Annotated in this window: 209 protein-coding genes and 6 tRNA genes (2 of these 215 running past the window's edge); 87 read left to right on the top strand and 128 right to left on the bottom strand. The window is 45.7% G+C overall.

From position 1 onward, the window contains the following. The 10 genes from serC to CWE13_RS01805 form a co-directional block, all read left to right on the top strand. Window positions 1–277, top strand: the final stretch of a protein-coding gene (serC, locus tag CWE13_RS01850; protein WP_126806143.1) for a 3-phosphoserine/phosphohydroxythreonine transaminase. Its footprint begins 803 nt before the window's first position; 277 of the gene's 1,080 nt are visible here — the last part of the coding sequence; its start codon lies beyond the left edge, outside the window; the stop codon is at window positions 275–277. A gap of 75 nt (window positions 278–352) precedes the next feature. Further along, complete coding sequence (gene hisC / locus CWE13_RS01845) at window positions 353–1,471, top strand: histidinol-phosphate transaminase (RefSeq protein WP_126805633.1); 1,119 nt, start codon at window positions 353–355, stop codon at window positions 1,469–1,471. Window positions 1,472–1,487: 16 nt separating this feature from the next. Beyond that, window positions 1,488–2,831 (top strand): 3-phosphoshikimate 1-carboxyvinyltransferase, encoded by a 1,344-nt coding sequence (gene aroA, locus CWE13_RS01840; RefSeq protein ID WP_126805632.1) that lies wholly within the window; start codon window positions 1,488–1,490, stop codon window positions 2,829–2,831. 97 nt (window positions 2,832–2,928) lie between these two features. Further along, window positions 2,929–3,654: a (d)CMP kinase gene (cmk, locus tag CWE13_RS01835; RefSeq protein WP_126805631.1), complete on the top strand. Its 726-nt coding sequence runs from the start codon at window positions 2,929–2,931 to the stop codon at window positions 3,652–3,654. Between the two features lie 142 nt (window positions 3,655–3,796). Beyond that, the gene (gene rpsA / locus CWE13_RS01830; protein ID WP_126806141.1) at window positions 3,797–5,473 is read left to right on the top strand and encodes a 30S ribosomal protein S1; all 1,677 of its coding nucleotides are present in this window, start codon (window positions 3,797–3,799) and stop codon (window positions 5,471–5,473) included. Between the two features lie 65 nt (window positions 5,474–5,538). Then, window positions 5,539–5,829, top strand: coding sequence for an integration host factor subunit beta (ihfB, locus tag CWE13_RS01825; RefSeq protein WP_126805630.1), 291 nt, complete (start codon window positions 5,539–5,541; stop codon window positions 5,827–5,829). Window positions 5,830–5,913: 84 nt separating this feature from the next. Continuing rightward, window positions 5,914–6,204: a lipopolysaccharide assembly protein LapA domain-containing protein gene (locus CWE13_RS01820; protein WP_126805629.1), complete on the top strand. Its 291-nt coding sequence runs from the start codon at window positions 5,914–5,916 to the stop codon at window positions 6,202–6,204. Window positions 6,205–6,207: 3 nt separating this feature from the next. Beyond that, window positions 6,208–7,365, top strand: a complete 1,158-nt coding sequence (lapB, locus tag CWE13_RS01815; protein ID WP_126805628.1) for a lipopolysaccharide assembly protein LapB — start codon at window positions 6,208–6,210, stop codon at window positions 7,363–7,365. Then, the gene (gene pyrF / locus CWE13_RS01810) at window positions 7,362–8,069 is read left to right on the top strand and encodes an orotidine-5'-phosphate decarboxylase (RefSeq protein ID WP_126805627.1); all 708 of its coding nucleotides are present in this window, start codon (window positions 7,362–7,364) and stop codon (window positions 8,067–8,069) included. Before lapB ends, pyrF begins: the two co-directional genes overlap by 4 nt. Before the next feature lie 70 nt (window positions 8,070–8,139). Next, entirely contained in the window at window positions 8,140–8,499 is a 360-nt protein-coding gene (locus CWE13_RS01805; protein WP_126805626.1) for a ComEA family DNA-binding protein, read from the top strand. A gap of 190 nt (window positions 8,500–8,689) precedes the next feature. On the opposite strand, the gene rne is transcribed toward CWE13_RS01805, so the two are convergent. After that, a complete protein-coding gene (gene rne / locus CWE13_RS01800; protein ID WP_126805625.1) occupies window positions 8,690–11,731 on the bottom strand; it encodes a ribonuclease E in 3,042 nt (1,013 codons plus the stop codon). 596 nt (window positions 11,732–12,327) lie between these two features. Here rne and rluC point away from each other — a divergent pair. Next, complete coding sequence (rluC, locus tag CWE13_RS01795) at window positions 12,328–13,293, top strand: 23S rRNA pseudouridine(955/2504/2580) synthase RluC (RefSeq protein ID WP_126805624.1); 966 nt, start codon at window positions 12,328–12,330, stop codon at window positions 13,291–13,293. Window positions 13,294–13,295: 2 nt separating this feature from the next. Next, complete coding sequence (locus CWE13_RS01790; protein WP_126805623.1) at window positions 13,296–13,985, top strand: HAD family hydrolase; 690 nt, start codon at window positions 13,296–13,298, stop codon at window positions 13,983–13,985. On the opposite strand, the gene CWE13_RS01785 is transcribed toward CWE13_RS01790, so the two are convergent. Beyond that, window positions 13,941–14,591, bottom strand: coding sequence for a Maf family protein (locus tag CWE13_RS01785; protein WP_126805622.1), 651 nt, complete (start codon window positions 14,589–14,591; stop codon window positions 13,941–13,943). The genes CWE13_RS01790 and CWE13_RS01785 overlap by 45 nt on opposite strands. Window positions 14,592–14,742: 151 nt before the next feature. On the opposite strand from CWE13_RS01785, the gene yceD reads away from it, so the two are divergent. The 13 genes from yceD (at window position 14,743) to CWE13_RS01720 (ending at window position 25,514) form a co-directional block, all read left to right on the top strand. Further along, window positions 14,743–15,261, top strand: a complete 519-nt coding sequence (gene yceD, locus CWE13_RS01780) for a 23S rRNA accumulation protein YceD (protein WP_126805621.1) — start codon at window positions 14,743–14,745, stop codon at window positions 15,259–15,261. A gap of 21 nt (window positions 15,262–15,282) precedes the next feature. Then, a complete protein-coding gene (rpmF, locus tag CWE13_RS01775; RefSeq protein WP_007419894.1) occupies window positions 15,283–15,450 on the top strand; it encodes a 50S ribosomal protein L32 in 168 nt (55 codons plus the stop codon). Window positions 15,451–15,455: 5 nt separating this feature from the next. After that, window positions 15,456–16,490 (top strand): phosphate acyltransferase PlsX, encoded by a 1,035-nt coding sequence (gene plsX, locus CWE13_RS01770; protein ID WP_126805620.1) that lies wholly within the window; start codon window positions 15,456–15,458, stop codon window positions 16,488–16,490. 43 nt (window positions 16,491–16,533) lie between these two features. Next, complete coding sequence (locus CWE13_RS01765; protein WP_126805619.1) at window positions 16,534–17,508, top strand: beta-ketoacyl-ACP synthase III; 975 nt, start codon at window positions 16,534–16,536, stop codon at window positions 17,506–17,508. Between the two features lie 25 nt (window positions 17,509–17,533). Continuing rightward, on the top strand, window positions 17,534–18,460 hold the full coding sequence (gene fabD, locus CWE13_RS01760) for an ACP S-malonyltransferase (RefSeq protein ID WP_126805618.1): 927 nt from the start codon (window positions 17,534–17,536) through the stop codon (window positions 18,458–18,460). A gap of 45 nt (window positions 18,461–18,505) precedes the next feature. After that, entirely contained in the window at window positions 18,506–19,246 is a 741-nt protein-coding gene (gene fabG / locus CWE13_RS01755; RefSeq protein WP_126805617.1) for a 3-oxoacyl-ACP reductase FabG, read from the top strand. A 126-nt stretch (window positions 19,247–19,372) separates the two neighbouring features. After that, the gene (gene acpP, locus CWE13_RS01750; RefSeq protein WP_007419889.1) at window positions 19,373–19,609 is read left to right on the top strand and encodes an acyl carrier protein; all 237 of its coding nucleotides are present in this window, start codon (window positions 19,373–19,375) and stop codon (window positions 19,607–19,609) included. 130 nt (window positions 19,610–19,739) lie between these two features. Further along, entirely contained in the window at window positions 19,740–20,552 is an 813-nt protein-coding gene (gene pabC / locus CWE13_RS01745; protein WP_126805616.1) for an aminodeoxychorismate lyase, read from the top strand. A gap of 36 nt (window positions 20,553–20,588) precedes the next feature. Further along, complete coding sequence (gene mltG, locus CWE13_RS01740; RefSeq protein ID WP_126805615.1) at window positions 20,589–21,611, top strand: endolytic transglycosylase MltG; 1,023 nt, start codon at window positions 20,589–20,591, stop codon at window positions 21,609–21,611. Continuing rightward, window positions 21,611–22,231: a dTMP kinase gene (gene tmk / locus CWE13_RS01735; protein ID WP_126805614.1), complete on the top strand. Its 621-nt coding sequence runs from the start codon at window positions 21,611–21,613 to the stop codon at window positions 22,229–22,231. The genes mltG and tmk overlap by 1 nt, the downstream gene beginning before the upstream one ends. Beyond that, window positions 22,219–23,178 (top strand): hypothetical protein, encoded by a 960-nt coding sequence (locus CWE13_RS01730; protein ID WP_126805613.1) that lies wholly within the window; start codon window positions 22,219–22,221, stop codon window positions 23,176–23,178. The genes tmk and CWE13_RS01730 overlap by 13 nt, the downstream gene beginning before the upstream one ends. A gap of 8 nt (window positions 23,179–23,186) precedes the next feature. Beyond that, on the top strand, window positions 23,187–23,963 hold the full coding sequence (locus tag CWE13_RS01725) for a TatD family hydrolase (RefSeq protein WP_126805612.1): 777 nt from the start codon (window positions 23,187–23,189) through the stop codon (window positions 23,961–23,963). Window positions 23,964–24,314: 351 nt separating this feature from the next. Next, a complete protein-coding gene (locus CWE13_RS01720) occupies window positions 24,315–25,514 on the top strand; it encodes a sensor domain-containing diguanylate cyclase (protein ID WP_126805611.1) in 1,200 nt (399 codons plus the stop codon). Between the two features lie 9 nt (window positions 25,515–25,523). Here the strand turns inward: CWE13_RS01720 and ansA are convergent, their stop codons facing one another. Continuing rightward, window positions 25,524–26,546: an asparaginase gene (ansA, locus tag CWE13_RS01715; protein WP_126805610.1), complete on the bottom strand. Its 1,023-nt coding sequence runs from the start codon at window positions 26,544–26,546 to the stop codon at window positions 25,524–25,526. 29 nt (window positions 26,547–26,575) lie between these two features. Beyond that, on the bottom strand, window positions 26,576–28,432 hold the full coding sequence (sppA, locus tag CWE13_RS01710) for a signal peptide peptidase SppA (protein WP_126805609.1): 1,857 nt from the start codon (window positions 28,430–28,432) through the stop codon (window positions 26,576–26,578). A gap of 203 nt (window positions 28,433–28,635) precedes the next feature. Between sppA and CWE13_RS01705 the strand changes: the two genes are divergently transcribed. The 5 genes from CWE13_RS01705 to argH all read left to right on the top strand — a co-directional run bounded on the left by CWE13_RS01705 (window position 28,636) and on the right by argH (window position 35,257). Continuing rightward, entirely contained in the window at window positions 28,636–29,193 is a 558-nt protein-coding gene (locus CWE13_RS01705; protein WP_126805608.1) for a nitroreductase family protein, read from the top strand. A 143-nt stretch (window positions 29,194–29,336) separates the two neighbouring features. Then, on the top strand, window positions 29,337–31,220 hold the full coding sequence (gene argC / locus CWE13_RS01700; protein WP_126805607.1) for an N-acetyl-gamma-glutamyl-phosphate reductase: 1,884 nt from the start codon (window positions 29,337–29,339) through the stop codon (window positions 31,218–31,220). 67 nt (window positions 31,221–31,287) lie between these two features. Then, entirely contained in the window at window positions 31,288–32,196 is a 909-nt protein-coding gene (gene argF / locus CWE13_RS01695) for an ornithine carbamoyltransferase (protein WP_126805606.1), read from the top strand. Then, window positions 32,193–33,419: an argininosuccinate synthase gene (locus tag CWE13_RS01690; protein ID WP_126805605.1), complete on the top strand. Its 1,227-nt coding sequence runs from the start codon at window positions 32,193–32,195 to the stop codon at window positions 33,417–33,419. Before argF ends, CWE13_RS01690 begins: the two co-directional genes overlap by 4 nt. After that, on the top strand, window positions 33,416–35,257 hold the full coding sequence (gene argH, locus CWE13_RS01685) for an argininosuccinate lyase (protein WP_126805604.1): 1,842 nt from the start codon (window positions 33,416–33,418) through the stop codon (window positions 35,255–35,257). Before CWE13_RS01690 ends, argH begins: the two co-directional genes overlap by 4 nt. A gap of 87 nt (window positions 35,258–35,344) precedes the next feature. On the opposite strand, the gene asnS is transcribed toward argH, so the two are convergent. Both asnS and bioA read right to left on the bottom strand, forming a co-directional pair. Further along, complete coding sequence (gene asnS / locus CWE13_RS01680) at window positions 35,345–36,745, bottom strand: asparagine--tRNA ligase (protein ID WP_126805603.1); 1,401 nt, start codon at window positions 36,743–36,745, stop codon at window positions 35,345–35,347. Between the two features lie 129 nt (window positions 36,746–36,874). Continuing rightward, the gene (gene bioA / locus CWE13_RS01675; RefSeq protein WP_126805602.1) at window positions 36,875–38,158 is read right to left on the bottom strand and encodes an adenosylmethionine--8-amino-7-oxononanoate transaminase; all 1,284 of its coding nucleotides are present in this window, start codon (window positions 38,156–38,158) and stop codon (window positions 36,875–36,877) included. Window positions 38,159–38,342: 184 nt separating this feature from the next. Between bioA and bioB the strand changes: the two genes are divergently transcribed. From bioB to bioD, 4 genes are read left to right on the top strand one after another with little or no spacing between them, the layout of a single operon-like run. Further along, window positions 38,343–39,455: a biotin synthase BioB gene (gene bioB, locus CWE13_RS01670; RefSeq protein WP_126805601.1), complete on the top strand. Its 1,113-nt coding sequence runs from the start codon at window positions 38,343–38,345 to the stop codon at window positions 39,453–39,455. Window positions 39,456–39,502: 47 nt separating this feature from the next. Beyond that, window positions 39,503–40,702 carry an aminotransferase class I/II-fold pyridoxal phosphate-dependent enzyme gene (locus tag CWE13_RS01665; protein ID WP_157980919.1) on the top strand — a complete coding sequence of 400 codons (1,200 nt, stop codon included), beginning with the start codon at window positions 39,503–39,505 and terminating at the stop codon, window positions 40,700–40,702. Beyond that, a complete protein-coding gene (locus tag CWE13_RS01660) occupies window positions 40,683–41,513 on the top strand; it encodes a methyltransferase domain-containing protein (protein ID WP_126805599.1) in 831 nt (276 codons plus the stop codon). Before CWE13_RS01665 ends, CWE13_RS01660 begins: the two co-directional genes overlap by 20 nt. A gap of 56 nt (window positions 41,514–41,569) precedes the next feature. Then, window positions 41,570–42,376, top strand: a complete 807-nt coding sequence (bioD, locus tag CWE13_RS01655) for a dethiobiotin synthase (RefSeq protein WP_126805598.1) — start codon at window positions 41,570–41,572, stop codon at window positions 42,374–42,376. On the opposite strand, the gene pepE is transcribed toward bioD, so the two are convergent. Beyond that, complete coding sequence (gene pepE, locus CWE13_RS01650; RefSeq protein WP_126805597.1) at window positions 42,373–43,071, bottom strand: dipeptidase PepE; 699 nt, start codon at window positions 43,069–43,071, stop codon at window positions 42,373–42,375. The two genes, bioD and pepE, sit on opposite strands and share 4 nt — an antisense overlap. Window positions 43,072–43,250: 179 nt before the next feature. Here pepE and htpX point away from each other — a divergent pair, with 179 nt between their 5' ends. From htpX to CWE13_RS01630, 4 genes are all read left to right on the top strand, one after another. Continuing rightward, window positions 43,251–44,135 (top strand): protease HtpX, encoded by an 885-nt coding sequence (gene htpX, locus CWE13_RS01645; protein ID WP_126805596.1) that lies wholly within the window; start codon window positions 43,251–43,253, stop codon window positions 44,133–44,135. Continuing rightward, a complete protein-coding gene (locus CWE13_RS01640; RefSeq protein ID WP_126805595.1) occupies window positions 44,135–44,773 on the top strand; it encodes a flavin reductase family protein in 639 nt (212 codons plus the stop codon). The genes htpX and CWE13_RS01640 overlap by 1 nt, the downstream gene beginning before the upstream one ends. Window positions 44,774–44,866: 93 nt before the next feature. After that, on the top strand, window positions 44,867–46,219 hold the full coding sequence (locus tag CWE13_RS01635; protein WP_126805594.1) for a class II 3-deoxy-7-phosphoheptulonate synthase: 1,353 nt from the start codon (window positions 44,867–44,869) through the stop codon (window positions 46,217–46,219). Between the two features lie 179 nt (window positions 46,220–46,398). Then, window positions 46,399–47,211 (top strand): DUF1338 domain-containing protein, encoded by an 813-nt coding sequence (locus tag CWE13_RS01630; RefSeq protein ID WP_126805593.1) that lies wholly within the window; start codon window positions 46,399–46,401, stop codon window positions 47,209–47,211. 88 nt (window positions 47,212–47,299) lie between these two features. Here the strand turns inward: CWE13_RS01630 and ppsR are convergent, their stop codons facing one another. Next, a complete protein-coding gene (gene ppsR / locus CWE13_RS01625; RefSeq protein ID WP_126805592.1) occupies window positions 47,300–48,106 on the bottom strand; it encodes a posphoenolpyruvate synthetase regulatory kinase/phosphorylase PpsR in 807 nt (268 codons plus the stop codon). A 116-nt stretch (window positions 48,107–48,222) separates the two neighbouring features. Here ppsR and ppsA point away from each other — a divergent pair, with 116 nt between their 5' ends. Then, window positions 48,223–50,595 carry a phosphoenolpyruvate synthase gene (gene ppsA / locus CWE13_RS01620; RefSeq protein ID WP_126805591.1) on the top strand — a complete coding sequence of 791 codons (2,373 nt, stop codon included), beginning with the start codon at window positions 48,223–48,225 and terminating at the stop codon, window positions 50,593–50,595. 34 nt (window positions 50,596–50,629) lie between these two features. Beyond that, window positions 50,630–53,707 carry a D-2-hydroxyglutarate dehydrogenase YdiJ gene (gene ydiJ, locus CWE13_RS01615; protein ID WP_126805590.1) on the top strand — a complete coding sequence of 1,026 codons (3,078 nt, stop codon included), beginning with the start codon at window positions 50,630–50,632 and terminating at the stop codon, window positions 53,705–53,707. A gap of 83 nt (window positions 53,708–53,790) precedes the next feature. On the opposite strand, the gene CWE13_RS01610 is transcribed toward ydiJ, so the two are convergent. Beyond that, a complete protein-coding gene (locus CWE13_RS01610) occupies window positions 53,791–54,840 on the bottom strand; it encodes a Glu/Leu/Phe/Val dehydrogenase dimerization domain-containing protein (protein WP_126805589.1) in 1,050 nt (349 codons plus the stop codon). Window positions 54,841–55,163: 323 nt separating this feature from the next. On the opposite strand from CWE13_RS01610, the gene CWE13_RS01605 reads away from it, so the two are divergent. Continuing rightward, window positions 55,164–55,583, top strand: a complete 420-nt coding sequence (locus CWE13_RS01605; protein ID WP_126805588.1) for a DUF4826 family protein — start codon at window positions 55,164–55,166, stop codon at window positions 55,581–55,583. A gap of 84 nt (window positions 55,584–55,667) precedes the next feature. On the opposite strand, the gene CWE13_RS01600 is transcribed toward CWE13_RS01605, so the two are convergent. The 5 genes from CWE13_RS01600 to CWE13_RS01580 all read right to left on the bottom strand — a co-directional run bounded on the left by CWE13_RS01600 (window position 55,668) and on the right by CWE13_RS01580 (window position 61,014). Then, entirely contained in the window at window positions 55,668–56,885 is a 1,218-nt protein-coding gene (locus CWE13_RS01600; RefSeq protein ID WP_126805587.1) for a cupin domain-containing protein, read from the bottom strand. A 116-nt stretch (window positions 56,886–57,001) separates the two neighbouring features. Further along, window positions 57,002–58,396, bottom strand: a complete 1,395-nt coding sequence (gene purB / locus CWE13_RS01595; protein WP_126805586.1) for an adenylosuccinate lyase — start codon at window positions 58,394–58,396, stop codon at window positions 57,002–57,004. Window positions 58,397–58,482: 86 nt separating this feature from the next. Beyond that, window positions 58,483–59,130 (bottom strand): high frequency lysogenization protein HflD, encoded by a 648-nt coding sequence (gene hflD, locus CWE13_RS01590; protein WP_198677871.1) that lies wholly within the window; start codon window positions 59,128–59,130, stop codon window positions 58,483–58,485. Continuing rightward, on the bottom strand, window positions 59,127–60,299 hold the full coding sequence (gene mnmA, locus CWE13_RS01585; protein ID WP_126805585.1) for a tRNA 2-thiouridine(34) synthase MnmA: 1,173 nt from the start codon (window positions 60,297–60,299) through the stop codon (window positions 59,127–59,129). Before mnmA ends, hflD begins: the two co-directional genes overlap by 4 nt. 76 nt (window positions 60,300–60,375) lie before the next feature. Further along, entirely contained in the window at window positions 60,376–61,014 is a 639-nt protein-coding gene (locus CWE13_RS01580; RefSeq protein ID WP_126805584.1) for a pseudouridine synthase, read from the bottom strand. Window positions 61,015–61,148: 134 nt separating this feature from the next. Here CWE13_RS01580 and CWE13_RS01575 point away from each other — a divergent pair, with 134 nt between their 5' ends. Then, entirely contained in the window at window positions 61,149–62,036 is an 888-nt protein-coding gene (locus CWE13_RS01575) for a hypothetical protein (RefSeq protein WP_126805583.1), read from the top strand. A 115-nt stretch (window positions 62,037–62,151) separates the two neighbouring features. Beyond that, window positions 62,152–63,039 carry a glucosaminidase domain-containing protein gene (locus tag CWE13_RS01570; protein WP_126805582.1) on the top strand — a complete coding sequence of 296 codons (888 nt, stop codon included), beginning with the start codon at window positions 62,152–62,154 and terminating at the stop codon, window positions 63,037–63,039. 56 nt (window positions 63,040–63,095) lie between these two features. On the opposite strand, the gene ttcA is transcribed toward CWE13_RS01570, so the two are convergent. The 11 genes from ttcA to ccoN form a co-directional block, all read right to left on the bottom strand. After that, window positions 63,096–64,064, bottom strand: a complete 969-nt coding sequence (gene ttcA, locus CWE13_RS01565) for a tRNA 2-thiocytidine(32) synthetase TtcA (RefSeq protein ID WP_126805581.1) — start codon at window positions 64,062–64,064, stop codon at window positions 63,096–63,098. Between the two features lie 199 nt (window positions 64,065–64,263). Continuing rightward, window positions 64,264–65,190, bottom strand: coding sequence for a universal stress protein UspE (uspE, locus tag CWE13_RS01560; RefSeq protein WP_126805580.1), 927 nt, complete (start codon window positions 65,188–65,190; stop codon window positions 64,264–64,266). A gap of 76 nt (window positions 65,191–65,266) precedes the next feature. After that, window positions 65,267–65,998, bottom strand: a complete 732-nt coding sequence (gene fnr / locus CWE13_RS01555; protein ID WP_126805579.1) for a fumarate/nitrate reduction transcriptional regulator Fnr — start codon at window positions 65,996–65,998, stop codon at window positions 65,267–65,269. Window positions 65,999–66,029: 31 nt separating this feature from the next. Further along, complete coding sequence (locus CWE13_RS01550; RefSeq protein WP_126805578.1) at window positions 66,030–66,677, bottom strand: sulfite exporter TauE/SafE family protein; 648 nt, start codon at window positions 66,675–66,677, stop codon at window positions 66,030–66,032. Beyond that, a complete protein-coding gene (gene ccoS, locus CWE13_RS01545; protein ID WP_126805577.1) occupies window positions 66,674–66,856 on the bottom strand; it encodes a cbb3-type cytochrome oxidase assembly protein CcoS in 183 nt (60 codons plus the stop codon). Before ccoS ends, CWE13_RS01550 begins: the two co-directional genes overlap by 4 nt. 12 nt (window positions 66,857–66,868) lie before the next feature. Further along, window positions 66,869–69,310, bottom strand: coding sequence for a heavy metal translocating P-type ATPase (locus CWE13_RS01540; protein WP_126805576.1), 2,442 nt, complete (start codon window positions 69,308–69,310; stop codon window positions 66,869–66,871). An 11-nt stretch (window positions 69,311–69,321) separates the two neighbouring features. Beyond that, the gene (locus CWE13_RS01535) at window positions 69,322–69,834 is read right to left on the bottom strand and encodes a FixH family protein (protein ID WP_126805575.1); all 513 of its coding nucleotides are present in this window, start codon (window positions 69,832–69,834) and stop codon (window positions 69,322–69,324) included. 65 nt (window positions 69,835–69,899) lie between these two features. Next, a complete protein-coding gene (ccoP, locus tag CWE13_RS01530; RefSeq protein ID WP_126805574.1) occupies window positions 69,900–70,853 on the bottom strand; it encodes a cytochrome-c oxidase, cbb3-type subunit III in 954 nt (317 codons plus the stop codon). Beyond that, the gene (locus CWE13_RS01525; RefSeq protein ID WP_126805573.1) at window positions 70,846–71,025 is read right to left on the bottom strand and encodes a cbb3-type cytochrome oxidase subunit 3; all 180 of its coding nucleotides are present in this window, start codon (window positions 71,023–71,025) and stop codon (window positions 70,846–70,848) included. Before CWE13_RS01525 ends, ccoP begins: the two co-directional genes overlap by 8 nt. 2 nt (window positions 71,026–71,027) lie before the next feature. Continuing rightward, on the bottom strand, window positions 71,028–71,636 hold the full coding sequence (gene ccoO / locus CWE13_RS01520; protein WP_126805572.1) for a cytochrome-c oxidase, cbb3-type subunit II: 609 nt from the start codon (window positions 71,634–71,636) through the stop codon (window positions 71,028–71,030). A gap of 13 nt (window positions 71,637–71,649) precedes the next feature. Next, entirely contained in the window at window positions 71,650–73,086 is a 1,437-nt protein-coding gene (gene ccoN / locus CWE13_RS01515; protein WP_126805571.1) for a cytochrome-c oxidase, cbb3-type subunit I, read from the bottom strand. A 341-nt stretch (window positions 73,087–73,427) separates the two neighbouring features. Between ccoN and CWE13_RS01510 the strand changes: the two genes are divergently transcribed. From CWE13_RS01510 to CWE13_RS01495, 4 genes are all read left to right on the top strand, one after another. Continuing rightward, window positions 73,428–73,811, top strand: a complete 384-nt coding sequence (locus tag CWE13_RS01510; protein ID WP_126805570.1) for a hypothetical protein — start codon at window positions 73,428–73,430, stop codon at window positions 73,809–73,811. A 181-nt stretch (window positions 73,812–73,992) separates the two neighbouring features. Further along, window positions 73,993–74,889 (top strand): MaoC/PaaZ C-terminal domain-containing protein, encoded by an 897-nt coding sequence (locus CWE13_RS01505; protein WP_157980918.1) that lies wholly within the window; start codon window positions 73,993–73,995, stop codon window positions 74,887–74,889. A gap of 89 nt (window positions 74,890–74,978) precedes the next feature. Beyond that, a complete protein-coding gene (locus CWE13_RS01500) occupies window positions 74,979–75,434 on the top strand; it encodes an NfeD family protein (protein ID WP_126805568.1) in 456 nt (151 codons plus the stop codon). 25 nt (window positions 75,435–75,459) lie between these two features. Further along, window positions 75,460–76,386, top strand: a complete 927-nt coding sequence (locus CWE13_RS01495; RefSeq protein WP_126805567.1) for an SPFH domain-containing protein — start codon at window positions 75,460–75,462, stop codon at window positions 76,384–76,386. 71 nt (window positions 76,387–76,457) lie between these two features. On the opposite strand, the gene CWE13_RS01490 is transcribed toward CWE13_RS01495, so the two are convergent. Next, window positions 76,458–77,018: a hypothetical protein gene (locus tag CWE13_RS01490; protein ID WP_126805566.1), complete on the bottom strand. Its 561-nt coding sequence runs from the start codon at window positions 77,016–77,018 to the stop codon at window positions 76,458–76,460. Between the two features lie 360 nt (window positions 77,019–77,378). Between CWE13_RS01490 and CWE13_RS01485 the strand changes: the two genes are divergently transcribed. After that, a complete protein-coding gene (locus CWE13_RS01485) occupies window positions 77,379–77,897 on the top strand; it encodes a hypothetical protein (protein WP_126805565.1) in 519 nt (172 codons plus the stop codon). An 88-nt stretch (window positions 77,898–77,985) separates the two neighbouring features. On the opposite strand, the gene CWE13_RS01480 is transcribed toward CWE13_RS01485, so the two are convergent. Continuing rightward, on the bottom strand, window positions 77,986–78,801 hold the full coding sequence (locus tag CWE13_RS01480) for a MipA/OmpV family protein (protein WP_126805564.1): 816 nt from the start codon (window positions 78,799–78,801) through the stop codon (window positions 77,986–77,988). A gap of 148 nt (window positions 78,802–78,949) precedes the next feature. Here CWE13_RS01480 and CWE13_RS01475 point away from each other — a divergent pair, with 148 nt between their 5' ends. Beyond that, window positions 78,950–80,953: an AAA family ATPase gene (locus CWE13_RS01475; RefSeq protein WP_126805563.1), complete on the top strand. Its 2,004-nt coding sequence runs from the start codon at window positions 78,950–78,952 to the stop codon at window positions 80,951–80,953. Between the two features lie 111 nt (window positions 80,954–81,064). Then, on the top strand, window positions 81,065–81,574 hold the full coding sequence (fabA, locus tag CWE13_RS01470; RefSeq protein ID WP_126805562.1) for a 3-hydroxyacyl-[acyl-carrier-protein] dehydratase FabA: 510 nt from the start codon (window positions 81,065–81,067) through the stop codon (window positions 81,572–81,574). An 83-nt stretch (window positions 81,575–81,657) separates the two neighbouring features. Here fabA and rmf read toward each other — a convergent pair whose 3' ends face one another. From rmf to rlmKL, 5 genes are all read right to left on the bottom strand, one after another. After that, the gene (gene rmf, locus CWE13_RS01465; protein ID WP_126765905.1) at window positions 81,658–81,834 is read right to left on the bottom strand and encodes a ribosome modulation factor; all 177 of its coding nucleotides are present in this window, start codon (window positions 81,832–81,834) and stop codon (window positions 81,658–81,660) included. 172 nt (window positions 81,835–82,006) lie between these two features. Next, on the bottom strand, window positions 82,007–83,704 hold the full coding sequence (locus CWE13_RS01460; RefSeq protein ID WP_126805561.1) for a DUF3466 family protein: 1,698 nt from the start codon (window positions 83,702–83,704) through the stop codon (window positions 82,007–82,009). A gap of 12 nt (window positions 83,705–83,716) precedes the next feature. Beyond that, window positions 83,717–85,639, bottom strand: a complete 1,923-nt coding sequence (gene uup, locus CWE13_RS01455; RefSeq protein ID WP_126805560.1) for an ATP-binding cassette ATPase Uup — start codon at window positions 85,637–85,639, stop codon at window positions 83,717–83,719. Beyond that, window positions 85,636–85,875, bottom strand: coding sequence for a glutaredoxin family protein (locus tag CWE13_RS01450; RefSeq protein ID WP_126805559.1), 240 nt, complete (start codon window positions 85,873–85,875; stop codon window positions 85,636–85,638). Before CWE13_RS01450 ends, uup begins: the two co-directional genes overlap by 4 nt. Further along, complete coding sequence (rlmKL, locus tag CWE13_RS01445) at window positions 85,868–88,027, bottom strand: bifunctional 23S rRNA (guanine(2069)-N(7))-methyltransferase RlmK/23S rRNA (guanine(2445)-N(2))-methyltransferase RlmL (RefSeq protein WP_157980917.1); 2,160 nt, start codon at window positions 88,025–88,027, stop codon at window positions 85,868–85,870. The genes CWE13_RS01450 and rlmKL overlap by 8 nt, the downstream gene beginning before the upstream one ends. Before the next feature lie 225 nt (window positions 88,028–88,252). Between rlmKL and CWE13_RS01440 the strand changes: the two genes are divergently transcribed. Further along, window positions 88,253–88,329: transfer RNA gene (locus tag CWE13_RS01440), tRNA-Met, on the top strand. A gap of 77 nt (window positions 88,330–88,406) precedes the next feature. Next, complete coding sequence (cls, locus tag CWE13_RS01435) at window positions 88,407–89,837, top strand: cardiolipin synthase (RefSeq protein ID WP_157980916.1); 1,431 nt, start codon at window positions 88,407–88,409, stop codon at window positions 89,835–89,837. Here cls and CWE13_RS01430 read toward each other — a convergent pair. From CWE13_RS01430 to CWE13_RS01375, 12 genes are all read right to left on the bottom strand, one after another. Then, window positions 89,820–90,368 carry a cell division protein ZapC domain-containing protein gene (locus tag CWE13_RS01430; RefSeq protein WP_126805556.1) on the bottom strand — a complete coding sequence of 183 codons (549 nt, stop codon included), beginning with the start codon at window positions 90,366–90,368 and terminating at the stop codon, window positions 89,820–89,822. The genes cls and CWE13_RS01430 overlap by 18 nt on opposite strands. Before the next feature lie 116 nt (window positions 90,369–90,484). Beyond that, entirely contained in the window at window positions 90,485–91,498 is a 1,014-nt protein-coding gene (locus tag CWE13_RS01425; RefSeq protein WP_126805555.1) for a quinone-dependent dihydroorotate dehydrogenase, read from the bottom strand. Further along, the gene (locus CWE13_RS01420) at window positions 91,498–96,342 is read right to left on the bottom strand and encodes an NAD-glutamate dehydrogenase (RefSeq protein ID WP_126805554.1); all 4,845 of its coding nucleotides are present in this window, start codon (window positions 96,340–96,342) and stop codon (window positions 91,498–91,500) included. The genes CWE13_RS01425 and CWE13_RS01420 overlap by 1 nt, the downstream gene beginning before the upstream one ends. Before the next feature lie 129 nt (window positions 96,343–96,471). Beyond that, entirely contained in the window at window positions 96,472–99,084 is a 2,613-nt protein-coding gene (pepN, locus tag CWE13_RS01415) for an aminopeptidase N (RefSeq protein ID WP_126805553.1), read from the bottom strand. A gap of 56 nt (window positions 99,085–99,140) precedes the next feature. After that, a complete protein-coding gene (gene nhaC, locus CWE13_RS01410; protein ID WP_126805552.1) occupies window positions 99,141–100,610 on the bottom strand; it encodes a Na+/H+ antiporter NhaC in 1,470 nt (489 codons plus the stop codon). 25 nt (window positions 100,611–100,635) lie between these two features. Next, window positions 100,636–102,018, bottom strand: a complete 1,383-nt coding sequence (locus tag CWE13_RS01405) for a sodium-dependent transporter (protein ID WP_126805551.1) — start codon at window positions 102,016–102,018, stop codon at window positions 100,636–100,638. 162 nt (window positions 102,019–102,180) lie between these two features. Beyond that, window positions 102,181–104,256: a carboxy terminal-processing peptidase gene (gene prc, locus CWE13_RS01400; RefSeq protein ID WP_126805550.1), complete on the bottom strand. Its 2,076-nt coding sequence runs from the start codon at window positions 104,254–104,256 to the stop codon at window positions 102,181–102,183. A gap of 11 nt (window positions 104,257–104,267) precedes the next feature. Then, window positions 104,268–104,972: an RNA chaperone ProQ gene (gene proQ, locus CWE13_RS01395; RefSeq protein WP_126805549.1), complete on the bottom strand. Its 705-nt coding sequence runs from the start codon at window positions 104,970–104,972 to the stop codon at window positions 104,268–104,270. A 4-nt stretch (window positions 104,973–104,976) separates the two neighbouring features. After that, the gene (locus CWE13_RS01390; protein ID WP_126805548.1) at window positions 104,977–105,279 is read right to left on the bottom strand and encodes a hypothetical protein; all 303 of its coding nucleotides are present in this window, start codon (window positions 105,277–105,279) and stop codon (window positions 104,977–104,979) included. A gap of 4 nt (window positions 105,280–105,283) precedes the next feature. Further along, complete coding sequence (locus CWE13_RS01385; protein WP_420837028.1) at window positions 105,284–105,769, bottom strand: GAF domain-containing protein; 486 nt, start codon at window positions 105,767–105,769, stop codon at window positions 105,284–105,286. A 5-nt stretch (window positions 105,770–105,774) separates the two neighbouring features. Beyond that, window positions 105,775–106,098 carry a YeaC family protein gene (locus CWE13_RS01380; RefSeq protein ID WP_126805547.1) on the bottom strand — a complete coding sequence of 108 codons (324 nt, stop codon included), beginning with the start codon at window positions 106,096–106,098 and terminating at the stop codon, window positions 105,775–105,777. A gap of 2 nt (window positions 106,099–106,100) precedes the next feature. Next, window positions 106,101–106,433 carry a zinc ribbon domain-containing protein gene (locus tag CWE13_RS01375; protein ID WP_126805546.1) on the bottom strand — a complete coding sequence of 111 codons (333 nt, stop codon included), beginning with the start codon at window positions 106,431–106,433 and terminating at the stop codon, window positions 106,101–106,103. 280 nt (window positions 106,434–106,713) lie between these two features. On the opposite strand from CWE13_RS01375, the gene CWE13_RS01370 reads away from it, so the two are divergent. Next, window positions 106,714–108,240: an alanine/glycine:cation symporter family protein gene (locus CWE13_RS01370; RefSeq protein WP_126805545.1), complete on the top strand. Its 1,527-nt coding sequence runs from the start codon at window positions 106,714–106,716 to the stop codon at window positions 108,238–108,240. 85 nt (window positions 108,241–108,325) lie between these two features. Here the strand turns inward: CWE13_RS01370 and CWE13_RS01365 are convergent, their stop codons facing one another. The 3 genes from CWE13_RS01365 to msrB all read right to left on the bottom strand — a co-directional run bounded on the left by CWE13_RS01365 (window position 108,326) and on the right by msrB (window position 111,552). Then, the gene (locus CWE13_RS01365; protein WP_126805544.1) at window positions 108,326–109,453 is read right to left on the bottom strand and encodes a M14 family metallopeptidase; all 1,128 of its coding nucleotides are present in this window, start codon (window positions 109,451–109,453) and stop codon (window positions 108,326–108,328) included. 126 nt (window positions 109,454–109,579) lie between these two features. Then, window positions 109,580–111,028: a glyceraldehyde-3-phosphate dehydrogenase gene (locus CWE13_RS01360; protein WP_126805543.1), complete on the bottom strand. Its 1,449-nt coding sequence runs from the start codon at window positions 111,026–111,028 to the stop codon at window positions 109,580–109,582. 128 nt (window positions 111,029–111,156) lie between these two features. Next, window positions 111,157–111,552 carry a peptide-methionine (R)-S-oxide reductase MsrB gene (msrB, locus tag CWE13_RS01355; RefSeq protein ID WP_126805542.1) on the bottom strand — a complete coding sequence of 132 codons (396 nt, stop codon included), beginning with the start codon at window positions 111,550–111,552 and terminating at the stop codon, window positions 111,157–111,159. A gap of 179 nt (window positions 111,553–111,731) precedes the next feature. Here msrB and pyk point away from each other — a divergent pair, with 179 nt between their 5' ends. After that, on the top strand, window positions 111,732–113,165 hold the full coding sequence (pyk, locus tag CWE13_RS01350) for a pyruvate kinase (protein ID WP_126805541.1): 1,434 nt from the start codon (window positions 111,732–111,734) through the stop codon (window positions 113,163–113,165). Window positions 113,166–113,186: 21 nt separating this feature from the next. Here the strand turns inward: pyk and CWE13_RS01345 are convergent, their stop codons facing one another. From CWE13_RS01345 to CWE13_RS01335, 3 genes are all read right to left on the bottom strand, one after another. After that, window positions 113,187–114,071, bottom strand: coding sequence for a DUF6279 family lipoprotein (locus CWE13_RS01345; protein WP_126805540.1), 885 nt, complete (start codon window positions 114,069–114,071; stop codon window positions 113,187–113,189). Between the two features lie 121 nt (window positions 114,072–114,192). After that, window positions 114,193–115,023: a LytR/AlgR family response regulator transcription factor gene (locus CWE13_RS01340; protein WP_126805539.1), complete on the bottom strand. Its 831-nt coding sequence runs from the start codon at window positions 115,021–115,023 to the stop codon at window positions 114,193–114,195. A 31-nt stretch (window positions 115,024–115,054) separates the two neighbouring features. Then, on the bottom strand, window positions 115,055–116,125 hold the full coding sequence (locus CWE13_RS01335; protein ID WP_126805538.1) for a sensor histidine kinase: 1,071 nt from the start codon (window positions 116,123–116,125) through the stop codon (window positions 115,055–115,057). Between the two features lie 159 nt (window positions 116,126–116,284). Between CWE13_RS01335 and CWE13_RS01330 the strand changes: the two genes are divergently transcribed. Next, window positions 116,285–118,126, top strand: a complete 1,842-nt coding sequence (locus tag CWE13_RS01330) for a M61 family metallopeptidase (RefSeq protein ID WP_126805537.1) — start codon at window positions 116,285–116,287, stop codon at window positions 118,124–118,126. Between the two features lie 60 nt (window positions 118,127–118,186). Here the strand turns inward: CWE13_RS01330 and CWE13_RS01325 are convergent, their stop codons facing one another. The 3 genes from CWE13_RS01325 to CWE13_RS01315 form a co-directional block, all read right to left on the bottom strand. Next, window positions 118,187–119,041: a M23 family metallopeptidase gene (locus tag CWE13_RS01325; protein ID WP_241973613.1), complete on the bottom strand. Its 855-nt coding sequence runs from the start codon at window positions 119,039–119,041 to the stop codon at window positions 118,187–118,189. Continuing rightward, the gene (locus CWE13_RS01320) at window positions 119,034–119,933 is read right to left on the bottom strand and encodes a 6-carboxytetrahydropterin synthase (RefSeq protein ID WP_126805536.1); all 900 of its coding nucleotides are present in this window, start codon (window positions 119,931–119,933) and stop codon (window positions 119,034–119,036) included. Before CWE13_RS01320 ends, CWE13_RS01325 begins: the two co-directional genes overlap by 8 nt. A 69-nt stretch (window positions 119,934–120,002) precedes the next feature. Further along, window positions 120,003–120,683, bottom strand: coding sequence for a LysE family translocator (locus tag CWE13_RS01315; RefSeq protein WP_126805535.1), 681 nt, complete (start codon window positions 120,681–120,683; stop codon window positions 120,003–120,005). Window positions 120,684–120,848: 165 nt separating this feature from the next. On the opposite strand from CWE13_RS01315, the gene CWE13_RS01310 reads away from it, so the two are divergent. Beyond that, complete coding sequence (locus CWE13_RS01310; RefSeq protein WP_126805534.1) at window positions 120,849–121,760, top strand: LysR family transcriptional regulator; 912 nt, start codon at window positions 120,849–120,851, stop codon at window positions 121,758–121,760. Window positions 121,761–121,936: 176 nt separating this feature from the next. On the opposite strand, the gene CWE13_RS01305 is transcribed toward CWE13_RS01310, so the two are convergent. The 11 genes from CWE13_RS01305 to CWE13_RS01255 all read right to left on the bottom strand — a co-directional run bounded on the left by CWE13_RS01305 (window position 121,937) and on the right by CWE13_RS01255 (window position 131,643). Beyond that, a tRNA-Leu gene (locus CWE13_RS01305) sits at window positions 121,937–122,023 on the bottom strand. Between the two features lie 63 nt (window positions 122,024–122,086). Next, window positions 122,087–122,160 (bottom strand) — tRNA-Cys (locus CWE13_RS01300). Between the two features lie 17 nt (window positions 122,161–122,177). After that, window positions 122,178–122,252, bottom strand: a tRNA-Gly gene (locus tag CWE13_RS01295). Between the two features lie 136 nt (window positions 122,253–122,388). Next, window positions 122,389–122,937, bottom strand: coding sequence for a CDP-diacylglycerol--glycerol-3-phosphate 3-phosphatidyltransferase (gene pgsA / locus CWE13_RS01290; RefSeq protein ID WP_126805533.1), 549 nt, complete (start codon window positions 122,935–122,937; stop codon window positions 122,389–122,391). 99 nt (window positions 122,938–123,036) lie between these two features. Beyond that, window positions 123,037–124,863: an excinuclease ABC subunit UvrC gene (gene uvrC / locus CWE13_RS01285; protein WP_126805532.1), complete on the bottom strand. Its 1,827-nt coding sequence runs from the start codon at window positions 124,861–124,863 to the stop codon at window positions 123,037–123,039. Between the two features lie 117 nt (window positions 124,864–124,980). Then, window positions 124,981–125,706, bottom strand: coding sequence for a LuxR C-terminal-related transcriptional regulator (locus CWE13_RS01280; RefSeq protein ID WP_126805531.1), 726 nt, complete (start codon window positions 125,704–125,706; stop codon window positions 124,981–124,983). A gap of 314 nt (window positions 125,707–126,020) precedes the next feature. Further along, window positions 126,021–126,620, bottom strand: coding sequence for a CBS domain-containing protein (locus CWE13_RS01275; RefSeq protein WP_126805530.1), 600 nt, complete (start codon window positions 126,618–126,620; stop codon window positions 126,021–126,023). 42 nt (window positions 126,621–126,662) lie between these two features. Beyond that, window positions 126,663–126,971: a hypothetical protein gene (locus CWE13_RS01270; protein WP_126805529.1), complete on the bottom strand. Its 309-nt coding sequence runs from the start codon at window positions 126,969–126,971 to the stop codon at window positions 126,663–126,665. A 119-nt stretch (window positions 126,972–127,090) separates the two neighbouring features. Then, complete coding sequence (locus CWE13_RS01265) at window positions 127,091–130,147, bottom strand: efflux RND transporter permease subunit (RefSeq protein ID WP_126805528.1); 3,057 nt, start codon at window positions 130,145–130,147, stop codon at window positions 127,091–127,093. A gap of 15 nt (window positions 130,148–130,162) precedes the next feature. Next, the gene (locus tag CWE13_RS01260) at window positions 130,163–131,296 is read right to left on the bottom strand and encodes an efflux RND transporter periplasmic adaptor subunit (RefSeq protein WP_126805527.1); all 1,134 of its coding nucleotides are present in this window, start codon (window positions 131,294–131,296) and stop codon (window positions 130,163–130,165) included. 255 nt (window positions 131,297–131,551) lie between these two features. Beyond that, window positions 131,552–131,643: transfer RNA gene (locus CWE13_RS01255), tRNA-Ser, on the bottom strand. A 416-nt stretch (window positions 131,644–132,059) separates the two neighbouring features. Between CWE13_RS01255 and CWE13_RS01250 the strand changes: the two genes are divergently transcribed. The 4 genes from CWE13_RS01250 (at window position 132,060) to CWE13_RS01235 (ending at window position 133,889) form a co-directional block, all read left to right on the top strand. After that, window positions 132,060–132,719 (top strand): Bax inhibitor-1/YccA family protein, encoded by a 660-nt coding sequence (locus CWE13_RS01250; protein WP_126805526.1) that lies wholly within the window; start codon window positions 132,060–132,062, stop codon window positions 132,717–132,719. A 96-nt stretch (window positions 132,720–132,815) separates the two neighbouring features. Next, window positions 132,816–133,211 carry a DsrE/DsrF/TusD sulfur relay family protein gene (locus tag CWE13_RS01245; RefSeq protein WP_126805525.1) on the top strand — a complete coding sequence of 132 codons (396 nt, stop codon included), beginning with the start codon at window positions 132,816–132,818 and terminating at the stop codon, window positions 133,209–133,211. Next, window positions 133,205–133,540, top strand: a complete 336-nt coding sequence (locus CWE13_RS01240; RefSeq protein ID WP_126805524.1) for a DsrE family protein — start codon at window positions 133,205–133,207, stop codon at window positions 133,538–133,540. Before CWE13_RS01245 ends, CWE13_RS01240 begins: the two co-directional genes overlap by 7 nt. Window positions 133,541–133,559: 19 nt before the next feature. Next, window positions 133,560–133,889: a TusE/DsrC/DsvC family sulfur relay protein gene (locus CWE13_RS01235; protein ID WP_126805523.1), complete on the top strand. Its 330-nt coding sequence runs from the start codon at window positions 133,560–133,562 to the stop codon at window positions 133,887–133,889. A gap of 109 nt (window positions 133,890–133,998) precedes the next feature. Here the strand turns inward: CWE13_RS01235 and serS are convergent, their stop codons facing one another. The 7 genes from serS to lrp all read right to left on the bottom strand — a co-directional run bounded on the left by serS (window position 133,999) and on the right by lrp (window position 141,362). After that, window positions 133,999–135,291, bottom strand: a complete 1,293-nt coding sequence (gene serS / locus CWE13_RS01230) for a serine--tRNA ligase (RefSeq protein ID WP_126805522.1) — start codon at window positions 135,289–135,291, stop codon at window positions 133,999–134,001. Between the two features lie 75 nt (window positions 135,292–135,366). After that, a complete protein-coding gene (locus tag CWE13_RS01225) occupies window positions 135,367–135,876 on the bottom strand; it encodes a fluoride efflux transporter FluC (RefSeq protein WP_157980915.1) in 510 nt (169 codons plus the stop codon). Then, the gene (locus CWE13_RS01220) at window positions 135,869–136,261 is read right to left on the bottom strand and encodes a fluoride efflux transporter FluC (protein WP_126805520.1); all 393 of its coding nucleotides are present in this window, start codon (window positions 136,259–136,261) and stop codon (window positions 135,869–135,871) included. The genes CWE13_RS01225 and CWE13_RS01220 overlap by 8 nt, the downstream gene beginning before the upstream one ends. Next, window positions 136,258–137,571 carry a replication-associated recombination protein A gene (locus CWE13_RS01215; protein WP_126806133.1) on the bottom strand — a complete coding sequence of 438 codons (1,314 nt, stop codon included), beginning with the start codon at window positions 137,569–137,571 and terminating at the stop codon, window positions 136,258–136,260. Before CWE13_RS01215 ends, CWE13_RS01220 begins: the two co-directional genes overlap by 4 nt. Before the next feature lie 15 nt (window positions 137,572–137,586). Further along, window positions 137,587–138,243, bottom strand: coding sequence for an outer membrane lipoprotein periplasmic chaperone LolA (gene lolA / locus CWE13_RS01210; RefSeq protein WP_126805519.1), 657 nt, complete (start codon window positions 138,241–138,243; stop codon window positions 137,587–137,589). Next, the gene (locus CWE13_RS01205; RefSeq protein WP_126805518.1) at window positions 138,243–140,798 is read right to left on the bottom strand and encodes a DNA translocase FtsK; all 2,556 of its coding nucleotides are present in this window, start codon (window positions 140,796–140,798) and stop codon (window positions 138,243–138,245) included. Before CWE13_RS01205 ends, lolA begins: the two co-directional genes overlap by 1 nt. A gap of 81 nt (window positions 140,799–140,879) precedes the next feature. Beyond that, window positions 140,880–141,362, bottom strand: coding sequence for a leucine-responsive transcriptional regulator Lrp (lrp, locus tag CWE13_RS01200; protein ID WP_126805517.1), 483 nt, complete (start codon window positions 141,360–141,362; stop codon window positions 140,880–140,882). 177 nt (window positions 141,363–141,539) lie between these two features. Here lrp and ald point away from each other — a divergent pair, with 177 nt between their 5' ends. The 4 genes from ald to infA all read left to right on the top strand — a co-directional run bounded on the left by ald (window position 141,540) and on the right by infA (window position 144,870). After that, window positions 141,540–142,667: an alanine dehydrogenase gene (gene ald / locus CWE13_RS01195; RefSeq protein WP_126805516.1), complete on the top strand. Its 1,128-nt coding sequence runs from the start codon at window positions 141,540–141,542 to the stop codon at window positions 142,665–142,667. A 133-nt stretch (window positions 142,668–142,800) separates the two neighbouring features. Next, window positions 142,801–143,763 carry a thioredoxin-disulfide reductase gene (gene trxB, locus CWE13_RS01190; RefSeq protein ID WP_126805515.1) on the top strand — a complete coding sequence of 321 codons (963 nt, stop codon included), beginning with the start codon at window positions 142,801–142,803 and terminating at the stop codon, window positions 143,761–143,763. A gap of 76 nt (window positions 143,764–143,839) precedes the next feature. Next, complete coding sequence (gene aat / locus CWE13_RS01185; protein WP_126805514.1) at window positions 143,840–144,565, top strand: leucyl/phenylalanyl-tRNA--protein transferase; 726 nt, start codon at window positions 143,840–143,842, stop codon at window positions 144,563–144,565. A gap of 86 nt (window positions 144,566–144,651) precedes the next feature. Then, on the top strand, window positions 144,652–144,870 hold the full coding sequence (infA, locus tag CWE13_RS01180) for a translation initiation factor IF-1 (protein WP_007419779.1): 219 nt from the start codon (window positions 144,652–144,654) through the stop codon (window positions 144,868–144,870). 135 nt (window positions 144,871–145,005) lie between these two features. Here the strand turns inward: infA and clpA are convergent, their stop codons facing one another. Both clpA and clpS read right to left on the bottom strand, forming a co-directional pair. Then, a complete protein-coding gene (clpA, locus tag CWE13_RS01175; protein ID WP_126805513.1) occupies window positions 145,006–147,273 on the bottom strand; it encodes an ATP-dependent Clp protease ATP-binding subunit ClpA in 2,268 nt (755 codons plus the stop codon). 22 nt (window positions 147,274–147,295) lie between these two features. Next, complete coding sequence (clpS, locus tag CWE13_RS01170; protein ID WP_126805512.1) at window positions 147,296–147,613, bottom strand: ATP-dependent Clp protease adapter ClpS; 318 nt, start codon at window positions 147,611–147,613, stop codon at window positions 147,296–147,298. 311 nt (window positions 147,614–147,924) lie between these two features. On the opposite strand from clpS, the gene cspD reads away from it, so the two are divergent. After that, a complete protein-coding gene (cspD, locus tag CWE13_RS01165) occupies window positions 147,925–148,143 on the top strand; it encodes a cold shock domain-containing protein CspD (protein WP_126805511.1) in 219 nt (72 codons plus the stop codon). Between the two features lie 153 nt (window positions 148,144–148,296). On the opposite strand, the gene yejK is transcribed toward cspD, so the two are convergent. Beyond that, window positions 148,297–149,358 (bottom strand): nucleoid-associated protein YejK, encoded by a 1,062-nt coding sequence (gene yejK, locus CWE13_RS01160; protein WP_126805510.1) that lies wholly within the window; start codon window positions 149,356–149,358, stop codon window positions 148,297–148,299. 73 nt (window positions 149,359–149,431) lie between these two features. On the opposite strand from yejK, the gene CWE13_RS01155 reads away from it, so the two are divergent. Together CWE13_RS01155 and CWE13_RS01150 are read left to right on the top strand one after the other, a co-directional pair. Continuing rightward, a complete protein-coding gene (locus CWE13_RS01155) occupies window positions 149,432–149,653 on the top strand; it encodes a YejL family protein (protein ID WP_126805509.1) in 222 nt (73 codons plus the stop codon). Window positions 149,654–149,666: 13 nt separating this feature from the next. Beyond that, window positions 149,667–151,265: a DUF3413 domain-containing protein gene (locus CWE13_RS01150; RefSeq protein WP_126805508.1), complete on the top strand. Its 1,599-nt coding sequence runs from the start codon at window positions 149,667–149,669 to the stop codon at window positions 151,263–151,265. A 39-nt stretch (window positions 151,266–151,304) separates the two neighbouring features. Here the strand turns inward: CWE13_RS01150 and CWE13_RS01145 are convergent, their stop codons facing one another. After that, window positions 151,305–153,281: an alpha/beta hydrolase family protein gene (locus CWE13_RS01145; protein ID WP_126805507.1), complete on the bottom strand. Its 1,977-nt coding sequence runs from the start codon at window positions 153,279–153,281 to the stop codon at window positions 151,305–151,307. Between the two features lie 209 nt (window positions 153,282–153,490). Between CWE13_RS01145 and CWE13_RS01140 the strand changes: the two genes are divergently transcribed. Together CWE13_RS01140 and CWE13_RS01135 are read left to right on the top strand one after the other, a co-directional pair. After that, window positions 153,491–153,567, top strand: a tRNA-Pro gene (locus CWE13_RS01140). A gap of 150 nt (window positions 153,568–153,717) precedes the next feature. Continuing rightward, entirely contained in the window at window positions 153,718–153,990 is a 273-nt protein-coding gene (locus tag CWE13_RS01135) for a hypothetical protein (protein WP_126805506.1), read from the top strand. Between the two features lie 7 nt (window positions 153,991–153,997). On the opposite strand, the gene ltaE is transcribed toward CWE13_RS01135, so the two are convergent. From ltaE to waaA, 6 genes are all read right to left on the bottom strand, one after another. Continuing rightward, a complete protein-coding gene (ltaE, locus tag CWE13_RS01130; RefSeq protein ID WP_241973612.1) occupies window positions 153,998–155,026 on the bottom strand; it encodes a low-specificity L-threonine aldolase in 1,029 nt (342 codons plus the stop codon). 38 nt (window positions 155,027–155,064) lie between these two features. Beyond that, window positions 155,065–155,607, bottom strand: a complete 543-nt coding sequence (locus CWE13_RS01125; RefSeq protein ID WP_126805505.1) for a YgjV family protein — start codon at window positions 155,605–155,607, stop codon at window positions 155,065–155,067. 68 nt (window positions 155,608–155,675) lie between these two features. Beyond that, the gene (locus tag CWE13_RS01120) at window positions 155,676–156,068 is read right to left on the bottom strand and encodes a hypothetical protein (RefSeq protein WP_126805504.1); all 393 of its coding nucleotides are present in this window, start codon (window positions 156,066–156,068) and stop codon (window positions 155,676–155,678) included. Then, a complete protein-coding gene (locus CWE13_RS01115) occupies window positions 156,056–156,547 on the bottom strand; it encodes a DUF192 domain-containing protein (RefSeq protein WP_126805503.1) in 492 nt (163 codons plus the stop codon). The genes CWE13_RS01120 and CWE13_RS01115 overlap by 13 nt, the downstream gene beginning before the upstream one ends. Before the next feature lie 149 nt (window positions 156,548–156,696). Then, window positions 156,697–157,464 (bottom strand): 3-deoxy-D-manno-octulosonic acid kinase, encoded by a 768-nt coding sequence (locus CWE13_RS01110; RefSeq protein ID WP_241973611.1) that lies wholly within the window; start codon window positions 157,462–157,464, stop codon window positions 156,697–156,699. Window positions 157,465–157,517: 53 nt separating this feature from the next. Further along, entirely contained in the window at window positions 157,518–158,822 is a 1,305-nt protein-coding gene (waaA, locus tag CWE13_RS01105; RefSeq protein ID WP_126805502.1) for a lipid IV(A) 3-deoxy-D-manno-octulosonic acid transferase, read from the bottom strand. A gap of 104 nt (window positions 158,823–158,926) precedes the next feature. Between waaA and CWE13_RS01100 the strand changes: the two genes are divergently transcribed. The 3 genes from CWE13_RS01100 (at window position 158,927) to CWE13_RS01090 (ending at window position 164,731) form a co-directional block, all read left to right on the top strand. Further along, entirely contained in the window at window positions 158,927–159,919 is a 993-nt protein-coding gene (locus tag CWE13_RS01100; protein WP_241973610.1) for a gluconeogenesis factor YvcK family protein, read from the top strand. A 25-nt stretch (window positions 159,920–159,944) separates the two neighbouring features. Then, a complete protein-coding gene (locus CWE13_RS01095) occupies window positions 159,945–162,635 on the top strand; it encodes a M14 family metallopeptidase (RefSeq protein WP_126805501.1) in 2,691 nt (896 codons plus the stop codon). Between the two features lie 68 nt (window positions 162,636–162,703). Continuing rightward, on the top strand, window positions 162,704–164,731 hold the full coding sequence (locus CWE13_RS01090) for a S9 family peptidase (RefSeq protein ID WP_126805500.1): 2,028 nt from the start codon (window positions 162,704–162,706) through the stop codon (window positions 164,729–164,731). Between the two features lie 49 nt (window positions 164,732–164,780). On the opposite strand, the gene CWE13_RS01085 is transcribed toward CWE13_RS01090, so the two are convergent. The 3 genes from CWE13_RS01085 to apbC form a co-directional block, all read right to left on the bottom strand. Further along, complete coding sequence (locus tag CWE13_RS01085) at window positions 164,781–166,457, bottom strand: putative bifunctional diguanylate cyclase/phosphodiesterase (RefSeq protein ID WP_126805499.1); 1,677 nt, start codon at window positions 166,455–166,457, stop codon at window positions 164,781–164,783. A 136-nt stretch (window positions 166,458–166,593) separates the two neighbouring features. Beyond that, window positions 166,594–167,187 (bottom strand): dCTP deaminase, encoded by a 594-nt coding sequence (gene dcd / locus CWE13_RS01080; RefSeq protein WP_126805498.1) that lies wholly within the window; start codon window positions 167,185–167,187, stop codon window positions 166,594–166,596. Window positions 167,188–167,274: 87 nt separating this feature from the next. Beyond that, window positions 167,275–168,300, bottom strand: coding sequence for an iron-sulfur cluster carrier protein ApbC (apbC, locus tag CWE13_RS01075; RefSeq protein ID WP_126805497.1), 1,026 nt, complete (start codon window positions 168,298–168,300; stop codon window positions 167,275–167,277). Between the two features lie 173 nt (window positions 168,301–168,473). On the opposite strand from apbC, the gene metG reads away from it, so the two are divergent. Both metG and CWE13_RS01065 read left to right on the top strand, forming a co-directional pair. After that, entirely contained in the window at window positions 168,474–170,519 is a 2,046-nt protein-coding gene (gene metG, locus CWE13_RS01070; protein WP_126805496.1) for a methionine--tRNA ligase, read from the top strand. Continuing rightward, window positions 170,519–171,709 (top strand): class I SAM-dependent rRNA methyltransferase, encoded by a 1,191-nt coding sequence (locus tag CWE13_RS01065; protein WP_126805495.1) that lies wholly within the window; start codon window positions 170,519–170,521, stop codon window positions 171,707–171,709. The genes metG and CWE13_RS01065 overlap by 1 nt, the downstream gene beginning before the upstream one ends. Before the next feature lie 119 nt (window positions 171,710–171,828). Here CWE13_RS01065 and CWE13_RS01060 read toward each other — a convergent pair whose 3' ends face one another. Both CWE13_RS01060 and ggt read right to left on the bottom strand, forming a co-directional pair. Next, window positions 171,829–172,206 (bottom strand): histidine triad nucleotide-binding protein, encoded by a 378-nt coding sequence (locus tag CWE13_RS01060; protein WP_126805494.1) that lies wholly within the window; start codon window positions 172,204–172,206, stop codon window positions 171,829–171,831. Between the two features lie 40 nt (window positions 172,207–172,246). Continuing rightward, window positions 172,247–174,037: a gamma-glutamyltransferase gene (ggt, locus tag CWE13_RS01055; RefSeq protein WP_198677870.1), complete on the bottom strand. Its 1,791-nt coding sequence runs from the start codon at window positions 174,035–174,037 to the stop codon at window positions 172,247–172,249. Between the two features lie 88 nt (window positions 174,038–174,125). Here ggt and rrtA point away from each other — a divergent pair, with 88 nt between their 5' ends. Then, window positions 174,126–174,746 (top strand): rhombosortase, encoded by a 621-nt coding sequence (rrtA, locus tag CWE13_RS01050; RefSeq protein WP_126805493.1) that lies wholly within the window; start codon window positions 174,126–174,128, stop codon window positions 174,744–174,746. 84 nt (window positions 174,747–174,830) lie between these two features. On the opposite strand, the gene CWE13_RS01045 is transcribed toward rrtA, so the two are convergent. From CWE13_RS01045 to pspA, 12 genes are all read right to left on the bottom strand, one after another. Beyond that, a complete protein-coding gene (locus tag CWE13_RS01045; protein ID WP_126805492.1) occupies window positions 174,831–177,347 on the bottom strand; it encodes a prolyl oligopeptidase family serine peptidase in 2,517 nt (838 codons plus the stop codon). Window positions 177,348–177,502: 155 nt separating this feature from the next. Beyond that, window positions 177,503–178,162: a maleylacetoacetate isomerase gene (maiA, locus tag CWE13_RS01040; RefSeq protein ID WP_126805491.1), complete on the bottom strand. Its 660-nt coding sequence runs from the start codon at window positions 178,160–178,162 to the stop codon at window positions 177,503–177,505. After that, window positions 178,162–179,184 (bottom strand): fumarylacetoacetate hydrolase family protein, encoded by a 1,023-nt coding sequence (locus tag CWE13_RS01035; protein WP_126805490.1) that lies wholly within the window; start codon window positions 179,182–179,184, stop codon window positions 178,162–178,164. The genes maiA and CWE13_RS01035 overlap by 1 nt, the downstream gene beginning before the upstream one ends. After that, complete coding sequence (locus CWE13_RS01030) at window positions 179,184–180,317, bottom strand: homogentisate 1,2-dioxygenase (RefSeq protein WP_126805489.1); 1,134 nt, start codon at window positions 180,315–180,317, stop codon at window positions 179,184–179,186. Before CWE13_RS01030 ends, CWE13_RS01035 begins: the two co-directional genes overlap by 1 nt. Further along, window positions 180,310–181,380: a 4-hydroxyphenylpyruvate dioxygenase gene (gene hppD / locus CWE13_RS01025; RefSeq protein WP_126805488.1), complete on the bottom strand. Its 1,071-nt coding sequence runs from the start codon at window positions 181,378–181,380 to the stop codon at window positions 180,310–180,312. The genes CWE13_RS01030 and hppD overlap by 8 nt, the downstream gene beginning before the upstream one ends. Before the next feature lie 604 nt (window positions 181,381–181,984). Further along, window positions 181,985–183,535, bottom strand: coding sequence for a transcriptional regulator TyrR (tyrR, locus tag CWE13_RS01020; protein ID WP_126805487.1), 1,551 nt, complete (start codon window positions 183,533–183,535; stop codon window positions 181,985–181,987). Between the two features lie 115 nt (window positions 183,536–183,650). Continuing rightward, window positions 183,651–183,992 carry a 4a-hydroxytetrahydrobiopterin dehydratase gene (locus CWE13_RS01015; protein WP_126805486.1) on the bottom strand — a complete coding sequence of 114 codons (342 nt, stop codon included), beginning with the start codon at window positions 183,990–183,992 and terminating at the stop codon, window positions 183,651–183,653. Window positions 183,993–184,074: 82 nt separating this feature from the next. Next, window positions 184,075–184,872 (bottom strand): phenylalanine 4-monooxygenase, encoded by a 798-nt coding sequence (gene phhA, locus CWE13_RS01010; RefSeq protein ID WP_126805485.1) that lies wholly within the window; start codon window positions 184,870–184,872, stop codon window positions 184,075–184,077. A 19-nt stretch (window positions 184,873–184,891) separates the two neighbouring features. Beyond that, window positions 184,892–186,082 (bottom strand): methionine gamma-lyase, encoded by a 1,191-nt coding sequence (gene megL, locus CWE13_RS01005; RefSeq protein ID WP_126805484.1) that lies wholly within the window; start codon window positions 186,080–186,082, stop codon window positions 184,892–184,894. Between the two features lie 232 nt (window positions 186,083–186,314). Then, window positions 186,315–186,755, bottom strand: coding sequence for an envelope stress response membrane protein PspC (gene pspC / locus CWE13_RS01000; RefSeq protein WP_126805483.1), 441 nt, complete (start codon window positions 186,753–186,755; stop codon window positions 186,315–186,317). 10 nt (window positions 186,756–186,765) lie between these two features. Beyond that, on the bottom strand, window positions 186,766–187,011 hold the full coding sequence (gene pspB, locus CWE13_RS00995) for an envelope stress response membrane protein PspB (RefSeq protein WP_126805482.1): 246 nt from the start codon (window positions 187,009–187,011) through the stop codon (window positions 186,766–186,768). Between the two features lie 115 nt (window positions 187,012–187,126). Further along, window positions 187,127–187,834 carry a phage shock protein PspA gene (pspA, locus tag CWE13_RS00990; RefSeq protein ID WP_126805481.1) on the bottom strand — a complete coding sequence of 236 codons (708 nt, stop codon included), beginning with the start codon at window positions 187,832–187,834 and terminating at the stop codon, window positions 187,127–187,129. A 282-nt stretch (window positions 187,835–188,116) separates the two neighbouring features. On the opposite strand from pspA, the gene pspF reads away from it, so the two are divergent. The 7 genes from pspF (at window position 188,117) to putP (ending at window position 196,256) form a co-directional block, all read left to right on the top strand. Further along, on the top strand, window positions 188,117–189,220 hold the full coding sequence (gene pspF, locus CWE13_RS00985; protein ID WP_126805480.1) for a phage shock protein operon transcriptional activator: 1,104 nt from the start codon (window positions 188,117–188,119) through the stop codon (window positions 189,218–189,220). Continuing rightward, the gene (locus CWE13_RS00980) at window positions 189,213–190,847 is read left to right on the top strand and encodes an ABC transporter substrate-binding protein (RefSeq protein ID WP_126805479.1); all 1,635 of its coding nucleotides are present in this window, start codon (window positions 189,213–189,215) and stop codon (window positions 190,845–190,847) included. Before pspF ends, CWE13_RS00980 begins: the two co-directional genes overlap by 8 nt. Beyond that, window positions 190,847–191,878, top strand: coding sequence for an ABC transporter permease (locus CWE13_RS00975; protein ID WP_126805478.1), 1,032 nt, complete (start codon window positions 190,847–190,849; stop codon window positions 191,876–191,878). Before CWE13_RS00980 ends, CWE13_RS00975 begins: the two co-directional genes overlap by 1 nt. Continuing rightward, window positions 191,865–192,758, top strand: a complete 894-nt coding sequence (locus CWE13_RS00970; RefSeq protein WP_126805477.1) for an ABC transporter permease subunit — start codon at window positions 191,865–191,867, stop codon at window positions 192,756–192,758. Before CWE13_RS00975 ends, CWE13_RS00970 begins: the two co-directional genes overlap by 14 nt. 2 nt (window positions 192,759–192,760) lie before the next feature. Then, window positions 192,761–193,756: an oligopeptide/dipeptide ABC transporter ATP-binding protein gene (locus CWE13_RS00965; protein ID WP_126805476.1), complete on the top strand. Its 996-nt coding sequence runs from the start codon at window positions 192,761–192,763 to the stop codon at window positions 193,754–193,756. Next, window positions 193,753–194,568: a peptide ABC transporter ATP-binding protein gene (locus tag CWE13_RS00960; RefSeq protein WP_126805475.1), complete on the top strand. Its 816-nt coding sequence runs from the start codon at window positions 193,753–193,755 to the stop codon at window positions 194,566–194,568. Before CWE13_RS00965 ends, CWE13_RS00960 begins: the two co-directional genes overlap by 4 nt. A 158-nt stretch (window positions 194,569–194,726) precedes the next feature. After that, window positions 194,727–196,256, top strand: coding sequence for a sodium/proline symporter PutP (gene putP / locus CWE13_RS00955; protein WP_126805474.1), 1,530 nt, complete (start codon window positions 194,727–194,729; stop codon window positions 196,254–196,256). Between the two features lie 84 nt (window positions 196,257–196,340). Here putP and rssA read toward each other — a convergent pair whose 3' ends face one another. The 4 genes from rssA to CWE13_RS00935 all read right to left on the bottom strand — a co-directional run bounded on the left by rssA (window position 196,341) and on the right by CWE13_RS00935 (window position 200,988). Continuing rightward, entirely contained in the window at window positions 196,341–197,327 is a 987-nt protein-coding gene (rssA, locus tag CWE13_RS00950) for a patatin-like phospholipase RssA (protein ID WP_126805473.1), read from the bottom strand. Between the two features lie 13 nt (window positions 197,328–197,340). Next, window positions 197,341–199,152 (bottom strand): DUF885 domain-containing protein, encoded by a 1,812-nt coding sequence (locus tag CWE13_RS00945; protein ID WP_126805472.1) that lies wholly within the window; start codon window positions 199,150–199,152, stop codon window positions 197,341–197,343. Window positions 199,153–199,315: 163 nt separating this feature from the next. Then, entirely contained in the window at window positions 199,316–200,368 is a 1,053-nt protein-coding gene (gene recA / locus CWE13_RS00940) for a recombinase RecA (RefSeq protein ID WP_126805471.1), read from the bottom strand. Between the two features lie 116 nt (window positions 200,369–200,484). Continuing rightward, complete coding sequence (locus CWE13_RS00935) at window positions 200,485–200,988, bottom strand: CinA family protein (RefSeq protein WP_126805470.1); 504 nt, start codon at window positions 200,986–200,988, stop codon at window positions 200,485–200,487. A gap of 115 nt (window positions 200,989–201,103) precedes the next feature. Here CWE13_RS00935 and mutS point away from each other — a divergent pair, with 115 nt between their 5' ends. Next, a complete protein-coding gene (gene mutS / locus CWE13_RS00930; RefSeq protein ID WP_126805469.1) occupies window positions 201,104–203,755 on the top strand; it encodes a DNA mismatch repair protein MutS in 2,652 nt (883 codons plus the stop codon). A 5-nt stretch (window positions 203,756–203,760) separates the two neighbouring features. On the opposite strand, the gene rpoS is transcribed toward mutS, so the two are convergent. The 24 genes from rpoS to rpoE form a co-directional block, all read right to left on the bottom strand. Then, window positions 203,761–204,756, bottom strand: a complete 996-nt coding sequence (rpoS, locus tag CWE13_RS00925; protein WP_126805468.1) for an RNA polymerase sigma factor RpoS — start codon at window positions 204,754–204,756, stop codon at window positions 203,761–203,763. Between the two features lie 80 nt (window positions 204,757–204,836). Further along, window positions 204,837–205,520 carry a peptidoglycan DD-metalloendopeptidase family protein gene (locus CWE13_RS00920; protein WP_241973609.1) on the bottom strand — a complete coding sequence of 228 codons (684 nt, stop codon included), beginning with the start codon at window positions 205,518–205,520 and terminating at the stop codon, window positions 204,837–204,839. Window positions 205,521–205,815: 295 nt separating this feature from the next. After that, a complete protein-coding gene (locus CWE13_RS00915) occupies window positions 205,816–206,457 on the bottom strand; it encodes a protein-L-isoaspartate(D-aspartate) O-methyltransferase (RefSeq protein ID WP_126805466.1) in 642 nt (213 codons plus the stop codon). Further along, complete coding sequence (gene surE / locus CWE13_RS00910) at window positions 206,454–207,203, bottom strand: 5'/3'-nucleotidase SurE (protein WP_126805465.1); 750 nt, start codon at window positions 207,201–207,203, stop codon at window positions 206,454–206,456. The genes CWE13_RS00915 and surE overlap by 4 nt, the downstream gene beginning before the upstream one ends. Further along, entirely contained in the window at window positions 207,184–208,311 is a 1,128-nt protein-coding gene (truD, locus tag CWE13_RS00905; protein WP_126805464.1) for a tRNA pseudouridine(13) synthase TruD, read from the bottom strand. The genes surE and truD overlap by 20 nt, the downstream gene beginning before the upstream one ends. An 11-nt stretch (window positions 208,312–208,322) precedes the next feature. Next, on the bottom strand, window positions 208,323–208,814 hold the full coding sequence (gene ispF / locus CWE13_RS00900) for a 2-C-methyl-D-erythritol 2,4-cyclodiphosphate synthase (RefSeq protein WP_126805463.1): 492 nt from the start codon (window positions 208,812–208,814) through the stop codon (window positions 208,323–208,325). Between the two features lie 4 nt (window positions 208,815–208,818). Beyond that, window positions 208,819–209,562 carry a 2-C-methyl-D-erythritol 4-phosphate cytidylyltransferase gene (gene ispD, locus CWE13_RS00895; protein WP_126805462.1) on the bottom strand — a complete coding sequence of 248 codons (744 nt, stop codon included), beginning with the start codon at window positions 209,560–209,562 and terminating at the stop codon, window positions 208,819–208,821. Beyond that, window positions 209,559–209,852, bottom strand: a complete 294-nt coding sequence (ftsB, locus tag CWE13_RS00890; RefSeq protein WP_126805461.1) for a cell division protein FtsB — start codon at window positions 209,850–209,852, stop codon at window positions 209,559–209,561. Before ftsB ends, ispD begins: the two co-directional genes overlap by 4 nt. Before the next feature lie 108 nt (window positions 209,853–209,960). Then, a complete protein-coding gene (locus tag CWE13_RS00885; RefSeq protein WP_126805460.1) occupies window positions 209,961–210,659 on the bottom strand; it encodes a hypothetical protein in 699 nt (232 codons plus the stop codon). Between the two features lie 12 nt (window positions 210,660–210,671). After that, the gene (gene eno / locus CWE13_RS00880) at window positions 210,672–211,964 is read right to left on the bottom strand and encodes a phosphopyruvate hydratase (protein ID WP_126805459.1); all 1,293 of its coding nucleotides are present in this window, start codon (window positions 211,962–211,964) and stop codon (window positions 210,672–210,674) included. 10 nt (window positions 211,965–211,974) lie between these two features. Next, complete coding sequence (locus CWE13_RS00875; RefSeq protein WP_126805458.1) at window positions 211,975–213,627, bottom strand: CTP synthase; 1,653 nt, start codon at window positions 213,625–213,627, stop codon at window positions 211,975–211,977. Window positions 213,628–213,777: 150 nt separating this feature from the next. Beyond that, window positions 213,778–214,599 carry a nucleoside triphosphate pyrophosphohydrolase gene (gene mazG, locus CWE13_RS00870; RefSeq protein ID WP_126805457.1) on the bottom strand — a complete coding sequence of 274 codons (822 nt, stop codon included), beginning with the start codon at window positions 214,597–214,599 and terminating at the stop codon, window positions 213,778–213,780. Window positions 214,600–214,626: 27 nt separating this feature from the next. Then, window positions 214,627–216,858, bottom strand: coding sequence for a GTP diphosphokinase (relA, locus tag CWE13_RS00865; RefSeq protein WP_126805456.1), 2,232 nt, complete (start codon window positions 216,856–216,858; stop codon window positions 214,627–214,629). A 118-nt stretch (window positions 216,859–216,976) separates the two neighbouring features. Then, complete coding sequence (acpS, locus tag CWE13_RS00860) at window positions 216,977–217,360, bottom strand: holo-ACP synthase (RefSeq protein WP_126805455.1); 384 nt, start codon at window positions 217,358–217,360, stop codon at window positions 216,977–216,979. Next, window positions 217,360–218,088 (bottom strand): pyridoxine 5'-phosphate synthase, encoded by a 729-nt coding sequence (pdxJ, locus tag CWE13_RS00855; RefSeq protein WP_126805454.1) that lies wholly within the window; start codon window positions 218,086–218,088, stop codon window positions 217,360–217,362. The genes acpS and pdxJ overlap by 1 nt, the downstream gene beginning before the upstream one ends. A 28-nt stretch (window positions 218,089–218,116) precedes the next feature. Beyond that, window positions 218,117–218,854: a DNA repair protein RecO gene (gene recO / locus CWE13_RS00850; protein ID WP_126805453.1), complete on the bottom strand. Its 738-nt coding sequence runs from the start codon at window positions 218,852–218,854 to the stop codon at window positions 218,117–218,119. Next, complete coding sequence (era, locus tag CWE13_RS00845; RefSeq protein WP_126805452.1) at window positions 218,854–219,795, bottom strand: GTPase Era; 942 nt, start codon at window positions 219,793–219,795, stop codon at window positions 218,854–218,856. Before era ends, recO begins: the two co-directional genes overlap by 1 nt. Beyond that, a complete protein-coding gene (gene rnc / locus CWE13_RS00840) occupies window positions 219,792–220,499 on the bottom strand; it encodes a ribonuclease III (RefSeq protein WP_126805451.1) in 708 nt (235 codons plus the stop codon). Before rnc ends, era begins: the two co-directional genes overlap by 4 nt. Continuing rightward, complete coding sequence (gene lepB, locus CWE13_RS00835; protein WP_126805450.1) at window positions 220,496–221,389, bottom strand: signal peptidase I; 894 nt, start codon at window positions 221,387–221,389, stop codon at window positions 220,496–220,498. Before lepB ends, rnc begins: the two co-directional genes overlap by 4 nt. Window positions 221,390–221,420: 31 nt before the next feature. Beyond that, the gene (gene lepA, locus CWE13_RS00830; protein ID WP_126805449.1) at window positions 221,421–223,238 is read right to left on the bottom strand and encodes a translation elongation factor 4; all 1,818 of its coding nucleotides are present in this window, start codon (window positions 223,236–223,238) and stop codon (window positions 221,421–221,423) included. A gap of 91 nt (window positions 223,239–223,329) precedes the next feature. Beyond that, the gene (locus CWE13_RS00825) at window positions 223,330–223,773 is read right to left on the bottom strand and encodes a SoxR reducing system RseC family protein (protein ID WP_126805448.1); all 444 of its coding nucleotides are present in this window, start codon (window positions 223,771–223,773) and stop codon (window positions 223,330–223,332) included. Then, complete coding sequence (locus CWE13_RS00820) at window positions 223,770–224,774, bottom strand: MucB/RseB C-terminal domain-containing protein (RefSeq protein WP_126805447.1); 1,005 nt, start codon at window positions 224,772–224,774, stop codon at window positions 223,770–223,772. The genes CWE13_RS00825 and CWE13_RS00820 overlap by 4 nt, the downstream gene beginning before the upstream one ends. A 6-nt stretch (window positions 224,775–224,780) precedes the next feature. Beyond that, complete coding sequence (locus tag CWE13_RS00815; RefSeq protein ID WP_126805446.1) at window positions 224,781–225,389, bottom strand: sigma-E factor negative regulatory protein; 609 nt, start codon at window positions 225,387–225,389, stop codon at window positions 224,781–224,783. Between the two features lie 21 nt (window positions 225,390–225,410). After that, the gene (rpoE, locus tag CWE13_RS00810) at window positions 225,411–225,992 is read right to left on the bottom strand and encodes an RNA polymerase sigma factor RpoE (RefSeq protein WP_126766178.1); all 582 of its coding nucleotides are present in this window, start codon (window positions 225,990–225,992) and stop codon (window positions 225,411–225,413) included. A 169-nt stretch (window positions 225,993–226,161) separates the two neighbouring features. On the opposite strand from rpoE, the gene nadB reads away from it, so the two are divergent. Continuing rightward, the gene (gene nadB / locus CWE13_RS00805) at window positions 226,162–227,769 is read left to right on the top strand and encodes an L-aspartate oxidase (RefSeq protein WP_126806124.1); all 1,608 of its coding nucleotides are present in this window, start codon (window positions 226,162–226,164) and stop codon (window positions 227,767–227,769) included. On the opposite strand, the gene CWE13_RS00800 is transcribed toward nadB, so the two are convergent. Next, a complete protein-coding gene (locus CWE13_RS00800; protein WP_126805445.1) occupies window positions 227,743–228,183 on the bottom strand; it encodes a protein YgfX in 441 nt (146 codons plus the stop codon). The two genes, nadB and CWE13_RS00800, sit on opposite strands and share 27 nt — an antisense overlap. A 105-nt stretch (window positions 228,184–228,288) precedes the next feature. Beyond that, window positions 228,289–228,513 carry an FAD assembly factor SdhE gene (locus CWE13_RS00795; RefSeq protein WP_420837031.1) on the bottom strand — a complete coding sequence of 75 codons (225 nt, stop codon included), beginning with the start codon at window positions 228,511–228,513 and terminating at the stop codon, window positions 228,289–228,291. Between the two features lie 322 nt (window positions 228,514–228,835). Between CWE13_RS00795 and ygfZ the strand changes: the two genes are divergently transcribed. The 3 genes from ygfZ to CWE13_RS00780 form a co-directional block, all read left to right on the top strand. Then, window positions 228,836–229,783: a tRNA-modifying protein YgfZ gene (gene ygfZ, locus CWE13_RS00790; RefSeq protein WP_126805444.1), complete on the top strand. Its 948-nt coding sequence runs from the start codon at window positions 228,836–228,838 to the stop codon at window positions 229,781–229,783. Next, window positions 229,776–230,264, top strand: a complete 489-nt coding sequence (locus CWE13_RS00785) for an FKBP-type peptidyl-prolyl cis-trans isomerase (protein ID WP_126805443.1) — start codon at window positions 229,776–229,778, stop codon at window positions 230,262–230,264. The genes ygfZ and CWE13_RS00785 overlap by 8 nt, the downstream gene beginning before the upstream one ends. A 201-nt stretch (window positions 230,265–230,465) precedes the next feature. Next, window positions 230,466–230,686, top strand: partial view of an EAL domain-containing protein gene (locus tag CWE13_RS00780; RefSeq protein ID WP_126805442.1) — the beginning only. The gene runs 574 nt beyond the window's last position; the window shows 221 of its 795 coding nt (coding positions 1–221); it begins with the start codon at window positions 230,466–230,468; its stop codon lies beyond the right edge, outside the window.

The following is a 230,686-nucleotide window of genomic DNA, read 5'->3' as shown; positions in this document are numbered from 1 at the left end:
AAAATCGTCGTTGTTATATGAGTGCGTTGATAACTCCAGTTTTTATCGAAATACGATAGCGCCACAGAACCGCTCACGAATGAATATCCCGTTTCAATTGGCGGATAGCAACCTTGATACGTTATTTCTAGAACAAGCGCGAGCGGAAGGTTTAGTAGCACTTAAAGGCCATCGTTTTGTTGGTGGCATGCGTGCAAGTATGTATAACGCTATGCCTGTCGATGCGGCAAAGGCATTGGTCGATTTTATGACTCGATTTGAAAAAGCGCACAAGTAATGTTGTGTGCTTTTTTGTTAAGTTGTACTGGTTGGCCGAAAAATAACAACTAGATAAGATGAAAAGAGGATTCTGATGCAAGAATTTGACGCAGCAAGCTTAGCCTTACCGGGTATTCGTGAATTACAGCCGTATCAAGCCGGCAAGCCTATTGAAGAAGTAGAGCGAGAGCTCGGTATTAGTAATATCGTAAAGCTTGCTTCAAATGAAAATCCATTAGGCGTAAGTCACTTAGTGAAAGAGGCGTTAACCGATAAAATTAATAGCCTAGCGCGGTATCCAGATGCCAATGGTTTTTACTTAAAACAAGCCCTTGCACAAAAATTTGCTATAGATACAAACCAAATCACGCTTGGTAATGGTTCAAATGATGTACTCGAACTGCTCGCCAGAACCTACGTAACAGATCATCATGAAGTGATTTTTTCTCAACATGCGTTTGTGGTGTATCCCTTGGTAACAAAGGCGATAGGGGCTACTCCAGTTGCTGTTACTGCAAAAGAATACGGGCACGACCTCGATGCTATGTTGGCCGCGATCACTGATAAAACACGCATGATATTTGTGGCGAATCCAAATAACCCAACGGGCACGTTTTTATCCACAGAAGCGCTAGAAAGTTTCATCGCAAATGTTCCGAAGAATATTTTGGTAGTGCTTGATGAAGCGTATTACGAGTATGTGCCAAGTGATGTGCGGGCGCCATCGTTCTCGTGGGTTAATACCTATCCAAACTTAGTAGTAACCCGCACATTCTCGAAAGCGTATGGCTTAGCTGGCTTGCGTGCAGGGTATGCGGTATCAAATGCGAAAGTAGCCGATTTAATGAATCGAATTCGCCAGCCTTTTAATATGAATGAATTGGCACTAACGGCTGCAATGGCGGCGTTGCAAGATGAAGCGTTTTTGCAAAACTCGGTTCAGGTGAATGCCGAAGGTATGGCGCAAATCACGGCGTTTTGTGATGCTCGGGGGCTAAGCTACATTCCTTCACACGGAAACTTCATTACTATTCGATTTGGCGCGAATTCCGCTGAAATCAATCAGAAATTGCTCGAGAAGGGTGTCATCGTGCGTCCGGTAGCGGGTTACGAGTTACCGGAACACTTGCGCGTGAGCATCGGGTTGCCAGAAGAAATGGATGCGTTCTACCGTGCTTACGATGAAATCGTGGCTGAAGCGCAACACGGTTAAGGCGCGTTTACGGCACATGACATCAACAACCAATAAACTTACCTTAGCTTATCGTCCTCAAGTACGAGGAGCGGTACATGTACCCGGTTCTAAAAGCATTGCGAATCGGGCGTTACTGTTAGCGGCTCTAGCGTCGGGTACAACCCAGCTCGATAACATGCTGGTGAGTGACGATACCGCGCGTATGCGTGAAGCGTTAACTGCACTTGGCGTGGTTATCACGAGTACCCCCAATCTAGACGAAAACGCGGCGCAAGCCGATGCAGGCCCGCTGCATGTCACTGGCTTGGGGGGCTTACCCAATAGCACTAGTGCGTTGTCGTTGTTTCTCGGTAATGCGGGAACCGTTATGCGGCCGCTCGCCGCGATACTTAGTGCAAGTGTCGGTGAGTTCGAACTAACCGGTGAACCGCGAATGTATGAGCGGCCAATCGGGCCTCTTGTCGATGCGTTGCGCTCAATTGGCGCTGATATCGAGTATCAACAATCTACAGGTTACCCGCCGTTGTTAATTCGCGGGCGTAAACTGCCTGGTGGTTCATTAGCAATTGATGGCAGTATGTCGAGCCAGTATGTTAGCGCATTACTGATGCTACTACCGCTGCTCGAGGGTGATACTCACCTAACACTTACTGGCACAATTGTATCTAAACCGTACATTGAGCTTACGATCGCGATGATGACCTCGTTCGGTGCTCGTGTTGAACAATTGAATGAGCGCGAGTTTCTGATTCAAGGGAAGCAGCAATATCGATCGCCTGGCGTTTATTGGATTGAAGGTGATGCCTCATCAGCTTCCTATTTTCTTGCTGCCGGCGCTATTGGCAAGGGCCCAATAACGGTTCACGGTGTTGGGAGTGATAGTTTGCAAGGTGATAAGGCCTTCGCTGAGGTATTGCAGGCGATGGGTGCGGAAGTGACATGGGCACCGAGAAGCATAACCGTGCAAAGTGGAAATGAAGGATTGCGCGGAGGCATGTTCGATTTGAATCATATTCCTGATGCCGCCATGACGATAGCTACTGCGGCTTTATTTGCCGAGGGTAGTACTGAAATTCGAAACGTTGCGAATTGGCGTTTAAAGGAAACGGATCGGTTGCACGCTATGGCCACAGAATTGAAAAAATGTGGCGCTGATGTGGAAGAGGGCGATGATTGGATTCGGATAACACCACCTGTAGGCGGCGCGGCAGCGCTGCAACACGCGGATATCGCCACTTATGATGACCACCGAATGGCAATGTGTTTCGCACTCTTGCGTTTTGCTCCATGTGGCGTAACCATTCTCGATCCTGAATGTTGTCGAAAAACCTACCCTGATTTCTTTTCTGATTTCTCCGCGATCGTTTACAGCAATTAAGGTGCAATTTTCTCTATTCACTGTATAATTTGCGCGCTTAATAATTTATTGAAACTACGCCCATTATTTTGCTAGCGGGCGTACAAAAGGGGTTAGCATGTCGGATATCGAATCGTCCACCACCGAAGATGTGGCGCAAGAAACAGCGCCAGTCATCACGATTGACGGCCCTGGTGGCGCCGGTAAAGGTACGCTTTGCCGCTTATTAGCGGAAAAGTTAGGCTGGCATCTGCTTGATAGCGGTGCAATTTACCGAGTGTTGGCGATCGCGGCAATGCATCATGATTTTGGCCCTGAAGATGAAGAAAGCTTAGTTGCATTGGCAACGGATCTTGACGTGGAGTTCGTGCCTAACGATGAAACTGGCTTAACTCACGTCATTTTGGAAGGTGAAGATATCACCATGACGATTCGAACTGAATCGGTTGGTAATGTGGCGTCAAAAATTGCTGCTCTACCTTCAGTGCGTTCCGCTTTATTAAGGCGGCAGCAGGCGTTCCGCGATATGCCAGGATTGGTAGCGGATGGACGTGATATGGGTACGGTAGTGTTTCCCGATGCTGAAGCTAAGATATTCCTTACCGCCAGTGCTGAAGAAAGAGCTCGACGCCGCTTCCTGCAATTGCAGGAAAAGGGCTTTGATGCTAATATGAACGAATTAATCATTGAGATTAAAGATCGTGATGATCGAGATACGAATCGCTCTGTTGCGCCATTGACGCCAGCGGAGGATTCGTTAATTCTAGATTCGACTTCAATGTCGATCGAAGAAGTGCTTGAGCAGGTGTTGCAATACGCGCACACACGGTTAACAACTAAGTAGTTGTATCTCAATTCAAATTGAAGCGGTAGTGCTGAGGTGCTGCCATTCAAGGGTCGGAGCTAAGGATTGCTCTGATAATGTGAAACAACCCCGCCGAGATGGAATTCTGGTGGATGTCTAATAAATGAAGTTAACTAAACCTATGACTGAAAATTTTGCCCAACTATTTGAGGAAAGCCTCAAAGAAGTAGAAACCCGCCCTGGTTCGATTGTAAAAGGTACTGTTGTTGCCATTGCAAAAGGATTAGTTCTGGTTGACGCCGGCCTGAAATCTGAAAGTGCTATTCCAGCTGAACAGTTCATGAACGCAGAAGGCGAGCTTGAAATCGCAGTTGGCGATACTGTAGAAGTAGCCCTAGATGCTGTAGAAGATGGCTTCGGTGAAACTATTCTTTCTCGTGAAAAAGCGAAACGTTTTGAAGCTTGGTTGCAACTTGAATCAGCTCACGAAAATGAAGAAACTGTTATCGGTATTATCAGTGGCAAAGTAAAAGGCGGCTTCACAGTTGACCTTAACGGCGTACGTGCGTTCTTACCAGGTTCTTTGGTAGATGTTCGCCCAATCCGTGATACTGCTCACTTAGAAAACCGTGATTTAGAATTCAAAGTAATCAAGCTCGATCAGAAGCGCAACAACGTTGTTGTTTCTCGCCGTGCTGTTATTGAGAAAGAAAACAGTGCAGAGCGCGATGAGTTGCTTGAAAACCTACAAGAAGGCCAAGAAGTTAAAGGTATCGTTAAGAACCTTACTGATTACGGCGCATTCGTAGATTTAGGCGGCGTAGACGGTTTACTTCACATCACTGATATGGCTTGGAAACGTGTTAAGCACCCAAGCGAAATCGTGAATGTTGGCGATGAAATTAATTGTAAAGTTCTTAAGTTTGATCGTGATCGCACGCGTGTTTCTTTAGGCTTGAAACAGCTTGGCGAAGATCCTTGGAGCGATATTTCTGCACGTTACCCAGAGAACTCAACATTATCTGGCCGTGTAACTAACCTTACTGATTACGGCTGTTTCGTAGAGCTGCAAGAAGGTGTTGAAGGTTTGGTTCACGTTTCTGAAATGGATTGGACAAACAAAAACGTTCACCCATCTAAGATTGTTAACTTAGACGACGTTGTAGAAGTTATGGTTCTTGAAATCGACGAAGAACGTCGTCGTATTTCTCTAGGTATCAAACAATGTAAACCAAACCCTTGGGAAGAGTTCGCTAAAGGCTTCCAGAAAGGTGATAAAGTGAGTGGTAAGATTAAATCAATCACTGATTTTGGTATCTTCATTGGCCTAGACGGCAACATTGATGGCTTAGTTCACTTATCTGACATTTCTTGGAACGCAACTGGCGAAGAAGCCGTTCGTGACTTCAAGAAAGGCGATGAAGTTGAAGCTGTAGTTCTACAAGTTGACGCAGAACGCGAACGTATTTCACTTGGTATCAAGCAGATCTCTGAAGATCCAGTGAACAACTTCCTTGCAGCGAACAAGAAGGGTGCTATTGTTAAAGGTAGTATTACCGAAGTTGACGCTAAAGGCGCTACTGTGAAGTTAGCTGACGGTGTTGAAGGTTATGTTCGTGCATCAGACATCGCTCGTGAGCGTATCGAAGATGCTTCTACTGTTCTTTCTGTTGGTGATGAGATTGAAGCCCGTTATGTTGGTATCGATCGCAAAAACCGCGTAATCAGCCTTTCGATTAAAGCGAAAGACGAAGCTGAAGAGAAAGCGGCAATGGAAAATGTGAACAGTAGTGCTGAAGAAGCTGCGTTTAGTAGCGCAATGGCGGAAGCATTTAAAGCAGCTAAAACTGACGATTAATAATCGAAAGTAAGTTACATGTACTGTGATAATGGCTGTTTTGTTATCAGCGTGAAGGATCTGTTATGACGAAGTCTGAACTGATTGAAAAACTGATTAATAAGCAGCCAGAGCTGCAACCCAAAGACGTAGAGCGTGGTGTTCGGGAAATTCTTGAAGTTATGGTGCATACCCTAGCAGCAGGAGATCGCATTGAAATTCGTGGTTTTGGGAGCTTTTCGCTTCATTATCGGAAACCACGGGTAGGGCGTAACCCGAAAACTGGTGATCAGGTTGATTTGGGCGGTAAATATGTACCGCACTTTAAACCTGGGAAAGCACTACGAGAGCGGGTAAACGAATCAGTACAAGGCTAACTGCTTGGTTTTACCTCTGTTTTATAAAAAGGCATGCTATAATAGCGTGCCTTTTTTCTTTTCTGAACCGCACAGGGAAACGTTATGCTACGTGTGATAGTAAGTTTAATACCCGTGTTAGTGTTATTCTTGATAGCCTTCATTCTCGGGCGTTACAACGCAAATGATGCAGTCGTTAATCTACTCTTTATGCGTGTTGAAACAACGATGGCGATGGTGATTGCAGTAACACTATTTGTAGGCTTTTTACTGGGCTTGTGCGTGGTGAGCTTAGGTTATTTAAAGTTGCGCTTGCAAAATAGAAAGCTGAAAAAAGCAATTATAAAGATTAGTAAGCAGAGTGCTGATTCGTCTTCTGCGAACAAGGTGAGCTAATCAATGCTTGAACTGTTGTTCCTACTTTTACCTGTTGCGGCTGCCTATGGATGGTTTATGGGCCGGAACAGTGTTCGTGCTGAACAACGAAAAGAGCAGGAAGAGTTTTCTAGAAATTATGTAACAGGTATCAACCTGCTACTTTCTGAACAAAGCGATAAAGCGGTCGATCTTTTTATCGATATGCTTGATATCGATAGTGAAACCATAGAAACCCATTGGACGCTTGGTAAGTTATTTCGCCGCCGAGGCGAAGTAGATAGGGCTATTCGCATTCATCAGAATTTAATTTCCCGGCCATCTCTTTCGGTAGAAGAACGCCAGCATGCTATGTATGAGCTCGGCCAAGATTATCTTTCCGCGGGTATTTATGATCGGGCTGAGCAAATGTTCCGTGAATTGCAGCAACATACCAACTACCAATCCCAGAGTTTACAAAGCTTACTCGCGTTATATGAAGCCACGCACGAATGGGATAAAGCCATTCGTATCGGGCTTAAAATATCGCGCAAGGATAAAGCCGTTGAGGTTGTTATTGCTCAATTCTACTGTGAGCTTGCGGAAATGCAGGAAGAGCCAGCGCAAACATTAAAATTTTACGGTAAGGCGCTAAAACACGATATTCATTGTGTTCGCGCTCGTATTGCGCTTGCTCGGTGGTGGATTGGCCAGAATAAACATAATCGAGCGATATCGTATATATTGCCGATCACCGAACAACAACCCGATTTTATCCCTGAGATATTGCCATTACTCCGCGAGTGTTATGAAGGCATGGGCGATTCTGAAGGCCTCGTAGCGTTGTTGCACGATATTGTGCTCGAACACCCGTGTGCGAGCGCTGTAGTAATGCTAGGCGATATTATTGCGCGTAGGAATGATGTTGAGGCAGCTGAGCAGTTTATGCTAGCGGCACTGCAAAAGAGCCCGACCATGAAAGCCTTCCATAAGTTAATCCAGTTTCACGTCGCTTCGGCTGATGAAGGGCGGGCACGAAAGAGCTTAATGTTATTAGGTTCAATGGTTGCTGAACAATTAAAGCAACGGTCAACGCATCGCTGCCGCCATTGTGGCTTTGCGAGCCAAACGTTGTATTGGCATTGTCCAAGTTGCAAAACTTGGGGGAGTATTAAACCAACACGAGGGCTGGACGGGGAATGACGAAAAAATCAATTATTGTAGCCTTGGATTATGCAAAGCCAGCTGATGCGCTTCGGTTTGTGGATAATCTAGATCCAAGTGAATGTCGGGTAAAAGTGGGGAAAGAGCTGTTTACCGCAGGGGGGCCAGATTTGGTTCAAGCGCTGCACGCTCGTGATTTCGATGTGTTTCTAGATTTAAAATTTCATGATATTCCCAACACCGTTGCTAAAGCGGTTGCTGCGGCGGCTGAACTCGGTGTGTGGATGGTAAATGTGCACGCAAGCGGTGGGCATGAAATGATGACCGCGGCGAAAGAAGCACTTAAGCCCTATGGTGACAAAGCCCCGTTACTTATTGCTGTTACCGTGCTAACGAGCATGTCTACTGAGCAATTAAGGGCAACGGGTGTAAGCCGAGCATTACCGGAACATGTTTTGGCACTAGCAAAAAACGCAAAAGAAGCAGGGCTGGCCGGTGTAGTATGTTCAGCCCAAGAAGCCGAGATATTGCGTGCGGCTCTCGGTGAAGAGTTTGTTTTGGTGACACCAGGAATTCGGCCGGCTAATAGCGAATCACATGATCAAAAGCGGGTGATGACACCCGTTCAAGCGATAAGCGCCGGTGTGAATTATTTAGTGATGGGGCGACCTATTCGAGAAAATAGCAATCCAAATCAATTGCTTTCAGCTATAAACCACGAAATATCAGAAATTTCCTCATAGTAATCATAAAGATGGCTTCTATAATAGTAACGCTACCAGGACGGTAGCGTTTTCTATTTAAGGAGCTTTTATGTTTACAAAATCACTAATCGCAATTGCTTGTTCTGGGGCTTTTCTTTTTACTGCCGCAGCGGTTGATGTTAAATCATCTGATAACAATGCATTCGTGCAGTATGAATCGGCAACTTACGCCGATACTCTTCGCTATATGCAGGAGCAACGTGAAACGCAATCAAAGAAAGTAAATATCAATAGCGCAAGCGCTGAAGAGCTTGCGGCGGCGTTACGCGGCGTTGGTAAAGCTCGGGCTCAAGCGATCATTAAGTTACGTGAAGAGCTTGGTCAATTCACAGATGTTGAGCAGCTTTTGCAAGTTCGAGGCCTTGGTGTAAAGGTTTTGAACGATAATCGTGAAAAAATAACGCTATAAATAAGTTTGTAACAATAACGGACTATTGTTGCGATGGTTTGCTGAATCCAATTCAGTAGCCATTAAAAAGCGGAATGTGCAACATGGATTGTTGCAACCAAGGATGGTACAGGTAGTAAAAAGCCGAGGTTATTTTAATAACCTCGGCTTTATTTTTTACTTTATTACTATTTTCGGTGCTGCTTGCGCCTTATTCCTTTGGCGGAGCACAGCGTGCCGGACCAGCTTCAGCTTTGTTCAAAGCGCCGCTAACGCCAGAGTAACGGCCAGAGTGCTTAATTTCTGGACGGCGTTCAATTGGCGCTGAGCTTAGACCTTGTGATTCAACGTTCTCATCAAGAACTGCTGCAGCTTTCGTCATTGCAGCTGACGCTACACTTTTAACAGCCGCTGATTTCGTAACAACGGGCTTCGATTCCGCTTTCACTTCTTCAGCAGGTGCCGGGGCAGGCTCAGCTTTTACTTCTTCAGCAGGTGCCGGAGCAGGTTCAGCTTTCACTTCTTCAGCAGGTGCCGGAGTAGGTTCAGCTTTTGCTTCTTCAGCAGGTGCTGGAGCAGGTTCAGCTTTTACTTCTTCAGCAGGTGCCGGAGCAGGTTCATCTTTTACTTCTTCAGCAGGTGCCGGAGTAGGTTCAGCTTTTGCTTCTTCAGCAGGTGCCGGAGTAGGTTCAGCTTTTACTTCTTCAGCAGGTGCCGGAGTAGGTTCAGCTTTTACATCGTCAACAGGCGTTGGCGTAGGCTCTGGCTTTACTTCCTCAGCTGTAGTTTGTTCCGTTGCTACTGGAGCAGCCTCTGCGTTGGCATCATCGGCTGGAGCCGATTGAGCTTTTGCACTAGAAGATTCTTCCTTCGTTTTTGCAGGTTTGCGGCGCGCACGTTTACGGGTTGGCTTTTCTGCCGGTTTTTCCGCATCGCTTTCAACTGCTGAACTTACAGAGTTTTCCGTTGCTGAAACTGCGTTTTCAAGCTTGGCATCGTTTATCACTTCTTCTTTAGCAACTTCCGGAGCAGGGCTCACGTTTGCCTCTGAAGATTCCTTGCTAGATATTTCTGCAGCATTGTTTTCAGAAACTATGTCTTTAGAGGTTCCGGAATTTGCAGCTTTTTGCATTCGCACGCTTTTCGAAAGATTACGGCGTTGACGACGTTCTTTCGGCATTTGTGTGGTTTGCTCTTCGCCACGCGCTGGCTCGCTTACCTTCGTTGCCTGTGCTGAATCATCTTTAGCATCTACCGCAGCTTTTTCTTCATTCTGCACATTTGCTGGTTGATTCTGGTTTTGCGAACTAGGCTTACGGCGACGATTCCGACGCGGGCGTTGTTCCTGCTTATCACCAGTGCCTTGCGTATTCGGTTGCTCAGCTTCTGGTTTATCGTTCTGTGTTTGGCTTTTCGCTGAACGATCATCGCGTTTACCACCACGGTTCCGATTCTGATTCGGACGACGGCGATTATTGCTATTTCTACGCTTATCTTGCTCAGCGCGTTTCGCTTCATTCGCTTTACGTTCAGCTTTTTTCTTCTCTTCCGCTTTCTCAGCTTCTGAACCAGTAAATAATTCACCGATCCATTTGCTTAAACGCGAGAGTAAACCAGGACCTTCTGATTTTGTTTGTTGAGCTGCCGCAGGTGGCGGAGTAGCTGGAGCTACAAGGGTTTTTAGAGCAGGTTCATCAGCTGCTTTTTCACGTGGCGTTGAGAATTCAATTTCTTTGATCTCAGCGGCTTGCAGTAACCGGAAACTTTGCACTTCTGACATTTCGTCGGTGCGTAAGCGCTGAACATCGAAATGCGGCGTTTCTAAGTGCTGATTCGGAATCACTAGAATGCTTACTTTCGTGCGATCTTCGATCACCCGCAATGCTGCGCGTTTCTCGTTCAGAAGATACGTCGCTACCGTAACAGGAACTTGAACATTCACTTGCCCAGTGTTGTCTTTCAGAGATTCCTCTTCGATTAAACGAAGTACTGAAAGCGCGAGTGATTCATCACCGCGTATAGTACCTTGGCCATCACAGCGAGGGCATACTTGATTCGATGATTCGCCTAATGAAGGGCGCAAACGCTGGCGTGACATTTCTAGCAAGCCAAAACGAGAGATACGAGCGGTTTGTACCCGCGCGCGATCTTGTTTAAGCGCATCACGTAAGCGATTCTCAACTTCGCGCTGGTGCTTTGGCGGTGTCATATCGATGAAATCGATAACAATTAAGCCACCCACATCTCGCAAACGAAGCTGGCGTGCAATTTCATCCGCAGCTTCGAGATTAGTTTGCAGAGCGGTTTCTTCGATATCACCGCCTTTGGTTGCTTTCGCCGAGTTAATATCGATAGACGTTAGTGCTTCAGTAGGATCAATTGAGATAGAGCCACCCGAAGGTAAACGCACTTCACGTTGAAACGCCGTTTCAATTTGGCTTTCAATTTGATAGTGGCTAAATAACGGTACTTCACCTTGGTAAAGTTTTACCCGTTGAAGGAAATCTGGACGCACTATTTTGATGTGCTCACACGCTTGATCAAAAATAGTTTGGTCATCGATAAGAATTTCACCGATATCACGGCGCAAATAATCACGAATAGCGCGGAATATTACGTTTGATTCTTGATGAACTAAAAATGGAGCAGGGCGCGTTGATGAAACCTGCTCTATGGCTGTCCAGTGGTGCAATAAAACGTTTAAATCCCAAGCTAGCTCTTCTGAAGATTTACCAACTCCGGCGGTGCGCACAATTAAGCCCATGCCATCAGGAACTTCTAGTGCTGATAAGGCATCTTTCAATTCTGAACGTTCATCACCTTCGATACGGCGAGAAATACCGCCGGCACGCGGGTTATTCGGCATCAAAACGAGATAACTACCTGCCAAAGAGATAAAGGTGGTTAACGCAGCGCCTTTTTGGCCGCGCTCTTCTTTATCAATTTGCACAATTACTTCTTGGCCTTCTTTAACCACATCACGGATGTTAGGGCGGCCATCGAATTTGTAACCTTTCGGGAAGTAGGTGCGGGCAATTTCTTTTAAAGGTAGGAAACCATGTCTATCAGCGCCGTAATCAACAAAAGCGGCTTCAAGGCTTGGCTCAACTCGGGTTATTTTACCCTTATAAATATTGGATTTTTTTTGTTCGTGACCTGGACTTTCAATGTCTAGATCGTAGAGGCGTTGTCCATCTACAAGCGCAACTCGAAGCTCTTCAAGTTGCGTTGCGTTAATTAGCATTCTTTTCATATAGTGTGACTCATACGTTTATGGGTACGAAATCACAACACTGGTTCGCCGAATACGGCCCGTTCCGTTGCTAAAATTGGCTGTCGGCACCGTATCTATTGATGGTGCGCGCTGCAAGGACAGCTAATCTAATGCGAGTTGTAAATAGTATTCTTTTATCTTTAACGCGATTTCATTGGAAGCTCGCGAGGTTACCCGTAATTGGTCTGCTGTGGTTAGTTCATCTCGTGCGCTCAGATTGCAATATGCTTATCTGGTGGCGCTAAACCGGTGAATACCAACCCCTAAATAACACTCCATGAGTTTGTTTATTTAGTGCGAATTCTCAACTACGCATAACAATAAATTTCTTAATTGCCGAAACAGGCGTTCACTGCTTGTCAGTGTTGTGTTTTCCGAGAAAAATTCATCGAGAAAAACATAATAAGGCAGATTATTAAAAATCTGACACCGCATTGTCGCATTATACTGGGGTGCTGACAAGCAACAAATAGCGTTTGAAATCTGGGTTTGCGCTGTCATCCGTGAACTCGGCCATGATATACTGCCATCATATTTATTCTGTGATTCAATTGATTAAAGGCATTCCTTCACGCATGAGTGAGATTCAGCACCAAGTTCGCTTTCATACCATAGGCCCTGATGAGGGCGGTCAGCGCATCGATAACTTTTTACTTACCCAATTAAAAGGGGTTCCGAAGAGTATGATTTATCGAATCGTTCGTAAAGGTGAAGTGAGGGTAAATAAAAAACGAATCAAACCCGATTATCGCTTACAAGAAGGCGATGAAATCCGCATTCCTCCGGTGCGAGTGAACGAGAAGCCAGCGTTACCGAATCCTAATTTAGATAAAATTTCGCAACTAGAAGAATGTATTGTTTTCGAAGATGATTACATGATCGTTGTTAATAAGCCGGCGGGGATGGCTGTGCATGGCGGTTCGGGTTTGCAGTATGGCTTGATTGAAGGTTTGCGCGCTTTGCGGCCAACCGCGAAATTTCTAGAGCTCGTGCATCGGCTCGATCGTGATACCTCAGGGCTATTAATGGTTGCAAAGAAGCGCTCGGCCTTACGAGTATTGCATGAACAACTTCGCGATAAAGATATGGACAAAACCTATATCGCCTTGGTGTTTGGAAGTTGGCCAGGAAAGATAAAGAAAGTAGATGCACCACTTTTAAAAAACACGTTGCAATCCGGTGAGCGAGTAGTACGTGTAGATGAAGCGGGTAAAGCATCGTTAACACGTTTTAAAGTTCGCGAGCGCTATCCGCTTAGTGATATTAATACAACGCTCGTTGAAGCATCACCCGTTACCGGGAGAACGCATCAAATTCGCGTTCATGCTCAGTGTGCAGGGCACCCAATAGCCCAAGATCCTAAATATGGAATGCGCGGTTTCGATGAACAACTTAGAAAAATTGGTTTAAATCGTTTGTTTTTGCACGCCGAACGGCTCGCGATAAAGCACCCGAATAGTGGTGAGCCGGTTCAGTTCTTTGCGCCGCTGGAAAAACAATTGAATGATGTGTTGGTGGCATTAAGAAAAGGAACAGCGTAAAAATGCAAGATCAAATAATAGCTCACCGTTTCCCACTCGTTATTTTTGATTGGGATGGCACTTTGATGGACTCGGTGCCAAAAATTGTTTCTTGTATGCAAAAAATGGCACAAGCAGCAAATTTGCCTATTCCTGCAGAATCCGCGGTTCGCGATATCATTGGCTTAAGTTTGTGGGTCGCATTAGAGCGTTTATTTGATTGCCACGATGAAATTGAACAACAAAAACTCATTGCTATTTATCGGGAGTTTTACCTGCATAAAGATCCAACGCCGTCACCATTATTTCCTGACGTAGTAGAAGTGCTTTCAGAGCTTACACAAAGCGGCGTGCAGCTTGCTGTGGCAACGGGTAAGGCACGGCAGGGTTTAGAACGCGCATGGCGAGAAACAAATACAGGTAACTTTTTTTTGGCATCGCGGTGCGCGGATGAAGCAAATTCAAAGCCGCATCCGCAAATGCTCAATGAGATTCTGGCAGAAACCGGTTATTTAACAGAGCAAGCGATTATGATTGGCGATTCTCGTTATGATTTACGTATGGCGAACGCCGCCAACATGCCATCCTTGGGTGTATCTTGGGGCGTTCATGACCATACCACGTTAAATTTAGAAGCACCGCTTGCTGTACTCAACCAAATTACTGAACTACCGAGCTTGCTCAGGCAACTCGAAACCGTGCCGGCTGAGTAAATCGGTAAGACGAATTAATGGTAGCCCTATTAAGCTATTTGGATCGTCACCCTTCATCTTGTGGAATAGGGTGATACCCAATCCTTCGCATTTAAAGCTCCCCGCGCAATTTAAAGGCTGCTCAAGCTCAATGTAGTGGCGTATCTTTGTCTCGGTTAACGTTCTAAAGTAAACCGAGTAGGGCTCGGTAACTGTATAAACCACACCAGACTCAGAATTTAGAACACTTAATCCCGTATAAAAGGTAACGGCACGCCCACTAAAGTGATTAAGTTGAGCTACTGCTGTTTCCGTATCATGCGGTTTGCCAAATATCTGGCCAGTACATACAGCAACTTGATCGGAGCCGATAATGAGGTGTTGCGGAAAATCGTTTGCGAGCGCTTTTGCTTTACGTTCTGCTAAACGTTGTACGAGTTGAACATGAGTTTCATCTTCTAAAGGGCTTTCATCGATATCTGGTGATACCGTACTGAAGGGGACCCGTAAACGTTCTAACAGCGCTTTCCTGTATGGGGAACTTGACGCCAAAACTAAAGATAAATGATCAACATTAGGTTTTTTTCGGGAATCACCGAATAAACCCACGTGTTCTTTAGTGTGCATAACCAACCTCTGTGATAGAATATGTCTTTGGGTTATTTTGCCATGCTTTTCCAACAAGAAAGCAACTTTCGTCATGTTTTTCATAGAAACAGCGGCTTAGGGGTGAAATTTCTTTGACTATCAACTTATCAACCATTATTATTCGCGCGCTATGCAAAAGGTTCTAATACCGCTTTCGGTTGACCCAGTACGAAATTCAGGGAAACGGTTATCTTTTGATGGGTATATTCCATCAAAAAATTTGCCTCGTTTTAATGAAGTGCTGGCATCGCCCTGTTCTGACATAGAGGTCACGCTATGGTTCGGAACAGATGAGCAAAAGATACATAATTTTCGTGGTCAGGCGAAAGCTAACGTTGAGCTAACTTGTCAGCGGTGTGGTGGCACCATGCCCTTCGATTTAGCAATAGAGTTTCAGTATGCGCCGGTAACCAAGCGACAAACCGCTGAAGATATGCCGGAGCATTACGAAGCAGCTGAACTTAATGAACTAGGGGAAGTTCTGCTCCATCCTTTAGTTGAAGATGAGCTGTTACTCGCATTGCCTATTGTGGCAAAGCATACTGAGCAGGACTGTGCGATCAAGAGCGATACAATGAGTTACGGTGAGCTACCTGCGGAAGCAGAAAAGCCAAACCCATTCGCTGTATTGCAAAAGCTTAAGAAATAATCGATTCAGGAGACCAGTCAAATGGCTGTACAAAAAAACCGTAAAACTCGTTCTGCACGCGGCATGCGTCGTTCACACGATTCATTAACTGGTGTTGAACTGTCTGTTGATCAGACAAGCGGCGAAACTCATCGTCGTCACCATGTAACCGCTGATGGTTACTACAAAGGTAAGAAAGTCATCGCTTAAGGCGTATGGCAAAAATTACTTTAGTAATCGATGCGATGGGTGGTGACCGCGGTCCCTCCATCGCTGTTGCAGCGCTCATTAGAGCGCTGCAGTCGTTTCCGGAAACTGATTTTATAGTGACCGGAGACGAACCTCGTTTAAAAGCTTTACTCGCCCGAGAAAGCAAAGATACCGCCGTTGATTTATCGCGCGTACGTATCCAACACACCTCACAAATAGTGCAAATGGATGACAAGCCTGGTCAATGTATTCGCCAGAAAACTGACTCATCGATGCGTGCTGCTATTGATCTTGTTGCCGATGGAACCGCGCAAGGTTGTGTTAGCGCCGGCAACACGGGTGCGTTAATGGCGATGGCGTACATGTACTTGAAAACACTGCCCGGTGTTTTGCGGCCAGCATTAATTACACCTGTTCCTAATCAGCATGGTAAACAAGGCTTTCTGCTCGATATAGGAGCTAATCCGGTATGTGATGCGGAAACCTTGTTTCAGTTTGGCGTGATGGGATCAGTATTGGCTCGCGAACTTAATGGTATTGAAAATCCGAAAGTAGCGTTGTTAAACATGGGTACCGAAGAGATTAAGGGCCCTGATGTAGTTAAACAAGCTGCGATGCTTTTGAAACAATCCAGTTTCGTGAATTACAGCGGTTTCGTTGAGGGCTCTGAGCTTTTTACCGGTGAAGCTGATGTTATTGTTTGTGATGGATTTACCGGCAACATAGCATTGAAAAGCTGTGAAGGCATGGCCAAAATGGTGTATGAGCATTTTCAACGCAACTTGAAAACCCATTGGTTAAGCCGCGGTTTAGCCTGGTTACTCTATAAACGCCAGAAAAAATCTTGGGCATGGCTCAACCCCGACCAGTACAACGGTGCAAGTCTGGTAGGATTGCGCGGTGTGGTTGTGAAGAGCCATGGTAACGCCTCCGCAAATGCGTTTTATAGTGCTATTGCGCACGCAATTACGGAAACGCAATTGAACTTACCAGCGCGCATTCACAACCAAGTTGAAAAAGTGCTATCAGAACAGCACTAACATTCCGGTTCTCAAAGCACCGGAAGTTGCAATGAGGAGTGATATGTTCGAGCAACAACGCTACGCAAAATTAGCCGGCACTGGCCATTTTCTTCCCGCCCAACGCCTTACCAATCAAGAACTCGAACAGCGAGTAGATACCAGTGATGCGTGGATTCAAGAGCGCACGGGTATTCAAGAACGCAGAATTGCTGCTGCCGATGAATCAGTGGTGACTATGGGCACTGAGGCGGCTAAGAATGCTATTGCTGCTGCAGGGCTTGAAGCTAGTGATATCGATCTTATCGTCATGGCAACAACTTCTGCGGATCGTGCTTTCCCCAGCGCAGCCTGTGAAGTACAGCACGCATTGGGTGTTACCGATATTCCTGCATTTGATGTAGCTGCTGCTTGCTCGGGATTTATTTTTGCACTATCTGTTGCTGAGAAATATATTATTAGCGGCGCTGCAAAGCATGTTTTAGTTATCGGTAGCGATACGCTTTCCCGAATGTGTCGGCCTGATGATCGCAATACTATCGTTTTATTTGGCGATGGCGCCGGTGCGGCGGTATTATCAGCAGCGGAAGCGCCGGGCGTGTTTTCAACGCATATTTTTAGTGCCGGTGAATTCGCTTCGCTATTGGGCGCTGATCATCCAAGTAGAGATGATGCCGCACTACAGCAAGAAGCATGGCTGTATATGAAAGGGCGTGAAGTATTTAAGGTTGCCGTAGAAAAGTTAGCTGAGCTTGTTGAGCAAACGCTAGCTGCAAATGAAATGACGGCTAAAGATTTAGATTGGCTAATACCACATCAAGCGAATTATCGAATAATTCAAGCCACCGCGCGTAAACTAAAGATGCCGATGGCACAGGTGGTGATGACCTTGGCGACAACAGGCAATACTTCGGCAGCATCTGTGCCTATTGCGTTGGATGTGGCGATTCGTGATGGCCGTATACAGCGTGGGCAAACATTATTATTAGAAGCTTTTGGCGGCGGTTTTGCCTGGGGCTCAGCGTTAATCAAATACTAATAGTTAATTAAAAAAGAGGATTGTGATGAGTCGACAAGTGGCTTATGTATTTCCGGGGCAGGGCTCGCAAACCGTTGGAATGCTGGCGGAGCTTGCCGAGCAATACCCACAAGTTGAAGCAACGTTCGCAGAAGCTTCAGAAGTGCTTGGGTATGATCTGTGGGATGTTGTACAAAATGATAAGGACGGCAAACTTAATCAAACGGAAGTAACCCAGCCTGCATTATTAGCAGCAAGCGTTGCTGTTTATCGTTGTTTAAGCAACGGTCCAACCCCTGCAATGATGGCAGGACACAGTTTGGGCGAGTATTCAGCTTTGGTGTGCGCAGGTGCATTGAACTTCTCCGATGCAATTGCTTTAGTTGAGCTGCGTGGGAAAGCGATGCAAGCAGCGGTTCCCGCGGGCACTGGTGCGATGTCGGCGGTGATTGGTTTAGATGATGATAAAGTTGTAGCTGCTTGTGCAGATGCCGCTCAAGGCGATGTTGTGGCTGCGGTTAATTATAATTCTCCCGGGCAAGTTGTTATTGCGGGTGAGAAAGCCGCCGTTGAACGTGCTGGCGAGGCTTGTAAAACCGCCGGCGCTAAGCGGGTTCTCCCGTTGCCTGTGAGCGTGCCTTCGCATTGCGCACTTATGCTGCCTGCCGCAGAGGAATTAGCGGTGGCGTTGGACGGTGTTGAAATTCAACTTCCGCGCGTACCAGTGTTGCATAATGTGAGCGTAGCAGAGGCAAAATCGGTAGAGGAACTTCGTGAAGCGTTAGTAGCCCAACTTTACTCACCGGTTCGATGGACAGAAACCGTGTTAGCAATGAAAGCTCAAGGTATTACGCACCTTTATGAAATTGGGCCAGGTAAAGTACTCACTGGATTATCGAAACGCATTGACCGTGAGATCGAAGGTGGCGCGATAAGTGATAGTGCTGCCGTTACTGAACTTTGCATTGCGTAAGTGTGAAACGCGCAGAATTTAATTACTAACAATAGGGAGAGCGGAATGTCGAGCTCATTATCAGGGCAAATTGCTCTAGTAACCGGTGCCACACGTGGTATCGGCAAAGCAATCGCAGAAAACTTAGTAGCCGCTGGTGCAACTGTAGTTGGCACAGCAACGAGTGAAAAGGGTGCTGCTGCGATTAGTGAATACCTTGGCGAACAGGGTACAGGTAAAGTTTTGAACGTTACTGAAGCAGGTGCAATCGATACCTTAGTTGCCGAGATTCAAAAAGAATTTGGTAAGATTGATATTCTTGTTAACAACGCCGGCATCACACGTGATAATTTACTCATGCGTATGAAAGATGACGAGTGGGATCAGGTAATTGAAACGAATCTCACAGCAGTATTTAAGATTTCTAAGGCTGTTATGCGCGGTATGATGAAAAATCGCCATGGCCGTATTATTAATATTGGTTCTGTGGTGGGAACAACTGGGAACCCAGGGCAAGCAAATTACTGTGCAGCAAAGGCCGGTTTAATTGGCTTTAGCAAAGCATTAGCAAAAGAAATTGCTTCTCGCGGTGTAACCGTGAACTCGGTGGCACCAGGTTTTATTGACACAGACATGACAAAAGCGTTAACTGACGAGCAACGGGAACGTATTTTTGATACTATTCCTGCCGGTCGGTTAGGGCGGCCTGAAGAAATTGCCGCTGCTGTTGGCTTTTTAGCTTCGGCCGGCGCTGCTTATATTACTGGTGAAACCATTCATGTGAATGGTGGCATGAGTATGGTTTAATAAGCTTTACTGGCAACAACGAGGTAAGACCTCCGCCATTTGGGCAAATTTTTACTTTCATCATGTAGGCGTATTGCTTACACTACACGCAAATTTATTCAAGATACCTTGATTTGAGGGTTACACATGAGCACTATCGAAGAACGCGTAAAGAAAATTGTTATTGAGCAACTAGGTGTTAAAGAAGAAGAAGTTAAACCAGAAGCTTCTTTTGAAAATGACCTTGGTGCAGATTCGCTAGATACAGTTGAATTGGTTATGGCTCTTGAAGAAGAGTTTGAAACTGAAATTCCTGACGAAGAAGCTGAAAAGATTCGTACCGTTCAGGCAGCTATCGATTATATCAATAAGCACTCTGCTTAATAGATAACGAAGTAGTTCGAACAAGATTTGAAAAAGGCGGAATGAGAATTCCGCCTTTTTTGTATCTGCGTTATGCTGTGGTTATCTGAACACTGCACTTACTTAGTGCCTTCGAAAGGGTTAATACCTAATGCCAACACTAATCAATGGTGAAGAATGCGATCAGGTAAGCGTTGCCGACCGCGGTTTAAATTACGGCGATGGGTGCTTTACTACTATTGCTGTTGTTGCCGGGGAACTGCAGTTGTGGCAACGCCATTGGCAACGCTTAGAAAATACTTGTGCGAAGCTGAGTATTCCGCTCGCAGATGAGGCGGTGTTCTTAGCGGAAGCAAAGCGCCTGATCGAGCGCAATGAAAATACGGCAGCAGTTATTAAAATTGTCATTACCCGAGGTTCTGGCGGCCGTGGCTATGCTCCTGCAAAAGAATCGAACTCTCAACGTATTGTTACGATTAGCGAGATGCCTGCACATTATGCACGCTGGCGAGAAGATGGAATTCGGCTAGCAAATGCAAGTTTACGCTTAGCCATACAGCCTGAACTTGCCGGTTTAAAAACACTGAATCGTTTGGAGCAGGTTCTTCTTAAGCTGGAACTCGAGAAATTACGCGAAGTAATGCATCCCGCGCCTGATGATCTAATTGTTTGCGATGCTCGCGGCTTTTTGTGTGAAGCAACGATGGGAAATTTATTTTGGCGAGAAGGCAAACATTGGCATACACCAGAGCTTACTGAAGCCGGTATAGCCGGTGTTGTTCGTGCGGAACTACTTGCACTGAACCCGCATGTGCGCGTAGGCCACTACTTACCGGAAAAATTAGCGCAAGCTGATGAAATCTTTATTTGCAATTCCTTGCTTGGGCTAGTGCCAGTAAGTAACATGAATGGCATTGAACTGGCGGTTCGCGTTTATTCAAAAGCTTGGCAAACCGAGCTATAAACCGGAGCCTATCTTATCAAGGGCCGTATTAAATTTATGAAGAAAGCCATTTTTTCTGTTCTTGCTGTTGGGCTTGCGTTAACTGTTATAACGGCAGTTAGTGGTTATGCCGCTGCGAACTGGTGGTATCATCAGGGTAGTGCGGTAAGGCTAACAGACCATACAGAGCAGGAGATTCTGTTCGAAGTTCCCCGTGGTAGTAACCCTCGGCGTATTGCAAAAGCATTAGAGGCTCAAGGGTTGGTTCCTTACGCGAAATTGAATGAGCTAAGCTTTCGCTTTTTTCATCAAGGTGCGCGTGTTCAAGCGGGGGTTTACGCCATTCGCAATAACGATACCGCAGCTGAAATTTGGAACCGAATTAGCGCAGGACAACAGCACCTGTTTTCAATTACCTTTGTTGAAGGTAGTGAATTTAGGCAGTGGCAACAACAGATTCTAGCGCATGAATATTTAACAGTTGAAAACCCCGCGGTTACCGCCGAAGCACTCGCAGAAGAATTATCAGAAGGTGAATACACTCATATTGAAGGGCTATTGTTTCCTGATACCTATCGGTTTTATGCAGGAACCACTGATACACAGCTTTATCGGCAAGCTTATGAACGAATGCAAAATACCGTTTCCGAGGCTTGGCAAACGCGTGATCGCAGTGTTCCGGTAGCTACACCATATGAAGCATTAATTTTAGCTTCGATCATAGAAAAGGAAACCGGAGCGGTTGAAGAGCGTGCACTTGTAGCTTCGGTATTTGTAAATCGATTACGCACGGGGATGCGGCTGCAATCGGACCCAACCATTATTTATGGTTTGGGGGATGCCTATCGTGGCGTTATTTATCGATCTGACATTCAGCAAACAACACCGTACAATACGTACCGAATTAATGGGTTACCACCCACACCTATAGCGATGCCAGGTAAAGCCGCAATTGTGGCAACGTTAGCGCCAGTAGAAAGTGATTATTACTATTTTGTCAGTAGAAATGATGGTACTCACGTGTTCTCGCGAACCTTGGCTGAGCATAATCGCGCTGTGCAGCGTTATCAGAGGAACTGATGAGCGGAAAATTTATTGTTATCGAAGGTTTAGAAGGGGCTGGAAAAAGCACCGCCGTTGCAACCGTTTCCGGGTGGTTGGAAGCAAATAATGTATCTTACATCAAGGTACGTGAACCCGGCGGAACGCCTTTTGCTGAAGCTTTACGTGATATCGTGAAGAGTGATTGGCAAGAGCAAGTAACGCCTCAGGCCGAACTATTGCTGATGTATGCAGCTCGGGTTCAGTTAGTTGAAAATGTCATTCGCCCAGCTTTGCAGCAAGGTACCTGGGTGATCGGTGATCGGCATGATTTATCGTCACGGGCGTATCAAGGCGGTGGTCGCGAAGTAGATGCTAGCGTGCTGCAGCAACTTAAGCAGTTTACATTACAAGATTTTGCGCCTGATTTTACGCTGTATCTTGATATTAATCCTAAGGTTGGTTTATCTCGCGCCTCGCATCGAGGTGCTTTAGATCGCTTTGAACGCAGCAAAATTGATTTCTTTACCCGCACTCGAAATCGCTATTTAGAAATAGCCAACACAGAAGCGAATATTGCCGTTATTGATGCCGAACAGAGTTTAACTGATGTACAGCAATCAATTGTAAGTGCGCTGGAGCAACAATGGCCGGCTTAACTTTTCCTTGGATGCGCCCGCTATGGCAACAACTTGTAGCTGCCGCTCATTCCGGCCGTATGCCACATGGCATGGGTTTTTCATATTCGCCTGATTTAGGTGTTGATGTAATGCTTGAGCAGCTCGCCGCATTCTTATTATGCCAACAGCGAGAGCAGCGGGGAAAAGCCTGCGGTGTTTGTAAAAGCTGTAAACTTTGGCAAGCGGGTACACATCCCGATTATTTGCGGGTTGAGCCGGAAGTAGGTAAACAAATCGGTGTTGATGCGGTACGGCAAATTGCGCAGCAGGTGCAGCAAACAGCAAGCCAAGGCGGGAATAAAGTAGTGCAAATTATTCATGCGGATCGAATGACGTTGCAAGCATCCAACGCGTTATTAAAAACCCTTGAAGAACCGCCAGAGAATACATTTATTCAGTTAGCGGCAACCCGTTATTCACAGCTGTTACCTACGATCCGCAGCCGTTTAATGGCGTATACAACGCCACAACCAACACCCGATGAAATTAGGAGCTGGTTGCAAGAACACAGCAAACAAAGCGTTACCGATAGTGTGGTACTTGAATTGGCGGCAACGAAACCGTTGAGCGTGCTTAAGCAATTACAAAATAACGAAGAGCAACGCAGCTACTTGGCACTTTTATGCAAAGGGCAGCTTAATGTTGAAAAGGATTTAGAGAAAGTTCATGACATGCTGGCAACCTTGCTGAGTGAACTGCAGTTAGCGCATCGGCAAGCTCTAATGGGTGAGGAGCCGTTGGTGATAACCACGAATATCAAACTACCTGCACCTACGCACCTACTTGCCAGTGCGTTAGCGAATGCATATCGCCGTGGTATTAAATTACGTAAAACGCTACAAAATGCCGGCGTTAACCCTCAAATTCTGGTTGCTTCATGGAGCAATGATTTAACCCGTTCGCTGCGAGCCTCCTCTTACAATTAGGAATAATTATGTTTGTAGATTCCCATTGTCATTTAGATAAACTAAAAAGCACAGAAGAACACGGTATCGCAAAAGTTCTTGCCGATGCTCGTGCCGCACAGATTGAACATATGCTATGTATCGGTGTTGCCTTAGATGATTTTGCACAAATGCAAAAAATTGTAGGAAAACACGGTGACGTAAGTTTCTCATGTGGGGTACATCCGCTGTATGTTGCGAAACACGGATTCTCAGAGAGCGAATTAGCGAGTTTGTGTGCGCGCAGCGATGTGGTAGCCGTGGGCGAAACCGGGCTCGATTATTTTTACGATAAGGAACACATCGCCACTCAACGGGAGAGCTTTGCTCGGCATATCGAAATAGCGAACGAGGTGAATAAACCGCTTATTATTCATACTCGTGATGCGCGTGCCGATACCATCGATATGCTCAGGGAAGGACACGCCGAGAAATGCCGAGGGGTGATGCATTGTTTTACTGAGAGTTTAGATATGGCGGAAAAGGCGTTAGATCTTGGTTTTTACATCTCAATTTCCGGCATTGTTACCTTTGCCAGTGCGGAGGAATTGAGGGATGTTGTTAAACATGTTCCGTTGGAACGCCTGTTAATTGAAACCGATTCGCCTTGGCTAGCGCCGGTCCCGCATCGTGGAAAAGAGAATCAGCCAGCCTTTGTTACCCATGTTGCAGAATGTGTAGCAAAGCTAAAAGGTGTGTCTATCGAAGAAGTGGCAGAAGTTACACGCGATAATTTCTACTCATTATTTAACATTAAGAGAAATTAAGGGTTCGGTATTAGTACGCCGCCTTATTTTGAAAAAAGAAGAGCTCGGAACTAAGGGGGGAGTGTTCCGAGCCCAGGGAAAAGGCTCATTTAAGAGCCTTGCGCTAAACAAATTACAGTATCATTACAATTTTTCAATCCTTACTTTAGCTGTGGTACAGTTAGGTAATTCACATTGTTGGTAAATCACTCTAGTTACTCAGCTTTGCGTACGTAAATTAGTTACGTAGATGTAGTTAAGTAAGTGTAGCCGTAGTTCAGTATTTGTCCATTTTTGCCCAGAGGTTCATGATTCGGAGTTTCTGCACATCGTCACTAATGATTTTTTTATTTTTTAAAGCGTAAATATGCCATGCTGATTAAAAACATATCAACGCGCCTAATTGTATGGTTCACGGTTGTGCTTTCCATAGGGTTTGCCTCTTTTCTTTATGCGATGTCTGTATTAGGCACAAAGCAAATGATATGGGTTGCAGTTGTTGTAATACTGCTATCTTCATCGCTTCTTTTCTGGTTAGTTCGGCGTGAATTCAACCCATTGCGCAATGTATCGGTGCAAACATTAGCGATCATAAGTGGTGAGCGCGAGCAATTAGATATACCCAAAGGCACAGAGATTGCGGTTTTAGCCCGCCAATTTAACCGTTTACTCGCACAGAACAAGAACCAACAACGTGAGCTTTCAGGCCGACAAGCGTATCTTGATATTCTCTTGAGTACAGCGCCACTTGGCCTTTTCATGACCGAGCAAAACGGCAACATCGAATATATCAATCCTAAAATGCAACAACTTACAGGCTACACATTACAGGAACTCAAAGAAGTGGGTATGCGTGAGCGGATTTCTGAGAGTGATCGAGAGGGCACGTTAACCAGTTGGCAAAATGCCATTACAGAGCGCTATGCTACCGCAATAGATTTTCGCTTTGTCACCAAATCAGCTGCGGAGAAATGGCTACATCTGGAGCTTCAGCCCGTATACAGCAATGCCATGTTTATCGGTTTTGCCGGATCCTTGCGTGATGCTACCAATGAAGTTAAACAACTAGAAGAGCTGCGAACGCAAGCAAACCGAGACACCCTAACCGGACTTCTGAATCGGCGAGGCTATGATGCTGCGGTGCAAAGAACACTGACGGATGCCCGTTTGTTTAACGAGAGCTTTCAATTAATGGTGGTGGATCTTGATGAATTTAAAGCCGTTAACGATACTGCAGGGCACGAAGCTGGGGATTGGGTTCTACAAAAAGTAGCCGATATAATGCGTGAGCACACCCGGGATACCGATTATTGTTGTCGATTGGGTGGCGATGAGTTTGTTGTTCTTTTACTTAATTGCCCACATCGCCGGGCAAAAGAAATTGCTGAGAATATTGCGGCTGATATTGAGCGCATGCATAAAGAGAAAAATATCGTAAAGGTTACTGCCAGTATCGGTTTAACTTCGCTTCGCGAAGACGACGAGGATGAACAAGATATTTTGCGGCGAGCTGATAAGGCGGCCTACAAAGCAAAGCATGCAGGCCGCAATCAAATCGTGATCGATAGCTGAGGGATATTATTAATCAGCCGGGGTAAGTTCACCGCGTAGATTTTCAGCGAGCTTATTTTTGATATCAACAAGATTATTGGTTTGGCTCAATAAGAAATGCAACTTGGTTAACGCAGCTTCGATGGTCATATCCTGCCCACTAATAACGCCTATATCCGCGAGCGCATTACCTGTAGCGTAGCCCGCCATATTAACCGTGCCTTTAAAGCATTGCGTACAATTTAGCACAATAATTTCCGCATCAATTGCGCGCTTAAGTGCATCAATTAATGAGCCACCCTGTGGCGCGTTACCCACGCCATAACTGAGCAAAATTAACGCTTTAACAGGATGCTTAACTAAGTTATCGATGATACTTGCGCTCATCCCTGGATATAAGGTTACAACGCCAATCTCTTGAGCCGTGACCGCAGCTACTTTCAATGGACGTTGCTTAACCGGTTGTATTACCCCGTTAAGGATTTCAATATCGATTCCAGCTTCGAGTAGCGGCGGGAAGTTTGGTGCGGCAAATGCGTCGAATCCATCGGCATCGGCCTTCGTAGCGCGATTTCCTCGAAATAAACGATTATTAAAGAACAAGGTTACTTCGTGAATAGGGTAGTGAGCCGCAATATACAACGCATTTAATAGATTGGTTTGGCCATCCGACCGCAATGCTGCTAACGGAATCTGTGAACCCGTAACGATTACCGGCTTACCAAGGTTTTCGAACATGAAGGATAGCGCGGATGCGGTGTAAGCCATCGTATCCGTGCCATGTAAAATCACGAAGCCATCATAATCGTTGTAGTTACGCTGAATATCATCGGCAATACGTTGCCAATCTGCCGGAGTCATATCCGATGAATCCATTAATGGCGAATATTCACACAACGTAAATTCCGGCATTTCAGGACGAAAAAACTCTGGCATTCCCTGCAAACTCTTTTCCAGAAAACCAGGCGCCGGAATATATCCGTGCGCCGATTTCATCATGCCAATAGTACCGCCTGTATAAGCGATATATATTCGCTTTCTTTTTGTTGCCATATTTTTCTCTTTACTATCTTCTACATTCACTACTTAACCTGACACTCTAAGCAGCGCATATAAACGTGTTGCGGATCGTTGAACTCGTTTATCGCTTGTACTTCGTTGATAGCTCGTTGAATAGCTTTCTCTGTTAACGTTGGTGTTTTTGTAAACATTGATTCTGGTAACAGAACGCTAGCACCATTGAATAGCTCTGCTAAGAACGCATCAAAGCCTGATAGCTCAGGTGATGGAAAGGTTACTTGATATTCCTCAAGGCCCGCAAGTTCAGCCGCAATAGCCGTTGCATCATCAAGCTCACCAATACGATCGATAAGGCCTAGCTCAAGCGCTTTAGTACCGGTCCAAACGCGGCCTTGTGCCACTTCATGAACGGCTTCGGTAGTCATTCCACGCGCATTTGCCACCAGTTCTAAGAAATCTTGATAGATACGGTCTACACCGCCTTGCAAGGCACGTTGTGCTGGTTCACTTAACGGACGAGTGATATCAATGTAAGGGAAATCGGTAGATGACACACCATCGCTGTACACACCAACTTCGGCTAAGCTCTCATCGATAGAAAAGAACATACCAAAAACACCAATTGAACCGGTAATTACCGAGCTTGGTGCTACAATTTGGTCAGTACCGGCTGCAATCCAGTAACCACCAGAAGCGGCAACAGAGCTCATTGAAGAAACAACAGGTTTACCGGCTTCACGGAGAAGCAGCAGTTCTTGGCGGATTTGCTCAGAAGCAAATGCGCTTCCGCCAGGGCTATCAATGCGTAAAACAACTGCTTTTACACTGTCGTCTAAACGAATATCCCGTAAACGATTCGATAGGGTAGCGCCGCCAACCGTACCTGTAGGCTGATACCCATCTAAAATGGTACCGCTTGCGAAAACAACCCGCACTTCATCAGCGTCGTTAGCTTTTTGATTCTCTTCACTGCGTTCGGCGGCAACAGCTTGCTTGTATGCACGCCAACCTATTGCACGGAAGGATTTTTTATCTTCATCGTAACCGCCGATATCAATCAGCGCCTGACGAATTTCTTCACTATGGGCAAGATTATCAACTAAGCCAGCGTTAAGTGCTAAGTTGGCTTGGCTATTATCCGCTTGCTCGAACAGCGCTAAAAAATCATCCATGTTGCCACTGAGAATTTCTGGCGCTACTTCGCGATGGCGAGTGATGCCACTTAGGTATTCGGCCCACATCGCATCTACCCAATCTTGGTTTGCTTCCCTAGCTTCGGCGGACATGCTATCTCGGCTGTAAGGTTCTACCGCTGATTTGAAATCACCAACACGGAAAATATAGGTCGTTACTTTCAGCTTCTCTAAAAGTGAACTGAAGTAGGTTGGATACATGTGATAGCCATCAACAGCAACAGAGCCTTGAGGGTTCAGGTATACCGTATCGGCCTGGCTGGCGATAAAATATTGTGATTGGGTGAACGAGTTTCCGTGCGCAATAATAGGTTTGCCTGCTGCACGCACTTTCTCAAGCCGATCTGCAATCATTTGTAATTTGCTTAACCCACCACCCCAAAAGTTACGCAAATCTAGGACTACGCCGCTAACACGATCATCAGCCGCCGCATCATCGATAGTTGCTAAAAAGGCATGCAAATCCGTTTCTGGTGTTGCGCTAGACCCTACCGCTTCATTAAAGAAGCGATCTGACGCCGATAAATAGGTTGCTTCCTCTACCAGAATACCACTTGGATTCAGCACCAATAGGCCGCCTTCAGGAACGGTCGGGACGTCTTCGCCTTGGCTAAGTATCACAATAACGCCAATTAAAAGTATAAAAAATACTAAATTAACGATAACGCGACGGAGACCATTAATGAAGATCCAAATAGGACGGAGTAAATTAGATAAAAATTTCATGTCGAAATCCTTGATGTTGCGCGCTGTTTCCGCTGTGATCCGGTACAATTCAGAACTGCAGCGAAGAGAACATGATTATTGTTTGAGTGGCTTTTTTACCAGCGTAACTAGTTTAACGCGCTCTGCCTCGAATGCGTAGCCTAACTTTGTAACAAAACACTACGAATGTTAATGTATTTTTTTATTCTTTAACGGATATCACTATGGATGCCCTTGATTTACTGTTAACGCGCTCCTCTATGCCCAGAGTGGTTGGCCCCGGTCCTTCAGCACAGCAATTGGCGCAACTTGAAGCCGCGGCCTTACGCGTACCCGATCACATGAATCTTACACCGTACACCTGTTTAATCTATCAAGGTTCTGAACTGCATAACTTGAGTGAACTATTTGCTGCTACAGCGAAACTGGAAGGGCTTACTGAAGCAGAACAGGCTAGGGCGCCACAGCTTCCCTTGCGAGCGCCATGTATCATTATTGTGGCAACCGAATATAAAGATGAACCTAAGGTTCCACGGCATGAACAATATGCAAGTGCGGCGTGCGCCACGATGGCCATGCAACAAATGGCGTTTACACAAGGATTAGGTGCAGTATGGCGCACCGGCATTTATGCCGAATCAGATCACATGAAATCAGCCCTCGGTATTTCGGTATCTGAAGATATTGTGGGCTTTCTCTATATCGGTACACCCGCGGTGCCAACCCCAATAAAACCAAGTAAACAGAAATCGGTCTTTAAATATGTGAATAGTGATAGCTAGCTCGAGATTGAATAGTTAATCATATTAATCGCATAAAAATATTGATCTGCGCAAATATCTTTATTACCATACGCACTAGCCGGTGAGCTAAACCGTTAGTGCGATATACCCGTTTGCTCACCATATTAAAGTTATTTTAACAGGTGAGTAATGTTTTGGTGGAAGGCTATTCTAAGCAACCATATAGCGAATGCGAGAAGCTTAAACGCAAAGGCATGAATGTTGCGGTATTTGGCGCAAGCGGATACAGTGGCTGCGAATTACTTTCGCTGTTGCATAAAAATTCATATTTCAGTATTGCTTTTGCGTTCTCTTCCGAGCAGGGAGTGAGTCAGCTTTGGTCTAAGTTAGCGCCCGAACTTGCAGGGAAATCCACCTTAACGATTGAACCTTGGAATAATTCGTATTTTGAAACCGTAGTTCATACGTGCAGTGCGGTTTTTCTGGCTTTGCCCCATGAAGCGAGTGCAGAAATTGCTGCTCGATTTGTAGCTGCGGGCGTTGCCGTATTTGACCTTTCCGGAGCCTACCGTTTTCAAAATGCCTCTGAATTTGCGGATACTTATAAATTTACCCATCCGCATCCTGAATTACTTACGAGTGCTCAATACATGCTCATGGAGTGGCTCTCTAGCTCCAAGGACTACTCAAAAGGCTTACTTTTTAGTATCCCCGGATGTTATCCAACGGCCGCAACTCTAGCCTTAAAGCCCCTTACCGTGAATGGTTTACTTGCGGCAGAGCAAACGCCGGTTATTACTGCTGTGAGTGGTGTTTCCGGTGCTGGTCGGGGTTTAAATTCGCGCACATCGTTTTGTGAGGTAAGTGTGCAAGCGTACGGGGTGTTGAATCACCGCCATACTCCGGAGATTAACAATAATTTACAGCAAGACGTGGTATTTACTCCGCAACTCGGTAATTACAAACGTGGAATTGTGGCGACGTGCGTTGCGCAATTATCACCGAACGTAAATGCAGATGCGGTGTATCAAGCATTTGCTGATGCTTATGCAAATCAACCCTTCGTGCGTTTAGTTGATGCGCCACCCGCCGTGAACCATGTTGCAAACACGCCATTTTGCGATATTTATGTGAGAGTGGATGGACAAAAGGTAGTGGTTATCAGTGCATTGGATAACTTACTAAAAGGCGCAGCAGCACAAGCCATGCATGCAGCTAATCATGTGTTTGGCTTACCCATCACGGCTGGTTTTCAAGATTTTTTTAGCCGGCCAAACGTTCATGTTATTAAGGTAGGTGGTGCGCTTCTCGAAGATAGCGCTGATGAGCGCGATCATTCACCACTAAAAACCTTGTTAGCTGCTTTAGCTAAAAGTCAGCAACCTTTTGTATTGGTTCACGGCGGCGGTTCGGCCGTGGATTCTATGTTGCATAATGCTGGCTTGTCGTCGGAAAAGATAAATGGCCAACGGGTGAGTGCGCCTGAGCACATGGATATTATTGTTGGCGCTTTGGCGGGCACTACGAATAAGAAATTAGTGCAGGCGGCGCAGGGAAATGGGTTTTCAGCGGTAGGCATTAGCTTGGCCGATGGTCCTTTATGGCATATGGAGAACGTGCCAGCACTAGGAATGGTCGGCCAGCCAACTGTAAATGGCTTCTCAAGTGCCGGCAAAGCGCTACTCCATACACTTATAAACAATGGTTTTACCCCGGTAATCAGCTCGATAGGCCTCACTGAGGCGAATCAGCTATGCAATGTAAATGCCGATTATGCAGCCGCTGCTATTGCTTTGGCGCTTGACGCTGATTTACTGCTGTTGAGCGATGTGCCTGCTATACGCGATGCGCAAGAACAAAACATTGGCGCGATTAGCTTAGCTGCTGCAAAGGAATTACTCGCTCAGGATTTTGTAAAAGGCGGCATGAAGGTAAAACTGGAAGCGGCTATTTTCACCTCAGAATTTTCCCGACGAACCACTGCGATTGCTGGCTGGGCTGATAGCGCAGCGGTAATCGCTCATCTGCAAGGGAAGCCACAAGGCACCCGCATTGTTCTTGATTAATTCATAACCTCCGGTGTTTTTTACCGCGGGTTCAGTTAAAAAAATTCCATTTATAAAGAGATTTTTTATGCATTTACTATCTTTGTTTGATGTAACTGCCGTACAAATACGGCACATCCTCACGCTGGCGGGCTATATGAAAGCTCACCCGGTAAGTTTCCAGCATTCGTTAAAGAATAAATCGATTGCGATGTTGTTTGAGAAACCAAGTTTACGTACCCGTGTAAGCTTCGAGGTAGGTATCCAACAACTGGGTGCTCAACCGATTTATTTGGATGCCCAAATGGTTGAACCTGGGCAACGGGAAAGTGTGGAGGATATCGCCCGAAACCTCGCCTGTTGGACCCACGGTATTGTAGCTCGCGTATTTAAACATGAAACCTTGCACAAGCTTAAAGCCGCTGGTATTCCAGTAGTGAACGCGCTTTGCGATATCCACCATCCATGTCAAACGCTGGCGGATTTGTTAACCATTCAAGAGCGTTATCCGGTGGATATGAAAGTGGTGGACATTTTGTATGTAGGTGAGGGCAACAATGTTTGCCAAAGCTTGATGGTGGGAGCCGCTGCGCTCGATTTAAAACTAACCGTAATTTGCCCTGACGGTTTTGGCCCCCAAGCCGATTTTCTCGCTGAGCTAGATACCCAATACCCAGCGCATAGAATTCAGTTGGGCAATGACATCACAAAAGTTGAACACGCAGATGTTATCTATACTGACACGTGGCTTTCCATGGGGGATAAACGTGATTATGCAGAAACCTGCAAGATTTTTATGCCTTATCAGGTAAACCAAGCGTTGGTTAAACGCCTAAAAGCGACAACGGTAATGCACTGTTTACCCGCACACCGCAACGATGAAATTACTGATGAGGTTATGGATAGCACTATTAGTGCAGTATTGCAGCAAGCTGAAAATCGGTTATATGTACAGAAAGCAGCGTTACACCATTTATTCGAGGAGATCGCACAATGAGCCAAGCCACCCCAAATACCATTAAGAAAGTAGTTCTTGCCTATTCCGGTGGTTTAGATACCTCGGCGATTATCCCATGGTTATTAGAAAACTATAACTGTGAGGTAATTGCCTTTGTTGCTGATGTTGGCCAAGGCGATGAAGAGCTTGTAGGCATCGAGGATAAAGCAATTAAATCCGGTGCAACGGCTTGTTATGTGGTGGATTTAAAGGATAAGTTCGTAAATGAGCTTATCGCGCCGGCGATGCAAGCGGGTTGTATTTACGAAAAGCAATACCTCCTTGGAACAGCTTTAGCACGGCCAGTAATTGCTGAAGCACAAGTGAAACTCGCACTTGAACTAGGTGCCGATGCTGTTTGCCATGGCTGTACCGGTAAAGGCAATGATCAGGTGCGTTTTGAAAGTACATTCGCAGCATTAGCCCCACAACTCAAGGTTATTGCGCCATGGCGTGAATGGACAATGCGTTCGCGGCAGGATTTGTTGAATTACCTTGCCGAGCGAAATATAAAAACCTCAGCTTCAGCGACCAAGATATATAGCCGCGATGCCAATCTTTGGCATATATCTCATGAGGGTGGTGAGTTAGAGAACCCTTGGGAACAGCCTACTGATGGGGTTTGGACTCTGAGTAATTCACCGCAACAAGCCCCAGATCAACAAGAAATAGTAGAGCTTGAGTTTATTGAAGGCATATTAACCCAAGTGAATGGGCAAACACTGAACCAAACCGAGGCGCTTATCAAGTTGAATAGTATTGGTGCAGAGCACGGTGTTGGCCGGATTGATATTGTTGAGAATCGGTTAGTGGGTATGAAATCACGTGGCTGTTATGAAACCCCAGGTGGTGTGATTTGGTATCAAGGCTTACGTGGCATTGAAGAGTTGGTTCATGATCGGGCTTGTCAGCGTTTACGCCATGATCTTGGCCAGCGTTTAAGTGACGTGCTTTATGACGGCCAGTGGTTTACGCCGGTTCGGGAAGCTTTGCTAGCGGCTGTTCATTCATTAGCGACAAAGCTAACTGGAACAGTTCGCATTGCTTTATATAAAGGCAATGTAACCGTTATTGGCCGCAGCTCGCCATTGAGCTTGTATTCAGAAGCATTTGCTACCTTTGAAGAAGATGAAGTATATCAGCAAAAAGATGCCGCTGGGTTTATTCGTCTATTCAGTTTAGCCAGCCGAATCCGGGCGCTGAAACAAGGGGGCTTAGCATGAGTATGTGGGGAGGCCGCTTCGAAGAGGGCAGTGCACAAGAATTTCGGGAATTTAATGATTCATTGAAATTTGATTACGTACTTGCGCCATTTGATATTCAAGCGAGTAAAGCTTGGGTGAATGCGTTAACGCAACAGGAGTTACTCACCCATGAAGAGCAGAAACAATTACAAGACGGTTTAGATCAGCTGGCATTGGATATTGAAGCAAACCCAAAGTTGCCGTTGAGCACTGAAGCCGAAGATATTCATAGTTGGGTAGAGCAGGCGTTGCAAGATCGTTTGGGCAGCGTTGCGCGGAAATTACACACTGGGCGATCGCGAAACGATCTCGTTGCCACTGATTTGCGTTTATGGGCGATCGCAAAATCACATTCCGTGGGTGAACAGATCGCGGCAACGATCGATGCGTTGATCGTTTTCGCGGAACGGTATGAATACAGTGTAATGCCCGGATATACGCATCTTCAGCGGGCACAGCCGGTATTGGTATCGCACTGGGCATTAGCGTATGTAGAAATGCTAGAGCGCGATCTGGATCGCTTAAAGCAGGCGCGGGATCGTTTATCGGTATCGCCATTGGGATGTGGTGCGCTCGCGGGATCTGGAATTGCGATTGATAGATCATTTTTAGCAAAAGAATTAGGCTTTAACGATCTTTGCCGAAATAGCCTTGATGCAGTATCAGATCGCGATTTTGTTATTGAGCTTCTTGCTGTTGCCAGTTTAAGCATGGTGCATTTATCGCGGCTTTCTGAGGATATCGTGTTCTATTGCTCGGGCGAGGCTGGCTTCTTCTTACTGGGCGATGCCATTTCTAGCGGCTCATCGTTGATGCCTCAGAAGAAAAACCCGGATGTATTTGAGTTGATTCGCGGAAAAACCGGCCGTGTGAATGGCCAATTGCAGGCGATGCTGATGACCGTGAAGGGCTTACCCTTGGCGTACAACAAGGATATGCAAGAAGATAAAGAAGGCTTTTTCGATGCGATGCAGCAGTGGCAGCAATGCCTTGCGATCATGGCGTATGCGTTACCGCACCTAACCGTTGATGAGGCGCTTGCCGAGCAATCGGCTGAACGTGGTTACAGTAACGCTACCGATTTAGCCGATTATCTTGTAGGTAAAGGCATTGCATTTCGGGATGCCCATGAAATTAGTGGCAAATTAGTGTTAACCGCGTTGCGTAAAAACGTGCCATTAGAGCAACTAACGTTATCGGAAATGCAAGCGGAAGCTGCCGAAATAGCGGAAGATGTGTTTGCAGCACTTGCATTGCGTGCCGGAATGGACCGTAGATGCGCGCTAGGTGGCACAGCACCGAGCCAAGTGCATGGTGCCCTTCGGCGGGCACGGCAGCGCTTACAAGCGCAACTAGCTTCGCTCACGCATATTCGCCAAGCGAAGTTAAGTGATGTACCGAAAATTGCAGAGCTTATTCGCTATTGGGCCGGCAAGGGCGAGCATTTACCGCGCCAAGAGCATGATATTATGCAGGCGATTCATCAGTTTGCGGTAGCTGAAATTGATGGCGAGTTGGTAGGCTGTGGCGCACTCTATGTTTATGGCACTGGTTTAGCGGAGATTCGCAGTTTAGGGTTAAAAGAAGGCCTGCAAGGGAAAGGGCTAGGGGTTGAGATTGTGCAATGTTTGCTTGATCAAGCTCGGAATCTAGGAATAGGGCGTGTTATAGCGCTAACGCGGGCGCCAGCATTCTTCGCGAAAATTGGGTTCCAGATAGCCGATAAGAGCCGCTGGCCTGAAAAGGTAATGAAAGATTGTGAGTTTTGCCCACGCAAACACGCGTGCGATGAAACTGGGCTGGAAATTCGTTTATAAACGCTATTAATTGCGTAATTAGGTATAAAAAAACGCCGCATTTACCAGGTGTAATGCGGCGTTTCGTGTTGTTCAGCGTGTTACGGCTTAAAACTCAGCGTTGTTCGGGCTACGTGGGAATGGAATAACGTCCCGGATGTTTTGCACACCGGTAACGTAGGCCACTAAGCGTTCAAACCCTAATCCGAAGCCAGCATGTGGAACCGTGCCATAGCGACGTAAATCGCGATACCAGCTGTATTCTTCTTTTGGTAAGCCCATTTCATCTAAGCGCTTATCAAACATATCTAACCGTTCTTCACGGGCGCTACCACCAATGATTTCACCAATACCTGGAGCGAGCACATCCATCGCCGCTACGGTTTTGCCATCATCGTTTTGGCGCATGTAGAAGGCTTTGATATCACGCGGATAGTTTTTCAAAATAATCGGCGCACCAACATGCTCTTCAGCTAAGTAGCGCTCGTGCTCTGATTGTAAATCCGTACCCCAAGAAACAGGGTAGGTAAATTCTTTGCCACAGTTTTGCAGAATCTCTACCGCATCGGTGTAATCCATGTGCACGAAATCATTGGCAATAACGTGCTCGAGGCGGCTAATTGCTTCTTTATCAATGCGTTCTGCAAAGAATGCCATATCATCAGCACGCTCAGCTAACACCGCTTTGAATACGTATTTGAGCATATCTTCTGCAAGTTTCGCGACATCCTCTAAATCGGCAAATGCAACTTCTGGTTCAATCATCCAGAATTCGGCTAAATGGCGGCTCGTGTTTGAGTTTTCAGCGCGGAATGTTGGCCCAAAGGTATACACGTTCGAAAGCGCACACGCATAGGTTTCTACGTTAAGCTGGCCAGACACCGTAAGAAATGCTTCTTTTCCGAAGAAATCTTCTTTGTAATCCACTTTCCCTTGTTCCGTAAGTGGAAGATTGGTCATATCTAAGGTTGAAACCCGGAAAAGTTCTCCGGCGCCTTCGGCATCACTGGTTGTGATGATCGGGGTGCTAATCCAATAAAAGCTACGCTCATCGAAAAAACGATGAACAGCTTGCGCTAAGCAGTGGCGAACCCGAGTTACCGCACCAGAAATATTGGTGCGCGGGCGTAAGTGCGCAAACTCGCGTAAATACTCCATACTGTGGCGTTTTGGCGCCATAGGGTAGGTATCAGGATCTTCAACCCAACCTACAACTTCAACGGCGGTAGCTTGCAGTTCAAATGCTTGCCCTTTACCTGCAGATTCAGCCACAGTACCGGTAATAATTACCGAACAACCGGTAGTCAGTTTCACTACCTCGCTTTGGTAATTATTCAGTTCATTTGGCGCAACCGCTTGCACAGCATCAAAGCACGAACCATCGTGAATATTGATAAAGGAAATGCCAGCTTTCGAATCGCGGCGGGTACGCACCCAACCACGAACCGATACGGTTTCGCCAACGGCAAATTTGCCGCCTAGAACATCTTTAATTACAGCGATAGACATGAAACTAATTCTCCGAAACGAGCGCACAAATGCATGAATTTTTATAAGCCGTTTATGTTACTTTCTTGCGCCTGCTAGCGCAATGTATTCAGAGCACTTGTTTACGCGCAAGGTAAATGCCGAAACGCCCTAAACAGGCGCTTGGCAATATTTCGAAATAGCGTGGGTAAGCATACTGAGTTGCTCGGGTTCGATAATGTATGGCGGCATGATATACAAGAGTTTACCAAATGGCCGTATCCAAACCCCCGCAGCAACAAATTGCTTTTGTGCCGCGGCGACATCAATAGGACGTTGCATTTCAACCACTCCGATAGCGCCAAACACCCGCACATCCGCTACATACTCACTCGTGCGGCATGCTGAAAGCTCGGCCTTGAGTTGGGCGGAAATGGCGGCTACTTGCTGCTGCCAGGCGCCTTTCGCAATAATATCTAAACTCGCACACGCTACCGCACAGGCGAGGGGGTTGCCCATAAACGTTGGGCCATGCATTAAATTACCGCCGCCAGGGCCACCGCCAATGGTATCAGCAACATGCCGAGTGGTGAGGGTTGCCGCCAAAGTCATATAGCCACCGGTTAGTGCTTTACCCACACAAAGAATATCGGGGCTAATATTCGCATGTTCGCAAGCAAATAGTTTGCCGGTGCGGCCGAAGCCGGTAGCAATTTCATCGGCAATCAGAAGTAAATCGTATTTATCACAGAGCTTTCGAGCTTGCCGAAGATATTCTGGGTGGTAAAAGCGCATGCCGCCAGCGCCCTGTACTATGGGCTCGAGAATAAGGGCGGCGAGATTTTCATGCTGCTCGCTAATAATTTCTGCCAACGCGCTGATATCGCTATCTCGCCATTCCTCATCCGGTTTAATCTGCGGTGCAGGGGCGAATACATGTTGCGGTAACACGCCGGTGAACAGTTCGTGCATGCCATTCACGGGATCGCACACCGACATCGCTGCAAAGGTATCACCGTGGTATCCCTGGCGAATCGTCACCAATTTATTTTTATTGGCTTTACCGCGGCTAACCTGAAACTGTAGAGCCATCTTAATCGCCACTTCAACTGCAATAGAGCCAGAATCCGCTAAAAATACTGCATCGAGCGGCTCCGGGGTGAGGCTGATTAAACGTTTACACAGCTCGACAGCGGGGGCGTGAGTGATTCCCCCGAACATCACATGGGCCATGGTATCAATCTGTTTGTGAGCAACGGCATTTAACTCAGGGTGATTGTAACCATGAATGGTGCTCCACCAAGACGACATCCCATCTACAAGTTGCTCACCCGTATCGAGCGTTAGATATACCCCTTTGGCACTCGCTACCGGGTAGGTTGGTAATGGGCTGGTCAGAGAAGTATAAGGATGCCAGATGTGGCGCTGGTCGAAAGCAAGATCAGTTAATTGCATAGTATATTTAGTAGCCACTTGTAAAGATAGTGAATTTCATTATATTGACAGTGTACTGTTGAGCGCTATTCTAGTCGAGTTTTTCTAGCCTCAGATCGCATGCGTTGTGTTCAGGTTCCGCCAATTCGAACCCATACTAATTTTCGCAACGAAAGCCACATTGATACAACGAATAGAGTTACTTATGAGCCAAGCACAGGTACATACAACCCCAGAAACGTCGAATTCAACTATCAGCCATGCGCCAAAACACTGGCAGCGCGCCGAAATTCAAGCGCTATTTGATTTACCATTGAATGATTTATTGTTTCAGGCGCAAAGTGTTCACCGCGAGCATTTCAACCCGAATGAAGTGCAAGTAAGCACCTTACTGTCGATTAAAACCGGTGCCTGCCCAGAAGATTGTAAGTATTGCCCACAAAGCGCGCGTTACGATACCGGCCTTGAAAAAGAGCAATTGATGGAAGTGGAACGGGTATTGCAACAAGCCCAGCGCGCGCTAGAAACTGGCGCCACCCGGTTTTGTATGGGAGCTGCATGGCGCGATCCGAAAGCACGGGATATGGCCAAGATTCAAGCCATGGTAAAAGGGGTTAGGGAACTAGGCCTAGAAACCTGCATGACATTGGGTATGCTTTCTGATGATCAAGCTAATGCGCTCGCTGAAGCGGGTTTGGATTATTACAATCATAACCTCGATACCTCGCCAGAGTATTATGGCGAGGTGATTACAACACGTAGCTATCAGGATCGTTTGGATACTATATCTAACGTGCGTAAAGCAGGTATGAAGGTATGCTCTGGCGGCATCGTGGGCATGGGCGAAGAACAAAGCGATCGAATTGGTTTGTTACAACAGCTGGCAAACATGCCATTACCTCCGGAATCAGTGCCTATTAACCAGTTAGTAAAAGTTGCCGGTACACCGTTTGAGTCCATTGACGATATGGATTCGTTTGAGTTTGTGCGTTGTATTGCCGTTGCCCGAATTTTAATGCCGAAATCACACGTTCGTCTTTCTGCTGGCCGGGAAACCATGAATGATGAATTGCAAGCGATGTGCTTCTTTGCCGGTGCGAATTCAATTTTCTACGGTGAGAAACTGCTAACCACGGCAAATCCTGTTGCTGATGCAGACCAAAAGCTATTTGCGCGGCTAGGGCTAAAGCCGGAACAAAAGAAACCGCAGAAGCCACTGTATTACGATGCAGCGACGCAAACGGGCGAAGATACCGTTGTAGCGCCTTGTGGTGCACGCATCAAAGCAGATGATAGCGAAATTAAAGAAACCGCATAAGGTTTAAAAAAGATTGATTTGTTCTTTTTGAGAAGGGCGCTATGCAGGTGGATAAGAATACTGAAATGCCACAAAACGCACAGCAAGTGCGTGAAGTACTTGCGTCGCGGTTACATATGCAAAGCGAAAAGCAGTTGCGGCGTACTCTTACTGCGCAAACTTCTGTACAAGATCGAAATTATAATTTTTCCAGTAATGATTATCTGGGCTTAAGCCAACACCCTGAGGTTATTGCCGCGTTTCAAAAGGGAATCTCTGATTGGGGCACTGGGGCAGGTGCGAGCCCTCTGGTTACCGGATATACAACGGCTCACCAAACGCTCGCGGAAGAACTTGCAGAATGGTTTGGTGTTGAGCGCGTTCTGTTATTTAACAGCGGTTTCAGTGCGAACCAAGGCGTATTGCAAGTGCTATGCAAGCTGGGATTAACGCCGATTATCGATAAGCTTTGCCATGCTTCGATTTATGATGGCGTAAATTACCCAAGTAGCCAACGCCTTGCTCGGTTTCAGCACAATAATTATGCAGATCTTGCGGCTAAACAAAGCAAGCTTCCAGCAAACACTTGCCCGTTAATTGTATCCGAAGGTGTTTTCAGCATGGATGGCGATTCTGCCGATGTATCGGCATTAGTTGCGGCTAAGAACACTGGTATGTTGATGCTCGATGATGCCCATGGCATCGGCGTAACCGGTGCTCGGGGCCGAGGTGTTTTCGATCACCCGCAAGCACCTGAGATCGATATTGTTACCGGCACCTTTGGTAAAGCGTTTGGGGTAGCGGGCGCTTTTGTGGCCACCGATCATCAAATTGCAGATAGTTTAGTACAGAGCGCGCGGCACTTAATTTACAGCACAGCGTTCGCACCAGCACAAGCGGACGCCATACGTGCTGCATTGAACACGATTAAACGCGATCAATCGCTACAATCAGCGCTCACCGAGCGTATTCAATTATTTAAACGTAACGCCGCTGCACTAAAGCTTCGGTTAGGTGCTTCGGATACAGCAATTCAACCATTGCTCGTAGGAAGTAATACGTTAGCTTTGCGTTTAAGCCAAGCGTTGGCCGATTCAGGTTTCCAGTGCATTGCCATACGGCCACCTACAGTACCGAAAGGCACGGCGCGAATTCGTTTTACCCTCAGCTTAAATCAATCTTTATCAGCAATTAACCAGTTATTTGCCACGATTGCAGATATTCTCGATAACGATCAGGAACTTACTGATGCTTGCCGAATACGATAAAGCGGCTATTGCCGCACGTTTTAGCCGTTGTGCTGAACGTTATCAGCAGTATGCGAATCTGCAGCAGGCGAGTGCGCAGATATTACGCGATGTCCTGTACGCCGAAATGTTGGAGCGCTCTGAGTGCCAGCAAGAACTCTCTGAAATTAACGTGAAACCCGCACCTATGGCCGGTTCGATACTCGACTTAGGGTGTGGACCAGGTACGCAAACTACGCAGTTACAGCGATTAGGCAAGCGTTATGTAGGTGTTGATATCGCACACGGTATGTTATCGAAAGCAGCGCAGATGAATTCAGATGAAGCGTGCTACATTCAAGCAGATATGGAAAACCTACCTTTTGCGCAGGCACACTTTGATTTAGTGTATTCAAATTTAGCGGTGCAATGGAGTAATAACCCACTACAACTGCTTTTGGAACTCAAACGCATAACCAAGCCTGGCGGTATTATTGCGCTGGCCACGGTGCTGGATAATAGCTTACAACCCTTGGCTAAATTGCGGAATGAGTTTTTGCGCCAGGCGGGTGTAAATCAGCAATCAACACTTTCTGATTGGTTATCGTGGATCGCACAGGCGGATCTTGAGTGCACGTTTAGAGAGGAACGTGAAGTATCCGTATACTTTCCCGATGTTCGCTCGCTGTTACGAAGCATCAGTGCAATCGGTGCTGATCATCAAGGAAGCTCAAGTACACCGAAGTTAGGGCTGGCGGAATATACCGCAATTGTTGCTGGCTACGAGCAATACCGAACGTTAAATGGCTTGCCGTTATCCTACAGACTAGGATTTATCCTTTTAAAGGTTTAGCGTAATCCATTGATTTAGAATGGCCTACAATATATTTATCATGAGTTTAAGTAATAATGAGAAAACTATTCATCACGGGAACTGATACTGATGTTGGCAAAACGGAAGTTGCTGTTCTGTTGCTTAATGCGCTCGCACGGGCGGGCTTCGATACGGTTGCCATGAAGCCGATTGCGGCGGGTTGTGAGTGGCGTGCGGTATCGAGCGCCAACATGCAAAACTGTTCTAGCACGCAAACAAATGGAGCCGACTCAGAAAGCCCTAGAAGTCATCATCAAAGCGGTTACTGGGTAAATGAAGATGCACTAAAGTTGCAGGCAGCGGCAACTCTGCAATTGCCTTACAGCAAAGTAAATCCGTTTGCATATGAACCTGCCATAGCACCGCACATTGCCGCTATGGCAGAAAAGAACAGTGCCGAAATTCCACTAAGTGTTACCCAGTTGCTAAAACATTGGCAACATCTAGCTGCGTTGGATGCCGATGTTCTACTCACTGAAGGGGCCGGCGGGTGGCAATTACCATTGAACGCTCTTGAGGACATGCCCAGCTTTGTAAGCCGCGCCAATATGGACGTTATCTTAGTTGTTGGTATGCGGCTTGGGTGTTTGAATCATGCTTTACTCACGATCAGTGCAATTAAGGCGCTCGGGCTCAAAGTAGCCGGATGGGTAGCAAATCAAGCAACACCTGATGTGATGCCAATGTATAAAGAGAACCTTGCTACTTTACGTTCGCGGATAGCGGCACCACTGCTTGCCGAAGTACCCTATTTTTCCGGAGCGGAAATGGAGGCGCAACAGCAAGTGTGGCTTGAACAACAGAACTGGTTGTCGCAGTTAAAGCTCAGTGCAAAGCGCTAAAGGTAAGAAGAACAATCTTTACCAGCCGTTAGCGTTAATTCGCGGCCATCACGGAATGCAACCGCGTTTAGTGCGCCGAGCAATTGCATATTTTTCCCTTTAATTCGGAGCGCTGTACCTTCACGAATGCCAACAATGGTTGTGGCGGGATTGAGCATCATAAACTCAGCTAACCGTTGCGCTCGCGTTTCACCATGAAATCCGGGTGGGTGGGTATCTATGTAATGTGGATTTAGTTGAAAGTTAACAGCGGCTAAAGCACTGAACGAAGGCGGCTGTACGATAGGCATATCATTTGTTGTTTTGATACTTAATCCGGCGATATTCGAACCGGCACTCCAACCTGCATAGGGCGTGCCCTCAGTAATCTTGCGCTTGATCGGATCGATAAGGCCTTTTTTGTACAGCAAATCGAGCAAAACAAAGGTATTTCCGCCCCCAACGGCGATTCCTTCAGCATTTTTAATAGCCGCTTTCGCATCTGCAAATGCTTCGATACCGCGTACTTTGATACCTGTATCTGCTAATGCGGCAGATACTTTTTGGGTATAATCAGAATGGCTCATCGTTACCCCTGCGTAGGGGATGAAGATAACTTCTTTATCTCTGAAATGCTCAGTTAACCAAGGTTTTCCGTGCTCTAGATAGCCACTGTCACCTGCTTTCGAACTGCTCATTAACAATAAGTTACGCATGGGGTTCCTTACTACATTGGTTTTGCGGATGATTCCGAGATAGTTAGCGCGTTAGCTTAATCATAGCGTGTAAAAATTGCAAAGTAGCACCTTGAAAGTAGCGCCGTATACAACCATATCAAGAATTATAGGTGTTTATTACAAGTGCCTATTTATAAGTATTGAATGAGGAAACATAAATGAAGCGTATCGTTCTCTTTTTGGCCACTAATCTTGCCGTTTTGGTTGTACTTAGTATCGTCATGAACATCATTATGACGGTTTTCGGTGTGGATTTTGGCAGCTACACAGGATTGTTAATCTTCGCAGCAATATTCGGTTTTGGTGGCGCGTTCATTTCGCTTTTCTTATCAAAATGGATGGCAAAGCGCTCTACCGGCGCAAAAGTTATTCAACAGCCGCGCAATGATGCTGAACGCTGGCTGCTTGATACGGTGCGCAAGCAATCGCAAAAGGCTTCTATTCCAATGCCGGAGGTAGCGATTTACGATTCTCCTGAACCGAATGCTTTTGCCACCGGCGCCAGCAAAAATAGTTCGCTGGTAGCGGTTTCTACCGGGCTTTTACGCTCAATGAGCAAAGATGAAGTGGAAGCGGTATTAGCGCATGAAGTCAGCCATATTGCGAATGGGGATATGGTAACGCTTACCTTAATCCAAGGTGTGGTAAATACCTTTGTTATCTTTTTGGCCCGTGTTGTCGCAGGACTCATTAACAATGCTTTACGAGGGAACCAGCAGGGTGGCAGCCATCATGGTGGCGGCGGTTTTGTTTATTTTGGCCTGGTTATATTATTTGAAGTGTTGTTTGGGGCACTAGCCAGCTTAATTGTGTTCTATTTTTCGCGGCAGCGCGAATATCGTGCAGACGCAGGTGCGGCACGTTTGGTAGGGCCGAACAAAATGATTGCCGCATTACAACGTCTTGCACAAGGGAAAGAATCGCAGTTGGATGATAAAATGTTGGCGTTTGGTATTAAAGGTAAGTTAGCGAAAGGCGAATTAATGATGACACATCCGCCTATTGAAAAGCGCATTGCTGCCTTACGCCACGGGAGTTATTAATGATTATTGATCTAGCAAACGAGAATAGCAGTTCAATTTACCACCTCATGACGCAAACACTCATTCCGCGTCCAGTAGCGTGGGTACTCACGCAACATCAACAAGGCCACTTGAATCTTGCACCATTCTCTTACTTTACCGCAGTTTCTAGTGAGCCGCCTTTACTGATGTTTTCGGTTGGTAATAAAACACCGGGCGAGGGCAAGGATACCAAAGTAAATATTGCGAATAACCCGTATTTCGTGGTGCATATTGCTTCCGAAGCACTGGCTAGCGAAGTAACCGAGTCATCGCGCAGTTTACCAGCCACGGAATCCGAGTTGGATAGTATTGCTGTGAATATGGTTGATTTTGGCGATTTCCCTTTGCAACGAGTAGCCGAGTGCCCAATTGCGTTTGCTTGTAAGCTTCACGCTCTGCAAGATGTGCCCGGAGCACCCCAAACAATGGTTTTCGGTGAAATCGTGAAAATCTATATTGATGATAAAGTAGCCCGTAGCGAAGAAAAGCGAAAGCCAGACGGCACTAGCAGTACAAGGCTTTTAGTGGACGCTCTGCAGGTGAACCCAATCGCTCGCCTGGGCGCTGATCAATATGCGAGTTTGGGGCGTATTTTAAATATCTCAAGGCCAAAATAGCGCGAAATGCGAGAAATGCTCAATTTGCCATTGCAATAAGATGCCTCGGCAGATACATTCAAATACATCCTGAATCAAGCAGTATAAGGAATTATCATGCAGTGGACACCAGATAGCTGGCGCCAATTCCCAATCAAGCAACAACCCAATTATGCGGACGCCGCAGCCCTTGCTGAAGTTGAATCCCAGCTTAAACGCTATCCACCGTTAGTATTTGCAGAAGAGATACGCCGTTTACAAAGTCATTTAGGCGATGTCTGTGAAGGGAATGGTTTTTTATTGCAGGGTGGTGATTGCGCAGAATCGTTTCGCGATTTTACCGCACCAAAAATTCGCGACACGTTTAAGGTAATGCTGCAAATGGCAATTGTCATGACCTTTGCTGGCGAAGTACCGGTTGTGAAGGTTGGCCGCATGGCTGGCCAATTCGCAAAACCACGTTCTGGCGATATGGAAACGATCGATGGTGTTTCGTTACCAAGCTATCGTGGCGACATTATTAATGGCTTAGATTTTAACGCCGAAGCACGCGAGCCTGATCCACAGCGTATGTTAACGGCCTACCACCATTCAGCGGCAACGTTAAACCTGCTGCGCGCATTTGCGCAAGGCGGTTACGCTGATTTGCACAAAGTACATAAATGGAACATGGGGTTTATCAACGCCAACCCAATGAAAGAAAAATATCAGGCGATTTCCGAGCGTATCCAAGAATCATTGCGCTTTATGGAAGTGTTGGGAATTACCGCAGAAACGCACCCAACCATTCATGAAACCGAATTGTTCACTTCTCATGAAGCACTGCTGTTACCATATGAAGAGGCTCTTACACGTACCGATAGCCTCACCGGTATGCCGTATAATTGTTCCGCACACATGGTATGGATGGGTGAACGTACTCGGCAACTCGATCACGCGCATATTGAGTTTTTCCGAGGTATCAACAATCCAGTAGGCGTAAAAGTAGGGCCAACGGCTACCGAAGAAGAGCTAATGGCGCTAATCGATACCTTGAACCCGAATAATATTCCCGGACGACTCACCTTAATTACGCGCATGGGAGCGGATAACTTAGCGAATAATTTGCCGAAGCTTATTCGCAGAGTGCAGAAGGAAGGCCGGAATGTAGTTTGGTCGAGTGACCCGATGCATGGGAATACCGTAAAAGCGAACAATGGCTATAAGACACGGGATTTTGCTGCCATTATTCGCGAGATTCGTCAGTTCTTTGCGATTCATCAAGCGGAAGGTAGCTACGCCGGTGGTATTCACCTTGAAATGACGGGTGAGAATGTTACTGAATGTACAGGTGGGGCGTATAAGATATCGCAAGATGATCTCGCGGAACGCTACTTAACGCAATGCGATCCAAGGCTAAATGCTGACCAAGTTCTTGAACTTGCGTTCTTAGTGGCCGAATCGTTAAGCAAGGCGCGCCAAGCTTAAAGCTTGTTTTCGATCAACACTTGTTCTCGATCAATAATACAAGCGCAAACATTGAATCGGGCTGTAGGAAAACGTTGGTTTTGGTTATAATCAGCCTATCAACACCGAATTTCATCTGAAATATTTCCGAGGGTCGGGACGCAAATGTGTTCTGGCCCTTGTTGTACAGGAGTTAATGAATGAGCGCATCAAACAGTTCCGCTGCACATAGTTTTTTTGAAGCTTTGTGGGCTGATTACATCAAACGCACCCCATCGGCAAGTAAAGTGCATGAAGTGCTTGGCGAAGGCCATGATATTATTAACGATCACGTTGCCTTCCGTACCTTCAATATAGCTCCGGTAAATTTGGCAGCGCTCACTGGGCACTTTGAAGCCATGGGATATTTTGCGAATGGCGATTATGCATTCGAACAAAAGAAATTGCGCGCAAAACACTTCGAGCACAGCGACCCAACGTTACCAAAAATCTTTATTAGTGAGCTACTTGTTGAGGAGTTTTCGCCTGAGTTACAAGCTATTGTGCACGATATGGTTGCGGGAATTGATGTGAACGCGGTTACTAAACCGGAGTTTTTGTATTCGGGAACCCATTGGCAAGTATCACACAAGCAATACGAACAATTGCTTGAAGAAAGTGAGTATGCTGCTTGGATGAGCGCATTTGGCTTCTGTGCGAATCATTTCACGGTAAGTGTTAACGAATTGCCTGGCTATAGCACGCTCGAAAGCGTGAATCAGAAATTAAAAGATTCCGGTTTTACCTTGAACACATCGGGCGGTGAAATTAAAGGCTCGCCAGATGTGTTTCTAGAGCAATCATCGACAATGGCTGACCACACGTCGGTTCAATTTAGTGATCGCGAAGCGGTAATCCCAAGCTGTTTCTATGAGTTCGCAAAGCGCTATGAAATTGCGGAAGGCAAGTTGTACACAGGTTTTGTGGCAGCTTCGGCCGATAAAATATTCGAAAGCACGAACGCTAAAAAATAGATTAAGAACGCAACTAGACGCGATAGAAAAGCTCTGCTTAATGCAGAGCTTTTTTGTTTCTACTTTTCTGTTTCTATTTATTGATAAATTAGTAGCGGTGGCGTTTGAGCTTCGCCGTTGTCATTATTTTCGCTGCAATTTCTTCAACAGAAGCATGTGTTGAGTTCAAATATGGAATTGCTTCTTGCCGAAAAATACTTTCAATTTCATTTATCTCCAGCAAACATTGCTCAATTGATGCATAACGGCTGTTAGCGCGCCGTGCTTCGCGAATACTCTGGAGCCGCTCGGGATCAATGGTAAGGCCGAATAGCTTATGCCGGTGCATCTTCAAGTCATAGGGGAGCTCAATCGGCCCCATGTCTTCCTCGGTAAGGGGATAATTGGCAGCTTTAATACCGTATTGTAAGGCTAAGTAGATACAGGTAGGGGTTTTCCCAGTTCGCGAAGCGCCCACAAGGATAATATCTGCTTCACCATAATTACGCGTACTTACACCATCGTCGTTCTCGAGCGTGTAGTTAATCGCATCAATTCGAAAATTGTAATCCTGATTTAATCCGTGTGTGCGGTTTGTTTTCGGTTGCGCAGCCACCCCGAGTTCAGCTTGCACCGGCTCCACATAGTGATCAAGGAAATCGTAGCTCACACCATCGCTCGTAAGAATTATTTTCTTTAATGATGGATTCACAAAAGTATGGAATATCAGCGGTTTTTCGTTAGTTTCAGCAAACGCGGCATTAATTTCCTGAACTGCTTTGCGGGCTTTTTCATCATCGTCTACGAAAGGTAACGTTTTATGCTCGAATTTAACCGGAAATAACGACAAAATCGCGTGACCAAAGGTTTCTGAGGTGAGGGCTGTGCCATCCGATATGTAAAAAGCTGTGCGCATATTAAATTAGCCTGAAATGAAAGTGATACAAATGTTAACTTGTGAAGCCCTAGTGTGTAAAATACTCTTCAGTGAACACACCCAACAATTAACCCCGATATTGTAAGGATAACCCCGTGCAAGAATACGTGCTTTGGTATCAAGATTTAGGAATGAACGATGTAAACCGGGTTGGTGGTAAGAACGCATCACTTGGCGAAATGATTAGCAACCTAGCTGGCGCTGGCGTTACTGTTCCAGGTGGCTTTGCTACTACATCTCACGCGTTCAATACTTTCCTCGAACAAAGCGGCGTTAATGCTCGCATCTACGATTTACTCGATACACTTGATGTTGATGATGTAAAAGAGCTTGCTAAAGCAGGGGAGCAAATCCGCAATTGGATTATCGAAACACCATTTACGCCAGAGCTTGATGCCGCCATTCGGGAAAGTTATGCCACGTTAAGCGAAGGCTATGCCGAAGCAAGCTTTGCTGTGCGCAGTTCGGCTACCGCGGAAGATATGCCGGATGCCTCGTTTGCTGGCCAGCAAGAAACCTTTTTAAACGTAAAAGGTATTGATGCCGTTATGGAGGCGATTAAGCACGTTTACGCCTCTTTGTTTAACGATAGAGCCATTTCATATCGGGTACATCAAGGCTACGACCACCGCGGTGTAGCACTTTCTGCCGGTGTACAGCGCATGGTTCGAAGTGATTTAGCGTCATCGGGCGTTTTGTTTTCGATTGATACCGAATCTGGTTTTGATCAAGTGGTATTTATTACATCTTCATACGGCTTAGGAGAGATGGTAGTGCAGGGCGCAGTGAACCCTGATGAATTTCATGTTCATAAGCCAACCCTTGCTGCAGGCCGTCCGGCAGTAATCCGCCGCACTATGGGTAGTAAAAAAATTGAAATGGTTTACTCGGATAGCCAAGAGCATGGTAAACAAGTAACGATTCAAGATGTTGATAGCGCGCGGCAAAAGCAATTCTCACTCACTGAGGCAGAAATCTTAGAGCTAGCGAAACAGGCAGTGGTTATCGAGAAACATTATGGTCGGCCAATGGATATCGAATGGGCGAAAGATGGTATTGATGGCAAGCTTTATATCGTTCAAGCGCGTCCAGAAACGGTACGTTCAAATGAAACCGGTAACAGCATCGAACGATTTGCACTCAAAGGGCAATCAGAGATTATTATTACCGGGCGCGCAATCGGCCAGAAAATTGGTAGCGGTAAAGCCCGGGTTCTCGATTCGATTGCCGATATGGACCAAGTTCAGCCTGGTGATGTGCTCGTTACCGATATGACGGATCCAGATTGGGAACCGATTATGAAGCGTGCCGCTGCAATTGTAACGAATCGTGGTGGGAGAACTTGTCATGCAGCCATTATTGCGCGTGAATTGGGTATTCCCGCAGTAGTTGGTTGTGGTGATGCTACCAAGCTTATTCAAGACGGCGTTGAAGTAACGGTATCTTGTGCTGAAGGTGATACGGGTAATGTGTATAGCGGCATTCTAGATTTCGAAGTTACCCAATCAGAAGTTGGGAACATGCCGCCGTTACCCCTCAAGATTATGCAAAACGTGGGGAATCCGGATCGCGCATTCGATTTTGCCCGTTTGCCACATGCAGGCGTTGGTTTAGCGCGCTTAGAATTTATCATTAATCGCATGATTGGTGTGCACCCGAAGGCGCTTTTACATTACGAAGATCAAGCGCCAGAGATGCAAGCTCTGATTACTGATTTAATTTCCGGTTATGAAAGCCCACGAGAGTTTTACATACAGCGCTTAGTCGAAGGTATTTCAACGATTGGTGCTTCCTTTGCGCCAGAACGCGTGATCGTGCGGTTATCAGATTTTAAATCGAACGAGTATGCAAATTTGATTGGTGGCCGCCAGTACGAGCCAGAAGAAGAGAACCCGATGCTTGGTTTCCGGGGTGCAGCGCGTTATCTAGCGCCTGATTTCACGGAGTGTTTTGCACTTGAGTGCGAGGCGGTAAAACGCGTTCGGAATGATATGGGGCTGACTAACGTAGAAATCATGATCCCATTCGTACGTACCTTGGAAGAAGGCCGTAACGTTATTGAATTGCTGGCGCAACATGGGTTACGCCAAGGCGAAAATGGTTTGCGCGTTATTATGATGTGTGAATTGCCTTCGAACGCAGTTTTAGCTGATAAGTTTTTGGATATTTTTGATGGCTTTTCAATCGGTTCAAACGATTTAACTCAACTTACACTTGGTTTAGATCGTGATTCCGGGCTAATTGCTCACTTATTTGATGAGCGTAACGAAGCAGTGAAAGCCTTGCTAGCAATGGCCATTCAAACTGCGAAGAAACGCGGAAAATATGTAGGTATATGCGGGCAGGGACCATCGGACCATCCTGATTTCGCTCACTGGTTAGTAGAGCAAGGTATCGATTCGGTATCTCTGAATCCAGATACAGTTTTAGATACTTGGTTGTTTCTCGCCAAAGAACTAAACAAGTAAACAATAACTTAGCCTTTTGCGGAGGTCTTTTGCTGTGACCAGCCGATTACCGGTTTTAAATGATTACGAACAAGTGCCTGAGGAAACTCAGGCCTTTATCAGTGCGTTAGAACAAGCTGGTTATATTGGTGATGTTGATTTTAGTTATTCTGGCCGCATGGTTGCGGCTACCGATAACAGTATTTATCAACAACTTCCGCAAGCAGTGCTTTATCCGCGCAGTCAAAATGACGTTCGTTGTATTTTTCGAACGGCAGCGCGCGCGCAGTTTCAAGGTATACGTTTTTCGCCGCGGGGCGGGGGCACGGGTACTAATGGTCAAGCACTTACTCCCGGTGTTGTTATTGACCTCAGCCGTCACCTCACCCGCGTTTTAGAACTTAATCTTGAAGAAGGTTGGGTTCGCGTTGAATCCGGTATTATCAAGGACCAGTTGAACGCGGTTTTAGCGCCCCATGGCTATTTTTTTGCGCCTGATACTTCGACTAGCAATCGTTGTACCATTGGCGGCATGATAGCTACTGATGCCTCAGGCCAGGGTTCGTTAATCTATGGCAAAACCAGCGATCATGTGCTCGGATTAAGAAGCTTGCTGGTGAGTGGTGATGAGCTACGTACCGAACCAGTTACCTTGGCAGAAGCGGAAAAGATAGCAAAACATGATGATGTAATCGGGCGAATCTACCAGCAAGTATTGAGTAGCTGTAAAGATATGCGTGCGGCCATCGAAGATAAATTCCCACCTCTAAATCGCTTCTTAACCGGTTATGATTTGGCCCATGCCTATGATCCGAAAAATGAAACTATCGATGTAGGGCGCTTAATTGCGGGTGCCGAAGGAACATTGAGTGTTGTTACCGACGCAAAACTGAAAATCACACCAACGCCAAACTTTAAGGTATTGGTGAATGTGAAGTATCAAGATTTTGAAGATGCGTTACGCCACGCTCCCGAATTAGTAAAAGCACGGGCTACTTCGGTTGAAACGGTGGATAGCACTGTATTGGATTTAGCCCGCAACGATATTATTTGGCACCAAGTTAAAGACCTCCTTACTGATGTGCCGCCTTTTCGAATGGGTGGTATAAATATTCTTGAATTTACCGGTATCGACCAAGCAGAAATTGGTAGCAAACTCAAAGCACTTTGCAATCAATTAGCAGGGCTCGATCCGCACACTACTGGTGTGATCGGATATCAAATTTGTCGCGAAGAAAGCAGCATTCAAAAGATCTATGCGATGCGGAAGAAGGCAGTAGGCCTGTTAGGTGCAACAAAAGGTTCGGCAAAACCCGTAGCCTTTGTTGAAGACACGGCAGTTCCCCCGGAGCGCTTAGCCGAATATATAATGGAATTTCGTGCGCTGCTTGATTCCCACCAACTTCGCTACGGCATGTTTGGGCATGTTGATGCCGGCGTATTACACGTTCGGCCAGCGCTGGATATGCAAAATCCACAGAGTTCAGAAATGGTCCGTACCATAAGCGATCAAGTTATGCGCTTAACGGCTCGTTTTGGTGGTTTAATGTGGGGGGAGCATGGAAAGGGCTACCGCTCAGAGTATGGCCCTGAGTTCTTTGGCGACGCTTTATTCGCTGAGCTGCGGAAGATAAAGGCCGTTTTCGACCCACAGAATCGTTTGAATCCAGGCAAGATTTGCACACCTCTAAACAGTAAAGAGCCGTTAGTATCGGTAGATGCGAGAAAACGAGGGTGGTTTGATAGACAAATACCGGCAACCAGCCAACAACAATTCCAAGGTGTGATGGACTGTAATGGTAATGGTTTGTGCTTTAATTTTGATGCTACGAGCCCAATGTGCCCTTCGTATCGCGCTACTGGCGATCGACGCTATTCGCCAAAAGGGCGAGCAACTCTATTACGTGAGTGGTTACGCCGTTTATCTGCTGCAGGTTACAGTACGGAAACTAAAACGCTCACCGAAAAGGGTATTTTAGCCAACGCGCGATTAGTCAAAGCGCCGAATGGTGATGATTTTAATCTAGAAGTAAAAAAAGCGCTCGATACCTGCCTTTCATGCAAAGCCTGTTCCAGCCAATGCCCGGTAAAAGTAGATATTCCGAGTCAGCGCGCTGTATTCTATGCCCATTACCACCAAAACTTTAAGCGCCCGGTAAAAGATTATCTGGTGTTAAGTACCGAGTTAAATTTATTAAAACTTGCGCGGTTTCCGCGCTTTGGTAATTTGCTGGCGAATAATCCGCTAAGTAAAGCACTACAGAAACATTGGTTGGGTTATGTCGATACGCCGAAGTTTTCAGTACCTAGTTTAGCGAAACAAACCGCTAAACAAAATTACCTGAACGTTGCCGATGTGCGGGAGAAAGCCAAATCATTGGCGTTTGATGCCAATGATTATGTTTTTGTTGTGCAAGATGCGTTCACGAGCGCCTTCGATGCGCATTTAGTAAGTGATTTCATGAAGCTAGTGCGTGCCATGGGCAAGGAGCCGGTATTATTGCCCTATATGGCCAACGCCAAGGCCGCTCACGTAAAAGGCTTCCTAAAGAGCTTTGAGCGCATTGCAACGGAGACAGCAAAAGCATTAGCTGCTTTGAACGAAGAGTTCAGGGTGCCGATGGTTGGCCTTGATGCTGCAACTGTGCTGTGTTTTCGAGATGAATACCGTAAAGAGGGTATTGCCAGGAGCAATGATTTCGATGTTCTCTTAGCCCACGAGTGGTTGCATAAAAACCGTGAAGCATTGTCGCCATTAGTTACCCACAATGCGTTATTGCCAAGCCATGAAAGCACGCAAATATTAGCGCATTGCACCGAGCAAACCGCGCTACCGAATACCGGCAATCAATGGCGAGATATATTCACCGCAGCGGGAATGAAGGTAAATGTTCCAGCTGTTGGGTGCTGTGGAATGGCCGGTACGTTTGGCCACGAACTTGAAAACCAGAAAATGAGCCGCTCAATTTTTGATTTAAGTTGGAAAACATTTTTTTCTGATAATTTATCAGCAGGAGAGGAATCTTCCGGCGCCGTACTCGCAACTGGTTTTTCGTGCCGCTGTCAGGCAGGGCGCTACAACGCCGAGAAACCAAAACACCCGATTCAATACTTGCTCGCATGTGTAACATAAATCGGAAAATATGGCTGGATAAGGTATAAAAAAACGCTGCAGTGCACAACACAGCAGCGTTTTTCTCTATTCTAGCTTTTGAATTAAGCGATTTTCTCAGCTAATTTCTTAGCCAAAATTTCCCGCGCCATTTCATCAGCAATCTCACCAGTCGGACGATTCTCATCTTTTGCCCGAGTAAAGATCTTATCTAGCGTCCCGTAAATTGCTTTCACACGTTTAGCGGTATCTTCTAACGAGAAATTAGCGGCTTCCGAACATACATGAATAACGCCACCGGCATTAATTACGTAATCAGGCGCATACAAGATACCCATGTCTTTCAATATCTTATCATGAGCACGCGTGGCCAATTGGTTGTTTGCACTACCCGCGATAACTTTCGCTTTGATAACCTTCAACGTATTATCGTTGATTGTTGCACCTAAAGCGCATGGCGCATAAACATCACAATCAACACTGTAGATTTCATCAATACTTACGGCTTCAGCCCCAAGTTCTTTTACCGCACGCTCAACCGCTTCTTCGTTTACATCGGCAACAATAAGCTTGGCGCCTTCTTTTGCACAATACTCGGCAAAATCGTAGCCAACCGCACCTAAACCTTGAACAGCAATGCGAACACCTTTGAGATCTTCATTTCCAAATGCGTGTTTAGCGGCAGCCTTCAAACCAAGATAAGTACCTTCTGCTGTATGTGGAGAAGGATCGCCAGCTTTACTTGCCGTGCCTGCAACAAAAGGTGTTTCAGTAGCAACAATATCGATATCAGCAGTACGGATATTTACATCTTCTGCGGTGATATATTTGCCACCCAGAGAATTCACGAAGCGGCCGTATGCTTTAAAGAATGCTTCACTTTTGTCTTTTTTGGCATCGCCAATAATGACTGCTTTACCGCCACCGAGCGGCAATCCAGCTAATGCACTTTTGTATGTCATGCCACGGGATAAACGTAAAACATCGGTTAGGGCTTCTTCTGAGCTCGCGTAGTTCCACATGCGAGTTCCGCCAAGTGCTGGACCCATCGTGGTATCGTGAACTGCGATGATTGCTTTTAAGCCGGTTACTTTATCATGACAGAAAACAACCTGTTCGTGACTGTCATATTCCGTGTGTTCGAATAGCGCCATTTCCGCTAACCTCATTGTTGTTGTCAAAGACACAAATTTGGTGCGTAAGCTACCACTTTACGTAAACTGTTGCTAGTAAATGAAAGTGAAAAACTGGTCGTATTTCTAGTAAAGTATCAACTTGTCTTTACAGTGAACAAATCTTACTCGTGGTAGGGCCAGTGGCGGCTTCTAGTGCTTTTCAGTTTTGCTTTCGCCTGTTAAGATATAGTTGATTTTATTCCTTTGGCGGATGTTTGTGTTGGGGCTACGCATAGCGCGTTTGTCTATATCTAAAGCAACGCCATATCAACATTGATAGCTGTAAGAGTAGTGAGATAACCATGAGTGAAAAACAGATAGAAAGCAGCCCAGAGCAAGCTGCATGGGTGCGTGAACATTTTCAGAAAGCAAACGGTTATCTTGTTGAAAAAGGTATTTTAACCGACCAAGTGCTCGTTAAAGAAAGCCGTTATTTAATGCCTCACATCGCGCTTTGGAAATTCACTGTGCGGGGAACAACCGACAAAGTTTGGGCTATATGCGGTGTGTGTCCAACAGACCACGTAGACGCTGCGGTTGCAGGCAATGCCCGTGATGCATTAAAACATTTTTGTTTGCGCTGGCAGTTACGGGCCGATAAGATTCTGAACGAGCCGAAAAGTGATGAAACTGAACAGAAATTTGCCCAGCTACTGATTAATCATGCTGAGGCCTGCTACGAATTAGTTGAGCAAGAAAGCTTTTGGGCCGATAAACAATAGCACTTGTTCGTTACCAAAAAAACCGCCTATCTAGCTTACGATTGGCGGTTTTTTTATCTTCACGGAAATGCGTTCAGCAACCGATTACGGTTCATCATTTGCTAGAATGAACAGGCCTTCATTTAATAAACCACAAAGTAGGGCGCGCGCGCTATCCGATTTTAAATAATCAAGAATAGTTAACGTTTCTGCAAAGTCGGTCATATCGCTTAGTAAACCAAAAAGTGCTTCCGCATCACTATCAAGTGTATACCAATGCCCCTGTACCACAGCATAGAGCTGGCTATCTACGGTGGTAGTAATCATCCGTACACCAACTGCTTTGACCAACATATCGTAGCGCTGGCAGCTGTATTTTAATGCCGCAGGGGTGTAGGGTTGTTCTGGCCATTCAGGCAATGGCGGGCGTGGGTTTTTTGAGAATAGTTCCGCGCATACCTTATGTAGAAGGGCATCATTATCTAGTGCGGCCGCCATTAAACTTCGGCAATCGGCAATGATTTCTGCTGGTAAATGCCAAGGTTCACGATCAGCTAACGCGGCTTTGGAATCATCTAACAATACTTCTACCCGATCACGAAAACGAAGTTGTAAGTCGTCATGTTCCAATGCATGGTCGGCAAGGGCTGATATCAGCTCCGCCTGACTAGGGGCACGCAAACCAACCGAGTAGTTCAATGCTTCGCTAATGGTATCACCTGAATGAGGAAACCCAGCGGGTATGTAGATCATATCGCCCGGCTCAAGAACCTCATCAATAATAGGTGCGAACTCAGGAACTTGCTTTAGATCGGGGTGTGGACAATGGGTTTCAAAATCCCCTGGTTCGCCTACTTGCCAGCGGCGTGATCCCATGCCTTGTACAATAAAAACATCATATTGATCAAGGTGCGGGCCAACACCACCACCTTCGGTAGAATAGCTCACCATGAGGTCATCAATACGCCAATCGGGAAGAAAGCGGAATGCGCGCAAAAGCTCTTGTGCCGGCGGATAATGCTCGTTCACCGCTTGTACAAGTAAGCTCCAATTCTTCTCGCCCAACTTGCCGAAATCGTCAATTGGACCGTGTGCCAAATCCCATTTACCAGCGTTGCAACTCACAACCCGAGAATCAACCCCTGGTTCCATCGATAAACCGGCAAGCTCGTCGGCGCTAATTGGATCTTGAAAATCAATAAAGGCCTGACGAATCACACACGGTTTCTTCTGCCAATAATCACGTAAAAACGCCACTGCATCAAATGCATAGTGATTGAGGATGTAATCACTTGGACTATCTTGGAATGGGTTAAAGGTCATGATTTCCGCTACCTTGTATGGGCTTAGTCGAAATTTTATCGATTAAACTGAAGCAAAATTTGAAGCATGAATTGAAACGTAAACAAGTGTGCAAAACCAGTTTGCACACTCTCAAATTACAGGTTCTTCAATTGCGCTGGCAGTTCATCAACAAAGGTTTCAGCGCGGCCAATATACGTTGCCGGAGTTAACGCTTTTAATTCAATCTTAACTTGTTCCGGCAACTCTAGTTTATCAATAAAGATAGCTAAATCTTGCTGAGTAACACGCTTGCCACGGGTGAGCTCTTTCAATTTCTCGTATGGTTTTTCAATGGCATAACGGCGCATCACTGTTTGTACTGGCTCGGCAAGTAACTCCCAATTCGCATTAAGCTCAATTCGCAAGTTTTCTTCATTCACTTCCAGTTTAGAAATGCCTTTAAGCGTTGCCTGATAAGCAATTACCGCGTACCCCAAACCAACCCCGAGGTTACGTAACACCGTGGAATCGGTAAGATCACGCTGCCATCGCGATATGGGAAGTTTTGCTGCTAGATGGCCGAGAATGGCGTTCGCAATACCTAAATTACCTTCCGAGTTTTCAAAGTCGATCGGATTTACTTTATGCGGCATGGTAGAAGAACCAATTTCTCCTGCAATCGTTTTTTGTTTGAAATGATTGAGTGCGATATAGCCCCATAAATCTCGGTCAAAATCGATCAAGATAGTGTTTAACCGGCATACTGCATCAAACCATTCGGCAATGTAATCATGCGGCTCAATTTGCGTCGTATAGGGGTTGAATGTGAGTCCGAGCGAGGTAACAAATTCTTCGGCCACTTGATGCCAATCAACATTCGGGTATGCAGAAAGATGCGCGTTGTAATTGCCAACCGCGCCATTGATTTTGCCCAAGAACTGCACTTGCTTCAACGCCGACATTTGCCGATCTAAACGCACTGCAACGTTAGCAAATTCTTTGCCCATCGTTGTTGGGGTAGCCGGTTGGCCATGTGTACGGGCCATCATTGGGATACTTTTGTAATCGGCTGCATGTTTGCTTATTTCTTGCAGCAATTGCTGGAGCAGGGGCCAAACTACGTTATCGTTGGCAGCGTTCAGCATTAATGCGTGCGAGAGGTTGTTAATGTCTTCGGAGGTACAGGCAAAGTGGATAAACTCAGTAACTGCGAGTAACTCAGCGTTTCCCGCAACCTTTTCTTTCAAAAAGTACTCAACTGCTTTCACATCGTGATTGGTAGTGCGTTCAATATCTTTAACGCGTTGGGCATCAGCCTCAGAAAAATCCGCAACGATGGCATCGAGTACTGCGTTTGCCTCATCCGAAAAGGCGGGAACTTCAGTAATTTCCACAATGCTTGCAAGTTTTTGCAACCAACGCACTTCAACAAGCACGCGCTGATGAATTAAACCGAACTCACTTACGAACGGACGAAGATCAGCAGTTTTACTGCCATAACGTCCATCTACTGGGCTAATGGCGGTTAGTGCAGAGAGTGAGAGGGTCATACGGTTGCTCCGAGTTTGTAGTTAAGCGTTGTCATTAACATCATGAATAAATAAAAAAATACGCTAGTAGCTGCGCAAATACTGCGTTACATGCGCAATAAATCTTCTATGGCACGCACTAATTTGCTGCGCGAAAGAATGATATGCCGGCGTTTGCCACCGAGCTGACGCCATAATACAGCACTGCGAATACCGGCTAATAACATAGTTCGAATCTGATATTGCACCGCGGGTTGTTTCAGATACTCAGGTTTTCCACTAATCTGAATGCGCGGGCCAAGTGGGCTGATAACGTCCATATACAGCTTACCTAGGTTCTCAACGATAATGCTGGTTTCAAAATCAAAATCTTCGCGTTGGCGCTTTATCTGTTTTAAGCTCGATCCGAGTTTATCTAAGGCCACAGAACTTGCATTGAGCTTGCGCTCAAGCGCTAACATGCCCACAACATAGCGTGTTTGTTCAACATCTTTTGCACCCTTACCATTTAACTGCCCCAATAACAGGCGTAGTGCGGGTTTTAGGCTTTCTAAATCACCGTAAACATCTAGGGTACTGGAAGGGTCTAGATTAAGCAGGCTGCTAATCAATACTTCGGTATGATCATTGGGAATTATTTCTCCGCGGCGCGCTAATTGTTGGGCACATACTGCGGCCAAACATAGGCCACCAAAAGCGAGCATGCGTTCATGCCACTCATTGAATTCACTGCGTAGCGCTATTACGTTGCTCACAAAGTTACCTCGAAATCTGTAATTCGTTGTTCAATAATACCGCCACCGAGGCATATATCACCGTTATAAAGCACCGCCGATTGTCCGGGGGTTACTGCGGCTACATCCGCATCGAAAATCACTTCTATTTGTTCGCCATTGCCAATTGGCGATACCGTGCAAGGAATATCTTCTTGCCGATATCGTGTTTTCACAACACAGGAAAATGGCGCTGAAATATGTTCCCGATTAAGCCAATGTAACTGGCCGGCAATCAAGCCTTTCGAGAACATACGAGGATGATCTTTACCTTGCGCAACAACTAATGTGTTGTTCGCTACATCTTTATCAACCACATACCATGGTTCATCGCCAGCATTGGCAAGGCCACCAATATGCAAGCCTTTACGCTGACCGATGGTGTGATACATCAAGCCTTCGTGGGTGCCTAGCGGTGCACCGTTTACACTTACAATAGGGCCCGGTTGCGCGGGAAGATACTGCTGTAGGAAATCCTTGAACTTGCGCTCGCCAATAAAGCAAATACCCGTAGAATCCTTCTTGCCGGCGGTTACTAAACCTTGCTCTTCCGCGATTTTACGCACGTCTGGTTTTTCAATATCACCAACGGGGAAGAGTGTTTGCGCTATATGTTCATGGCTAAGTGTATACAAGAAATAACTTTGATCTTTGTTATCGTCTAAACCGCGTATAAGTTGCCATTTCTCACCGTCAAACCGGCGCCGGCAATAATGGCCTGTAGCGATATAATCCGCGCCGAGTGCTTCGGCAGCAAACTCAAGAAAAGCTTTAAATTTAATTTCTTTATTGCACATGATATCTGGGTTTGGGGTACGCCCAGCACGATACTCAACAAGAAAGTGCTCGAACACGTTATCCCAGTACTCTGCGGCAAAGTTGACAGTGTGTAGTTCCATCCCGAGCGTAGCGCATACTTGTTCTGCATCGGCTAAATCGGTAGCTGCAGAACAGTATTCATCGGTGTCATCTTCTTCCCAGTTTTTCATGAATAGCCCTTCAACCTGATATCCTTGTTGCTGCAAAATATACGCAGATACAGAAGAATCAACACCACCCGACATGCCAACAATAACGCGGTGTTTTGCATTTTGTTGTTTTTGCTCAGCGGTGGTTAACGCAAGGATGCGATCAGATACAGGAGTGTTCATGGATTGGGAATTCACCTTTGTGTTAAAAATTCATTTATGGCGGCGAATTCTACCGTTTTTTAGGATGTTTAGCCAGTTAAACAGGTACTTTCCGATACTCTCCAGGCGCTAAATTAGCCAGGCTGTAATCACCAATTTGATAGCGTATAAGCCGCAACGTAGGGTGGCCAACATGCGCGGTCATGCGCCTTACTTGCCGGTTTCTACCTTCCCGTATGGTGAGTTTTAACCATGTATCTTGAATATGCTTGCGCACACGAACAGGTGGTGTGCGTGGCCACAACCATTCAGGCTCAGAAACAAGCTCGGCCTCAGCAGGCAATGTTTTCCCATCTTTAAGTTCAACGCCATTGCGCAAGGCATCAATAGCCGCTTGGCTCGGTACGCCTTCTACAAGCACGTAATAGGTTTTGGCGAGCTTAAATTTCGGCGATGAGATGCGTGCTTGTAACGGCCCATCATCGGTTAACAACAGCAACCCTTCACTGTCTTTATCAAGGCGGCCCGCTGGGTATACGTTGGGGATATCGATAAATGCTGCTAGGGTGGTATCCGATTTCTCGCCGGTAAACTGGCAAAGCACATTCATGGGCTTGTTAAAAGCGATTAGGGTAGGTACTTTGGGAGTCGGCTTATGGAAACCCCGAGATTGCCGAGTTTTCGCCTTCGTTGCCCGAGAGTTTGGTTTGCTATTGGTGGTTTTAGGTGCCGGCATGTTTGTTTCACCGTGGTTGGCATGTTGATGAACGGAACTGAAAATAACTCGTTACATTCGTTTACTAGCTTTTTCGTGTAGAAAACGGATAATAACAAAAAACCTTAATAAATGATGACAGGATTAACGCCCTTATGGAAAACAACAATAACAATGAACTTCGCGGCAGCGTAGAGAACGCCGTTCAATCAAAACAAAAGCTAGATATTAATAAAGTGCTACAAGAGGCTTACGAGACAACGAAGAAGAAGCGCACCACGTTAGCGGGCGCAATTGTATGGTCGTTTTTCATACTTATTGCAGCCGGTATTTTAGTGGCTGTGCTCGCTGAGTTCTCTGGAATAGAACAAGAAAGTAAAGCGTTTACGCTTATTACTTATGCGCTGCAAGTTATTATCTATTTTCCGCTAGTCGGCGGTATTCACTTAATAGCGTTGCGCACGGTAATCGGTAAAACGCCGGATATCAACCAAGCTTTCGAGTTTCTGAGCAAACCTTGGTCACTTATGGCTGTTGGTTTAATTACAACGGTTATTGTTAATGCACCCACGCTGATAGGTTTTGAGCATTTTACTGTTCTTATCTGGGCAGCGTTTTTTAACATCTCGTTTGTGTTGGCTGCCACTATTGTTGCTACCGGAGCGGCAAGCCCTTTGAACGCAGTAATGCTATCGTTCAATCTTGTCATCAAACGTTTCCTTGGCTTCTTAATACTTAATATCGTTATCTTTATTGTTACTATGCTGATTATTGTTCCCGCTGTGTTACTTGGGCTTTTTGCGGGTACCAATGGATTTATGATGGTACTTACGATTCTGGCTGCGCTTGCGGTTCTTTATTTACTTTTCGCTTGGGTGGTGCCAACGTACTTCTTCGCGATTGCCATCTACTACCGTGATCTTTTTCAAGTTAAAGCCGTAAATGAGAATGAAAGCGATGATCTTAGTGGCGGCGAAAAAGAGCCTGTGCTTGCTGAAGAGAACTCAGCCGATAAGCCCGATTCGCAGAGCTTTAATGCCTAGTATTAAGTTTCGCTATAAAATTATTTAACTTACAACAAAGAGCGCTACTCGCGCTCTTTGTGTTTTCTTTCTATTATAATAGTTAGCAAAATCATCTACCCACAATTGGTGAATTATGCAGATTCAAAAAAGATTTCTAGTTATCGGGGCATTCGCCTTGGTCGTTCTTTTAGCGTTAATCATGTTTTGGCGGGGAGTATTAACGGGCAACGAAGATGGTGAGCAAAGAGCCACTACTGCGGGCCCTGAAGGTTTGCCAGTAGTAACGCTAGCGAAACCACGGAAAAATCATAATGTGCCAGATTTCGGCGCGATATCTGATATTCCGACTCGGAAAATTGAGTTCTTTAGCTATCTGTTACCTGCAATTAATGAGCAGAACGCGCATATCTTAAAGCAACGAGCACAAATAGAACGCTTGCAGCAAAAATTCGAACGTGGTGAGGCATTAACCGCAAAAGAACAACGTTGGCTTAATAATTTGGCCAGTTTTTATCGCGTAAACGCTGCCTCTGAAGCTGATCGGTTTGCAACGTTGTTGCGCCGTGTTGATATTATTCCTGATACGCTAGTGCTGATTCAGGCCGCTAACGAATCCGGCTGGGGAACGTCGCGTTTTGCCGCGGATGCGCGTAATTTCTTTGGCCAATGGTGTTGGACAGAAGGTTGTGGTTTGGTGCCAGCCTCGCGCGGCGAAGGACAAATACACGAAGTGCGCGAATTCAACAGTGTTACCGAATCAGTTCGCAGTTATATACGAAACTTGAATACCCACGATGCATATCAGGATTTACGGCAGATTCGCGCTGAGTTGCGCCAAGCGAGCTTGCCTATAACCGCACAGCCATTAACGCATGGGTTGATGTCATATTCAGAGCGTGGGGAAGATTACATTGTTGAATTGAATCAGATGATTCGCGTTAATTTGCCGATTATTCGCGAGGTTCGAGAATCATTTGAAAGCAACAGCGACCACAATAATCAAACGGCAAGCGCTAACTAGATAGGTTTGGCAGTTAGCAGAAAAAGCAAACCGGCCGCTACAGCGGCCGGTTTTTTTTACAACTTTAAAATATGAACATCGGTATTTTCATCTACCGCGATATCATCGTCATCAAGGAAAGCCCGTGCACTGCCAACCACAGGTTGATCAAAAGCGGTATCGCCATTTGCATCGGCAATTCCATTGGCCTCCAAGCTCTTAAAATCAAATAGCTCTGCATCAACTAAATGGCTCGGTACAACATTCGTTAGCGCCTTGAACATACTTTCGATTCGGCCAGGATACTGCTTATCCCATGTTTTCAGCATATCTTTTATCATTTTGCGCTGTAAATTTTCCTGTGAGCCGCACAGGTTACACGGAATAATCGGGTAATTCATAGCTTCCGCATATTTAACAATATCCTTCTCACGCGCATAAGCTAAAGGGCGGATAACAACATGTTCACCGTTATCACTCACTAATTTCGGCGGCATTGATTTCATTGAACCGCCGTGGAACATATTGAGTAACAAGGTTTCTAGAATATCGTCGCGATGATGGCCTAAAGCAATTTTAGTGGCACCCAAGGTTTTTGCAGTGTTGTAGAGAATCCCCCGGCGTAGGCGAGAGCATAGCGCGCAAGTGGTTTTGCCAACAGGTACTTTCTCTTTCACAATTGAATACGTATCTTCTTCGATAATGCGAAAATCAACATTCTGGGTGGCGAGGTATTCAGGCAGAACATGCTCTGGAAATCCGGGCTGCTTTTGGTCTAGGTTAACCGCGATTAACTCGAATTTAATCGGCGCAACCTTTTGAAAGTATTGCAGTGTTGAGAGGAGGGTATAGCTATCCTTGCCTCCAGAAAGACACACCATTATCCGATCGCCATCGGTAATCATCGCAAAATCTTCGATAGCTTGACCAGCCGCGCGACGAATTCGTTTCTCTAATTTGTTAAAGCTATATTTCTGCTTTTTCTGCGCAGCGAGAACATCGCTGCTAGCGTTATCTGTGTGCGTATTCAACGAATGAGTACTCATACAAGCTACCTAGTGTAAGTGTCTGAATTTGGAGACGCATAAAGCGTGTGTAACCTTGATGAAATCTGTAAACAGGCGCTATAGAAAATAAAAAGCCGCTCGAAATTTCGGGCGGCTAGTATACCGTTGTGTTGACGCTTCAACAATTGATTTCACCAGCGTGATTGTTGCCACCGATGCTCTTTAATTGCTCGGTTGCTTAACCCTTCGCTAGTGGTGATAGGAAACCTTCCGGCTTTATTGCTAACAAATCACAATCCAATTGCTCAATAACGTGCTCCGCAGTATTCCCAAGAAGTGCTGCTGTTATGCCAGTGCGGCCAATCGTACCCAGTACTACCAGGGCGGCATCGAGCTCATGGGCCACTTTTGGAATTTCATTATCTGGCAAACCTTCACGAAGGTGTAAACCGGTGAAATCAACCTCTACTTTGCGTGCTATTTCCGCCAACGCTTCTTCATGATGCTCGCGCACGCTGGCTTGGTATTGATGCACATCAAACTCAGGTATTTCAACGGCTATAGCAGCAGGAGCGCCCGGGTAGCAGTTGACTAAATGTAAATGTGAGTTGAGTTTAATGCTTATGTAGCCAGCTGCTTTAATGATTTTTTCATTTAGGGTTTGATGCACCTCACTATCACTGCCTGCATTAACCGCTGCTAACACAGAACCGTGCTGTGGCCATTCGTGGTCTTTCACCAATAGCACTGGGCTGGGTGCTTTCCGGAGCAGGTGCCAATCCGTAGGCGTGAAAATTACGCTTTGTAGCGTATCGTGCTTCCGTGTGCCTTTCACGATTAAATCACAATCAATTTCCATGGCTTTGCGAATGATGGCTTCGAAAGGGCGATGATGCCACTGAACACAGATTTCGATGTTGTGTTTAGCTACATCAAACCCTTCTAGAAGTTCTTTAACCCATACTTTTCTATCTTCGATCAGGCTTTGCCGCATTTGTTCACGCTCTTCGCCCGAAAGCATGGTTGTCATTTCATAAGCAAAATCATAAATCGATAGAAATAGGGTAAGACGCGCAGGCTGCAGCCGGGCTAAGTGCAACGCTCGAATGAGTGCTTTCTGTTCTTCTAGTGCCGGATCTAGCACAACGAGAAGGTGCTTAAACATAGGCTTTCTCCATTCAATAAAATTTAAAATTTAGCCTATTTTCAGTGTAGCTTAAGCTTACTAAAATGCACTGGTTTTATGAGTTGGGCTCAGTAGGAGCGATAAGCGCAACTTCACAAAGATTATTTTGCTCAAGCAAGGTAATTAACCGGCCATCCACAGCAATAAACCCTGATTTTTGGAATTTCCCTAATAAACGGCTAACCGTTTCAACCGTTAACCCGAGATAGTTACCAATCTCAGCCCGTGTCATAGTAAGGCGAAACTCTTTGGAGGATAAGCCGCGCGTGCGAAAGCGGGTAGATAGCTCAATAAGAAAAGTAGCTAACCGTTGCTCAGCGGTGCGTGTGTTAAGCAGGGTTAACATACGTTTATCGGTGGTAATCTCATCACTCATCAACCGCATGATTTGCCGGCGTAATGCGGGAATTTCACCACTCAATGTTTCCAAGTGAGCGAACGGAATTTCACATACCATTGAGGTTTCCATCGCTTCAGCATAGGCATGATGAATACCACTACCAATGGCCTCAAAACCAACGAGGTCACCGGGTAAATGAAACGCCGTAATCTGCATATCACCGTTGTTATCGAGTGTGTAAACTTTGATACTACCGGAGCGAACGGCATATAGTGACTGCAAGGCTTGGCCAGCACGAAATAGCGTGTCGCCACGCTGATAGGGACGCTTGCGCTCAATCATCGAATCAAGTTCCGATAATGAGCTTTCATCGAGCGTAAAGGGTAAGCACAACTGGCTAATACTGCAGTTTTGGCAATTAATATGCTTATTCAAACTGTGCTCCATGGCGAATCGAGTTCCTTCTAATACAGAACAATTACAATTGTTTTGCGGCAATAAGTAAAGTAGCTATACCGTACCCGATTAATAGCAAACCCGCAATCCAGCGAAAGCTGGTAGATTGCAATATATGCGCTAGTTTCTGGCTAAACACTCCAGTGAGAAACATAGCCGGAAAAGTGCCTAGCCCAAAAATCAGCATAAAGCCGGCGCCGCTGAGCGGATCACCGGATAACGCAGCCCACGTTAAGGCGCTATATACTAAACCACAAGGTAGCCATCCCCAAAGCATTCCGGCTAAGAATATATACGTTGATGTTTTTTCGGCAGGAAGTTTGCGTGTGAGTGGTTGAATGTAGCGCCAAAGATAGGCACCTGCTTTTTCAAGCCATAGTAATGCACGGTTCCAACGGAGCAGGTAAAGCCCGAGTAGAACCATCATTACACCAGCGAAAATGCGTAGATACACGAATCCATTAACGTGAACTTTGCTTATGGAAAAGAACGCGGCAGCCACGATAAAGCCTGCGATAGCGTAACTAAGGATACGGCCTAAGTTGTACCAAAACAGGCGCATGGGCGAGCGTTGATATCCCATGGCTGCGGCTAGTCCACCGCACATGGCTAAACAATGCCCGCTGCCGGCTAAACCCATTAGGAAAGCCGCGATTATATCAATACTCATGCTTTATTTTCGGTATCTTTTTTGTGTGTTTTCTTCTCGTCGTCTTCATCTAAGAGAATGTTGTAGCCTTGGCGCTCAAGATCGTCAAATTGGCCACTGCGCACCGCCCAAAAAAAAATGACAATCGCGATAATTACTAAAATAATTGCAATAGGAACCATTAAATGAAGTATTTCCATTTTAACTCCTAATCAACGGGCGCTACGCATTAAGCGCAAAGAATTGGACATCACAATAAGTGAACTCATCGACATACCTAGCATGGCCCATAGTGGGCCTACATGGCCAGTAACCGCAAGTGGTAGAATAACAAGATTATAGCCGATGGCCCATGTGAAGTTTTGCCGAATCACATTCCGCGTTAGCAACGCTGTTTCATACAAACGCCGCAAACCAGCAAGTTTGCCTGTAAGAATAACGACATCGCTACTTGATTTAGCTAAATCAGACCCGCTGGAAAATGTTACCGAGCCATCAGCAGCGGCAAGCACAGGGCCATCATTCAAACCATCACCAACCATAAGCACTGGCCCTTGTTTCTGTAGCGCTTTTACCGCAGCAAGTTTATCTTCAGGTTTTAATTGTGCGCGAACATCCGCAATACCTAAGCTTTCCGCGAGTTTTTGGGCTCGGATTTGCGAATCACCGGTGAGCATAATGATGTTTACACCACGGGCCTGATACCACGCTAAGGTTTCTTTAGCATCCGATCGAACGTCATCGTCTACTTGCCATTCCGCCAGAACTTCTTTTTGCGTAGCAAGAAACACATTGGCGGCACGTAAAGCATTTGTATAATTCGGATGCCAATTCTGAATAAACCCATAGCTGCCAATTCGATATTCAATACCATTGCATACACCAGAGATACCAGCGCCTGCGATATTACGCACATCAGTGAATTTAGCCGCGCTTGCCAAACGCTGGAATGGTCTTGCTAACGGATGTTCAGAGAAGTTCTCTAATCCGCTAGCCAGCTGCATTAGTTCAAGTTCAGCGTAATTGGCATGGTAATAGCTTTGAATGATACTGAACTTACCTTGTGTGAGCGTTCCTGTTTTATCCACACATAGCGTTTTAATCTTCGGTAATCGTTCCAGCAATGCTGATTGTTTCAGAAGTATCCCAGCACGATTTAACCGGCTAATGGCGCCACTCATTGCGGTAGGCGCAGCTAACGATAACGCGCAAGGGCAGGTAGCCACTAAAACAGCAAGAGTTATCCAAAACGCCTTGCTCGGATCGATGAAATACCAACTTACTAATGTCAGTGTTGAAATAATTAGGGTGGCAGCCACAAAATAGCGGCTCACGACATCAGCAAACCGCACGAATCTTGGTTTTTCTTCAAGCGCGCTATCTTGCAGGGCAATAATTCCGGCTAAAAGCGTATTCTGCCGCGTTGCGATAATGCGCAATGTGATGGGATTATCTTGGTTGATGCTACCGGCATACAGGGTTTCATATTGAGCCTTCGCCACCGGCCGGCTCTCGCCGGTAAGTAAGGCTTCATCACACCACGCCGTACTATCGAGAAGTTCGCCATCGACAGGAATGGTATCGCCAGGGCGCACGCGAATTACATCACCGGTTTCTAGATACTTTACCATCACTTGTTCCCAGCCTGATGACGTTTGCCGTTCAGCGATGGCAGGAATAAGTTTCATAAGATTGGCCGCATTTGCCACCGCTTTGTTGCGTGCCTGCATTTCTAAGAATCGGCCCGCGAGCAAGAAGAACGCAAACATGGTTACGCATTCATAGTAAACATCGCCGGTATCAGTAACAGTGGCATAAAAACTCGCAACAAAAGCAACCGCCATAGCAAGTGCCACCGGCACATCCATATTCAACGACCGGGCTCGTAACGCGCGAATGGCATTGGCAAAAAAAGGCTGGCAACTATAAACGATTACGGGGGCGGTAAATAGCAATGAAACCCACCAAAAATAAAGGCGGGTTGTATCATCGATATCATCAAAGTAGAGGCCGAATGCCACCATCATGGTTTGCATTGAGGCAATACCAGCAACGCCAAGGCGTCGAATATAGCCACGCCGTTTCTTTTCGTAATTTGCTTCTAAATCTGCTTGTTGAAACGGAAGTGCCTTATATCCTATTTCATGAATAGCGCGCAGCACCTGACTCAGCCGCGCTTCTTCTGCATTCCAAGATACTTGTACGCGCTCGGTTGAGGAATTAACGACAACTTTCTGTACGCCGTTAAGATGATGCAATTGGCGTTCAATAAGCCAAGCACATGCGGCACAAGTCATGCCCTCGATAGCTAGCGTTGCGGTCTGTACACTATCTTTCGCAGCAACAAATTCACGTTGAATATCAGGATCATCATAACGTACAAGATCATCTTCCAGGTTAGCCAACTCTTCTGGAATGAGGGGAAGGGCGCCGGGCTTGGTTTCGCGGTATTTATAAAAATGCGTTAGGCCTTGATCGACTATCGTTGAGGCTACTGAGTGGCAACCGTAACAACACATAGGGCGATCTTGCCCGAGAACCTCAACATACAAAGAAAAACCCAACGGAATCGGTTGCTGACAGTGAAAGCACTGGTTCTCATCTCGGGTAACTTCATTGCCCGTAATTTCCGTTGTTGAGGTTGACTGGCTCACGTTATAGGCCTTCAAATACCATAATTTTCAGGCACAAGCGTAATAGTTTGTGGTGCCGGAAGATGTATGTTTTGGCTTACTCGCCATGCCTTATCAAAAGGTTCGATATCAACGCGCCAATGGCCATCAAGTTCCCTTGGTAATTGCTGGCGATAGCTATCATCACCAGAACGCGGCATACGCAGGCTGAAATCATAGTTGTGCGTAGTTGGGTGATAGAAACTTACCAGCAACGAACTTTGATCATCCGGCTCTCCAGAGCGGAAGCGAAGCGTGAGATCGGTGCCGTTAACATCGAGATAAAAGGACAAATTGCGTGCTTCAGCTTCGGCTACACGTTTTAACTCTAAGTTAATGGTTCTGCCTTCGCTGTAGTAATCATCATTTACCATTGAAATCGGGTTCTTCACGATTAAAACCGCGGTTACAATACATGCGGTTATTACGGCACACTTCATAAAGATAATGTACCAAACCCAGCTTACTTTATACCACGGAACGGTTTGCCCGTTTTTCAACTTCATTATCTTGCTCCAATTAACAAAAAGCCCCGCAGAACGGGGCTTCCTTGCCTGGTAACTAACGTTTATTAATCTTCCGCTGAGATACTAAGTACATAACCAGATAGGATTTTCACCTTATCTTCACCTAGAATTTCACCCCAAGCTGGCATTACGCCGTTACGGCCATAGCGTAACGTTTCTTCAACTGCACGTTGAGAGCTTCCGTATAGCCATACGTTATTGGTTAGATCGGGTGAACCTAAGGCAATATTACCTTTCCCATCTTGACCATGGCACGCTGCACACACGGCAAATTTCTGCTCACCGGCACGTGCGAGATCACGATCTACGGTACGGCCACTCAAGCTCAGCACATAGGATGCAACTTCGGTAATCCCTTGCTCACCAAGTTGCTCTAAGAATGCTGGCATTTGCGCCCGGCGGCCTTCCATTAACGTTGTATAGATATGTTCTGGCGTTCCGCCCCAGTTAAATACCCCGTCCGTTAAATTCGGGAAGCCTGATGAACCGCGAGCATCCGAACCATGGCACTGGGCACAGTTTTGCAAAAATAACCGCTGGCCAATTCGCAAAGCATCTGGATCTTCAGCAATGGCTTCAATTTCCATCGATGCATACTGCTGGAAGATAGGGCCATATACTGCATCAGCGCGCGCTAGCTCGCGATCGTACTCTACATTTAAGCCGGCTTCACGCGCATCAACAATCGCTTGCTTCGATTCTTCAATCGATAACACGTGTTGATTTGAACTCTGCCACCCTAATAAGCCTTTAAAATTGCCTAAGCCTGGGTAGAAAATGAGGTACAACAAGCCCCACGCAAGGCAAAGCCAGAAAAGCACTGTCCACCACGTTGGGAGGGGGTTGTTGAGTTCGATGATACCATCGAACTCATGCCCCATGCTTTCGCCTTCTTCGACATCTGTAAAGTTTTTCATGTTCCATCTAAGTAAGATGGCAATGCCAACTAACGTACCTAGGGTAAGAACGATAATCCACCAACTCCAGAAGCTACTCATCTTTGTTTGACTCCTGTTTCTTGCGCTCGGCTAAATTTTTGTCTTCTTCAAAAATAGATTCAGCTCGGCGGTCAAATTTTTCTTTATTCTTTGGCCAGAATGCCCACACAATCACAGCAATGATTACAAGGAACACTAAAGCCGTATGAAACGCTTGAAATCCTGCACCCATAACTACCTCAGTGCCGTGCCCAAGGATTGCAGATAGGCAATTAATGCTTCCATCTCTGTTTTTCCTTGAACGGCTTCTTGCGCACCTTCGATATCTTCATCGCTGTAGGGCACACCTAGCGTTTGGAAAGCACGCATCTTACGCGCCGTAATTTTTCCATCTAACGTATTTTCAGCTAACCACGGATATCCAGGCATATTCGACTCAGGAACAACCGCGCGCGGATTCATCAGATGAACATAGTGCCATTCATCACTGTAGCGCTCGCCGACACGTGCCAAATCTGGCCCAGTGCGCTTAGAGCCCCACAAGAATGGGTGTTCCCATACCGATTCACCAGCAACAGAGTAGTGACCATAACGCTCTGTTTCCGCCCGGAAAGGACGAATCATTTGGCTGTGGCAACCAACGCAACCTTCACGAATGTAGATATCGCGGCCTTCTAACTGCAACGCAGTATAAGGTTTAAGATCGCGCACTGGCTCTTGTACTTGCTTCTGGAATAACAGTGGGGTGATTTCCACTAGACCACCAATTGAAATTGCAATAATCGCTAAAACTGCAAGCCAACCGACGTGCTTCTCAACTTTCTCATGTTTATTCTTGCTCATGATTTAGCCTCCCTTACGCCGGTTCTGCGGCGGCCAAAGGCTCACCACTGCGAAGTTTATGGCTACGTATAGTTTTCCATACGTTGTAGCCCATGATTAACATACCAGCTACCACAAATAAGCCACCGATAAAGCGTACAAAATAGAATGGATATGAAGCTTCTAAACTCTCAACGAAACTGTACGTTAATGTTCCATCGGAGTTCACAGCTCGCCACATAAGCCCTTGAGTTACGCCTGAAATCCACATTGCTACGATATACAGCACCACGCCGATAGTATGTAGCCAGAAGTGCGTGTTAATCAGTTTCACGCTATACATACGTTCGCGGTCAAACAACACTGGGATTAGGTGGTAGATCGCACCAATTGAAATCATCGCTACCCAACCAAGGGCGCCCGAATGCACGTGGCCGATAGTCCAATCTGTGTAGTGGGAGAGGGCGTTCACTGATTTGATAGCCATCATTGGCCCTTCAAACGTGGACATGCCGTAAAACGATAGCGATACGATTAAGAATCGCAAAATTGGGTCGGTACGCAGTTTATGCCACGCGCCTGAAAGCGTCATGATACCGTTGATCATGCCACCCCAAGAAGGAACAAACAGAATTACCGACATCACCATACCTACCGATTGTGCCCAATCCGGCAAAGCTGTGTAGTGAAGGTGGTGAGGACCAGCCCAAATGTAAATGGTGATCAGCGCCCAAAAATGCACAATCGATAACCGATAGGAATAAACTGGACGTTCTGCTTGCTTAGGTACGAAGTAGTACATCATCCCTAAAAATCCGGCAGTAAGCAGGAAACCTACAGCGTTATGCCCGTACCACCACTGCATCATGGCATCTACCGCGCCGGCGTAGATGGAATATGATTTTGTGAACGATACTGGAATCGCTAAGTTGTTGCCGATATGCAACATCGCAACAGCGATTAAGAATGCACCGTAGAACCAGTTCGCTACATAAATATGCGAGGTTTTCCGAATGGCGAGCGTACCGAAGTAAACAATAATGAACGCTATCCATACGATGGCAATCAGAATCGACAATGGCCATTCTAATTCAGCGTATTCTTTACTGGTGGTAATCCCCATCGGTAAGGTAATCACCGCACCGACAATAACCGCTTGCCAACCCCAAAACGTAAACGCTGCTAAACGATCTGAGAACAATCGCACCTGACAGGTTTTTTGAACTACGTAATAACCCGTAGCGAAGAGGGCGCTGGTACCAAACGCAAATATCACTGCATTCGTGTGCAATGGGCGGAGGCGGGAGTATGTTAACCATGGTGTATCAAAATTAAGCGCTGGCCAAACGAGCTGGGCAGCAATTAATACGCCAACGGTCATCCCGATAATACCCCAAATAATGGTCATAACAGTAAACTGCTTTACCACCTTTAGGTTATAGTCGACAGGTTGATTCGAAGTTGTGCTCATTATTTTTAGATCCGCTGTAGTTTACAGAACAGAGATTGGGATGTTGAGGCGACACTGGAGATGCTTCAAGCAATCCCGAAAACGAAATAATTGTACGGCTTTTACATGTGGAAATACAGTGTAAACGCGTGTTCTAAACATGACCGAGATCAAAGTATTCTCGGTTTGGTAAACAATATTGTGTGGTTAATAAATCGGAGCTTTAGCAAATGTTATCAAAGTATATCGGCAATTGTAGCCTTTTTGCGCAAAGTGTTCATAAAACAACCTGGCTTGTTGTTTTTTCGATTTTTTTCATTTCTGGGTGTAGCGATGAAAAAATAACAGTTCAGGCTGAGCAATTGTGTGCATTAGCTGAGCCGATTGACGAAAATGCAGCGAGCGCCATTGCATTTGCCAAACCTTGCAGCTTCTCAACGGCCTTGGGCGACATTGAACTACGAAGCTCTGAGCCCAGCATGCCTGTTGAACAACCCATTGCAATACATTTACGTACACCATCAGAAACGTATATTTTACATAGTGAGATCACCGGAGTAAGCATGTATATGGGGCGAATCCCAGTTATCTGGGAGCCTATCGGGAATGATGTATGGGAAACTACTATTTATCTGGGCGCTTGTACCGATCCAAATATGCTGTGGCAACTCGAAGTTGGCATCGGCAAAACTAACGAGCCCGGGAATAAAACCACGGTAAAGATACCTTTTCAATCAACATGGTGATGGTTAGGTACCTAGATATATACCCCTAAAGCACACCGTTAATAGTAACTGCGGGCTTTGTTTGCTTTTAGAAACCTTTGTTAACGAAATTATTACACCGAACTCCGGTACTTTTGCTATGATGAAAACGTTTTAGGCACTATTGGAGTTTTTATATATGTCATCGCTCAAGCAGGCTTCGATGTCAAAGGAAAAGGAATTGCCAGCATTACCCTTTATGCTGCTGCGTGCTGTGCCAACAATGATCCGCAGGCGAGGGCATGTAAGCCCCAATGATTTGCATTTCACCTTTCAGGTTGATGCTATTGCTCCGGATCACCTAGCTAAATACAAACAAGCCTTTCCAGGCTTGCAGAGTAAAGTGCCGTTAACCTATTTCTATTTGCTTGCGCAACGTGCACATCTAGCCGCAATGCTCGACCCTGAATTTCCGTGGCCAATTCTAGGCATGGTACATGTGGCAAACGCGATGGCCTACCATAATCCACCTGATATGAATCACGGGTTTACGATCGATGTGAATATCGAAATGCCCGAGCGCGCAGCTACGCGCAAACGTGTGCGGCCGATTTATAAAGTTGAGTTTTTTCAAAACGGACTATTAATAGCCGAGTGTATGAGCACTTATCAAGTAGGTGGCGGTGAACCGCCAACAGTAGGGCGCCGACGCGAGGCTCCTGCACCAGATTTAACTGATTATGAGCGCGCTGAATTGTGGCAGCTCGGCAGTGATTTGGGCCGTTCCTATGCTCATTTGTCTGGTGATTATAACCCCATACACCTTCATCCATGGCTATCGCGCTGGTTTGGTTTTTCACGGCCCATTATTCACGGCATGTATTCCGTTGCCCAAGCGCAATCGGATTTAGAGAAGCAATTTAGTTTACCTGTTATTGCAATGGATATAGCGTTTCGGCGGCCGTTGATACTTCCGGCGAATGCAGCGTTGCATTATCAACATAAACATAAGAAACTCGAGAAAGTGCAACAGGGCAAGTTAATTGTTACTGATGCAATGGGTAAAAAAGTATATCTCGATGGCGAATATGCCAACTCAAGAAGCTTTGAATTTAAGTAATATCAGTATGATTATATGTAATCCTTCTGGGGTGGCAGTAATCAATTAAAACAAAGCGTTATAAGAAAAATAAATTATAGGACGATAAGATGAGTGCTGCAGTTATTTGGATTATTATCGGTATTATTCTCATTATTACTGAGCTACTTGCTACAAGTGTAGTAGCTGTGTTTCTGGGCATTGGTGCCATTGTTACCGGGATACTATTACAGTTTGGGCTGATTGAAAGTACCACTGCGCAGTTCCTAGTATTCGGCTTAGTTAGCTTGATTATGTTATTTACCGCCCGGGGCAAGTTAAAGCGCTGGTTTAATGGTTACATTGCGAATAAAGATGAGCACGGCACTGTGTTCACTAAAGATATTGGCGAACGAGTGGTGGTGCATCAAGATTTTCACCAAGGAACGGGCCGTGTAGTGCTAAATGGCGTGCAATGGGATGCGCGCTCAGAAGATGATTTAAAGAAAGGTGATATCGCTTACGTTGTTAAAAACGAAGGTATTCACTTAACGGTAACCAGAAAAGAACCTTTGAATACGATATAAATAGTTAACTTTAAGGAAAATAAAAATGGAAGAAATTAATATCGGGAGCATTCTCTCAATCGGCTTTGCTATCGCCGTAATCATTGTCATTTTAAAAACCGCTCGAATCGTTCCACAGCGTTCAAACTATGTTATTGAGCGTTTAGGAAAGTACAGCCGTACACTCGATTCCGGGTTTCATTTGCTAATTCCTTTTATTGATAAAGTTGCGTACATCCAAACACTTAAAGAAGAAGTGATTGATGTTGAGCGGCAAGCTTGTGTAACTAAAGATAACATTCAAGTAGGTATCAATGGTGTGCTCTACATTCAAGTAATTGATGCTTACAAGGCTAGTTACGGTATCAACGATTATCGCTATGCTTCTTCCCAGCTTGCGCAAACAACGATGCGTTCGGTTATCGGCCAAACTGATTTGGATAAAACCTTTGAAGAGCGTGCCGCAATTAACGAAGAAGTAGTGAAAGCACTTGATGAAGCCGCTTCTCCGTGGGGCATTAAAGTATTGCGTTACGAGATTTCTGATATCGAGCTCCCAGCTTCGATTAAAGATGCATTAGAGCAACAAATGCGGGCGGAACGTGAGCGTAGAGCCGCGATTGCCAAATCTGAAGGTGAACGCCAAGCGATGATCAATGTTTCTGAAGGTCAGAAGCAAGAAGTTATCAACCTATCTGAGGGTGAGAAGCTTAAGCAAATTAACGAAGCGGAAGGCCGTGCGCGTGAGATTGAGCTTATCGCTATTGCTACCGCCGAAGGTTTACACAAAATCGCTATCGCGATTAATGAGCCAGGTGGCCGTGATGCAGTTAACCTTCGAGTGGCCGAGCAATATGTGAAAGAGTTCGGTAAACTCGCGAAAGAAACCAATACCTTAATTCTGCCTGCGGAACTAAGTAATATTGGTGGCGCAGTAGCGGGTTTAACTGAAGTGCTTAAGCACGCTAAATAAACGCCTATCTATATGAAGAACGCGCCGTAGGTTGCCTACGGCGCGTTTTTTATTGTCTGTTAATGACAAGGTTATTCATAACCCCAAGGAGTAGGCGGTAGCTCTACGGGATTGGTAAGATCAAAATCTACACGCAGCTCACGGCCTTCGCGGGTTAAGCGGTAACTAAAGAAATTATCAGGGTAGATATACATGTGCCAAGTATTCCATATCGATTGCGGAATTTCCCGGCGAATAAAATCTTCCTTTGAGTATTGGTCGGCAGGGAAAGATTGTGCGTTCGCCCAACCCGCATCAACGGTTTGACCACCATACATAGTGCCGTCGTCATCAGAACCATCAGGCTGGCGATGATCATGCTTTAAGGTAATGCCAGATCCGGTTTTTGTAAGTATCCACGTACGGCTATGATTATCTCCGATATGGAAGGGAATGCGAATTTCGTTTTCACTGCATTCACGAACATGCATTACCAAGCGGTTCTGAGTAAAGTTCTCAACGCCTTTAAAGTTATCCTCAACAACTTCACCAACAAAAGCTTTGCCGCAGTATTGGCGAATGTTATCGAAAAACGCATCATGCGTAGGAATCGATACCGTACCCAGCATTATTATAGCTGCCGTTAAACTCATCTTATTTCTCCTTGTAAAATGGGCGCTCATCGATTGATTAAAATTGCAGATGAATCATATAAGCGCTCAAGAATCTTCAATGTAGCAAATTGTTGCGGGTAGGGGGAATTGGATGTTGCTGATGCTTGTACTGAGACTAACAATACTCTAGCTATATTCTTATCATATTTCTAATTTAACATAATATACATTATGCGAAGTGATATTATGGTATACTACAAACGCGAGTTAGATGCAGATACTGCGCAGTTTATCCCCGAAGCCCCTAGCTTTACTCGCTCTTTACGGTTCCTCAATTGTAAAGGTGGCATCCATTCTCTATCCTAAATTACGATTTTCAACCAACAAAGGAATACAATTATGAAAATGAAATCACTCAAGCATTTACTAGTGATTGCCGCAGCAAGCGGTTCAATGGCTATTACTGCGAACGCAGCAGCATCGGAATGGAATTACGTTGGTGGTGGTTTCTACGATTTTGGTGATGGCGGCTTCTATCTCGAAGGCTCCACTCATGTTGCAGAACGTTTAGTGTTGAATGCCGAAATTGGTGATACTTACGACACAACCGTTCGTGTTGGCGGTAAATACCTAACCGATTTAGCACTTGGCCGCGCGCCTGTGTTCGTAACCGCCGGTTATTCTGATTATTCTTTTGATTCAGGTGTGTATTTTGGTGCCGGCGTAAGCTTGGAAATCGATCAAGGTATTAACTCAACGTTCGAGTTAATGCACGATACAGCTGGTGATGGATTCTTCCGTTTCCGCAGTGGTTTAACTTATGCACTTAGCAATAAACTGAACCTTGCTGGGAGCTATAGCTTAAACAATCGTGGTTTCGATAACGAACTTCGTTTAGGTGTTCAATACAAGTTCTAATACTTGGCTAGCACTCAACCTGAATGAGCACGAATACAAAAGGCCTGCACAATGCAGGCCTTTTCTGTATATCTCGCAAACGGAGCACTTAAAACCGGTAACTCAACGAGAGAATAATACTTCGAGCGCTGCGGCTACTTACCATTGGGCTATCGGCAATCGCGCTATCACTGCGGCTGAAACTTACATTGCCATTCACGCTTAAACGTTCAGAAAACATATAATAACCACCAATGCCTATTTCTGGGCTCACCGCATGATTACCGGTATATTCTTGTAAGCCAGTGCGTGCTGCTTCTGCAGCATCAATGCCAAAGTAGTAGCGAACATAATCTTTACTAACGATATTCACACCAATTTCAGGTGATAATTGCCAAGCCTGGCCGGGCTTGTTGAGTGGCAAACTATAACGAACTCGTAATCGTTGGCCGTTATGGCGGCCTGATACATCCGTACTAAACGACGTGCTTACACTGCCATAAACGCTGTTATAGCGGTAATTTACACCTGCACCTAAACTAAATTTGCGGCGGTCAAGCTGCTGAATTTGCGCGTTATCTGATTCGCGAGGCTTAAAACGAAAAGGTTCAATCGCTAACACCGCAGATAGCTGATGCTCACGGCTCTGAATGATATGCCGGCCAAATGAAAGGCCTCGAAAATAGTATTTTTCCCCTTCATAGCCAATAAACGGAACGGCAAGTACATCTGCATCCATTCCAACATAGCTCGGATTCGAAGAAATTACACCGAAACCAACGCTAAAACCAAGGGGTGGCCCCCCTGCTCGCTCAGCCTCACTCTCTTCGGCATTTGCTTGTTGCGCAACCATATAGGAGCTTGCAACTAGAGCTAACAAACACGCGGCTTTTGGAAGTACATGCTTTCCCTTTTCACGCTTCATATCAAATATTCCCTATAAGTGAGCTAATCATTTTTCGGGTTTCATTAGATCTAAGTATGTTCTAACTATACGCAAGAACGCTTCACCGAGACCACAGGATCACGTATGATTACTTATTATTTAATTTAACCTAGTGTGCCACCTACCCATGATAGAAGAAAGCGCCCAGCGTGAGTTTGCCAAACATTTAAAACTGCCAGTTACGCAATTGGTTGCTGCAACGGAAAAGTGGCTTAACGAATATCCCGATACGGTTACCGCAAATCCGCTTGTAGGCCAAGACCGCGCGGTAACTGCAATAGCTCGAAGCCAACAGATCCGCTCAAATTTATCACACATTTATATGGCATTGCCGGCTGGATTAATCGTTGAAGACATCGTGCAACGGATGTGCAACGATCAGGGGTGGACAAGCTCAACGATGCGCGATTGGGTATATCTGGCAAACCCAGAAGATGAGCGTGCCCCGATTTCTATCAGTTTACCCGCTGGTACAGCCGAATCCGCGTTAGTTGGCCTTTGGGAATACTTAGAAAAGCTGCCAAACGAACGTACAGAAATTTTTGAGCGTCTGGTTCAAACCTATGCATCGGCGGGCTTCCGGCATTATTTGGAGCTAGTGGCTGATAAATTGTTCGATGATATTCCAGGAACAGAATTGGCCAGTGTTGTGGTTTCGCATACAGAGCCTCAGCCTTGGTATTTTTGTGATCGTGTATCACAAGCGAGTTTATTCGGTGATATTCGATTACAAAGCATTGATGGCACGATTAGCGCCGAACTTCACTTGATTAGGCCCGGGGCTATCCTAAAAGCGAACGGTGGAACCCTTGTTGTACATGCGGCGGAGTTATTGAGCCAGCCTGATCTCTGGCGTCAACTCAAACATATTTTACGCACCGGGGTGTATGAGTGGGAACAACCAACCACTACTCAAGCCGCTATTCACTATGAACCTGATCCAATTCCTGTTGATTTGAAAGTAATTTTGGCCGGTGGTAGAGAGCTGTATAGCCAATTGCAGGATTACGATCCGGAGTTTTCTAACTTATTTCCTTATTTCGCTGAGTTCAGTTCGTTCTACCCTACCCAAAATCAAAGTACAGCGCCCTATTTTGATTTTCTCGCTTATGTTGAAAATCGTGCGCACAGCAGACCATTAAATAAATCAGCGCGCGCTGCGTTGCTCGAGATTTCCGCATGTTCAACTGAACACCAGCATGAACTGAGCCTTGATGCTGTAGCGCTTATACAGTTGCTTGAAGAAGCAGAAGTCCTCGCATCCTTAGCTGGCGAACCGGAGATATCGAGAACGCACATCATACAAGCGCAACTCGAAGCAGAAAATAGAGATCGGTTGCTGGCCGAGTTGAATTGGCAGTCGATCATTGAAAAGCAAGTTCAAATCGACACTGAAGGCTTTGTTAACGGCCAGATTAACGGTCTTACCATTGTTGGTATGGGAGGCGTAGAGTTTGGTGAACCTTCACGTATAACAGCTACGGTGCATTATGGTGATGGCGATATTATTGATATCGAGCGAAAAGCGGAATTAAGCGGCAGCATTCATACCAAAGGTATTATGATTTTAACCGCGTACTTAGCAAACTTATTCGCAAAGCAAGATCCTATGCCATTATCAGCCACACTGGTATTCGAACAGTCATATCATGAAGTCGATGGCGATAGTGCCTCACTTGCTGAGCTCTGCTGCCTGATATCCGCATTAAGTGAAACCCCCATTGATCAATCAATCGCGGTAACTGGTGCTATCGATCAATTTGGTAACGTGCAGGCGATTGGCGGTATTAATCAAAAAATCCAAGGCTATTTTGAAATCTGCAAACGTCGCGGATTAAATGGTCAGCACGCAGTCATTGTGCCTAAATCTAATGTGGTTAATATCCATCTCAGTGCAGAGATTAGAGAAGCCGTAGCCAATAATTTATTTGCCGTTTATGCCGTTAGCCATACTACCGAGGCATTCGAGCTACTTATGAACACGCCGTGCGGTGAGGCCTCTGCAACAGATAAAGAAGGGCTATTTGGCCGCATCCACCAACGATTACAGGCTGTTATTTCCTCGCAGCACCAACCAAGTACACCGTGGTGGCAGCGCATATTTAAACGTTCTGAGCAATCTGAAGGGTGAAGTTGTACTGTTCGGACTTGTTTAGCGTACAACTGTTCGCTAAGCTACTCGCACTTTAAACTTTACCCTTAGTGAATTTCCTATGGGTTTCAATTTCAGGGTGTTCTGAATATGCAATCAAGTTATACAAGAGAAGAGCTACTTGCATGTAGCCGTGGTGAAATGTTCGGACCGGGTAACAGCCAACTCCCCGCTCCCAACATGCTGATGATGGATCGTATTACGATTATGGATCCTGAAGGTGGCGATCATGGTTTAGGCTACATTGAAGCCGAACTCGATATTCATCCTGATCTCTGGTTTTTTGCTTGCCATTTCCCCGGCGACCCAGTAATGCCTGGATGTTTAGGTTTAGATGCGCTTTGGCAAACCCTAGGGTTTTTCCTTGCGTGTTCAGGTGGCCCAGGCCGCGGCCGAGCACTTGGTGTTGGTGAAGTTAAATTTACTGGCCAAATACTACCGACTAATAAGAAAGTAACATACAAAATTCACATGAAACGCCTTGTGAAACGCCGCCTCTTCGTGGGAATCGGTGATGGTACGGTTGAAGTTGATGGTCGCACAATATATGAAGCGAACGACCTAAAAGTAGGCTTATTTACTGATACCTCAGCGTTTTAAGTTAACTGAATACCCGCCATATACAACAAAGCCCCCGTTATAACGGGGGCTTACTTTTTTCTTCTTAACTGTAACCGCTATTCTTATAGTCGGAACAATCCATCAGTTCGTGCCTCTATGGCATCTCGCCAGCCACCTAACCACTCTGAACGTACATCGCTATTCTGATAAGGGCAATTTTCTTTTGAACGCCCAGAAACTCCTGCTTTGAATCCTTGAGAGTGGGCACGCTCCATGCGGTCACGTTTTTGTCTTCTCATTATAACTACCTCACTTGTTCATTGAGTCTATCGTAGTACACGAACATTTATATGCTCGTTATATATGGATAGTTACAAACAGAAGAAAGTTCAATGAAAAAACCCGATTGAAACCGCCTAATCTGATTAAGGCGCTGACAATCGGGCTGTTTTTTCTTTAGAACGAAATGAACTAGATGGCGCTTTTTCTACGGCGTAAAGAAATAACCGCAAATAACGCTAAAACACCTAGCCAAAGCGGATGATTTGCAGCACCTTTGCGCTCTAATTGCACTTCATCTGTTTCTGGGCAACCTGGTTCACTTCCATCGGGTGTTAACACAAGCGTGCGCAAACGAGCAGCCTCGCTCACTTCACCGTCCTCTTCGATATCTGATATCCGAACGGCCACAACAGCGATCTCACCAGCATTATTAATATCAACCGCATCTAAAATTGAATACTCACTTTCGCAGCTTAAAAACGTATTCAAATCAACAATAGTGTCGGTATCAATATCATACAAGAAGCCCGTTGAGCGACGCTGAGCATTTTGTACGGAATCGTTTTGGCCGACACCCACTACTTGCCCATGATTATTAATGGCGCGCGGCTGCCAGCTCGAGTCGTCGAAGAAACCATTCGGATAAAACGCTTCACTTACACCATTGGTAACATCCATATGGAATAAGCGTTGGCGGAAATTCCCGTTAATAGAAATATTGCTAAATCCAACCGCGATATTATTGTCGTTGATAGCAATCGCTAGAGAGTTATTCCCCTCCGCTTCTTCTTCATCCAGCATATTCACCGCACCCTCTTCAGTAAAGAGTGTGGGGCGAGTGAATGAACCACCATTAACTTGGCGTTGCGAAACCCCAACGGCGATACCATGAATATTGATATCATTGGCAACGCTACGATAGCGAAGTGTTTCGAATACGTCTTCTTCGTCTTCTTCCTTATCGAAAGCAAGTCCGAGAGAACCCTGCTCTACTACATTTCCTTGGGCATCAAATTCCCAACGATAGGCTTCTTCATCCATAAGCGGCGACGCAGCCCCTGTGATACCACTGCGAGCAAACCAGTAACGGTGTAAGCACGCTTCTACTGGCTCAAGATAAATAGGTTCACCTTCTTCATCAACGTCGTCTTCTGATACACATCGACTATCATAAAAATCTTCCAAGACCTGACCATTTGCTACCGAAGCGTAGCCTACCGCTACATTATTATCGTTAATAGCAAACAACCCTGCTGTTCCATTCAGCATCAAGCCCGGCTCACCGGTAACCAATGTATAGTTTACACCGTCTGTCCACGCACCTTGTGGAAAAGCGTTGCGAAGATGAAAGCGAGCTAACTCATTTTCATCATCAGTATCTTCAATCCACTGGTAAGGTGGCGCTGATTGCCCTACGGTGATGCCTTGATTATTTACACTTTGCACTCGGAAACTAACGCTATCAGAACGTTCGCCAGTTTCATCATCTAACGCTTCAAAGCCATCTAATTCATAAATACTTGATGTATCGTAATAAAAGCCAAGTTCAATGGCTAAATTCTGAAATTTGGGATCACCACCTACACTACTAATTAGGTAATCACGCAACTGTCTACGCTCACGCTCGGTTGGATTGTTTATATCTTCAATCGATTCAAACGCTTCTGGATCTAATAAATCCAAACGTAAGTTTTGGCCACGTAAATCAGCAAGTTGACCAACAACATGGCCACTATCATTAATTGCACGCGGAGATGTATGAATAGCGCCTTCTACAGCACCGATGTCAGTGACCTTATAGCCACCTGATTCTGCTACTGCGCCACCTACGGCTAATGTAGAGCCGATAAGCGCTGCAACTGCGAGAGAAATCTTTGTTTTGCGCATTCAAATACCTTGTTATAAGTTTTCCAAATAATCCCAGCGTTCCAAAGCCTGCATCAACTCAGTTTCAACGGTTTCTGCACGCGCTGTAACTGGTGATGTCACCGATACTGGCTGACGAAAAAATTCTGGATCATTTAATTGTTGTTGTAGTTCACTAAGCTCTTGCTCTAAGGCCTCAATTTGGCTCGGCAACAACTCAAGCTCACGCTTCAGTTTGTATGATAACTTGTTCGCCTTCTGAGCTAAAGGGGGCTGCTGCTCTGAGTGCACTTTAGCTTGAGAAGTTCCCTGCTTTTTTTGATTTGCTGGTGATACTTGCCGCTTCTCAGCGTTAGCCTGTTGATAAACCCCTACTTCGTGGAAACCGCCGAAAATTTCCGTTACTTTTCCTTGCCCTTCAAACAGAAGCACCGAGGTAGCCGTGTTATCTATAAATTCGCGATCGTGGCTTACCACAAGTACCGTTCCCGGGTAATCGACGACTACTTGCTCGAGTAACTCTAAGGTATCGATATCCAAATCATTTGTCGGTTCATCGAGAATCAATAGATTACTTTCAGGCAACAATATTTTCGCCAACATCACCCTATTCTTCTCACCACCGGAAAGCGCGCTTACTGGCATTTGCGCTTGTTGTGGCGAGAATAGGAAATCTTGTAAGTAGCTAAAAATATGCCGTGTGCGACCCCTATGAGTTACTTCTTTTTTACCTTCAGCTACGTTATCTGCAATGGAAGCATTCAAATTTAACAACTGGCGGTGCTGATCAAAATACGCCACTTGTAAATTCGTACCTAAACGCACATCGCCGCTACTAGGGGCCAAATCACCTAAAATAAGCTGAATTAACGAGCTCTTGCCACAACCATTTGGGCCCACCAGAGCAAGCTTATCACCACGTTGAATTAATAGATTCAAATGTTCAATCAAGCGCTTATCGCCAAGCGTTAAACTAATATCGGTTGCTTCAAAAACAAGTTTGCCCGAACGCTCACCACTTGCCTGCTCAATTTTAACCGAGCCCTGCACCTTACGCCGTTGCGAACGTTCTTGTCGAAGCGCTTGCAAAGCACGAACACGGCCTTCATTCCGTGTACGGCGAGCTTTTACACCTTGGCGTACCCACACCTCTTCTTGAGCGAGTTTCTTATCAAACTCCGCTTGCTGCGCAGCCTCCACTTCGAGTAAACGCTGCTTTTCCTCTAAGAAGGCATCATAGTTGCCCGGAAAACTGGTGAGCGTGCCTCGGTCTAAATCAACAATACGCGATGCTAACCTGCGAATAAAAGCGCGATCGTGGCTAATAAATACCAAGGCACCAGGAAACTCACTGAGCATGTTCTCGAGCCATTCAACGGTGGCAACATCCAAATGGTTTGTTGGTTCATCAAGCAACAGTACATCAGGTTGTGTAGCGAGGGCTTTCGCCAGTGCTACTCGGCGCAGCCAGCCACCTGATAGTGTATCCATTCCGGCATCGCCATCTAGATTCAATCGCGATAGCACTTGCTCTATCCGGCTTTGTAACTGCCAGCCATCGTTTGCTTCAATCTTGGTTTGAATACGCATCATTTGGTCAAGCAAGCGCTCATCTGTTGCATCGAGCGCCATGGCTTCACTAACAGCCTGATAATCGGATAATAATTTTCCGGTTTCAGCAAAGGCACTGGCCACATAATCAAATACTTTGCCCGGTGTGCGAGCTGGTGGATCTTGCGGAAGCATCGCTACCCGCGTTTCGCCCACTAAATGTAGCTGCCCGTCGTCAAGCAAGATGTTCTTATTTAGAACCTTCAATAAGCTTGATTTACCGGCACCGTTACGGCCAGTGATACAAAGCCTTTCGCCGGATTCTACGATTAACTCGGCATTATCTAACACCGGCGCCGCGCCAAATGCGAGCCGGGCATTACTTAATCTCAGTACAACGCTCATAAACTGAGGAATTCCTGTAATTTAACTTCTGCAAATGGCCATTTTAGTTCAGCATCATCGATTGCTCTTACTAAAACGGGAACTAGTGTCGCGTATTCTTCTACCAACGCCGGATCGCTCGCAATATCAACCACATTGAGCTGAATTGGTTCATCGAGTTGCTGCGCATATATCTGTTGAATAGCTTGCGTACACAGCGGACAATGCTCTTTCATTAATAGATAAAACTCAGGCATGGGTAAGATACCAACAAAAATGAATGGCACGTTGCTTTTCAAAATCCAACGGGATACTAGCGCGGGTTCTATCTTCTGCTTTAAAGCCCATTGCGGCTACCGCATTCTCATCTAACTTAAAGCCCCGTTTATTATTGGTGAAAATCAACAAACCACCAGGTGCTAAAAGTTTTTTCGCTTTGGCCAAGATATCCACGTGATCGCGTTGCACATCGAAAACCGCTTCCATTCGCTTAGAATTCGAGAATGTGGGCGGATCGATAAAAATCAAATCCCACTGCCTTGGTGATGAATCATCCGCGTGCGCCGTTAGCCACTTAAGGCAATCAGCTTGCTCAAATTCATAACGGTTAATGGTTAAGAAATTCAAGCGGAAGTTGTCTTTCGCCCAATTCAAATAAGTTTTCGATAAATCTACGGTGGTAATTTCTTTAGCACCACCTAAACCTGCATGTACAGACGCGGTTCCCGTATAGGCAAATAAATTCAACACGCGCTTATCTTTAGCTAACTTCTGAATATCTTTGCGCACTAAGCGATGATCAAGGAACAAGCCGGTGTCTAAGTAATCCGTTAGGTTCACTTGGAACTTCGCGTTGTATTCTTGCACTTCAATCACTTCGCTATCGCTGGAAACGCGCGTGTATTGTTTCTCGCCCTGCTGACGCTTGCGCTGCCGGGTAAAAATTCGGTCTGGGTTTACCGGTAAACTATCCATAACCGCTTCCAGAATATGCCACCAACGTTTTACCGTAATGTGCTCGGGAATATCTTTAGGCGCGGCATATTCTTGTACTACCAGGGAACCATCGTAGTAATCAATCGCGGCATTAAACTCGGGTAAATCGGCATCGTACACGCGGAAACAATTCACACCTTCTTTTTCAGCCCATTTACTACGCTGTTTCCAGTTCTTCGCTAAACGATTCGAAAGCGCCGCCACTTCCGGGCGTGCAAACTCTTCTTGGGCATCGGTAAGGTCCATTATCGCCAGTAAAACGGGAATGCCACCGTTATTCAGCTTGTATTTTTTCTCTGTGCGCATGCGCATAGCTTTAATCATCGATTCATCAGGTGCAATAATTGCGGCTTTCCAGCCACTAATGCCTTGCCGAAGCTGACGCCCAAAATCACGATAAAACAACCACGCGCCAAGTTCGCTGCCAAGCCGCTCACCATACGGCGGGTTGCTCAATAGCATGCCTGATGCCGCACTCTTATAACGCTTCAATAGCCACGGCGATGAAGCATCACCTTCTTCAATCTTGATTAAATCTTCGAAGCCAAGCTGGCGAATATTTTGATTTGCCGCTTGCACTACACTCGGATCGCTATCAACGCCATGAAACGTAGTTTTGCAGGTCGCTAAACCGGCGCTAAAACGAGCCTGAGCTTCGGCCTTAACCTCGTTCCAAACTGCCGCTTTATGACCACGCCAGGCATTGAAGCCCCATTGGGTGCGTTGCAACCCCGGCGCTCTGTCGGTAGCAAGCATCGCTGCTTCAATAAGTAAGGTGCCTGAGCCACAAGTAGGATCCGCAACCAAGGCAGGCCACTGCTCTGGGGCCTGTATGGCTGGCTTATTCATACCGGCGCGGACGACTAATGCTGCTGCTAAGGTTTCACGAATAGGTGCTGCCCCTTTTGCTTGCCGATAGCCGCGTTCGTGTAAACCAGTACCTGCTAAATCTAAATAAAGCGTTGCTACGCCTTTATGCAAATAACCCTGAATATTGATTTCAGATTGTTTTGATTCAACAGTAGGACGACGCGCGCCAACACGGCGAAATGCATCAACCACACCATCTTTAATAACTTGCGCGGAAAACTGAGTATTTCGTAGTGTTTCGCTGGTGCCGTTAAAGCGCACAGAGAAGGTATTTCGCTCGTTAAATACATCGGCCCATGGATAATCAGCCGCTGCTTTCTCCAGTGCGAAACGATCATGCACTTCCGTTTCGGATAGCTTTAGTAACACCCGGCTACCAAGACGCGACCACATACAAAGTGTGTATCCAAGGCGTAAATCCCCTGAGCACGTAACACCTGAGTTGGTAAGCTGTATATCAGTACCACCAAGATGCTCGATTTCGGCAGCTAAAAGCTCTTCGAGGCCACGACCGCACGGTAAAAAGAATTGTAAACTATCCATTAAATACATTAATTCCAAAGCTAGACGCATAAAACGCGAGGGGGCGAATTATAACGCAGTTGAATACAGATGTCTGTGTTGTTTGAAGGCCAGAGTTTCATCTGCCAAATAGCCGTAAAAGCCGCTTTATTAAACGTTTCGTTGATTATTTAAGCGGTTGATACGAAATATGAAATATCTTGTTGCAATGCCCAACGTCGCTGGTAAGATACGCCCTCAATCGGACGCGGGGTGGAGCAGTCTGGTAGCTCGTCGGGCTCATAACCCGAAGGTCGTAGGTTCAAATCCTGCCCCCGCAACCAATCCGATACCTTTCAATTGTATTTCTGTTCCTTACTCCCTATAGTGTATTTATCCCCATTTGGATAAAGGCATCGTTTTGCAAATTACTGATTTTTTAGTTGTTTTCTACTGGTTACTTACGGCGTCTGTATTTCTTCGAGTAATATTTAAACGCCGCCCAGTGAGCTCCTCACTTGCGTGGGTGCTTATCATTGTTGTGTTCCCTTTTCTTGGTGTTCTAATTTATCTGTTTTTTGGCGAAATTCACCTTGGAAAACGCCGAGCAGAACGAGCACATGCACTACGTACCCCTTTTCTAGAAAATTTAACCAAATTTTTAAGTGGTCATGAAACACCACCTCCTCCGGGACATGCCGCTCGCGCTATTTACCAAATTATGCACCAACGCGATGGTATCGGAGGATTGAGTTATAAGAATTTCTCCGTACTTTCCGACCCCGATAATATTTTTGATCAATGGATTCGCGATATTGAGCACGCTGAACGCGATATTCGTATGGAATTTTATATTTGGCATCCACATGGCCGCGTAACGGAAGTAACTGAGGCGCTTATTACTGCAGCTAAGCGTGGCGTCAGTATTGAGATATTGGTCGATCACGCCGGTAGTTGGTCATTCTTTATGTTCAGCCGCGATCTAAAACGAATGCGGGCCGCTGGCATTAAACTGCTACCCACCCTACCCGTTAATCTATTCCGTAACTTGTTCCGGCGTGTCGATTTGCGTTTACATCGGAAACTTATCGTTATTGATCATGTTACTTGTTACACAGGCTCAATGAATATGGCCGACCCACGTTACTTTAACGCCCATAAGAAATTCGGCCCGTGGATTGATATTATGTTGCGTTTTGAAGGCGCGGCAGCCTTCGGTGTATCTAAAGTTTTTTCTTGGGATTGGGAACTCGAAACCGGCGAGCGTAATTTTCCGCAATTAAAAACAGAACTAGCAACTTGCGAACAGTGGCTTTCTATTATTCCATCGGGGCCAGGCCAAGGGGAAGCGGTGATGCACCAAATCATGCTTTCCATGATTCATCGGGCAAACACCAGCATAACCATTGCAACACCTTACTTCGTGCCTTCTGAAGCAATATTTGAAGCGCTTTGCCATGCCGCGCAACGCAATGTAGATGTATGCATATTGCTGCCAAAGGTTAGTGACTCGAAAATAGCAAGCTTTGCTAGTGAATCGTTTTACAGTGGTTTGCTCGATGCCGGCGTAGAAATAAGATTATTTCATCAAGGTTTACTACACGCTAAAGCTATCGTAGTTGATAGCGAACTTGCTTTGGTTGGCAGCATGAATATCGATATGCGGAGTTTACAATTGAATTTCGAGCTTTCGGTAGCACTCTATGATGCGGAGAGCTGCAAAGACGTATGTAATTTATTGAACACTTATAAAGAACAGAGTAATACCGTAGATGTAGAAGCTTGGCACGAACGACCAAGCTATCGCCACATTGCAGAACGTTTTATGTACTTCTTAAGCCCACTGCTGTGAGGTAAACGAAGTATCGCGGAGTATTGGATGACGCTGTGATTCTTGTAAGCGATCATTTAACACACGGGTGACTTCAAAGCGTTGCATGGTTTTAAAACCGCCCACTTCAAAGGTTTCATCCACCAGCATACACAATGAACAACGCTCATCTTGTTCGATGATTAGAAAATCTGCTTGGCTTGTGCCGGAATTGAGTGAACAAAATAAATGATCTTTTGGCCATGCTCTCTCATCGCCGAAGCTACCAAACTTAAAATACCAACTTTGTGGAAGCATCAGCTTGCCGAAGCGTACTAACGCAGTAGCATGCAAGGCGATTTTAAACTGTTCATTTGCAGAGAGTGCACTGTAACTATCGAGATAATCCGAGAAATTTTGAAATGCTGCGGCATCGTCCATGGAGAACGAAACTTGGTCCGGCAAACGATCACGCAAAAAAGAACGCTTGAACATAAGTTCTTGCGTTAATTTTTTATCTAAATCAATTGCTAAATTCTGTGAATCTAGTAACCGCCACTGCCAGTTCTGCATCGAATTCGTCCATTTTGTTACGACACGAAGATTTTTTACACGCGAAAAGCATGCGAGAACACCAATACAGCTCCATTCGGTTGTTCACCGCAGATATTAAGGCTTTCCTCGTGAAATTACAAGTTACTAACAATTGATTTTATCAGAGCAGGCCCCTGATAAATAAAACCAGTATAAATTTGCACGAGTTGCGCACCCGCCGCTAACTTGGCTTTCGCTTGCTCAGCCGAACCAATACCACCGGCTCCAATAATAGGAATTGAAGCAGGTAGTGCTTCGCGCAACCACGTAATAACCTGAGTGCTCTTCTCGGTAAGTGGCTGGCCACTGAGGCCACCTGCCTCATTGGCATTTGCATCATTACTAACAGCTGAACGATCTAAAGTAGTGTTGGTGGCTATAACACCATCGATCTCATAAGATGCGATAGCTTGCGCGAAGCCTTGTACTTGCTCTTTATCCATATCGGGCGATATTTTTACAAGTATCGGCACATACTTCATGTGGAGATCAGTGAGTTCTTTTTGCTTTTGCTTTAGCACATCGAGCAAACTGGTTAAATGCGTTCCATGTTGAAACGCCCTTAACCCGGGTGTGTTTGGCGACGATATATTTACCGCAACGTAACTGGCATGGGGATACACCTTCTCTAAGCAATACAGATAATCATTGTTCCCATCTGCTTCACTAGTATCTTTATTCTTGCCAATATTAATTCCGAGAATGCCTTTAAAACCAGCCTCTTGCACCCTTTTCACTAAAGCATCAACACCATCGTTATTGAAGCCCATACGGTTAATCAAAGCCGAATGTTCAGGCAACCTAAACATTCGTGGCTTTTCATTTCCCGCTTGTGGTTTAGGTGTCACTGTACCTACTTCAATAAAGCCAAAACCTAACGCGGCTAAGGCTTTGATACAAGTGCCATTCTTATCTAACCCAGCCGCTAGGCCAACAGGATTAGGAAAAGTTAAGCCAAGAACGTTTACCGGCTTTACCGGTAAACGTTGATAAATTAGCTTGTGCAACGGGCCTGAATTGCAGCGTTTCAGTTGCTTAAGCGTAAAATCATGGCTCCATTCCGCATCCTGGCTAAACAGTGCTTTTCGAAATAACGGATACAAATGCATTACTGACTAATACCACATTTTTGGCCAAGCAACGTAAGTTCGCGTAACGCAACCGAGAACTTGGCAAATTCATGGCTCTTCGTTGTTTTGAAGTCAGCCAACGTTTGTTTCCAACGCGATACATAGGTTCGATTTGCATCAAGCCAAGCTGCGAGCATGGCATCAGTATCTTTACCTTGCTCGGAATATTTCAACAAGGTTACCGTGAGCAAGCGTTGTTGCCAATCAAGCTCCTCACGGAAAGCCGCTCGAGCAAGTGCTTGCCAGTGATTCGCTACCGGTTGCTTATTCACTTGATCTAAGAACCAGTGAATTTGAATTTCAGCACCTAAGCGGAAATAACTTTCTGCTACAAGTGAGATTTTCTGCCCAGTTTCATTTGCCACTTCGGCGATATCCATCGCTGAGAATACCGTGCTTAGAATGCTCACTTGCTGAGCTAATTTCGCCGGAACGCCCTGCTCTTTTAGCTTCTCAATATTTGCATCGATACCTGCTTTCTCCGCCTCAGACATATAGTTGAGAACGTTCTTCTGTAAATCATCAAACGATTTCTGATAGAAATCGATGTGTTCTTGAATCGAAGTGAAATTCGGATTCCGATGGCGCAAGAACCAGCGCGTAGCACGGCGTACCATGCGGCGAACTTGGAACAGAACTTGGTTTTGGACGTTTGCCGGAATTTTGTTATTCAGTTTCTCAACTTCAGCCCAAATTTGACGGCTCGCAAACACTTCCCGCGCAATAATATATGCTGCGGCGATTTCTGGAACCGAAGCCCCTGTTGCCTCTTGTTTGCGATAAATGAAGTTTGGCCCCATGTCGTTAACAATATTATTCGCTAACTTGGTTGCGATAATTTGCCCTTTCAATGGGTGATCGTTCATCTCTTCCCGGAATTGTTCTTGTAACTCTTTCGGGAACGCTGATACCAACTCTTTTGCGTGGAAAGGATCATTTGTGATTTCATCAACCACTAATTCTTCTTTCAACACCATTTTCCCATATGCATTAAGCACCGCTAGTTCCGGGCGTGTTAACCCTTTACCAGATGCTGTGCGCTCAGCTAGGTTGTCATCGTCTGGCAAGAATTCCAGCGCGCGGTCCAACAACCCTTCTTTCTCGAGGTGATGAATAAAGCGCTGCATTTCTTTAATTTGATCAGCGCCGCGTAATAGGGTTACTGAGATAGACTGTGTTTGACGGTTGCAATCGTTCAATACGATTTCCGATACTTGATCTGTCATATCAAACAACAATTGATCTCGCTGTTTCTTCGTTAACTTGCCGGCGGTTACCAGTCCGTTCAGAAGAATTTTGATATTTACCTCATTATCGGAGCAATCAACACCACCAACATTATCGATAAAGTCGGTATTAATGCGGCCGCCCTGCATCGCAAATTCGATACGCCCTAACTGGGTAAAGCCTAAGTTACCGCCTTCACCAATAATCTTACAGCGCAAATCTTTACCGTTAATGCGCAGCGGATCGTTTGCGCGATCACCAACTTCAGAATCAGTTTCTTTGCTACCTTTAACGTAGGTACCAATACCACCGTTCCAAATAAGGTCCACCTCAGACATCAGAAGTGCGCGAATAAGCTCATTCGGCGCCATGCTGCGTTTTTGCGTGCCGAGTAACCGCTTCATTTGCGTAGTCAGTTCAATTGATTTCGCGCTGCGAGAGAAAATACCACCGCCCTCGCTTATCAATGATTTATCGTAATCTTCCCAGCTTGAACGCGGTAAATGGAACATGCGCTCGCGCTCTTTAAATGATTTTTTTGCATCCGGATCGGGGTCAATAAAGATATGCATGTGGTTGAACGCAGCAACAAGCTTGGTTTTTTCCGATAACAGCATACCGTTACCGAAAACGTCGCCTGCCATGTCACCAATACCTACACATGTAAATTCAGTTTTCTGGCAATCAATACCCATCTCACGGAAATGGCGTTTAACCGATTCCCAAGCACCGCGCGCGGTAATACCCATTTTCTTGTGGTCGTAGCCTACTGAACCACCCGAGGCAAATGCGTCGCCCAACCAATGGTTATACTCAGCAGAAATACCGTTCGCGATATCCGAGAACGTAGCTGTCCCTTTATCCGCTGCAACTACCAAATACGGGTCGTCTTCGTCGTGACGCACCACACAATCAGGGTACACAACTTCACCATCGATGATGTTATCGGTAATATCCAGCAACGCCCGAATAAAGGTGCGATAGCACGCTTTACCTTCTTCAAACATGGCATCGCGTTCTTCTGGCAATTGTTTACAAACAAAGCCGCCTTTAGCACCAACTGGAACAATTACTGTATTTTTTACTTGCTGAGCTTTCACCAAGCCCAACACTTCTGTGCGGAAATCTTCCCGGCGATCCGACCAACGCAAGCCACCGCGGGCAACTTTTCCGCCCCGCAAGTGCACGCCTTCAACCCGCGGCGAATATACGAAAATCTCGTATTTCGGCAAGGGTAATGGCATATCCGCAATCAACTCTGGTAAGAACTTCACAGAAACATATGGCTTCTCATTACCTTCAGCATCTGGCTGGAAGAAGTTTGTACGTAGGGCTGCTTGGATTAAATCAAGATAACGACAAATAATACGATCATCGTCAAGGCTTGCTACATTCTCGAGTTCACCTTGAATTTTTGCTACTAAGTTTTCTACTTTCTTAGCAACGCCTTTTACACCCGGCTCAAAGCGGGTGTAAAACAATTTAACCAATAATTTTGCGATTTTAGGGTAACGCGTAAAGGTGCTTTCGATATAGCTTTGGCTAAACGTAATACCGATTTGCCGCATATATTTTGCGAACATACGCAAAATAATAACGTGCCGGCCTTCCATGCCTGCGCCAAGAATCAAACGGTTAAAGCCATCATCTTCGTAGTCACCAGACCAAACCTTGGCGAACGAGTTTTGGAAGTTTTCACGGCTACCATCTAAATCAAGTTTGCCTGCTGTGTGCAGCATGAAGAAATCCAGCACCCAAAATACATGGCCATTGGCATCTTTTATCTGATAAGGGCTTTCATTAATTACACGTAAGCCAAAGTTTTCGAGCATTGGCAACACATCTGATAAATGAATCGGCTCATCACGGTGAAATAACTTTAATTTAACGCGATTTGAATCGTCTTGAACTTCTTGCGCGCGATAAAATAGCATGCCTAAGCGATGATCATCATCAAGCGCTTCGAGCTGATCGATATCTGCAAGCGCAACCGCTGGCAAAACCTCTTCTTTATATGCGCGTGGAAAACCTTGCGCGTATACGCGCATTAAATCGCGCGCTTTCGCTTCGCCTTTACTGGTAATCAGTAAGCTTTCGAAGTTATCTTCCCAGCTCCGCGATGCTTCAGTTAAATTCTGTTCTAATTCTTTCACGTTGATATCCTGTCCACTGTCTTCTACGCGCACAATATATTGCGTTCTTGCTAACGCCGATTCGGAAAAGTAAGTTGTAAAATCAACTTCTTCAGAGCTACCTAGCGTACGCGCTAAAATATTCTGAGTTTTTATTCGTAAAGCCGTGTTGTAGCGCTCTTTCGGTACGTAAACCATAGCGGTAATAAAGCGCCCAAAGATATCGCGACGTAGAAATATGCGCGTAATATCACGCTCTTGAATCTGAAAAACACCCAATGCGGTTTTTAATAGATCCTCAATACTACTTTGCACTATTTCATCACGCGGATATGTTTGCATGATATTTAGCAGCGCTTTACTGGCGTGGGTACCTCGAGCATAACGAGAATTTGCCAGCACCGTTTCTACTTTGTCTTTAACCAGCGGTATATCCATTACGCTATCGTTATAAAAACTCGCCGCGTACAGACCGATAAAACGATCTTCACCAATCACTTCACCATTATCGTTAAAGCGCTTGATACCAATATAATCAGAATGTGCTGGGCGATGCACACGAGAACGCGTATTGGCTTTGGTTAATAGCAGGATTTCATCACTTGATAGCGCAGTACTGCGTGCTAGCTTACCCATCTTAGATAACTGACGCGCATCAGAACGCTCACTGTTTTTTAGTAACCCGAGGCTCGTGCCCTTATCCTGAACGATTTCATAATCGCCTTCCGTTGCATTCACGGAATAACTACGATAGCCCACTAACGTGAAGTTATCGTCTGCCAGCCACGTTAAGAAACGTTTCGCCTGCGCTAATTTTTCTTTCGCGCCAGGGAATTTACGTTCCTCTAGGTTCTTAGCAATATCTGCAAGCTTTTGGCGCATAGGTTGCCAATCACTAACCGCAAGCGCCACTTCATCCATTACAGAAACAAGTTCGTCTTTAAGTGCCTTCTTAGCCGCTTCGTCGGTTTGCCGATCTACTTCAATAAGGAAAACGGTATCAGTTTGTGCATCTTTATCGGTAATGCCCGATGGCAATATCTCGCATACTCGCTGTTTTTCGCAGCGGCGATGAACTAATGGCGCATGCAGTAACAATTGTGAATTGATACCTAAACGGTTCAATGCCATGCGCACTGAATCCACCATAAACGGCATATCCGTTTGGATTATTTCTATAATCGTGTGTGGTGATTCCCAGCCATATTTGCTGACTTCCGGGTTATACACTTTTACGGTAGCTTTGGTATTGGATTCATATTCGTTGAAGCTGTGCCAAAGACCAACAATAGCGCCGTAAATATTGCTGTAATCGCGCCCTGTTAAATCATCGCGCGACACATTGCGGTAGAGGCGTTGTGCAAATTCCTCAACAAGAGGTGCACTTTCTTTGGAAAGCTTTTGATGGATCGTTTCAGAAACTTTTTCGAGGATTACCGGTATTTGCGTGTTAACCGATGCCATGTTGATTAATCCTTGTCTGCAGGCGAAAAATAAGTGGCAGGCCAACCGTTTACCACGGTGGGTCATAAACCCCTATATTGTCGACCTTTAGACAAGGAAAAGCAACGTATTCACAGCTGGTGCGAGGAGTTAATTATCCGTTAAGGTTTGATTCACCTTTTCATACAAATCAGGTGCCAAATTATCTAACCTACTTAACCCTAATAATTCACTTTTTAACTTGGTTTGTTGCGTTGTTGGCAAGCGGCGCCATTTTAATAAAGGCGAAAGTAACCGCGATGCAACCTGTGGGTTCGAATTATTTAACCGTTTGATGGCAGCAATAACAAATTCATAGCCCTCCCCCGAGCGCTGATGAAGCTGACCAAGATTATGTGTGAAGCTCGCCAGTAACGAATAGATTCGGTTAGGATTTCCCCAATTGAACGCTGAATGCTCGGTAAGCGCACGAACCGCACCCACACTGCCGCTGATAGGTGCCGTAGCTTGCACGGCCAGCCATTTGTCCATTACCAACGTATTGCCATGCCACTGTTCTGCAAATTCATTGAGTAGTTGAGGCGCAGATAAATGGTTCGCATGCACTGCAGCATGCAGAGCTCCGAACTGCAGCGTCATGTTTCCTGCTGCGTTAAACTGCGCCAACAAGACCTCGGTTACCGATTTTTCATCGTTTAATAATGCCAGATAACCTAAAGCGGTGTTACCGAGCATCCGTTTGGCGATAGCTTCCGATGTTAAAGCGTTCGAGGTTAAATCAATCCGTTCCCACGCCAACATTAATTGCGCTTTTAAGGACTGCGCCATCGCTAATCGTAATTCGGCAACCGCGCGGCAAATCTCTTCTACAGGAATAACCTCATATTCCTGGCTAACCGCCTCTTCTCCCGGAATTTGTAACAACAATGCGTTCATCGCGGCATCGGTATCTGGATTGGCTAACTCTTGTTGCAGTACGGACACTAATTGTTCTGGCATCCGCACTGCTGATTCACCTTCAATCGCTTGCTTTATTGCCGCTAGGTAAATTTGTTGAACCGCATCCCAGCGTAAAAACGGATCGCTACAACCCGCGATAATTGCTAAAAGCTCGGATTCAGGGCGTTCAAAATCAAGCCGCACAGGAGCGGAGAAATCGGCTAGTAGTCCAGCAATTGGTTTACTGGTCACATTTTCGAACCTGAACTCATGCGTTTGTTCTTTTAATTCTAGTATCGAAATCGGTGATGTTTGTCCCGCTAGATTAAGCGTTAACGGGTTATTAGAGCTGTCTACAAACTCAACACGCAACGGAATATGAAATGGATGTTTTTCCTGTTGCCCCGGTGTTGCTGGTGTACTTTGCGTAAGTTTTAGCGAATAAGTTTTTTGATCAGCATCATAAGCTTCGCTCACCGTCACTCTCGGCGTTCCGGCTTGTGAATACCAGTTGCGAAACTGCACTAAGTCTATACCACCCGCATCTTCCATCGCTTTGACAAAATCTTCACAGGTTACTGCTTGGCCATCATGGCGCTCAACGTAGAGTGCCATCCCTTTCTGGAATGTCGCTTCGCCCAACAAGGTATGCAGCATCCGAATAACTTCGGCGCCTTTGTTATATACAGTTACGGTGTAAAAATTATTCATTTCGACAACGCGATCCGGCCGTATAGGATGCGCCATTGGCCCGGAGTCTTCTTCGAATTGATGGGTTCTTATAATGCGTGCGTCCTGAATTCTGTTCACCGCTCGCATTCCCAAATCAGCACTGAACTCTTGATCACGAAATACCGTGAGCCCCTCTTTCAGGCTCAACTGAAACCAATCACGACACGTAATGCGGTTACCGGTCCAATTATGGAAGTATTCATGGCCTATTACTGATTCAACATTCAAAAAATCTTGATCTGTGGCGGTTTCACTATCGGCAAGCACATATTTAGAGTTAAAGATGTTCAAGCCTTTATTTTCCATCGCACCCATATTGAAAAAATCTACGGCTACGATCATATATATATCTAAATCGTAAATAAGATTAAACCGGGATTCATCCCATTTCATGGCATTAATTAGCGATGCCATAGCGTGCTTAGCACGAGGTAAATTGCCTTTATCAACAAAAACTTGCAGCAACACTTCGCGGTCTTCTTTAGTTGTAAAACTATCTTCCAATAAATCAAAATCACCTGCTACTAACGCAAATAGATAGGCCGGTTTTGGATGCGGATCGTGCCACGTTACTGAATGTCGGTCACCACTATTATGTTCTGCAATGGGGTTACCGTTGGCTAATAAGTACGGGTGTTCTGCACGCGTAGCGTTCACCGTAGTTGTGAATACCGAAAGCACATCTGGACGATCTAGATAATAGGTAATCTTACGAAAACCCTCTGCTTCGCATTGCGTGCAAAAAGTACCCGCTGATTTATACAGCCCTTCGAGTGAGGTATTCCCAGCCGGATCTATCAGAGTTTCTACGAGGAGCTCAAAACGCTCGGGAACTTCATGAATGATAAGGTGTTTATCGGATATGGAGAATTCCGATTCAGCTAACGTTTTGCCATTTATGGCTACGCCAACCAATTGTAAGTTCTCGCCATCTAGCTGTAACGCCAATTCATCCGAAAGGCGCTCAATATCCATGCGATTCACAACCTCAGTATGGTTGTCATCAAGATGGAAATTAAGCTCTGTAGTATGAATTTTAAACCCTGGAGCTTGATAATTTAGGCGATATTTAGCTTCTGGTGATTGCGTCATGATATGAGTCCTTACGAAAACGCAGGCCGAAGCCTGCGTTTTTTGGTGCGATTTATTTAACGCGCTGGTTGCGCCGGAACTTCCGAGCTATTGAGCTTCAGGATTTTGAAATCAGTGTATGCATAAATGATCGTGAGCATTGGCACTAACAATAAGAAGAATGCAAACGGCGCATAATGCAGTGGATAAACACCAAGCACCGAGAACATATAAGCACCACAAGTGTTCCATGGAATAAGTGCCGATGTAATCGTACCGCTAGATTCGAGCGTGCGTGATAGCACACGCGGATCTAAACCTGCTTCCGCATAGGCTTCGCGATACATCCGACCTGGAAGTACGATGGCCATATATTGATCAGCAGTAAGTACGTTTGCACCAAAGCAGGTAAAAACGGTAGCCGTAACCAATGAGCCCGTTGATTTTACCAGCTTCAATATACCGCGAATGAGCTTCTGGAGTGCCCCACTCGTTTCCATTACTGCGCCGAAGGTCATCGCGCTGATAATCAACCAAACGGTATTGGTCATACTCGCCATACCGCCACCACTGATGAGTGAGCTTAGTTCTGCGTTTTCAGCTTCGATTGAAACACCGCTTGCAAGTGCCAGCCACACAACTTCAACGGCAGCCACTACAAAATTTGTGCGTTCGGCGTTGGCTAAACTCGCGATAACATCACTTTGAAATAGCAACGCCCATAAACCACCCACTAACGCACCAATTAGAATTGAAGGTAACGCCGGCTTCTTCATGGCCGCCAATGCAAATAGAATGGCAAGTGGTACTAACATAATCGGGCTAATATTGAATATATCGCTCAGCTCATTTTGCATCACTACAAGCGAATCAAGGTTAGCTTCACCACCGGCACTAAAGCCGAGAATCAAAAACAATACAATTGAAATACCCAGAGCTGGTAACGCTGTCCATGTCATATAGCGAATATGCGCAAATAACTCAGAGCCAGCTACTGCGGGAGCTAGGTTCGTGGTATCCGACAACGGCGACATTTTATCGCCAAAGTAGGCTCCAGAAATCACCGCACCTGCCGTGATCGGCAACGATAGCTCCATCCCCGTAGCAACGCCGATTAAGGCAACACCTATGGTTGCTGCTGTAGTCCACGAACTACCAATCGATAACGCCACGATGGCACAAATAATACACGTGGCGGCATAAAACCAACTGGGGCTTAAAAGCTCTAAACCATAATAAATCATGGTGGGCACGATACCTGCTAATAACCAAGTACCTATTAACGAACCGACCATTAAAATAATAAGAATAGCACCCAAAGCCACTGATATGCCTGAGGTTATTCCACTCTCAATATTTTCCCAGCGATGGCCATTTTGAAAGGCGATTAATGTGGCGATAGCCGCTGCAATTAACAATGCGATCTGGTTTGGCCCATAAGATGAATCTTCACCAAACAAATACACCGAACTACTTAGCATCACAATTAAGGCAAGCAATGGTAACAAAGCTTGCAAATATGAAGGACGTTTTGGAGTAACCGTCATAAATCGTTTCCGTATTAACTAAAGATTAAAAGTTGATGATGCCAAGTAACTGCAAGAAAATAAAAATAATAGCAACAGGTGCTAAATAGCGCACACAGAATTGCCATATTCTATAACCCACTTTACTCATATTGAGCTCTTCTTCGGTAAAGCGTCTTTTCATTACCCAACCTGTAAATACCGCTGCCATGAAACCACCTAATGGCAATAAGATATTTGATGCGAGATGATCAATAGCAGCAAAAATACTATCGAGTTCCTTGCCAAAGAAGTTCCAATCGAGCTGGGCCCAACCCGCGCCACTCAACGAAAATACTGTACCTAAGCTCAGAATCCAAAGTACCGTGCCCGAAGTAATGGCGGCTTGCCAGCGTTTAATCCGTAAGCGTTCTTCCGCAAACGCAACTGATGCCTCGATCATGGCAATCGCTGAAGTGAATGCCGCTAACACTAGCATGACAAAGAACAACGTTGATATCAGCGTGGTAAATGGCATATTCGCGAATGCTAACGGTAAAGTTTGGAATATAAGCCCTGGGCCTTCACCCGGTGTTAAGCCAAAGCCAAATACAATCGGGAATATCGCTAGGCCAGCGATCAGCGCCACCACCGTATCGGCCAATGCAATCCATATTGAGGTACGAACAATTGAAGCGCCCTTGGGCAAATAAGCACCGTAAATAATCATCACACCGGATGCCAAACTAAGCGTAAAGAATGCATGTCCGAGAGCTATCAACGCGCCCTGTGTCGTTAACGCTGAAAAATTCGGGTAAAACATGAACTTGAACGCTGCGGAAAAATCGCCGATGTGAGCGGCATAGAGCGCAATAATAATCAATAAACCAAGCAGTAACGGCATAAGGTAGGTTACGGCACGCTCGAGGCCATTTTTAAAACCTTTACCGACAACAAACACAGTAGCTACGATCAAAAGTGTGGTGAAAAGTAAGAGTTCAGGTGCTGAACTCACCATAGCACCGAAGGTAGCTGAAACCGTTTCCGGTGTCGCATCAACAAACGTACCTTTTACACTTTTAACTACGTAAGAGAGCGCCCAACCCGCGATAACCGCATAGAAAGTAAGAATAATGAAACCAGCACTGAGGCCCATCCAGCCCGTTATCTGCCATGCTGGGCTCACGCCCGATTCACGTGCCAGCTTAGCCGCTGCGTATCCAGGGGAATTACGGCCTCGACGACCAATCAGCACTTCCGCCATCAAAACCGGGACACCAATCAGAAAGATAAACAGCAAATACAGCAGCACAAAGGCGCCACCGCCATTTTCTCCCATGATATAGGGAAACTTCCAAATATTTCCAAGGCCTACTGCAGCAGCTGTAGCGGCGAGTACGAAGGAAAAATTACTCGACCAGCGATTATTTGTGGAACGTTCTATTGTCATAAAGCGAGTACCGTTATTGTTATGGTTTTTCGGCAATATTAATTTTTATAGGGTGCTAACTTACAAATAAGGGCCTGCCACGGCAAGCCCTTATTTCATTTTATACTGATTTTGTAGGTTTTTTATATCCAAAACGCACAACTATTGGAATGAAAATCCGCGCTAGTCATTCTTAACGTTTCGGCTACCACCATTCATCACGTGCACATAATCAGCAGCAACTTCTATCGCTTCGCGAAGGAATACATCAGGAGAACGATAAGCTTCATCAACCCCATCAAGTGATTCTACTGGTTCTAAGCCGGCTAGTTGCAACCGCATATTAATGCGTTCAAGGTTACGTGCTTGATCGGCCTCGGTTTCCGCTTCTCGCTCTGCACGCACCAGGGAAATCGATTTGCGATCACGCATTTCCTGATAACGTTCAACATCCTCGGCGATAAATTCAAATTCTTTATCATCTGAAATTCTAAGTGTGTGTTCGTTATTCAACTTATCAATCAGCGCGTTATTTACAAAGTTAAACGCCCGGAACTGCACTGGATCTATCTGATCCCAAGGTAATGCATTATCAGCACGGCTCTCGCCAAACTCTTCCGGATCCACCAAACTTGGGAATGCGATATCGGGTACTACCCCTTTATGCTGTGTTGAACCGCCGTTAATCCGATAAAATTTAGCCATCGTATACTGTACGCTGCCCATCGGGTTGCTACCTAAATCAAAACGGCGCTGCAAACCACGATGTTGCTGAACTGTACCTTTACCAAAGGTATTTTCACCAACAATAAGAGCACGGCGATAATCCTGTAAAGCCGCCGCAAAAATTTCTGATGCCGAAGCACTAAAGCGATCCACCATCACAACCATCGGCCCATCGTACACAACATCCGGATCAGGATCGCCACTCACGTCCACGCGGCCGCTGCTTTCACGAACTTGAACAACTGGGCCTGAAGGAATGAACAAACCGGTTAAGGTAATAGATTCATTTAGCGCACCACCGCCGTTGCCACGTAAATCGACAACTAAACCCGAAAGCTCCGGTTCTGCATTCACTTCTATCAGCAGCGCACGTACATCATCGGTTAATTTATTGTAGAAGCCTGGGATGGTAATAACGGCAAATTTTTCGCCAGTGTTACTCGTTTCATAGGTAAGTTTTGCTTCCCGATCTTCTAACCGCACCTCTTCGCGAACGATTTCAACTGATTTAGGTGCAGCACCGGAGCCGTCACTTTCTTTTAATACTTGTAAGCGAACCACGCTACCTTTCGGCCCTTTGATAAGCTCCACAACGTCATCAAGGCGCCAACCAATAACATCTACAAACTCTTGGTCACCCTGCGCAACAGCAATAATTCTATCATTTGGTGCCAGCTCATCTGAACGCTCAGCTGGGCCGCCCGGCACTAATGAACGAATAACGGTATAATCATACTCTGCTTGCAAAACCGCACCTATTCCCTCGAGTGAGAGATTCATGTTTTGCTGAAAACGTTCGGCGTTACGTGGGGATAAGTAGCTCGTGTGTGCATCGACACTGCGTGCGAACGCATTCATTACTGATTGGAATGCATCTTCGCTTTTATACTGTGTTATCTGCTGCTGTGCTGACCGATAGCGACGCTCAAGGTTCTCAATTATTTCCTCTGGTGTGCGGCCCGCCAACGCTAAATTGAGGGCATCACTTTGTACTCGCTTACGCCAAATGTCATTCAGCTCTTCTTCGCTGCTAGCCCACTCCGCTTCGGTGCGATCAAATTGGTATTCAGCACCTTCTTCGTCAAAATCAAATTCATCGTCAATACTTGCTACATGCTCTAGCGCAAATTCAAAGCGTTCGAAACGGCGTTCCATATTCAGTTGATGAATCGCAAAGGCAACAGCTAGCTCACCTTCAATAAGCGCTTCATGAAAATTATCACGGTGCTCACTGAACTTCTCAATATCGCTGGCCAGCATAAACATGCGATTATAATCAAGTTGCTCGAAATAGCGGTCAAAGATTTGCTGAGACATCTCAGCATCAAGCTCAACGTTGCTATAGTGATAACGAGTGAAATAAGCAGCTATCCGGCGGCTTGCCGCAACGTGTTGAGATTCCGGCTGTAACGTTGGAATATCACTTACACTGTAACGCTCATCATCTTGCGCAAATACAGGCGCATTAGTAAACGCCACACTAAAAAGTAACGCTGAAACTAAAGCTACTCGTTGTACAACCTGCTTAATCATTCATACTCCTATCAAACGCTAAACAAATCAGTTAACTGCACGCGAACCGACATACCGGTTGGCAACTGAACTTGTGCGTCATTTTTATCAATCTCAGTTATGGTACCTGTTACGGGAAAGCTACCTACTTTAATCTGTACAGCTTGACCTACTTTAACTTGATCAGGCTGTATCACCTCTAATGGACCGGATACTTTGGGCTTGCCCGCTTTGTCTGTACCTGAACTACCTAATGGGTTACTACGGCGAGATTTTGGTTTTGTACCACCCTTCGCTTTTCCACCCTTATCCTTTCTGACACTATCTTGCGCGTCTTTGTTCTTAGCTGCACGGGCTTTTGTCGCAGCAGCTTTGCTTTCCGCCGCACGTTCTGCACGTTTCGCTTTCGCTCGCTCTTGTGATTCGGTCAATTGCAGTTGTGCGTGCTCTTCATGGTCAGCTTCAACTAAACCGGCATCGTTGCCGTCTAAGTCAACCCGCTCAACGCCGGCTTTAACGCCACGTAGATAACGCCAAGAACCAGTATACTGACGTAGCGCTGAGCGCAGGCGTGTTTTACTGACTTTCTCATCATCCGCAAGCCGAGTAGCTAAATCGTCAAAGATGCCAATTTTAAGCGGTCGTGCCTCTCCTTCGAGAGTGAAGCACGTTGGGAACTGTGTTGCCAAATATGCAATCACTTCTTTACTAGTGGAGAGTTTTGCCGTGTTTTCCATTTAATTAACCTTCATCGAGCTGTTCATTCTGGCCATCTTGTTCGATTCGATGTACCAAGTGAGTTATATAATCTTCTAATTCATCTACTTCTGATTCAATCAGCCCAAGTTCACGGACCCACATATCAGATACTTCACTAACAAGTTGTTCAATTTTTTCCGCATCCCAATAATCGCTTGTTTCTGCTTCACGAACAATGGCATACAACATCGCATTTAAGTTATCCGCAGCCTGTTCAGCATCGTCTTCAAAAAATTCCATATCATGAATAGATACCAAATATGGGCGAACATCAAATATTTCCATTAGCTTACCAATTCAAGCTTGCGAGCAAGGGAAGCAAAGCCGCAAGCCCTGCTTCATCGATATCAGTAAAACGGTTTGTTATGGGGCTATCAATATCCAACACCGCAACGGTTTTGCCGTCCACTACAATGGGTAATACAATTTCTGAATTACTTGCCGCATCACAGGCGATGTGTCCGGGAAATTCATGCACATCGGCTATACGCTGAATTGTTTGGCTACTCGCCGCCGTGCCACAAACGCCCTTTCCAAAAGGAATACGCACGCAAGCCACTTTGCCTTGAAACGGACCAAGAACCAGCTCTTCACCCTCAGCAAGATAGAAGCCAAGCCAATTTAGGTTGTCCAGTTGGTCAAAGAGCACAGCACTGATATTAGCTAGATTTGCAATTAAATTCGGTTCACCAGCCACTAAAGCACTTAGTTGCTGCTGTAAACTTTGGTAATGCTCGGCATTACCTTTTTCTGTAGGAGTTTCGGTAACAAACACTGGTTTTATTTCTCCGTATCCGAATCGCTATTAGCATTACCTAACGCATCATTTATATTAAAACGCGCAATATCAGAGCCGGCACGCAAGCGCAGCTCCGCACGGAAATCACCTTTGGTTTTCATTAAGAGTTCGCCAGACGGGGCAATCGTGAAATGATCATCTTGTTGTAAACGCTTAGCTTGGTAAACCATCACAAGCTCCATCGCATTTTCAAGCTGAACCGCAGTAAGTTTGTTTCCATCCGGCCAGCGGCCAGTTTCTACTGCATTCTTCATTCGTTCATATATTTCTGGTGTCATCGCCCTAAGGGCGTCATCGTACTGCATAATTATCGCTGTCGCTTAAGAATATAAATGCGGGCACGGGTTACTAAGTACCAAATAAAGCTAAGCACAGAAACAGCAAGGGAGATATGTGGCATAAACTGCCAACCTTCAACTTGCGTCCAATCATAGAAAGTACCCGTAATACCCGCTATAAAAAGTAAAATAGCGAGCATTTGATGGCTCACTAATTTGCTTACTTTAATCGAACGTTGATTTTGCGCCTTTCGCGCTAAGCTTTCAACATCATGAGCGCCAAGCATAAAGCCGCATTCACCACACACTGCAGCTCTATCAGAAACTTTTTTACCGCAGCCAGGGCAACTTATAATTGCCATATAAAAATCACCTAACCTAAAATTTATAAAATGCTTAGCTAATACGTTAACGATAAAAATTAGGTTCGCTAACGTAAACACGCCAAACCTTATCATAGCAGCCTGTAAGCTCAGGGTCATCACTCGATTCCGATTCTATATGCTTAATTGCGCTATATTCCATCTAGTTTTCGACCAGCAGCGTGTTTGACGAGGTTTTGTGTTCGGAATAGCGTAGAGCTTTCTGTTGAACTGTGGCAAAGTACGAGTAACAAAACAATAACAACCACGAGAGGATCTGATGGAAAATCTGGTCAGCACACTTAATAGTATCATTTGGAGCCCAGCCTTAGTATTTCTATGCTTAGCTGCAGGCTTATTTTACTCAATACTTACCCGCTTTGCGCAGGTTCGTCATTTCAAAGAGATGGTTAAACTTCTCTTTAGCCCCAACGAATCCAGCAAAGGTATCTCATCATTCCAAGCGCTTGCGGTAACACTCTCAGGCCGTGTGGGTGTAGGTAATATCGCGGGTGTTGCCGCGGCTATCGGTTTCGGTGGTCCTGGTGCAGTATTTTGGATGTGGGTTGTTGCCTTTTTAGGTGCCAGTACAGCGTATGCAGAATCTACCCTCGGTCAGATTTATAAAGTTGAAGAAAATGGCCAATATCGAGGCGGTCCTGCGTACTACTTCGAAAAAGCTTTAGGTCAAAAATGGTTAGCCATCGTTTTCGCCATATCTGCAATTGTCGCCTGTGGTATCTTCCTACCGGGTATCCAAGCCAACGCTGTAGGTAATGCCGTAACCCACGTGTTTGGCGACGGTAATTTAGTAACTACTGATTATGGCGATGTGGGTAGCAATAAATTAATTGCACTAGCTGTTATCTTGATCGTACTTGGCTTTATTATCTTTGGCGGAATTCGCCGCATTGCAAACTTCACCCAAGTTGTCGTGCCATTCATGGCGCTTGCCTACATCATTATGGCGTTAGTGATCGTATTCCTGAACTTAAACCAAGTGCCCGGCATATTCGCGATGATATTTACCGACGCGTTCACCGCGCAAGCCGGTTTTGGTGCCGCTATCGGTTGGGGTGTTAAACGTGGTATTTACTCGAATGAAGCGGGTCAAGGTACTGGACCACACGCCTCTTCTGCAGCAGAAGTTGATCACCCTTCGCAGCAAGGTTTAGTGCAGGCGTTCTCGGTTTATGTAGATACACTGTTTGTCTGTACCGCTACCGCGTTAATGATCTTGATCACGCAACAATACAACATTGTAACGGAAGCTTCTGGTGCGCTGATTCTACAAAATGTTGATGCTGCTACTGAAGTGGCCTCACCTGCATTCACGCAGCTCGCATTGTCCAGTGTGTTTGGTAATTTCGGGCAAGGTTTCGTGGGCGTCGCTATATTCTTTTTCGCCTTCACAACCATCCTGGCTTACTACTACATTGCTGAAACCAACGTGGCGTACTTAAACCGCTATATTAAAAACCGTTTTTCATTGTTCATCGTGAAAATGGTTATTATGTTTATGGTGGCCTATGGCATGGTTAATAGCTCTGGATACATTTGGAACCTTGGTGATATCGGCGTGGGCTTAATGGCGTGGATCAACATTCTCGGCATTTTAGCTATCTTCTTTGTCGCGAAACCGGCCATCATGTGCCTACGCGATTATGAAGAGCAGAAAAAAGCCGGTGGCCCGATCATTTTCGATCCAGTGAAACTCGGCATTAAAAAAGCTGACTTTTGGGAAAAGCGTATCGCCAAGCAACGTGCTGAAGGTACGGTTCCGCCAGCGGAAACAGAAGATAAGTAATTTGTTACTTAGATTCAAACACGAACTAAAAAGGCCGGATTAAAATCCGGCCTTTTTGTATCTACCAAACATCTAACCGCAACGCTTAACGCAGTTCATCGACAACATCAAGAACAGCTTTCAAAGTATCACGGCCAAAGTTACATGAACGAATATCCGACCATTGTTGGTAAGGTTCAGGTAAATCATCATTATCTTTGAACGGCATTTCGATAGTGAAAGCTAAGCACTTAAAGCGTTCCGCAACAGCGCTACTGGCTACCGTTAAATTAGCTTTACCAGGCGCTTCTTTTTCATAGCCATAAGTGGTTTGAAATTCGGCCGTTGCTGCGCGGTAGGCCTTGCGGAAACTCTCTTCGAGATTAGCATGGCGCTCATCGTACGAAGGAATGCCTTCCGAACCGGCGATAAAGTTATAGGGTAAGTTCTCATCGCCATGAACATCAAGATACATATCGACACCGATCGCATCCATCTCTTCCATAACGTGATAAACCTCTGGGCTCTTCTCTAACGAAGGTGCGGCCCACTCGCGGTTCAAGTTAACGCCAGCAGCATTAGTGCGCAAATGACCACGAACACTGCCATCAGGGTTCATGTTCGGAACAATATAAAACACAGCTTTATCGAGCAGCTGGCGAGATACAGGCTCGTCTTCGTCAAGCAAATGCTCTAACAAGCCTTCCACAAACCATTCAGCCATGGTTTCACCCGGGTGTTGGCGTGCAGTAATCCAGATATTCCGTTTGTGTTCAGCTGGCTCACCTACTATCAGCATGTTAATTTCGCGGCCATCCAATGTGGTGCCCAAAATACATTGCTGCACCCATGCTGATTGTTGGGCAACTTGCAGTAAATCAAGATGACGTTCCCAGCTATACGGAACAAAATAAGCATAGAAAACCGTTTCTTGCTCTGGCGTATGGGTGATGGTTAATTTTTCACCATCAAAAGAAGTTGGCACTCGGAACCAATGTTCGCGATCATAACTTGCCATTGCTTGGTAGTTCTCCCACCCTTTCGGATAAGCAGAGCCACCCGCATTCTCAATTACCATGCTGTGTTCAACATCAATCTCACCAAAAAGCTTAAAGTGGAACCATTGGTAAAAATCAGATTGATTATCTTTGCGAATACGTAAGCGGATGTTATCAGCGCTTTCAGCGCTAATTACATCAATATTACCGCTATCAAAGGCTGTAGAAATATACATAAAACAAGCATCCTCAATTTATAATCGTGCACTCACACTACGTGAGTAAAAAAGTGCCCAAGTTAGCAACACCAATGAGCCCCAAAAAAATAAGCGCCCGAAGGCGCTTTTAACGTTGTATCGTATTTACGCCGGAACGTTGGGTACAATCAAACCCGCCATATCTTGCACTACGCGCAATACCTGGCAGCTGTAACCAAATTCATTATCGTACCAAACGTATAGTACCGCGCGATCGCCATCAACAATGGTTGCTTGTGAATCAACAATGCCTGCATAGCGGCTACCTACTAGGTCTGACGATACGATTTCAGTAGACGAAGTAAAATCGATTTGATTCTGCAAATCCGAATTTAACGCAGCTTTGCGCAAATACTCATTTAAACCTTCTTTATCAGTAGATTTACCAAGGTTCAAATTCATAATGGCCATAGAAACGTTTGGTGTAGGAACACGTATCGCATTCCCCGTTAACTTGCCTGCCAACTCTGGTAGTGCTTTTGCTACTGCTTTTGCTGCACCTGTTTCCGTAAGCACCATATTTAATGGCGCCGAGCGGCCACGGCGTTCAGCTTTATGGTAGTTATCGATTAGATTCTGATCGTTGGTGTAGGCATGCACGGTTTCCACATGGCCATTTTTGATCACAAACTCATCGTTAATTGCTTTCAGTACCGGCGTAATCGCGTTCGTTGTGCAACTTGCCGCCGATACAATTAAATCGTCCGCTTGGATATCGCCATGGTTCACGCCATGAACAATATTCTTAATGTTACCTTTCGCCGGCGCCGTTAAGAGAACTTTTGCAGCCCCTTTCGATTTCAAGTGTAAACCTAAGCCCGCTTCGTCTTTCCAGACACCTGTGTTATCAACAATAATCGCATTGTCGATACCGTATTGCGTGTAATCGATAGAATCTGGCGAGTTCGCATAAATCACCTGAATTTGCGTGCCATTTGCTTTAATTGCGCTATTCGCGTGATCTACGGTAATCGAACCATTGAATGGACCGTGCACCGAATCGCGACGCAACAAACTAGCTCGCTTCTCTAAATCGCCTTCGCCACCGCCACGCACTACAATAGCTTTGAGCCGCAATTTATTGTTACGGCCATTACGTTCAATCAATAAGCGGGCAAGTAACCGACCAATGCGGCCAAAGCCATAGAGTACAACATCCCGCGGTTCTACTTCATCAGCCTTACCAACCAAATCGCCCAAAACACGTTTTACGTAATTTTCAACCGTTTCATCGCCTTGGCGCTTACCGCCAAAATGATAACCGAATGCTAATTTACCTAGATCAATACGCGCTGGTGCCATTTCGATTTCTGCAATCGCTTGCAAGAACGGATAGCTTTCACGCAAGCGTAATTTTTGCCCTTCATGCTGGCGCACTAAACGATGCGTTTTAATAATATCGATAGTTGAACCATTCAGCAGGCTCCGGCCATAAACCAGAATCTCTACTCCTTTGGTGCGATATAAACGACCAATTAATGGTTGCATTAACTCAGCAAACTCTTGGCGTTCTTCCCAGCTTTTTAACGTAATATCGTTCAGCGCGTCAGTCATCGGTAAACCTTTATTGATTCTTACGAATGTAACGAAAAAATCTAGCTCAAACTTATTCTAATCAAATAATTTCAAACTAGCCTAAAATGCGAGCGGCATTGTACTTAATTTGCCAACAAACTGCTACTTTACCGCTCTTCTTTTGCTTCGAAATCAAGTGCCAAAGAGTTTACACAGTAGCGCTGCCCTGTTGGTTCAGGGCCATCCGGAAAAACATGGCCAAGGTGGCCATCGCAATTTGCACAGAGAATTTCCGTGCGCATCATTCCGTGGCTCTTATCCGTTACATATTTCACCGTATCCGGCTCGGCGTCGTAAAAACTCGGCCAACCACAACCCGCATCAAATTTGGTTTGTGCTTTGAACAGCAAGGCGCCACATCCTGCACACTTATAATCTCCATTTCGCTCCTCTTGCAGCAAAGCACCCGAAAATGGCGCTTCCGTACCTTTTTCACGCAAAACGCGATAGGCTTCTGGGCTAAGTTCTTCTCGCCATTGCGCGTCTGTTTTTCGATCTTTCATAAATTTCACCTATTTATTTCGCTGGTTTGCGGTATCCATTCATACATCGGCCACATTCATTATGTTAATATTAGTGTGCTTGCAACAATTTGGTTGAGCAATAGCCTTTATATCTTTCTATATAAGCCTATTTCTTTATAGTTCAAAAGAACACGTTCAACAGTAAGGTTAATGTAATCATGTTAAGACGCACCAAGATAGTAACCACCTTAGGCCCGGCAACCGATAAACCAGGCGTGCTTGAATCATTAATCAAAGCAGGTGCCGATGTTGTGCGCTTGAATTTTTCCCATGGTAACGCTGAAGATCATATCAAGCGAGCGGAGTCGGTACGTGAAATTGCAAATAGGCTTGGTTATCACGTTGCTATCCTTGGCGATCTGCAAGGCCCTAAAATTCGTGTTGCGCGCTTTCTGGAAGGAACAGTAGAGCTGGAAAAAGGCGCGGCCTTTATTCTGGATGCAGCGTTTGATGGTGCAGCCGGTACCACCGAGCGTGTGGGCCTTGATTACAAAGAGCTACCCAAAGATGTAGAACGCGGCGACATTCTCCTACTGGACGATGGTCGTATTCGCCTAGAAGTTACGGCAGTTTCGGGTTCTGAAGTTCATACCGTGGTTACTGTTGGTGGAACATTATCGAATAACAAAGGCATTAACCGCATGGGCGGCGGCCTATCTGCAGCTGCGCTAACGGATAAAGATTACCGTGATATCGAACTTGCTGCCGAAATCGACGTTGATATTCTTGCCGTATCTTTCCCGCGCAGCGGCGCCGATCTTCAATTAGCACGGGCACTATTAAACAAAGCTGGATGTGATGGTGCTATTTGCGCAAAAATCGAACGAGCAGAAACAGTTGCAACCGATGAAGCACTCGATGATGTCATTTTAGAATCTGATGTTGTTATGGTTGCACGTGGCGATCTCGGAGTTGAAATTGGTGATGCACAACTCGTTGGGAAGCAAAAACGAATTATTCAGCGAGCACGTGAATTGAATAAAGTAGTTATCACCGCTACGCAGATGATGGAATCGATGATCGATAACTCGATGCCTACCCGCGCTGAAGTTATGGACGTAGCCAACGCTGTTCTCGACGGCACCGATGCCGTGATGCTTAGCGCGGAAACCGCGGCTGGTAAGTATCCAGTAGAAACCGTGTTGGCCATGGCCGAAATCTGTAGTGGCGCAGAAGAATACCCCGCTCTTCGCTTAAGCCGCGATAGAATCGAGGAGTCCGTTCCTTCGGTATCGCAAGCCACAGCACTGGCTGCTATGTATACAGCAAATCACCTAGAAGGCGTTACTGCGATTATCGCGCTTACCGAATCAGGACACACCGCGAAGTTAATGTCGCGTATTCACACTGATTTACCGATTTTTGCGCTTTCTCGCCACGAACACTCATTAAATCGCGCAAATCTTTATCGGGGGGTTTATCCGGAGTATTTTGATTCCACCGCATCAGATCCCCAACGCGTGCTTCGCGATGCCATTGAATTAATTGAGAAGCGTGGGCATATCAATAAGGGCGAAATGGTTATTATCACCCATGGCGATGTAATGGAAACCATTGGTAAAACGAATACAAGTAAGATTCTACAAGTATAGCGTGCGCCTTAAAATACTAGGTTAGAACTCAACGTTGCGTTGTTTCATCATTCCACGAATATCTCGACGAAGCTTATCAATACGGCGCGCTAACTTACTGCGTTGCTGTATTGATAGGCTTTCATGTAAAGCCACCATGAGCGCAAGAGATGCCTCTTCGGTAATCTCAAGTTGTGCGTTCATATCGGCACCGCGAAATTGTTCTGGCTCCAGATAAAGATCTTGTAATACTTGCGAAAAGTTATCGTCATGACGGTTTTCTAAGATACGAACAAACGCCTCATGCCATTGTTGTTGATAGCGATACCATTGCTTATTCACAATCGGCGCTTGCATGCTCCAATCCATGATGCGTTGCGTTTGTTCATCGTTCGGCTTGCCTGCGTAACTCCGAAAGGAATCCATGAAACGATCTGCGCGTCTCTGCTGTGGGTAGTTTTCATTGCCACCCGCGATTTCCATTTCACTCTCTTCTAGTCGATCTTGCTGTTTTTCTAAGCGGGCTTGCAAGTTCTCAATCAACTCAGCAACTTGATCGTCATCTAACGTTTTTAATAGGCGAACCGAAGGCGCAATTAATTGCAAACGTATTTCATACCAATAGTTGGCAATGATTTCCTGCTTCTCAATTAATATGTCTGTAGTGAGTTCCGGAGCATGTAGCAATTGCGATGCTTCAGTGAGTAGCTGATGATATTTCGGCATGTGCGTTTGTGCGTGCCATTGCAGGAATTGCTCGGTTTCTTCGCGCAGCAGCGCATCTTGCGCATCATTTAAAGATACATAGTTTCCGGCCTGCCAGCTTACCAACGTTTCGGCATAACGATACCCAAGCTGGCGGCTACTGCAGCTCGTAAGCAATATTACGGCGAATACAATGAGCAAGGAAAGAACAAACGAACGCATGATGTCAGCCTTATACGGTTTAGTAATTACAACGGTAACTACACCCGTTTAATTACGAACACACAGCACTTATTGATCATACTTTAATAATTGAAAGGAAAATTCAAAAACGCGAGATAGATTAGGCTAAGCCGAGTACCAATTGCTTTATTCGATCCTTGTAACTGCGGCTTACTTTTAGCTCTTGGCCATTTTGTAGTACTAAATGATACTCGCCATTCTGACGGCTACAGAGCTTCTCAACTTGCCCGAGGTTAACAATCGCCGAACGGTGAATTCGTTGGAATAACCGTGGGTTTAACTCTTGTTCAAGCTCTTTCATGGTACGGCGTAAAATGTGGGTTTGATTGGCAGCGTGTATACACATGTAATCACCGGCAGCGTCAATCCATTCAATTGAATTTATCGCCACCCGGGTAATTTCACCGCTATCTTTAATCGCAATATGCTCTGGGTAATTTTCAATGAGAGGAGCTTTGCCTTCGGCAAGTTGTTGCAGAATTTCTTCAACATCGCCACCCGTAATTTCTGCCACGAGCTCAACTAAACGCTGTTGATAACCACTCGTTTGCTCTGTGCGTAGTTCTTCACCGATACGTTCAATTGCAACGGCTAAACGTTCTTCATCTACAGGTTTTAACAGATAATCAATAGCACGCACTTCAAACGCACGAATCGCATAATGATCATAAGCCGTAACAAATACAACAGCAGGCATTTGTGCTGCTTTCTCTCGAATCAAACGCAAAACATCAAAGCCGTTTAGGCCCGGCATTTGAATATCAAGAAAAACCAAATCAGGTGCTTCGCGAACAATCATTTCGATAGCTTCACGGCCACTACTCGCTTCGCCGACAACCTCGACATGAGCAAAAGCCCCTAAGCGAATACGTAAACCCTGCCGTGCTAGCGGTTCATCATCAACAATTACTGCGCGAATGCGTTCTTTCATAAGGCTCAAATCACAATCTCATAAGTGCACATTAATGTTCAGCGGTTTGCCACGGAAATTTCAATGACGCTACGCAACCTGTAGGTGTATTAGCCGACAGATTAAATGAGAACTGTTTTCCATACAAGGCTTTGAGCCGTTCTTTCGTATTCACTAGCCCTACTCCGGAACCGCGAATCCTCATTTTCGAAGGGTCAAAAGGTTCCGGACCGTTATCAGAAACGGCGATTGTAAGCTCACTATCCACAACCGCTGCGTTGATTTCAATACGCCCTACTGCCTCAGTTTTAGCAATGGCGTATTTGATAGAGTTTTCGATTAAGGGCTGTAAAATCAAACTCGGTACTAATGCGTGCTTGGCTTCGTCGCTAATATTTACGATTACTTCCAAACGATCACCGAACCGCACTTTTTCAATATCAAGATAAAGCATAGCGGCGGATATTTCTTGCTCAAGCGTAATGCGTTTAATCGGCTCGTTATCCAAGGAGAAGCGCAAGAACCGGCTCAGCTTGCTCATCATTTGATTCGCACCCTTGTTATCATTTACTAAGATCAGCGTTGATATCGCATTCAGAGTATTAAATAAAAAGTGTGGGTTTAGCTGATAACGTAACATTTTCAACTGCGATTGATGCGCCATTGAGGCGGCCGCAAGGGATTTTTGCTGAGCGTCTTGTAGCAGTTGATAGTATTTAATTACAAAATATAAAACACTCCAGGTTAGCATGATGTAGAACTTAACCACGGTGAGCTGAAAGTAAAATAATAAATTCGTTGGCCGGAACCCAAACTTGTAGATTTCCCAGTTCGTGAGGTTGTCAATAACCGCCCAAGTAGCCGCAGCAAGATAAGAACATAGAACCACCACCACGATCTGAAACATCGGGTGTTTATGCCAAATTGAGCGGTAAATATAGCGCATAGGTACCGTTAGCAAGAAGCCACCGTATGCACCCAAAAGTACAATCACAATCCAGATCTCACGCATTTCATGCATGAGCGAACCCATGTATTGCACCAACGCGTAGCCCGACCAACCTGCAATTTGCAGTAGCCAAAACATTTTATTTCGATCTTCTAGATACGAACGCCAGTTCAAACTTAATCCTTAATCATCGTGATAAACATACCTAATATAGAATTGTACTCGAAGTACTTGAAAATTCGATGCCATTCAACCGGAAAGTATCATGCTTAGTCGCATCTAGATGCTCATGATACACTCGGCTCATTCAGTAACGGCTCTAAAAGGCAATTTATGAAAACCGACAGTGCAGCGGTAAATGCAATAAAATCGCAATCGACTCCTGAAATCACCTACATCATTGATACTCAGGATCTACATCATCACTATTTCAATGTAACCTTAACGATCGAAAAGCCGGATCCGAATGGTACTATTTTGCGCTTACCTGCATGGTTACCCGGCAGTTACATGATACGGGATTTTGCTAAGAATGTTGTTGAGTTCTCAGCTACCCAAGCAGATTGTGAGCTGAGCTACATACGCTTGGACAAGAGCACATGGCAGATTTCACCTGCTACTGGCCCGCTTACCGTAACCTATAGAGTATATGCGTTTGATTTATCAGTTCGAACCGCTTGGCTCGATAGCGAATTTGGCTTTTTCAACCCAAGCGCGCTGTGTTTAGAGGTTTTAAACTCAGAATACAGAAACGTTAACCAAACCCATCACCAAATACAGGTATTGCCCCCTCAGCATGAACATCCAGCACGGCAATGGCAACTCGCTACGGGCATGCCTTGCATTCAGGCAGACAAAAATGGTTTTGGAACGTTCCGTGCGGAAAGCTATGCTGCTCTGATCGACTATCCGTTTATGTTAGGTGCTCTAACGCGTATAAACTTTAGCGCCGGGAATATCCCTCATAGCCTAGTGTTAGTGGGGCGTCATTTTGCCGATGAAGAACGATTACGCGATGATTTGAAAGCCATTTGTGAAGCGCAAATTGAGTTTTGGCAAGGTAATGTTCCTTTTGATAATTATCAATTTCTTACCATGGTTGTAGGCGAAGGATTCGGCGGACTTGAGCATCGTAACTCAACCGCACTCCTATGCAGCAGGCATACGCTAGAACCGGGCGCGAGGAGTGCGGCAGTAAGTGATGAATACCTTACATTTTTGAGCTTATGTAGCCATGAATATTTCCATAGTTGGAATATAAAGCAACTACGACCTAAGTGCTTTCACCCCTACGATTTACAGCACGAGCAATATACTGAGCAACTCTGGTTTTACGAGGGGATAACCTCTTACCTCGATGATTATTTTGTTCAGCAAAGTGGTGTTATGCCAGCAGAACAATTTATTCAACGCCTTGGGCAGAATATAAGCCGGGCTTTGCGGGGCAAAGGGCCACAACGACAAAGTGTATTGGAATCCAGCACACTCGCATGGACAACCTTTTACCAGCAAAACGAAAACGCACAAAATGCGATCAGTAGCTACTATACCAAAGGCGCTACCATTGCGTTGCTTATCGATTTAATGCTGCGGCAAGCGAGCAACCAATTGTGCTCTATCCGCGATGTTATGATTACGCTTTATCAAGGTAAACGCGTACGCGGCACCGATCATCAGGATTTAATTGCAGCGATTACTGAAATTGGTAACCCTGAAATCGGCAAACAAGTTCAGCAGTGGCTTGCAACCACAAAGCCTTTGCCCATCGATGTGTGGCTTGAACAATTTGGCATCGAAGTGAGCCCAAATACCGCAGAGGCGCTCACATTGCAGCCAGGGTTGAGTGCTACGATTGCGAATCAAGTTGCTCTTGGGGCGGTATTGCAAGAGAAAGGCAACGAAATTGTTGTATCGCGGGTATTCGAGGAAAGTGCTGCCGCGTTGGCTGGTATTGCGGTACATGATCGCTTAGTGGCGATTGATTTTTTAGCCGCCAATCGGAGCAATGTACAAAAAGCATTCAATCGTTATAAGCCCGGAGAGCGGGTTGTTGTGCATGTGATACGCGACGATCAATTATTTGAACGGGAATTAACTTGGCAAGCGCCGCAAGCGGATTGTTTTGCGCTCACGATTCGAGATAAAGCGGCTTGCGGCCAATGGCTGCGGTTGTAAATTAGCTTTTTGGCGCTAACGTTACCGGTGCAGCGTTAGCGCCAAAAAAAAGATTAAAATCTATTCGCGTTCGGGTAAGAGTAACGCGGGATCCACACGAACTGAACCCCAATTCATGCGCCAATCTAAATGTGGGCCAGTAGCGCGGCCAGTAGCACCTATTTCACCAATTAAATCGCCAGGCTCAACAACTTGCCCTTCTTCTACATGAATAGCGTGCAAATGTAGAAAGCTAGAAAAAATATTGTGGCCATGATCGATTATAATGGTGCCACCAGAAAGCACCATATCTGCAGCCGTTAACCGCACTTCGCCGCCTGCTGGCGCGTAAACCGGTGTTCCGGTAGGCGCGGCGATATCAAGCCCCCAGTGTGGAGCGCTCGGATTACCATTCAATATTCGTTGGCTGCCATACACACCGCTAATTCGACCCTCAGCAGGCCAAATAAAGGCTTCAGTGAAGTTCAAACGATCACTATCAATATCACGCGCCGCGCCAATTTTAACATTATCGGCGCGTATCAGCGCTTGCACTTCAGGATCGGGGGTTACCGTGCGCTGGGGCAAACCATCCACACGCTGGATATTAAATTCACGGCTTTCAATTGCAAATTGCTGTTGCCATTGTTCACCTGTGGACGATGTAATCTTGAGTTCAATATCGCCTTCATCATCCCGGCCAATACCAAACACAAAATATCCATCCCGCCCTACTTTCAGAGATTCGCCGTTGAGCGTAACGTCTGCATCAGGCGCGGTACGGCCAACAATCATCGCGCCTTGTACAAATTCTCCCGAAATTGAGGGAGCTATACTTGAGTTATTTTCGGCAAGCGCATTCGCCGACCATATCGCTGTAATCGCAAAAAATGCAATAAGCGGGGCCTGGATTAGCTTTCGAAACATATTATGCATAACCTATCGCTCCTTTACCTACGCCCTCAAAAGCAATTACTTTCACCTCGGGCGTATGGGTTGGCATTGATTCTGCCGCAATTGTTTTAGCAATTTCATGTGCCACATAATCGGCAATACATTCAACCGTAGTATCCGTAAACATAACTTCGTTCTCTTGCGCCGGCAAAATCAATTCAAACAGGCCCTGTTCCGCCATGTACGAATAGCAAATATGGTGCTCACCGGTGTGTTTTCTTGCGGCAGCACTTAACTTCAAACTGCTCGCCTCGCCCACGTCCTCAGCCGTTCCCACGTAGATATCCTCCCAGCGGCGCGACCAACGTTGCTCCCATGCGGGGCTGCGCATTCCGTCGATGAAAATTTTAATGGCTGAACGATGACCGTGAGCAATGCGTTGGCAATTACCATCATGCTTTTTTAAACCGTGCGTATAATGATAATAAAATCCGTTCATTTCTTCGGCCCGCAAAGTGAGCTCGAGCCCCTTAACATTTGCTGGCAATTCACGCTTTATCACCGCCTGCAGATAGGCAATAGTTGATTCTTGGGTAATCGTATCAGAATCAATGAAGGCGTATGCATCGGCCGGACAATACAAATGAATCGATTTGTTTGGGCGTAAAAAATCAACCCAGTAGTGCGTTCCTGCTTCTTCGCGTGTTACTTGTGTAAACACATGTTCCGTTGGTATGAGCAGTTTATGATCAACCGATTGGTCAATAATTGCCTTTACTTGTTTTTTAACCCGGCCAAAATCTAGCACCATGGATTGATCATTCAACGAACCATCAAGAATAATATCCACAATCCAGCTTTCTCCCACTATCCCCCGCTCTGGGCACAGATAAGAAAAATCGATTACGGTAAGATCATTCACAAATAACTGCATTTAACGGCCTTTTGAAAGCTATAGCTAAAAATAAAAATATTAAAAATCAATATCGAGAGTATACCGGAATCAGGGGTACTGCCACCACTGCCAAAGTAAATGGATTGCTAACAACCATAAAACCAAACCCATAACTCTATCAAACCAATAACCATGGCTTAATAAAATAGTCCGTATTCTAGTTTTACCAATCATAAACGAGAGCGCAGCGAACCAAGCGAAAGTAGCGATGGCTAAATACGTACCGTATCCAACTTTTACTAACAGTGGTGTTTGTACAGAAATAATCGACGTGAACAGCGCTAAGAAAAACATGGTAGCTTTGATGTTCAGGCCGTTGGTTAAAAAGCCAATGACGAAAGCGCGCCCTACTGAAATCTGTGGAACCACGGCCACCGTTTGTTCACCATCGCCGGATTCCGCTGCACGGCTAACGGGTATTGGCGCAGAACGCAGTGCGTTCCAACCTAGCCAAAAGAAATATGCGCTCGCAATTAAAAGCAGCATTTGATAAAGCCACGGCGTTTGATTGATAACTAACGCTAAACCAAGTATTGAATAGGTAACGTGAACCAAAATACCGGTGCCAATACCGGCACTCACCCACGTTGCTATTCGGGAGCCATGGCGCACACTGTAGCGGCTCACTACTGCAAAATCAGGGCCTGGGCTCATCACCGCTAGTGCATGTGCTATGGCCATAGCGAGGAACTCAGCGAAATATCGGCCTGCAAAAACATCATCTAACATTCTAAAAGCAATCTCCTGCTCTAAGCGCATATAAATAAACATATTTGCGCTCATTCTGGTAATTTATTATGATGATTTAAAATCAACATGTTTTGATTAATAAGAAATCCATGCGGGTTGTCAGCACGGCGGTTTTTTAAGCATTAACAATAGGTGTGGCCAAAAATGAAAAATAATAATTTCCCATCATTAAATGCATTGCGGGTATTTGAAACGGTTGCCCGCTTGGGTAGTTTTAAAGCGGCGGCAGCCGAGCTTAGCGTTACCCAATCCGCTATTAGCCGCCAAATCACCACCCTTGAAGAACAATTAGGCATCCGTTTAATCCAACGAGATAACCGAGTACATGCATTAACCCCCGCAGGTGATGCCTTAGCCCCTGATTTATCAAGAGTGTTTCGACAAGTTGAGCGGTTAGTAAAGCGCACAATGAAAAATGGTGAACACGCCCGCCGTACCCTAACACTCGGTATCAGTAGCGAACTACTACGCTGGTGGTTGGGCCCTATGCTCTCCGAATTCAACCAATTATACCCTCATCTAGAGTTACAATGTGTACAGGTTCCTGAATATTTAAGCAGACAAAACGAAGCTCCGTTAACACATGAACTACTGCATGGTGAACTCGATGCACTACTTACCTTCTCTGCCCCCGCGCAGAAAGCGATAGCAAACTGGTTACTAAGCGATAGCCAACTGATTTTAATGCGTTCTGATAGTGTTTCAGAGCCTTGCAATAAAACATTGAGCGATTGTAAGTTTGTAGCTGTGAACACCAATAAAGATTGGGATCGTTGGACCAAGGAATTTGATACTAAAATATCGGCAGATCAGGTGCAATTAGTAAATAACACGAGTATGGCAGTGGAACTGGGGCAATTTACCAATAGGTTACTCCTGTTACCCGATTTTTATGCGCGCGCGGCCATCGAAGCAGGGTTAAAAGAAGTACCCGGTTTTCGGCTTACCAGCCGCCATGGCCTCCACATTTCCGTTCGCAGAGAAAGCCAACGCGAAATGGCAATTGTTGCCTTGGTGAATTGGTTGCAGCATGTAATCGAGAACCGTAGCCGTTAGTATGCCGTTCCCTAATCATACAAAGAACTGCAGTATCAACCACTAAGGCCCCAACTTCGCGCCAAAAGCCCGAAATCCATTCTCCCGCGAATGCATTAGGTATAGTTATTCCATGATATTTAACAGATTAGGAATTAAAAACTTAAATTAGGATGCTTGCAAAAGATACTTAGAAATGGTGCCCGGGGCCGGACTCGAACCGGCACGCTGTTTCCAGCGAGGGATTTTAAATCCCTTGTGTCTACCAATTTCACCACCCGGGCTTTTCAGTAGGCACTATTTCTAGTGTTGTAATGCTGTGTAGAACTTTAGAAGTTCTAGAAAACTGGAGGCGGGTCCCGGAGTCGAACCGAGATCCACGGATTTGCAATCCGCTGCATAGCCATTCTGCCAACCCGCCTGGGTTAAAATAAAGTTTGGAGCGGGAAACGAGATTCGAACTCGCGACCCCAACCTTGGCAAGGTTGTGCTCTACCACTGAGCTATTCCCGCGCTTCACTTTATTTCTCACCAGGGCGTTGCCCCAGTGGCTGTGCATTCTACCTGTCCCTTGATTTCAGTCAACAATAAATTTCGATTTTTAAGCTGTTTGCCTATTTTTTGAATGAAATGGCTAAAATATAGCTTATTAACTGTCTTTTGTTAGGTCAGCCCATGCAGCAGTGAGGTAAATATACATCGACCACACCGTTAAAATTGCAGCCACATAGATCGCCATGGCGCCAATTACATATACGAAGGTATTCGCGCTCCACAACAAACCCGTAAGGGCTATCATTTGTGCGGTCGTTTTTACTTTGCCAATAGTAGATACCGCTACACTATCGCGTTTACCGATTTCCGCCATCCATTCACGCAAAGCTGAAATAATAAGCTCACGGCTGATAATTAATAGCGCTGGAATAGTTATCCAAAGCGTTTGATGGTATTCCACCACCACAATAAGTGCGGCCGCTACCATAATTTTATCAGCCACCGGATCTAGAAATGCACCAAACTTTGTTTGTTGTTCCAGTTTACGCGCTACATAACCGTCAATTCCATCCGTTATTGCGGCTAATACGAAAATGAGCGCAGCATAAAAGTGAGCGTACTCGATAGGCAGATAGAACACAGCGAGGAAAACCGGAATCAAAATAATCCGGAAAGACGTTATAATATTCGGAATGCTCCACATAAGGGCTTGATCTCACTTTCTTATCTGTGTTTATGGAATTCAGGTACTTAAGAACCACATAGCAAAGGCTTATGCGAACGTTATCACCTAATTATCAACTTATTCATCACGTAACGCATAATAAATGGTTTCCGCAAGCGCCCTGCTAATGCCAGGAACATTTGCCAACTGCTCTATACTAGCGCTTTTTACCTGCTGCAATCCACCTAGATATTTAAGTAAATTTTGCCGGCGCTTGTTCCCAACTGCTGGAATTTCTTCCAGCGTAGATGTTTTTCTTACTTTAGCTCGGCGCTGACGATGGCCGGTAATTGCAAAACGATGCGATTCATCACGAATATGTTGAATTAAATGCAGCGCTGGATCGTCAGCCGCTAAATGAACGGTATTTCGGCTAAAACCAAAGATAAGCGTCTCTAACCCTGGCCGCCGGCTCTCGCCCTTTGCGACGCCCAGTAAAATAGGCGGATGAGGCCAATCTTGAAAATACTCTTCCGCTTGCGTTAACTGCCCTTTGCCGCCATCGATCAACAATAAATCAGGTACATTTTCGCGTTCAACGGCTTGTTTATAACGGCGTTCTAAAGCCTGTGCCATGGCCGCATAATCGTCACCACCGGTGATGCCTTTTATATTGAAACGACGATAATCGGATTTTCGCGGCCCATCTTGGTCAAATACAACGCAAGAAGCTACCGTTTCTTCGCCCATAGTATGCGAAATATCAAAGCATTCCATACGTTCAATAGGCGTTTCGCGCTGTAGAAATTTGTGCAGTGCTTTAAATCGGGTTTGCATCGTGGATTGCAACCCAAGCTTACTCTCAACAGCGTTCATTGCATTCTTAGTTGCTAACGCTAAATATTGCTGACGCTCTCCGCGCTTTGGTTGCACGAGCTTCACGCGCATATCTAATGCCAAACTTAACTGTTCATTTAAGGCACTTCTATTTTCCAACTGCTCGGGAACAATAATTTCCGCTGGAACCCGCTGGCCATGCTGTTGGTTTAGGTAATATTGAATTAAAAATGATTCCAACACTTCAGTATCGCTCGTGTGCGCAGGCACCTTGGGGTAGTAACTACGGCTTCCTTGCACCGAGTTTTGTCGGATCGATAGCAAATGCACGCAGGTAAACCCTGAATTTCTATATATACCTATCGCATCTAACTCATGCTGGCTTCCGCTAACCGCATTGCGCTCTTGAACCTGACGTAAAGCAACAATTTGATCGCGCAACATGCCAGCCCGCTCGAATTCCAAGTTTTCACTCGCCCGCTCCATCGCACCAACGAGTGTATTAATCACTTCATTATTTTTACCACGCAAAAAAAGCTTTACCAATTGAACTTGTTCGGCATATTGATCTTTCTCTGGCAAACCCACACAGGGTGCTAAACAGCGTTTTAACTGATGCTGCAAGCACGGGCGGCTTCGTGCCCGATAGTAGCTATCATCACATTGACGAACTGGGAATAGTTTCTGCAGTAAACGTAAACTTTCACGAACAGCACTGCCGTTGGGAAATGGCCCGAAGTATTCACCTTTTTCACGCCGGGTACCGCGATGATACGCAATACGCGGATGCTCATGTGCAGAGATAAAAATATAGGGATAAGATTTATCATCGCGCAACAGCACGTTGTACCGCGGCATGTGGGTTTTGATAAAGCTATTCTCTAATATCAACGCCTCGGCTTCGCTGTTGGTTACCGTTACTTCCATGTGTGCAATTTGCTTCACTAAAGCTTGGGTTTTAACCGAATCAACATTTTTCCGAAAATAGCTCGTAACACGCTTGCGGAGGTCCTTTGCTTTCCCCACATAAATAACCTCACCGTCAGCCGAAAACATGCGATAAACACCCGGCTGGTGAGTTAAGTTTTTAAGAAAATCTTGCGCGTTAAATTGGTTTTCTTTCGCCATAGATAAAGGGGTTCAAGTACCTAAGTTTAAAGTGCAGCAAATGCGCACTTATATACATCACAATTCGTATACTTAGATTACCAGAACCCCTATCGGATGTCTGCGCTCTTGCATGTGTTAGGCGGTTATTTGCGCGGTACTATCGTTCGCTGGATTTTGCGCTAGTGCAGGATGAACAGGCACAATAGTTTGATGAATCGGGTTATTGTTTATATCGTGGTTTATAAGGCCATACTTGTAGGCTAAGTGCGTAATCTGCACATCATTCTCCACATTTAACTTTCGATATAACCGATAGCGGAATGTGTTTACTGTCTTTCTTGAAATATATAGGCGCTCAGAAATAGAACTTACGGTAAGCCCTGTACTTATCAGCTGAAAAATCTGCTGCTCCCTGCGGCTGAGTGAGCTGAGTAGTGGGTGTTTAAGTAGCGGGCCTTGGTAGCGCTTAGCCATTTGCCGCAAAATATTAGGCGTGTAACTTTGCCCAAGCGAAACCACTCGGCAACCGTGATTTACTTCATCAATCGAGGCTTCATTTAGCAGATATCCAGATACTGCTGGCTCATTAAACTTGTAATCGAGCGCATGGTTTAATTTGTCGCACCACAGCATAATTCGCAGCGCTGGATTTAATTTATGCAGCTTCTTAATTAAAGCGCGTGTAGCCGAACCCACAAATTCTTCACTCAGCACGAGTAAATTAGCAGTGCGCTTAACCACTAAGCTCTCTAAACCATTACGGTTTTGAGCTACATGCACCCGCCAACGTAATTCTCCTAACTCGTTTACCACTCCCGTGTGCCGAATCCCTTTTGGTAAGGCCACAATTACATCACTCATAACGTAGTTTCCTTGTCGCAAGTTATTGTTAATTTATGTACTTCTCCAGAAGTGCGTTATTTTTAGATAAATACCGTCATAAAATCAACATACAAATGCAACTAAAATGCAACAATTGCTCAAATTGAAAGCACTTTTGGCACCAATTAATTATGATAAACATCATAACCACGCCTACTGCAAATACGATAACTTAATTACCTCCTACCTTTCCTTGTAAGCAATAACGCAAAAAGCATCCTTTCGGATGCTTTCATAATACGCATGTAGCATAAGCGCGCTATCGTTGTTCACAGTCTCACAAGCCTGAGCCCTTATTCAATCGCATCACGATGCCGAACCGCATTCATAATTTCTACAAAACTATTAGCATGATGTGGAATTTGTACTGATTCACCGGTTAATTCAACAATGCGTAATGCGGGCACAATACCAATAATTTCATTGTCATCGTGAACCAGTAGATAGTCTTGTCCACTTCTATGCAAGGTTGCTACCACATCACCAATTTTCGCTTGCTGTAATTGCTGACGCGAAACCAACGGCAACTTTGCGATCGGGATCATTAAGTAATCAATGCTTACATCTCCATGTGGTATGCGTAAATCGCGAGCCATATTAATGGCCGTACGGCCATACAGTTCCTGCTTCGGCAGAATGCCAACTAACTCGTTGTCGCTATTCATCACACACGCATAGCGCGCTTTAGTAGCTTCTAACAAAGCCTCTGCGCGGTCTAACTCTAAGGTTTGGTTTATCTCTAAAGGGCGTTGGAACGAAAAATCAATCAACACATTAAGTGCGCTTTCATTCCAACTCAATTTTCTTTGCAAGAACTGGGGGCCTGCATGTTTTGCCGATTTATTCTTCACGATCGGCAACGCCGAAAAGCTCAAAGCTGTATAACTAGACATAAAATTTCTCCAACAAATCAAAAAAAACAAAAAAGCGATGATTTATTGGTGAGCTGGCGGCGCTCTCGATTGGAAATGAAGATAGCTAGCAGCGCAAATTGCACCGGTGGAAACAGCCACTGAACGATAGGTAATGCGCTTAGTAGGCGACGTGGTCGAAGACACTAGAACATCGGGTTGATCGCCTTCGCTTTCAGCCGACGGAATCCAAAATTCGCTGTAATCAACGGTATCTTGGTAGCCATCAATAGGCGCTTGCTGTTCAAGTACTGTTGCTTGCGCAGATACAGCACTAAATAAACATGCGAAAATCAGATAGCGAAAAAGATACATCGTTTGTTCTACCAACATAGACACCTGTAAATAACATATGCCCGCTCTCATAGAAAAACAAGAGCGGGCATAAATATATTTTCAGTGACATGAAGAACACTAGGTTACATTGATATACAGCTTGCTTGGCCAATCATCTAGGTGGCTTGCTCAACCTCTCGGTTTTTCCCCAAGTATAAATATACGGCGGGCAAGACAAACAACGTAAACACCGTACCAATTGTCATCCCGGCCGCAATAATCAAGCCCATAGCGAAGCGTGAAGCGCCACCCGGGCCACTGGCAAACAACAAAGGCACCATCGCTAACACAGTAGCTGCTGTGGTCATGAGAATAGGCCGTAACCGAATAGCCGCAGCTTGTTCGATTGCATCACGCTTACTCTTACCTTCTTCTTGCAGCTTGTTTGCGAATTCAACAATTAAAATACCGTGTTTAGCGATCAAACCAATCAAGGTTACAAGGCCTACTTGGGTATAAATATTGAGTGAGGCAAACCCTAAACTAACGAATATCAGAGCGCCACATATACTCATCGGTACGGTTACCAACACAATTATAGAATCACGGAATGATTCGAACTGCGCCGCCAATACCAAAAAGATAATCAACAACGCGAAGAAAAAGGTAACGACTAATTGTTGCCCTTCGCTCTTAAACTGCCGAGATTGCCCAGCATAATCAACGACTACGCCACCCGGTAAGCGTTCCGCCGCGATATTATCAAGTACCGCAAGGGCATCGCCCAATGCTACCCCAGGACGAGGAAGACCGGAGATAGTTACCGCGTTCAGCTGTTGGAAACGTTTTAATTGCTGTGGCTGTACCGATTCTTCTAAGGTAACCAATGCAGAGAGAGGTACTAATTCCCCAGCTCTGTTGCGCGTATAGAACTCAGTGAGTTGCTCAGGGCTAATTCGCTCACTGCGTTGAACTTGTGGAATCACGCGATATGAACGGTTTTCAAGGGCAAATCGACCGGCATACACCCCAGCCATCATGCTGGCGATATCACCAGAAACTTGCGCCATATCAACGCCCATCAGGGCCGCTTTATCACGATCAATATTTACCGTTTGCCGCGGCCGATCAATGCGCAAATCTGAATCAAGCATAATGAAACGGCCGCTGGCCATGCCCTCGCCTATGATCTCTTCAGCGAGTTCGCGCAAATTCTCAATCGGTTGCGTTGAGCTTAAGATGAATTCAACTGGTAATCCACCGCCTGGGCTTGGCAACGAAGGCGGAATAAGGGCGAAGACATTCAAACCAGGTATATCATTCACAAAAGGCTGAATCGTTTCATCGAGCACTTCTTGTGTGCTACGTTCCCGTTGATCCCAAGGTTTAAAACCTATTCCGGTACCTGCACTACCCGGCCCCAGCATGCCGTTGATAACAAATGCCATTTCAATTTCATCGGTATCGCGCTGAAGCTCTGCCATTTTTGCCGTGTTCTGCTCAATATACTCCAGCGTTGCGTAGCTATCACCGTTACTGATAATGAATACAAAGCCGAGATCTTCCTGTGGTTCTAGCTCTGAATTACTGGTAATGAACAAGAAATAGCAGGAAATAAATACAATAATACCAAAGATGGCAAATACAGATTTCGTTTCCAACGAACCATGTAATCGCTGCTGATAACGATCGCGAAGGTTATTAAAGCGGCTATCTAGCCATTGCTCAAAGCGTGGGCGAGCACTGCCATCACGGCGCGATTGCAGCATCCGCGAACACATCATAGGCGATAATGTAAGTGCCACAACGCCGGAAAGAATAACCGTGCCGGCAAGTGTGAATGCAAACTCAATGAATAAGGTACCGGTAAGGCCGCCAATAAAGCCGATAGGAACAAATACGGCTACTAAGGTGGTGGACATCACAATCACCGGGCCAGCAAGTTGACGCGCCCCCAATAACGAGGCATCCATCCGCGACATACCCTCTTCTAAATGTCGCTGAATGTTCTCTAACATGATAATGGCATCATCAACCACAATACCAATGGCTAACACCATGGCTAACAAGGTTAGTAGGTTAATTGAAAAGCCCAGCATCAACATCATGGCAAATGTACCAATCAGCGAGAGCGGAACGGCAACAGCAGGAATAATCACCGAGCGTAAAGAGCCCAAAAATCCATAAATAACGGCGAGAACAATCACTAACGCTAAAACGATAGTAATAACTACTTCATCAATGGCATTCTCGATGTATTCAGTAGAATCATAAGAAATGCTTGCGCTTAAGCCTTCAGGCAGTTGCGGAATAATTTCTTCGTCCCAAACCGAACGCACTTCTTGGATAACCTCTAACGCATTCGCATCAGGCGCAATTTCCACACCAATAAAGGTAGCGGGCTGGCCGTTATACAACGCCGAGTTATCATAGGATTCTGCCCCTAGCTCAATATCCGCAATAGCGCCTAAACGGACAACAGCACCGTTGTCAGAACGAATAATTAATTGTTCAAACTCTGCAACGCTCCGTAAATCAGTATCTGCGGTAAGGTCGATCGCAACGCGTTGGCCACGCGTACGCCCCACTGCCGATAACACGTTGTTCGCGCGTAAAGCCTGCATAACATCCGAGCCGGTGGTGTTTAACGCTGCCATCTTGGCTGAATCCAGCCAGATTCGCATTGCAAAAGTTTGTCCACCCAAAATACCAGCGCGTTGAACACCTGATACCGTTGCGAGCTTAGGTTCAACAACGCGCACCAAGTAATCAGTAATTTGATTGCTATCCAAAATATCGCTGTAAAACGATAGGTACATAGCCGCTACATCTGACCCTACCGCAAGCGAAACCACTGGATCCATAGCATCTTCCGGCAAATCTGAACGTAACTTATTCACCTGCGCTGCTATTTGCGTGAGTGCATTATTCGGATCGTAATCAAGGCGCAAATAAGCGGTGATGGTACTCACCCCTGCACTTGACGAAGAAACGATATAATCAATGCCTTCAGCGGCCGCTATTTCACGTTCTAACGGCGTGGTGATAAAGCCTTGGATTAGATCCGCATCGGCACCAATATAACTGGTAGTTACGGTTACTGCGGCATTCTGAATCTCGGGAAATTGGCGAACATTCAAATCAAATGCTGCCCGTAAACCAATCAATAAAATCAGTAAACTAATAACCGTTGCCAGCACCGGTTTACGAATAAAAATATCAGTAAATTTCATAACGCAAACATTCCCTTAACGATTTGCTGGGCGTGGTTCACGCTCTGCGGGTGGCTGTACATCAGGATCATCGTTAATTTTCACTGCGGCGTTATTGCGAAGTTTCAACAAACCGGACGTTGCTATTCGCTCACCAAGCTCCAAACCTTCTGAAACCTCAATCAAATCGCCTTGTACTTGACCGGTTTTAATCAATCGTTGTTGCACTTGTAATTCATCATCACCCGAAATTACATATACAACATTCCCAAACGGATTGAATTGCACGGCAGTACGAGGAATCACCAACACCGAACGCGGCTCAGCAATATCAAGCGCCACCCGGGAAAACATGCCAGGCATTAATTTCGCTTCAGCGTTTGCAAAGCTAGCTTGAATTTCAATCGAACGTGTAGATTCTTGCACCTGCGGCGCTAACGCCGTTATCTCACCCGTGAATAGCTCATTTTGATAAGCATCTACTGAAGCCGTAATCGCCATACCAAGGTGAACATCCGCTATACGCTGCTCTGGAAGGGTGAAATTAAGGTAAATAGGGTCTGTTGATTGTAAGCTCACCAAAGGCGTACCCGGGGCAACATACTCACCAAGGTTCACCTGCCGAATACCCAAAGTACCTGAAAATGGTGCGCGAATCGTTTTTTGCCGAATTAACGCATCTTGTGCCTGTAACGCCGCGGATACTTGCGCTACTTCACTTTCCGCGCGGGCAACGTCGGATTCAGAAATATTCTGTGATTCTGCAAGCGGTTTAAGCCGCTCTGCTTCGGTACGCGCAATCTCTAGTTGAGCCGCCAACCGCGCGCGCTCAGCTTCATCAATGTCAGTATCTAAGGTTACCAACACGTCGCCTTCTTCTACTGCGGTACCGTTTTCAAACTGAATCGATGTAATAACACCGCCTACCTGCGCTGATAGATGGGTGCCATTCACTGCTCGAAAGCTACCAATAGATGTTGTCTGCTCCCGCCACGTTTCCTCAGAAACCTCGGTAGCAGTAATTGTGGCTGTTGGCGCTGGCATGTTATCGAAGAAATTATTCATAGAATAAGTGCCGACAGCTTTTAAGCCAAAAATCAGACCGAATACAATAATCGAGAGAACAAGCATAAGGACCATACGCTTAGTTACCGAGGCTTTTCCTTTCATAATACTTCCTATAATACGCTGCGGGAGGTTTAGCTATGGCTCATCTACTGCTGGGGCTGGGATGCAGAACTTTGGGCCATCATTAGATATCGCAAAATCAAGCTTATAAACTGTGTATACAAGCCCGTAGATACTTACGCACTAGCTTTGGAATAGGTTTACGTAAAATTTACGGATTTATATTATAACACGGGAATAGTTTCATTTTAGATACAAAAAAGGCGCTGTTTGATAAACAGCGCCTTTTTCTGAATTTGGCGGAGAGGGAGGGATTCGAACCCCCGGTAGGTATGAACCTACGCCTGATTTCAAGTCAGGTGCATTAAACCGAGCTCTGCCACCTCTCCAAATTGTGTGCTTCAGCTAAACCGAACTAAAAGCTTCTTGCTGAAGACGGAGCGAATGATAAATACCTCGCCCCAGCTTGTAAAGTAAAAATCTAACATTTTTGTTTGTTTGCTGTAAAAATAGCCGAACCGAGGCTTTTTTCGACATCGAAAGACGTATTTTAGCCATGAATGGCAATAAAGATTAAATACCACTGCTGCAAGTACGATTTTAGTTGAAACCCTCCCCCGGTGATAAGGTATAGTAGAACTATTCAAAAATACTGTGCTCTAAAGTAACAATACCAACGTATAAGGGATGAAGTGTTTCAATCCAGTTTGCAAACAGCCGGCGGTGAAATTACTTTCAACCAAGTATACAGTGCGATATTTGTTTCTTTAAGCCAATGAACAACAAGCACCTGGAGAAAATATCTATGAACAACCCTACTGTGCATACAGCGCGCCAAGAAACCTCAGTTGAGGTGAACAAGGTTCTACGCAATACGTATTCACTTCTCGCCTTAACCTTAGCGTTCAGCGCTATTGTTGCTGGTGTAGCTGGCATGATGAACCTGCCATACCCAGGAATCCTTGTAACTCTCGTAGGATTTTACGGGTTACTTTTTGCCGTCCACAAAACAGCAGATAGCGGTTTAGGCTTAGTGTTTACCTTTGCACTTACCGGTTTCATGGGTTACACCCTAGGGCCAATATTAAATATGGTCGTTGCTAGTGGCGGCGCTGATATCATTATGCTTGCTATGGGTGGTACTGCGGCAATATTCTTTGCTCTTTCCGCCTATGTATTAACAACTAAGAAAGATATGTCTTTCCTAGGTGGCATGATGATGGCCGGCTTCGTGGTTATTGTAATTGCCTTTGTAGCTAACCTATTTTTACAGCTCCCTGCGTTAGGTTTGGCTATTAGCGCTATCTTCATCCTGTTCTCATCGGGTGCGATTTTGATGCAAACCAGTGCTATCGTGAATGGTGGCGAACGTAACTACATTCGCGCTACCATCACCTTGTTTGTATCGATCTACAACATTCTACTAAGCTTAATTAACATCTTAATGGCGTTAACTCGCGAATAATTTGTACCTAAGCACTGCATTCAAAACGCCCCGTGGTTACTCTCGGGGCGTTTTTCGTTATACTCTGAGCATGCACGATTTCCAAAGGCACACGTAATGGCGAATAGTTCGTATGTAATCATGTTGCAAGCCGCTCCCGATGATTACTTCGCGGGCCGGCAAGCCTTGCAGTGCGCACAAGATATAGTTAGCAGAGGCGAGCAGCTTAAGCAGGTGTTCTTTTATGGCCCTGCGGTGGTTTACGCCAATCAATTTTTACAAAGCCCTAGTGGTTATCCAGATCTGCAGGAACAGTGGCGTAAATTCTCGCGTGAACACAATATTCCCCTCGTCGTATGTGCCACAGTTGGTAGCCAATACGGCTTAGAATCACTCCCTCCACCAGCCGGTAACTTGGCCGAAGGATTTTCCGCAGGTGGCTTAGCTGAATTTATTGAAACCCTTGCCAATACCGAGCATTTGTTACAATTTCAGGGGAACGCTGCATGCTAATGTTTCATTTTACCAAGCCTGCTAACCACGCCAGCGCACGGCAAGGTTTAGATATGTTACTGATGGCTGTGAGCCTCGATCAGCCATGTTGTGCACTATATAGCGGTGAAGCCTTAGAGCAGCTATTGAAGCCTTTGAGTAGCTTTGATCCGCTAAAGAAAATAGGCATGCTCGATGCCGTGTTTGATTTTGCTGATATCTATGTTGATAGCGCCTCATTCACAGCAATGAATGTTTCGGTTGATAATTTTCGGGTACCGGTAAAAGTTATCGACAGCGCCGAAATCGATCGCCTTAATAGTCAAGCCAAACACAAACTTCTGTTTTAAATAATTACTTAGAGCAACCATGATTGAATTTAATGGCGTGAGCTACGCAACCGATAAACATGAATATTTAGCTGATTTCTCGGCCTGGTCGCCGGAACTTGCTGAGCATATCGCGCATTTAGAAAATATTGAAATGAGCTCAGCCCACTGGGAAGTGGTTAATTTTGTGCGGGCATTTTATAGTGAATACGAAACCAGCCCGGCAATGCGGGTACTTGTGAAAGCGGTAGCCAAATCATTAGGTGAAGATAAAGGCAACAGCCGTTACTTGTATAAACTCTTCCCCAAAGGCCCTGCCAAACAAGCTACGCGTATTGCAGGGTTACCTAAGCCAGCGAAGTGCATTTAATCGTCATCCACAAAAAAGACAACCACTTGGGTTGTCTTTTTGTTTGTCAGTTTTTTGTTTGTCAGTTCTTTGTTTGCCACTATTTTTGCTTCCCACGCTTATTGCGTGATTAGCGGTGAATCGATTCTGCACCATTCATATACGGGCGTAATACTTCCGGCACGACTACCGAACCATCGGCTTGCTGATAATTCTCTAGAATAGCCACTAGTGTGCGCCCTACTGCCAGCCCAGAACCGTTTAATGTATGCAGAAGCTCAGGCTTTTTGGCACCTTTACGGCGAAAACGTGCTTGCATTCTCCGCGCTTGAAAATCGCCCATATTTGAACACGAGCTAATTTCGCGATAGGTATCTTGCCCCGGCAGCCACACCTCTAAATCGTAGGTTTTACATGCACCAAAGCCCATATCGCCGGTGCATAACAATACCTTACGATAAGGTAAGTTTAGTAGTTGCAGAACTTTCTCGGCATGGCCTGTGAGTTCTTCCAATGCTTGCATTGAATCTTCAGGCTTAACAATTTGCACAAGTTCCACTTTATCAAACTGATGTTGACGAATAAGCCCACGCGTATCGCGACCATGAGACCCTGCCTCACTACGAAAACACGGCGTATGCGCCGTTAGTTTAATGGGCAGCTCAGTTTCATCGAAAATCTCGTCGCGGGCTAAGTTCGTTAGTGGAACCTCTGCCGTTGGAATTAACGATAACGCCACTTGGTCTTGGCTTTCGCCTTCAACATGGAATAAATCTTTACCGAACTTAGGAAGTTGTCCGGTACCATACAAACTGGCGTGGTTCACTAAATAAGGCACATAGGTTTCCGCGTAACCATGCTCTTCGCTATGTAAATCGAGCATAAACTGCGTGAGGGCGCGGTGCATACGAGCAACACCACCTTTCATCACAACAAAACGTGCGGCGGTAAGCTTAGCTGCTTGGCCAAAATCCAAACCATGGTTCAAATCTTCCGCTACATCCACATGATCCTTTGCTGCAAAATCAAAGGTGGGTGGCGTACCAAATTTACTAATTTCAACGTTTTCAGTTTCGTCAGCGCCCTCTGGCACGTCATCGGCTGGCAAGTTCGGTACACCCGCGATTACGGCTTGTAGCTCATCTTGCACTTGATTCAGCTCAGCTTTTGCAGCTTCAAGTTGTTCACCTAAAGAACCAACTTCTGCTAACAACGGTTCGATATCTTCACCGCGAGATTTAGCTTGGCCTATTGATTTGGAACGGCTGTTTCTTTCGCTTTGCAGCGTTTCAGTGCGAACCTGAATTTCTTTCCGGCGCGCTTCTAAATTTGTTAACGCCGCTACATCTAATGTAAAACCGCGGCGCTTAAGGCCTGCTGCCGTTTCTTCAATACCTTCACGAAAGTGTTTCGCATCTAACATTCACTGTTCTCACTTCTTTGATCGTGGAGTTGCCGCATTGTGTATCTTGCTAAATAACTATCCACAAATGCCACATCATTTAAATTTATAAGCTGAATTATACCGATTCCGAGCCAGCAAGAAACCAAGCATGAGCATAAATAAACCAAATAAAATAGATATTAGTAAATACCCGAGTGCCGCAACTTGATTTGAAACCGCAAACCCGGCGATTATCACCGGTTCGGTTAGTAACTGTAACAAATCTTTACTGAACCCTGAAAAGGTTGTTAACGCCGCAAATAAGCCGCTACTAAAGAATAGAAACCATGCGTCCGATAATTGTTTTTCCGTGCTTGTCGTTAAAAATAAGCGCCTTGCCGTTACCAAACCCAAACCAAAACAGCCGGCGGCATTTACCAGCACAGTGGCAACGGGAAAATCACTGCTGGCGTATAACATTAACTCCCCTACTTGCCCCTGATAGCTCAACTGCACAAAGGCGCGAATCAAAGCACCTAAGGCACCACCAAGTGCAACGGCGATGCTGAACCACAGCAATTCCCTAAGGTTAACTTTAGCGCGAGGTACTTTTACGCTAGCCAAAGTAGCCTCCTGCCACGGTGAAATACCCCATTGCAATAGCAAATGCACATACCAGCACACTCGCATTCATATATAAAAAGGCCCTCACCGGCTTTTCTTTGAGCGAGCTCTGGAACTCAAGAATAAAGGTGGAAAACGTTGTGAAACCGCCTAACAAACCGAACTCAAAGAATACAAATGCATGGGTAGCTGCTTGTGGTGATAAGCCTTGCTGACTGCGAACATTAATGAGTGCCAACACCAAGCCTAAGAGAAAAGCGCCAACAACATTAACGCCAAAAGTTGCGGGTATACTGGAATCAAAACGCCACATACTAAGGCGCGTTAACCAATATCGGCTAACCGCGCCGAGTGCTCCGCCAAGGGCTATATACAGCCACATCATGGTTTGAAGTCTTGCCAACGTTGCCAAGAGCTTTGGCTATCGAGTTGCTGTAGCCGATCGAGCTTTTCTTTGATTTTCAGCTCTAAACCGCGATCGCTGGGTTGATAATAAACCTTATTAGCGAGTTCTGGCGGTAGGTAAGATTCGCCGGCCACATAGGCCTGAGGATGGTTATGTGCATATTGGTACTCCGCCCCATAGCCTTCTTGCTTATGAATTTTAGTGGGGGCATTGCGCAAATGCTCTGGCACTGGATACGATTCACCATCGTTGGCAAGTGCCAGCATTTCGTTAAATGCGCTATATACCGCATTACTTTTCGCTGCACTTGCACAATAGATTGTAGCTTGCGCGATAGCCCGCTCACCCTCGGCTGGGCCTACACGATGATAGGTATCCCAAGCATTTAATGCCAATTGCAGAGCACGTGGATCTGCATTGCCGATATCTTCTGAAGCGATAGCAAGTAAACGTCGAGCAACAATAAGCGCATCGCCGCCGCCCGCTAAAATGCGGCAATACCAATACAGTGCGCCATCAGGCGAAGATCCACGTACCGATTTATGAAAAGCGGAGAGTAAATCGTAGTAAAGATCGCCTTTATTATCGAACAATACGCCTTTTTCGCCTACGGCATCGGCTAGTAGCGCGGCACTGATGGTTTCACCGTCGGCCACAAAATCCGCGGCAATTTCAATTGAATTCAATAAGCGCCGAGCATCACCCGAAGCAACGCGAAATAAATATTCGCGAGCATCGCTACTCAACGTTAGATGTCGTTTACCTAAGCCACGAGTATCATCTTCTAGCGCTTGGTCAAGAACTAAGCCTAAATCGTGTTCTGAGAGTACTTGCAGCCGGTACGTGCGCGCTCTAGAAAGCAACGCATTATTTAAAGCAAAGCCTGGGTTCTCGGTGGTAGCACCCACAAAAATAATGGTGCCATCTTCAATATGCGGTAAAAACGCATCTTGTTGGCTTTTATTAAAACGGTGTACTTCATCAACAAACAACAAAGTTTTCTGTTGAAACATGCCATCGCTTTGGCGCTTCTTTGCGGCATCAATCGCTTCACGAATATCTTTCACACCCGATGTAACCGCAGAAATACGTGTTACATGCGCATCAGCCACCTCTGCCATTAATTCCGCCAGTGTGGTTTTCCCAGTGCCCGGAGGGCCCCACAGGATCATAGAATGCAAATGCCCCTGCTCAAGTGATTTGCGCAGGGGCTTGCCAGAGGCGAGAATGTGTTGTTGGCCAACGTATTCAGAAAGTGTTCGCGGCCGCATGCGTGCGGCTAACGGCATGAAATCGTTCAACCTTCACTCCCTTTGGTCGTCAACATCAATTCCGGGAGCCAGGTTGAAACGAAACTGCTCTGCATCGATAGGCTCGTTCTGTGCCGTAATACGCAAATGGAAAATGCTCTTCTGCCCCTGGCCATCATCCACAATTAATTGTTGTAACTGATCGTCGGCAAAGCCCAAAACCAAACTTGAACCATACGCCTGCAAATCGTTAATTTGCCAATACTGCATCGCCGCTGTCTGGGAATCGCTATTCTGCTCTGATGTGATATCGCGAACCTCAAAGTTATCCCAATTTGCATTGGCATCAAGTAATAGCAAAAGCGGGTTCGCTTGCATCGCATCCGCTTGGGTGTACAAGGTTACCTGTTCAATAAATGGATTATAAAAATAGATGGTTTCGCCATCCGCTACTAACACCGAAGCATCCGGCTCATCTGTTACCCAGCGCAAGCGTGCCGGGCGTTCTAAGTAGAATGTGCCCGCTGCTTCTTGCAGTAACTCATCGTTATCATATACTTCCTGCACAAACGTACCCTGTAGGCTTTGCATGCCCTCAAGTTGCGCTTGTAACACATCATTTGCAGCATACGCTGTGCTCGTAAGTGAGGACAACACCATCCCCGATAACAAAACACTTATGCTCATTACGGAAGCTAATTTCCGATACATCAAAATTCCCTCGGTGGTTTAGGTGCTATTACTTCACGGGCACCGTTATGCCCAGCTGAAGATACGACACCGGAAACTTCCATTTGTTCTACAATACGAGCCGCTCGATTGTAACCAATACGGAATTTACGCTGAACACTCGATACCGATACACGGCGGGTTTCCGTTACAAATGCTACCGCCTCATCATACAGCGCATCTGATTCTACATCGTCATCACTTGATTCACCGGGCAGTAGGCTGTCGTCGCCTTGGTCGCCTTTTAGAATTTCTTCTAGGTAATTGGGTCGTCCACGTTTTTTCCAATCAGCAACTACCGCATGTACTTCGTGATCATCCACAAACGCACCATGCACCCGCACCGGAACGCCGGAGCCCGGAGGCATATACAGCATGTCCCCTTGACCAAGCAGGTGCTCTGCCCCACTTTGATCAAGAATAGTACGAGAATCTATTTTTGAAGACACTTGGAATGAAATACGCGTTGGAATGTTGGCTTTAATTAAACCGGTAATAACATCTACCGATGGCCGTTGAGTAGCAAGAATTAAATGAATGCCGGCAGCCCGAGCTTTCTGCGCGATCCGTGCAATCAACTCTTCTACTTTTTTGCCAACAATCATCATCATATCGGCAAGTTCATCAACCACCACGACTACGTAGGGTAGCTTGCCTAGCTCAGGCGCGCGCTCATCCATCGAATCACCCGGCTTCCAAATAGGATCACGTAAGGGTTCACCGGCTTCAATCGCTTCGAGTACCTTCTGATTGTAACCTTTGAGATTACGTACACCCAAAGCCGACATCAGCTTGTAGCGCCGTTCCATTTCGCCCACACACCAACGCAAAGCATTGGCGGCGTCTTTCATATCCGTTACTACTTCCGTTAATAAATGCGGAATACCATCATAAACCGATAGTTCTAACATCTTCGGATCGATCATAATCATACGTACATCTTCTGGCTGCGATTTATATAGCATGCTCAGAATCATTACGTTAATCCCTACGGATTTACCTGAACCGGTGGTTCCAGCTACCAACAAGTGCGGCATTTTCGCTAAATCAACGGTAACCGGTTTGCCCGCAATGTCCTTACCTAACACCATACTCAAGGGAGAACCTGATTTGCCAAAGCTCTCACTCTCAATTACTTCGCTCAAACGTACAATTTCACGATTTTTATTTGGCAACTCTAAGCCAACATAAGATTTACCAGGGATCACTTCCACAACCCGAACTGCGATCGCCGAAAGTGAGCGCGCGATATCTTTTGCTAGGTTTGAAATCTTGCTTACTTTTACGCCAGGTGCCAGATCAAGCTCAAAGCGAGTGACCACAGGCCCGGGCTGAACCCCAGCTACTTGAACATCAACGCCAAAGTCCTTCAGAACAGCTTCAACCGTGCGGCTCACCTGATCTAATTCTTCTTGGCTAATTGGATTTTCAGTGCGATTTGCTCTATCAAGTAAGCTGATTGCTGGCAACTCACTTACCCATTTCGGGCCATCAGAATCAGCTCCATTTTGCGAGGATGTTTTTGATTGACTTGCAGCCGTGGATTTCTTGGCCATCGGCACTACGTTTTGTTGCTTGCGTAACACCTCAGGCGCTGGTTTATCCTCTATGTCAAACGGTGGTTCGTCGTCAATATTCGACCACAAAGCTTCATCACTGATGTCCTCAGCTTGATGTGAGCTCATTGAAGGTAAATCTTCCGGCTCATCAGCTAAGCGACCATGCGCCAACGGCATATTATCCCAATTGTCGTCATTATCTCGCGCGCTACCAGAAGCTTTTGCGGTGCTCCTCGCCTTCGGTTTACGCGTGAACTTGGCGCTTATCCGCGCCCATAAGCTAGGTTTTGAGGTTTTATCCTGCTTTTTCGAGGCTAAATCGCTTTCTTCGGGTTCTGAACTAGATGGCGATTTTAAGGTACTCGGCTTTCGTTTTGTAACCTTGCTATCGGTCGAAAATAACTTTTTAACACCGTTCCAAACCCAAAGGCTGGCAATAATCACCGATTCACCCAACTTATCCACTAAGCCAATCCAGGAAATCCCAGTGATTAGGGTAATTCCCGTGAGAATAAAGGTTAGCAAAATTAAAGATGTGCCTGCCAAATTGAAGTATGGCAGCATTGCGCCGGTAATGACGTCGCCGAGTAACCCGCCGGGAGAAAAATTAAATACAGGCTGAATATTTAAACTCGCCAGCCCAGTAGCGCCAAGAAGAAATAACAATACACCCACTAAGCGCAAGCCTAAGGTGAGGTAATCTAAGCTAATTAAACGCCGCGGCCGATGAAAAACAACATAGCCAAAGCCAGCAACAACAAAAGGAATGCTGTACGCCAGTGCACCAAACGCAAACAATAAAATATCTGCGAACCAAGCACCGATTGCGCCGGCTGCGTTCTGAATATCTTGAGTGTGGCTGGATTGAGACCAACCCGGATCTGCAGGATTGAACGTGAGTAGCGAGGTAAGCAAGAATATTGCTAGTGCCCCACACAGTATCAAGCCGGTTTCCAGTAGCCGCTGTACGCCGTTCATAATGCTCCGCTATTCTAATAGTTGTTACTGATGCGCCGAATTAACTCGATATTTATCATTCTACCGAAAAGATTACCAAGTTCAGCCTTTTATCACTACTTTATTCTCTTGTTTTACCGCTTCCATCACTACATAGGTTCGTGATTCATTCACACCGGGCATATTTAACAGGGTTTCCCCTAATAATTTTCGATAAGCAGCCATATCGGCAACGCGTGCTTTTAGTAAAAAATCGAAATCTCCCGAAACTAGATGGCATTCTAAAATCTCATCGGTTTTCCGTGCCGCATCGCTAAATTCAGCAAAAACATCTGACGATGTTTTACTTAAGGTTATTTCTACAAAAACAAGCAACGGCGTGCCCAGTTTATCGGGGTCTATTCGGGCATGGTATCCCTTAATCACACCATGCCGCTCAAGCTTGCGAACGCGCTCTAAGCATGGAGTTGGGCTTAATCCCACCTCTTTTGCCAAAAGCACATTGGATATTCTGCCACGCTCCTGCAGGATGCGTAAAATTTTACGGTCGAGCCTATCGATAGTTACTTTATCGTTATCTTTCATATCTGCCAGCATATTTAACTGTAATTAACACTAAATATAGCATAAACACGCTATTTTGCACCCGAAAAAAGTAGGTCACTCCGGATTGAGCTGAGCTATACTTTGCCCAAATTTTACATCTGTATTGTTCTTACGAAACAGTATAGAAAACCACTGAAACTTGAGGCTCTAAACGTTATGTTGATTGGTGTACCTAAAGAAATTAAAAACCACGAGTATCGCATTGGCTTAACCCCTGCAGCGGTCCGTGAGTATGTTGAACACGGCCATGATGTCATCATTCAACGCGATGGCGGCTTGGCCATTGGTTTCACGAATGAAGATTACGAAAATGCCGGCGCACGAATCATTGATACGCCAGAAGAAATATTTGCTAGTGCCGATATGATCGTAAAAGTAAAAGAGCCACAGCCAGGCGAATGTAAACAACTGCGCGAAGGGCAAATTCTGTACACCTATTTACACCTTGCGCCGGATCCAGAACAAACACGTTTGCTAGCAGAAGCAGGCGTTACGGCTATTGCCTATGAAACCGTTACCGATAACCGTGGCGGTTTACCGTTGTTAGCGCCAATGAGTGAAGTTGCTGGCCGTATGGCAATTCAAGCCGGTGCGCATAACTTAGAAAAAGCTCACGGCGGCAGCGGTACCTTGTTAGGTGGCGTTCCGGGTGTTGCTCCGGGGAAAGTTTTGATCATCGGTGGCGGCGTTGTAGGAACACAAGCCGCTAAAATGGCGGTTGGTCTTGGTGCTGAAGTAACAATTCTCGATCGTTCATTGCCACGCTTGCGTGAACTCGACGATATCTTTGGTGGCCGCATTAAAACTGTTTATTCCACGGTTGATGCGATTGATGCATATTCTCGCGAAGCCGATTTAGTTGTTGGGGCGGTTTTAATTCCAGGCGCAGCTGCACCAAAACTATTAACCCGCGATCATATTAAGAATATGAAGCCAGGTTCAGTGCTGGTTGACGTAGCGATCGATCAAGGCGGTTGTTTTGAAACGTCAAAAGCCACTACCCATCAAGATCCAACCTACGTTATCGACGATGTAGTGCATTACTGCGTTGCGAATATGCCAGGTGGTGTTGCGCGTACTTCAACTATCGCTCTAAACAACGCTACTCTGCCGTACGGTATCGCCCTTGCGAATAAAGGTATTGATGCGCTTGCCAACGATGCAAACCTGCGTAATGGCTTGAATATGCATAAAGGTTACATTACATACAAAGCCATTCACGATGACCTCGGTGAGCGTTTAGGCCTTGAGTATTTAGACCCAATGCACGCAATTAAGATCTAGCCTAACGGGCAACCGTTGCGATAAGCGTACAAATTAATAAGAGCCGGTTTTAAACCGGCTCTTTACGCTTGTACAACATGTGCCTACAATAACCCTCAAATTTTTTTCGAATAAGAACAGTGGAGTTGTATTCATGGCTGAAGTGAAGCACTGCAAACTTCTGATTTTGGGCTCGGGCCCGGCAGGTTACACTGCTGCAGTTTATGCAGCGCGCGCAAACCTCAATCCTGTATTAGTTACCGGCATTCAACAAGGTGGCCAGCTAACCACCACTACTGAAGTTGAAAACTGGCCTGGCGATCCTGAAGGCTTAACCGGCCCGGATTTGATGGTGCGTATGCAACAACACGCAGAACGTTTTGATACTGAAATTGTATTTGATCACATTAACAGTGTTAATTTCACCCAACGCCCGTTTCGCCTTCAAGGCGATTCAGCTGAATACACTGCTGATGCAGTGATTATTGCTACTGGTGCTTCTGCAAAATATCTAGGGTTACCTTCTGAAGATGCGTTCAAAGGCCGCGGCGTAAGCGCCTGTGCCACCTGTGATGGTTTCTTTTATCGTGGTCAAAAAGTATGTGTGGTGGGCGGCGGTAATACCGCTGTTGAAGAAGCCCTGTACTTATCTAACATTGCTGAAGAAGTTCATGTAATTCACCGCCGTGATAGTTTCCGTGCCGAGAAAATATTGATTGATCGGTTAATGGCGAAAGCTGAAAATGGCAATGTTGTTTTGCATCTTCATCAAACTCTTGATGAAGTACTTGGCGACCAAATGGGCGTTACCGGTATTCGCATGAAAGATTTCCGTGATGGCAGCACGTCAGAACTTGATGTCCAAGGCGTATTTATTGCTATTGGCCATCAGCCAAACACGCAAATGTTTACCGAACAGCTTGATATGGAAAACGGTTATTTGAAAGTGCAATCAGGTTTGCATGGAAATGCTACGCAAACATCTATCCCAGGCGTTTTCGCAGCCGGTGATGTAAGCGATCATATCTATCGCCAAGCAATCACATCGGCTGGTACTGGTTGTATGGCTGCGCTTGATGCAGAACGCTTTCTTGATGCGCTTGATAACGATAAATAATTCGGCCAACCTCTAATTAAGAGCCAGCCTCATTATGCGCTGGCTCTTAATTTAAATCGCTGCGAGAATTAATTTCATGAGCTTTCTCACCGGTTTAGATGATACCCCAAGCGATTTCCCCTTCCCAAGCGTATCCCAAGCACTCAAAGATCCTGATGGTCTTCTGGCTGTTGGTGGCTGTTTATCTGTTCCGCGCTTACTGAATGCATATCAGCACGGTATTTTCCCGTGGTTCAGTGATAATGATCCGATATTGTGGTGGAGCCCAAGCGAGCGCGCAGTTATTCAACCACACGCATTATATATCAACAGAAGTTTACGCAAATTTCTTAAAAAGCAGCCTTATCGGGTAACGTTAAATACAGCTTTCGAGAAAGTTATCCATTTATGCGCAACCATTCCACGCGGGCCAGGCAATGGCACTTGGATTACGGATGAAATGGTAGCGGCTTATGTTGCTCTTCATCACGCAGGGCATGCTCATTCTATCGAAGTATGGCAAGACCAAACCTTGGTAGGTGGCGTTTACGGCGTGCTGGTGGGGCAAGTGTTTTGTGGTGAGAGCATGTTCAGCCTGCAAGCCAATGCTTCGAAGGTTGCACTTATTGCATTACGTGATCATTTAACACCGGGCGGTTTAGCCCTTATCGATTGCCAAATTGAAAGCCAACATTTGAGCAATATGGGCGCGATAACCCTAGCCCGCGAGGATTTTATCCAAGAATTAGCGGTAAATACTCAAGTTATTCCGCCCCACTTTTTACAAGCATCTGAATTGAATGCGTTAGATATTGGCAATTAGCTTAAAAAAGCGGTAAAATCCCTCGCGCTTAAAAACGGCCAAGCACTTCGATTGCAGCTCGGTCAATAAAGAATACAGAGGATTTAATGGCGAAAGAAGACAGCATTGAAATGCAGGGTACGATTCTAGACACCCTGCCAAACACCATGTTCCGCGTTGAACTCGAAAACGGGCACGTGGTTACTGCGCATATTTCTGGGAAAATGCGCAAAAACTACATTCGTATTCTAACCGGTGACAAAGTTACCGTGCAGCTTACTCCGTACGATTTAAGCAAAGGCCGTATCGTTTTCCGCGCTCGTTAATATTCACATTAACAGCAGTGCTAGTTGTTACTAACGAGATAGCTAGCACTAGTAACGGCCCGAGAACAAAAAACCCAGCATAATTAGCTGGGTTTTTTCGTATCTGCGATCTAGCGCACGCTTCCACGAACAGCTTTATGAAGGTACGGCCTCATTAGCATTATCGTAAACAAATGCTAATTCATCACCACTCTCATTCAAACGTGCTTTCACGTTTCCGCCCTGATTCAATTGGCCAAACAATATTTCGTTTGCCAATGGTTTTTTCAGATGCTCTTGGATTATGCGAGTCATTGGCCTTGCACCCATGGCACGGTCATATCCCTTCTCGGCGAGCCATTCCAGAGCACTCTTTTCAACTTCTAAGGAAACACCTTTCTTATCGAGTTGCGCTTGCAGTTCGCAGATAAATTTATCAACAACCTGAAGGATAACCTCTGTATTCAAGTGTTCAAACCAAATGATTCCGTCCAAACGGTTTCGAAACTCGGGTGTAAACACTTTATTGATTTCCGACAATGCATCGAATTTATTATCTTGCTGCTGGAAACCAATCGATGTACGTTCGGTTTCCCGCACGCCGGCGTTAGTTGTCATCACTACAACAACATTTCTAAAATCGGCTTTACGGCCATTGTTATCGGTTAACGTACCGTTATCCATAACTTGCAACAAAATATTAAATATATCGCTATGGGCTTTTTCTATCTCATCTAAAAGCACCACACTATAGGGGTTCTTGATAACCGCTTCAGTTAACAAGCCGCCTTGTTCATACCCCACATAACCAGGAGGTGCGCCAATTAAACGGCTTACAGCATGCCGTTCCATGTATTCAGACATATCAAAGCGGAGTAGCTCAATACCCATCGCTTTGGCTAATTGTTGGGTTACTTCCGTTTTACCAACACCAGTAGGACCCGCAAATAAGAACGAGCCCACCGGCTGATGTTCACCGCCAAGGCCTGAACGCGATAACCGTATGGCAGAAACTAAACTATCAATGGCCGCATCCTGGCCAAAAACAACCATTTTTAAATTCCGATCTAGCTGCTTCAACATACTTTGATCGTTTCGCGATACAGATTGCGCGGGAACCCGAGCAATTTTAGCAATGATGGCTTCAATATCACCAACACCTACGGTTTTCTTGCGTTTGGACGGTGGTAACAAGCGCTGGCTTGCGCCGGCTTCATCAAGCACATCAATGGCTTTATCGGGTAAATAACGCTCGTTAATATACTTTGCCGCTAATTCGGCTGCAGCTCGAATGGCTGGCTGAGTGTAGCGAATACCATGGTGTGCCTCATATTTATCACGCAAGCCCATAAGGATTCGCGTGGTATCTTCTACTGAAGGTTCACGCACATCGATTTTTTGAAAACGACGAACCAAGGCGCGGTCCTTCTCAAATATATTCTTATATTCTTGATAGGTAGTTGAACCAATGCACTTCAATTCACCGTTGGTAAGCAACGGCTTAAGCAAGTTCGAGGCATCCATAACGCCGCCCGATGCTGCACCCGCGCCTACAATGGTGTGTATCTCATCGATAAAAAGAATAGCGTGTTTTTGTTTGCTCAATTCTTTTAGCAATGCCTTGAAGCGCTTTTCAAAATCACCGCGATACTTCGTGCCCGCCAATAGGCCACCCATATCGAGGCTATAGATAACCGCATCGGCAATTACTTCAGGAACATCTTTTTCCACAATACGCCATGCTAATCCTTCAGCGATCGCCGTTTTACCAACACCCGCTTCACCCACTAACAATGGATTATTTTTACGCCGACGGCAGAGAATCTGTACAGTACGTTCTAACTCTTCCTCACGGCCGATAAGCGGGTCTATTTTACCAGCCTGAGCACGAGCATTCAGATTCACACAGAACCGCGCTAAAAAGCCTTGTTCCTGCTCATCATTGTTTCCTGTTGCTTGTTCTTGCGGTGCCGAGCTTTCGTCTTCGATCCGGGAAATTCCATGAGAAATGAAATTAACCACATCAAGCCGAGTTACTTCGTGTTTATTCAACAAGTAAACCGCTTGTGATTCCTGTTCACTAAAAATCGCAACGAGAACGTTTGCCCCTGTTACTTCAGAATTCCCAGATGATTGAACATGAAATACCGCACGTTGTAACACGCGTTGAAAGCCTAACGTAGGTTGGGTTTCCCCTTCTCCCTCATCTTCTTCTGCAAACTTCGGCGTGCTGCGTTCAATATAGGTAAGCAACTCATCTTTTAATACCGCAAAGTTTATGGCGCAGGCGCGCAATGCTTCAGATGCTTCAGGGTTTTCTAAAAGTGCAACCAAGAGGTGTTCAACGGTCATCAGCTCATGCTGACGATCCCGAGCGATTCGGAATGCATCATTCAACGAAATTTCGAGTGCTTTGTTCAGCATACTGCTCTCCTTACTTCACAAATCATGCCTGCTCCATGGTGCAGAGCAGAGGATGCTGGTGTTCACGGGAATATTGATTCACCTGTACCACCTTGGTTTCTGCAATTTCTGCAGAGTACACACCACATACGGCTTTTCCGCGCTCATGGACTTGTAGCATTACTTCTGTTGCTGCTTCCATATTCAATCGGAAAAATCGCACCAACACATCAATGACAAAATCCATGGGTGTGTAGTCGTCATTAATCAACATCACCTGATACATAGAAGGAGGCTGTAAATCAATTTTCACCGCCTCATCTAAGTGATGCTCAGGAATGGAATCACTATACTTACTCATACGTTACTTGTTTCTACCTTTAATATAGCCAGATTTTTAAAAGATGGTTAGCGCCATTCAAATCTTTTTCGTTAAAAAAATGTAACAAAATTGCACAAGATCACTTGACTATTTTTTAGTCTTATCTAAATTAACACATGGTACTGTTTGCTGCAGTTTTCAAGTTTAGGGAAATACACAGGGCTTTTATAACAATTAATCACCTAGTGGTCTCCGAAAATCTGTAGCCCTTATCACGCACCACTCCAATAATAAAAGGTGCGTTACGTGAACATACAACAACACATTATACGCAAGAAGGAAGTAGAAGTATGGCTACCGGTAAAGTCAAATGGTTCAATAACTCAAAAGGGTTTGGTTTCATAGAATCCGAAGATCGCAGTGGTGATATCTTTGCACATTACTCCACAATTCAAATGGAAGGATATCGCACACTGAAAGCAGGCCAAGAAGTTGATTTTGAGCTTGAAGAAGGCCCTAAAGGGCTTCATGCGATTCAAATAGTGCCGCAAGGCGGCGAGAACAAATAGTTCCCACAATCACATCTATAAGCACTAGTTTAATCTACTGCTGTGAAAGGGCTGAAATTTAATGTCAGCCCTTTCTTTATCTCCTAGCTACATTCATTCTTGCTACAAACCACTTCTGCACTTCTCGTAGGATTACTAAAACAACCATTACGATTAATCGTTCATACCGTAGTATCGACGCAATTGATCACGTAAATTTGGTGGTGTTCCTTTTATCGTTAAGGTATCGGTATCAACGTCATAAGCAACGCGTTGGCCCAGCATGCTTTGATCAAACGCCATACTCAAGCCGCCGCCTTGCCCTTGAAACTTCACTAATTGCCGCAAACTGCTGCGATCAGCTGGGAAACTTTCTGGGATCTCCCGCCCTTTATCGTCACTGAACGCCTTAATAGATGGTGCGCCTTGCTCTTGTAGGCGTTTATCTAACTCGTTCATGTGAATCTGTTCACCTTGCTGCCATTGCTCACCGCAGTATTCAAACACGCTCTTGCGAACATCATTAGCGCCTTCATCTGGCAGTTCTGCTGCTTTCACAAACGCCTGAACAGTATCTACCAGTTGTTTCGTACTATTTTTCGAGTTCACTCGTTCGGCACAACCTAAGAAATCGAGAAAAAATTCGGCGGTTTTTCGTCCTGTTTTACCTTTAATGAACGATACGTAATAAAAATCATCCGCTTTCGCTTGAAACTCAGTAAGGTTGATTCGTGCCGCGAGTTGCACCTTGCTTACATCAAGTTGGGCCGATTTATTCACACTTAAATCGGGCTGCACCATAACGCCCTCACGAACTGGCAAAAAGCTCACTAACAGAAATCTATCAGAACCTTCTTGATAATCGGCTAGCAACAAAAAGCCTGATTCAGCAAACGAATAACGAGAAAGCTCTTGCTGCAATAACCGCGCTACTTGCTGAGAAAACTCAACAAAATCAGCGTCTTCAGCCAGCCATTGATTTAGTAACCGGGGGAATTCAGGCTCCGGAATTTCCTCTCCCGCCTTGCGAGCATCAGCGTATAGCGGATCATCAGCACTCACGAAGCTTGCATACCCCTTGCTCGGCTTTGCATTGTAAACTTGATTCATTTCATCGAGTAAGCTCGATACTTCCGCTTCGCTATTAAGCGCTGCGGGTGAAAAACGTAATCCAAATTCGCCCGCCGGATCTTGGTAAACTTGATGAACAATACTGGCAGTAACCTTCAATGTCATGGCTCTCTCGCTATGCAACTATCTGATTTATGTTAAACTTGCCCTATTCTAACATGGAGCCGGGGCCATCATCATGCCGATTGTTTCAAAATACGATCAAGAACGACAAGACCAGTTAATCGATAACATTCTCGATATTTTTGCCAAAGATAAAGCACCGAACGATTTGGCGCTCATGACACTTGGCAATGTGGTTACGCATATTCTTCAAGAACACGTACCTGCACAAAAGCGCCAAGCGATTGCCACGCAATTTGGTCAGATACTGCTACAATCAGTAGCTAAAGAACAATAAAAAGAAGAGCGCTATGGGTAAACATAAGCAACGCGATCGAATTGCAAAACTGGTGAGCTGGGGTCATTGGTTCACCCTAGCAAATATACTTATTTGCCTAGCCATTGGCTTATTTTACGTGCAAAGCGCTTTAGTGAGCACAAGCCCATTAGCTACCGCGTATTTGATCGTTAGTTGGCTCGGCCACTTTGCATTCTTACCCTTCGTGTTTTTTATCGTTCTCGTATTTCCTTTGTGCTTAATTTTACCCTACTCAGGCATTCTCCGTGGCTACGCTGCGGTTGTTGCGAGTATTGGTATATTTGCATTGTTATTCGATGCAATTTTCTTTGACCAATATGGTTTCCACTTAAATACGTATTCACTTACACAACTGGCGGCCGACGCCGAAGAATGGTTCCCGGGCGGCAGCTTTTTAATGCTGCTATTAGTTATATTCTCTTTCTTATTCATTCTTGGGTTGCAGCTAATCTTGGCCAATTTAAGTTGGAAACGCCACGATGCATTACAGGGTAAACGCTTTGCAAAAATGCTCGCGGCCGTATTTATTGGCTCCTTTTTAGTAAGCCATAGTACCCATATTTGGGCAGATGCGAATATCTATACGCCAATAACCCAACAGGACGATTTATTTCCCCTATCCTATCCAACTACCGCTAAATCACTTATGGCTCGGCATGGTTGGATAACGGTGGAAGGCTTTCAATCACAAAGTGATCGGCTCACGGGGAATCAACGCTTAGTTGCGCGCTACCCCAATACGCCGATGCTCTGCAACAAGTTATCGGCGAGTAGCGGCGTAACGGTTGTAGCATTTGATTCACTTTCAGAAATGCAACAAGCTGAGTTAATGAATTCGGTTCCGGGTTTGGCGTCATATCAACACCGTCACCTCGGGCAGCGTGAATTAACTTCTGCTGTGTACTCGTTACTCTACGGAATGCCTGATCTTTATACGGAGAGCTTGGAGCAGCAGAATGTAAAACCAGCGTATTTACAGATCATGAATGATTTTGCCACGCCAATACGCTTGTTTAATACTGCGCAATTCCCTGAGCGCGCATTACCACAAGCACTTAATCGCGATTTTAACGAATTCACGGGTGTCGTAAATTATAATTTCAATTTGGATATCGTATTCGCATCAGGTAGTGATATTGCCAACATCGCTGAGTTCTTATCAGCACAGCCAAGCACCCAGCAAATCATCATTACTTCGCTCACCAACCGCCATATTATAGGTAGCGTAGCGAACGCGGACCCGAAAAGTCTCTCGGTGCCGTTATATACTATGAATGTCGAATTAGAAGAACGTGAACTATCGAATTTAGAAGATATTCTGCCAACATCCCTTAGTAATTTTATGTCCTGCGCTGAAGGCTTCCGTAGTTTTACCAACGGACAAGACATGCGCTCAGAAAGCCGCAATTTTCCAAGAGTAATGAGCGTTCGACCATATATCTATATTTTTGAGAATAACCAAACCACGGTTATCGATGAGAATGGTGATATGCAGTTGTTTAATAGTGAAGGTGAGCTTGTACCAGGTGCCGTTCCGCCAACGCCTGTGTTTATTCAAAGTTTACGTGAGTTACAACGTTTCGGAGGGTGATAAAATCACACCCTCCGAAACAGTTGTTTAAACAACGCTTTAGTTGTCTTCGCCAATATATCGATTAAAGAACGTTAACATCCGTTCCCAACGCTCAACATTATGCTCAGGCTTGTAAAATCCGTGGCCTTCATCTTCTTTTACCATCCACTCTAATGGATGGTTTCGCGCTTCAAGCGCTTCACGTAAGCGTTCAGCGTGAATAATCGGTACTCGAACATCTTCAGCGCCATGAATCAAAAATACCGGAGCTTTTAGCTGATCAAGGTTGTGCAACGGTGATTGTGCATTTCTTCCTTCTTCAGTTTCCGGAAGCACGCGAGCCAAATAATCACGCCCCGATTGTCGGGTTGGGATATCACCTTCAGTAAGCATTAAGTTCAAATCAAATACGCCTACAAAGCCAACGGTACACTTGTATAAATCAGGCTCCCGGATGGCGCTCATTAACGCTGCAAAACCACCATAAGAGGCACCGTAGGCACATACACGATCTTTATCAACGATTCCCTGCTCAGCGAGGTACATCACGCCATCAGTCATATCATTAATCATGTCAGTACCCCAGGCTTTATGCCCGGCTTCCTCAAAGCTACGGCCGAACCCGCCAGAACCTCGGAAGTTTGGTTGAAACACTGCATAGCCGTGCTGTGCGAACACTTTCGCATCGCGATCGATATTAACAATGCTATCGCGAATACCATGTGGTCCCCCATGAGGAAGCATTATTAATGGCAAATCTTTCGCTTCTTTATCACGCGGCAAGGTAAGTAAGCCTTGAACCGAAAGCCCATCGCGGCTTTGATAAACAACTGTTCTTGTTTGTGGCAATAAATCACGCTTTAACCACGGAAAGGCCTCCGCTAAGCTGGTTAACTGCACATTCTCACGGTCAAATAAGAAAAACTGCGTAGGGTGATTCGCACTTCTTACTGAAACCACCATCAAGTTGCCATCACGTGTCGTTGAGCTAACGCTAACTTGGCGATCGGGAAATGTAGCGGTTAAGCTTTGCACTACGTTCGAATATTCACGATCTTCAACATCTTCAAATAGTAAAGCGTTGATCGTTTCATATTCATAGCTCACCCCAATCACTTCGTTAGCTCCGCCTCGGTTGAATGACATAATAGGCGTTACATCAGTATCTGGGTGCAACGCAATAATTTCCTCATCGCCATTTTCTAAATTAAGAATAGCCACCGCGCGCGTATCTGAATTCGTATCACTTAAACCCACAACCGAATTATCATCCATGAACGCAAGGGGAGTAAATCCACCTTCCAGTGCTGGATAGCGTGCAATTTCGGTCCAATCCCCTCTTCGACCTGGTTCACGTACAATAATGATAATATCGTTGGTGTTATTGGGATCTAAACCTACCGCTACAGCGGGATCGCCGTTGGAGTCGGTGAGCAACCGAGCCTGAACTCCGCCTACAGCACGAAGAGGAACCCTGCCCTCACTTCTTTTTCGTCCTGAATCAACACGCATGCGCGAGATATCCAACCATGGTTCGCTAGATGAATATGCATAAGTTGAAATTAATACTTCGTTCGGACTATCAGGTAGCCAATCGATAACGTCAGCCGCAACCCATTCACCATCTCGCGAACGAGGACCGGTTAACATAATGCGACGACCGCCATCGACATCCATACCAAACCACTCGCCTGTGCGTGCCGGCATTTCTAACGGACCAAACTCACGAGCTAAAGACATAACTAATCGTTTGTCACTAACCCAGTGAAAGCTCGAAACTGATTCATTACCGCGAAGTTCAGTCGCAGATAACACCGAGCGTGAATTAATATCCAACACCGTTAAACGTACCGAACCACCTTCGTTACGGGTAGTTGCAGCTAGATAATTGGCCTGAGGTGAAATTTTCACATCAAGAAACTGAGCGTTACGCGCGTATTCCTCCAACGTAATCGGCTTCACGTCCGTATCGGCTTGAGCTGCCACGCCGTGCCCGCCGATAATCGCCGCGAGGATAATGGTCACTATTCTCATATTGCTACCTTTCTAAGTTGTATAGTTATTTTTTTTGTTTTGAGCTCTAGGTTGATAAAATTAGCATCAAATGGGAACTATCGCATCTTTAATTTGTTACAAAAATTAACATTAGTGCAAGCCCTTTGTTTATTTAATCAACAACCATAATAAAATCACAGATTAACACTTGCCATTTGCGTGGTGAGAGGTAACATACGTGGCTCGGTCGGCGTGTGGCGCAGCTTGGTAGCGCACTGTCATGGGGTGTCAGGGGTCGGAGGTTCAAATCCTCTCACGCCGACCAATTCTTCTCTGTAAATCCTCCTTAAAGAATAGGTAACGAATTCTCGTTACTCTGAACAATTCCTGAAAATTAGGTATAATAGGGCTTGGTTACCGTTATAGGGCTCGCAAAATGATGTATCGTTCACGGTTCAAGGCATACACTGCTGCCATGCAAAATAAGCTGAAAGCGGCAAATAATAGTGGTTTTTTCGCTAGAATTATTGCGTGGATGGTGCTCGGTTTATTGCTCGTAGTAGGCCTTGCAGTATTTATTTTTATGTTGCTGCTAAGCTGGCTACTCATCCCCATTATGATCTGGCGCGGTAAACGCCGCATGGCCGGTTATCAGAACCAAGCAGCAGCTCAACGGCAACAGGGGCGCCACGATAGCACCCAGAAAGGTCGTGTTTTCGAAGCTGAAGTTATTGATAAGTCAGAGTAAGTAGATTCTAAGTGAGTGCCTTGCGAACGCTCTGCACGATACGTTCTACATCACTTGCCTGCACATCCAAATGCGTCACTAAACGCATTTTTGCACTACTCGGTACTTTGATACCCTCGGCCAGCAACACCTGGCTCACTTTTTTTGCAACTTCAGCGCTACTAAAGTGCAAATAAACCATATTGGTCTGTACCACATCAATGCTAAATGCGTCCGTATGTAAAGCCTTTAAGCCTGCAGCTAATGCTTTTGCGTTCCCATGGTCATCCGCAATTCGTGCAATATGATGGTCCAGTGCGTAATCAAGTGAAGCCGCGACAATACCAGCTTGCCGCATACCACCACCCAACATTTTTCGCCATCGCCGACCACGCTTTATAAGCGCTGCAGAACCCACTAAAACAGAACCAATAGGCGTGCCTAGCCCTTTTGAAAAACACACAGAAACACTATCGAAAGGCGCCACCATGTCGGCCAGAGGTTGTTCAGTCGCTACGTGCGCATTGAACAATCGAGCACCATCTAAATGTAACTGTAAACCATGCTGATCGCACAGTTCGCGCGCTGCGTTAATAAACGCAGTAGGAATCACCTTACCGCAATGCGTATTCTCAAGCGCAATCAACCGTGTAATTGGAAAGTGCGGATCATCTGCCTTTATTTTCCCTGCCACTACGTTGATGTTTAAGCTTCCATCGGTTTCTACCGCAACTGTTTGCGGAACAATTCCGCCCAACACGGCTGCACCACCGGCTTCATAGCGGTATGTGTGATATTCCTCACCAACAATATATTCTTCGCCACGCTGACAATGACTTAACAAGGCAATAAGATTGCTTTGGGTGCCACTTGTGCACAACAGTCCAGCTTCCTTCCCTAGCAGTTTAGCGACTCGCTGCTCTAGCAAATTAACCGTTGGATCTTCACCATATACGTCATCGCCGGTTGCAGCCAATGCCATATGCTCGCGCATAGCGGCACTTGGCTGGGTTACGGTATCACTGCGTAAATCAATGATTTTACTACTTGTTTTCACTCGAACAAATCCTTACCTAAACTGTTGATATGAGGTTGCTACTTCGTTGCGGTTCTCTCCGATACTCCTAGCTCCGCCGCTGCGGCAAGTTTCTTTTCACTCCGCAATTTCAAAAAGATACTTATTAGATTGGAAATATTAAACAGCATTCCGAACGGGCTAAGCACCAAAATCGAATAAATCAGCATCAGTGATTCAGCAAGAATAAACCAGCGCCGTATTGCTTGGGCGCTTTTAAGAACAATTGAGCCAACCGTAAAAACGAGCGATGCGGTATATGCAATGAATAGCACCACTGAGTTTTGTAAAACAAACCATTCCCATAAACAAAACACGATATTAAGCAAAACGAATACCAGCAGCACAGAAACGCTTTGGTAGCGAATAGCGACAATATTTCGCACAGCACCAATGGCTAAACCAATACCCGCAGCCGAAGCACCGAGCATAAAAAAATGAATACTCAAACAAGCGAGCGCAAATGCTGATACTAAACGATAGCCATTTACGGTTTCTTGGCGATAGCCGATAAAATTAATGATAAGTGCTAACGCACCGAAAATATGTACTGCGTAATCCATGATTTCTTCCACCGGGGAATAACATTGAGGCGGCTAGATGCAACCAAGCCGCGGAGTTAACCTAAATACTAGCGGTTCTGCGAATGCGCAGGGAATTGACGCACCTGCAAATCATAATCGGCGAGCAAGCCTGTGTCGGTCATAAAATAAACGGTAAGCGTCACCATTTTGGTTTCACCAGCGTTCTGATTGCCTGCGTTAGCGGCGCCCACCCATGTGTAATTGTACCAACGGAAATCACCGCTCTCCCCTTGCGCCTGCGGACGCCCCCACCAACGTTGAATATCGTGTACTTGGGTTCTGCCCTGAACTAAATAGCGGCCGATATTATCGTTACTCAATTGCTGTAAGTTCGGCGCTGTTTGGGTACGCGCACCGGTATTCGCATTCTCTGTACTGGCGCATGCGCCTAATACAAAAACCAAAGTGCATATCACAATAAATCTAATTACGAACGCCATGGTTGCACTTCCTCTATGGTTGTAGCGCAATCGCTATTCAGTAGCTTATCACCTACCTTCACGCCCCATTCCTTAAACTTGCCGAGATTTACTTCCAAAGCATATTTAAAAGGTGCACCCGCAGGATAACTTTGGCAGCGATTACTCCAATAGCTTCGGCACGGTTGCATCTGTTGAATATCCAATATTTCGCCGGCACTGCTAATGTAAGCGATATCCAAAGGAATTAAGGTACGGTACATCCAAAAGCTACGTTGCCCTGTGCTTTCATAAACAAAAAGCATTGCCGCATTTTCGGCTAAGGATTCACGCATCATTAAGCCTTGAGCTCTGGTTTCCGCAGTGGTCGCAAACTCAGCCGTAACTTTGTAGGTTTCTGATTCTGTTTTTAAGCACAAGTTTTCATCAGATGCTTCAACAACGCTCGCCACTGAACTAGTAACGAACACTAACGAACCAATTATTAATCGGGTGAACATTAACGATGTCCTTTTTACAAAGCCTCAAGGGAAGAATCTCAAACTATAGCAATGTTTTACGTAAACTGGCGGTTGGCGATTCATATAGTTCTTAATTCACGTTCAATATTTTATTCAGCCGCTTATCTAGCGGCTGTGAAACTCGGTTTTCAATCTGCGTTGTTACTTGCTTGATATCCTTGCAACAATGTCTGCCAATCCGATTCTTGCCAATAAAATTCCGGCTGCAAACGCTGCTCTTTTTCCAGTGATCGCTTTAATCTGGCAATATTTTCCGATTTCCACTTATGCCCTTGGCGTACTTCACACCGATCGAAATCAATTAACCAAGGCTTCCCTTCGCCTTTCGTTTCCTGCCATAAAATATTGTGGCAATTCAAATCACTATGATAAATTCCAGCGCCGTGAAAAGCCCCAATCATAGCGCCTATTTGGTACCATGATGCTGCATTTAGCGCACTCGAACACAGCATTTGGAATACATCCTGAGCGCCAGCGATTCGTTCAATAAGTATGCTTGCTCGATATATCATTCCACTTCGGCATACCATTGCAGCAACAGGTTTCGGAACCGGTAGGTTTTGCACATCCATCTGCAACAACAAGTTAAACTCGGCAATACTGCGAGTATTTTCTATACCCGTAAAGATAAATTGATCGGTTAATAATCTACCCGGTAAACCGCCCCGATAGTAATGCCGCAATACAAACTCGCGATGACCATCACTCACAAACCAAACCGTGTTTCGTCCTTTCGATTGGCCAACCACAGCATTCTCTTGTTGCCAAAACTTTGGGTTAAGCCAATCTTCCGCGCTACCCAGCTGCGGTGGGTTAAACACACGAAAATATTGACGCCCTTGCCTTATATTTTGTACCGCAGTGTTGCTGAACAATGCATTCTGCTGTTTTTTCACTCTACTCTTACTCCACGGCCCCTGCTACTCTAGGGCTCCTGCGTTTGCAATCATCATGAAGCGCTTAAAAGCTGTTGAATACGCACGTAAATACGCTGCGCCGCACCACTATGCTCGGAAAAAATACGCTGCGCATCACGGCCAATTCTATCAGCCGTTTCTATGGTTGTTAGCAATCCAATTAGCGTATCCGCCAAAGAATCCGCGGAATTAACCCACCGTACGGCCTGCCGCTTATCGAGCTGCGCATATACCTCACTAAAATTAAACACATGGCGGCCGCTAATAAGTGGTTTTGCGAAGGCAATTGCTTCCAAAGGATTATGCCCACCACGCTCAATTAAGCTACCACCGATAAAGGCTATTTGCGCAACCCCATACCAAATGAGCAATTCACCCATGGTATCAGCGAGCAGCACTTGCGTATCTTCGGTAACAGGCCTGCCACTACTACGTTGCACCATGCTTAGTTTTGTTTGTTTAATCAAATCGGCCACGGCATGAAAACGCTCTTGGTGCCGCGGTACCAATATCAATAAAGCGTTTGGCTTTACCTGCAGCACTTTCGCAAACGCCGCCAATATTTCAGCCTCTTCGCCTTCATGAGTACTCCCGGCGGTTATAATAGGCCGTTCGCCAAATAGCTCACGATAACTTTCTACCTCGGTTAAAATAGAATCTGGAATATTGATATCAAATTTAAGATTCCCCGAAACTTCTAAAGCGTGCTCGCTCACACCAATCGTTAAGAATCGTTCTGCCGCTGTTTGTGATTGCGCACCGCAATAATTAAGCGCGCCCCAAACTGGCTTGAACAACCATTCCATACGCGCATAACCACGTGACGATTGCGCTGACATACGGCCATTCACGACGGCAACCGGAATTTGATTTTGCCGTGCGTAAAGCACTAAATTTGGCCACAGCTCAGTTTCTAATATTATTAATGCGCTAGGCTGCAAACGCGCATGAAAACGTTTTACTGCGCGGGGCGTATCAAATGGAATGTAGCAATGATAAATCTTATCGCCGTAAACTTGCTGAATTAGTTCGGATGCTGTTGGCGTCATACACGTAATAGCAACAGGCCTGCCACTGTCGTCATTCACAAAAGCATCAATTAAAGGCCTCGCGGCAATAAACTCACCCACCGATACGCAATGAAACACGATTGAACCACGCCATTTGGTATCAATATGTTGGCTACAAAACCGTTCTTTCATGCGCGCTCGGTAAGCCGTGTTTTTGCGACCATGCCACCATAAGTAAAATAGTATAAATGGCATCATGGCATACAAAAGAACGCTATATAAGCGAACACCGAAGTAGCGTGAACCGGTGTTTTTATTGCTGGGCATATTCCAAATCCTCTATTAAAGCGCTGCTATATTGCCAGAATTTACGCTACTTTGGCTATGTTCAACGTCGTTTTTATTCACTCTTCGCCCCGCAAGCTATATAGTTGGTAAAACAAAAAGCAAAAATTAAAGGTTATATGGTTATTCATTCGCAATCAGCTCGTGATAAACAGGCGCTTATGGCTTTGCGTATCACCGCCATTGGTGGTGGTCATGGCTTGGGTCGAGTAATGTCGACGCTGGCATTTCTGGAACGCCGTTTGGTTGGTATTGTTGCCACCACCGATAATGGTGGCGCTACTGGCATGTTACGTAAACATCATCAATGTATTGCTTGGGGCGATATCCGCAACTGCATGTCGCAACTAGCTAATCAACCGCTTGCGAAAGAAGTATTGAATTATCGTTTTAACAGTAATTCTAATCTTGATGGCCATAATCTTGGCAATTTACTTTTATACACGCTCGATGCACTTTCAGCCCGCCCCATTGATGGCATTCAATTACTGAGCCGCTTATTAAAAGTAAATAATCGTATTCTGCCTATGTCGGAAACCCCCACCGATTTGTTAGCCGAACTTGATAACAATTTACAATGTTTTGGCGAAATCCGCATAGACGAACTAAACAGTATGCCGCATCGGCTCAGTTTATCGCCAAATGTGAGTGGTACCCCAGAAGCGTTAAAGCACTTGCAGCGTAGCGATTTAATTATCCTCGGGCCTGGAAGCTTCTTAACCTCTGTTATGCCGCCATTACTCGTAAACGATATTGCCAAAGCGATCTACGAATCGCCGGCGAAGGTTATCTTTATTGAGAATCTCGTGCCCGAGTTGAGCCCTGCAGGCGCCCTTACGTTAATGCAAAAGCTCGATTGGCTTGAACAACAACTTGGTTTTCAACCCATAGATTTAGCTATTAGTAATGCTTCGTCATTGCACACTGATATTCCCGTAATCTCATGTGTAGCCTCTGATCAAGAATTAATTCACCGACACAACACGGACGGACTGTTGGCCGCAATTGTGCAAGCAGCACATTACCTTCTCCCTCACAGAGATGCGGAAGCCGTTACGGATATTCATTCACTTAAATAATAAAAAAGTAATACAGGTGTTTCTCATGAAATCATTGTCCGTTTCTGTATCTACAATAGCACTAGCTATGAGTAGCCTTCTTTATCCAGGCCACGTATCTGCAGAACAACCGATCCCAGAATGGCCACAAGCGCAGTACCAAAATACACCCACCATTGAAGATGTATTGGGGTACCCAGCCGGCAGCCGGATATCCAGCCCAGCACAAATTCAGGAATATTTTCAAGCGCTTGCAGAAGCTCACCCAGATCAGGTGAAACTGTTTGATTACGGCGAAACTTGGCAAGGTCGGCCGCTGTTTTATGCCGCTATCGGCTCGGTTGAAAATATGAACCGCTTTCAAGATATCACCGCCGGGATGCGTAGCCTTGCCGATCCAAGAACGGTGAACTCACGGCAAGCACGCGAATTAATTGAATCATTACCCGCATCGGTGTGGATCGCAAATAGCGTTCACGGCAACGAGATCTCACCCGCAGAAGCTGCCATGGTTACCGCATGGCACTTGCTGAGCAGCAATGATGAGCGCACGCAAGGAATGCTTGAAAATACTATTGTGTATTTTGATCCGTTACAAAACCCAGATGGGCGGGCGCGTTTTGTCAGTCGTTATTATGCAACGGTTGGTTTAGAGCCATCATCGGACCGCTTATCCGCTGAACACAACGAACCATGGCCAAATGGCCGCACGAACCATTACCTTTTCGATATGAACCGAGATTGGCTTGCGCTTACGCAACCGGAAACGCGTGGTCGAGTAGCCGCGTTGCTGCAAACGTATCCTTTGATCTTTGTTGATTCACACGAAATGGGCGGTGATTTAAGCTATTACTTTACGCCTGAAGCGCATCCATACAATCCGTTTATCACCAGCGAACAACGAGAAGGATTGAACTGGGTTGGTGAGAATAATGCACTTTGGTTCGATGATTTTGGCTTTGATTACTTTACCCGCGAAATTTTCGACGCGTTCTATCCTGGTTATGGTGCCAGTTGGCCGCTCTATCATGGCAGTTTAGCCATGACCTACGAAATGGGCTCCGCCCGCGGCCATCAATTTAAAACGCGAGATGGCGAAACTCTTACCTATGCTGATGGTGTGCAGCGCAATTTTGTAGCGTTTATGGCTACGATCGAAACAGCATCGCAACGCCGCCAAGATCTCTTGCAGCGGTTTTTTAACTATCGTCAACAAGGTATTGAACAAGGTAGCCGAGGTTCGGTACGGAGCTATATTTTCGCAAACTCACGTGATATTGCCGGTAATCGCAAGCTGATGGCGTTACTTTCAGAACAAGGCATCGAAGTGGGCCAAGCGAATGATAGTTTCCGCGCTTGTGGGGAAAGCTATGAACAAGGGGCGTACGTAGTACAAGCCGCCCAGCCGGCTTATCATCTTATTCGTACCCTGCTCGATGATAATGTCCCTATGGACGATGAATTCCTAACGGAACAAGAACGTTTACGCGCCAATAACCTACCGGATCAAATTTACGACGTTACGGCGTGGTCGTTACCGTTGATGTTCAACCTAGATATGGATATTTGTCATCAACAACCACGAGTTGCCACTACGCCAGTGAATACCGATCGGATAATAGCGGGTGACGTAGCAAACGCAGATGCCGATTTTGGTTATGTTATTCCTTGGGGCGACATGAACAGTGGCCGTTTTCTTACCGCGGCTCTTCGTGAAGGCTTGCGTGTTCGTAGCTCAGATCTAAGCTTTACGCACGCTAATGGTACTGAATACCCTGCGGGAAGTTTAATTGTGCCGCGCGCCGGTAACCCTGAAAACTTAACTGAAACCGTGCAAGAGTTAGCCGTTGCAAGTGGCGCCAAGGTGACTGGTTTAGAGAAAAGCTGGATGCGTGACGGCCCGAATGTTGGCTCCGCGAATATGAAGCAAATGCACGCACCAAATATTGCTTTGCTGTGGGACCAACCATCAAGTGTGCTAAGTGCCGGTAGTACGCGCTTTATTATCGAACGGGAGTTTAATTACCCGGTAACCGCTATTCGCCCCGCGCAATTACGTGCAGCAAATTTGGCGAATTATCAGGTTATCATTCTCCCAGCAACAGCAGGTGGGAGCTATGAGCAAGCGCTCGGCGATACCGGCCGTGAGAATTTACGGCAGTGGGTACAGCGTGGCGGTGTACTAATTACCTTGGGTAACGCCACACGTTTTGCAGTTTCGGGAGAAAGTCCACTATTGCACAGCTCACTTGAGCAAAAAGCCCAAGTAGATGGTTTAGCGGATGTCGCCGAGCAAGGCCGCACCGATGGCGTATTAATCGATAGCGAAGATGAGCATCAGCGCCACATTCGCAACCCGAATGCGCAACCTGATTGGGTTTCCGGTGTAATTGCGCGTACCTCTGTTGATCAGGAGCACTGGTTAACCGCTGGGGTACACGAACAATTGCATGCTATGTTTATCGGCAACGATATTTACACGCCGCTGCGCATTAACCATGGCCGTAACGTAGTAAATTATGTGGGCGCCGATGATGTGTTGGCAAGTGGTTATATTTGGGCTGAAAATCAACAGCAAATCGCGCACAAGCCTTTATTAATGGTGCAACCTGAGGGAAATGGTTTGGTTATCAGCTTTACTCAGGAACCAAACTTCCGAGCGTACTTAGATGGCATGCATGTACTCTTTATGAATGCTATTTTCCGTGGTGCTGCACATGCACGCCCTCTGCGTTAATCACCTTAAATAAAAAATGCCCGCGCTGTTCTAATCCATAGCGCGGGCAATATAAGGATACTAATTCGATGAAATTATTGAATACTCCCCAACCCTATCGAATGCATTTATTGTCAACCTGTGCCTTTTTAGGCGTTTTCGGCCTTGCTATACCAACGTATGCAGCCGAAGAGCCCCGGCCGGTTACCGCCGAAGATTATTATGATGTAGTAACCTTGGGCGATACCCAAATAAGCCAAGATGGCGCATTTGTGGCATTTGTGAAAACCACGGTAGCTGACAACAAACGCTCTCGGAATAGCAACATCTGGCTCAGTAAAAATGGGAACGCCCCATTTCAATTTACTCGGGAGGATAGTGATTTCAGCCCGGTGTTTAGTCCTGATGGTCAATCAATGTTGTTTTTATCTGGACGCGATAACGGCACTGCGCTTTACCGAATATCAGCATTAGGCGGTGAGGCGCAAGAACTACTGCGGCTTGAGCAAGGGAGTATCAGTAGCGTTGCGATTCACCCCACTGGTTCAGAGTTGTTGTTAAATCTCCGCCTTGATCCGAGTATCGAAGACCCAACGGTAAAAGCTGAGGAAGAAGATGACGCCGCCGATGTTACCGTGATTACCGACGCGGTGTATAAGCGCCAAGGCGGCTATTTAAATGCGAGCAAAAGCGGCTTATGGATCTATGACCTCGAAGATAAATCATTAACATCACTCACTGGGAATACTCAGTGGAATGAAGGAAGTGCGAGTTTTTCACCTAATGGCGATTGCATCACGTATGCAAGTAACCGCCATCCACAAGCAAACGATGGTTACTTTAGCTCATCGATATTTGTTCGCTGTGGTGATGAGGAACGTGAATTGGCCACTCCGGTAGGCCATGCTTCCAGCCCAGTGTGGACTGGTAACCATAGTATCGCCTACGTTTATCGTGCGGATGCCTATGCGGCCCCTGATTTACAGCATTATGATTTAACCATTGATGCATATCAGGTATTGGCGGAATCTATGGATCATAGCCCGAGTGGCCTTCAGTACGCCGAAAATGCACTATTTTTTACCACTGACGATCGTGGTAGCCGCACTTTACAAACGGTCAATTTAAATCAGGGAGGCTACCGTTACGTGGCCGGCCGTGGGATGTCGATGGCCGATGTTGCTATTTCGGCCAATGGCAACCTAGCTTGGGTCGAACACAACGAAACCACACTCCCTCGCCTAGTGAGTGCCAATTCAGTTGACGATATTGAGCGCAACAATACACAGGTAGTCAGCCGCTTTAACGACGCACTACAAGCGCAGTTAGATTTAGCCGAGTTTGAGGTATTTCAAGCAGAAAATGAACGTGGTGACATTCTCGATGTATTTTTTCTGCGCCCGCTAAGCGTGCAGCAAGGACAATCATATCCATTAATCCTGAATATCAAAGGTGGTCCCGGCGGCATGTGGGGGCATCAGTGGTTTCAAGAAGTTCAATTAATGCGTGCACGCGGATATGCGGTTGTATTCACGAATTACCGTGGAAGTAGCGGCTATGGCCATGAATTCTCGGATCAAGTGCGCCTTGATTACGGTGGCGCCGACTACCGGGATAATATTGTTGCACTGGATGCCGCTCTTGAGCGCTACACTTGGTTGAATAAAGACCGTTTATTCATTACCGGCGGCAGCCATGGCGGGTTCCTCACCAATTGGGCGACAACGCAAACGGATCGCTTTCGGGCTGCGGTAACCCAACGTAGTGTAAGCAATTGGATTTCTGAGGCTGGCACGCAAGCATTTCCGCCGCTTTCTATGATCCGTGAGTTTGGTGGTTCTATCTGGGATAACTACGACTATTACTGGGATCGTTCTCCTCTTAAACACGCTGACAAGGTCGTTACACCTACGCTGATAATCCACAGCGATGGTGATCACATTACTCCAATAGGCCAAGGTGAAGAGTGGTTTTATGCTCTGAAAGCGAATGATGTAGACGTTGAGCTTGTTGTGTTTGCCAATGAAGGACACGGACTAAGCCGAGCTGGAAAGCCTATAAATCTAGTTGAGCGTTTAAATCGGATTGTTGATTGGTTCGACCGTTACAATCAGTAAGTTTCGATAACATAAACGCACTAAACGCTAATGGTTTAAGTTCATTTGTTTAGTGCGTTTTTGTTGGCTGAAATTCACGATACCAAGCCACGAATTTATCCGCTGGAAGTGCTTGCGTATAGTAAAACCCTTGCACCACATCACAGCCTATTTTTCGTAAATAAGCGTTCGCACTAGGCGTTTCAACGCCTTCAGCAATGGTTTGTATACCCATGTTCTTTGCCAGTGCTACGGCCGCATCAACAATATATCGGCCGCCATCATCATGCGGAAGATTCTTAATAAAACTGCGATCTATCTTTATGCCGGCAATCGGTAAACGATGTAGGTATTGCAATGATGAATAACCGGTTCCAAAATCATCTACCGAAATCATAATCTTGGCTTGGTTCAGGCGCAGAAGTTCTAGTTGCGTGTGCGCAAGATCATTTACTAAAGCACCTTCAGTAAGCTCAACCTCAATCATCTCGCCATCTATATCAAAGCGTTCTAGCTCCGCTAACAAACGGGCTACAAAGCCTGTTGCCATAATATCGTGTGAAGAGATGTTAATCGCGATGGGAATCCTCAAGCCTTGCTCTTGCCAATCAGCTATTTGCCGCATCACCCGCGAGATTACATATTCAGTAACTTTTAGTATCAACGTACTTTGTTCCGCCTGCGGAATAAAATCGTCTGGCGCAATATCCCCGTAAACCGGATGCCTCCAACGTATCACCGCTTCAACGCCAATTACCGCATTTGTTGCTAAATCAATTTTTGGTTGATAATGCATCGTCAGCTGATTTAACCGCAATGCTTCTTGTAGATCACCGAGTAATGTAATGTTTCGTTGTAAGGTTAATTCAAGCGAAGAAGAAAACTGCGCATAATCACGTTGCTTCGCGTAGGCGTGCGCTAATGCTATTTCCCCTTGCTGAAGGTAAGTTTCCGGTTCTTCGTGATGGCTAGCAATACATACAGCGCCAGCGTGAGTTGACACATAAACCGAGTAGGTATCAAAATTAACCGTAGATTTAAGGAGGGACACAACATTTTTTAAATCGTTTTCAATCATGTTCTGTGGGGATTTCATCAAAACAACAATCTGGTTGCTATCGGTTCGGTATAAATGAATTGCTTGCTTAAAATGTTCCTTCAATGTTGCGCTGAATACGGATATTACCTCGGTGATAACCCGAAAACCAAAAGCCCCCTGCAGTTGTTTTACGTTATCGATACTCACAACAATCAATAGGCACTTATCTTGTTTTGATTTCATGGGCTTATCAGAATGCGTTAACCCTCGAATATCCTCAAATAATTGCTTTCGATTCGGTAATTGCGTTTTCACATCATGGCGCGCAAGCCAGCGTAAATAATCAATGTAACGCCCTAAACTATCCGCCACCAAGCCGCTCATGCCACCAATTAACAGAAAGTAACCCGTGCGATAAATCCAATTGATAGGTTCTTGCATTTCACCGGTAGCTGTATCAATGGGCATCCACGGACCCAAGGCAATGCCAGCAATCAATGCAACAATGATGCCTCCAGGTAAGCCAAAAATGAACCCAGCGGCCAAAATCGGAATATACATGGAATGGGAGTAAACGAATTTAATGCCACCCGTTTGCCAAACCACCCATGTAACCGTAACCATAGCTAATGCAATGAGCACAGCACCAAAGCTTTGAATAGTTCGTCGGTGATTAAAATAGTATTGAACAAAACGCTTACTGCTCATGCTGCCTCACTTTGTGAATAAGGCAGCACAGCACATTAAGGTGTTTTCTGGCGCCTTCAATCGTAAAGATAGACAGCAGTTCCTGAGTTGTCTAATTTAATCAGGCCACACAATGTTGAATAGCAAAAGATATTCCCTAGGAACGCTCATCATCATTGCCGATACGGCTGGCTACAGCGCCTTTTTGATTTTTATATTTCGCATCTTCCCTTCTGCTGTAAGGTCGCGCACATGGTTCACTCAAAAGCTCAAAACTCAGCGCACCAATTTTCATCAAAGGCCGCAATGCAAGTGGCAGCTTTCCACTGTTAAAAAACTCCAACACAATTTGCCCTGACCAACCCGGGTCAATTCGATGAGCAGTTACATGCACCATCAAGCCTAAGCGCGCTAAAGAGGAACGGCCATCAAGCCAGCCAACAACATGCGGAGGCAATGTTACCGCTTCATGGGTAACTGCGAGCGCAAACTCACCTGGATGAATAAAGAACGCATCCCCTTCAGCAAGACGAATTTCTTCACTCATTACCCGCTGAATCGCCGCATCGATTTCATCACGCGGCCCGCTAATATCAATATATGGTGCAGCATGGTCTTGTAACACTCGGAAACTTTCGCCCAAGTGAATATCAACAGTAACACCACTTATATCTTTCGAAAGTGGCGCCGGCTCTATGCCAATTATCCCATCAGCCAAATACTGCTCGATCTGTGCATCCGTTAGGCGCATTCAAAATACCCTCAATTAATTCCTGCAAAATTATTTGTGTTCATTTCTATTTTCCCAACGCCAAGCTGCGAAAATAATTATAATGCCTTACCCAATATCTGCGGTAATTAGCTCCCAAGCGTTCGCTGCCATTTGCTGTGCCGATTCACTCATAATCGCATTCAGTAAATGATTGGGATTCCTTACCTGTAATGGTTTACCTGCATCTAAACTTTCTCTGAGAGCCGTCGTTAAAGGCCATTTACCTAGCAACGGAACATGGTGTTTAGCTGCTAAATTCGAGCCACCCTGGCTGCCGAATATCGCTTCTTGATGCCCACACGATGTGCATTCAAAATAACTCATATTCTCAATGAGCCCAATTACCGGCACATCTACTTTTTGAAACATAGCGATACCCTTTTGCGCATCAGCTAACGCTATGTTCTGCGGAGTCGTTACCACGATCGCGGCGGTAAGCGGGAAATTCTGTGAAAGCGTAAGCTGAATATCGCCCGTTCCGGGCGGCAGATCAACCAGAAGGTAATCCAGCTTCGCCCATTGTGTATCAAAAAATAACTGCTCCACCGCGCGGCTCGCCATTGGCCCCCGCCAAATCGCAGCTGCCGACGCATCAACAAGATAACCGAGGGAGTTTCCTTCGATACCAAACACATTCACCGGTAACATTTTACGGTTTGGCGTAAAGGTTAATTGCTCGCCCTGATTGCCGAACATGGTGGGCAATGAAGGGCCATAAATATCACCATCTAAAATACCTACGCGAGCACCTTCGGCTTGTAATGCTTTCGCCAAACTCAATGTTACCGCCGATTTACCAACACCACCTTTGCCAGAGGCAACCGCTATAATATTCTTAATATTGGGAAACGCCGAGCCTTGTGGCGCTTTGCCCTCTTTCGCTGGTAATGCAGTAATATTTAAGCGAATGTCCCAATCATACTCTTGTAATCTAGGCTCACTTGCAATCAAGGCTTCGGCACCTGACTTCGCTGCGAAAGGCAGTGTAAGCGTTATTTTCTGTCCGTTTATTTGTAACCAATCGGCCGCAAAACCAGATGAAAAAATGCTGCTACGCAGCTCGGCACAAATTCGTTGAACATCATTCGCCATTCCTAACTACTCCCGAAAACAAGACATTAGAGCCGGTATCAAAAATCCCAAGCGTTGATCATATTTTTGATGATAGTGATTTATCCACCCAGAAGCCACAGCAGTTGATGAAAACACTGCGCTTTTCAGCTAATATGAAGCTCTTTTGTAAACATGGTTGATAGAGAACATATATGGCAGCAAGCACCCACGAGAATAACCGCCGCATTTTAGTGACGAACGCCCTTCCCTATGCGAACGGGCCAATTCATATCGGCCATCTGCTGGGCTATATTCAAGCTGATATTTGGGTACGCTTTCAGCGCTTATATGGCAACGAATGCCATTTTGTTTGTGCCGACGATGCACATGGCACACCAATCATGCTCAAAGCACAACAATTGGGCATTGCGCCAGAAGATATGATTGCGGATATGAATGCGGCACACCAACGTGATTTTGCCGATTTCTCTGTATCATTCGATAACTACTATTCAACGCACAGCCCTGAAAACCAAGAGCTTGCAAACCTGATTTATACGCGTTTGCGGGAAGCTGGGCATATTCACACCCGCACCATTGAGCAACTATTCGATCCTGAGAAAGAAATGTTTCTGCCCGATCGTTTCGTAAAAGGCGAATGCCCTGATTGTGGTGCCGAAGATCAATATGGCGATAATTGTGATGTATGCGGTGCAACGTATTCCCCCGTTGATTTAAAGAATCCACGCTCCGCGGTGTCGGGCGCTGTACCCGAATTGCGTGAATCAGAACATTACTTCTTCGATTTACCAGCCTTTGGCGATATGTTGAAAGCGTGGACACGTTCCGGCTCGCTACAATCAGAAATGGCCAATAAGCTCAGTGAATGGTTTGAGCAAGGCCTGCAACAGTGGGATATCAGCCGGGATAAGCCGTATTTTGGCTTTGAAATTCCTGATGCACCTGGAAAATATTTCTACGTGTGGCTAGATGCGCCAATAGGCTACATGAGTAGCTTCAAAAATTACTGTGATAAGCGTGATGATCTGAATTTCGGAGATTTCTGGGATAAAGATAGCAATGCTGAGGTTTATCATTTTATTGGTAAAGATATTATTTATTTTCACAGCTTGTTTTGGCCAGCCATGCTCAGCGGCGCTGATTTCCGTCAGCCTACAAGCGTTTGGGCACACGGTTTTATCACCGTAAATGGCACCAAGATGTCGAAATCTAAGGGTACATTCATTATGGCGCGTACCTATTTAGAGCACCTTGATCCTGAGTATTTACGCTACTATTTTGCCGCCAAGTTAAGCAGTCGTATTGATGATCTTGATTTGAACTTAACCGATTTTGCCCAACGGGTTAACTCTGATTTAGTCGGTAAAGTAGTGAATATCGCCAGCCGTTGTGCCGGATTCATAAGTAAGAAATTTGATGGCATGCTTTCTGATCGTATTGACGACCCGGCAATGTTGGCAGATTTCCAAGCAGCGGCCAAAGACATTGCGCAAGCTTACGAAACGCGTGAATTTTCCCGAGCGATGCGTGAAATTATGAAACTTGCCGATCGTGCGAATGAGTACATTGCGGTAAAAGAGCCTTGGCAGTTGGCAAAGCAAGAAGGCAAAACGCAAGAAGTACAAGATGTGTGCTCAATGGGAATTCACTTATTCCGTTTGCTAATGATCTACTTAACCCCTGTAGTGCCGAAACTCGCAAACGATTCACAAGCGTTCTTGAATGATACCTTTACCTGGGAAAGTGCTCAAACCACGTTAACAGGGCACAAAATCAATAAGTTCAAAGCGCTTATGCAACGCGTTCCAACCGAGAAAATTGAAAGCATGTTAGAAGCTTCGAAAGAAAATAATACAGCCGCTACCAGCAAGCCGGTATCGAGCAGCAAAACTGACATTGAGCCCATAGCCGCAGAAATCGAATTTGATGATTTTGCCAACGTTGATTTACGCGTTGCTAAAATAGTAAATGCCGAGCACGTTGAAGGGGCGGATAAATTAATTAAACTGACGCTTGATATTGGTAGTGAGCAGCGTCAAGTGTTTGCGGGTCTAAAATCCGCTTACAAGCCTGAAGATTTGATTGGCCAATTAACCGTAATGGTGGCTAACCTGAAGCCACGGAAAATGCGTTTTGGTATGAGCGAAGGCATGGTGTTAGCAGCAGGCCCGGGCGGCAAAGAAATCTATATCCTAAATCCACATGATGGCGCACAACCTGGCCAGCGAGTAATGTAATGGCAGAACAAATAATTATTAAAAGTGGCCGCGAGAAATCGCTTCGCCGTCGTCATCCTTGGGTGTTTAGCGGCGCTATTCACAAAATACAAGGTAAGCCTGAGCTTGGCGCTACCATTAATGTAGTAACCGATAAAGGTGAGTTTCTTGGTGTTGCCGCCTACTCCCCGCATTCACAGATTCGTGCGCGAATTTGGAGCTTTACTGAAGGCACGGAAATTAATCATGCGTTCTTTCGTAAACGTATTGTTGCCGCACAAGCGCTGCGGGAAACGTTGGTAGAGCCAGTTACCAACGCTTATCGCATTATTGCTGGGGAATCCGATGGCCTCCCTGGGGTAACTATTGACCGTTATGCCGATGTAATCGTGCTTCAGCTTCTCAGTGCCGGCGCTTCTTACCACCAAGAAACGATTACCGCGGTTTTGCATGAACTCTACCCGGATTGCAAAATTTACGAGCGTTCTGATGTTGATGTTCGCCAAAAAGAAGGCCTGAAGCTTATCACGGGTGCACGCCACGGCGAGGCACCAACGGGCCCAATAGAAATTGAAGAGAACGGCTTAAAAATCAACGTAGATGTAATTGCCGGCCACAAAACGGGTTATTACCTCGACCAGCGTGATGCCCGTGCAGCCATCCGCCCTTATGTAAAAGAGAAAAAGGTTCTGAACTGTTTCTCCTACACTGGAGGCTTTGGCTTATATGCAGCGGCAGCCGGCGCTAAAGAAGTGATAAACGTTGATATGTCACAACCATCGCTTGATGCATCGGTTGAGAATTTAGCATTGAATGGCTTGGATACCAGCAATGTGAAGCATATAAAAGCCGATGTATTCACTCAACTGCGCACCTATGCTGAGAGCGGCGAAACATTCGATGTTATCGTACTTGATCCACCTAAGTTTGTTGATTCGAAAGCAAGTTTAAATCGCGCATGCCGCGGTTATAAAGATATTAATCGTATTGCGGCAAAACTTCTGAACCCGGGTGGGATTCTGTTCACCTTCTCATGTTCAGGGTTATTAAGTTCTGAACTATTTCAAAAAGTTGTAGCCGATGCTTGTTTAGATGCTAACCGTGATTTACAAATAATTGCGCGTACCAGCCAAGCAGCTGATCACCCAGTGCACATTCACTACCCTGAAGGTTGGTATCTTAAAGGATTGATTCTACGAGCCATGGATTAATCCCGCTAACCGAGCTCGTATGCAAGTTTTGATCATCTCGAAAACAAAAGCCGTAACTCATAAAGTTACGGCTTTTTAGTGCCTAATCAAAATCGTTTACGCAAGCATGCTGCTAGCTATCAAGCTTCCATCGGGTTTTTCTTAACCCGGTCTTGATATGGCGGCCAGCCAAGCGGCTTACCGGCAAGAAGGTGAACATGAATATGATAAACCGTTTGGCCACCAAATTCGTTGCAGTTCATCACGGTGCGAAAGCCTTCTTCAGCAAATCCCTCTTTGCGCGCAATTTCACCTGCAACCCAGTATAAATGCCCCACTATTTCACGATCATCTTTACTAATATCATTCACTGTAGCGATTTGTCGCTTAGGGATAATCAACAAATGCACTGGCGCTTGTGGATTAATATCCTTAAATGCCAAAGCGATATCATCTTCGTAAACGATATCAGCTGGAATTTCTCGATTAATTATCTTATCAAAAATAGTATCACTCATTGTCTTCCCTTCCTCTTGAACGTATTTATTGAAAATAAAATCACTGCCCTTTGGCTACGCCTTCCCGGCGCGGATCAGCACCGCCTTCTAAGCCCTCAGGGCGCACACTAATACCATGCAAACCACTATTTAAGGGCCTTACTTCCACAACGTGGCCTCGCGCCTCGAGTACGGCTTGCAATTCCACGATACTGGTTTCGGCTTCCAACGAAGTTACCCCATTCATATTGGTGATTTTGGGCAGATCAATTGCTTCTTGCATATTTAAATCCCAATCCAATAAGCCAATTAAGGTTTGGGTCACGTAATTTATGATGCGTGGTCCGCCGGGAGACCCAACAATATGCAGTAACTCGCCATTCTCGTTAAACACAATGGCTGGCGCCATTGAGCTTCGTGGCCGTTTGCCCGGCTCAACGCGGTTTGCTACGAGCACACCATCTACCTCTGGCACGAGTGAAAAATCAGTTAGTTGATTGTTCAACAAAAAACCACGCGCCATCACGCTTGAACCGAAGCCCATTTCAATAGTGGTTGTCATCGAAACGGCATTACCATATTGATCCACAATACTGATATGGCTGGTATTAGGAAACTCTGGCGATTGGTCATCAGCCCGCAGCAACTCATCTAGAGTTCCCGGTAGCGCCCGGCCCATATCGGTTCCCCCAATAAGAGTAATGCGATCATCAATATACTCGGGTGCTAATAACGCGCCCAAAGGCACATCTACATAATCGGCATCGGCAATATAGCGATTCCGATCTGCAAACGCCAAACGTGAAGCTTGCGTGAAAAAGTGCAACCCTTCTTCGCCGTTCACATCTAACTCATGCAAATTAAATGGTTCGAGTAACGCCATGGTTTGCAACATAGTAATACCACCAGAACTCGGTGGGCCCATGCTGCAAATCTCAAATACTCGATAAGGCCCGCAAACTGGCGTGCGCCAAACCGGCTCATAATTCGCAAGGTCTTCCAATGCGAGCAATCCAGGAGCAGTCGGATGGCTTTGCACCGCATCCACAATATCTTCAGCTATCGCACCATGATAGAGCGCATCAGCGCCCTGCTCGGCAATAGCACGCAACGTACTCGCTAATTCGGCATTGGTTTTTATCGTGCCTGCTTGCAATGGCGTGCCATTTGGAAAGAAATAATCTTTAGTTACGGGTGTTTGCGAAACCCCCGGGTTAATCTCCATCGCTAACAACTGCGCTAATCGTGGCGATACCTCAAAACCTTCTTCTGATAATGCAATGCTCTCAGCAAACAAACGCTGCCAAGATAATTTACCCCAACGTTGGTGTGCTGCTTCTAAACCTCGAACGACGCCGGGAGTACCCACAGAACGCCCACCTACCACAGCCTCAATCCAACTCGGGGCGTTGCCTTCAGTATCAAGGAACAGATCCGCGGATGCAGCCATAGGAGCGGTTTCACGCGCATCCAGATTATGCAGCTCTTGTGTCTCGTTATCCCAATACAACATAAAAGCACCACCGCCAATGCCCGAAGATTGCGGTTCTACGAGCGTTAGCATAGCCTGCACAGCAACCGCGGCATCAATGGCAGTACCACCTTCCCGCAACACCGTAAGCCCGGCATCAACCGCATACGGGTTGGCCGCCGAAATCATATAGTTATCAGCGTACACAACTTGGTTATCCGCTAACCCGGTTGCTGCTTCTGGATCAAATGCTTCACGCTCGCTATTCTGCGGAGAACAAGCAGATAGCAGCGCAGTAGATAATAAAGTAAGGCCAAAGAGCTTGATGATATTCGTATTAGCGCTGGAAAATGAATCTCTTCGCTTTGATTTAAATAGCATTTATACCGCCTTTTTTGCTGTTATCGATCAATTAAGGCTATCATAAGCGCCCCAACCCAGTATCGCAATGTAGAGTAGAGCTAGAACTATGAGTTTATCGACATCAACGAGTAAAAACACATCACCGCGCAGCTTAAAACGACAAATCCATTTTCTACTGGTTCCGCTTGTGCTGGCGCTCGTAATGGTAATTATCCATCTATACCCTAGCTTGCAAAACTGGCTGGTGCTTTCGGAAGATACCTTGCTGAGCCAGCCCTGGCGTATTTTCACTACCCATTTGGTCCACCTAAACACTCAGCATTTGTGGGTCAATGTTGCTGCACTGATATTAATCTCTATTCTATTTCGTAATTATATTCAGGGCCGCTTGCTCATGAATGTAATGATGATTAGCGCGCTTGGGGCTTCGTTAATTCCTATTCTACTTGCTCAAGATTATAACTTCGTTGGGCTTTCCGGCGTTCTCCACGGCATCTTTGTTTACGTAGGTGTTTCGCTCTTGCGTACACAGCGCCCTATAGGTATTACTATTTTAATGATTGTCGTGGTTAAGCTCGGTGTTGATTTAACGCTCGCAGTGGATGAATCATTTTGGCTAGGCGCTCAAGTCGCTTATCTTTGCCACGTTGGTGGTGCCGTTGGTGGCGCACTAGCCGTGCCTGGTTTACGTCGCAAACCTATCGAAATTGTAAAGCCAAAGGAATAACCGTTTTGTTTCCTTAACATGCAATAAAAAAGCGACCGTAAAGGTCGCTTTTTAAATTTGCGTACGTTATTGCGCTTTCAAGTATTACTGCAAGTTGGTTTCAAATAACTTATGAATGCGCCGATATTCATCCAACCAACTCGATGGCTGTACAAAGCCATGCGGCTCTACCGGGAAGATCGCGGTTTCAAAGTTTTCTTTCTCCAGCTCAATCAATCTCTGTACTAACCGCACCGAGTCTTGGAAAAACACGTTATCGTCAACCATCGGTGCGTTAATAAGCAGCGCATCTTCTAAGCCTTCAGCAAAGTAAATCGGTGAACTGCGGCGATAAGCAATCATATCGTCTTGCGGTAGGTTCAAAATATTTGATGTATAGCCTGTGTTGTAATGCGCCCAATCGGTTACTGGCCGCAACGCAGCACCTGCTTTAAACAGCCCTGGTTCATTGAACAATGCCATGAATGTTAGGAAGCCGCCGTATGAACCACCATAAGTTCCAACGCGATCCACATCAACGTTGCGGTTGTCACCCATCCACTTAACTACATCAACCAGATCTTCAACTTCTGGCGTGCCCATTTGCCGATAAACAGCAGTACGCCAATCACGGCCATAGCCAGCAGACCCGCGGAAATCTAAATCCAATACTACATAGCCTAAATCAGTTAGTTTACTGTGATACATAAACTCCCGGAAGTAGCCTGACCAGCCGCCATGCGCATTTTGCAAGTAGCCAGCGCCATGGATAAAGACAACCGCTGGATAACCCTCGGCACGATTTTCATCATAATCTTTCGGTAAATAAACACGGCTATAAATCGGATCATCTACGTGAGAAGAAGGTACTTCTACAATTTCCGGCTGCGCCCATGGCATGCTCTCGAATTCAGCTGTTACCGTTTCCGTTAAGCGTGTTGCTTGGCTACCGCTTCGAACTTCTTGCACATACAGCTCATTCGGTTGTAACGGGCTAGAATGCGTCAGTAGCAAACGGGTTTCATCAGGGCTTAATGAGTAACTCGTCATGCCGTCTAAATCGGTGAGCTGTTCAATATCGCCGCCATTGGCCGACACACGGAAAATTTCATAAATGCCTGGGTGGTCAACATTCGCTTGAAAATAGAACGTATCACCCGCTTTATTTAACGTTACATTATCTACCAAATAGCGGCCGCTCGTAATTTGCTGTACATCACCACTGTTTAAGTTTTTAATATACAGATGAGAATAATTACTCTCTTCCGACAAATACCAGAGTGCGTTACTTTCAGGCATCCAGTTGAAAGCATTAAAATCCCGGTTGATCCAAGCTTCATCATGTAAGCGGTGCTGATTCACTAAACTTTCTGAATCGAAGTCTACGGTAGCAATCCAACGATCTTTGTTGTCCCATGCACGTAACATCACGGCTACGGCATCACCTGCCGCATTCCACACTATATTTCCTTCTGGCGCCGACCAGCCGGGCATCACACCAATCGGACGAGGTGCTTTCTTACTCTCATAAGTTTTACCTTCCGCGGCATAGTTTTCCTCGCGCACAGACGCCAAAACATCTTCATCATAACCGGGCAACGTTTCATAGCTTAGTTCGGTTTTCTCACCCGTATTTACGTCGATCAGATATAAGGTGTGGTTTACCGGTTTGGCATCAGCAACGCGACGGCGAACATTTTGATTTTCAACGCGCCCTGATTCAGTAACGTACCGCGGCATTAAATCACTATCACCTCGCCAGCTTTGTGGCTCCGTAACAGCAACAATGGCACGATCGGCCGAAGGCGAAAGGCTAACGTCCACGACTTGAAGATTATTACCTAAATAAACCGGTTCAGGTGCTAACGAAGTGTTACTCGCCGCAAGCGCTTGTTGATCATCGAAGCGCTCTTGCCGTTGACGTCGTTGAACTTGGTTGTACTCAATTAAATCAATTTCCTCACGAGCAAGAATATCCGCTGGTTCTTGCAATGCTGTTGGCGCTTCACGGGTTTGCAATGAAAGCACCAACTCGGTGTAACCATTTTGCAAATTCATTGCATAAAAATCATTCCCAACGCGATAGCTCAGGCGACCGTCGTTTAGGAACTGTAAGCTTGATTTGTTCTGGCTATCGCGCGTGAGTTGGCGTACTTCACCAGTATCAGTAGCAAGCACAAAAACATTACGCTCAAACACATAAGCCTTGAGAGAGCCATCGGCGTTTGCAATTGCATTTCGATAGGCTTGCGTGTGCAAGGAATCTAATGCTACCTGAGTACCGTTGCCACCAGCAGATAGTGGCCGCCGAAATAAATCACGCTGCGGGCTACCTTCACGTTTGCGGCTGAAAAGTACACTACGGCTATCCCACGACCAATAAGCACCTTCCGGAGAGCGACCAATCCAATCAGGATCTGCCATAATCTGCGTCATGCTGAACACTGATTCGCGTTGCTCGGCAACGGCTGCTGGAGAACGTTGTACTTGCCCAGCTCTCTGTTCAACACTTTGCTCGGTTGCAGCACTTGAGTTCGCCGCACCTTGTTGAATCGGGTCTGAACTTGCACAGGCCACACTTAACAACGCTGCACTAATGGCTACCGTAAGTTTTCTTTTCATTCCTGTTTCCTTATTGTGAAAATCACCTGCATCTGAGTGCAATTTTTAATTCGATGTAATCAACAAAATAATTTTCTATTAAAACAAAAAAGCTCGGAGATGATAAGTCATTCCGAGCCTATATAAGCTATCTAAACTGAATATTGCGTTGAATCTCAGCTATTCGCATCAATTTGGTTTTCCGGGCGCGCAGCAATGAACGCCGGCAGCTCTTCAAGTGCTTCTACCACGCTGCATAAACACGGGTATCCACTCAAATCGATATTGAATCGCTTTGCGTTATAAACTTGCGGAATCAAACAAACATCGGCAAGCGTTACATTGTCGCCAACGCAATATTTGCCCGCTGTTTTTTGCAACCGCGCTTCAAACGCACTAAACGCCTGTGTTACCCAATGGCTAATCCACGCAAGCTTTTGCTCATCCGGTTGCTGCAATTGCCCGGTGAGATACTGCAGAACTCGCAAATTCGCAATCGGCTGCAGATCGGCTGCCATATCAAGAGCTAGCGTTCGCACCAGTGCAGCCACAACGGGAGATTCTGGCACAAGCCGCTTCTCCGGAAAACAGGCATCTAAATACTCAATAATCGCTAACGACTGGTTGAGCACTAAATGCTCACCCGAGTTTGGATCCTTGATCTCTAACGTTGGTACCAGTTTCGCCGGATTCAAACGGCTATATTCAGCGCTTTTCTGCTCACCACCGGCCTTCAGCAAATGTACCGGGCTATATTCATAATCTAACCCCTTCCATGCCAAGGCGATCCGCACCCGATAGCTTGCAGATGAGCGCCAGTAACCGTGCAACTTCATTACTGCGGGCCTTTGTATTCAACTACTTTTTGATCGATAGCACCAAAAATACTGTTACCTTCTTGGTCATTCATTTCAATGCGAATAGTATCGCCAAATTTCATAAATTCTGTAGTTGGCTTGCCATCACGAATTGTTTCGATCATACGCACTTCAGCAATACAGCTGTAACCCACACCGCCTTCTGAAACAGCGCTACCATGGTCGGTGCCCTGTTTATTCGATACTGTGCCTGAACCGATAATCGTTCCTGCGCTTAAAGGCCGAGTCATCGCAGCATGCTGCACGAGGCGATCAAAGTTAAAGGTCATATCTTCGCCAGCATTTGGATAACCGAATAACTCACCATTGTAGGTAGAGCGCAATGGCAGATGAACTTTGCCACCTTCCCAAGAATCACCGAGTTCATCTGGCGTTACCGCTACCGGAGAAAACACTGAACTGGGTTTTGAATTGAAAAAACCAAACCCTTTGCCAAGTTCGTTTGGAATTAAGCCGCGTAATGAAACATCGTTTACTAACATTAAAAGGCGAATATGCTCACGTGCATTTTTCGCTTCAATGCCCATCGGTACATCATCAGTAATAATGGCCACTTCACCCTCAAAATCGATACCCCAGCTCTCAGAGCCAAGCTCGATATCTTGACGTGGGCCAATGAAAGCATCCGAGCCACCTTGATACATCAGTGGATCTTCCCAAAAGCTAGGCGGCATTTCAGCGCCACGCGCTTTGCGAACAAGTTCTACGTGATTCACATAAGCACTGCCATCCGCCCACTGAAAAGCGCGTGGTAACGGGCTTTCACATTGCTTTTCATCGAAAGCAAAATCGTCGCTGAACTTATCGTTATTTAACGCGATATAAACTTCTTTAAGCTTCGCTTCAACGTTCTTCCAATTATCAATGGCAAATTGCATGGTTCCAGCAATTTCGGGAACCGCAACGGCGCGGGCAAGATCTCGGCTTACCACAACTAATTTGCCATCACGGGTACCATCACGATACGTCGCTAATTTCATTATTTTTTCTCCTGCCAGCTCATTACGTAATCCGGGTTCTCAACAGAGTGCGATACCTCGCCCACTTGCAACGAATCCCGAGTATCTAACATAACAGCTACTTCGTCGGTGAATTTCTTTTTATGCTCACGCCCAGCCTGAAAAGCTTTGGGGTGCGGCCCATGCGTAAAGCCTGCTGGATGAAAGGTTACCATACCGCGATCGATATTATCGCGGCTGAAAAAATCACCCGCGTGATAAAACAACACTTCATCATAATCGTCGTTATTGTGGTAGAACGGCACTTTTAACGCGCCCGGGTCACTTTCAATTGGCCGCGGTACAAACGTACACACAACAAAACGCTCGGCCACGAAAGTAGTGTGCGCTGAGGGCGGCAAATGATAACGATGGCTCATTAAAGGCCTAAAATCGCGCCAATTAACGCGTACAGGCGATAAATCGCCATGCCAACCAACAGCATCAAGTGGATTGTAAGGGAAGGTAACCACAGAAACTTCACCTTGGCGCTTCACCTCAACCTGCCAGCTTTCTTCGCTGTATTGCGCTTTAAATGCATCATCAATATCTGGAACATCTAAGCACGCTGGATCAAATATCGCGTGATTACCCACCAAGCCTTTATCCGGTAACTGATACGAACCATTAGTGGCTTCAATCATCAACAATTGCATCGGAGATGAAGGCTCAATGCGCCAATTAGTTGAACGCGGAATAACTACATAATCGCCATCACGTAATGTTAAATGGCCATAATCGCAAAACAACTCGCCCGCACCTTCATGCACAAATAGCAAATCATCGCCATCAGCATTCCGTGCAAGTTTTTTCATTGCCGAATCCAAATGCCAAATTCGAAACTTACAACTCGCATTAAATAATAAGTTCTCCGCTAGCCACGGCGATGCCGTGTCTAAGCCAGAAAGCTTATTAAAATCGAAACACCGAGGCCGCAACGGGCCTTCCCACTCGCTCCAACCCGTTGGCGCGTGCGTGTGATGAAAGTGAGTAGCAGGGCCAAAAAAGCCGCTGCGCCCAGCTTCGCGCTCGTAAATCGCTTCTTCCGGAAAATCAGCATGAGCCTGGCGCGAAGCCTTCCCTACCTGCTTCGGGAAAGAAATCGGTTTACGCATCGCTTAATACTCCACGGCGAATTTGATCTTCTTCGATAGATTCAAATAACGCTTTAAAGTTACCCTCACCAAAACCTTCATTACCTTTACGCTGAATGATTTCGAAGAATACTGGGCCAATCACAGTTTTTGTGAAAATCTGCAGCAAAATACCATCTTTCATTGGCGCGCCATCAATCAAAATCGCCAATTCACGCAAATCATCAAGATTTTCTTCGTGGCCTTCAATACGCTCATTCACCTTGTCGTAATAAGTGTCTGGCGTTGTCATAAATTCCATTCCACGCTCACGAAGCGTGCGCACCGTGCGATAAATATTATCCGAGCTCATTGCGATATGCTGAATACCTTCGCCGTTATAATCTTTCAAGTATTCTTCAATCTGTGATTTATCATCATGCGATTCATTAATTGGAATCCGGATTTTGCCACATGGCGATGTCATTGCCCGGCTCAATAAGCCCGTAAGTTTACCTTCGATATCAAAGTAACGAACTTCACGGAAATTACCAATACGCTCATAGAACCCAGCCCACAAATCCATGTTGCCACGGAAAACGTTGTGCGTGAGGTGATCAACATAATCCATACCTACCGCAAAATCGCTCATTTTAGCTTCCCAATTCTCATAGAAGCGGAAATCAACATCATAGATAGATTGGCTGCCGTAACGGTCCACAAAATACAGTGCACTTTCACCAATGCCGTAAATCGCTGGAATATTCAATTCCATAGCGCCCACATCAGCTTTAAACTCTTTCGCGCCATTTGCTAACGCATGCTGCATTGCATGATCGGCGTCCGCTACTCGGAAGGCCATACCGCAAACACTTGGACCGTGCGCACGCGCAAACTCTTCCGCTTGCGAAGAAGGCTGGCCATTCACGATAAAATTAATATCGTTCTGTTTAAACAACCAAACATCTTTACGGCGATGCTTCGCTACTTCAGTGAATCCTAATTGCGTAAACAACTGCTTCAACGCATCAATGCCTTTGCTATCTGCCGCTGTATATTCAACAAATTCAAAACCATCAGTTCCTAACGGATTAATATTACTCATATTCTGTTTTCCTCATTATCGTTATAAAACTACTGCATTTACCGCTTCTTTGATTCGCGGTTCAAACCCAGTAGTAACCACCCACCGCTTTAATGCGGTGCAGTGAAAAAATATTCCGACACTGTTGTACCCTGTTTATCTGGGTAAAGGCTAGCAAACGCCTTACAAACAAGCTCGGTACATAATTTAAACGTTCGTAACGTAAACTTTACATCAATAGCGCAAGCCCCAATAGCAACCCTTTCTGTATATAAATCTTTACACATTCACATCGAAGTGTCTCATATACTTTCCATAGCCGCCTAAGTTCATCGCAGAGGCTCAACCACTGCTAAGTGCGGGGGAGATAGCGTTTACGGGGGCTGAGTTTAGCGGATCAGGGTGTCTGCCGCATGGATGCGGCAGCCAAGCCCCCATGGATGGGTTCACGGCGTCCCTGAGACGCTAAACCAGCCCCCGTGAACAAAGCTATCTCCCCCGCACTCAGCGGCGGCGCTCAGGGTGTCTGCCGCAGGGATGCGGCAGCCAAGCCCCCCATGGATGGGTTCACGGCGTCCCTGAGACGCTAAACCAGCCCTCGTGAACAAAGCTATCTCCCCCGCGCTCAGCGTCGGCGTTGTTTGCCGATGCCGTAGTCGCGGAGTTTGTTGGCAATAGCCGTGTGGCTGAGCCCGAGTTTACGGGCCAGTTGCCGAGTACTTGGGTAGCTTGGATAAAGACGGCGTAATAAAGTGCTTTCAAAACGCTTCACTGCATCCTCTAGTGAGCCCTCATCAAGGTCGATATTGAGTTGGTCCGGCATCGCAGGCATCTCGGGCAAGTGAATGTCTCCCGGTTCCAAAACCGATTTTTCCAACATGGATAAAGAACGAAACAACGTGTTTTCTAGCTGCCGAACGTTACCCGGCCAACTATACTGGTTTAAATATTCACGTGTTGCCGGTGCAATCCGTACCGGTGCACGCTGTAACTGCTGGCAGAACTTATACACAAAATGATCAGCTAATAACGCCACATCACCTTTTCGCTCCCGCAATGGCGGCAACTGTAGTGAAAGAACATTTAAACGATAATAGAGATCTTCTCGAAATGTTCCCGCTTCTACGCGTTCGAACAAATCCCCGCGCGCTAAACATACCAAACGCACATCAACTTTAACCATTTGTTCTTCGCCGATACGACGAAAGCGGCCATCTTCAAGAAAGCGCAAAAGCTTAGCTTGCAATTCTTGCGACATATCACCAACGGAATCGAGCAGCACGGTACCGCCATTGGCTTGTTCAAAAATACCTTTTTTGCCTTGTGGATGATGGCTAAACACATCGGCACCGTACCCGAATAGCTCGCTCTCCGCCACGTTATCCGGCAACGCGCCGCAATTCACGGCTAAAAATGGCTGCTGGCTGCGATTACCCGCTTGGTGGCATGCTCGCGCGAAAAGTTCTTTACCAACGCCAGTTTCACCTTCAATTAACAATGGTACATCAAGCTGTGCCATTCGCTCGGCATCTTTCAGTAATCGTTTTACCGCCGAATGTTGCGTAAGTAATTGGGTAAAGGGGGAATTCGCATCACTATAACCCGGTTGTATGGGCACGGGTTCTGATTGGCAATGAATAACCGCGCCAGCAAAACTAGGTTCACCTTCGGCATCATTTACCCATATCGGTAGGATATTCGCGCGATAATTAGCAGAGCCTAATTGTAGGTATTCAGTTTTTGTTTCATGCGGGTGCTTATCCAGCCAGCGCTGCAAATTGATGCCCCCGACGAGCTCATTAATCTGTACACCTTTCAGCTCTGTTTTTTCCGCGTCAAGAAGCGCTGCAGCAGCGCTATTAATAACATCAACCCGGCCTTTCGAATCAACTGATATCACGGGATTTGGTAGCGTGCTGAGGAGTAGATTGAATTCATAATGCTCACGCTCGGTAGGCATATAAGAAATCGTTTTTACATCTTGCACATTGGGGATACGCCGAATCTTCGACATCAAGAGTTGGAATTCAGTAAACTCCAACGACGGAAAATTAAGAAAAATCTTCCCCACCGGATCTACTTCAATTCCTTTTAAATCAATTTCATTCTCGCGCAAGATACCAAGTACGTCTTGGCAAAGCCCTAACCGATCGTTACAAATAATTTCCAGGCGCATGTAATTTGGCGAAGCCACCTCAAAGAGTATGTAAAGCAAATTATACAGGGATTAGAAAAAAAAACAGCACTCCCGAGGCTCGAGAGTGCTGATAGTCATCGCGTATAACTAGCCGTTAATCGTTGAGAAGCTGGTCCGTTTTCGCCGCCATAATGAAATCATTTTTGTGCAAGCCGCCAATCGCGTGGCTCCACCAAGTAACGGTTACCTTGCCCCACTCTAGGAAAATCCCCGGATGATGGAATTCTTCTTCAGCAAGCTCAGCTAATTTATTGGTAAAGGCGAGTGCAAGTTTAAAATTCTTAAATTTATACACACGCTCAAGTTGCATCACATCATCACGAACGATGGGAGCCCAATCCGGAATTTCTCGCATCAGTTCCGCAAGTTCTTGATCCGATACTTTCGGTGCGTCTGCATGACACGCTTCACATTTCATTTCTTTTAAATCAGACATCACAATTTCCTGTAGTTACATTACTATTCTTCAATACTTTGCTGAAAGGCATAACCGACCAGTGGCGAATAAAACGCGCAAATTACGCTGCGTCCTTAGGTGGGAATTTCGGTTCAAACAAACCTAATTCCATCGCTTCCTTCACCATTGCCATAATATCCATGTCGGCTATTTCAAAGAGTTCATTCACATCTTCAATGGTGTAGTAGATAGGTTGCATTATATCAATTCGATAAGGCGTACGAAGCGCATCTAGCGGTTTCAACGGCTCACGTTCTGGTACGTCACTTTCTAGCGCGTATTTTGTTTCCCCTGGCGAAGATAGAATACCACCGCCATATATACGCAAACCTTCTTTGGTTTTTAGTAATCCAAACTCAACGGTAAACCAATACAATCGAGCTAAATAAACACGCTCTTTTGGCGTTGCTGCATAGCCCAATTTGCCATATTGATGGGTAAAGTGAGCAAATGCCGGGTTAGTTAATAGCGGACAATGGCCAAAGATCTCATGGAAAATGTCAGGCTCCTGCAAATAATCAAACTCTTCCCGTGTCCGAATAAACGTTGCTACCGGAAATTGCTTATTCGCTAAGAGTCGAAAAAACTCATCAAAAGGAATCAATGCAGGCACTTCTGCAACCTGCCAGCCCGTCGTTTCCGCCAACACCTTGTTGATTTCATATAGTTGCGGGATGCGATCGGTTGGCATATCCAACAAACGCATTCCCTCAATATATTCATCACAGGCTTTACCCGGAAGGATATCAAGCTGACGTGCAACTAAATCGTGCCAAATCTTGTTTTCTTCGTCCGTCCAAGCAATGTGTCCATTTTCATCAGATTGCTTAGAAACGTATTGGCTCGCTTTCTTTGCCATGTTTAGCTCCTCGTTTATTCTAGCTTTGCGCTAAGCTTTGCGATAAATCGCCGATGATGTCATCAATATGCTCTAAGCCTACTGAAATTCGAATAAGGCCATCGCTAATTCCGGCCTGAGCGCGAACTTCTGGGCTGAGCGGCGAATGCGTCATTGATGCTGGATGCTGAATGAGCGTTTCTGCATCGCCTAAACTTACCGCTACCTTAATCATTGTTAATCTATTTAAAAAATCAACCGCAGCTTGATAACCCGCATGTAATTCAAATGCAATAACAGCGCCTGCATGCTTCATCTGTGAACCCACAAGTTCATGTTGCGGGTGTTGTTTGAAACCAGGGTAGTAAATATCTGCCACGCTAGGATGCCGGGCTAGAAATTCAGCTACCATTTCAGCGTTGTTGCAATGCCTTTCCATACGAATCGCAAGCGTTTTTAGACCACGGGTAATAAGCCAAGCATCATGGGGAGAAATCGTGGCCCCCATGTCTTTAAGCGTTGTCATTTTTATAAGCTGAATATCTTCTGCGTTTCCGGTTATCACTCCGGCAACCACATCGCCGTGGCCATTCAAGTATTTTGTTGCACTATGAACAACAATATCGGCACCAAAATCAACCGGCTTTTGTAATAATGGCGTCATAAAGGTGTTGTCCACCACCATACGAACATTTTCTCGCCGCTTACAAACTGAGCCTACCATCGCCAAGTCGATCAATTTCAGGTGCGGGTTCGCTGGGGTTTCTAAGAATACCAACCGAGTATTCTCACGAAATGCGGCTTCCAAAGTTGCTGAATCCGTCATATCAACAAAACTAACCTCTATCCCAAAACGCTCAAATAAATGGCTAAATAAAGCGAAACTACAACCGTAAATACAATCCGAGGCGATAACGTGGTCGCCTGCACGTAAAAATGCCATGGTAGCGGCAGATACCGCCCCCATACCGGTTGCCGTTGCTGCGCCAGCAGCCATATTCTCTAATGCCGCCACCCGCTTTTCCAACATATTCACGGTTGGATTGCCTAGCCGTGAATACATGTACCCTGCTTCTTCACCCGCAAATCGTCGACCGCCGGTTTCTGCATCGGGAAATACAAAGGTAGAAGATTGATATAGTGGCGCCACTAATGCGCCGTGTTCATCAGCGGGAACGTCGCCGCCGTGGATCACCATCGTTTCCGGATGCATACTGCTAGTTGATGCCATATAAATTCTCTAATTATTGTTATTATAATGTGTAGGAGGTTTAGCTTACGGAGAGAGGGATTCTTCGGCAATCATCAGGAACTGCTTATACCACTTGTGGCTGTAAGGTAAACTTTCCAGCAATGGCTGTTCCGGCTGGGTAAGATACTGAAAGCCGCGGAGTTCGCGATTCAGAATGAAGATAATGCAGATAAACGAAGCCTCACCAAATCGGCGAGGCCTTATGCTCTAATTAGAGGCGGTTGATTTCGTGACGAACGCGAAACTCAGACGACGTTACATAACTTTCTATCGAGCGCAGTGATTTCTCCATAACTGCAAACTCGTTTTCAATATCACCCAGTGCATAGTGCGGTAATTTACCCGCTTCCCATACTTTGGTTTTTACTTCAATGGTACGGCCATCAGCGGTTCTTTCTACCCGCGTTTCTTCACGAACCGCTTGCTCTGAATGGCCAGAAGCCGCTTTAGCCTTCTTCGATTCTTTATCTAAAACTAGCCAAGCGATAACATAAGCCACTAGCGTTACTTTCGTAGCTAGAATTAACGCAGTTACTGCGATAATTCGAATAACCCAAAGCTCCCAACCGAAATAGTTCGCGATACCAGCACAAACCCCGCCGACTTTGCCGCGTTTTTCATCTCGGCGTAATTCTCTTTTACGCTCAACCATAACATTCTCCTTAGCCGCGATCGTTCTGGCGCCAGTTACTGTGCTCGGCATCGAGCAAGTTCTCTAACGTACGAATGCGGTCGCGCATGCGTTCTGCCTGGTGTGCCAGATCCCGCACTCGCTCTGCGTCTTCCTGGCTCATACCTTCACTAATTTTATTTCGGCTGCGATAATGCAGAATCACCCAAATGGGAGCCACAAAAATCACAAATAAAATCAGCGGTGCAATCAACATCGAAATCACTGCAACGTCCATATATTGTCCCACCTCTAAAAAAGGAAATTCTCTACCATCTATCATTTCAGAACCATTTTTATTATCGATTCTTAAAAGCTACCGGAATGGGAGCATTACCCACTCCGGTTGAGCCCTAAGCGTCTTTCTTTGCTGAGCTATCCGCTTTCTTCTTACTTGCGGAGTCCGCACCTTTTACACGTGCTTTTAACGCAGCAAGCTCTGCATCAACGTGAGATTCATTCTCTAACGCACGAAATTCATCGGCTAGCGTTTTTTGGCCAAGATCGTAGGCATCAACCTGTGATTCTAAACCATCAATTTTCGCTTCATAGCGATCGAATTTGTACATCGCATCTTCAATTTTAGAACTATCGAGCGTTTTCTTCACGGTTAACCGTGAACTAACAGTGCGCTCGCGCATTAAAATTGATTTCTGCCGCGCTTTTGCATCAGAAAGCTTCTCTTGAAGTTGACCAATCTCACCCGATAAGCGCTCAATGTGCTCATCAACGCGAGCAACTTCTGCGTGGATAGAATCCACTGTTTCCTGTAACTTACTCTTTTCTAGCAATGCTTGGCGAGCAAGATCATCACGATCTTTACTTAACGCAAGTTCTGCACGGCGTTCCCATTCAATCACTTCGTTTTCTAAACGTGTGAGCTGACGGTTTAACTCTTTCTTTTCAGATAACGTTTTAGCTGAAACTGAACGCACTTCAACTAATGTATCTTCCATTTCCTGAATAATCAGGCGTACCATTTTTTGTGGATCTTCAGCCTTATCGAGAAGCGAATTCAAGTTCGCATTTACGATATCAGTAAAGCGTGAAAAAATACCCATAACAATTACCTCTTAAGCAATGTATTCTTCCTGAGTGGCGCTAGAAGCATAGAACACTTCAAGAACCGACTTGAGCCCCGCAGGCAAATTGCAAACAGTAGCGTCGACTATTAAACATACAAAACCCGTGCCAACTTTTTATTTATTGGTAACTCTATGAAAGTAGGTTGTTTTTATGATGTAATGACAAACAGCATAAAATTGAATATTGTTAAAGTTAGATAATTAGACTAATAAGTAGTGAAATTAGCCAATCGTTCACAAAAACTAGGAAACCTCTCAATGTCCAGGTTTCGAGACAACGACAATTTAATCGGTCAATCGAATAGTTTCTTGGAAGTGCTTGAGCACGTATCACGCGCTGCACCTCTTAATAAACCAGTGCTCATCATCGGTGAGCGAGGCACTGGTAAAGAGTTAATTGCAGCCCGCCTGCATTACCTATCCGCTAGATGGGAACAATCTTATCTTAAATTAAATTGCGCTGCACTAAACGAAAACTTGCTTGATAGCGAGCTGTTTGGCCATGAAACAGGCGCCTTCACCGGTGCCAGCAAACGCCACGAAGGCCGCTTTGAGCGCGCTGATAAAGGCACGTTGTTTCTTGATGAGCTCGCCAATACATCGCCTTTAGTACAAGAGAAACTATTGCGAGTTATCGAATACGGTGAATTTGAACGCGTTGGTGGAACTCGCCCAGTTAAAGTTGATGTTCGGCTTATTGCCGCTACTAATGAGAATCTACCGGAACTTGCCGAACGCAATGAGTTTCGCGCTGATTTGCTCGATCGTTTAGCGTTCGATGTCATTACCTTGCCACCGCTGCGCGAGCGCCGCGAGGATATTTTACTGTTGGCTGAACATTTTGCCATTCAAATGGCCCGAGAACTCGAACTCGATTGTTTTCAAGGGTTCACTCGGCAAGCAACAGAGAGCTTATTAGCCTACCCTTGGCCCGGAAACGTTCGAGAATTAAAGAATGTGGTTGAGCGCAGTTTGTATCGGCTTAATAATGCGGCACTACCGTTACATGATATTATTTTTGATCCCTTCGCAAGCCCTTGGCAACCTAAGCAAAGCATGCGTAATACAGCGGCGGCAACTGGCTCATCACCAACAACCCCGAACGCAGCGCCTGCGGGTAAAGCAACCGATAACATGCCATCAATCAATCAGAGCGCAGCATTTAACCTTCCGGATATGAACAGTGCGTTTGATTTTAAACAGATATCGCAAGATTTTGAGGTTAAAGTACTCACTGATGCACTGGCAAGTTGCCAATTTAATCAAAAGAAAACGGCAGACCTTCTTAGCCTCACCTATCACCAACTGCGCGGATACCTAAAAAAGTACCAACTTCTTGAAGGGGCCGCACGCGATGAATAGGTTAATCAAGGGGATTTCTGCCGGCCTTGCCATTCTCGGGATAAGTGCTTGCAGCCCTGGGCCTGAAACTGAGCAGAGTTTGAATGGTTTACTTTATTGTGCGGAAGGCAACCCTGAATCGTTTAATCCTCAACTGGTAACCTCTGGTACCACACTCGATATGACATCAGCCCAACTTTATGATCGATTGTTGGAATTTGATGCCGAGAGCCAAGCGTTTTTAGGTGCCTTGGCAACATCGTGGGAAATTAGCAACGACGGTTTGCGATACCGTTTTCAACTGCGCGAGAACGTGCAGTTTCATACAACGCCTTGGTTTCAACCCACGCGATTTATGAATGCTGATGACATCGTGTTTTCTTTTGAACGCTGGCTAAAGAGCGAACATCCGTTTCACCATGTATCCGGTCGTGGTTACCCCTTTTTCCGAGCCTCGGGTTTAACCCAACTCATTCAATCCGTTACCGCTATCAACGATCACGAAGTTGAAATTAAAATTCGCCAACAAGATAGTTCATTTCTTGCCAACCTAGCGTCTGATTTCGCGATTGTTTTATCAGCTGAATATGGTGAACAATTACTAGCTAGCGGTACAGCTGAACTTATTGATACCCAACCTATTGGTACTGGCCCTTTTCAGTTTAGTCAATTTCGCAAAGACGTTATGGTTCGTTATATTCGTCATTCCGGTTACTGGCGTGAACCGTCCGCCAGCGCACAGTTAGTATTTCGCATCGCTCAAAGTGATCACAAACGCATGCTCATGCTGCTTACCCAAGATTGTGATATCTCGCCCTATCCCCCGGCTCGAGATATTCAATGGCTGCGCGATAAACCGGAAATCACTTTGCAAGATACCATTAGCCCAAATACGGCATTTTGGGCCTTTAACACAGAACGGCCTCCGTTTGATGATCCGTTGGTGCGCCAAGCCCTTGCGCATGCCGTGAATCGTAATGCGATTCTCAATACCGTGTATTTCGATCATGCCGTTCGTGCCGATTCTATATTGCCGAATACATCATGGGCGCACCATGGCACACCGAGCGCTTATCGTTATGATCCGGAAAGAGCACGTGAATTACTTGCTGAAGCTGGATATCCAAATGGGTTTAGCATGCAAATATGGGCACTTCCAGTTCAACGCGCGTACAACCCTAATGCACGGTTAATGGCTGAGCGTATTCAGGCTGATTTAAACGCCATTGGCGTGCAAGCCGGTATCGTATCCTATGAGTGGAGCACTTTTCGCCGCCGTTTAGCAGACGGCGAACATGATAGTGTGTTAATTGGTTGGTCGGCCGATCACGCCGATCCCGATAACTTCTTTCGGCCATTGCTAAGTTGTGCCGCGAAACGCTCCGGGAACAACCGAGCGCAGTGGTGTGACCCAATGTTTGATGAACTGCTTAGTGCTGCGATCTCCAGCAACGATCAAGACGTACGAAAAGCCTACTATGAACAAGCCCAAGACCATTTGGCGCGGGAAGTACCACTCTTACCCATAGCGCATTCGGTGCGCTTTCAAGCCGCTCGACAGAATATCCAAGGTTTAGAATTAGAGCCCTTTGGCGGCATTCAACTTCGGAATGTTTCTCGGCAACAGCCTGCGGTTGAGGAGCAATAATGCGAATTTATGTATTGCGCCAACTTGTGTTGTTGATTATCACGCTGTTCTTGCTCACGATTTTCGCGTTTTGCTTAAGCTATTGGTTTCCTGGCGACCCAGTTACAAATAGCAGTGGCATTTTTAGCGACGATACTATGCGCTATGCCGATGCAGCTTCATCTCGAGGGTTTGATGGTAATATTTTAGTACAGTATTGGCATTACTTAGCGCACTTGTTCAGAGGCGATTGGGGTATTTCGCTGCTCGATTCTGATCCGGTTTTCGAGCAGTTGCAGCTACGTTTCGGCGCTACCTTAGAAATCGCTGTACTAGCGATGCTCATTGCCTTGGTGCCCGGTGTGGCGTTAGGTGTTTTATCGGCCTTGAACTTCCGCAAGCCTATCGATCATACGATTTTAAGTATGAGTTTATCCGGATATTCAATACCGGTGTTTTGGTTCGCCCAAATTGCGATTCTACTCGTTGCGGTACGCTGGGGGATGCTTCCGATCGCCGGGCAAATAAACCCGTTGTTTAATATTGAAGCCGTAACCGGTTCTATCTTACTCGATATTTTTATCAACCAGCCAGAAAATATGGGCCTCGCCTTCCGCAGTGCTATTCGGCATATTACCTTGCCGGTACTGGTGTTATCGGTAATGCCAATGATGCTACTTATCCGCTTAACCCGCAGCAGCATGCTTGATGTCCTCGATAAAAATTACATCACGTCGGCTTACGCCAAAGGGCTTTCTACCCGGCGTGTGATTTCAAGCCATGCGATTCCGAATGCGATGCAGAATGTGATTCGTGAGCTTGGGAGTTTGTTAAGCCTACTCATTACCAACACCATGATCATTGAAGTGATTTTCTCGTGGCCTGGTATTGGTAGCTGGTTGATTCGAAGCATTTACGAACGCGATTACCCGGTTATCCAAGGCGGGTTACTCTTGATTGCAGCCTTAATACTGTGTGTTCATGTAGCGCTAAATCTAATTCACGCTTGGCGTTATCCGCAAGTAAGGAAGGATCTTCATGCCACGTCCTAACCTATACTACGAAGAACGCACGCCTTCCCCACTCGAACGGGTCTGGTTGGAATTCAACCGTAACCCACTCGCACGGGCGGCTTTATATATCATCATATTTATTCTCATCCTATGCATTTTTGGGCCTTGGTTAACACCTTATGGACCAAATGAACAAATACTCGACGCTATCTCGTTGCCACCTGCTTGGTCGGATGATGGCAATATTCGATTCTTGCTAGGTACCGATGAACTCGGCCGCGATATGGTAACCCGTATTATCTACGGGGCACGATATACCTTTGGCTACCCGTTTTTAGTGGTATTAGCCTCAGCGGCGATTGGTATTTCATTGGGTGCGATTGCTGCAATGACAGTTGGCGTGAAGAGCTCAACGCTAAAGCACCTACTCGACGTACTGATGTCGATACCATCATTATTACTGGCCTTGATCATTATCGCTATTACCGGGCCAGGTTTAAGCAATGCGCTCCTCGCCATAGGCTTAGTTCTCATTCCTCAGTTTTTGCATGTTACCCGAAATGCTATTCACGACGAGCGGCAGAAACCTTACGTTACCGCCAGCCGATTAAACGGCGTCAGTGATATGTATTTATTAAGTATGGTATTTTTCCCGAATATTGTGAAAGTACTGGTTATCCAACTAACTATCGGTCTGTCCATCGCTATTCTTGATATTGCGGCACTTGGCTTCTTGCGCTTAGGAGCTCAATCACCTACGCCTGAATGGGGCTCTATGCTTGCTCAAAGCTTAGAGGTGGCCTATATCACGCCTTGGGTAATGGCATTACCCGGTATTGCGTTGTTTCTTACCTTGGTAAGTGTAAATTTAGTAGGTGAAACCTTACGCATCGCGATTCAAAAGCAGTTGGAGCGCTGATTATGTTACTTGATATTCGAAATCTCACCATTTCAACCCACACTGCGAACGGCCGAGTAAATGTACTCGATAAAGTGAGCTTACAAGTAGATGAAGGTGAGATTCATACGCTCGTAGGAGAATCAGGTTCAGGAAAAAGCTTGATCGCGCGTGCCATTATGGGATTTCTCAGCCCGCGTTGGGACGTTCAAGCTGATCGCCTTTGGTTTCAAGATATTGATTTACTCAATCTAAATGCCAAGCAGCGGCGCGAAATTATTGGCGTTGATATCGCGATGATCTTCCAAGATGCAAAGAGCTATCTCGACCCTAACCTCACAATTGGAGAACAGCTAAATGAAGCCGTTCTCGACCAAGATTTATCGGCTTCCTTTTTCAAGCGTAAGGCTGAACGTAAAGAGAAGGTGATATCGTTACTGCATCGCGTCGGTATTAAAGACCATGAAGTAATGATGAATAGTTACGCGCACCAATTATCAGAAGGCGCGGCACAGAAAATAATGATCGCCAGTGCAATTGCTCACCGCCCGTTATTGTTAATTGCCGATGAGCCCACGAGCACGATGGAGCCGGCTACTCGGCAACAAATTTACCGTTTATTGGCACAGCTGCATGCGCGCTATGGCATGTCGATCTTAATGATTAGCCAGGATTTAGGCGCTATTATGCAACAAACACAACGGCTTAGTATGATTTATAGCGGTCAAATTATGGAAACCGGACCGGCCGACGTTTTACTGGCTAAGCCCGCGCACCCATACACGGAAGCACTCTTAAATACCTCATTGTATCGACACGCGGAAATGAAGCCTCGAGCACGCTTACCAACGCTAGCGGGCGCAGAACCTACCCTTCAACATTTACCGATTGGTTGTCGATTAGGCCCACGCTGCCAGTATGCACGGCCTATTTGTGTAAAAACACCGGTTCTTGAAAAGCACCGCGAGCGGCAGCTAGCGTGTCACTATCCGCTGCATCTTGAGGAGGATCACGAATGAGTACTCTTCTTGAAGTAAGAGAAATTACAAAAACGTATATTGAACGAACCAAGATTTTTAAATCGCGTAGCTTTCATGCGGTTAAACCAACCAGCTTTATCCTTGAGAAAGGCAAAACACTTGCCATTATGGGGTCTAACGGCTCCGGAAAATCAACATTAGCCGCGTTAATCAGTGGGGCTAAAACGCCAACCTCAGGCGATATATTTTTTGCCGGTGAACGCTTGATTCCTGGTGATTATCAGCAACGTTCGAAGCACATACGAATGATTTTTCAAGATGCCGATGCATCACTAAATCCCCATTTAACCTTAGGTAAACAATTAGAAGAGCCCCTACTTTTCAATACCTCGTTAAATGCCCATCAACGCCGAGAAAGAATTATTGAAACGCTGCAGCAGGTAGGGTTGCTCGGTGAGCACATGGTGTTTTATCCGCAGATGATGTCGACCGGACAAAAGCAGCGCGCCAGTATAGCCCGCGCTATTATCCTTAAGCCGGACGTACTGGTTGCCGATGAAGCGCTCGCAACACTCGATTCTTCTGTTCGTGCGCAAATTATTAACTTACTCTTGGATTTGCAGGATAAGCTTGGCATCGCCTATATCTTTATTTCGCAAAGCCCTGAAATAGTAAAGCACCTAGCCGATGAAGTGTTAGTGATGCACGAAGGCATGATTATTGAACGGGGTACCGTTGCTGAGGTATTTAATAATCCCCAGCAAAGTTATACCCAAAAACTATTGCGTTCCGAGCTTAGCAATGCCCCGAGTGGCAGCACCGTGGACGCGGCTTCCCTTGAGAAAGAGTAAAGAATTTGTTAGCGTGTTGAGCTTTCCGAGCCTTACTCAGGCGTGCATGACAGTTTTACGTGCTCTAAATACGATTTAAAAAAAATAAATCATGCAAGATTTTTACGCGACATTAATCCAATAAGAAACAGAACGCGAACTTAAATAGGAGCCTCATTGTGGAAACGGGAACGCTAGTATCATTAGCCCTATACTTAATTGCCATGCTTGGCATTGGTGTGTATGGCTATTTCAAATCAACCAGCGATTTATCTGATTACATGCTAGGCGGACGGCGTTTGGGTCCGGGGGTTACTGCTCTTTCAGCAGGCGCCTCAGACATGAGTGGTTGGATGTTAATGGGTTTACCAGGTGCATTCTATGTAGCTGGATTTTCCGAAGTATGGCTAGCCATTGGCTTGGTTATCGGTGCTTACGTTAACTATCGTGTAGTCGCCCCTCGCTTACGTATGTACACTTACATGGCCAAAGACTCGATAACCATTCCGGACTTTTTCGAGAACCGCTTTGCCGATACATCACGGCTGCTTCGTTTAGTTTCTGCCGTTGTTATTATTATCTTCTTTACGCTCTACACCTCTTCTGGCCTCGTTGCCGGTGGTACGCTGTTTGAGAACGCCTTTGGCATGGATTATCACTGGGGCCTCGTTTTAACGGCGGCGGTTGTGGTTGCTTATACCTTAGTTGGCGGTTTCCTCGCTGTTAGCATGACCGACTTCGTGCAAGGGTGCATCATGTTCATTGCATTGGTTATGGTACCTGTAGCCGCGTTCATGATTCTAGGTGGAACCGAACCGGTAACCACCGAAGTAGCCAAATTGAGCCCTGCCATGCTTGACCCATTCTACGGCGCTACATTCTTTGGGGTTATTTCGTTATTAGCATGGGGTCTTGGTTATTTTGGGCAGCCTCATATCATTGTTCGCTTTATGGCTATCCGTTCCGTGCGTGATTTTAAAGTGGCGCGCCGTATCGGCATGACGTGGATGATCGTTGCTATTATCGGCGCAATGCTGACCGGCCTTGCAGGCGCGGCCTACGTGCAAATTGAAGGCGCAAGCTTGGTGGGCAATCCATATATGAATACCGATGGAAGCCTAGCCAATGCGGAAACGATCTTTATCATCCTATCGCAAATATTGTTCCATCCATTCGTTGGTGGTTTCTTGCTCGCGGCTATTCTTGCAGCAATCATGAGTACAATTTCTTCGCAGTTGTTAGTAACGTCGAGTGCACTTACTCAAGATTTCTATAAGAGTTTCTTACAGAAAGATGCCAGTGATAAGGTACAAGTGGCGGTAGGTAGAATATCTGTGTTTGCGGTTGCTGTTGTTGCCATTGGCCTTTCTTGGGTGCCAAGAGATACCATTTTAGGCTTAGTCGGTAACGCATGGGCAGGTTTTGGTGCCGCATTCGGCCCATTGATTATTCTTAGCCTATATTGGAAGAAAATGAACCGTTGGGGTGCGCTAGCTGGCATGCTGGTAGGTGCATTTACCGTATTGTTCTGGATATACGTTCCTATTGGCGGTGAGCCATTAAGTGCTCATCTATATGAAATGGTTCCTGGGGTTATTCTTGCTACGCTTGCGATATTCATCGTTTCTCGCTTAACACAAGATCCTAACAGTGCTATTCAAAGCCAATTTGACGATATGGAAGTAGAAATGGGTAAAAACCCTGATTAATTCCTATAATCGGTAATACAAAACTAAAAACGGCCACGCAAATGCGTGGCCGTTTTCTATGGTAAACAGCTAAAATATCTTAACTTACTTGGGGTTTGGCCCTTCATTCCGGCGTTTTCTCATGATTCTTAGCTCTTCCATGATTAACGGCTTCATTTTCATCGTAGTTTCATAGCCTAGCTCAATCGCGTGAGCGCCATGATCAAACTCAAGTAAACCAATATCGCCTAATTTTGGTTGTATTAAAATATCTGGCGGATCCCCTGCCATACGTGCTTTAGTTATCCGTTCTTGCATGATATCAATGGAGCCCGCCATAACACCTAGCATTCCAGGCGATTTCGGCTGGCGGTTAAATTTGGTCTTAATTTGATCCATATAGAGCTGACTTTTCGCTAAAAACCCTTGGAACATACCGTGATCCTCAGCGTCAGATACTTCATTTTTGGCATCAGTGGCCGCTTGATCACCCGAACCGTCTGGCGATAAATTATGCGCCGGCTCTTCATTATCAACATGCACTTGAGAATTCAAATGCACTGCGATTACAAAATCAGCTTCAAGCGCTCGCGCTAATGATACCGGCACAGGGTTCACTAACGCACCATCAACGAGCCAACGCCCGTTAAATGATTTCGGCGATAGCAAGCCTGGCATTGCGCAACTTGCGCGTGCCACTGCAAACAAATCGCCTTTACGCAACCAAATTTCCTTACCGGTATATAGATCAGTAGCTACTGCACCATAACGGCACGGTAAATCTTCAATTTTCAATGCGCCAAAACGTTCACGAGCATGGTTAAAAACTCGTTCTCCCGATACCATTCCGCCACTATTAAAACCAAAATCGAGAAGATTAAATACAGCCCAACGATCCATATCGCGAACCCATTTCTCAACATCCGCCAGTTTGCCAGCTGCATAGGCTCCGCCAACGAGCGAACCAATAGATGTGCCGGTAACCACCTGAACTTTAATACCCATATCATCCAATGCGCGCAAAACACCTATATGCGCCCACCCACGAGCTGCGCCTGAACCAAGCGCTACGCCGACAACTACTTCGTTCATATCCACTGTTCCTCTATTGCTGCTGAGCAGCCCATTGTTCAATTTGTACCTCCAACACCGATAAAGGCAACGCTCCATGGCGTAACACTTGCCGGTGGAATTCTCTTACATCAAACTCTTCACCAAGTTCTTGCTCTACGTAAGCGCGCAACTCTTGAATTTTAAGCTGGCCAATTTTATACGCCAAAGCTTGGCCCGGTAATGCCATAAAACGTTCGGCTTCTGATACGGCTCGCGCTTCCGCTACCGGTGCGTTCGCGTACATGTAATCTAATACCTGTTGCCGACTCCAGCCTTTGCTATGAATACCTGTATCCACAACCAATCGAATAGAACGCCATAGTTCGGCTACATAAGCACCATAACGATCATAAGGTGTATACACGCCTAATTCATCGCCAAGAGCTTCCGTATATAAGCCCCACCCTTCAATAAACGCAGTTTCACCTCCAAAGCGACGAAAACTTGGCAAGTTTTCCATCTCTCGTTGCAGTGCCAACTGATAATGGTGCCCTGGAATTGCTTCATGCAAGGTAAGCGCTGCTTTTGCCCACGTTGGTCGAGCTGGTAAATTATATGTATTCAAATAGAAAACACCGGGACGAGATCCATCTTCGGACGGCACTGAATAGCTCCCAGAACTTGCGCTACGCTCACGGAATTCTTCTACTTTGCGAATCTCATATCCCGCTTTCGGTAGCATATCGGCAAAAAATAACTGCTCACTTCGCTTTTCAACCTCAGCCGCAAAAGCACGATAATCTGACAACATCTCTTCACGGCTACTGTAATGAAATTGTGGATCATCCCGCGTAAATTCAAAGAACTCATGCAAAGTACCGGTAAAGCCCACGTCATTCATCACCAATTTAATTTCTTCGTGAATTCGCGCTACTTCATTTAAGCCTATATTGTGTATTTCATCAGGTGTTAAATCAGTGGTAGTCCGCCAACGAACATTATAAGCATACCAATCCTTGCCGCCGGGAACCCCACCTAAACCATAGCTATCCGTGCGCGCTGCAGCTAGGTACTCACTTTCTACGAAATCACGAAGTTGCTGATAGGCAGGCAAAACCTCCTCAGTGATAATGTCGCTATAAAGTTGGCTTATTTCTAAAGTATCTTGTTCAGAAAAACTTTCTGGAACGTTATTAATCGGTTGGAAAAATAAACTATCGGTAACATCATCAACCAAGTGCGCATTAATTTGGTCTAACGTTCGTTCCATAAGCACCCGAGGCTGCGTAATATCTTGTTCCATCCCCTCACGCATATTTCTAATGACACCATCTAAAACCTTGGGTATGGCACGCATACGCTCAGCCCACATTTCATAGTCATGGCGCGTGTTAAAAGGTTGTGTCGATGTTCCCGATCCTAACATCGCCAATTGATTGGCAATATTGTAAAACTGGTTTAAAGGCATCAAATGGGAAGGATGCTCAAGTGCCTCGATCGCCATTTCACGATCACGCACAAAAATGTGGTAACTCAACTGCGCTTGCTCAGGCAATACTTCGACATCGAAACGTTTCACCGATTTCAAATATTCATCTTCTAACATACGCTTACGTTCACGATGTTCAGCGCTTAGTGTATCCGGTAATAAATCATTATATTGATGTTCGCCCAATGCCGTAGCCCGCAGAGGTTCTAATTCAATAGCCGCCGCAAAATATTCATCGTAGAGCGCATTTAGTTCTACTACAGAAGATTCAATTTGAGTTGTTGTAGGCTCTTGCTGCTTTGGGCTGCAGGCAGTTAAAGCAAGCAACATAGCAGAAAGAATGACGGCTTTATTTGTTCGATATTTCCTAAACATATTTTGAGTACCCAAGCTGATATTTGCGTTTATTTTCTATTTTATCAGAATGACACAAAGCATGGTTTTCATCTATATCGATAATTAAAAATGCGGCAATAAAAAAAGGACAAAGCGAAATGCTTTGTCCTTTTCTTTTCTCAACCTCAAAGAAGTATTAAAACTAATCTTTCATGTCTTCTTCTACAGCCATCAATGCTGGATCTTCGGCAGATTCTGTAGGCTTAAGCAGCAACATATCACGCAATTGCTTTTCAATTTCAGCAGCAATTTTACTGTTATCTGCTAAGAACTTCATTGAGTTAGCCTTGCCTTGGCCAATCTTATCGCCCTTGTAGCTGTACCAAGCGCCCGCTTTCTCAACAAGTTTATGCTTAACGCCTAAATCAATAAGTTCGCCTTCTTTGGAGATCCCTTTGCCGTACATAATCTGAAAATCAGCTTGCTTAAACGGCGGTGCAACTTTGTTCTTCACTACTTTCACACGAGTTTCGTTACCAACAATTTCATCGCCTTCTTTTAACGCACCAGTACGACGAATATCTAGACGAACAGACGCATAAAACTTAAGTGCATTACCACCTGTGGTAGTTTCAGGGTTGCCGAACATAACACCAATTTTCATACGAATTTGGTTAATGAAAATACACATGGTATTTGATTTTTTGATGTTCGCCGTGAGCTTGCGCAATGCTTGCGACATCAACCGAGCTTGTAAGCCCATGTGAGAATCACCCATCTCACCTTCAATTTCAGCTTTTGGTGTTAATGCGGCCACGGAATCAACAATAACAACATCTACGGCTGCGGACCGCACCAACATGTCACAAATTTCCAGCGCCTGTTCACCTGTATCTGGTTGTGAAACTAGTAATTCATTAATATTCACACCTAGGTTTTCTGCATAAATCGGATCCAATGCATGCTCGGCATCAACAAACGCACAGGTTTTACCTTGTTTCTGAGCTTCGGCAATCACTTGCAGTGTTAATGTTGTTTTACCACTTGATTCTGGGCCAAAGATTTCAACAACTCGACCGCACGGTAAACCACCAATACCTAAAGCTATATCTAAACTTAATGACCCCGTAGAAATAGCTTCAACGTCCATGGCGCGGTTATCACCAAGGCGCATAATCGCACCTTTACCGAATTGACGTTCGATTTGCCCTAGGGCAGCCGTAAGTGCTTTTTGTTTGTTTTCGTTAGTTGCCATGCTGAGCTCCAAATTCGCTGCATAAGATAACTAGTAGTATACTGTGTATACATACAGTATCAAGCCTGTTCGCTTATTTCTTACAAAATATTTCAAATTAACTCTATAACTATTTGTTATTTATTGAGATATTCACTAAGTATTTGTAATGAATGATCAATGGTTTGTTGCCTTACTTGTTCACGATCACCCTTAAAGTACTGGATATCGGTCCATGTGTTTTCATCTACCATAAAGCCAAAGCAAACCATGCCCACAGGCTTTTCTTTGGTTCCCCCGGAAGGCCCTGCAATGCCGGTTGTGCTAACACCAACAGATACCTTAAGCAATTTACACACGCCTGCAACCATAGCCGCCGCGCATTGGGTTGATACCGCACCGTAGTGCTCAAGGGTGCTCGCCGAAACGCCTAGCAGATTTGATTTCATTGCATTGCTATAACTGACAACACCACCTTCAAACCAGGCCGAACTACCCGGCAAATCGGTGCACGTTGCAGCGATACCACCACCCGTGCAAGATTCCGCCGTAGCCAACATACTTTTGCGGCGAATGAGTGCCATGCTGAGCGTTTTCAGCGTATCTTTATCGAATGAATTTGGTGGGTAATTTGCTATCATGGTTTACCTTAAAATAAAGCTTATCTATGATTCTATTCACATTTACTACTGAAAGTTAGCGTATAAGCGCATAGAATCAACATTCACACATTTGCACAGAAAATTATAGGCAATTATGGCTGGTTCAGCACCCAAACATACACCGATGATGCAGCAGTATCTCGCGATTAAAGCCGAGCATCCAGATATCTTGTTGTTTTATCGAATGGGCGATTTTTACGAATTATTTTTTGATGATGCCCAACGCGCTGCAGATTTACTCGATATCACCCTCACCCAACGTGGGCAATCAGGCGGCAATGCTATTCCCATGGCAGGGGTACCCTATCACGCTGTAGAAGGCTATCTAGCCCGCTTAATTAAGCTCGGTGAATCAGTAGCCATTTGTGAACAAATTGGCGATCCCGCAACCAGCAAAGGTCCGGTAGAGCGCAAGGTAATGCGCATTGTTACACCCGGCACGGTAAGCGATGAAGCCCTACTAGAACCCTATCGTGAGAATTTATTAGTCGCGATTACACAACTGCATAATGAACGTTGGGGCCTATCAGCTGTAGATATCACCAGTGGTCGTTTTTTTGTTTCCAACCATGCCAATACAGATGCGGTTATTAGTGAGCTCGAGCGCTTGCAGCCGGCCGAACTCCTATATCCGGAAAGTTTAAATCTGCCCAATGCAATTAAAGCTATTCACGGCCTGCGCCGCAGGCCTGATTGGGAGTTTGCCGCCGATAGCGCTGAACAAGCCTTACTCCGGCAATTTGGCACCCATGATTTGTCAGGCTTTGGCTTAGATGCAAATCATCCCGGTATTGGTGCCGCAGGCTGCATTTTACAATATATTAAAGACACCCAACGCTCGGCATTACCGCATTTGCAGAAAATTCAGCAAGAATTTGCTCGTGATGCTATTCACCTTGATAGCGTTACTCGGCGGAATCTCGAACTCACCAAGAACTTGCAGGGCACGAATACGCATACCTTAGCATCTGTAATCGACCAAACGAAAACGCCGATGGGTAGCCGATTGTTGCAACGTTGGCTACACCGGCCTTTACGCAATATCGATCGATTGCAGCAGCGCCTTCAAGTTGTATCAGCATTAAAAACAACGGGAGCATGGCAGGTATTACAAATGTGCTTGCGTGATATCGGTGATCTCGAGCGTATTTTAGCGCGAATAGCATTGCAAACTGCCCGCCCTAGAGATCTAACACGTTTACGGAATGCACTTTCGATACTACCTACTCTCAACCAGCATATTCGTGAGCATGAGCTGGGTAAAGTATGCCCAGAGTTTGATATATTTGAATCTGTGCATCATCTTTTGGCGCAAGCTATCAATGATAACCCACCTGTTTTAATCCGCGATGGTGGCGTTATTCGTGAAGGTTACCATGCTGATCTCGATCATTATCGTGAGCTAAGTGCGGGTGGCAATGCCGAATTGGAGCAGTTGGCGCAACGCGAACGAGTGCGAACCGGCATCCAAAACTTAAAAATAGGTTACAACAAGGTACACGGTTTTTATATTGAGTTAAGCCGGTTAGCGGCTGATCGGGTGCCACCAGAATATCAACGTCGGCAAACGCTCAAAAATGCAGAGCGGTATATTATTCCCGAACTAAAAGCGTTTGAAGAGCAGGTATTGCAAAGCCAGAGCCGTTCATTAGCGTTAGAGAAACAGTTGTACCAAAGTATCTTAGATGAGCTGCAAAGCCCCCTTGGGGAACTACAAGCTACTGCTTATCGTTTAGCTGAGTTAGATGTATTCGCTTGCTTCAGCGAACGCGCCACTACCCTGAACTATGTTCAACCAGAGTTTACTGCGGCAAATGAACTGCGCATTGAATCAGGTCGTCATCCGGTCGTTGAAGCCTTTTCAGAAACACCATTTATTGCCAATGATGTACTGTTTGATCAAAAACAACGATTAAAGATCATTACCGGACCGAACATGGGGGGTAAATCTACCTACATGCGGCAAACCGCTATCATTGCGTTACTTGCCCATACAGGATCATTTGTACCGGCAAAATCTGCAACACTCGGCCCAATAGATAGAATATTTACACGCATTGGTGCCGCTGATGAACTCGCTTCAGGGCGTTCCACGTTTATGGTTGAAATGACCGAAACCGCGAATATTTTACACAATGCCACAGCACATTCTTTGGTTCTTATGGATGAAATTGGCCGCGGCACATCAACCTATGATGGCCTATCATTGGCGTGGGCCAGTGCAGAGGCGCTAGCAGAGAAAGAAGCCATGACGCTTTTTGCTACTCATTATTTTGAGCTTACTCAACTAGCGGAACTCTTGCCCTTTACAACCAACATACACGTTGATGCTACGGAGCATGGGGATACGGTGGCGTTCTTGTATCAAATGCGGCAAGGGCCTGCAAGCCGCAGCTTTGGTTTGCAAGTTGCGCGGTTAGCGGGTGTGCCTGAGCCAGTATTACAGCGTGCCAAACTGAGGCTCGCAACACTAGAACAAAGCGATCGGGAAAAAACTAATAATAGCGTTCTCGAGAAACAGGGTTCGCAATCACAAGAACCTACGCTACTCACTGAGGAAGCGTTACAACTTCCCACGCATGCTCGTCAGCGTATTGGAAATGAGGAAGAACAAGGTACACTAGCACTCGAACCCAACCATGCACCCGATCCAAGAATATCGTTGTTAAATCAACATAATCCGGATGAGCTAACACCCAAACAGGCACTTGAGTTGCTCTATCAGTTGCAGCAAATTAAGCCTTAGCGGGCTTAGTCTTCGGAAAAAACGGATTCATTAGAAAGCCCTTGTTGCAGCATTACTTCTTTTAAACGTCGTAATGCTTCAACTTGAATCTGCCTTACACGTTCACGTGTGAGGCCTATTTCTCTGCCAACTTCTTCCAATGTCGCAGGCTCGTAGCCTAACAACCCAAACCGACGCGCCAGCACTTCTTTTTGTTTCGGATTTAAAGCTTCTAACCAAACGAGCAAACGTTCCCGTAAATCATCATCTTGTAAAATGCCTTCAGGGCTACCAGATACTTCATCAGCAATGATATCTAACAAACCCTTTTCACCATCACCAGCTAAAGGTGTGTCTACTGAGGCTATGCGCTCGTTCAAACGCAGCATTTTATTTACGTCTTCCACGGGCAAGTTTAAGCTAAAGGCGATATCTTCTGCGGTAGGTTCATGCTCGAGCTTTTGCGCCAGTTCACGCGCGGCACGTAAGTATATATTGAGTTCCTTCACAACATGAATTGGCAAACGAATTGTTCGCGTTTGATTCATAATCGCACGCTCTATAGTTTGCCGAATCCACCAGGTGGCATAGGTTGAAAATCGAAATCCACGTTCCGGATCAAATTTTTCTACCGCGCGAATCAAGCCTAGGTTGCCTTCCTCAATCAAATCGAGCAATGCCAGACCGCGATTGTGGTAGCGCCGAGCGATTTTAACCACTAAACGCAAATTACTTTCGATCATACGTTGCCGAGCTTTGGCATCGCCTTTCAGCGCTTTACGCGAAAAAAACACTTCTTCTTCGGCAGTTAATAGTGGTGAAAACCCAATTTCACTTAGATACATTTGGGTTGCATCAAGCTTACGCTGGTATTTCGTTTTTGAAGCTAATGCCTCTTCAAGCTCAGCATCAATTTCTTCACCATCTTTGTCGACAAGCGTGGTTTCGTCATCCGAGAACTCGATATCGTCAACAACCTCTGTTTCATCACTATTTGGGTGGCCTTGTTCCTTGTCGCGCATGCTTTTAACTCCTATATACATCCTTTCTACGCCAACACTTCTACGCCAACATCTAATCTGGCGTTTTCTTTGTTGTTTGCTCATCGCCCTCGGGGCAAGTAATTCTCCGGATTCACCGAATTACCGCGAAAGCGTAGCTCAAACCTTAATCGCACATCATCTCGCCCAGTACTACCCATCGTTGCTATCTGTTGGCCTGCTTCAACCCATTGCTGTTCTGAAACCATCAATTGATCATTGTGTCCATAGGCCGTGATGTAATCATCATTATGTTTCAAAATTATTAATTGGCCATAACCACGTAAAGCAGTACCCACATATACAACACGTCCTGGCGCTGCGGCAATGATTGCATCGCCCCGATTACCACTGAACTCCATGCCCTGCCCACCCGTTTCATGAGTTGAGAAACGTCGGGTTACACTTCCCTGCGTGGGCCATTGCCAACGGATATCTCCGGTGGCTATAGTACGTTCGCGCGGCGTTCGTGTAGGCACAGCAGGCGATTGTTTTATATCACTTTCTGCGTTCGATACTGTACTACCATACTCTCTCGAAGAAGCGGTAGCAACAGGCTCTGTTATAGCATTTGTATCGGATGTAGCGGAATTGTTATTTCGATTACCTGTAGAACGCCCATTCTCGCCATTTGCCGGGCGTAAACGAAGCTCCTGGCCAACATAGATTGTGTAAGGTTCACTGAGATTATTTAAACGCGCAATTTCACGCAAATCCATATTTGCGCGAAACGCAATTGCGTACAAAGTTTCGCCTCGCTGTACCTGATAAATATCACTAGAGAGCGAAGCGCGCTCATAATCATGGAAAGTTGTTCCGCGATAAACGGACTCTACGGGGGCAGGTGTATGGGGTGAACTGCAACCACTCACTGCAAAAATAAAAACACAACTAACGACAACAGGGTGTGTGAACGAAAAGTGTATCGGTCGTTTTCGCATGCGTGTATGCCCCCCCCCTAGACGTTAGTTGCTTATGTATTATAGTTTTATACAACAAGTTTGATGGCAGAAATAACGGTATGAATCCAAACCGTATTATTTACGCCAAATCACCTTTCAATAAGGGTACAAAACGAACCGCCCCTTCGCTTTTTTGGCGAAACTCATCGCCATTACGTTCAACCAATAATAATTCTTGCGTGTGCTCACCAACTGGAATAACCAATCGCCCTGCATCTTCACTAAGCTGGGTGATAAGATCTTCGGGCACATGGGCTGCAGCCGCGGTAACTATGATGGCATCGAATGGCGCTTTACTTGGCCAGCCCTGCCAGCCATCGCCATGACGCATTGAAATATTGTGCAGATCCATTCGCTTTAATCGCCGATTCGCTTGATATTGAAGCGTGCTAATCCGTTCCACCGAATATACATGGCCAACAAGTTTGGCAAGTACCGCCGTTTGATATCCTGAACCGGTACCAATTTCGAGCACTTTTTTCGGTGCGTTTTTCATGATCAAGCTTGTCATTCGCGCAACCATAAAAGGTTGCGAAATAGTTTGGCCATTGCCAATCGGTAACGCATTATTATCATATGCTTGGTGCGCCAATGATTCCGGCATAAACTCATGCCGAGGTAGCTGCTCCATAACCGCCAACACCTGCTCGTCATCAACACCTAAATCACGCAATTTTTGTACTAACCGGCGGGCCATACCCTGATGATTATTCAATCTCATTTTGTTTTATCTAACCACTTTTGAACTCGTTCTTCATCATCGCGTGCGGTCATATCAACGGTTAATGGTGTAATCGATACATACCCCTCACGCACAGCTGCAAAATCGGTACCTGGGCCATCATCACGCTGAGGCCCTACTAATCCGTACCAAAAAATTTCTCGGCCCCACGGGTCGCTGTCGCGAACCATATTTTCGGCACGATGGCGCCTACCTAAACGCGTGAGTTTAGTGCCTTTAATATCTTTGAAGGCCACATAAGGCACGTTTACATTGAGTACAAAATCCGATTGTAGCGGCTCTTGCTGTAACTTTTTAATGAGATCAGCCACAACTTGCGCAGCCGTTTCATAGTAATCATGGCCGTGTTGCCCCATGGAAACGGCTATCGCCGGTAAACCAACAAAACGCCCTTCCGTAGCCGCTGCAACCGTGCCAGAGTAGATTACATCATCGCCCATATTGGGCGCATCGTTAATCCCGGAAACCACCAAATCAGGTGCTTCGCCTAATGGTGAGTTCGTACCTATATGCACACAATCTGTAGGCGTGCCATTCACGGAAAAGAACCCATTTTCTAATTGCTCAACCCGAAGTGGACTATGCAAGGTTAACGAATTGCTCGCGCCTGAACAGTTTCTATCCGGTGCAATTACCGTTACTTCTGCAATATCCTTTAATGCGCGATATAGTGCCGCTAACCCGGGCGCACGAACGCCGTCATCATTACTGAGTAGAATTCTCATCTTTCGCCTCATTAAATTCTTTTCGTTCCCCACTTACAAAATCGCCGAGCTCAGCTAACAAAGCCGTTGCAAATGTTCCCGTTGGTAGTGTAAAGCTCAACGCAACAACACCTGGCTCAAGTGTTTCCCAAGTGAAATGTTGTGGTTTTAAAAATAATGCCCGGCGCTCCTGCTTCAAACGCGCTTTACGCAAACCTTCTGTGAACTCAGGCCATTTAGCCAAAACGTTGTGTTCAAACGATGCTGAAGTACCTTGCGCTAAAATTTCACCATCACCATACAATGGACCGGTAAGTTGAATATCAACGTTCGCTACACGCTCTTCAATCTCCGCATCAATTTCCGTAGCGGTAAAAAACGAATGGCTTCCCGTTAATATAAACACATCACCGGCTAATAAATCATCGCCATGCTCAAGCATACGCGCGCTCAGATAATGATTAAACAACCACGATCGCGCTGAGGAGAGTAAAATACCGCGTAAATCGCGATTTTTAATGCGTTTCCCTGCGAACATCGCAAGCACTTGGGTTAGATTCTGCCGATCAATACCAAAACGTTGTTCGCCAAAGTAATTCGGAACACCCGCAGCAACCAATTTTAAGCGCTGCTCTAATAGTGGCATGTCGTTAATACCACGTAAAACCACACGAAACTCGTTCGCTTTGTGTACACCTCGACGAAGCTTTCGATGGCTACGCACGTGCTGTAGCAAGCGCACCGAGCCGGATGGAAAACTTTCGCTAATGCAATTTTGCCAATCAGGCTCAGCTAATGCCGGCAATTCAACTGAAAACCACTGACGCGTAATCCCGAAGCGATCTTTCATCCCCGAAAAACTAACATCGCGCACAGAGATACCTAAACTGCGGGCTATATTTTTAGCTACCTGAGCCGTGTTTACGCCCTCTTTTTCAACAAACAACCAATGATGCTGCCCCTTCTCCACAGGTTCCGGCGAGAAACCTAGGCTCTCGTGAACCACGAAATCGCTATGTTGATGTTTATACACACCCCGAGGCACCACACCTGAATATTGGCGCTGCCACTCACCATGCCATTCTTGCGCGTTATTGTTCGAATTTGTTTCGTGCGCCGATTGGCTCATGTAATACTTCCTTACTTCGTATTTGTTTCATTAATAGGAACTAACAACACCGCAGCCATGCTGGCAATACCTTCGCTACGCCCAGTAAAGCCCAAGCCCTCAGTGGTCGTGGCCTTAATATTTATGGATGTTTGCTGCACCCCAAGTATGTCGGCAACCCGCGCGCGCATCGCCTCGCGATGAGGATTGATTTTTGGCTTTTGACAAATAATCGTGATATCTAAGTTACCAAGTTGATAGCCCGCGCTTTTTACAGCTTGCCAAACTTTTGCTAGCAACTTTGCGCTATCAGCACCTGCAAATTCGGCGTCTGTATCGGGAAACCAGACACCAATATCCCCCTGGCCTATAGCACCAAGTAAGGCATCGCATATAGCATGTAAAACAACATCACCATCGGAATGCGCGAGCAAACCTTGATCGCAATCTACCGGCACACCCGCCAACATAACCGGGCCCTCACCACCAAACTTATGCACATCAAAACCTTGCCCTATTCGCACTCAATTAACCTCTTTTCAATTTTGATAAATAGAATTCAATTAATTCCAAATCTTCGGGATCAGTAACTTTCATTACCATTCTACTTCCTGGCACCAATATTGGTTGTATGCCTCGCGCTTCCATCGCCGATGCTTCATCGGTAATACCCACTCCGTGTTGTTCGGCCAACACTAAAGCACGTTGCAAATCGCCTAATCGAAAAACCTGCGGAGTTTGTGCTAACCAGATATTTTCACGGTCCAGTGTTCTCGCGATGATTGGCAACTGCCCGTAGCTACTCACGCTTGAGCTATTACCCACATTAAGTGCAGCAGTATCTGCAACATATTTTACGGTATCGCGCACTGGAATCGCCAAAAGTGCTCCCTGTGCAGGGAATTCGTAGGCAACATCTAACAATTTTCGCAGCACTTCGGGAGGTAAACACGGCCGCGCTGCATCGTGCACGGCAACAAGGACATCATTTGAAAAGGTGGCTAAGGCCACTGATAGGGCATTTAGAACGGAGGCCGAACGGGTATCACCGCCGTCAACGCGCTCTACTTTTTCTGAGCCCACATAACGGCTACTCGCGAACCAGTGATCATCGGGTTGTAGTGCAATATAGATTTTCTGTATTCGAGATTCAGCAAATAACGCGCTAATCGTATGATCCAGTAACGTGGCACCCGCACATTCAAGATATTGCTTAGGAAGCGCCGCTCCCATCCGCTGGCCAATTCCTGCGGCCGGGATTACTGCAATCATGCATCGGGTTCCTGTTCTTCTACACTAATTAAGCGAAAGAAAGTTTCTTCCGGACGAACTAAACCTAATTCATTGCGAGCACGTTCTTCAACCGCTTCCATAGCATTGCGCAAATCATCAATGTCAGCTGCAATTAATTGATTTCGTTGATTAAGTGTTTCATTCGTTAATTCTTGGCGAGCAACATCACGTTGCAGCTCACGGTAATCTTTCATGCCGTATTCACCGAACCATACTCGGTATTGCAACGCTAACACTAACCCGATGATAATAACCGTTAATAAACGCATGATTTCCTCACGTAATGAATCATCTAGCTTTAAAAAAGCGGCAACAGATATATCACTACAATACGCCACACAATATTAGAACTTTAATCTACCACTGACACCTAGCGGTTAAAAGGGCAACTTATCAACTGATGTGAACTTAGGCCATACAACCGTGGCGCTGAGCAACAGTGTTCGTAAACCCAGTGGGTATGGCTGAAGCCGCCCTTTTGCATTCCATTGGTGGCCACAACACGCGGCCGTCATGTTTGCTTTATCAGGTTTTAGCAATTGCAGCTGGATATTTGCATTCTCATCGCTTTGGCTAAAACCATGAAAATCAAACCAACCCCACTGATTGAGGTGCAAACACTTGTTATCCCAATCCACTTCATCGATAGAATCAAGTGCAATACGAATCGTTCCTGCTGATTCAACATAAACCGGAAGCGGCAGCGCTAGTTTAGCAGAACTAGCCAACCACTCAGCCAGCTTCTTTTGGTTGCTTGAGCTCGTTTGCGATATGTTGCGTTTAGGAGGGGTTGTTTTTTGTTTGGCCAGCCAATTGCCGCTATGAACATCAAGCTGTAAAGGATGTTCAGGCTTAGCAGCACTGACTAATAATGCGTGTGCAGCACGCTGAACGTAGTAGCTTAAACTACCCAAGCGGCGGCGTAATAAACGGATATCCTCAGCTTGAGGATGATCGCTAGCCATACCACTGAGCTGCAATAGTTCTGCGGCATAGAGCGCATTACAAAGCTCAGCGAACTGGCTATCAAATCCAACCGGATTAAAAATATCCGGTTGACCCGTTTTATTCACCATACCTAAATAGGCCTACTGTGCTGCTTTAACTTCCGCACGGCCGTTGTATGCTACATCACCCAACTGCGATTCAATACGCAATAATTGGTTATACTTAGCAACACGATCGGAACGGCATAAGCTACCGGTTTTAATTTGGCCTGCGGCTGTACCTACCGCCAAATCAGCAATGGTGGCATCTTCGGTTTCGCCTGAGCGATGTGAAATTACCGCGGTAAACCCAGCTTCTTGAGCCATCCGAATAGCCGCTAGCGTTTCAGTTAAACTACCAATTTGATTGAACTTAATCAGAATAGAATTCCCGATACCTTCATCAATACCGCGCTTCAGAATTCGTGTATTGGTAACAAACAAATCATCACCAACCAGCTGCACCTTATCGCCAATTTTATCGGTTAAAATCTTCCAGCCGGCCCAATCGCTTTCATCTAAACCGTCTTCGATAGAAACAATCGGGTAACGTGCGCTTAAATCGGCTAAATAATCGGCAAATTCTGAAGATGTAAAGCTCTTGCCTTCACCGCTGAGATGATACTTACCATCTCGGTAGAATTCAGAGGCCGCGCAATCAAGCGCTAGTGTTACATCAGTACCCAAGCTATAGCCCGCATTCGCTACTGCTTCAGAAATAACCGCTAATGCTTCCTCATTCGACGCCAAATCCGGCGCAAAACCGCCTTCATCACCTACCGCAGTGCTTAATCCACGTGCTTTCAGAACAGCTTTCAGCGCATGAAAAATTTCAGCACCTACGCGCAAACCTTCCGCAAAGCTCTTCGCCCCAACAGGCTGCACCATAAATTCTTGAATATCGACATTGTTATCTGCGTGCTCACCGCCGTTTAAAATATTCATCATCGGCAGTGGCATGCTGTATTTGCCACTGGTGCCATTTAAATCAGCAATATGCTCGAATAAGGCTACGCCTTTGCTGATCGCTGCGGCTTTGGCCACTGCTAAAGAAACCGCTAAAATAGCATTGGCGCCAAGCTTTTCTTTATTTTCAGTGCCATCAAGCTCTAACATCGCGTGATCTACCGCATTTTGCTCAAGGGCGTTCATACCGGTAAGCGTTGAAGCTATTTCACCATTCACATGCGCAACCGCAGTTAAAACACCTTTGCCAAGATAACGATCGTTATCGCCATCACGCAACTCGAGTGCTTCGCGGCTGCCGGTAGAGGCGCCACTTGGTGCTGCCGCTCTACCCATACTGCCATCCGCTAAATAAACATCGGCTTCAATCGTTGGGTTGCCGCGCGAATCCATAATTTCACGGCCAATAATTTTTACAATCGTGCTCATAAAAAAATCCTTAAACCTTAATTTTATTATCGCGATGGCTTTGCTGATAATCCTGCGCTGCCGCTACGAAGCTTTCAAATAGAGGGTGCCCATCACGTGGCGTAGAAGTAAACTCCGGATGGAACTGCGCTGCCACGAACCACGGATGATTTGGTATTTCAATCACTTCAACCAAACGCTTATCCGCTGATAAACCACTAAAACGCATGCCGGATTTCTCTAACGTATCGCGATAATTATTGTTCACTTCATAACGATGACGATGGCGCTCTTCAATGGTTTCCTTGCCATAGATTGCCCGTGCTTTGGTATCATCAAGCAAGTGACACTGCTGTGCGCCCAAGCGCATGGTGCCACCCAAATCAGAGCCGGAATCACGAATCTCTTGTTGGCCGCTTTCATCCATCCATTCGGTAATTAACCCAACCACTGGATGCGGGCTTTGTTCATCGAATTCGGTGCTGTTCGCACCTTCTAAACCAGCAACATTACGCGCATACTCAATCAACGCGATTTGCATCCCTAAACAAATTCCTAAGTAAGGAATGTTGTTCTCGCGGGCATACTGGGCTGCAATAATCTTGCCTTCAATACCGCGGCCACCAAAGCCACCTGGTACTAAAATCGCATCAACACCTTCAAGTTTAGCGACACCCCGAGTTTCCACATCTTGGGAATCCACGTAGCGAATATTTACCGTAACGCGGTTATGCAAACCTGCGTGTGCTAATGCTTCGTTCACTGATTTATACGCATCGGGTAACTCAACATATTTGCCCACAAAACCGATGGTGATTTCGCCACCCGGATTTGATTCCAAATACAGAACTTTTTCCCATTCTGCTAAATCTGCTTCCGGCGCCTCTATCGCAAAACGCTCGAGAACGAATTCATCAAGGCCTTGGGATTTTAATATCGCAGGTATTTTGTAAATACTAGGCACATCTTTCAGCGAAATAACCGCGCGTTCCGGTACATTCGTAAACAATGCTATTTTTGCTCGCTCATTGGCCGGAATGCTCCGATCCGAACGGCAAATTAAGATATCTGGCTGAATCCCAAGCGAACGAAGCTCTTTCACCGAATGTTGTGTAGGTTTGGTTTTCACCTCACCGGCAGCCCCTAAAAAAGGCACTAACGTAAGATGAATAAAGAGTGTGCGTTGCCGGCCGATCTCTGCCGAAAGTTGGCGAATCGCTTCTAGGAATGGTTGTGATTCAATATCACCTACCGTGCCACCAATTTCAATCAAGGCAATATCATACCCTTCAGCACCTTCAATAATGCGGCGCTTAATCTCATTGGTAATATGCGGAATAACTTGGATGGTAGCACCCAAGAAATCACCACGGCGCTCTTTACGAATAACGTCTTCGTATACACGTCCAGTGGTAAAATTGTTTTTCTTGGTCATGCGGGTACGAATAAAGCGTTCGTAATGGCCAAGGTCGAGGTCAGTTTCAGCACCATCGCAAGTAACAAATACTTCGCCATGTTGGATGGGGCTCATCGTGCCTGGATCCACGTTAATGTATGGGTCCAGTTTCATGATAGTTACTTTGAGTCCGCGTGCTTCCAATATAGAAGCTAACGAAGCCGCCGCAATACCTTTCCCCAGCGAAGAAACTACGCCGCCGGTTACAAAAATATATTTAGTCGCCATGCAAAACCTGCTGCATTAGGGTAAATGGATCAAGGAAAAGGATGTAAAGACGGGAAAATAGTATACTCTAGCATTGCCTCGGCAACAATGAATTAAGTGTATTTTACTGAAGTCACTTACCGAAGATATCGGCTGATATTAAAAAACCCGCTATTTTGCGGGCTCTTGAAGTATCTGTTTTGCCTCTTGCCACAACGCTTCTAAGCGAGCCAAACCGGCTGTATCAAGGGGTAATTTGCGTGCATCCGCGAGCTTTTCAACTTCGCGAAAACGCCGCATGAACTTTAGGTTTGCTTGCCGCAGCGCCGTTTCCGGATTTACTTTGCAATGCCGCGCTAAATTAACCGTAGCAAACAGCAGATCACCAATCTCTTCTTGCACTTTTTCTTGATCACGCTGGCTTGCCGCTAGTTCACCCGCTACTTCTTCAGTTTCTTCCGTAATTTTAGCCAGTACTTGTTCCGGCTTATCCCAATCGAAACCCACTGCGGAACATCGCTTTTGAATTTTCATTGCTTGTAAAATGGCAGGTAGATTAGTAGGAATGTCGGCGAAAACGCTGCTATCGACCGCTTTATCTGCTCGTTCTTGCTTTTTAATCTGCTCCCACTGCCGCTTCACATCTTCTGAATCAGTTACCGCCCCATCCGCAAATACATGCGGGTGCCGACGCACTAATTTGTCGGCAACCGCTTCTGCAATACCATCGAAATCAAAATCACCTTGTTCTTTGGCAAGTTGTGCGTAAAAAACCACTTGAAACATCAAATCGCCGAGCTCATCCCGAATATCATCTTTGTTGCCTTCAGTAATGGCTGCCGCAACTTCGTACGCTTCTTCAATGGTATAAGGAATAAGGGTTTCCATGGTTTGCTTGAGATCCCATGGGCAACCGCCTTCAGGATTACGCAATGCAGCCATAATATCCAATAACCGATTCACTTGCGTTAAATCTGCGCCGTTATTCTTCATTTACTAAGCCCTCTTAATATTTTTTATTTATTTTCGAAGCGCTTGGCGCACATGGCTAACTTGCTGAATTCTACTCAACAAACGCTGAATTTCATTATTGTGCTGCACCATAATTTCAAGCTCGATAACCACTTGCTGCCGATCATGATCGTGGCGCGTAGAAACGCTATTCACGTTTACCTTTTCATGGCTCAAGATACTTGTAATATCATGCAATAAGCCGGATCGATCTTCCGCAGTAATCAAAATACGAGTGGCGTAGCGCTGCTGTTGTTCTTGCTCCCATGCAACATCTATCGTTCGTTCAGGGTGTGATTCTAATAGTTGCTGTAACTGTTCACATTCCTGATGATGAACTGAAACACCACGACCTTGAGTAACATACCCCATAATGGGATCGCCCGGCAGGGGTTGGCAACAACGCGCAAAATTCATCAAGAGGTTACCAATACCCCCTACTTTCACGCCTTCATGCTGTTTTCTATTCTTGCCGCCTCGGCGTTTACTGGTTAACTTCTCTAGTTCTGTTACTTCATCTTCTTGCGGCCCACGAATAAAGTTAACGATTTGATTTAAACGCACATCACCAGCCCCGATAGCGGCAAGTAAATCATCGAGGTGATTCATATTAAAGCGTTCAATAGCCGGGCCCGTATCCTGCAACGTTAACTTATACTTAGCCAGTTCTGTTTCTAACAGTTCGCGCCCTGCAATCAAGTTTTCTTCACGATCCAGCTTCTTGAAATACGCATGAACCTTGCTCCGCGCCCGCGCTGATTTAAGATAACCAAGTGCTGGGTTAAGCCAATCACGTTTTGGGTTTTCTTCTTTTTGGGTGAGCACTTCCACGCGCTCACCATTTTGTAACACGTAGGTAAACGGCACAATTCGGCCATCCGCTTTTACACCAATACAACGATGGCCTACTTGGGAATGAATATAATATGCAAAATCGAGCGGTGTAGAGCCATAAGGCAAATCGATAACATCACCTTTTGGTGTAAACACATATACGCGATCTTCGAAAACTTGGCTGCGAATCTCCTGCACCAATTCATCATTCTCAGCCATATCTTCATGCCAGGCTAAAAGCTTGCGCAACCACGAAATTTTATCTTCATACCCTTGTGAACGCCCACTGCTGGGGCCTTCTTTATATACCCAATGCGCGGCCACACCAAGCTCAGCATCATCATGCATTTGCTCGGAACGAATTTGGATCTCAACGTTCTTTTGCTCGGGGCCAATAACCACGGTATGAATTGATTGGTAACCATTCGGCTTCGGAGTGGCTACGTAATCATCAAATTCACTCGCTAAATGACGCCAGCGGCTGTGCACTATGCCCAAGGCCGCATAACAATCTTTCAGGTTCTTCGTAACGATACGTACCGCTCGAATATCAAAGAGCTCATCAAATTGCAGGTTCTTTTTCTGCATTTTCTTCCAAATGCTGAAAATATGCTTTGGCCTACCCTCTACTTGAGCATCAATGCTTTGCGCTGCTAAATCATCACGCAAGCCCTGCACAAAAGCATCAATATAAGTTTCTCGTTGCCGCCGCTTTTCATGCAATTGGCGCGCAATCGACATATAGATATCAGGATTTAAATAGCGAAATGAGAGATCTTCAAGTTCCCATTTGATCTGCCCCACGCCTAAACGATTTGCCAGCGGACCATAGATTTCACTGCACTCTTTCGCGGCCAACACACGGGCTTCTTCGTCCGCATTCTTAACTTCCCGCAGAAAACAAATACGCTCCGCAAGCTTAATGAGTACTGCACGAACATCCTCTACCATCGCTAAAAGCATACGCCGAACGGCATCGATCTGAGCTTCACCTGGCTTTCCATGGCGAAAGTGTTGCAAATCGCTAATACTGTTCATTTGTTGAACGGTATCCACGAGCGCCGCAGTACTACTGCTCAACTGCTCCGTAATCCATTCTTGGTCGATAAGTTTCGATTCGTAAAAAGGGACACATAAAGCAGCCTGTAAGCTTTGCTGATCAAGTTTTAAACTCGAAAGGATTTCAACCATTTCCTGCCCTTTCAACACAAGAGCGGCAATTGAATTAGGTTGAGAGGGGGATTCTGTTACTTGTGGAATATCTGAGGCACCCGCACGTGCCTGCTGCTCTAATATAGCAACAAGTTTGCGCAGCGCTTCCTGTTCAGATTTCTCGTAAACATGGTTAAGCCAGCTATCATCGCTAGATTGGTGTTCGTCCGCATGAACATTTCTAACCTTAACCATACATACTCCTACATATACTACTTAGGCGACCTTGCTCGATAACGAGAAGTGAACAACGAAATGGGATAGCGAGCAATATCCCCGATCACCAAACCATAACCGCCATCACTAACAATATCTATTCGCGGCTCTCTAAAATAACCATCGCCTGCGCGTAATGAGCCTCATCACTCAAAGAAAGATGCTGGTGGCTCACGGCCAGCTCTTTTGCCAAACTTTCAGCGGCGTGCGTGAAAACCAGCAGAGGCTGGCCCAGCGAAGTGTGGCTAACTTCGATATGTTGCCAACTCATACCGTTTTGCAAACCAGTACCCAGCGCTTTCAACGCAGCCTCTTTCGCGGCAAACCGCTTGGCTAAATATCGCTCTGGTTCCTTTGCCGCGCTGAACGCGTCATGCTCACTCGCGGTTAATAATCGCTTGGCTAAAGCCGGTTGGCGCTGTAACGCTAAACGAATACGTGCAATTTCCACGATATCGGTGCCAATTCCCACTATCGCCATTAGCGTCGGGCCTGTTCAATAATATTTTTCATATCAGCAACAGCATTGTGCAGGCCACTAAACATCGCTCGAGCAATAATTGCATGGCCAATATTAAGTTCAAATATCTCAGGAATGGCCGCAATAGCTTGGGTGTTGTGGTAGTGCAATCCATGCCCTGCATTCACTACCAAACCTAAGTCTTTGGCATACCGTGCAGCCTTTTGTAACTGTGCTAACGCTTCTACTTGCGTTTGCCCCTGTGCTTCTGCGTAATGTCCTGTATGCAGCTCAATGTAGGGCGCGTTTACTTCTTTCGCCGCGTCAATTTGCTTTTCATCAGCATCAATGAATAACGACACCAAAATTCCCGCATCGTTGAGTTTTGCCACAACATCGCGGCTTCGCGCTAACTGGCCTGCTACATCTAATCCACCTTCGGTGGTTAATTCTTCACGTTTTTCTGGAACCAAGCACACATAGGCCGGCTTAGTTGCAATCGCAATCGCCACCATCTCGTCGGTCATGGCCATTTCTAGGTTCATTCGTGTTTGAATGGTTTCCGCTAACAACCGAACATCGCGGTCGGTGATATGTCGGCGATCTTCTCGTAAATGCACGGTAATGCCATCGGCGCCTGCCTGCTCTGCAATTGCTGCCGCTTGCACCGGCTCTGGGTAGGCAACACCGCGCGCGTTGCGCAAAGTAGCGATATGATCAATATTCACTCCGAGTAAGGCAGCTGCCATGATTTCTCCCAACGTCTAAAAAACTACATTATTTGTTCTGCACAGCGGCGAGCAATAACTCGCGGCTACGCAACGGCTTACTACCCAGCAAAGGGGCATAAGCATTACGCATTAATTGCTTAAATTGTTTTAAAACTTGCGGATTGGCGAGTTGAAATTGCCCTAACACACTAATTTCAGCACCGCTTATCAGCCATTCCGACGAAGCGGTTTCTGCTGGCGCTTCGCCGATATACAGTGCTTCATTCTCTATTTGCGCTGGCACAAAACCACTGCCTGCTACAAATCGATATAAAATACCCGGCTCAATGGCGTTCCCATCATTTGCATCATGCGTAAAAGAGAAATCAAGATCAAGATGACAAAGCAAACGATATTCAAATTGCCGTAAAACAGGCTCAATAACCTGTGTTTCTGATAGCAATTCTAGGCTTTTCACATAATCGATAAACAATCCGGGGAGATCCGTATGTTCAGGAAGTAATCGTTGTAACAGTTCATTCAAATATAGGCCACTGTATAAGTGAACCGAGCGCAACGGAAAGTTCTGTACACTATCGGCCCGCGCTAGGTTCTTTACTTCGCCACGGCCTTTAAGTTCAATATCGATGAGGGTAAATGGTTCCAGAGTAGCACGCAACGAAGAACGCCTGCTGCGGGCATATTTTGAAATAGCGCGAACACGACCGAAACCTTCGGTAAATAGATCCAGCAGGAGGCCGTGTTCTTGCCAGGGCCAACGGTGTAAAACCACGGCCCGAGTCATTATTCTTCTCCGTAGCCTAAGCTACGCAAAGCGCGTTCGTCATCGGCCCAGCCAGATTTCACTTTCACCCACAGTTGCAGGTTTACGCGTGCATCAAGCATGTGTTCAATATCTTTACGCGCTTCTGCACCTATCGTTTTCAGCTTACTGCCTTTATTGCCGATAACCATACGCTTTTGCCCTTCACGTTCTACTAAGATTAGCGCGTGAATATGCACCATACCGTTCTCGGTAGTTTCATATTTTTCAATTTCAACTGTAGTTGAGTAGGGTAATTCTTCACCCGTAAAGCGCATGAGCTTTTCACGCACGGTTTCCGCGGCCATAAACCGAACCGAGCGATCGGTGACGTGATCAGCAGGATAAAAATGTACACCTTCACGTAAATATGGGCGCACGAGCTCTTTAATTTTCGGCATGTGCTCCGGCGATAGCGCCGAAATTGGAATTATTTCTTTAAATTCAAAATCGGCTGAAATCTCTTGAATGTGGGGTAGTAATGAACCTTTATCCTTTACCTGATCAATTTTATTAATGATCAGCATCGCCGGACGATTCGCCCGCATAATCTTGCCCAGCACCATTTCATCGTCTTCGGTCCAGTGCGTACCTTCAACGATAAATAGCACAAGATCAACATCGCCAATCGAGGAACTCGCCGCACGGTTCATTAAGCGGTTAATCGCACGCTTTTCATCTTTGTGTAAACCTGGAGTATCCACATAAATAGTTTGATATGGGCCTTCCGTATCAATACCTAAAATACGATGCCGCGTGGTTTGCGCTTTCTTCGAGGTGATACTCACTTTTTGACCGAGCAGCTGGTTCAATAGCGTTGATTTACCTACATTAGGCCGCCCTACAATAGCTACAAACCCATTGAACGTTGGTCCCGCAGGCGTTTCACTGGCTTCTGCTGCAAAAAAATCATCTAAATTCATCTTAATTCCTTGCCTTCCGGCAGTTCCGCCAAGTGCTCAATCACTTTCGCAGCCGCATTTTGCTCTGCTTTTCGTCGGCTGGTTCCCGTAGCAACTACAGGTTCAGCAAGTGGTTCAACTTTACATGTAACGGTAAAACGTTGATTGTGTGCCTGCCCTTCGGTAGCGCTAACTTCATACTCTGGCACGGCGAACTGGCGACTTTGCAGGTATTCCTGCAAGCGTGTTTTTGGATCTTTCTGACTATTTCCCGGCTTAATATCTTTTAGTAATGGCTGATACCATGCCCGTACTATTTCTTGTACTGTTTGAATATCACTATCAAGAAAAATAGCACCGATAATAGCTTCTACGGCATCCGATAAAATTGAATCACGCCGGAAACCACCGCTTTTGAGCTCCCCTGGGCCTAGGTTTAAAAACTTACCAAGCTCAAACTCCCGGGCAACGTTCGCCAACATATCTCCGCACACTAAAGTTGCGCGCATCCGACTTAAATCACCTTCAGGCGATTTTGGGAAACGATGATAGAGCGCTTCAGCAATAACTACACTTAAAATAGAATCGCCTAAAAACTCAAGCCGCTCATAATGCCCTTCACCAGCACTTCGATGCGTTAGCGCCTGATACAATAATGCATGGTTGTTAAAATTATAGCCTAGCCGCCGCTCAATCTCACGGAGCTGGATAGGTGTTAAACTCACTCAATTCTCCCTAAACGATCAAACCGAACCTTGCTGGGCACCCATTTGGGTAACCAACTGTTCGCATCCCTTTCAAACTCAAAGCTTAACCAAATAAAAACTGCTCGCCCTACCAACAGATCTTCATTCGCGTATCCCCAATAACGGCTATCAACCGAATTATCGCGGTTGTCGCCAATGAAGAAATACTGCCCTTCCGGCACGTCCCACACAAATGAATCACTGTGAATATTCACGCGTGGATTAATCAGTATGTTGTATTCGGCACCATCATAGTTTTCGTGATATCGGCGAACCGGAACTTGCTGTTGCATGAATTCACCTTCTGCCTGAAACTCACGCTGCAAAACAATAGGCTCAACACCATCACAATCAGGCAAGCATTGGGGCTGAACGTAAAACGTTTTATCCGTATAGGTGACACGATCACCTGGCAGGCCAATCACTCGCTTAATGTAATCAAGATCAGGTTCTACCGGATATTTAAATACCACGATATCACCGCGTTCAGGCCGACCCGTATTTAAAAATTCCTTACGTGTTACTGGCTCACGTAGCCCATAACGGAATTTCTCAACCAGAATAAAATCGCCCACCAACAAAGTTGGCATCATCGAACCGGATGGAATACGAAAGGGTTCATATAAAAATGAACGCAAGATTAAAATCACAAACAAAACTGGGAACGCCGCTTGCGCAAAATCCGCCAATCCTGATTGTGGTGCGAGTTGATCAGCTTGTTCAGGTTTGAGCTTTACGCCAGATTGCGCCTCTACCGCACGGATTTTCTCCAAACGCTTCGGCTTCCAAACCCAATGGTCAATCGCCCAAATGATGCCCGTAAACAAACTGCCAAACACCAACAACAAGGAAAAGTAATATGTGGTCATGCTGAACGTTCCTGTTTAAGTTCCTAAATCGTTACTTGCCGGTTTTCAAAACCGCAAGGAACGCTTCCTGAGGCACTTCCACGTTCCCCAGTTGTTTCATTCGTTTCTTACCTTCTTTCTGTTTCTGTAATAGCTTTTTCTTACGGCTAACATCACCACCATAACACTTCGCGGTTACGTTTTTCCGCAATTGCTTCACGGTACTGCGAGCAATAACGTGGTTGCCAATCGTTGCTTGTATCGCAATATCAAACATCTGCCGCGGAATTAGTTCCCGCATTTTATCAACTACGTCACGCCCACGATACTGAGCTTGGCTGCGGTGCAAAATCATCGCTAAAGCATCAACGCGCTCAGCGTTAATTAAGATATCGACCCGAACCATGTCTGATTCATCAAAACGTTTAAACTGATAATCAAGAGAAGCATAACCGCGGCTAGTAGATTTCAAGCGATCAAAGAAATCCATCACCACTTCCGCCATTGGCAGTTCATAAGTAAGCGCAACTTGATTGCCATGATAAACCATATTGGTTTGCATACCACGACGCTCAACACAAAGGGTAATAACATTCCCTACATGTTCTTGTGGTACTAAGATATTCGCTTCTACGATAGGTTCATAAATCGCCTGAATCTCATTCACGGGTGGTAAATATGCAGGGTTATCCACCATTTTAATTTCACCCTTGGTGGTTTCTACTTTGTAAACAACCGTGGGTGCTGTCGTAATAAGGTCGATATCATATTCACGCTCGAGCCGTTCTTGGATGATCTCCATGTGCAACATGCCCAAGAAACCACACCGGAAACCAAAGCCGAGCGCGCCAGAGTTTTCCGGTTCAAAAAACAACGAAGCATCGTTTAAACTCAGTTTATCTAAAGCATCGCGGAAGTTTTCATAATCATCAGAACTAATCGGGAACATGCCGGCATACACTTGCGGCTGCACCTTTTTAAAGCCCGGTAACATTTTATCCGCTGGCCGTTTGGCATGCGTTAACGTATCACCTACGGGCGCGCCATGAATCTCTTTAATGCCGGCAATCACGTACCCTACTTCACCGGATCGAAGCACCCCAGTATCGGTTTGCTTCGGTGTGAAAATACCTACTTTATCGACAATATGATCGTGCCCTGTCGACATTACCTTCATTTTTTCGCCTGCGCGCAGCACGCCTTTCTTGATACGAACCAAAGAAACAACGCCCTGGTAGTTATCGAACCAAGAATCAATAATCAACGCTTGCAATGGTGCTTCATCATCAGCTTCAGCTTCTGGAGAAGGCACTTGTTTCACAATTCGCTCAAGTACTTCGTCAATACCAATACCGGTTTTAGCTGAACAACGCACTGCATCGCTCGCTTCTATGCCTACAATATCTTCAATTTCCTGCGCAACGCGCTCTGGCTCGGCCGAAGGCAAATCGATTTTATTGAGTACCGGAACAACCTCTAAATTCATATCGATTGCGGTATAACAGTTTGCGAGTGTTTGTGCTTCCACGCCCTGTGCTGCATCAACCACGAGCAAAGCGCCTTCACAGCCTGCTAGGCTGCGGGAAACTTCGTAAGAAAAATCTACGTGGCCAGGGGTGTCGATAAAGTTTAATTGGTAACGTTCGCCATCGTTGGCATCATAGTAAAGCGTAACGCTTTGCGCTTTGATGGTAATCCCGCGTTCGCGCTCAATATCCATTGAATCGAGCACTTGTTCAGCCATTTCTCGTTGTGTTAATCCGCCACAAGTTTGGATCAAACGATCGGACAACGTGGATTTACCATGATCGATGTGCGCGATTACAGAGAAATTACGAATGTTCTTTTTTGCTATGCCAACTTGGCTCATGTACACCTCATATCCGGTCAGTCAGCAAAACGCTGCGACTCCTCACCGTATTAATGAGGCGAATTTTACTTACTTTGGCGCAGATAAACAATCAAGGTTGGTCGGCTGGGAGGATATTAACCTGCATTAATTCGCGAACTTGCAGATCACGGCGCCTTAACCAGCGTTTTAAGCCAATAAAACTCGCTGCAAATCCGGCACCTGCGAATAAAATGCCATAAAGTTCTTGGTGCGGAAATAATTGTTCACCGATTAAAGCACCGGCAAGTAACATTACAATCGGCAATAGATATAACAACACAGAAAACTTCAGCATTGCTTTTTCAGGTAACCATAGCTCAACTTGAGTACCAAGCTGCGGCGGCTTTTCGAGCCATATATCAACACTACCGCGCCGATTCGGTAGTGCTTTAGATAAAATACCGGCACCACAGTGGCTTTGTTGCTTACAACCACCACAGCCCTGTTGCAGAGCTGTGGTTATCGTCACGTTTTGCCCGCTAACTGCGGTAACTTCACCAATTTCTCGAATCATCTACGCACCGATGTTGCAATACGTTGTAACGTGGCTATTGGTAACCGCCCCACCACCGTTACGCTGTAATCAGCAAAACTATGCGAGTAAAGGGATTCCAAGCCGTTGTACCGTAAATTAGCTGACGCTTCTGGATCTTCGCTCACGTAAACAGAAACCCGTGTTAAACCATCAGAATATAAGTAATAATCCGCCGCAATCCCGGTAATCGGTAAGCGATGATGATTGCCTCGAATAAGCTTAAAGCCACGCGGAATATAATTCGTTTGCCAATCATGGCGAACATCCACCGAACGATGAACATCATCAACAACCGGCGGAAGATTAAGCTCATTCACCTGCTCTAATTCACTATTCAATTCGGTGGTTACTTCTAATGCGGTAAGTTGCACTTGCTCAAGGGGTTCACCTTCTTGGCTGACCGTCAGCATGCGTAACAACATTCCTGATTCTCGATCTAACCACAACGAATAACCATATCGATCCTGCTCTTTTGGGATCAAGCGCACATGCACCGTTGTTCGGTCCATTATTCGCGCGCCGCCCATTGGAACAGCGTTATACGCCTCAGCTATATTTGAAAAATCACGGAAAAACGCGGTAGGAATAGGCCCAAACATTGTGTTCGCGCGAATGCTGTAGGGAGAGCTCATGGAGTGAAAATAAGATACGGTTTGACCACGACGAATAATATGGATTTCTGGGCCATTCAAACTATGCAGAAGTTCAAGTTCTTCATTTTCATTGGTATGCCCATGCAACCAACGAAACATCTCTATGCGCTGGCCTTGCACATGCACCAACGAGGCATTGAAATTATATTCCGTTAATGCCTTTTGCATTAAGTTAAACCAACGCTCACCTTCTACTAATGCGCGTTGTTCACCGGCCCGCAACTCAGTTGCACCCAACTCTTCTTGCGGCGCAGCAGCCAATGCTGAACTGCAAATCAAACTACTGGCGGTTACCGCACACGCCAGCAAATACCGGTACCCATGCATAAAGTGTTATTCAATTTCCTGTTCAGGCAACTCAGGTTTAGTGTCTACCTCAGCTTCAACTTGTTCACTTAGTTGTAACTGTTGCTGATGATCAAAGAAAAACGATTGCAGCAAGCGCCGCTCTTGATCCACTTCTTGTTGATCAACCGCTGGTGAACTGGTCATGTTAAAGCTCACTGGGTTAATTACGCCGCCTAACGGACGTGTTTCAAACCCTGTATTTGCTGAGGGAGCCACTTCTGGCGCAACAATTCCATCATCAACAGGCTGATAGCTCTGGATGCCAACAATCGTCACTATTGCCACCCCGGCTGCCACCGCAACATTCGCCGCAGGGCGGAACCAACCACCTTGAAGCCATTGTTGTAAAGCTTGCCAGCTACTTTTAGGAGCTACCGCATGTTTAGGCTCAGCCGCTATCTGTGCAGCAACCGCAGCAGAGATGTCGAATGGCTGCCCACTAGTGGCTTCTCCACGAATTACCGCGCCGGTTAGCTGATAGCGAAACCAGCGTTCTCGCTGGCTCGCATTTTCCACCAGCTCATGCATTGCTTCATCGCCATCAATGTGGCCATCAAGCAGTGCTGAAAGTTGTTCTTTCTGGTGTTCTGTCATTCGTGTCAATCCTCAGTTGGCTTAATTCGCATCGAGCAACGGTTCTATTGCCTTATCAATGGCTTCTCGTGCTCTAAATATCCTAGAACGTACCGTTCCTATCGGACAATCCATGGTGATGGCAATTTCTTCATAACCCATACCGTCTAATTCACGTAGGGTTATTGCTTGCTTTAAATCGTCTGGCAAAGCATCAATAGCTGCCATCACAGTGCGTTTTAGTTCGTCAGATAACAACATTCGCTCTGGAGAAGCGATATCTCGCAAACCATGTCCAGCATCTAAAAATTCTGCATCTTGTGCATCTACATCAGAAGACGGTGGCTTTCGCCCCCGCGCAACCAAATAGTTTTTTGCCGTATTTACCGCAATACGGTATAGCCATGTATAGAACGCACTTTCGCCTCGAAAGTTCGGTAATGCACGATAAGCTTTTATAAATGCTTCTTGTGCAACATCCGGAACATCGCCGGGATGTTTTACGTAACGTGACACTAAGCTAATGATTTTGTGCTGGTATTTCTTCACCAAAACATCAAAAGCTCGTTGATCACCGCGCTGTACTCGTTCTACCAGCTGTTGATCAATTTCCTGTTCGCTCATTCGAGCCCACTCTCTTATTAACCCTTGTTAGCGCATATGAATGCCGCGTATTTTAAACTGGGCTCGCATCTTCCGTACTAGACTAGACCAAGCATTTTTTAAAAAGTTCGCAAAAATAGTGATAACAAAGGTAAAATCTAATAATAATTCTTAACCACGATAAATCATGATGAACTCAGACGCTACAATAACGTGCGATGTATTAATTATTGGCAGCGGTGCTGCCGGTCTGTCACTTGCGCTGCAACTCGCCAAAGAATATCAGGTAGTGGTGTTAAGTAAAGGGCCGTTAGCTGAGGGTTCTACCTATTACGCACAAGGTGGCATCGCCGCCGTGTTTGATGCCAACGATAGTATAGAATCACATATTGAAGATACACTCATCGCTGGTGCCGGTATTTGTGACTCTGCAGTTGTTCGCTATACCGCCGAAAGAGCTAAAGAAAGTTTAAAGTGGTTAATTGAACTAGGCGTCGATTTTGATCGAGAACCCGACGAAAACGGCGAACCACGTTTTCATCTCACTCGAGAAGGCGGCCATAGCCACCGCCGCATACTTCATTCTGCTGATGCCACCGGCCGAGCGGTGCAAAGCACGCTCACGAGCCAAGCTCTGAGCCACCCCAATATTCAAGTTCTTGAGCACTGTAACGCCATTGATTTAATTACCTCAGGTTCTCCCGAGCAAAGCCGTTGTATTGGCGCGTACGTTTGGAATCGCCGGCAAGAGCAAGTGTTAACCGTAGCTGCCAAATTTACAGCGCTCTGTACGGGTGGTGCGAGTAAGGTTTACCAATATACCTCGAACCCTGATATCGCGAGTGGCGATGGTATCGCCATGGCTTGGCGAGCGGGTTGCCGCGTTGGAAATATGGAATTTAACCAGTTCCACCCTACGTGCTTATTTCACCCAAATGCGCGGAACTTTTTGCTTACCGAAGCGCTGCGCGGCGAAGGCGCATTATTAAAGCGCCCTGATGGTTCACGTTTTATGCCTGATTTCCACGCATTGGCCGAACTCGCCCCACGGGATGTTGTGGCCCGGGCGATCGACTATGAAATGAAGCGATTAGGCGCTGATTGCATGTATTTAGATATTTCCCACAAACCTGCTGATTTCATTCGCCAGCACTTTCCAACAATTTATGAAAAATGTAAGAGTTTAGGTATCGATATAACAGCAGAGCCGATGCCCATAGTTCCCGCTGCACACTACACATGCGGTGGCGTTGTTACTGATTTAAATGCTAAAACTGATGTTGATAACTTATATGCCATTGGTGAAGTTGCTTACACCGGTCTGCACGGCGCAAATCGGATGGCGAGTAATTCGCTACTCGAATGTGTTGTTTTCGCTCGTGCCGCGGCTGCCGATATTACGGCAAAAATTGAAAACACTCAGTTGGTTAAGGAAATAGCAGGCTGGGATGAAAGCAAAGTTACTAATTCAGATGAAGAAGTTATCATTCAACACAATTGGCATGAATTACGTTTATTCATGTGGGATTACGTGGGTATTGTACGAACGGATAAACGCCTTGAACGCGCTTTACGACGAGTTGAAATGTTGCAACACGAAATTCACGATTACTACGCTAACTTTCGCGTAAGCAATAACTTGCTCGAGTTACGAAATTTAGCACAAGTAGCGCAACTCATTATCGAAAGCGCTATGCTGCGCAAAGAAAGCCGAGGCTTACATTACACGCTAGATTATCCAGAGTTAGCGAACGATTCCTCAGCGACCATTTTAACGCCGCCGAAGCGGCGCATTTAAGGTAATGCCGATACGTCGAATTCTCGCCCAATCCGTTGCAGACAATTGATCTTTCCAAATCCGGCACCATGTTACCGGTGCCCTTTTTACTGCTGCAGGTTTATCCATGTTCGCAGCATCATGATTGTTAATTCTTACCGCAATCAGCCAGGGCGAAATTATCATTGGCGGACACAGCTGTAATGACTCGCCGCTTTCACTCAAGGCTAAACCACTCTCACAGCACTTGATAAACGGTATGTTCTTCCGACGTTCAGCATCAAAACTAAACGCAAATAGAAATAGCGCGCTTACAAATAACCAAGCTTCAACGAGAATGCTCGCTAGGGATAACAGCATTGAACCGATATACCCAAGCTGAATCCATAGGCGAGCCACATTAGAGGATTTAAACACAAACTGATATTGAGCCATCCGTAGCTCCAGATATTCTGTTAATTCTACGCTCGCAAAATGGTCGGTTTACGAAGCACAAACAATACATTGCACTGCAAACTCGTTTCGGCGTCGCGGCTTTCGTTAAACTTTAACTCTGCGCAGCATTAGCGCCACCATATCCGCTAACTCAGGATCCGGACACTTTGCGTGCCCCATAAACCATGAGAATAAATCTGGATCATCACAGGTTAATAAGCGTCGAAAAGTACTTTGCTGCTGCTCATCTAGCTCATCGTAAGCTTCTTCTACAAAGGGCGCAAAGAGAACGTCAAGTTCCAACATTCCACGCCGACAAGCCCAACGCATTCGCCGCTTATCCTTCAATATCTCTTCTGATTGCCGAGGAAACACTATTAACACTCCGTAACCTAAAAAACACGGTAAACCAATGTCGTTATTCTAACAGTAACTTGGCTATTCCCCTACTCCTCAGGTTAGTAAAGGCGCGATATCTACTGTTATTTATCTGTTTTGACCTTGTTTTCAATACTCACGAAAACAAATTGCGCGCTACCGGAGAAACTACCCTTGAATTCACTAAGTTCCATCCCCACTTCAATTTCAACGCTGATTTATAACCCTAATATAAACATAAACGCGATACGCAAATAATCTACGAGGAGTTGATGTGTCTGGATTACTACCCAACCATATAGTCCAAGCCAATCCTGCATTGTTTATCGATTTGCCGAACATGGGATTGATTACCGCGACAGGGCCAGACACCGAGAGTTTTTTACAAGGCCAGCTCACGTGCGATTTACAACACTTGGGTGCAGAAAATTGGACCTTAGGCGGACTTTGCGACGCAAAAGGAAAGCTTTGGAGTATTTTTCGTGCTTTTCGATCCACGCAGGGTATCGTTCTAACTCAAAACACATCAACGATTGCACAGAGTTTAGCGCAATTGAAAAAGTTTTCTGTATTCAACAAGATCGATATTACCGATGAGAGCAGCGATTTTCGCTGTTTCTTGGTTGCCGGCGAAACCGCCGAGAAAGAACTCGCAACACTAACGGGTGTAACCCCAACAGCGGATCATACGTCCAACGAGAATATTGATATATTGCGGCTTGCCCCTTCTGTTTATCTTTGTGTCGCCGCGAATTCCTTTGCGATAGATCGTGAATTCATGCCAGAAACATATTGGCATGCATTACAAATAGAAAACGGATGGCCCAATTTTGAGGCGATTCAGCAGGAAACATATATTCCGCAAATGTTGAACCTCGATACTTTGGGTGGGGTCAGCTTCAAAAAGGGTTGTTACATTGGCCAAGAAACCATTGCTAGAACCCATTACAAAGGCCAAAACAAACGCCGATTAACCCATTTAATCGGCAACTCGAAATCTACGCCGGGGCCAGCAGACCAACTTGAGATACAGTTAGGTGAAAACTGGCGCCGCGCAGGTGCAGTTATCAGCGCAGTGCGTTATGATAACGATGTCATTGCAATTCAAGCCGTGTTACCAAGTGATCTTGATGCACAGGCGAAATTGCGCATTAAAGGGCAGGATGACAGTAAATTCACCCCCTGCCCAAAATCAGACGAAACGGAATCAATCAATGAGTGAAACCATCAGTCAAGATAAAGCAGTAACCATCCACTACACCGTAAAAAATGGTGAAGGTGTAACTTTGGATCAATCTGCAGAAGAGCGCCCGTTGGCCTTTATTTTTGGTCGTGGCATGTTAATTCCAGGGCTTGAGAAAGTACTTGAAGGTAAAACAGCCGGTGAAGAGCTCAACGCGGATATTTCTGCTGCCGATGCATACGGTGAGCGTCATGATGGTCTTATCCAAACTGTTCCTCGGAATCTTTTCGGTGACCAGGATGTAAACCCTGGCATGCAATTCCGCGCAACAACTGACCATGGCGAACAATCAGTAATGGTTGTTGAAGTAAATGATACCGAAGTAACCGTCGACGGTAATCACCCGTTAGCTGGTGTTGACCTTAACTTTGAAGTGAAAGTTGTTGATGTTCGTGAAGCAACTGCGGAAGAATTATCACACGGTCATGTTCACGGTCCAGGCGGCGTTGAACACGAGTAATAATCAGTAAGTTACTGATTTATTCATAAAATGGCTCCTTCGGGAGCCATTTTTTTTTGAATCAAGTTAATTAGCGCCGTAAACACGCGTTATTCAAAGCCTAGCATGTATTGCGTATTAGGGGGTTTTCGACCAAAATGTAAACAATCAAGGACGGTTGTACATCCGCACTAGAGCTTGATGTGGTAATGGAAAATAAACATGACATCAGAACAAACAAAAATATTAACGATGCCTATCGCAAAAAAGCACTTATCGGCTGATTTATTACAAGAGCAATTTTCGGTTGCCTACCAGCCAAGACAGCTTGCCACATCACGCCGGATTGTTGGGCTGGAGATTTTTGCGCGTTGGGAACATCCGAAATATGGCTTCATTCCACCTGCTGATTTTATTCATATCGCAGAAAAGCGCGATGTGAT

Source organism: Aliidiomarina shirensis, assembly GCF_003987345.1.
GTDB classification, from domain to species: domain Bacteria; phylum Pseudomonadota; class Gammaproteobacteria; order Enterobacterales; family Alteromonadaceae; genus Aliidiomarina; species Aliidiomarina shirensis.
This window is presented reverse-complemented; position numbering and strand designations above follow the sequence as displayed.

Coding starts and splice junctions, on each gene's coding strand:
- hisC (WP_126805633.1), top strand. CDS start 353: ATGCAAGAATTTGACGCAGCAAGCTTAGCCTTACCGGGTATTCGTGAA.
- aroA (WP_126805632.1), top strand. CDS start 1,488: ATGACATCAACAACCAATAAACTTACCTTAGCTTATCGTCCTCAAGTA.
- cmk (WP_126805631.1), top strand. CDS start 2,929: ATGTCGGATATCGAATCGTCCACCACCGAAGATGTGGCGCAAGAAACA.
- rpsA (WP_126806141.1), top strand. CDS start 3,797: ATGACTGAAAATTTTGCCCAACTATTTGAGGAAAGCCTCAAAGAAGTA.
- ihfB (WP_126805630.1), top strand. CDS start 5,539: ATGACGAAGTCTGAACTGATTGAAAAACTGATTAATAAGCAGCCAGAG.
- CWE13_RS01820 (WP_126805629.1), top strand. CDS start 5,914: ATGCTACGTGTGATAGTAAGTTTAATACCCGTGTTAGTGTTATTCTTG.
- lapB (WP_126805628.1), top strand. CDS start 6,208: ATGCTTGAACTGTTGTTCCTACTTTTACCTGTTGCGGCTGCCTATGGA.
- pyrF (WP_126805627.1), top strand. CDS start 7,362: ATGACGAAAAAATCAATTATTGTAGCCTTGGATTATGCAAAGCCAGCT.
- CWE13_RS01805 (WP_126805626.1), top strand. CDS start 8,140: ATGTTTACAAAATCACTAATCGCAATTGCTTGTTCTGGGGCTTTTCTT.
- rne (WP_126805625.1), bottom strand. CDS start 11,731: ATGAAAAGAATGCTAATTAACGCAACGCAACTTGAAGAGCTTCGAGTT.
- rluC (WP_126805624.1), top strand. CDS start 12,328: ATGAGTGAGATTCAGCACCAAGTTCGCTTTCATACCATAGGCCCTGAT.
- CWE13_RS01790 (WP_126805623.1), top strand. CDS start 13,296: ATGCAAGATCAAATAATAGCTCACCGTTTCCCACTCGTTATTTTTGAT.
- CWE13_RS01785 (WP_126805622.1), bottom strand. CDS start 14,591: ATGCACACTAAAGAACACGTGGGTTTATTCGGTGATTCCCGAAAAAAA.
- yceD (WP_126805621.1), top strand. CDS start 14,743: ATGCAAAAGGTTCTAATACCGCTTTCGGTTGACCCAGTACGAAATTCA.
- rpmF (WP_007419894.1), top strand. CDS start 15,283: ATGGCTGTACAAAAAAACCGTAAAACTCGTTCTGCACGCGGCATGCGT.
- plsX (WP_126805620.1), top strand. CDS start 15,456: ATGGCAAAAATTACTTTAGTAATCGATGCGATGGGTGGTGACCGCGGT.
- CWE13_RS01765 (WP_126805619.1), top strand. CDS start 16,534: ATGTTCGAGCAACAACGCTACGCAAAATTAGCCGGCACTGGCCATTTT.
- fabD (WP_126805618.1), top strand. CDS start 17,534: ATGAGTCGACAAGTGGCTTATGTATTTCCGGGGCAGGGCTCGCAAACC.
- fabG (WP_126805617.1), top strand. CDS start 18,506: ATGTCGAGCTCATTATCAGGGCAAATTGCTCTAGTAACCGGTGCCACA.
- acpP (WP_007419889.1), top strand. CDS start 19,373: ATGAGCACTATCGAAGAACGCGTAAAGAAAATTGTTATTGAGCAACTA.
- pabC (WP_126805616.1), top strand. CDS start 19,740: ATGCCAACACTAATCAATGGTGAAGAATGCGATCAGGTAAGCGTTGCC.
- mltG (WP_126805615.1), top strand. CDS start 20,589: ATGAAGAAAGCCATTTTTTCTGTTCTTGCTGTTGGGCTTGCGTTAACT.
- tmk (WP_126805614.1), top strand. CDS start 21,611: ATGAGCGGAAAATTTATTGTTATCGAAGGTTTAGAAGGGGCTGGAAAA.
- CWE13_RS01730 (WP_126805613.1), top strand. CDS start 22,219: ATGGCCGGCTTAACTTTTCCTTGGATGCGCCCGCTATGGCAACAACTT.
- CWE13_RS01725 (WP_126805612.1), top strand. CDS start 23,187: ATGTTTGTAGATTCCCATTGTCATTTAGATAAACTAAAAAGCACAGAA.
- CWE13_RS01720 (WP_126805611.1), top strand. CDS start 24,315: ATGCTGATTAAAAACATATCAACGCGCCTAATTGTATGGTTCACGGTT.
- ansA (WP_126805610.1), bottom strand. CDS start 26,546: ATGGCAACAAAAAGAAAGCGAATATATATCGCTTATACAGGCGGTACT.
- sppA (WP_126805609.1), bottom strand. CDS start 28,432: ATGAAATTTTTATCTAATTTACTCCGTCCTATTTGGATCTTCATTAAT.
- CWE13_RS01705 (WP_126805608.1), top strand. CDS start 28,636: ATGGATGCCCTTGATTTACTGTTAACGCGCTCCTCTATGCCCAGAGTG.
- argF (WP_126805606.1), top strand. CDS start 31,288: ATGCATTTACTATCTTTGTTTGATGTAACTGCCGTACAAATACGGCAC.
- CWE13_RS01690 (WP_126805605.1), top strand. CDS start 32,193: ATGAGCCAAGCCACCCCAAATACCATTAAGAAAGTAGTTCTTGCCTAT.
- argH (WP_126805604.1), top strand. CDS start 33,416: ATGAGTATGTGGGGAGGCCGCTTCGAAGAGGGCAGTGCACAAGAATTT.
- asnS (WP_126805603.1), bottom strand. CDS start 36,745: ATGTCTATCGCTGTAATTAAAGATGTTCTAGGCGGCAAATTTGCCGTT.
- bioA (WP_126805602.1), bottom strand. CDS start 38,158: ATGCAATTAACTGATCTTGCTTTCGACCAGCGCCACATCTGGCATCCT.
- bioB (WP_126805601.1), top strand. CDS start 38,343: ATGAGCCAAGCACAGGTACATACAACCCCAGAAACGTCGAATTCAACT.
- CWE13_RS01660 (WP_126805599.1), top strand. CDS start 40,683: ATGCTTGCCGAATACGATAAAGCGGCTATTGCCGCACGTTTTAGCCGT.
- bioD (WP_126805598.1), top strand. CDS start 41,570: ATGAGAAAACTATTCATCACGGGAACTGATACTGATGTTGGCAAAACG.
- pepE (WP_126805597.1), bottom strand. CDS start 43,071: ATGCGTAACTTATTGTTAATGAGCAGTTCGAAAGCAGGTGACAGTGGC.
- htpX (WP_126805596.1), top strand. CDS start 43,251: ATGAAGCGTATCGTTCTCTTTTTGGCCACTAATCTTGCCGTTTTGGTT.
- CWE13_RS01640 (WP_126805595.1), top strand. CDS start 44,135: ATGATTATTGATCTAGCAAACGAGAATAGCAGTTCAATTTACCACCTC.
- CWE13_RS01630 (WP_126805593.1), top strand. CDS start 46,399: ATGAGCGCATCAAACAGTTCCGCTGCACATAGTTTTTTTGAAGCTTTG.
- ppsR (WP_126805592.1), bottom strand. CDS start 48,106: ATGCGCACAGCTTTTTACATATCGGATGGCACAGCCCTCACCTCAGAA.
- CWE13_RS01610 (WP_126805589.1), bottom strand. CDS start 54,840: ATGGCGCTATTCGAACACACGGAATATGACAGTCACGAACAGGTTGTT.
- CWE13_RS01605 (WP_126805588.1), top strand. CDS start 55,164: ATGAGTGAAAAACAGATAGAAAGCAGCCCAGAGCAAGCTGCATGGGTG.
- CWE13_RS01600 (WP_126805587.1), bottom strand. CDS start 56,885: ATGACCTTTAACCCATTCCAAGATAGTCCAAGTGATTACATCCTCAAT.
- purB (WP_126805586.1), bottom strand. CDS start 58,396: ATGACCCTCTCACTCTCTGCACTAACCGCCATTAGCCCAGTAGATGGA.
- mnmA (WP_126805585.1), bottom strand. CDS start 60,299: ATGAACACTCCTGTATCTGATCGCATCCTTGCGTTAACCACCGCTGAG.
- CWE13_RS01580 (WP_126805584.1), bottom strand. CDS start 61,014: ATGCCGGCACCTAAAACCACCAATAGCAAACCAAACTCTCGGGCAACG.
- CWE13_RS01575 (WP_126805583.1), top strand. CDS start 61,149: ATGGAAAACAACAATAACAATGAACTTCGCGGCAGCGTAGAGAACGCC.
- CWE13_RS01570 (WP_126805582.1), top strand. CDS start 62,152: ATGCAGATTCAAAAAAGATTTCTAGTTATCGGGGCATTCGCCTTGGTC.
- ttcA (WP_126805581.1), bottom strand. CDS start 64,064: ATGAGTACTCATTCGTTGAATACGCACACAGATAACGCTAGCAGCGAT.
- uspE (WP_126805580.1), bottom strand. CDS start 65,190: ATGTTTAAGCACCTTCTCGTTGTGCTAGATCCGGCACTAGAAGAACAG.
- fnr (WP_126805579.1), bottom strand. CDS start 65,998: ATGGAGCACAGTTTGAATAAGCATATTAATTGCCAAAACTGCAGTATT.
- CWE13_RS01550 (WP_126805578.1), bottom strand. CDS start 66,677: ATGAGTATTGATATAATCGCGGCTTTCCTAATGGGTTTAGCCGGCAGC.
- ccoS (WP_126805577.1), bottom strand. CDS start 66,856: ATGGAAATACTTCATTTAATGGTTCCTATTGCAATTATTTTAGTAATT.
- CWE13_RS01535 (WP_126805575.1), bottom strand. CDS start 69,834: ATGAAGTTGAAAAACGGGCAAACCGTTCCGTGGTATAAAGTAAGCTGG.
- ccoP (WP_126805574.1), bottom strand. CDS start 70,853: ATGAGTAGCTTCTGGAGTTGGTGGATTATCGTTCTTACCCTAGGTACG.
- CWE13_RS01525 (WP_126805573.1), bottom strand. CDS start 71,025: ATGGGTGCAGGATTTCAAGCGTTTCATACGGCTTTAGTGTTCCTTGTA.
- ccoO (WP_126805572.1), bottom strand. CDS start 71,636: ATGAGCAAGAATAAACATGAGAAAGTTGAGAAGCACGTCGGTTGGCTT.
- ccoN (WP_126805571.1), bottom strand. CDS start 73,086: ATGAGCACAACTTCGAATCAACCTGTCGACTATAACCTAAAGGTGGTA.
- CWE13_RS01505 (WP_157980918.1), top strand. CDS start 73,993: ATGTCAAAGGAAAAGGAATTGCCAGCATTACCCTTTATGCTGCTGCGT.
- CWE13_RS01500 (WP_126805568.1), top strand. CDS start 74,979: ATGAGTGCTGCAGTTATTTGGATTATTATCGGTATTATTCTCATTATT.
- CWE13_RS01495 (WP_126805567.1), top strand. CDS start 75,460: ATGGAAGAAATTAATATCGGGAGCATTCTCTCAATCGGCTTTGCTATC.
- CWE13_RS01490 (WP_126805566.1), bottom strand. CDS start 77,018: ATGAGTTTAACGGCAGCTATAATAATGCTGGGTACGGTATCGATTCCT.
- CWE13_RS01485 (WP_126805565.1), top strand. CDS start 77,379: ATGAAAATGAAATCACTCAAGCATTTACTAGTGATTGCCGCAGCAAGC.
- CWE13_RS01480 (WP_126805564.1), bottom strand. CDS start 78,801: ATGAAGCGTGAAAAGGGAAAGCATGTACTTCCAAAAGCCGCGTGTTTG.
- CWE13_RS01475 (WP_126805563.1), top strand. CDS start 78,950: ATGATAGAAGAAAGCGCCCAGCGTGAGTTTGCCAAACATTTAAAACTG.
- fabA (WP_126805562.1), top strand. CDS start 81,065: ATGCAATCAAGTTATACAAGAGAAGAGCTACTTGCATGTAGCCGTGGT.
- rmf (WP_126765905.1), bottom strand. CDS start 81,834: ATGAGAAGACAAAAACGTGACCGCATGGAGCGTGCCCACTCTCAAGGA.
- CWE13_RS01460 (WP_126805561.1), bottom strand. CDS start 83,704: ATGCGCAAAACAAAGATTTCTCTCGCAGTTGCAGCGCTTATCGGCTCT.
- uup (WP_126805560.1), bottom strand. CDS start 85,639: ATGAGCGTTGTACTGAGATTAAGTAATGCCCGGCTCGCATTTGGCGCG.
- CWE13_RS01450 (WP_126805559.1), bottom strand. CDS start 85,875: ATGCCTGAGTTTTATCTATTAATGAAAGAGCATTGTCCGCTGTGTACG.
- rlmKL (WP_157980917.1), bottom strand. CDS start 88,027: ATGGATAGTTTACAATTCTTTTTACCGTGCGGTCGTGGCCTCGAAGAG.
- CWE13_RS01430 (WP_126805556.1), bottom strand. CDS start 90,368: ATGCAGAACTGGCAGTGGCGGTTACTAGATTCACAGAATTTAGCAATT.
- CWE13_RS01425 (WP_126805555.1), bottom strand. CDS start 91,498: ATGCATTTGTATCCGTTATTTCGAAAAGCACTGTTTAGCCAGGATGCG.
- CWE13_RS01420 (WP_126805554.1), bottom strand. CDS start 96,342: ATGGCATCGGTTAACACGCAAATACCGGTAATCCTCGAAAAAGTTTCT.
- pepN (WP_126805553.1), bottom strand. CDS start 99,084: ATGACGCAATCACCAGAAGCTAAATATCGCCTAAATTATCAAGCTCCA.
- nhaC (WP_126805552.1), bottom strand. CDS start 100,610: ATGACGGTTACTCCAAAACGTCCTTCATATTTGCAAGCTTTGTTACCA.
- CWE13_RS01405 (WP_126805551.1), bottom strand. CDS start 102,018: ATGACAATAGAACGTTCCACAAATAATCGCTGGTCGAGTAATTTTTCC.
- prc (WP_126805550.1), bottom strand. CDS start 104,256: ATGATTAAGCAGGTTGTACAACGAGTAGCTTTAGTTTCAGCGTTACTT.
- proQ (WP_126805549.1), bottom strand. CDS start 104,972: ATGGAAAACACGGCAAAACTCTCCACTAGTAAAGAAGTGATTGCATAT.
- CWE13_RS01390 (WP_126805548.1), bottom strand. CDS start 105,279: ATGGAAATATTTGATGTTCGCCCATATTTGGTATCTATTCATGATATG.
- CWE13_RS01380 (WP_126805547.1), bottom strand. CDS start 106,098: ATGCAGTACGATGACGCCCTTAGGGCGATGACACCAGAAATATATGAA.
- CWE13_RS01375 (WP_126805546.1), bottom strand. CDS start 106,433: ATGGCAATTATAAGTTGCCCTGGCTGCGGTAAAAAAGTTTCTGATAGA.
- CWE13_RS01370 (WP_126805545.1), top strand. CDS start 106,714: ATGGAAAATCTGGTCAGCACACTTAATAGTATCATTTGGAGCCCAGCC.
- CWE13_RS01365 (WP_126805544.1), bottom strand. CDS start 109,453: ATGTATATTTCTACAGCCTTTGATAGCGGTAATATTGATGTAATTAGC.
- CWE13_RS01360 (WP_126805543.1), bottom strand. CDS start 111,028: ATGACTGACGCGCTGAACGATATTACGTTAAAAAGCTGGGAAGAACGC.
- msrB (WP_126805542.1), bottom strand. CDS start 111,552: ATGAAAGATCGAAAAACAGACGCGCAATGGCGAGAAGAACTTAGCCCA.
- pyk (WP_126805541.1), top strand. CDS start 111,732: ATGTTAAGACGCACCAAGATAGTAACCACCTTAGGCCCGGCAACCGAT.
- CWE13_RS01345 (WP_126805540.1), bottom strand. CDS start 114,071: ATGCGTTCGTTTGTTCTTTCCTTGCTCATTGTATTCGCCGTAATATTG.
- CWE13_RS01340 (WP_126805539.1), bottom strand. CDS start 115,023: ATGAAAGAACGCATTCGCGCAGTAATTGTTGATGATGAACCGCTAGCA.
- CWE13_RS01330 (WP_126805537.1), top strand. CDS start 116,285: ATGAAAACCGACAGTGCAGCGGTAAATGCAATAAAATCGCAATCGACT.
- CWE13_RS01325 (WP_241973613.1), bottom strand. CDS start 119,041: ATGCATAATATGTTTCGAAAGCTAATCCAGGCCCCGCTTATTGCATTT.
- CWE13_RS01320 (WP_126805536.1), bottom strand. CDS start 119,933: ATGCAGTTATTTGTGAATGATCTTACCGTAATCGATTTTTCTTATCTG.
- CWE13_RS01315 (WP_126805535.1), bottom strand. CDS start 120,683: ATGTTAGATGATGTTTTTGCAGGCCGATATTTCGCTGAGTTCCTCGCT.
- CWE13_RS01310 (WP_126805534.1), top strand. CDS start 120,849: ATGAAAAATAATAATTTCCCATCATTAAATGCATTGCGGGTATTTGAA.
- pgsA (WP_126805533.1), bottom strand. CDS start 122,937: ATGTGGAGCATTCCGAATATTATAACGTCTTTCCGGATTATTTTGATT.
- uvrC (WP_126805532.1), bottom strand. CDS start 124,863: ATGGCGAAAGAAAACCAATTTAACGCGCAAGATTTTCTTAAAAACTTA.
- CWE13_RS01280 (WP_126805531.1), bottom strand. CDS start 125,706: ATGAGTGATGTAATTGTGGCCTTACCAAAAGGGATTCGGCACACGGGA.
- CWE13_RS01275 (WP_126805530.1), bottom strand. CDS start 126,620: ATGTCTAGTTATACAGCTTTGAGCTTTTCGGCGTTGCCGATCGTGAAG.
- CWE13_RS01270 (WP_126805529.1), bottom strand. CDS start 126,971: ATGTTGGTAGAACAAACGATGTATCTTTTTCGCTATCTGATTTTCGCA.
- CWE13_RS01265 (WP_126805528.1), bottom strand. CDS start 130,147: ATGAAATTTACTGATATTTTTATTCGTAAACCGGTGCTGGCAACGGTT.
- CWE13_RS01260 (WP_126805527.1), bottom strand. CDS start 131,296: ATGAAAGGAAAAGCCTCGGTAACTAAGCGTATGGTCCTTATGCTTGTT.
- CWE13_RS01250 (WP_126805526.1), top strand. CDS start 132,060: ATGAACAACCCTACTGTGCATACAGCGCGCCAAGAAACCTCAGTTGAG.
- CWE13_RS01245 (WP_126805525.1), top strand. CDS start 132,816: ATGGCGAATAGTTCGTATGTAATCATGTTGCAAGCCGCTCCCGATGAT.
- CWE13_RS01240 (WP_126805524.1), top strand. CDS start 133,205: ATGCTAATGTTTCATTTTACCAAGCCTGCTAACCACGCCAGCGCACGG.
- CWE13_RS01235 (WP_126805523.1), top strand. CDS start 133,560: ATGATTGAATTTAATGGCGTGAGCTACGCAACCGATAAACATGAATAT.
- serS (WP_126805522.1), bottom strand. CDS start 135,291: ATGTTAGATGCGAAACACTTTCGTGAAGGTATTGAAGAAACGGCAGCA.
- CWE13_RS01220 (WP_126805520.1), bottom strand. CDS start 136,261: ATGATGTGGCTGTATATAGCCCTTGGCGGAGCACTCGGCGCGGTTAGC.
- CWE13_RS01215 (WP_126806133.1), bottom strand. CDS start 137,571: ATGCCGTTAGCCGCACGCATGCGGCCGCGAACACTTTCTGAATACGTT.
- lolA (WP_126805519.1), bottom strand. CDS start 138,243: ATGTATCGGAAATTAGCTTCCGTAATGAGCATAAGTGTTTTGTTATCG.
- CWE13_RS01205 (WP_126805518.1), bottom strand. CDS start 140,798: ATGAACGGCGTACAGCGGCTACTGGAAACCGGCTTGATACTGTGTGGG.
- lrp (WP_126805517.1), bottom strand. CDS start 141,362: ATGAAAGATAACGATAAAGTAACTATCGATAGGCTCGACCGTAAAATT.
- ald (WP_126805516.1), top strand. CDS start 141,540: ATGTTGATTGGTGTACCTAAAGAAATTAAAAACCACGAGTATCGCATT.
- trxB (WP_126805515.1), top strand. CDS start 142,801: ATGGCTGAAGTGAAGCACTGCAAACTTCTGATTTTGGGCTCGGGCCCG.
- aat (WP_126805514.1), top strand. CDS start 143,840: ATGAGCTTTCTCACCGGTTTAGATGATACCCCAAGCGATTTCCCCTTC.
- infA (WP_007419779.1), top strand. CDS start 144,652: ATGGCGAAAGAAGACAGCATTGAAATGCAGGGTACGATTCTAGACACC.
- clpA (WP_126805513.1), bottom strand. CDS start 147,273: ATGCTGAACAAAGCACTCGAAATTTCGTTGAATGATGCATTCCGAATC.
- clpS (WP_126805512.1), bottom strand. CDS start 147,613: ATGAGTAAGTATAGTGATTCCATTCCTGAGCATCACTTAGATGAGGCG.
- cspD (WP_126805511.1), top strand. CDS start 147,925: ATGGCTACCGGTAAAGTCAAATGGTTCAATAACTCAAAAGGGTTTGGT.
- yejK (WP_126805510.1), bottom strand. CDS start 149,358: ATGACATTGAAGGTTACTGCCAGTATTGTTCATCAAGTTTACCAAGAT.
- CWE13_RS01155 (WP_126805509.1), top strand. CDS start 149,432: ATGCCGATTGTTTCAAAATACGATCAAGAACGACAAGACCAGTTAATC.
- CWE13_RS01150 (WP_126805508.1), top strand. CDS start 149,667: ATGGGTAAACATAAGCAACGCGATCGAATTGCAAAACTGGTGAGCTGG.
- CWE13_RS01145 (WP_126805507.1), bottom strand. CDS start 153,281: ATGAGAATAGTGACCATTATCCTCGCGGCGATTATCGGCGGGCACGGC.
- CWE13_RS01135 (WP_126805506.1), top strand. CDS start 153,718: ATGCAAAATAAGCTGAAAGCGGCAAATAATAGTGGTTTTTTCGCTAGA.
- CWE13_RS01125 (WP_126805505.1), bottom strand. CDS start 155,607: ATGGATTACGCAGTACATATTTTCGGTGCGTTAGCACTTATCATTAAT.
- CWE13_RS01120 (WP_126805504.1), bottom strand. CDS start 156,068: ATGGCGTTCGTAATTAGATTTATTGTGATATGCACTTTGGTTTTTGTA.
- CWE13_RS01115 (WP_126805503.1), bottom strand. CDS start 156,547: ATGTTCACCCGATTAATAATTGGTTCGTTAGTGTTCGTTACTAGTTCA.
- waaA (WP_126805502.1), bottom strand. CDS start 158,822: ATGCCCAGCAATAAAAACACCGGTTCACGCTACTTCGGTGTTCGCTTA.
- CWE13_RS01095 (WP_126805501.1), top strand. CDS start 159,945: ATGAAATCATTGTCCGTTTCTGTATCTACAATAGCACTAGCTATGAGT.
- CWE13_RS01090 (WP_126805500.1), top strand. CDS start 162,704: ATGAAATTATTGAATACTCCCCAACCCTATCGAATGCATTTATTGTCA.
- CWE13_RS01085 (WP_126805499.1), bottom strand. CDS start 166,457: ATGAGCAGTAAGCGTTTTGTTCAATACTATTTTAATCACCGACGAACT.
- dcd (WP_126805498.1), bottom strand. CDS start 167,187: ATGCGCCTAACGGATGCACAGATCGAGCAGTATTTGGCTGATGGGATA.
- apbC (WP_126805497.1), bottom strand. CDS start 168,300: ATGGCGAATGATGTTCAACGAATTTGTGCCGAGCTGCGTAGCAGCATT.
- metG (WP_126805496.1), top strand. CDS start 168,474: ATGGCAGCAAGCACCCACGAGAATAACCGCCGCATTTTAGTGACGAAC.
- CWE13_RS01065 (WP_126805495.1), top strand. CDS start 170,519: ATGGCAGAACAAATAATTATTAAAAGTGGCCGCGAGAAATCGCTTCGC.
- CWE13_RS01060 (WP_126805494.1), bottom strand. CDS start 172,206: ATGAGTGATACTATTTTTGATAAGATAATTAATCGAGAAATTCCAGCT.
- ggt (WP_198677870.1), bottom strand. CDS start 174,037: ATGCTATTTAAATCAAAGCGAAGAGATTCATTTTCCAGCGCTAATACG.
- rrtA (WP_126805493.1), top strand. CDS start 174,126: ATGAGTTTATCGACATCAACGAGTAAAAACACATCACCGCGCAGCTTA.
- CWE13_RS01045 (WP_126805492.1), bottom strand. CDS start 177,347: ATGAAAAGAAAACTTACGGTAGCCATTAGTGCAGCGTTGTTAAGTGTG.
- maiA (WP_126805491.1), bottom strand. CDS start 178,162: ATGAAGTTGCACGGTTACTGGCGCTCATCTGCAAGCTATCGGGTGCGG.
- CWE13_RS01035 (WP_126805490.1), bottom strand. CDS start 179,184: ATGAAATTAGCGACGTATCGTGATGGTACCCGTGATGGCAAATTAGTT.
- CWE13_RS01030 (WP_126805489.1), bottom strand. CDS start 180,317: ATGCGTAAACCGATTTCTTTCCCGAAGCAGGTAGGGAAGGCTTCGCGC.
- hppD (WP_126805488.1), bottom strand. CDS start 181,380: ATGAGTAATATTAATCCGTTAGGAACTGATGGTTTTGAATTTGTTGAA.
- tyrR (WP_126805487.1), bottom strand. CDS start 183,535: ATGCGCCTGGAAATTATTTGTAACGATCGGTTAGGGCTTTGCCAAGAC.
- CWE13_RS01015 (WP_126805486.1), bottom strand. CDS start 183,992: ATGTCTGATTTAAAAGAAATGAAATGTGAAGCGTGTCATGCAGACGCA.
- phhA (WP_126805485.1), bottom strand. CDS start 184,872: ATGGCAAAGAAAGCGAGCCAATACGTTTCTAAGCAATCTGATGAAAAT.
- megL (WP_126805484.1), bottom strand. CDS start 186,082: ATGGCATCAACTAGCAGTATGCATCCGGAAACGATGGTGATCCACGGC.
- pspC (WP_126805483.1), bottom strand. CDS start 186,755: ATGGTTGAGCGTAAAAGAGAATTACGCCGAGATGAAAAACGCGGCAAA.
- pspB (WP_126805482.1), bottom strand. CDS start 187,011: ATGGACGTTGCAGTGATTTCGATGTTGATTGCACCGCTGATTTTATTT.
- pspA (WP_126805481.1), bottom strand. CDS start 187,834: ATGGGTATTTTTTCACGCTTTACTGATATCGTAAATGCGAACTTGAAT.
- pspF (WP_126805480.1), top strand. CDS start 188,117: ATGTCCAGGTTTCGAGACAACGACAATTTAATCGGTCAATCGAATAGT.
- CWE13_RS00980 (WP_126805479.1), top strand. CDS start 189,213: ATGAATAGGTTAATCAAGGGGATTTCTGCCGGCCTTGCCATTCTCGGG.
- CWE13_RS00975 (WP_126805478.1), top strand. CDS start 190,847: ATGCGAATTTATGTATTGCGCCAACTTGTGTTGTTGATTATCACGCTG.
- CWE13_RS00970 (WP_126805477.1), top strand. CDS start 191,865: ATGCCACGTCCTAACCTATACTACGAAGAACGCACGCCTTCCCCACTC.
- CWE13_RS00965 (WP_126805476.1), top strand. CDS start 192,761: ATGTTACTTGATATTCGAAATCTCACCATTTCAACCCACACTGCGAAC.
- CWE13_RS00960 (WP_126805475.1), top strand. CDS start 193,753: ATGAGTACTCTTCTTGAAGTAAGAGAAATTACAAAAACGTATATTGAA.
- rssA (WP_126805473.1), bottom strand. CDS start 197,327: ATGAACGAAGTAGTTGTCGGCGTAGCGCTTGGTTCAGGCGCAGCTCGT.
- CWE13_RS00945 (WP_126805472.1), bottom strand. CDS start 199,152: ATGTTTAGGAAATATCGAACAAATAAAGCCGTCATTCTTTCTGCTATG.
- recA (WP_126805471.1), bottom strand. CDS start 200,368: ATGGCAACTAACGAAAACAAACAAAAAGCACTTACGGCTGCCCTAGGG.
- CWE13_RS00935 (WP_126805470.1), bottom strand. CDS start 200,988: ATGATAGCAAATTACCCACCAAATTCATTCGATAAAGATACGCTGAAA.
- mutS (WP_126805469.1), top strand. CDS start 201,104: ATGGCTGGTTCAGCACCCAAACATACACCGATGATGCAGCAGTATCTC.
- rpoS (WP_126805468.1), bottom strand. CDS start 204,756: ATGCGCGACAAGGAACAAGGCCACCCAAATAGTGATGAAACAGAGGTT.
- CWE13_RS00915 (WP_126805466.1), bottom strand. CDS start 206,457: ATGAGATTGAATAATCATCAGGGTATGGCCCGCCGGTTAGTACAAAAA.
- surE (WP_126805465.1), bottom strand. CDS start 207,203: ATGAGAATTCTACTCAGTAATGATGACGGCGTTCGTGCGCCCGGGTTA.
- truD (WP_126805464.1), bottom strand. CDS start 208,311: ATGAGCCAATCGGCGCACGAAACAAATTCGAACAATAACGCGCAAGAA.
- ispD (WP_126805462.1), bottom strand. CDS start 209,562: ATGATTGCAGTAATCCCGGCCGCAGGAATTGGCCAGCGGATGGGAGCG.
- ftsB (WP_126805461.1), bottom strand. CDS start 209,852: ATGCGTTTATTAACGGTTATTATCATCGGGTTAGTGTTAGCGTTGCAA.
- CWE13_RS00885 (WP_126805460.1), bottom strand. CDS start 210,659: ATGGTGAATAAAACGGGTCAACCGGATATTTTTAATCCGGTTGGATTT.
- eno (WP_126805459.1), bottom strand. CDS start 211,964: ATGAGCACGATTGTAAAAATTATTGGCCGTGAAATTATGGATTCGCGC.
- CWE13_RS00875 (WP_126805458.1), bottom strand. CDS start 213,627: ATGGCGACTAAATATATTTTTGTAACCGGCGGCGTAGTTTCTTCGCTG.
- mazG (WP_126805457.1), bottom strand. CDS start 214,599: ATGAAGAATAACGGCGCAGATTTAACGCAAGTGAATCGGTTATTGGAT.
- relA (WP_126805456.1), bottom strand. CDS start 216,858: ATGGTTAAGGTTAGAAATGTTCATGCGGACGAACACCAATCTAGCGAT.
- acpS (WP_126805455.1), bottom strand. CDS start 217,360: ATGGCGATAGTGGGAATTGGCACCGATATCGTGGAAATTGCACGTATT.
- pdxJ (WP_126805454.1), bottom strand. CDS start 218,088: ATGGCAGCTGCCTTACTCGGAGTGAATATTGATCATATCGCTACTTTG.
- recO (WP_126805453.1), bottom strand. CDS start 218,854: ATGACTCGGGCCGTGGTTTTACACCGTTGGCCCTGGCAAGAACACGGC.
- era (WP_126805452.1), bottom strand. CDS start 219,795: ATGAATTTAGATGATTTTTTTGCAGCAGAAGCCAGTGAAACGCCTGCG.
- lepB (WP_126805450.1), bottom strand. CDS start 221,389: ATGACCACATATTACTTTTCCTTGTTGTTGGTGTTTGGCAGTTTGTTT.
- lepA (WP_126805449.1), bottom strand. CDS start 223,238: ATGAGCCAAGTTGGCATAGCAAAAAAGAACATTCGTAATTTCTCTGTA.
- CWE13_RS00825 (WP_126805448.1), bottom strand. CDS start 223,773: ATGATTCGAGAAATTGGTGAAGTTACCGCAGTTAGCGGGCAAAACGTG.
- CWE13_RS00820 (WP_126805447.1), bottom strand. CDS start 224,774: ATGCATGGGTACCGGTATTTGCTGGCGTGTGCGGTAACCGCCAGTAGT.
- CWE13_RS00815 (WP_126805446.1), bottom strand. CDS start 225,389: ATGACAGAACACCAGAAAGAACAACTTTCAGCACTGCTTGATGGCCAC.
- rpoE (WP_126766178.1), bottom strand. CDS start 225,992: ATGAGCGAACAGGAAATTGATCAACAGCTGGTAGAACGAGTACAGCGC.
- nadB (WP_126806124.1), top strand. CDS start 226,162: ATGAACTCAGACGCTACAATAACGTGCGATGTATTAATTATTGGCAGC.
- CWE13_RS00800 (WP_126805445.1), bottom strand. CDS start 228,183: ATGGCTCAATATCAGTTTGTGTTTAAATCCTCTAATGTGGCTCGCCTA.
- CWE13_RS00795 (WP_420837031.1), bottom strand. CDS start 228,513: ATGCGTTGGGCTTGTCGGCGTGGAATGTTGGAACTTGACGTTCTCTTT.
- CWE13_RS00785 (WP_126805443.1), top strand. CDS start 229,776: ATGAGTGAAACCATCAGTCAAGATAAAGCAGTAACCATCCACTACACC.